Annotated in this window: 229 protein-coding genes, 1 tRNA gene, 2 pseudogenes, 1 CRISPR repeat array and 1 riboswitch (1 of these 234 only partly in view); of the genes and pseudogenes, 70 read left to right on the forward strand and 162 right to left on the reverse strand. The window is 43.4% G+C overall.

What is annotated here, in order from left to right:
- From fliN to bioB, 22 genes are all read right to left on the reverse strand, one after another.
- On the reverse strand, nt 1-317 hold the 5' portion of the coding sequence (fliN, locus tag M3I01_RS12640) for a flagellar motor switch protein FliN (protein ID WP_255896239.1). It extends 145 nt beyond the left edge of the window; only the first 317 of its 462 coding nucleotides appear in the window; the start codon lies at nt 315-317; its stop codon lies beyond the left edge, outside the window.
- Nucleotide 318: 1 nt separating this feature from the next.
- Nucleotides 319-1,293, reverse strand: a complete 975-nt coding sequence (fliM, locus tag M3I01_RS12645; RefSeq protein WP_255896240.1) for a flagellar motor switch protein FliM — start codon at nt 1,291-1,293, stop codon at nt 319-321.
- A gap of 4 nt (nt 1,294-1,297) precedes the next feature.
- Entirely contained in the window at nt 1,298-1,807 is a 510-nt protein-coding gene (locus tag M3I01_RS12650; protein WP_255896241.1) for a flagellar basal body-associated FliL family protein, read from the reverse strand.
- Nucleotides 1,808-1,924: 117 nt separating this feature from the next.
- Nucleotides 1,925-3,664, reverse strand: coding sequence for a flagellar hook-length control protein FliK (locus M3I01_RS12655; protein WP_255896242.1), 1,740 nt, complete (start codon nt 3,662-3,664; stop codon nt 1,925-1,927).
- Between the two features lie 45 nt (nt 3,665-3,709).
- Nucleotides 3,710-5,419 carry a SpoIIE family protein phosphatase gene (locus tag M3I01_RS12660; RefSeq protein ID WP_255896243.1) on the reverse strand — a complete coding sequence of 570 codons (1,710 nt, stop codon included), beginning with the start codon at nt 5,417-5,419 and terminating at the stop codon, nt 3,710-3,712.
- A 6-nt stretch (nt 5,420-5,425) separates the two neighbouring features.
- Complete coding sequence (locus M3I01_RS12665) at nt 5,426-5,728, reverse strand: STAS domain-containing protein (RefSeq protein WP_255896244.1); 303 nt, start codon at nt 5,726-5,728, stop codon at nt 5,426-5,428.
- A gap of 30 nt (nt 5,729-5,758) precedes the next feature.
- Nucleotides 5,759-7,651, reverse strand: a complete 1,893-nt coding sequence (locus tag M3I01_RS12670) for a hypothetical protein (protein WP_255896245.1) — start codon at nt 7,649-7,651, stop codon at nt 5,759-5,761.
- A gap of 15 nt (nt 7,652-7,666) precedes the next feature.
- Nucleotides 7,667-9,553: a hypothetical protein gene (locus M3I01_RS12675; protein ID WP_275565107.1), complete on the reverse strand. Its 1,887-nt coding sequence runs from the start codon at nt 9,551-9,553 to the stop codon at nt 7,667-7,669.
- Nucleotides 9,554-9,603: 50 nt separating this feature from the next.
- On the reverse strand, nt 9,604-10,038 hold the full coding sequence (gene fliJ, locus M3I01_RS12680; RefSeq protein WP_255896248.1) for a flagellar export protein FliJ: 435 nt from the start codon (nt 10,036-10,038) through the stop codon (nt 9,604-9,606).
- Between the two features lie 56 nt (nt 10,039-10,094).
- Entirely contained in the window at nt 10,095-11,423 is a 1,329-nt protein-coding gene (fliI, locus tag M3I01_RS12685; RefSeq protein ID WP_255896249.1) for a flagellar protein export ATPase FliI, read from the reverse strand.
- A gap of 5 nt (nt 11,424-11,428) precedes the next feature.
- Complete coding sequence (locus M3I01_RS12690) at nt 11,429-12,238, reverse strand: FliH/SctL family protein (protein ID WP_255896250.1); 810 nt, start codon at nt 12,236-12,238, stop codon at nt 11,429-11,431.
- Nucleotides 12,239-12,245: 7 nt separating this feature from the next.
- Entirely contained in the window at nt 12,246-13,259 is a 1,014-nt protein-coding gene (gene fliG / locus M3I01_RS12695) for a flagellar motor switch protein FliG (protein WP_255896251.1), read from the reverse strand.
- The gene (fliF, locus tag M3I01_RS12700) at nt 13,260-14,933 is read right to left on the reverse strand and encodes a flagellar basal-body MS-ring/collar protein FliF (protein WP_255896252.1); all 1,674 of its coding nucleotides are present in this window, start codon (nt 14,931-14,933) and stop codon (nt 13,260-13,262) included.
- Between the two features lie 27 nt (nt 14,934-14,960).
- The gene (gene fliE / locus M3I01_RS12705; protein WP_255896253.1) at nt 14,961-15,323 is read right to left on the reverse strand and encodes a flagellar hook-basal body complex protein FliE; all 363 of its coding nucleotides are present in this window, start codon (nt 15,321-15,323) and stop codon (nt 14,961-14,963) included.
- A gap of 66 nt (nt 15,324-15,389) precedes the next feature.
- Complete coding sequence (locus M3I01_RS12710; protein WP_176334594.1) at nt 15,390-16,736, reverse strand: sigma-54-dependent transcriptional regulator; 1,347 nt, start codon at nt 16,734-16,736, stop codon at nt 15,390-15,392.
- Between the two features lies 1 nt (nt 16,737).
- Complete coding sequence (locus M3I01_RS12715) at nt 16,738-17,892, reverse strand: sensor histidine kinase (protein WP_255896254.1); 1,155 nt, start codon at nt 17,890-17,892, stop codon at nt 16,738-16,740.
- A complete protein-coding gene (locus tag M3I01_RS12720) occupies nt 17,892-18,362 on the reverse strand; it encodes a helix-turn-helix domain-containing protein (protein ID WP_255896255.1) in 471 nt (156 codons plus the stop codon). Before M3I01_RS12720 ends, M3I01_RS12715 begins: the two co-directional genes overlap by 1 nt.
- Before the next feature lie 91 nt (nt 18,363-18,453).
- Nucleotides 18,454-19,149 carry a dethiobiotin synthase gene (gene bioD, locus M3I01_RS12725; RefSeq protein WP_255896256.1) on the reverse strand — a complete coding sequence of 232 codons (696 nt, stop codon included), beginning with the start codon at nt 19,147-19,149 and terminating at the stop codon, nt 18,454-18,456.
- A 3-nt stretch (nt 19,150-19,152) separates the two neighbouring features.
- Nucleotides 19,153-19,977 carry a malonyl-ACP O-methyltransferase BioC gene (bioC, locus tag M3I01_RS12730; protein WP_255896257.1) on the reverse strand — a complete coding sequence of 275 codons (825 nt, stop codon included), beginning with the start codon at nt 19,975-19,977 and terminating at the stop codon, nt 19,153-19,155.
- Entirely contained in the window at nt 19,961-20,764 is an 804-nt protein-coding gene (locus M3I01_RS12735) for an alpha/beta fold hydrolase (RefSeq protein ID WP_255896258.1), read from the reverse strand. The genes bioC and M3I01_RS12735 overlap by 17 nt, the downstream gene beginning before the upstream one ends.
- 12 nt (nt 20,765-20,776) lie before the next feature.
- Entirely contained in the window at nt 20,777-21,958 is a 1,182-nt protein-coding gene (bioF, locus tag M3I01_RS12740) for an 8-amino-7-oxononanoate synthase (RefSeq protein ID WP_255896259.1), read from the reverse strand.
- Nucleotides 21,942-23,009: a biotin synthase BioB gene (gene bioB, locus M3I01_RS12745; RefSeq protein ID WP_275565108.1), complete on the reverse strand. Its 1,068-nt coding sequence runs from the start codon at nt 23,007-23,009 to the stop codon at nt 21,942-21,944. The genes bioF and bioB overlap by 17 nt, the downstream gene beginning before the upstream one ends.
- A gap of 38 nt (nt 23,010-23,047) precedes the next feature.
- On the opposite strand from bioB, the gene M3I01_RS12750 reads away from it, so the two are divergent.
- Both M3I01_RS12750 and bioA read left to right on the forward strand, forming a co-directional pair.
- Nucleotides 23,048-23,794: a ComF family protein gene (locus M3I01_RS12750; RefSeq protein ID WP_255896261.1), complete on the forward strand. Its 747-nt coding sequence runs from the start codon at nt 23,048-23,050 to the stop codon at nt 23,792-23,794.
- Between the two features lie 77 nt (nt 23,795-23,871).
- Nucleotides 23,872-25,158 carry an adenosylmethionine--8-amino-7-oxononanoate transaminase gene (gene bioA / locus M3I01_RS12755; protein ID WP_255896262.1) on the forward strand — a complete coding sequence of 429 codons (1,287 nt, stop codon included), beginning with the start codon at nt 23,872-23,874 and terminating at the stop codon, nt 25,156-25,158.
- Between the two features lie 80 nt (nt 25,159-25,238).
- Here bioA and M3I01_RS12760 read toward each other — a convergent pair whose 3' ends face one another.
- From M3I01_RS12760 to rpsF, 6 genes are all read right to left on the reverse strand, one after another.
- The gene (locus M3I01_RS12760; protein ID WP_255896263.1) at nt 25,239-26,801 is read right to left on the reverse strand and encodes a methyl-accepting chemotaxis protein; all 1,563 of its coding nucleotides are present in this window, start codon (nt 26,799-26,801) and stop codon (nt 25,239-25,241) included.
- Nucleotides 26,802-26,892: 91 nt separating this feature from the next.
- Nucleotides 26,893-28,269, reverse strand: a complete 1,377-nt coding sequence (gene dnaB, locus M3I01_RS12765) for a replicative DNA helicase (protein ID WP_112140602.1) — start codon at nt 28,267-28,269, stop codon at nt 26,893-26,895.
- A 120-nt stretch (nt 28,270-28,389) separates the two neighbouring features.
- The gene (gene rplI / locus M3I01_RS12770) at nt 28,390-28,833 is read right to left on the reverse strand and encodes a 50S ribosomal protein L9 (protein WP_255896264.1); all 444 of its coding nucleotides are present in this window, start codon (nt 28,831-28,833) and stop codon (nt 28,390-28,392) included.
- 22 nt (nt 28,834-28,855) lie between these two features.
- Entirely contained in the window at nt 28,856-29,716 is an 861-nt protein-coding gene (locus M3I01_RS12775; RefSeq protein ID WP_255896265.1) for a hypothetical protein, read from the reverse strand.
- Between the two features lie 21 nt (nt 29,717-29,737).
- Nucleotides 29,738-29,968, reverse strand: coding sequence for a 30S ribosomal protein S18 (gene rpsR / locus M3I01_RS12780; protein WP_036161308.1), 231 nt, complete (start codon nt 29,966-29,968; stop codon nt 29,738-29,740).
- Between the two features lie 25 nt (nt 29,969-29,993).
- On the reverse strand, nt 29,994-30,398 hold the full coding sequence (gene rpsF / locus M3I01_RS12785; protein ID WP_112140606.1) for a 30S ribosomal protein S6: 405 nt from the start codon (nt 30,396-30,398) through the stop codon (nt 29,994-29,996).
- Nucleotides 30,399-30,683: 285 nt separating this feature from the next.
- Between rpsF and M3I01_RS12790 the strand changes: the two genes are divergently transcribed.
- The 3 genes from M3I01_RS12790 (at nt 30,684) to M3I01_RS12800 (ending at nt 33,290) form a co-directional block, all read left to right on the forward strand.
- On the forward strand, nt 30,684-31,412 hold the full coding sequence (locus M3I01_RS12790; protein WP_255896266.1) for a MipA/OmpV family protein: 729 nt from the start codon (nt 30,684-30,686) through the stop codon (nt 31,410-31,412).
- A gap of 67 nt (nt 31,413-31,479) precedes the next feature.
- On the forward strand, nt 31,480-32,385 hold the full coding sequence (locus tag M3I01_RS12795) for a DMT family transporter (protein WP_255896267.1): 906 nt from the start codon (nt 31,480-31,482) through the stop codon (nt 32,383-32,385).
- Nucleotides 32,386-32,396: 11 nt separating this feature from the next.
- Nucleotides 32,397-33,290: a DMT family transporter gene (locus M3I01_RS12800; protein WP_255896268.1), complete on the forward strand. Its 894-nt coding sequence runs from the start codon at nt 32,397-32,399 to the stop codon at nt 33,288-33,290.
- Here M3I01_RS12800 and M3I01_RS12805 read toward each other — a convergent pair.
- The 8 genes from M3I01_RS12805 to hldE form a co-directional block, all read right to left on the reverse strand.
- Nucleotides 33,287-34,153, reverse strand: coding sequence for a DMT family transporter (locus M3I01_RS12805; protein ID WP_255896270.1), 867 nt, complete (start codon nt 34,151-34,153; stop codon nt 33,287-33,289). The genes M3I01_RS12800 and M3I01_RS12805 overlap by 4 nt on opposite strands.
- A gap of 301 nt (nt 34,154-34,454) precedes the next feature.
- On the reverse strand, nt 34,455-35,348 hold the full coding sequence (locus tag M3I01_RS12810; protein ID WP_255896271.1) for a hypothetical protein: 894 nt from the start codon (nt 35,346-35,348) through the stop codon (nt 34,455-34,457).
- 506 nt (nt 35,349-35,854) lie between these two features.
- Complete coding sequence (locus M3I01_RS12815; RefSeq protein ID WP_255896272.1) at nt 35,855-36,586, reverse strand: thiamine ABC transporter ATP-binding protein; 732 nt, start codon at nt 36,584-36,586, stop codon at nt 35,855-35,857.
- Entirely contained in the window at nt 36,546-38,168 is a 1,623-nt protein-coding gene (gene thiP, locus M3I01_RS12820) for a thiamine/thiamine pyrophosphate ABC transporter permease (protein ID WP_275565109.1), read from the reverse strand. Before thiP ends, M3I01_RS12815 begins: the two co-directional genes overlap by 41 nt.
- An 11-nt stretch (nt 38,169-38,179) precedes the next feature.
- A complete protein-coding gene (gene thiB / locus M3I01_RS12825; protein ID WP_255896275.1) occupies nt 38,180-39,205 on the reverse strand; it encodes a thiamine ABC transporter substrate binding subunit in 1,026 nt (341 codons plus the stop codon).
- Nucleotides 39,206-39,298: 93 nt separating this feature from the next.
- A riboswitch (TPP riboswitch) is annotated at nt 39,299-39,420 on the reverse strand.
- A gap of 22 nt (nt 39,421-39,442) precedes the next feature.
- Nucleotides 39,443-40,669 (reverse strand): 3-deoxy-D-manno-octulosonic acid transferase, encoded by a 1,227-nt coding sequence (locus tag M3I01_RS12830; RefSeq protein WP_275565110.1) that lies wholly within the window; start codon nt 40,667-40,669, stop codon nt 39,443-39,445.
- 2 nt (nt 40,670-40,671) lie between these two features.
- The gene (msbA, locus tag M3I01_RS12835) at nt 40,672-42,462 is read right to left on the reverse strand and encodes a lipid A export permease/ATP-binding protein MsbA (protein ID WP_255896278.1); all 1,791 of its coding nucleotides are present in this window, start codon (nt 42,460-42,462) and stop codon (nt 40,672-40,674) included.
- Nucleotides 42,463-43,890 (reverse strand): bifunctional D-glycero-beta-D-manno-heptose-7-phosphate kinase/D-glycero-beta-D-manno-heptose 1-phosphate adenylyltransferase HldE, encoded by a 1,428-nt coding sequence (gene hldE / locus M3I01_RS12840; RefSeq protein ID WP_255896279.1) that lies wholly within the window; start codon nt 43,888-43,890, stop codon nt 42,463-42,465.
- Nucleotides 43,891-43,986: 96 nt separating this feature from the next.
- Between hldE and M3I01_RS12845 the strand changes: the two genes are divergently transcribed.
- From M3I01_RS12845 to M3I01_RS12870, 6 genes are all read left to right on the forward strand, one after another.
- Nucleotides 43,987-45,135: an AGE family epimerase/isomerase gene (locus M3I01_RS12845; protein ID WP_255896280.1), complete on the forward strand. Its 1,149-nt coding sequence runs from the start codon at nt 43,987-43,989 to the stop codon at nt 45,133-45,135.
- A gap of 69 nt (nt 45,136-45,204) precedes the next feature.
- The gene (gene rfaD, locus M3I01_RS12850; RefSeq protein WP_255896281.1) at nt 45,205-46,152 is read left to right on the forward strand and encodes an ADP-glyceromanno-heptose 6-epimerase; all 948 of its coding nucleotides are present in this window, start codon (nt 45,205-45,207) and stop codon (nt 46,150-46,152) included.
- Nucleotides 46,145-47,143, forward strand: coding sequence for a lipopolysaccharide heptosyltransferase II (waaF, locus tag M3I01_RS12855; protein WP_255896282.1), 999 nt, complete (start codon nt 46,145-46,147; stop codon nt 47,141-47,143). The genes rfaD and waaF overlap by 8 nt, the downstream gene beginning before the upstream one ends.
- Nucleotides 47,143-48,084 (forward strand): glycosyltransferase family 9 protein, encoded by a 942-nt coding sequence (locus tag M3I01_RS12860; protein ID WP_255896283.1) that lies wholly within the window; start codon nt 47,143-47,145, stop codon nt 48,082-48,084. Before waaF ends, M3I01_RS12860 begins: the two co-directional genes overlap by 1 nt.
- On the forward strand, nt 48,081-48,866 hold the full coding sequence (locus M3I01_RS12865; protein WP_255896284.1) for a glycosyltransferase family 2 protein: 786 nt from the start codon (nt 48,081-48,083) through the stop codon (nt 48,864-48,866). Before M3I01_RS12860 ends, M3I01_RS12865 begins: the two co-directional genes overlap by 4 nt.
- A gap of 18 nt (nt 48,867-48,884) precedes the next feature.
- Complete coding sequence (locus M3I01_RS12870; RefSeq protein ID WP_255896285.1) at nt 48,885-49,934, forward strand: glycosyltransferase family 4 protein; 1,050 nt, start codon at nt 48,885-48,887, stop codon at nt 49,932-49,934.
- 48 nt (nt 49,935-49,982) lie between these two features.
- Here the strand turns inward: M3I01_RS12870 and M3I01_RS12875 are convergent, their stop codons facing one another.
- Entirely contained in the window at nt 49,983-51,812 is a 1,830-nt protein-coding gene (locus M3I01_RS12875) for a DUF3413 domain-containing protein (protein ID WP_255896286.1), read from the reverse strand.
- Nucleotides 51,813-51,859: 47 nt separating this feature from the next.
- A complete protein-coding gene (locus M3I01_RS12880; protein WP_255896287.1) occupies nt 51,860-53,029 on the reverse strand; it encodes a nucleotide sugar dehydrogenase in 1,170 nt (389 codons plus the stop codon).
- A gap of 168 nt (nt 53,030-53,197) precedes the next feature.
- Between M3I01_RS12880 and M3I01_RS12885 the strand changes: the two genes are divergently transcribed.
- Nucleotides 53,198-53,515: a hypothetical protein gene (locus tag M3I01_RS12885; RefSeq protein WP_255896288.1), complete on the forward strand. Its 318-nt coding sequence runs from the start codon at nt 53,198-53,200 to the stop codon at nt 53,513-53,515.
- A 39-nt stretch (nt 53,516-53,554) separates the two neighbouring features.
- Here the strand turns inward: M3I01_RS12885 and M3I01_RS12890 are convergent, their stop codons facing one another.
- Entirely contained in the window at nt 53,555-54,391 is an 837-nt protein-coding gene (locus M3I01_RS12890) for a sulfurtransferase (protein WP_255896289.1), read from the reverse strand.
- Nucleotides 54,392-54,512: 121 nt separating this feature from the next.
- Between M3I01_RS12890 and M3I01_RS12895 the strand changes: the two genes are divergently transcribed.
- Nucleotides 54,513-55,277: a TlyA family RNA methyltransferase gene (locus M3I01_RS12895; protein ID WP_255896290.1), complete on the forward strand. Its 765-nt coding sequence runs from the start codon at nt 54,513-54,515 to the stop codon at nt 55,275-55,277.
- A 12-nt stretch (nt 55,278-55,289) separates the two neighbouring features.
- Here the strand turns inward: M3I01_RS12895 and M3I01_RS12900 are convergent, their stop codons facing one another.
- Nucleotides 55,290-56,672, reverse strand: coding sequence for an MATE family efflux transporter (locus tag M3I01_RS12900; protein ID WP_255896291.1), 1,383 nt, complete (start codon nt 56,670-56,672; stop codon nt 55,290-55,292).
- Between the two features lie 126 nt (nt 56,673-56,798).
- On the reverse strand, nt 56,799-59,237 hold the full coding sequence (gene lon / locus M3I01_RS12905; protein WP_275565111.1) for an endopeptidase La: 2,439 nt from the start codon (nt 59,235-59,237) through the stop codon (nt 56,799-56,801).
- 281 nt (nt 59,238-59,518) lie between these two features.
- On the opposite strand from lon, the gene upp reads away from it, so the two are divergent.
- Nucleotides 59,519-60,175: a uracil phosphoribosyltransferase gene (gene upp / locus M3I01_RS12910; protein ID WP_275565112.1), complete on the forward strand. Its 657-nt coding sequence runs from the start codon at nt 59,519-59,521 to the stop codon at nt 60,173-60,175.
- Nucleotides 60,176-60,287: 112 nt separating this feature from the next.
- Here upp and M3I01_RS12915 read toward each other — a convergent pair whose 3' ends face one another.
- The 3 genes from M3I01_RS12915 to M3I01_RS12925 all read right to left on the reverse strand — a co-directional run bounded on the left by M3I01_RS12915 (nt 60,288) and on the right by M3I01_RS12925 (nt 63,156).
- The gene (locus M3I01_RS12915) at nt 60,288-60,908 is read right to left on the reverse strand and encodes a LysE family translocator (protein ID WP_255896292.1); all 621 of its coding nucleotides are present in this window, start codon (nt 60,906-60,908) and stop codon (nt 60,288-60,290) included.
- Nucleotides 60,905-61,555, reverse strand: a complete 651-nt coding sequence (locus M3I01_RS12920; protein WP_255896293.1) for a TetR/AcrR family transcriptional regulator — start codon at nt 61,553-61,555, stop codon at nt 60,905-60,907. The genes M3I01_RS12915 and M3I01_RS12920 overlap by 4 nt, the downstream gene beginning before the upstream one ends.
- Nucleotides 61,556-62,001: 446 nt before the next feature.
- On the reverse strand, nt 62,002-63,156 hold the full coding sequence (locus tag M3I01_RS12925) for a GGDEF domain-containing protein (RefSeq protein ID WP_255896294.1): 1,155 nt from the start codon (nt 63,154-63,156) through the stop codon (nt 62,002-62,004).
- Between the two features lie 110 nt (nt 63,157-63,266).
- On the opposite strand from M3I01_RS12925, the gene M3I01_RS12930 reads away from it, so the two are divergent.
- The 3 genes from M3I01_RS12930 to M3I01_RS12940 all read left to right on the forward strand — a co-directional run bounded on the left by M3I01_RS12930 (nt 63,267) and on the right by M3I01_RS12940 (nt 67,343).
- Nucleotides 63,267-64,238, forward strand: a complete 972-nt coding sequence (locus M3I01_RS12930; protein WP_255896295.1) for a glutathione S-transferase family protein — start codon at nt 63,267-63,269, stop codon at nt 64,236-64,238.
- 179 nt (nt 64,239-64,417) lie between these two features.
- Nucleotides 64,418-65,287, forward strand: a complete 870-nt coding sequence (locus M3I01_RS12935) for a glucosaminidase domain-containing protein (protein WP_255896296.1) — start codon at nt 64,418-64,420, stop codon at nt 65,285-65,287.
- A gap of 139 nt (nt 65,288-65,426) precedes the next feature.
- Nucleotides 65,427-67,343, forward strand: a complete 1,917-nt coding sequence (locus M3I01_RS12940; RefSeq protein ID WP_275565113.1) for a beta-ketoacyl synthase — start codon at nt 65,427-65,429, stop codon at nt 67,341-67,343.
- Between the two features lie 33 nt (nt 67,344-67,376).
- Here M3I01_RS12940 and M3I01_RS12945 read toward each other — a convergent pair whose 3' ends face one another.
- A complete protein-coding gene (locus M3I01_RS12945) occupies nt 67,377-68,276 on the reverse strand; it encodes a LysR family transcriptional regulator (RefSeq protein WP_255896297.1) in 900 nt (299 codons plus the stop codon).
- A 138-nt stretch (nt 68,277-68,414) separates the two neighbouring features.
- On the opposite strand from M3I01_RS12945, the gene M3I01_RS12950 reads away from it, so the two are divergent.
- Nucleotides 68,415-68,954, forward strand: a complete 540-nt coding sequence (locus M3I01_RS12950) for a YceI family protein (protein WP_255896298.1) — start codon at nt 68,415-68,417, stop codon at nt 68,952-68,954.
- Between the two features lie 20 nt (nt 68,955-68,974).
- The gene (locus M3I01_RS12955; RefSeq protein ID WP_255896299.1) at nt 68,975-69,850 is read left to right on the forward strand and encodes a hypothetical protein; all 876 of its coding nucleotides are present in this window, start codon (nt 68,975-68,977) and stop codon (nt 69,848-69,850) included.
- Here the strand turns inward: M3I01_RS12955 and M3I01_RS12960 are convergent.
- The 4 genes from M3I01_RS12960 to M3I01_RS12975 all read right to left on the reverse strand — a co-directional run bounded on the left by M3I01_RS12960 (nt 69,847) and on the right by M3I01_RS12975 (nt 73,626).
- Nucleotides 69,847-70,263, reverse strand: a complete 417-nt coding sequence (locus M3I01_RS12960) for a hypothetical protein (RefSeq protein WP_255896300.1) — start codon at nt 70,261-70,263, stop codon at nt 69,847-69,849. The two genes, M3I01_RS12955 and M3I01_RS12960, sit on opposite strands and share 4 nt — an antisense overlap.
- Nucleotides 70,264-70,308: 45 nt before the next feature.
- Nucleotides 70,309-71,187, reverse strand: coding sequence for an SDR family oxidoreductase (locus M3I01_RS12965; RefSeq protein ID WP_255896301.1), 879 nt, complete (start codon nt 71,185-71,187; stop codon nt 70,309-70,311).
- On the reverse strand, nt 71,184-71,963 hold the full coding sequence (locus tag M3I01_RS12970) for a TatD family hydrolase (protein ID WP_255896302.1): 780 nt from the start codon (nt 71,961-71,963) through the stop codon (nt 71,184-71,186). Before M3I01_RS12970 ends, M3I01_RS12965 begins: the two co-directional genes overlap by 4 nt.
- Before the next feature lie 106 nt (nt 71,964-72,069).
- Nucleotides 72,070-73,626, reverse strand: a complete 1,557-nt coding sequence (locus M3I01_RS12975; protein ID WP_255896303.1) for a phosphoenolpyruvate carboxykinase — start codon at nt 73,624-73,626, stop codon at nt 72,070-72,072.
- 520 nt (nt 73,627-74,146) lie between these two features.
- Here M3I01_RS12975 and gndA point away from each other — a divergent pair.
- The gene (gndA, locus tag M3I01_RS12980; RefSeq protein WP_275565114.1) at nt 74,147-75,670 is read left to right on the forward strand and encodes an NADP-dependent phosphogluconate dehydrogenase; all 1,524 of its coding nucleotides are present in this window, start codon (nt 74,147-74,149) and stop codon (nt 75,668-75,670) included.
- A gap of 89 nt (nt 75,671-75,759) precedes the next feature.
- On the opposite strand, the gene trmJ is transcribed toward gndA, so the two are convergent.
- Nucleotides 75,760-76,482 carry a tRNA (cytosine(32)/uridine(32)-2'-O)-methyltransferase TrmJ gene (gene trmJ / locus M3I01_RS12985; protein ID WP_255896305.1) on the reverse strand — a complete coding sequence of 241 codons (723 nt, stop codon included), beginning with the start codon at nt 76,480-76,482 and terminating at the stop codon, nt 75,760-75,762.
- A gap of 294 nt (nt 76,483-76,776) precedes the next feature.
- Between trmJ and M3I01_RS12990 the strand changes: the two genes are divergently transcribed.
- Nucleotides 76,777-77,565, forward strand: coding sequence for an inositol monophosphatase family protein (locus M3I01_RS12990; RefSeq protein ID WP_255896306.1), 789 nt, complete (start codon nt 76,777-76,779; stop codon nt 77,563-77,565).
- Between the two features lie 97 nt (nt 77,566-77,662).
- Here M3I01_RS12990 and M3I01_RS12995 read toward each other — a convergent pair whose 3' ends face one another.
- From M3I01_RS12995 to M3I01_RS13015, 5 genes are all read right to left on the reverse strand, one after another.
- Nucleotides 77,663-78,706: a Gfo/Idh/MocA family protein gene (locus M3I01_RS12995; RefSeq protein WP_255896307.1), complete on the reverse strand. Its 1,044-nt coding sequence runs from the start codon at nt 78,704-78,706 to the stop codon at nt 77,663-77,665.
- Between the two features lie 105 nt (nt 78,707-78,811).
- Nucleotides 78,812-79,483, reverse strand: coding sequence for a YceH family protein (locus M3I01_RS13000; protein WP_255896308.1), 672 nt, complete (start codon nt 79,481-79,483; stop codon nt 78,812-78,814).
- Nucleotides 79,484-79,516: 33 nt separating this feature from the next.
- Nucleotides 79,517-80,305 carry a sterol desaturase family protein gene (locus M3I01_RS13005; protein ID WP_255896309.1) on the reverse strand — a complete coding sequence of 263 codons (789 nt, stop codon included), beginning with the start codon at nt 80,303-80,305 and terminating at the stop codon, nt 79,517-79,519.
- Between the two features lie 99 nt (nt 80,306-80,404).
- Entirely contained in the window at nt 80,405-80,812 is a 408-nt protein-coding gene (locus tag M3I01_RS13010; protein ID WP_255896310.1) for a DUF1801 domain-containing protein, read from the reverse strand.
- A gap of 73 nt (nt 80,813-80,885) precedes the next feature.
- On the reverse strand, nt 80,886-82,040 hold the full coding sequence (locus tag M3I01_RS13015) for a MalY/PatB family protein (RefSeq protein ID WP_255896311.1): 1,155 nt from the start codon (nt 82,038-82,040) through the stop codon (nt 80,886-80,888).
- Nucleotides 82,041-82,388: 348 nt separating this feature from the next.
- Here M3I01_RS13015 and betI point away from each other — a divergent pair, with 348 nt between their 5' ends.
- From betI to M3I01_RS13040, 5 genes are all read left to right on the forward strand, one after another.
- Nucleotides 82,389-82,976 carry a transcriptional regulator BetI gene (betI, locus tag M3I01_RS13020; RefSeq protein WP_255896312.1) on the forward strand — a complete coding sequence of 196 codons (588 nt, stop codon included), beginning with the start codon at nt 82,389-82,391 and terminating at the stop codon, nt 82,974-82,976.
- A gap of 144 nt (nt 82,977-83,120) precedes the next feature.
- On the forward strand, nt 83,121-84,056 hold the full coding sequence (locus tag M3I01_RS13025; RefSeq protein WP_255896313.1) for a choline ABC transporter substrate-binding protein: 936 nt from the start codon (nt 83,121-83,123) through the stop codon (nt 84,054-84,056).
- Between the two features lie 81 nt (nt 84,057-84,137).
- Nucleotides 84,138-84,983: a choline ABC transporter permease subunit gene (gene choW, locus M3I01_RS13030; protein ID WP_112137063.1), complete on the forward strand. Its 846-nt coding sequence runs from the start codon at nt 84,138-84,140 to the stop codon at nt 84,981-84,983.
- 3 nt (nt 84,984-84,986) lie between these two features.
- Entirely contained in the window at nt 84,987-86,177 is a 1,191-nt protein-coding gene (choV, locus tag M3I01_RS13035) for a choline ABC transporter ATP-binding protein (protein WP_255896314.1), read from the forward strand.
- Nucleotides 86,178-86,729: 552 nt separating this feature from the next.
- Nucleotides 86,730-88,013, forward strand: coding sequence for an MFS transporter (locus tag M3I01_RS13040; RefSeq protein ID WP_255896315.1), 1,284 nt, complete (start codon nt 86,730-86,732; stop codon nt 88,011-88,013).
- 50 nt (nt 88,014-88,063) lie between these two features.
- On the opposite strand, the gene M3I01_RS13045 is transcribed toward M3I01_RS13040, so the two are convergent.
- Nucleotides 88,064-88,672 carry a LysE/ArgO family amino acid transporter gene (locus M3I01_RS13045; protein ID WP_255896316.1) on the reverse strand — a complete coding sequence of 203 codons (609 nt, stop codon included), beginning with the start codon at nt 88,670-88,672 and terminating at the stop codon, nt 88,064-88,066.
- Nucleotides 88,673-88,785: 113 nt separating this feature from the next.
- On the opposite strand from M3I01_RS13045, the gene M3I01_RS13050 reads away from it, so the two are divergent.
- Nucleotides 88,786-89,664, forward strand: coding sequence for an ArgP/LysG family DNA-binding transcriptional regulator (locus M3I01_RS13050; RefSeq protein WP_255896317.1), 879 nt, complete (start codon nt 88,786-88,788; stop codon nt 89,662-89,664).
- Between the two features lie 81 nt (nt 89,665-89,745).
- The gene (gene galU, locus M3I01_RS13055; RefSeq protein WP_255896318.1) at nt 89,746-90,582 is read left to right on the forward strand and encodes a UTP--glucose-1-phosphate uridylyltransferase GalU; all 837 of its coding nucleotides are present in this window, start codon (nt 89,746-89,748) and stop codon (nt 90,580-90,582) included.
- Between the two features lie 59 nt (nt 90,583-90,641).
- On the opposite strand, the gene M3I01_RS13060 is transcribed toward galU, so the two are convergent.
- Together M3I01_RS13060 and M3I01_RS13065 are read right to left on the reverse strand one after the other, a co-directional pair.
- A complete protein-coding gene (locus M3I01_RS13060) occupies nt 90,642-91,589 on the reverse strand; it encodes an AEC family transporter (protein WP_255896319.1) in 948 nt (315 codons plus the stop codon).
- Nucleotides 91,590-91,638: 49 nt separating this feature from the next.
- On the reverse strand, nt 91,639-92,547 hold the full coding sequence (locus M3I01_RS13065) for a LysR substrate-binding domain-containing protein (RefSeq protein WP_255896320.1): 909 nt from the start codon (nt 92,545-92,547) through the stop codon (nt 91,639-91,641).
- Nucleotides 92,548-92,679: 132 nt separating this feature from the next.
- On the opposite strand from M3I01_RS13065, the gene M3I01_RS13070 reads away from it, so the two are divergent.
- On the forward strand, nt 92,680-93,378 hold the full coding sequence (locus M3I01_RS13070) for a pirin family protein (RefSeq protein ID WP_255896322.1): 699 nt from the start codon (nt 92,680-92,682) through the stop codon (nt 93,376-93,378).
- 652 nt (nt 93,379-94,030) lie between these two features.
- On the opposite strand, the gene M3I01_RS13075 is transcribed toward M3I01_RS13070, so the two are convergent.
- The 12 genes from M3I01_RS13075 to M3I01_RS13130 form a co-directional block, all read right to left on the reverse strand.
- Nucleotides 94,031-94,312, reverse strand: a complete 282-nt coding sequence (locus tag M3I01_RS13075) for a hypothetical protein (RefSeq protein ID WP_255896323.1) — start codon at nt 94,310-94,312, stop codon at nt 94,031-94,033.
- 95 nt (nt 94,313-94,407) lie between these two features.
- Nucleotides 94,408-94,773 (reverse strand): DUF2778 domain-containing protein, encoded by a 366-nt coding sequence (locus M3I01_RS13080; RefSeq protein ID WP_255896324.1) that lies wholly within the window; start codon nt 94,771-94,773, stop codon nt 94,408-94,410.
- 130 nt (nt 94,774-94,903) lie between these two features.
- A complete protein-coding gene (locus M3I01_RS13085) occupies nt 94,904-95,152 on the reverse strand; it encodes a hypothetical protein (RefSeq protein WP_255896325.1) in 249 nt (82 codons plus the stop codon).
- Nucleotides 95,153-95,278: 126 nt separating this feature from the next.
- The gene (locus tag M3I01_RS13090) at nt 95,279-95,521 is read right to left on the reverse strand and encodes a hypothetical protein (protein ID WP_275565115.1); all 243 of its coding nucleotides are present in this window, start codon (nt 95,519-95,521) and stop codon (nt 95,279-95,281) included.
- Nucleotides 95,518-95,739, reverse strand: coding sequence for a hypothetical protein (locus M3I01_RS13095; RefSeq protein WP_275565116.1), 222 nt, complete (start codon nt 95,737-95,739; stop codon nt 95,518-95,520). Before M3I01_RS13095 ends, M3I01_RS13090 begins: the two co-directional genes overlap by 4 nt.
- A 283-nt stretch (nt 95,740-96,022) precedes the next feature.
- Nucleotides 96,023-104,215: a CRISPR direct-repeat array (repeat unit 28 nt; unit sequence TTTCTAAGCCGCCTGTTCGGCGGTGAAG).
- Nucleotides 104,216-104,344: 129 nt separating this feature from the next.
- Nucleotides 104,345-104,905, reverse strand: a complete 561-nt coding sequence (gene cas6f, locus M3I01_RS13100; RefSeq protein WP_255896327.1) for a type I-F CRISPR-associated endoribonuclease Cas6/Csy4 — start codon at nt 104,903-104,905, stop codon at nt 104,345-104,347.
- A gap of 10 nt (nt 104,906-104,915) precedes the next feature.
- Nucleotides 104,916-105,920, reverse strand: a complete 1,005-nt coding sequence (csy3, locus tag M3I01_RS13105; protein ID WP_255896328.1) for a type I-F CRISPR-associated protein Csy3 — start codon at nt 105,918-105,920, stop codon at nt 104,916-104,918.
- A 1-nt stretch (nt 105,921) separates the two neighbouring features.
- Nucleotides 105,922-106,875 (reverse strand): type I-F CRISPR-associated protein Csy2, encoded by a 954-nt coding sequence (gene csy2, locus M3I01_RS13110; RefSeq protein ID WP_255896329.1) that lies wholly within the window; start codon nt 106,873-106,875, stop codon nt 105,922-105,924.
- Nucleotides 106,875-108,212: a type I-F CRISPR-associated protein Csy1 gene (csy1, locus tag M3I01_RS13115; RefSeq protein WP_275565117.1), complete on the reverse strand. Its 1,338-nt coding sequence runs from the start codon at nt 108,210-108,212 to the stop codon at nt 106,875-106,877. Before csy1 ends, csy2 begins: the two co-directional genes overlap by 1 nt.
- 34 nt (nt 108,213-108,246) lie before the next feature.
- Nucleotides 108,247-111,627 (reverse strand): type I-F CRISPR-associated helicase Cas3f, encoded by a 3,381-nt coding sequence (gene cas3f, locus M3I01_RS13120; RefSeq protein WP_255896332.1) that lies wholly within the window; start codon nt 111,625-111,627, stop codon nt 108,247-108,249.
- Nucleotides 111,624-112,598 (reverse strand): type I-F CRISPR-associated endonuclease Cas1f, encoded by a 975-nt coding sequence (gene cas1f / locus M3I01_RS13125; protein WP_255896333.1) that lies wholly within the window; start codon nt 112,596-112,598, stop codon nt 111,624-111,626. The genes cas3f and cas1f overlap by 4 nt, the downstream gene beginning before the upstream one ends.
- Before the next feature lie 152 nt (nt 112,599-112,750).
- The gene (locus M3I01_RS13130; RefSeq protein ID WP_255896334.1) at nt 112,751-113,578 is read right to left on the reverse strand and encodes a WYL domain-containing protein; all 828 of its coding nucleotides are present in this window, start codon (nt 113,576-113,578) and stop codon (nt 112,751-112,753) included.
- A 400-nt stretch (nt 113,579-113,978) separates the two neighbouring features.
- Between M3I01_RS13130 and M3I01_RS13135 the strand changes: the two genes are divergently transcribed.
- Nucleotides 113,979-115,175 (forward strand): amino acid aminotransferase, encoded by a 1,197-nt coding sequence (locus tag M3I01_RS13135; protein WP_255896335.1) that lies wholly within the window; start codon nt 113,979-113,981, stop codon nt 115,173-115,175.
- A 131-nt stretch (nt 115,176-115,306) separates the two neighbouring features.
- On the opposite strand, the gene M3I01_RS13140 is transcribed toward M3I01_RS13135, so the two are convergent.
- The 5 genes from M3I01_RS13140 to M3I01_RS13160 all read right to left on the reverse strand — a co-directional run bounded on the left by M3I01_RS13140 (nt 115,307) and on the right by M3I01_RS13160 (nt 119,911).
- Nucleotides 115,307-115,921 carry a UPF0149 family protein gene (locus M3I01_RS13140; RefSeq protein WP_255896336.1) on the reverse strand — a complete coding sequence of 205 codons (615 nt, stop codon included), beginning with the start codon at nt 115,919-115,921 and terminating at the stop codon, nt 115,307-115,309.
- Between the two features lie 67 nt (nt 115,922-115,988).
- Entirely contained in the window at nt 115,989-117,887 is a 1,899-nt protein-coding gene (gene parE, locus M3I01_RS13145) for a DNA topoisomerase IV subunit B (RefSeq protein WP_255896337.1), read from the reverse strand.
- A gap of 132 nt (nt 117,888-118,019) precedes the next feature.
- Complete coding sequence (locus M3I01_RS13150) at nt 118,020-118,601, reverse strand: YqiA/YcfP family alpha/beta fold hydrolase (RefSeq protein WP_255896338.1); 582 nt, start codon at nt 118,599-118,601, stop codon at nt 118,020-118,022.
- 62 nt (nt 118,602-118,663) lie between these two features.
- On the reverse strand, nt 118,664-119,128 hold the full coding sequence (locus M3I01_RS13155) for a DUF1249 domain-containing protein (RefSeq protein WP_275565118.1): 465 nt from the start codon (nt 119,126-119,128) through the stop codon (nt 118,664-118,666).
- A 162-nt stretch (nt 119,129-119,290) separates the two neighbouring features.
- Nucleotides 119,291-119,911 carry an NUDIX domain-containing protein gene (locus M3I01_RS13160; RefSeq protein WP_255896341.1) on the reverse strand — a complete coding sequence of 207 codons (621 nt, stop codon included), beginning with the start codon at nt 119,909-119,911 and terminating at the stop codon, nt 119,291-119,293.
- A 111-nt stretch (nt 119,912-120,022) separates the two neighbouring features.
- Between M3I01_RS13160 and M3I01_RS13165 the strand changes: the two genes are divergently transcribed.
- The 4 genes from M3I01_RS13165 to pseF all read left to right on the forward strand — a co-directional run bounded on the left by M3I01_RS13165 (nt 120,023) and on the right by pseF (nt 123,603).
- Nucleotides 120,023-120,586 carry a DNA-3-methyladenine glycosylase I gene (locus tag M3I01_RS13165; protein WP_255896342.1) on the forward strand — a complete coding sequence of 188 codons (564 nt, stop codon included), beginning with the start codon at nt 120,023-120,025 and terminating at the stop codon, nt 120,584-120,586.
- Between the two features lie 137 nt (nt 120,587-120,723).
- Nucleotides 120,724-121,719: a UDP-N-acetylglucosamine 4,6-dehydratase (inverting) gene (gene pseB, locus M3I01_RS13170; protein WP_255896343.1), complete on the forward strand. Its 996-nt coding sequence runs from the start codon at nt 120,724-120,726 to the stop codon at nt 121,717-121,719.
- Nucleotides 121,706-122,890, forward strand: coding sequence for a UDP-4-amino-4,6-dideoxy-N-acetyl-beta-L-altrosamine transaminase (gene pseC, locus M3I01_RS13175; RefSeq protein WP_275565119.1), 1,185 nt, complete (start codon nt 121,706-121,708; stop codon nt 122,888-122,890). Before pseB ends, pseC begins: the two co-directional genes overlap by 14 nt.
- Complete coding sequence (pseF, locus tag M3I01_RS13180; RefSeq protein ID WP_255896345.1) at nt 122,887-123,603, forward strand: pseudaminic acid cytidylyltransferase; 717 nt, start codon at nt 122,887-122,889, stop codon at nt 123,601-123,603. Before pseC ends, pseF begins: the two co-directional genes overlap by 4 nt.
- 4 nt (nt 123,604-123,607) lie before the next feature.
- Here pseF and M3I01_RS13185 read toward each other — a convergent pair whose 3' ends face one another.
- The 24 genes and pseudogenes from M3I01_RS13185 to M3I01_RS13300 form a co-directional block, all read right to left on the reverse strand.
- Entirely contained in the window at nt 123,608-124,600 is a 993-nt protein-coding gene (locus tag M3I01_RS13185; RefSeq protein ID WP_255896346.1) for a PseG/SpsG family protein, read from the reverse strand.
- Nucleotides 124,582-125,601 carry a pseudaminic acid synthase gene (gene pseI, locus M3I01_RS13190; protein ID WP_255896347.1) on the reverse strand — a complete coding sequence of 340 codons (1,020 nt, stop codon included), beginning with the start codon at nt 125,599-125,601 and terminating at the stop codon, nt 124,582-124,584. Before pseI ends, M3I01_RS13185 begins: the two co-directional genes overlap by 19 nt.
- A 2-nt stretch (nt 125,602-125,603) precedes the next feature.
- On the reverse strand, nt 125,604-127,712 hold the full coding sequence (locus tag M3I01_RS13195) for a motility associated factor glycosyltransferase family protein (protein ID WP_275565120.1): 2,109 nt from the start codon (nt 127,710-127,712) through the stop codon (nt 125,604-125,606).
- Nucleotides 127,702-127,998: a hypothetical protein gene (locus M3I01_RS13200; protein WP_275565121.1), complete on the reverse strand. Its 297-nt coding sequence runs from the start codon at nt 127,996-127,998 to the stop codon at nt 127,702-127,704. The genes M3I01_RS13195 and M3I01_RS13200 overlap by 11 nt, the downstream gene beginning before the upstream one ends.
- On the reverse strand, nt 127,991-128,431 hold the full coding sequence (fliS, locus tag M3I01_RS13205) for a flagellar export chaperone FliS (protein ID WP_255896350.1): 441 nt from the start codon (nt 128,429-128,431) through the stop codon (nt 127,991-127,993). Before fliS ends, M3I01_RS13200 begins: the two co-directional genes overlap by 8 nt.
- A 42-nt stretch (nt 128,432-128,473) precedes the next feature.
- A complete protein-coding gene (gene fliD, locus M3I01_RS13210) occupies nt 128,474-129,829 on the reverse strand; it encodes a flagellar filament capping protein FliD (RefSeq protein ID WP_255896351.1) in 1,356 nt (451 codons plus the stop codon).
- Nucleotides 129,830-129,869: 40 nt separating this feature from the next.
- Nucleotides 129,870-130,292, reverse strand: a complete 423-nt coding sequence (locus M3I01_RS13215; protein WP_255896352.1) for a flagellar protein FlaG — start codon at nt 130,290-130,292, stop codon at nt 129,870-129,872.
- 64 nt (nt 130,293-130,356) lie between these two features.
- On the reverse strand, nt 130,357-131,424 hold the full coding sequence (locus tag M3I01_RS13220; protein ID WP_255896353.1) for a flagellin N-terminal helical domain-containing protein: 1,068 nt from the start codon (nt 131,422-131,424) through the stop codon (nt 130,357-130,359).
- A 1,919-nt stretch (nt 131,425-133,343) separates the two neighbouring features.
- A pseudogene (locus tag M3I01_RS18610) lies at nt 133,344-133,619 on the reverse strand (flagellin); the annotation flags it as partial.
- Between the two features lie 572 nt (nt 133,620-134,191).
- Nucleotides 134,192-134,672: pseudogene (locus tag M3I01_RS13230) on the reverse strand (flagellin N-terminal helical domain-containing protein); the annotation flags it as partial.
- A gap of 586 nt (nt 134,673-135,258) precedes the next feature.
- Nucleotides 135,259-136,809, reverse strand: a complete 1,551-nt coding sequence (locus M3I01_RS13235; RefSeq protein WP_255896354.1) for an HD-GYP domain-containing protein — start codon at nt 136,807-136,809, stop codon at nt 135,259-135,261.
- Between the two features lie 23 nt (nt 136,810-136,832).
- Entirely contained in the window at nt 136,833-138,128 is a 1,296-nt protein-coding gene (gene flgL, locus M3I01_RS13240) for a flagellar hook-associated protein FlgL (RefSeq protein WP_255896355.1), read from the reverse strand.
- 4 nt (nt 138,129-138,132) lie between these two features.
- Nucleotides 138,133-140,109 carry a flagellar hook-associated protein FlgK gene (gene flgK / locus M3I01_RS13245; RefSeq protein ID WP_275565122.1) on the reverse strand — a complete coding sequence of 659 codons (1,977 nt, stop codon included), beginning with the start codon at nt 140,107-140,109 and terminating at the stop codon, nt 138,133-138,135.
- Nucleotides 140,110-140,219: 110 nt separating this feature from the next.
- Nucleotides 140,220-141,191, reverse strand: a complete 972-nt coding sequence (gene flgJ, locus M3I01_RS13250) for a flagellar assembly peptidoglycan hydrolase FlgJ (RefSeq protein ID WP_255896358.1) — start codon at nt 141,189-141,191, stop codon at nt 140,220-140,222.
- Between the two features lie 8 nt (nt 141,192-141,199).
- Nucleotides 141,200-142,288: a flagellar basal body P-ring protein FlgI gene (locus M3I01_RS13255; protein ID WP_255896360.1), complete on the reverse strand. Its 1,089-nt coding sequence runs from the start codon at nt 142,286-142,288 to the stop codon at nt 141,200-141,202.
- A 49-nt stretch (nt 142,289-142,337) separates the two neighbouring features.
- On the reverse strand, nt 142,338-143,180 hold the full coding sequence (locus tag M3I01_RS13260; protein WP_255896361.1) for a flagellar basal body L-ring protein FlgH: 843 nt from the start codon (nt 143,178-143,180) through the stop codon (nt 142,338-142,340).
- 22 nt (nt 143,181-143,202) lie between these two features.
- Nucleotides 143,203-143,988 carry a flagellar basal-body rod protein FlgG gene (gene flgG, locus M3I01_RS13265; protein ID WP_255896362.1) on the reverse strand — a complete coding sequence of 262 codons (786 nt, stop codon included), beginning with the start codon at nt 143,986-143,988 and terminating at the stop codon, nt 143,203-143,205.
- A 44-nt stretch (nt 143,989-144,032) separates the two neighbouring features.
- A complete protein-coding gene (flgF, locus tag M3I01_RS13270) occupies nt 144,033-144,776 on the reverse strand; it encodes a flagellar basal-body rod protein FlgF (RefSeq protein WP_112136952.1) in 744 nt (247 codons plus the stop codon).
- A 139-nt stretch (nt 144,777-144,915) separates the two neighbouring features.
- Nucleotides 144,916-146,613: a flagellar hook protein FlgE gene (locus M3I01_RS13275; RefSeq protein WP_275565123.1), complete on the reverse strand. Its 1,698-nt coding sequence runs from the start codon at nt 146,611-146,613 to the stop codon at nt 144,916-144,918.
- A gap of 12 nt (nt 146,614-146,625) precedes the next feature.
- Nucleotides 146,626-147,330 carry a flagellar hook assembly protein FlgD gene (locus M3I01_RS13280; protein ID WP_255896365.1) on the reverse strand — a complete coding sequence of 235 codons (705 nt, stop codon included), beginning with the start codon at nt 147,328-147,330 and terminating at the stop codon, nt 146,626-146,628.
- Between the two features lie 11 nt (nt 147,331-147,341).
- Nucleotides 147,342-147,791 (reverse strand): flagellar basal body rod protein FlgC, encoded by a 450-nt coding sequence (gene flgC / locus M3I01_RS13285; RefSeq protein WP_255896366.1) that lies wholly within the window; start codon nt 147,789-147,791, stop codon nt 147,342-147,344.
- 5 nt (nt 147,792-147,796) lie between these two features.
- Nucleotides 147,797-148,351: a flagellar basal body rod protein FlgB gene (gene flgB, locus M3I01_RS13290; protein WP_255896367.1), complete on the reverse strand. Its 555-nt coding sequence runs from the start codon at nt 148,349-148,351 to the stop codon at nt 147,797-147,799.
- Nucleotides 148,352-148,401: 50 nt separating this feature from the next.
- Entirely contained in the window at nt 148,402-149,238 is an 837-nt protein-coding gene (locus M3I01_RS13295) for a CheR family methyltransferase (protein ID WP_275565124.1), read from the reverse strand.
- Between the two features lie 55 nt (nt 149,239-149,293).
- Complete coding sequence (locus M3I01_RS13300) at nt 149,294-150,223, reverse strand: chemotaxis protein CheV (RefSeq protein WP_255896368.1); 930 nt, start codon at nt 150,221-150,223, stop codon at nt 149,294-149,296.
- Nucleotides 150,224-150,363: 140 nt separating this feature from the next.
- On the opposite strand from M3I01_RS13300, the gene flgA reads away from it, so the two are divergent.
- The 4 genes from flgA to M3I01_RS13320 all read left to right on the forward strand — a co-directional run bounded on the left by flgA (nt 150,364) and on the right by M3I01_RS13320 (nt 152,161).
- Nucleotides 150,364-151,056 carry a flagellar basal body P-ring formation chaperone FlgA gene (gene flgA / locus M3I01_RS13305; RefSeq protein ID WP_255896369.1) on the forward strand — a complete coding sequence of 231 codons (693 nt, stop codon included), beginning with the start codon at nt 150,364-150,366 and terminating at the stop codon, nt 151,054-151,056.
- 113 nt (nt 151,057-151,169) lie between these two features.
- The gene (gene flgM / locus M3I01_RS13310) at nt 151,170-151,484 is read left to right on the forward strand and encodes a flagellar biosynthesis anti-sigma factor FlgM (protein ID WP_112136936.1); all 315 of its coding nucleotides are present in this window, start codon (nt 151,170-151,172) and stop codon (nt 151,482-151,484) included.
- Nucleotides 151,485-151,521: 37 nt separating this feature from the next.
- Nucleotides 151,522-152,001, forward strand: coding sequence for a flagella synthesis protein FlgN (locus tag M3I01_RS13315; RefSeq protein ID WP_255896371.1), 480 nt, complete (start codon nt 151,522-151,524; stop codon nt 151,999-152,001).
- Nucleotides 152,002-152,085: 84 nt separating this feature from the next.
- Nucleotides 152,086-152,161 (forward strand) — tRNA-Arg (locus M3I01_RS13320).
- Between the two features lie 62 nt (nt 152,162-152,223).
- Here the strand turns inward: M3I01_RS13320 and M3I01_RS13325 are convergent.
- From M3I01_RS13325 to M3I01_RS13455, 27 genes are all read right to left on the reverse strand, one after another.
- On the reverse strand, nt 152,224-152,631 hold the full coding sequence (locus M3I01_RS13325) for an OsmC family protein (RefSeq protein ID WP_112136932.1): 408 nt from the start codon (nt 152,629-152,631) through the stop codon (nt 152,224-152,226).
- Between the two features lie 12 nt (nt 152,632-152,643).
- Complete coding sequence (gene trpC / locus M3I01_RS13330; protein WP_255896373.1) at nt 152,644-153,459, reverse strand: indole-3-glycerol phosphate synthase TrpC; 816 nt, start codon at nt 153,457-153,459, stop codon at nt 152,644-152,646.
- Between the two features lie 20 nt (nt 153,460-153,479).
- Complete coding sequence (gene trpD, locus M3I01_RS13335) at nt 153,480-154,520, reverse strand: anthranilate phosphoribosyltransferase (RefSeq protein ID WP_255896374.1); 1,041 nt, start codon at nt 154,518-154,520, stop codon at nt 153,480-153,482.
- A gap of 23 nt (nt 154,521-154,543) precedes the next feature.
- On the reverse strand, nt 154,544-155,122 hold the full coding sequence (locus M3I01_RS13340) for an anthranilate synthase component II (RefSeq protein WP_255896375.1): 579 nt from the start codon (nt 155,120-155,122) through the stop codon (nt 154,544-154,546).
- Between the two features lie 493 nt (nt 155,123-155,615).
- Nucleotides 155,616-156,449, reverse strand: coding sequence for a hypothetical protein (locus M3I01_RS13345; protein WP_255896376.1), 834 nt, complete (start codon nt 156,447-156,449; stop codon nt 155,616-155,618).
- Nucleotides 156,434-157,123: a hypothetical protein gene (locus M3I01_RS13350; protein WP_255896377.1), complete on the reverse strand. Its 690-nt coding sequence runs from the start codon at nt 157,121-157,123 to the stop codon at nt 156,434-156,436. The genes M3I01_RS13345 and M3I01_RS13350 overlap by 16 nt, the downstream gene beginning before the upstream one ends.
- Nucleotides 157,113-157,673: a baseplate complex protein gene (locus tag M3I01_RS13355; protein WP_255896378.1), complete on the reverse strand. Its 561-nt coding sequence runs from the start codon at nt 157,671-157,673 to the stop codon at nt 157,113-157,115. Before M3I01_RS13355 ends, M3I01_RS13350 begins: the two co-directional genes overlap by 11 nt.
- On the reverse strand, nt 157,670-158,065 hold the full coding sequence (locus M3I01_RS13360; RefSeq protein WP_255896379.1) for a hypothetical protein: 396 nt from the start codon (nt 158,063-158,065) through the stop codon (nt 157,670-157,672). Before M3I01_RS13360 ends, M3I01_RS13355 begins: the two co-directional genes overlap by 4 nt.
- Nucleotides 158,062-158,715 carry a DUF4376 domain-containing protein gene (locus tag M3I01_RS13365; protein ID WP_255896380.1) on the reverse strand — a complete coding sequence of 218 codons (654 nt, stop codon included), beginning with the start codon at nt 158,713-158,715 and terminating at the stop codon, nt 158,062-158,064. Before M3I01_RS13365 ends, M3I01_RS13360 begins: the two co-directional genes overlap by 4 nt.
- A 9-nt stretch (nt 158,716-158,724) precedes the next feature.
- Nucleotides 158,725-160,248, reverse strand: coding sequence for a phage tail-collar fiber domain-containing protein (locus M3I01_RS13370; RefSeq protein ID WP_255896381.1), 1,524 nt, complete (start codon nt 160,246-160,248; stop codon nt 158,725-158,727).
- Nucleotides 160,239-160,877: a hypothetical protein gene (locus M3I01_RS13375; RefSeq protein WP_255896382.1), complete on the reverse strand. Its 639-nt coding sequence runs from the start codon at nt 160,875-160,877 to the stop codon at nt 160,239-160,241. Before M3I01_RS13375 ends, M3I01_RS13370 begins: the two co-directional genes overlap by 10 nt.
- Nucleotides 160,878-162,035: a baseplate J/gp47 family protein gene (locus M3I01_RS13380; protein ID WP_275565125.1), complete on the reverse strand. Its 1,158-nt coding sequence runs from the start codon at nt 162,033-162,035 to the stop codon at nt 160,878-160,880.
- Nucleotides 162,028-162,351: a DUF2590 family protein gene (locus M3I01_RS13385; RefSeq protein ID WP_255896384.1), complete on the reverse strand. Its 324-nt coding sequence runs from the start codon at nt 162,349-162,351 to the stop codon at nt 162,028-162,030. The genes M3I01_RS13380 and M3I01_RS13385 overlap by 8 nt, the downstream gene beginning before the upstream one ends.
- Nucleotides 162,352-162,353: 2 nt before the next feature.
- Nucleotides 162,354-164,468 (reverse strand): phage tail tape measure protein, encoded by a 2,115-nt coding sequence (locus tag M3I01_RS13390; RefSeq protein ID WP_275565126.1) that lies wholly within the window; start codon nt 164,466-164,468, stop codon nt 162,354-162,356.
- Nucleotides 164,469-164,486: 18 nt separating this feature from the next.
- Nucleotides 164,487-164,615: a DUF6890 family protein gene (locus tag M3I01_RS13395; protein ID WP_255896386.1), complete on the reverse strand. Its 129-nt coding sequence runs from the start codon at nt 164,613-164,615 to the stop codon at nt 164,487-164,489.
- 8 nt (nt 164,616-164,623) lie between these two features.
- Entirely contained in the window at nt 164,624-164,950 is a 327-nt protein-coding gene (locus M3I01_RS13400) for a putative phage tail assembly chaperone (RefSeq protein WP_275565127.1), read from the reverse strand.
- Nucleotides 164,951-164,960: 10 nt separating this feature from the next.
- Complete coding sequence (locus M3I01_RS13405) at nt 164,961-165,203, reverse strand: hypothetical protein (protein ID WP_255896388.1); 243 nt, start codon at nt 165,201-165,203, stop codon at nt 164,961-164,963.
- A 9-nt stretch (nt 165,204-165,212) separates the two neighbouring features.
- Entirely contained in the window at nt 165,213-165,428 is a 216-nt protein-coding gene (locus tag M3I01_RS13410; RefSeq protein ID WP_255896389.1) for a hypothetical protein, read from the reverse strand.
- Complete coding sequence (locus M3I01_RS13415; protein WP_255896390.1) at nt 165,425-165,958, reverse strand: glycoside hydrolase family 108 protein; 534 nt, start codon at nt 165,956-165,958, stop codon at nt 165,425-165,427. The genes M3I01_RS13410 and M3I01_RS13415 overlap by 4 nt, the downstream gene beginning before the upstream one ends.
- Nucleotides 165,958-166,410: a phage protein gene (locus tag M3I01_RS13420; RefSeq protein ID WP_255896391.1), complete on the reverse strand. Its 453-nt coding sequence runs from the start codon at nt 166,408-166,410 to the stop codon at nt 165,958-165,960. The genes M3I01_RS13415 and M3I01_RS13420 overlap by 1 nt, the downstream gene beginning before the upstream one ends.
- A gap of 1 nt (nt 166,411) precedes the next feature.
- A complete protein-coding gene (locus tag M3I01_RS13425; RefSeq protein ID WP_255896392.1) occupies nt 166,412-167,524 on the reverse strand; it encodes a DUF2586 domain-containing protein in 1,113 nt (370 codons plus the stop codon).
- 1 nt (nt 167,525) lies between these two features.
- Nucleotides 167,526-168,230, reverse strand: coding sequence for a phage virion morphogenesis protein (locus tag M3I01_RS13430; protein WP_255896393.1), 705 nt, complete (start codon nt 168,228-168,230; stop codon nt 167,526-167,528).
- On the reverse strand, nt 168,223-168,681 hold the full coding sequence (locus M3I01_RS13435; RefSeq protein WP_255896394.1) for a phage tail protein: 459 nt from the start codon (nt 168,679-168,681) through the stop codon (nt 168,223-168,225). The genes M3I01_RS13430 and M3I01_RS13435 overlap by 8 nt, the downstream gene beginning before the upstream one ends.
- A complete protein-coding gene (locus M3I01_RS13440) occupies nt 168,678-169,187 on the reverse strand; it encodes a head completion/stabilization protein (RefSeq protein ID WP_255896395.1) in 510 nt (169 codons plus the stop codon). The genes M3I01_RS13435 and M3I01_RS13440 overlap by 4 nt, the downstream gene beginning before the upstream one ends.
- A gap of 107 nt (nt 169,188-169,294) precedes the next feature.
- Nucleotides 169,295-170,344 (reverse strand): phage terminase small subunit, encoded by a 1,050-nt coding sequence (gene gpM, locus M3I01_RS13445; RefSeq protein WP_255896396.1) that lies wholly within the window; start codon nt 170,342-170,344, stop codon nt 169,295-169,297.
- A gap of 80 nt (nt 170,345-170,424) precedes the next feature.
- Nucleotides 170,425-171,450, reverse strand: a complete 1,026-nt coding sequence (locus M3I01_RS13450; RefSeq protein ID WP_255896397.1) for a phage major capsid protein, P2 family — start codon at nt 171,448-171,450, stop codon at nt 170,425-170,427.
- A gap of 64 nt (nt 171,451-171,514) precedes the next feature.
- The gene (locus M3I01_RS13455) at nt 171,515-172,351 is read right to left on the reverse strand and encodes a GPO family capsid scaffolding protein (RefSeq protein ID WP_255896398.1); all 837 of its coding nucleotides are present in this window, start codon (nt 172,349-172,351) and stop codon (nt 171,515-171,517) included.
- A gap of 177 nt (nt 172,352-172,528) precedes the next feature.
- Here M3I01_RS13455 and M3I01_RS13460 point away from each other — a divergent pair, with 177 nt between their 5' ends.
- From M3I01_RS13460 to M3I01_RS13470, 3 genes are read left to right on the forward strand one after another with little or no spacing between them, the layout of a single operon-like run.
- On the forward strand, nt 172,529-174,355 hold the full coding sequence (locus M3I01_RS13460; RefSeq protein WP_275565128.1) for a terminase large subunit domain-containing protein: 1,827 nt from the start codon (nt 172,529-172,531) through the stop codon (nt 174,353-174,355).
- A gap of 15 nt (nt 174,356-174,370) precedes the next feature.
- On the forward strand, nt 174,371-175,459 hold the full coding sequence (locus tag M3I01_RS13465; protein ID WP_255896400.1) for a phage portal protein: 1,089 nt from the start codon (nt 174,371-174,373) through the stop codon (nt 175,457-175,459).
- Nucleotides 175,459-176,184 carry a DUF7217 family protein gene (locus M3I01_RS13470; RefSeq protein ID WP_275565129.1) on the forward strand — a complete coding sequence of 242 codons (726 nt, stop codon included), beginning with the start codon at nt 175,459-175,461 and terminating at the stop codon, nt 176,182-176,184. Before M3I01_RS13465 ends, M3I01_RS13470 begins: the two co-directional genes overlap by 1 nt.
- Nucleotides 176,185-176,208: 24 nt before the next feature.
- On the opposite strand, the gene M3I01_RS13475 is transcribed toward M3I01_RS13470, so the two are convergent.
- Both M3I01_RS13475 and M3I01_RS13480 read right to left on the reverse strand, forming a co-directional pair.
- Nucleotides 176,209-176,370, reverse strand: a complete 162-nt coding sequence (locus M3I01_RS13475; RefSeq protein ID WP_255896402.1) for a helix-turn-helix domain-containing protein — start codon at nt 176,368-176,370, stop codon at nt 176,209-176,211.
- Entirely contained in the window at nt 176,370-176,801 is a 432-nt protein-coding gene (locus M3I01_RS13480; RefSeq protein ID WP_255896403.1) for an AcrIF11 family anti-CRISPR ADP-ribosyltransferase, read from the reverse strand. The genes M3I01_RS13475 and M3I01_RS13480 overlap by 1 nt, the downstream gene beginning before the upstream one ends.
- Before the next feature lie 236 nt (nt 176,802-177,037).
- On the opposite strand from M3I01_RS13480, the gene M3I01_RS13485 reads away from it, so the two are divergent.
- The 3 genes from M3I01_RS13485 to M3I01_RS13495 all read left to right on the forward strand — a co-directional run bounded on the left by M3I01_RS13485 (nt 177,038) and on the right by M3I01_RS13495 (nt 178,369).
- A complete protein-coding gene (locus M3I01_RS13485; RefSeq protein ID WP_255896404.1) occupies nt 177,038-177,217 on the forward strand; it encodes a type II toxin-antitoxin system HicA family toxin in 180 nt (59 codons plus the stop codon).
- Nucleotides 177,218-177,260: 43 nt separating this feature from the next.
- On the forward strand, nt 177,261-177,659 hold the full coding sequence (locus M3I01_RS13490; protein ID WP_255896405.1) for a type II toxin-antitoxin system HicB family antitoxin: 399 nt from the start codon (nt 177,261-177,263) through the stop codon (nt 177,657-177,659).
- A 170-nt stretch (nt 177,660-177,829) separates the two neighbouring features.
- A complete protein-coding gene (locus tag M3I01_RS13495; RefSeq protein WP_255896406.1) occupies nt 177,830-178,369 on the forward strand; it encodes a hypothetical protein in 540 nt (179 codons plus the stop codon).
- A 23-nt stretch (nt 178,370-178,392) separates the two neighbouring features.
- Here M3I01_RS13495 and M3I01_RS13500 read toward each other — a convergent pair whose 3' ends face one another.
- The 12 genes from M3I01_RS13500 to M3I01_RS13555 all read right to left on the reverse strand — a co-directional run bounded on the left by M3I01_RS13500 (nt 178,393) and on the right by M3I01_RS13555 (nt 185,421).
- Nucleotides 178,393-178,737, reverse strand: a complete 345-nt coding sequence (locus M3I01_RS13500; protein ID WP_255896407.1) for a hypothetical protein — start codon at nt 178,735-178,737, stop codon at nt 178,393-178,395.
- Nucleotides 178,738-178,750: 13 nt separating this feature from the next.
- Nucleotides 178,751-179,197 carry a hypothetical protein gene (locus M3I01_RS13505; RefSeq protein ID WP_255896408.1) on the reverse strand — a complete coding sequence of 149 codons (447 nt, stop codon included), beginning with the start codon at nt 179,195-179,197 and terminating at the stop codon, nt 178,751-178,753.
- Nucleotides 179,198-179,240: 43 nt separating this feature from the next.
- Entirely contained in the window at nt 179,241-179,804 is a 564-nt protein-coding gene (locus M3I01_RS13510) for a hypothetical protein (protein ID WP_255896410.1), read from the reverse strand.
- Between the two features lie 55 nt (nt 179,805-179,859).
- Nucleotides 179,860-180,246: a hypothetical protein gene (locus M3I01_RS13515; RefSeq protein ID WP_255896412.1), complete on the reverse strand. Its 387-nt coding sequence runs from the start codon at nt 180,244-180,246 to the stop codon at nt 179,860-179,862.
- Between the two features lie 7 nt (nt 180,247-180,253).
- Entirely contained in the window at nt 180,254-181,636 is a 1,383-nt protein-coding gene (locus tag M3I01_RS13520; protein ID WP_255896413.1) for a DNA cytosine methyltransferase, read from the reverse strand.
- A 2-nt stretch (nt 181,637-181,638) separates the two neighbouring features.
- Nucleotides 181,639-181,893 carry an ogr/Delta-like zinc finger family protein gene (locus M3I01_RS13525; RefSeq protein ID WP_255896414.1) on the reverse strand — a complete coding sequence of 85 codons (255 nt, stop codon included), beginning with the start codon at nt 181,891-181,893 and terminating at the stop codon, nt 181,639-181,641.
- Nucleotides 181,877-183,682 carry a replication endonuclease gene (locus M3I01_RS13530; protein ID WP_275565130.1) on the reverse strand — a complete coding sequence of 602 codons (1,806 nt, stop codon included), beginning with the start codon at nt 183,680-183,682 and terminating at the stop codon, nt 181,877-181,879. Before M3I01_RS13530 ends, M3I01_RS13525 begins: the two co-directional genes overlap by 17 nt.
- Nucleotides 183,675-184,226 carry a hypothetical protein gene (locus tag M3I01_RS13535; protein WP_255896416.1) on the reverse strand — a complete coding sequence of 184 codons (552 nt, stop codon included), beginning with the start codon at nt 184,224-184,226 and terminating at the stop codon, nt 183,675-183,677. The genes M3I01_RS13530 and M3I01_RS13535 overlap by 8 nt, the downstream gene beginning before the upstream one ends.
- Before the next feature lie 93 nt (nt 184,227-184,319).
- Nucleotides 184,320-184,601 carry a hypothetical protein gene (locus M3I01_RS13540; RefSeq protein WP_255896417.1) on the reverse strand — a complete coding sequence of 94 codons (282 nt, stop codon included), beginning with the start codon at nt 184,599-184,601 and terminating at the stop codon, nt 184,320-184,322.
- A complete protein-coding gene (locus M3I01_RS13545) occupies nt 184,598-184,735 on the reverse strand; it encodes a hypothetical protein (protein ID WP_255896418.1) in 138 nt (45 codons plus the stop codon). Before M3I01_RS13545 ends, M3I01_RS13540 begins: the two co-directional genes overlap by 4 nt.
- Nucleotides 184,736-184,748: 13 nt before the next feature.
- Nucleotides 184,749-185,174, reverse strand: a complete 426-nt coding sequence (locus tag M3I01_RS13550) for a phage regulatory CII family protein (RefSeq protein WP_255896419.1) — start codon at nt 185,172-185,174, stop codon at nt 184,749-184,751.
- Between the two features lie 37 nt (nt 185,175-185,211).
- Complete coding sequence (locus tag M3I01_RS13555; protein WP_255896420.1) at nt 185,212-185,421, reverse strand: Cro/CI family transcriptional regulator; 210 nt, start codon at nt 185,419-185,421, stop codon at nt 185,212-185,214.
- A gap of 103 nt (nt 185,422-185,524) precedes the next feature.
- Here M3I01_RS13555 and M3I01_RS13560 point away from each other — a divergent pair, with 103 nt between their 5' ends.
- The 8 genes from M3I01_RS13560 to M3I01_RS13595 all read left to right on the forward strand — a co-directional run bounded on the left by M3I01_RS13560 (nt 185,525) and on the right by M3I01_RS13595 (nt 188,861).
- Entirely contained in the window at nt 185,525-186,178 is a 654-nt protein-coding gene (locus M3I01_RS13560) for a LexA family protein (RefSeq protein ID WP_255896421.1), read from the forward strand.
- 100 nt (nt 186,179-186,278) lie between these two features.
- Complete coding sequence (locus M3I01_RS13565; RefSeq protein ID WP_255896422.1) at nt 186,279-186,614, forward strand: hypothetical protein; 336 nt, start codon at nt 186,279-186,281, stop codon at nt 186,612-186,614.
- A gap of 10 nt (nt 186,615-186,624) precedes the next feature.
- Nucleotides 186,625-186,876, forward strand: coding sequence for a helix-turn-helix transcriptional regulator (locus M3I01_RS13570; RefSeq protein WP_255896423.1), 252 nt, complete (start codon nt 186,625-186,627; stop codon nt 186,874-186,876).
- A 71-nt stretch (nt 186,877-186,947) separates the two neighbouring features.
- A complete protein-coding gene (locus tag M3I01_RS13575; protein ID WP_255896424.1) occupies nt 186,948-187,088 on the forward strand; it encodes a hypothetical protein in 141 nt (46 codons plus the stop codon).
- Between the two features lie 9 nt (nt 187,089-187,097).
- The gene (locus tag M3I01_RS13580; RefSeq protein ID WP_255896425.1) at nt 187,098-187,508 is read left to right on the forward strand and encodes a hypothetical protein; all 411 of its coding nucleotides are present in this window, start codon (nt 187,098-187,100) and stop codon (nt 187,506-187,508) included.
- Between the two features lie 24 nt (nt 187,509-187,532).
- Nucleotides 187,533-187,889: a hypothetical protein gene (locus M3I01_RS13585; protein ID WP_255896426.1), complete on the forward strand. Its 357-nt coding sequence runs from the start codon at nt 187,533-187,535 to the stop codon at nt 187,887-187,889.
- Nucleotides 187,890-187,958: 69 nt separating this feature from the next.
- The gene (locus M3I01_RS13590) at nt 187,959-188,345 is read left to right on the forward strand and encodes a DUF7673 family protein (RefSeq protein WP_255896427.1); all 387 of its coding nucleotides are present in this window, start codon (nt 187,959-187,961) and stop codon (nt 188,343-188,345) included.
- Nucleotides 188,346-188,378: 33 nt separating this feature from the next.
- Nucleotides 188,379-188,861 carry a hypothetical protein gene (locus M3I01_RS13595; RefSeq protein ID WP_275565131.1) on the forward strand — a complete coding sequence of 161 codons (483 nt, stop codon included), beginning with the start codon at nt 188,379-188,381 and terminating at the stop codon, nt 188,859-188,861.
- Between the two features lie 54 nt (nt 188,862-188,915).
- On the opposite strand, the gene M3I01_RS13600 is transcribed toward M3I01_RS13595, so the two are convergent.
- From M3I01_RS13600 to M3I01_RS13615, 4 genes are all read right to left on the reverse strand, one after another.
- Nucleotides 188,916-189,209, reverse strand: a complete 294-nt coding sequence (locus M3I01_RS13600) for a hypothetical protein (RefSeq protein WP_255896429.1) — start codon at nt 189,207-189,209, stop codon at nt 188,916-188,918.
- 104 nt (nt 189,210-189,313) lie between these two features.
- The gene (locus M3I01_RS13605; RefSeq protein WP_255896430.1) at nt 189,314-190,396 is read right to left on the reverse strand and encodes a HigA family addiction module antitoxin; all 1,083 of its coding nucleotides are present in this window, start codon (nt 190,394-190,396) and stop codon (nt 189,314-189,316) included.
- Nucleotides 190,386-190,688 carry a type II toxin-antitoxin system RelE/ParE family toxin gene (locus tag M3I01_RS13610; RefSeq protein ID WP_255896431.1) on the reverse strand — a complete coding sequence of 101 codons (303 nt, stop codon included), beginning with the start codon at nt 190,686-190,688 and terminating at the stop codon, nt 190,386-190,388. The genes M3I01_RS13605 and M3I01_RS13610 overlap by 11 nt, the downstream gene beginning before the upstream one ends.
- Before the next feature lie 138 nt (nt 190,689-190,826).
- The gene (locus M3I01_RS13615) at nt 190,827-191,999 is read right to left on the reverse strand and encodes a tyrosine-type recombinase/integrase (RefSeq protein ID WP_275565132.1); all 1,173 of its coding nucleotides are present in this window, start codon (nt 191,997-191,999) and stop codon (nt 190,827-190,829) included.
- 562 nt (nt 192,000-192,561) lie between these two features.
- Here M3I01_RS13615 and M3I01_RS13620 point away from each other — a divergent pair.
- Together M3I01_RS13620 and M3I01_RS13625 are read left to right on the forward strand one after the other, a co-directional pair.
- Nucleotides 192,562-193,893, forward strand: a complete 1,332-nt coding sequence (locus M3I01_RS13620; RefSeq protein ID WP_112136924.1) for a magnesium transporter — start codon at nt 192,562-192,564, stop codon at nt 193,891-193,893.
- A gap of 56 nt (nt 193,894-193,949) precedes the next feature.
- On the forward strand, nt 193,950-195,092 hold the full coding sequence (locus M3I01_RS13625; protein WP_255896434.1) for a mechanosensitive ion channel family protein: 1,143 nt from the start codon (nt 193,950-193,952) through the stop codon (nt 195,090-195,092).
- A 65-nt stretch (nt 195,093-195,157) separates the two neighbouring features.
- On the opposite strand, the gene M3I01_RS13630 is transcribed toward M3I01_RS13625, so the two are convergent.
- Both M3I01_RS13630 and rpe read right to left on the reverse strand, forming a co-directional pair.
- Nucleotides 195,158-195,838, reverse strand: coding sequence for a phosphoglycolate phosphatase (locus tag M3I01_RS13630; RefSeq protein WP_275565133.1), 681 nt, complete (start codon nt 195,836-195,838; stop codon nt 195,158-195,160).
- Nucleotides 195,838-196,509, reverse strand: a complete 672-nt coding sequence (gene rpe, locus M3I01_RS13635) for a ribulose-phosphate 3-epimerase (RefSeq protein ID WP_255896436.1) — start codon at nt 196,507-196,509, stop codon at nt 195,838-195,840. Before rpe ends, M3I01_RS13630 begins: the two co-directional genes overlap by 1 nt.
- 86 nt (nt 196,510-196,595) lie before the next feature.
- Here rpe and M3I01_RS13640 point away from each other — a divergent pair, with 86 nt between their 5' ends.
- Nucleotides 196,596-197,588: a DUF3530 family protein gene (locus tag M3I01_RS13640; protein WP_255896437.1), complete on the forward strand. Its 993-nt coding sequence runs from the start codon at nt 196,596-196,598 to the stop codon at nt 197,586-197,588.
- A 19-nt stretch (nt 197,589-197,607) separates the two neighbouring features.
- On the opposite strand, the gene djlA is transcribed toward M3I01_RS13640, so the two are convergent.
- Nucleotides 197,608-198,396 (reverse strand): co-chaperone DjlA, encoded by a 789-nt coding sequence (djlA, locus tag M3I01_RS13645; RefSeq protein ID WP_255896438.1) that lies wholly within the window; start codon nt 198,394-198,396, stop codon nt 197,608-197,610.
- Nucleotides 198,397-198,524: 128 nt separating this feature from the next.
- Between djlA and M3I01_RS13650 the strand changes: the two genes are divergently transcribed.
- From M3I01_RS13650 to M3I01_RS13685, 8 genes are read left to right on the forward strand one after another with little or no spacing between them, the layout of a single operon-like run.
- Nucleotides 198,525-200,777, forward strand: coding sequence for an LPS-assembly protein LptD (locus M3I01_RS13650; RefSeq protein ID WP_275565134.1), 2,253 nt, complete (start codon nt 198,525-198,527; stop codon nt 200,775-200,777).
- 2 nt (nt 200,778-200,779) lie between these two features.
- On the forward strand, nt 200,780-202,030 hold the full coding sequence (locus M3I01_RS13655; protein WP_255896440.1) for a peptidylprolyl isomerase: 1,251 nt from the start codon (nt 200,780-200,782) through the stop codon (nt 202,028-202,030).
- Nucleotides 202,031-202,041: 11 nt separating this feature from the next.
- Nucleotides 202,042-203,061 carry a 4-hydroxythreonine-4-phosphate dehydrogenase PdxA gene (gene pdxA / locus M3I01_RS13660; protein ID WP_255896441.1) on the forward strand — a complete coding sequence of 340 codons (1,020 nt, stop codon included), beginning with the start codon at nt 202,042-202,044 and terminating at the stop codon, nt 203,059-203,061.
- Nucleotides 203,058-203,858 (forward strand): 16S rRNA (adenine(1518)-N(6)/adenine(1519)-N(6))-dimethyltransferase RsmA, encoded by an 801-nt coding sequence (gene rsmA, locus M3I01_RS13665; RefSeq protein ID WP_255896442.1) that lies wholly within the window; start codon nt 203,058-203,060, stop codon nt 203,856-203,858. Before pdxA ends, rsmA begins: the two co-directional genes overlap by 4 nt.
- Nucleotides 203,859-204,233, forward strand: coding sequence for a Co2+/Mg2+ efflux protein ApaG (apaG, locus tag M3I01_RS13670; RefSeq protein ID WP_112136906.1), 375 nt, complete (start codon nt 203,859-203,861; stop codon nt 204,231-204,233).
- 7 nt (nt 204,234-204,240) lie between these two features.
- Nucleotides 204,241-205,068 (forward strand): symmetrical bis(5'-nucleosyl)-tetraphosphatase, encoded by an 828-nt coding sequence (locus M3I01_RS13675; RefSeq protein ID WP_255896443.1) that lies wholly within the window; start codon nt 204,241-204,243, stop codon nt 205,066-205,068.
- On the forward strand, nt 205,065-205,385 hold the full coding sequence (gene glpE / locus M3I01_RS13680) for a thiosulfate sulfurtransferase GlpE (protein ID WP_255896445.1): 321 nt from the start codon (nt 205,065-205,067) through the stop codon (nt 205,383-205,385). The genes M3I01_RS13675 and glpE overlap by 4 nt, the downstream gene beginning before the upstream one ends.
- A 6-nt stretch (nt 205,386-205,391) precedes the next feature.
- Nucleotides 205,392-206,489, forward strand: a complete 1,098-nt coding sequence (locus M3I01_RS13685; RefSeq protein WP_255896446.1) for a tRNA nucleotidyltransferase — start codon at nt 205,392-205,394, stop codon at nt 206,487-206,489.
- A gap of 10 nt (nt 206,490-206,499) precedes the next feature.
- On the opposite strand, the gene folB is transcribed toward M3I01_RS13685, so the two are convergent.
- Together folB and tsaD are read right to left on the reverse strand one after the other, a co-directional pair.
- Complete coding sequence (gene folB, locus M3I01_RS13690; RefSeq protein WP_275565135.1) at nt 206,500-206,865, reverse strand: dihydroneopterin aldolase; 366 nt, start codon at nt 206,863-206,865, stop codon at nt 206,500-206,502.
- Nucleotide 206,866: 1 nt separating this feature from the next.
- Nucleotides 206,867-207,904: a tRNA (adenosine(37)-N6)-threonylcarbamoyltransferase complex transferase subunit TsaD gene (gene tsaD, locus M3I01_RS13695; protein ID WP_275565136.1), complete on the reverse strand. Its 1,038-nt coding sequence runs from the start codon at nt 207,902-207,904 to the stop codon at nt 206,867-206,869.
- A 405-nt stretch (nt 207,905-208,309) separates the two neighbouring features.
- On the opposite strand from tsaD, the gene rpsU reads away from it, so the two are divergent.
- From rpsU to M3I01_RS13720, 5 genes are all read left to right on the forward strand, one after another.
- A complete protein-coding gene (rpsU, locus tag M3I01_RS13700) occupies nt 208,310-208,525 on the forward strand; it encodes a 30S ribosomal protein S21 (protein ID WP_009835737.1) in 216 nt (71 codons plus the stop codon).
- 139 nt (nt 208,526-208,664) lie between these two features.
- Nucleotides 208,665-209,111, forward strand: a complete 447-nt coding sequence (locus M3I01_RS13705; RefSeq protein ID WP_255896448.1) for a GatB/YqeY domain-containing protein — start codon at nt 208,665-208,667, stop codon at nt 209,109-209,111.
- Between the two features lie 4 nt (nt 209,112-209,115).
- A complete protein-coding gene (dnaG, locus tag M3I01_RS13710; RefSeq protein ID WP_255896449.1) occupies nt 209,116-211,089 on the forward strand; it encodes a DNA primase in 1,974 nt (657 codons plus the stop codon).
- Between the two features lie 114 nt (nt 211,090-211,203).
- On the forward strand, nt 211,204-213,042 hold the full coding sequence (gene rpoD / locus M3I01_RS13715; protein ID WP_255896450.1) for an RNA polymerase sigma factor RpoD: 1,839 nt from the start codon (nt 211,204-211,206) through the stop codon (nt 213,040-213,042).
- Between the two features lie 334 nt (nt 213,043-213,376).
- Nucleotides 213,377-214,783 (forward strand): PhoH family protein, encoded by a 1,407-nt coding sequence (locus M3I01_RS13720; RefSeq protein WP_275565137.1) that lies wholly within the window; start codon nt 213,377-213,379, stop codon nt 214,781-214,783.
- Nucleotides 214,784-214,872: 89 nt separating this feature from the next.
- Here the strand turns inward: M3I01_RS13720 and M3I01_RS13725 are convergent, their stop codons facing one another.
- The 4 genes from M3I01_RS13725 to M3I01_RS13740 form a co-directional block, all read right to left on the reverse strand.
- Nucleotides 214,873-215,499: a bifunctional 4-hydroxy-2-oxoglutarate aldolase/2-dehydro-3-deoxy-phosphogluconate aldolase gene (locus tag M3I01_RS13725; protein WP_275565138.1), complete on the reverse strand. Its 627-nt coding sequence runs from the start codon at nt 215,497-215,499 to the stop codon at nt 214,873-214,875.
- A 22-nt stretch (nt 215,500-215,521) separates the two neighbouring features.
- Entirely contained in the window at nt 215,522-216,997 is a 1,476-nt protein-coding gene (gene zwf, locus M3I01_RS13730) for a glucose-6-phosphate dehydrogenase (protein ID WP_255896452.1), read from the reverse strand.
- Nucleotides 216,998-217,016: 19 nt separating this feature from the next.
- The gene (glk, locus tag M3I01_RS13735; RefSeq protein WP_255896453.1) at nt 217,017-217,991 is read right to left on the reverse strand and encodes a glucokinase; all 975 of its coding nucleotides are present in this window, start codon (nt 217,989-217,991) and stop codon (nt 217,017-217,019) included.
- A gap of 101 nt (nt 217,992-218,092) precedes the next feature.
- Nucleotides 218,093-219,157, reverse strand: coding sequence for a GGDEF domain-containing protein (locus M3I01_RS13740; RefSeq protein ID WP_112136881.1), 1,065 nt, complete (start codon nt 219,155-219,157; stop codon nt 218,093-218,095).
- A 320-nt stretch (nt 219,158-219,477) separates the two neighbouring features.
- Between M3I01_RS13740 and M3I01_RS13745 the strand changes: the two genes are divergently transcribed.
- On the forward strand, nt 219,478-219,801 hold the full coding sequence (locus tag M3I01_RS13745) for a hypothetical protein (RefSeq protein WP_255896454.1): 324 nt from the start codon (nt 219,478-219,480) through the stop codon (nt 219,799-219,801).
- Nucleotides 219,802-219,803: 2 nt separating this feature from the next.
- Here M3I01_RS13745 and M3I01_RS13750 read toward each other — a convergent pair whose 3' ends face one another.
- Nucleotides 219,804-220,829, reverse strand: coding sequence for a DUF3080 family protein (locus M3I01_RS13750; RefSeq protein ID WP_255896455.1), 1,026 nt, complete (start codon nt 220,827-220,829; stop codon nt 219,804-219,806).
- On the opposite strand from M3I01_RS13750, the gene M3I01_RS13755 reads away from it, so the two are divergent.
- Nucleotides 220,828-221,235, forward strand: a complete 408-nt coding sequence (locus M3I01_RS13755) for an acyl-CoA thioesterase (protein WP_255896456.1) — start codon at nt 220,828-220,830, stop codon at nt 221,233-221,235. The two genes, M3I01_RS13750 and M3I01_RS13755, sit on opposite strands and share 2 nt — an antisense overlap.
- Nucleotides 221,236-221,300: 65 nt before the next feature.
- Here M3I01_RS13755 and M3I01_RS13760 read toward each other — a convergent pair whose 3' ends face one another.
- The 8 genes from M3I01_RS13760 to rimP all read right to left on the reverse strand — a co-directional run bounded on the left by M3I01_RS13760 (nt 221,301) and on the right by rimP (nt 230,609).
- Nucleotides 221,301-221,891, reverse strand: a complete 591-nt coding sequence (locus M3I01_RS13760) for an LPP20 family lipoprotein (protein ID WP_176334484.1) — start codon at nt 221,889-221,891, stop codon at nt 221,301-221,303.
- Nucleotides 221,892-222,053: 162 nt separating this feature from the next.
- Complete coding sequence (gene pnp, locus M3I01_RS13765) at nt 222,054-224,162, reverse strand: polyribonucleotide nucleotidyltransferase (protein ID WP_255896457.1); 2,109 nt, start codon at nt 224,160-224,162, stop codon at nt 222,054-222,056.
- 179 nt (nt 224,163-224,341) lie between these two features.
- Nucleotides 224,342-224,611, reverse strand: coding sequence for a 30S ribosomal protein S15 (gene rpsO, locus M3I01_RS13770; RefSeq protein WP_009835750.1), 270 nt, complete (start codon nt 224,609-224,611; stop codon nt 224,342-224,344).
- A gap of 86 nt (nt 224,612-224,697) precedes the next feature.
- On the reverse strand, nt 224,698-225,627 hold the full coding sequence (gene truB / locus M3I01_RS13775) for a tRNA pseudouridine(55) synthase TruB (protein WP_255896458.1): 930 nt from the start codon (nt 225,625-225,627) through the stop codon (nt 224,698-224,700).
- 9 nt (nt 225,628-225,636) lie between these two features.
- Nucleotides 225,637-226,026 carry a 30S ribosome-binding factor RbfA gene (rbfA, locus tag M3I01_RS13780; RefSeq protein WP_112136868.1) on the reverse strand — a complete coding sequence of 130 codons (390 nt, stop codon included), beginning with the start codon at nt 226,024-226,026 and terminating at the stop codon, nt 225,637-225,639.
- Nucleotides 226,027-226,037: 11 nt separating this feature from the next.
- Complete coding sequence (gene infB, locus M3I01_RS13785) at nt 226,038-228,602, reverse strand: translation initiation factor IF-2 (RefSeq protein WP_255896459.1); 2,565 nt, start codon at nt 228,600-228,602, stop codon at nt 226,038-226,040.
- A 26-nt stretch (nt 228,603-228,628) separates the two neighbouring features.
- Entirely contained in the window at nt 228,629-230,119 is a 1,491-nt protein-coding gene (gene nusA / locus M3I01_RS13790; protein WP_255896460.1) for a transcription termination factor NusA, read from the reverse strand.
- A 28-nt stretch (nt 230,120-230,147) separates the two neighbouring features.
- Nucleotides 230,148-230,609, reverse strand: a complete 462-nt coding sequence (gene rimP, locus M3I01_RS13795) for a ribosome maturation factor RimP (protein ID WP_255896461.1) — start codon at nt 230,607-230,609, stop codon at nt 230,148-230,150.
- Between the last annotated feature and the right edge of the window lie 77 nt (nt 230,610-230,686).

The following is a 230,686-nucleotide window of genomic DNA, read 5'->3' on the forward strand; positions in this document are numbered from 1 at the left end:
AGCTCAACAACAGACCCCTGCGTCAGCTGCATTAAGTTTCGAATTGCTATTTCCGTGTTGCCTAATTCCATAGAAAGAACAACCGGAATATCCATAATCAAATCAAGATCTGAACCAACGCCGCCAGCAGGTACGGAAGGATTCGTAAGCGTCTCAAGTTTCACGGGCTCGACTTCTTGCTCCGTCATTGCTGCCGCCCATTCGTCTTCAAGTCCTTCGCCCTCTTCGGTTTCGCCAGCTTCAGTCATTGCTGCCGCCCACTCATCCGCTAAATCGTCGTCCATTCCTTCTGCATCGGGATTTTGCTCTTCTGCCATGTTATTTCGTCACCTTCGTCTTAAAACTTTCTTCCATCTGCACAGAGTAGTGCTCATTAGTCATGCCCAGTTTACCTTTAAAGGTCGGAACATTATTCGCTCTAACGGTAACGAACTCTGGCATTTCAATTGGGATAACATCACCCACTTTAAACTTTAACACTTCGCCCAAAGAAATCTTTCGATTCGCTACATTCACCGTTAAATTTACAGCAATATCTTTTACATCTTGCTCAAGAGATTTACCCCAGCGATCATCTTTTTCATCAACATCACTCTGCACACCAGCGTCGAGCAATTCACGTACAGGCTCAATCATAGAGTAAGGTAGAGTAATATGAAGCTCCCCGCCACCACCATCCAATTCAATATGAAAAGTAGACACGACGACAACCTCACTCGGACTAACGATATTTGCCATAGCAGGGTTAACTTCTGAGCTGATGTATTCTAATTCTAATTTTAATACTGGCGCCCAAGCCTCAGTCAAATCAACAAAGACTTGCTCCAGCATTAACTGAACAATCCGAATTTCAGTCGGTGTGAATTCTCGACCTTCAATTTTAGCATGACGACCGTCACCACCAAAAAAATTATCAACCAGTTTAAAAACTAACTTTGCGTCCAGAATAAAGAGAGCGGTACTTCTTAACGGTCTGAATTTGACTAAATTCAAACTGGTTGGAACATAAAGAGTATGAACATACTCACCAAACTTCATCACCTGAAGACCACCAGAAGAAACATCTGCCGTCCGGCGAAGCATGTTAAATAAACTAATTCGCGTATAACGAGCGAATCGTTCGTTTATCATCTCCAAGGTGGGCATTCGCCCACGCACAATACGTTCTTGACTAGTGATGTCATAAGATGCCACACCATTAGCATCTCGGTTATCTACTTCAGCAGGTTTTTCATCGGCACCATGCAGGAGCGCATCGATCTCGTCCTGCGATAACAGATCTTGAGCTGACATAAAATTACTGCATCACAAAGTTAGTAAATAGCACACCATCAATACCACCTTGACCAGTTTCCTGTTCAAGAATGCCATTGATTGCACCTAAAGCGGCTTTTTTAAGAGCCACCTTCCCTTCAGCTGTCTGCAACTCATCAAATGACTGACTTGAAAAAAGCAATACAAGACTATTTCGAATTAAAGGCATATGAAGTGTTACTGCATTAATTTGATCCATATTTTTAGATTTAATCGACATATTAAGCTGCACATAACGCTGCTTACCACCAACCATCAAATCAATCGTAAACGCAGGATCTAACGCCAAATAAACGGATGGCTCTTTAGCCAATGCGGCTTCTGCAGATTCCGAAGAATCACTGTCACTTCCGCCACTAAACAAGAAGAAATAAGCCGCTGCACCACCGCCACCTAACAACACTAAAAGAAGAGCTCCAATAATAATAAGCTTTTTCTTACTACCGGATTTTCCGTCTTCTGTACCGATATCCAAACCATCTTCTTCAGCCATACCATCAAACCTTTAGATACACAAAAACTTTCTACAGAGCGTTTATAACACGCTTACACGCTATCGGCCTTCTATTCTACAAATATTCAAACAGAGCACCATCAGTTTTTCGTAAGTTTAAGCGTAGTAATCGACACCAGACGCAGAAACATACGATACGTTATTCGCAATTAACTCATCATCACTGTCTACAATGTTGTTCTGATTCGCCGTATTGTTTTGATTATTGTCTCGATCTTGTGCATTAGAAGTATCTTGCTGTGAAACGTCAACATCTGCTCGACTTAGATCCATTCCTTGCTGAGCCAACATTTCTCTCAGCCGCCCCATTTGCCCTTCCAATAAATCTCGAGCCTGTGGTGTAGCGGCAACAAAGCTTACCTGAGTATTTGAGTCACTATCTACTGACACCTTAACCGTTAAACTGCCTAATTCTGGCGGGTCCAAGCGGATGTGCGCAGTATGACCACCATCGCGCGCAACCCAAGCTACCTTTTGACTCATTTCGCTCGCCCATCCAGGATGACTAGGCGGCAAGTTCATTGTCAGGTTAGTTTGAGCATTAGGAACAGGGTTATTGGAAATAACAGCCGCCATGCCAGCAGAGCGATTAACATTATTATGGAGAGAGCTGTTTAAGCCACCACCAACATCACCCGCAGCACCATCAATTTGAGCTGACATCCGACCAAGCATCACTTCTTGTTCTTTTTTACGTAATTCAATGGGCTCATTAATCAAAACGCCATCCTCTCCCAGCAGAGAGTCCGCAGCATCCATCTTCATTTCGCTCGAGCCTGAGGCCGCAAGAGCGCTCTCCGACAAAATTAAAGGCGGCACATCAGAACGACCATTTTTATTAATAACCCCCGCAACTCCAGCAGCAACCGTTGTCACTTTGGCAGCATCAAGAACAACACCATCACCCGCAATTGCAGATATAGGTGTAGCTTTAGTACCTGATGATGCCATTTGAGACATAACCCAAGATAATTCCCCTTCACCATTAGCGTCTAGCAACTCAACAGACCCCGAATCCGACTCAGGAAGCATTTCAGGCTTAGGTAATAAATCAACCTTACTTACATTATTAGATACATTGCGCTTTATCGCATCAAGCCCTACCGCACCAGTACTGACAACAGGAGCCATTGCGCCTAATTCCGTCTCTGGCACCATAACACTATCAATAGAGCCGCGCTGAAGCTCAGAAGAGGTAACGCCGTCTGGCATAAACTTCCTCTGAGGTGTAGCGGTCACGCCACCTGAAACAAGCTCCTCCTGAGAAGAAGTAACGCCGTCTGACATAAACTTCCTTTGAGGTGTAGCGGCCACGCCACTCAAGATTTGATTAGCATCACCATCAGGGCTAGTAGGTGTCGAAGGCTGATTTTCTGTGTTTTTAAAATCAGGAGAAGCGGTAACAGATAAAAGGTCAGAGTTTTCTTCAGCAGGCACAGCCGCCAAACTGTTAGAGGGTTTTATTTCGCCATCATCCTGCAAAATATTGCCGCTACCTTCAATCGAATTTGTCACCGTAGCAACAACATTAGAGGCAGAACCAGAAAGCTCTGATGGAAGCACATCACCTTTAGTCTTACTATTAATTGACACGTCACTACTATCAGATACTTTTATAGTAGAAGTTGAACTGGTAGGTAAAGAGGCTGATGACGAAACAGTAGGAGTGGATGATTCACCAGCAGTCGATGTTTTACTAGGATCGAGAGCTTCTTTAGCCTTATTGAAATCATTTGCGAAAGCCTCCCCATTTGTGGAAGGAGCTTTCACTAAAGATGATTTAGTGGGCGATACACCTGAAGATAAAGGCAATACTGTATTTGAATCTGTGCGCATAATTTCCTCCAACGATAGAGAAGACTATGCAATAGCAAGGCCAATTTAACTATGATGACCAACGTGCCAGTGATAATGCGCCTTCACCGTGCTACCGCCTTTGGAAAACTCCAACTTATCACAAAGTTGATTCAGCAAAGCGAAACCTCGATTATAAAGCAATTCCGTATTGGATATATCATAGTTGATGCTCTTATAATCAAACCCCGAGCCGCTGTCCTCCACACATAACACAAGCATCCTGTCGTTATTGTCTGACGTTACTTTAACAGAAATTTTGACATAGCCACTTTTTAGACTTAACAGACGACGCTCACGCTCTTCATAGTAATGCGAGAAGCCTTCATTGGATTTTTTCTTATCCGAGCTCAACTTCAAAACGCCATGCTCGAGTGCATTCGAATACAGCTCCGACAGAATCATAAAAATCTGACTGGAAAAACTGCTTAACCCCGGCACGGTTGTAAGTATTTGCAAGACATAAGGAAGAGGATCTGTATTACGAAGTGAATCTGCATTCAGAATATACTCAAACGAAAAATCAGCAGGCGCTTCGTCATGTCCTTTCGAAATATCATGCCCAGACGAATCTATACCTATATTGGTATCCAAGCGAATACTAAGACATGAGATGTCATCATGGGGGTTGTCCAAAACGCCCTCTTGTTTTAAGCGTTCAGTTAACCAATCTAATGATTGACCAGGCTCAATTTCACCCCGATAAAGCGGGGCAAGAACAGAATGGCAAAACATTTCTCCGGATAAATCTGAAGCCTCATAAATACCATCAGAAAATGCCATTAACCTATCCCCAGGAACAAAAGACATAGGGTCAATCTGACACTCGAAAACATCTGGCGGAAGCACGCCTAAAGGCAGGTTTTTAGAAATTAATCTGATCGGCTTATCGGCGACTTGTGAAAAAAACAATAAATCAGGCAGCCCACCATTCCAAACCTCAATGCTTTTATTATTCACTTTGACATCAATAAAGGCAGCACTACAAAACATATTTGCTGGTAGAACACCTTTCAGACGAGCGTTTATCTCTGGGATAATTTGGCGCATCAAAAAGCCTTTTTTCGTCCAATCAAAAAAGATATCCGCAAGTGGTAACGCCCCAATGGCGGCCGAAAGACCATGTCCAGTAAAGTCCCCTAATAATATATGCATTCCACCATTTGGCTTATAAGCAGCTAAAATGACATCACCATTAAACGTATGAGTACCATAGTGAATGGTCGAAAGTGCAGGATCCTCCAAACAATTTGAGTGCGTTATATTCTCATAAACAACTTTGGCAACATCCTGCTCATGAAGCAATTTTTCATTATATAAAGCCATTGCATCACGCTGATCTTCAAGTGTTTTTTGCATCACCAACAATTTAACAATGGCATTTAATTTTGAAGTAATAAGCGCAGGACTATAGGGTTTAGATATAAAATCCGTGCCACCAATTCGTAGGCAGTTAGATAAAGCAATGGGGTCAACAACACCAGAAAGGAAAATAATGGGAACAAATAAATCACCAGCAAGACGCTGAATTTCTAGCGCCGCTTCCCAACCATCTTTGCGCGGCATTTTTATATCTAAACAAACCAATTGGATAAGTTGAGGATCAAATTTATCAATGGCATCTTGCCCATCAACAGCCGATATAACTTTATGTCCAAATTGACTCAAAATCGTTTTAAGTAAAATACGGTCAGAAGGGTTATCATCTGCAATTAATATAGTTAAAACTTGCTCCATTATTAACTACTCAGTGATGTCGAAAAGCCGATGGAAATTCGCAATTTTAAGAGTATCAATAACCACGCCATTCACATGGACCAAACGGATCACAGCCTTCTCTCCACCAGCATGATCTCTCAGTAACAGCAGCATGCCAAGAGCCGAACTATCTAAGTATGTCACTTCAGCTAAGTTAACTTCATAATACTTTACCGCATTAAACGCAGTAAAAGCCTCTTTAAATGTTTTGTGGCAGCTGTAATCAAAACGACCTTTTATTTTGATTGTCAGGCACTCTGTTTTTTTATCAAAAAAACTTTCAACCACAGCTTGCTCCTCGAATCTGAATGGCAAGCCTTAAAGCTCATCCGACTCATCATTAGATTCCTCTATAGACACGTCATAAATCGTATCTTCTGAAATATTTGATGCCGTTTTCGTCATCAACCCATGAATTCGTTCAATCATTTCGTTAACTGACTCTCTAGCTCTATCCAAACGAGCCACACCAACACTACGATCCGACTCAAGTAGTGACAGAGTTGAAGCCGCCACAGACTTCATACCTTCTATTTGATCTTGTACCTTACTAATATCATGCTCCACATCGATAGCGAAACGGTGACGAATTTTTTCACTTTCACCCTCTGTCGCGGCAAGACTAGACAACACTCCAGCCCTGACCTCGTTAAGACAACGATCAACATCACTCAACAAAAACACATCAGAGGATAAGTCTTTCTCAACCAACGCTAAACGCTGCAAAACAAGTTCATACCCTAGTATTAATGAGTCTCGGACTTGTTCAGACAGCCAAGCCACATCATTTAGCTCAACTTGAAACCCTTCAAAAGGCGCTTCACTAACGACAATATCTTTTTCTGATTGCTCATTGTGGTCTGTTTTTTCGTCAATTAGGGATGCTATTTGTTGTAGTTTCGTAATTTTTTCAACGTTATTTGTTCGTTCACAGACAAGGTTCAGAGAATCAAAAAGCATCACTACCTTGCGACGCACCATTTCTAATGATTTAGCAAAACCTATATAAGGAGAGTCTTTCCTTAATATTCTAATCGATGAATTCCAAACATCTTTTTCCATCAGCTTCAGACTGTGATGTAAAACATCAAACTCTGCCATTTCGGATTTTGATTGAATGTAAATAATACTCTGGAAGCTATCAGGCTCCACGTCCGAATCAGAAACAAAACGATCAACACTCAGCCAGAAAACACCATCTGATAAGTCTAATTTCAGCTCCTGATCTAACAATAAAATAGAATCAGCAACACGCTCACCAATTGGATCATCTAAACCAGAATCGATACCAAACAGAGACTCAAATAAAGGCGTATTTCTAAACCAAAGCCTTTCAGCACCCGCACTTAACCACACAACATCCCCTTCATGATTCGTTACAAAGAAAGGATCATTCACTTTAGACAAAGCCTTCTCAATCAGGCTAAGGCTCTTACCCTGTTGATCAAGATCGAAATTTCTTGATGCCAATTCACTATCAATCAAATGATTCAGATCAGTAAATTCATCTACTACATTACGTGGCGTTAGTATCGAGACATGACCATGTTTATGACGATCTATAATATAATGAAGACTAGAAAAACCAGACCGTAATTGGCGCCCAAAACGCACGGTCAGCATCATGACAATAACAACAATCAGTAAAAATATAACAACAGGTACCCAAATCAATCTTTCAACAAAAAACTGACGCTCATAATCCAAATCAACGCTAATTTGCAAAAGCGCGTCATCAAGCGTCTCTAGAATCTTAAAAGATGAATACACTGCGCCTCGCTCTCTTTCCGTCAAAGGCACAGAATCTAACTCTTTTTGAGAAAGACCACTTAACAAAATAAGTGAGCCCGATAAATCCACATCAGGCGTCATTCCATAACTATCAAGATGAGTTTTTATTAAGCGATATTCGCCCGCTAGCATTTGATGTAGATAACTTGGAGAAGGAGCCAATACACTATTTTGGCTATAAATTTTCTTATCACCAACTAATAACCACTCCAACCAATGCTCTTCAGCACTATGAACCAACTCCAAAAGCTCGCTTAGCTTTTCTTGCTGCGCATGTTGTCGCTCCAAGTTAATAGTCATCAACATGTACATGCTTGAAAAGGCTAATAACAGTATAAACAACAAGGCAAAAACGCCTTTTTGCAGACCATTAATCAGCTCTTTTCTTGGAGCACCAAAAGGTGAATGCTGTGTATTCATAGTCAATAATCACTTTCAAGCTAATGATGAAGATGGCCAAACGCCAGCAACGAAGGATAAATAATTTTTTTTATCAATAACAATAATGTCATCTTGCATAGAAGAGTAAAGACTCACTTCATCGCCCCCCCCTATTAGTTTAGGAGGCAAACTAAACTCCCTAACGCATTCTCCGCTTGGTAGTGAAGCACGCCAATCGCAAGTGGTAAAAGGCAGTACAACTGATTCTCCCATACATTCAAGAATGACTGAAAAAACAGGCACTTCATGTGACATTATCAACAACCCATCCAAAAATATTTTTGAAACAACCTTATCAAAACAATACCCATCATGAATAATAAATGACGCTAATTTCTGTTCGCCCCCATCAAAAAAAGTAAGCGAAAAAGGCGATTGATAAGGTAATAGCGCCGACACTAATTCCGCTTTTATACAAAACATCCTGCCACAGACCCTCCCAAAATAATAACCATTCTTGGAAGGATGTGTTGGTTTATTTTCTTCTCGCCAGCCATACTCCAGAGAGGATCCATCTACACTTACCAGACATGGCTCTAACAAAGGTATATTGTGCGGATTAAGCCAAATATTTTTTACCCAAGAATGAGGTGCTTGCATTTGGGAACAAATACCTTCTATTTCATCAAGAGTGAAATAAGGTACCGCAAAATACAATCCACCCTGCTTGACCACCAGCACTTGCTCAATGTATCTAGGAAAAATGCAGTAAGCCGTATCGTTTGACGATAAAAAAGGCATATCCAAAACAACTTGAGCTTTAACTGCTCCTTCAACACCAAGCCATATGTCATCACCAAGAACAAATAGGTCTTTTTCAGAAACAACATAAAACCCAAGACACTCAGCTTGATCAAAAACAAACCGCCCAAAACTGGTATCAATTTCATACAAGAAATAAGATAAAAAATCATGCCCTAAACACGCCTGATACGATAGCTTTTGACCACCCCCCCTGATTGATTCACTACCAACATAAACCAGTCCACCATGACGCACCGGAAAATAAGCAACATCTGCATCACGCTCAAATGATATAACATTCTGCGACTCTGGAACAAAACGATCTCGCTGCTCCACGTTGGATAAATCCGCTGAAAAAAGCGAGCCAAACATTTGATAAAGTAGTGTTTTAAGACGACCTTCGAACAAACCTAAAAGACGATAGCGATAATCTCTTTTTAAAGACATATTCTGAAAGAGGGGTAGAAAATTTAGTTTACACAGCTCTTTTAAAGATTCTTTCTCATTATTGTCAGAGACCTGCTGCCATTGGAGCAAAGGAAATCTAGCTTGTAACCATGAAAGAGACTGCACACTAGTAAGCAAAAAACGCCCTTCTAAATAAGCCCCCTTTATTGCATCAAGTTGAAACGACACACGTCCAGATGAAGAAAGCGCTTCCAAATACACATCTACGCTAATTGGGTCTGTCGAGGCAGATATCTCCACCAATCGAGCTTCATAATCCACATACATTGGCGAGTGCGCTTTCTCATCAGGCAAAGATAAAATAGCAACCCAACAGGAACGCTCAAGAGACAAAAGGTGATCTAATTGTAACGTGCGATCTGAGCCAAACTGACTTCCAATCGCAACTTGAAAAAGCGCGTCAGCAGCGGAAAAAAACGCGGTATGATAGCACTCAGAATAAGGAGAGCCTGACGCCAAAAGTTCATCTACAGCATCAAGAAAAGAAGAAAACCTATCATGATAAGCGTTATTAGAAGTATTTAAATCCATGTTTTTTGGCATGGAAAGCAGGGCGAGACGAAGTTTTTCTAAACCAAACTGAGGGGAATAAGCATAATCACGCAGTGCTATTTCTACCTGAGAAACAGACAAAGATAAATCGATCAGTCCATTATCCAGTCGCACCATATTTCATCCTAACAATAAGCTAAGTTGCTGTATTAAATAGCCTCTAAACGCTATCGTATATTGTCCAAAAAACGGCGCATCGCAAATTCATCACTTTGACGTTGCTCTTGCTTTTCTTCAACAACCAACTCTGCTTTGTGATTTTTTTCTTTCAACCAATCCATACTTTTGGTTTTCGACCGGGCTTGCAACCAGCGACGCATACTCATGTCTGCTTGCTGCTCAGATCGCCCAACAGCCGATTCTTGCTGGACAATCGCCTGCCGAACTCGATCAACAAAGTGCTGATAATTCGTTGTCAGGTATGCACTCAAACCGAGAAGATTACGTTCTGATTCATACTGCCCAGCGTACTCTCGCAATTCACTCAATTTTTGCAGGTCGTGCTGCACTTTGGCTTTATCACGAGCCAACTGCTGAGCAGCCGAGTCCTCTTTACCTTTAGCAAGATCGACCAATATCTGCATTCGTCGTGATTTTTTCATGCCTGACCCATTTGAAAATTAGCTAAATAATAGGCTTTTTTACAAGCTATCGTCTACTACCCTTTTGTCATTGCCGTAACCAAAGCTTCTAAGCTCTGATCAATAGTAAAACTCTCAGTAAGAGACTGCTGGAGAAATTTTCGGATCTCAGGCATCTGAATAATAGCCTGATCTAGGTCTGGATCGCTGCCTCTTGCATATGCACCAACCGAAATAAGATCTTGATTCTGCTGAAATTTAGAATAAAGCTGCTTCACTCTCATTGCACCATACAAATGATCTTCACTTACTATGTGTGGCATAGCTCGAGAGATTGAGGCTTCAATATCGATGGCTGGATAATGCCCTTCTTCTGCTAGACGCCGAGACAAAACAATGTGACCATCAAGAATCGCCCTAGAGGCATCCGCGATCGGGTCTTGCTGATCATCGCCTTCGGTTAATACCGTGTAAAACGCCGTTACCGAACCACTACCTTCACAGCCGTTACCGGCACGCTCCACCAGCTGAGGAAGTTTTGAAAATACAGAAGGTGGATAACCTTTTGTTGCTGGAGGCTCACCTACCGACAACGCTATTTCACGTTGTGCTTGAGCATAGCGAGTAAGAGAGTCCATCAACAACAACACATTCTTGCCTTGATCACGATAATACTCTGCAATACGTGTTGCCAGCATAGCGGCTCGTAAACGCATCAACGCAGAATCATCAGCAGGGGAAGCAACGACAACGGAACGGGCAAGGCCTTCTTCACCCAATATTTGATCAATAAACTCCTTTACTTCTCGACCACGCTCACCAATTAAACCAACGACGGTAATATCCGCTTCGGTAAATTTGGTCATCATGCCAAGCAACATACTTTTACCCACGCCACTGCCGGCGAAAAGGCCTAATCGCTGGCCCTTTCCGACTGTTAGTAGACTATTGATGGCTTTGATGCCAACATCCAACGGCTCACTAATTGGCTTACGCTGTAATGGGTTAATGACATCGCCATGTAGCGTCACTGAGTCCTTAGTTTTAATAGGCCCCTTACCATCAAGAGGCTTACCCAACCCATTTACCACTCGACCAAGCAACTCATCGCCAACAGGCATTTTACTGTCACCCAGTAATGGACGAACTCTCGCCCCAGGAGAAATACCTTCAATTGCTTCGGTTGGCATGAGATAGGTTAAATCGCCAGTAAAACCAACCACTTCAGACTCAACCCAGCGATTTTTTCGGACTTGAACAGAACAACGGTCACCTAATGCAACAACGCACCCTACCGCTTCCATGGTCAAACCAACCATCCGAGTTACCTTCCCCTCAAGTTGAGGAGGAAATGGGGCGACAGAGACACTACTAAGTTTACTTAATCGCTCTTCAATCGTTGACACGGCGACTAGTCCTGATCTGATAGAGAAAGATGTCTAAGTTCGCTGCAAACCGCTTCTAGCCGCTGCTCAACTCGCCCATCTATGTGAAAGGATTTAGAGTCAATGACAAAACCACCGCTAATCAGCGTATCATCGTTTTCAAGCTGTAAGGTTAATCGCTCTTTAACGCCAAGTTCATCTAAAATAGCAACATCATCAGGATGAAGACGCAGCTTAATACGGCCTTCATACTCACCTATTTCATCAAACACCCTAGAAAGCTGCTCTTTTAATACCTGATGCCCATCTTGAGCCATTTTTGAAAGACATATATTTTCGATAATTCTCGTCATCGATTGATACAAAATATTTTCAGCGGCGGTCCGACTTTCTTCCAAAGGTAACGTTATTTCTTTGACTACATTCGCCAGCAAAGCTTCAAGCGTTGCTAGCTGAATTTTAGCCTCGGCTCGAGCCTGCGCCTTTCCTTCTTCAACGCCCAACAGATGACCTTCTTCGTGACCTTTCTCGAAGCCATCCACTTCGCCTTTCGCGAAGCCATCAGAATGCCCTTTTTTATGCCCATCTTCATCACCCTGAATGAACCCTTCATCATAGGCAGCAGAGCGAATTTCTTCTAACTGGGAAGCGGTTAGAGGTTCATAGACTAACGTATCTTGATCCACTTCTTCCGTAGTAACAACAGCCTCTTTCTGTACAAGAATAGCAGGGCCAGAGTGCTCCTTCTGTGGCTTATTATCTTCTAGATGTGGAAGCTCCCAGCGCTCATAAGCCGTTAACTTACGCTCGTCTTTATCTTTTTTCTGATCAGACATACTCTAACTAGACCATCTGCTCGCCGCCGCCGCCGAGAACAATTTCCCCATTGTCAGCAAGGCGTCTGGCAACAGCCAGTATTTCTTTTTGCGCAACTTCTACTTCGCTTACACGAACAGGCCCTTTTGCCTCTAAGTCATCTTTGAGCATATCAGCGGCGCGAGACGACATATTCTTAAAGATTTTTTCCTGCATGTCCGGATCAGCGCCTTTTAACGCAAGAATTAAGGTCTCAGATTCTACTTCACGAAGAATAACCTGAATACCACGATCATCAACCTCTAATAAGTTATCAAAGACAAACATCAAATCTTGAATCGTATTTGCTAAGTCTTCATCAACATCACGAATCGACTCCATCAACTCAGATTCCACTGAGCTGTCAATAAAGTTCATTATGTTCGCAGCAGTACGAATGCCGCCGATGGTCGTTGACTGCGTTGAGTTATTACCCGAGAACTGACGCTCTAATATATTATTCAACTCGAGTAATGCCGCGGGCTGAACTGTTTCAAGCGCCGCAACACGCAATACAATATCCAAGCGGACTCGCTCGTCGAAGTTGGCTAGAATATCAGCAGCCTGATCTGGATCAAGGTAGGAAATAACGATGGCTTGAATTTGAGGGTGTTCATAACGAATAACGTCGGCAACCGCTCGTGATTCCATCCACTTAAGGGTATCCAAACCAGTGGTATTTCCCCCAAGTAAAATTCGGTCAATCAAACTTCCAGCTTTCTCTTCGCCCAACGCTTCCCTTAACATATTACGAATATAGCCATCAGCACCTAAGCCTAAACCCGTCTGATCTCCAACCAATACCAAAAAGTCATCAAGCACTTTTTCAACTTGATGACGCTGGACATTGGCTAACTGTGCCATTGTAGAACCAATCCGCTGAACCTCTTTCGGCCCCATATGTTTAAGAATTTGGGCTGCATCTGATTCACCTAACGACATAAGAAGCACTGCCGCCTTCTCAACCGAACTCAATTCTGAACCTTGGCCTGGATCACTCATTTATTTTTCCATCACCCATTGTTTAACCACTTGAGCAACACGCTCTGGCTCTTCTGCAATTAGACCGCGAATCGCATTTAATTGACGATCAATCTTCTCAGGAGAACCTGGCACTAATATATCTTCAGCACTAACAAGTGACACCTGATCGTCTGAAATCTCATCCGTTTCATCCGAGAATATAGCGGCCTCAGTATCATCAGCAACCGCAATTTTATTCTGATCACTAAGTGCTTTCAAAATTGGACGAACAACAACTAATAGCAATATTAGTACAAATATCCCCACTAACGTTGGTTGTAACAAACTCAGGAACCACGCCTGCTTATAAAGCGGAATTTCAGCAACAGCGTCGACTGGATCTGGTATGGCAAAAGGTGAATTAATAACACTGACACTGTCACCACGTGATGGATCATAACCAACAGCATCACGGACCAATAACGTTAAACGCCCCAGCTCATCATCATTCCAGGGCGTACGTATAATCGCAGAAGTATCAGGATTAAGACTGACCAAATCATCAACCACAACCGCCACAGATAAGCGTCTTACCATCCCCTGCTGTCGTTTGGTATAACTAATACTTCGATCTAGCTCAAAGTTACGCGTTGTCTCTTCACGAGACTGGCCATTTTTCGAGCCTGAACCACCACCTATCGGAGCGCCATTCTCATCCACTGCTTCAGGTATAGTAATCGCGCCTGGAGGCTGATTTGTAAGTGCTCCTGGAATACCACTAGCGTTGGCTCCAGATCCTCTATTTTCTTTTAATGTTTGTTCGCTGCGTAACGCCAATAAATCTGGGTTAAACTGCTCGGCGGTTTTTTCGATTGCAGTAAAATCAACATCAGCTGATACCTCTGCTTTAAAACGCCCTTGCCCTACAACTGGGCCAAGAATGCTATTCACTCTCTGCAACAGAACTTCTTCTACTTTACGAGCATAATCAAATTGTTTCCCTGCCACAGACAACTCAGAATCTGAGTCTTTTTCTGTCAATAAAGTACCTCGTTGATCAACAACAGTGACGTCTTTATCACTTAACTGAGAAATACTAGAAGCAACTAAATTAACAATGGCCTCAACTTGACTCTTGTCCAAACGCCGCCCAGGATAAAGTTCTAAAAATACAGATGCAGAAGGCTTTCGAGTATCTCGAACAAAAACAGATTCTTTTGGTATTGCTAAGTGAATTCGAGCACTTTTAATACTTTGTAAACTGGAAATAGTTCGACTTAACTCACCCTCAAGACCTCGTCGATAACGTGTTGTTTCAACAAATTGAGAGGTGCCAAGACCTTGCTCCTGGTCCATTATTTCCATGCCAACAATATTGTCGGAAACAATGCCTGAACCCGCCAATTTAAGACGAGCTTGATGATAAAAATCAGACTCAACAAGCAAGGCGCCTGTATTTTGATCTAATTTAAAGGGAATATTGTTAACGCTAAGAATTTCTACTATTTGATCGGCATTGTAGTCCGTAATACTACTTAATACAGGTTTGTAATCAGGGCCATTACTCCATAACACAGCCGCCAACCCTATTGCGATGGACGCAGCTAAACCAACCATTAACGCAAGCTGACGGATAACCGTCAGCCTATTAAAGCCGGTAACTAACTCTAGATAGAGCTTTTGCTCCGATTGTTCTGCAGGGACATTATCCATTAAAAAGCGCCAAGCGGTTTATTATGCCTAAATCGGCATATTCATGATTTTTTCATACGCGTCTACAAGTTTATTACGCACCTGAGTCATTGCTTCGAATGACACACTCGATTTTTGTAAACCAATCATAACTTGAGGTAAATCAACCCCTTCGTCACCGCGTTCGTAAGATTGGGCTAACTGTGATGCGTCTTTCTGTAAGGTGTTTACATTATTGACCGCATTTTTCAACATTTCTGCAAAATCTGCACGTTCAACACCTTGAACCCCGCCACCTTCGCCGCCTATTTTTTCGACACTAGGTACAGGTGAACTAGGCGCTCTAACCTGCGACTGCATATCCCTCATCTGGGACAACACTTGATTAATGTCTGGTCGACCAGAAATCATCTTACTCACCTAAAAAAACACATACACACAGCTTAGCATAAAGCCAATTAAAACAAGATACAAAAATCAATCGACATCTATACCACTTTCTCGCATTTTGGCGATTTTATAGCGTAAAGTTCTAGGGCTTATCCCCAATTTATCGGCAACAGCTTTACGCTTACCATTTGCATCGACTAATGCTTGAGCAATAATGCGAAACTCATGCTGCTGAACCCCTTTACCAAGAATGGAAGCGGCACTGTCTTCCTCTTCTGTCATATCACTCACAGTAGGCGCCAAACTCATCATATCGAACGCTATATGATCTTCGTTGATTTGTGCATTAGGACTTAAAATCAACGCGCGCTGAATAACGTTATCAAGCTCACGAACATTACCAGGCCAAGGATGAGACTCTAATTTACTTTGAGCAGATGGTTTTAAGAGAGCACCAGAAATACGCATTTTTCCAGCATGCTTTGCAAGTAAATGATGGGCAATGGGGAGAATATCTCCTTTACGCTCGCGAATCGGCACCCAGCGCAATGGAAAAACATTCAAGCGATAGTATAAATCTTCTCTAAATCCACCTTCACGAACATAATCCGCAAGATCGCGGTTCGTGGTTGCAATAACACGAACATCTAACGGAATAGATTTTTTACCACCAAGACGTTCAACCTCTTGCTCTTGTAAAACACGTAGTAATTTCGCCTGTAAACTAACATCCATTTCAGTTATTTCATCAAGTAGTAACGTGCCGCCATTCGCCTGTTCGAACTTACCTGCCTGCGAAGAGACCGCCCCCGTATACGCCCCTTTTTCATAACCAAAAAGTATCGCTTCTAGCATGTTTTCAGGAATCGCAGCACAGTTGATTGCCACAAAAGGTGCATTAGGGCGGCTTGAGTGCTGATGAATATAGTGAGCAAGTACTTCTTTACCCGTTCCACTCTCACCGCAAATCAAGACAGTTGAATCTGTTACAGCAACACGCTTTGCCAATTCCAATAACGCGATACTCGAAGGGTCTTTCGCAATCGGTTGAGGGTTTGATGAAGGCGCTGCCTTAACGGTATATTTTGCAATGGCATTCAATAGCTCTTCTTCTTGAAAAGGCTTAAGTAAATAGTCAACCGCACCATCACGCATGGCCTCTACCGCGTGGGCAATATCACCATAAGCCGTCATTAACATAATAGGCAGCTCAGGGTAAGTATCGATAACATGGTGCAATAACCCATAACCATCCATTCCTGGTAAATTTACATCTGACACCACCATATCAAACTGGCCATGCTTCAAGGCAATTACCGCCTCTTCTGCACTATAAACTATTTTACACTGGTAACTTGCTAACATTAGAGTGTCTTCTAACGCTTCCGCAAGCCCCTTGTCATCCTCTACTATCAATAACTTAACATCGGACATTTCATACCCTTACAAGAGGAAGTGTCATACTGGCAGTTGTACCAACACCCTCTATACTGTCTATTTCAAATTTTCCATGATGAGCCCTTGCAATAGCCTTAACAACCATCAAGCCCAACCCAGTTCCATGTTGTTTCGTTGTTACAAAACCTTCTTGAACATGTTCTAAATGTTCTTTCGACATTCCCAAACCATGATCTTTAAACATCAGTGTCACATAGCCGTCACTATTGCGCCAATCAAGTCGAACCACTTCCCCTTCCGACTGCGCATCCACGGCATTATTCAACAGATTTAACAATGCTCCCATTAACGTTTCTTTATTACACTGAATACAATCTGTGGCTAAAAAATCCGCTCCCGCCACCTCGAACTGCATGTTTTTTTGCTCACAAATTTCTTCACAGTGATTGGTTAATTCCTTAATAAAAACACTGACACTTACCATTCCATCCAGCTTTATCTCACTACGAGAAAAAATCAGCATATCACGGATTTGTTTTTCAATATTCGCCAAGCGATCTACTAGCTTATTAGCAAAAGTTTGGCCCATAACAGGTGCCAAATCTGGCTTTTGTAAATGTCCTGCATACAGCATTGCAGAAGAAAGTGGTGTTCTAATTTGATGAGCCAATGCCGCCACCATTTTGCCCATATTTGATAAGCGCTCATGATGAGTCAGTTTTGTCTGTAACAAATACGCTTCAGTTTGATCAACCAATATAACCAATTGGCCCGGCACATTTCCTAGTGAGGCGGTCTCTACTCGAACTCTACGCCCCGTCACCATACTTACATCGTGACCATCATTTTTTTGCGGCCGAAAGCTTAGCGGTACAATTTCTCCCCATGACTGACCAACCAATGGCAAATTAAATAAACGGTCGGCAACAGGATTGGCCATCACCACTAAACCTTCTTCATTTAACAGCAACACACCAACAGGCATAGACTCAAACAACTGCTGAAACTGCAGCACTAAGACACGATTTTTATCCTGCTCTTGACGCTTGGCCTGCTCTGATTTTTCCAGTTGATCGTATAATCGAACGACTTCCTGCTGAAGGTCTAAGTAAGACTTTGCCAACACATCAGACGACTCAGAGAAAGCCTTAAAAGCGGTTTTCAACTCCGCTATTTCTTCATCTTTTGTCACTAAAACTCCGATTTATCAATATTATAGCGACGCATTTTTTCAATAAGCGTTGTGCGTTGTATTTGTAGATTTTGCGCAGCTTTAGACACTACACCTTGAGTAGATACTAACGCCTGACGAATAAGAAGCGCTTCGAGATGGCGGATATGTAAATTTAAATTCACACCCGATATCTGAGGAAAGGTATGTAGACGCTTAATGTCTTTCAAAACAGAAGACAGTGTTTGTGAGCGCCAAGGCAAAGGGCAAAGCCAAACGCTATAATCCCCCATAACGTCCATAGTATGACTAAGTGAGATAATAGGAATCATTTCATCCAACTCAAAAGACTGAACCGCCTTTCCCAGCACGACAAAATCGGGTAAATGAAACGCGGTCAATGACGTACTGTGCTCTATTCCTATAAAGGTCAAGATGCTGGAAACACTCGAAACCTCTTCGCCATCTAAACCGCACAACCAAGCTTTCACAACACCACCCCAACCTAAAAGGTAAGCAACTCTTACCACACCCTATTATAATGCGTAGTTACCGCTTACTTTCAAGCATTAACGTAGAATTTTATAATGTAGAACTTACTAGTGCAGACAATATTGCATCAAAGTCTTGTTGTGATTCACTCTCTTCCTGACACCATGACAAAGTACCCAACAAAGGTGCCGGTAACATGGAAGCAAGACTTGCAAGGTTCTCTTCATAACACGGCATTCTTTCTGACGTACTATTGTTCGCAACCCACCCCGCCAATGTTAAGCCGTCTCGCGCAATCGCTTCAGCAGTCAAAATGGCGTGATTCAAACAACCCAGTTTCATATTGACGACGAGAATAACGGGGAAACCTAACGACTTCGCCACGTCGGACAACAGCTCTCTATCATTTAACGGCACTCGCCATCCACCTGCTCCTTCCACAAGAGCGAGCTCATGGGGCGTTAATAACGCGCCTTTTATAAACCCTTCCAAGCGAGAGACGGTGATAAAGCGGCCCTCTTTCATTGCTGCAATATGAGGTGCAATAGCGTCTTCCAATACAACGGGATTCACTTGTTCATAAGGCAAACTAACACTACTCGCCTTTTGGATACGCAACGCATCATCATTACGTAAGCTTCCTTCTATTCGATCAGCACCCGCCGCAATCGGCTTAAGACCAAGCGATTTTAAGCCTACTCGCCTTGCAGCTTCAAGCAAACCTACCGTGACGTAAGTTTTACCTGCATCGGTATCGATACCGGTTACAAAAAAACGTTTTCTCACACCTTACTCCTGAATGAAAATGGGCTTTTGAGCCACAACAAAAGCCACTTGATAGCTCAATGGAATCCCTAAATCACCGCGTTGTTTTTCATACTCGTTCAAAAAATGTTTCCATTTACTCGGCGGTAAAGCATTACTCACGTCAGAAGAAATTAAACTTGCGCCTACTTTTTTCAATGAATAAATAGCACCCTCTGGTGAATCAAACCACATAGATACATCAGAGCAATCGGAAGATAAAACATTAAAACGCCCCGCCTTAACACAATCAAACAACGACTCAGCGGCCATATACTGATGCACATGCTTTTTATCATCCAACCCTAACCAAGCTTGGCTAATTTCTGGCATAGACCCCTCTAGTAACGTTGAAAAAACCACGTACCCGCCAGGCTTAGTGACACGATACAGCTCGTTAAATAGATCTTTCGGCGTTAAACACCACTGCATAGCAAGACTCGAAAAAACCAGATCAAAAGACGCCTGTTGAAAAGGCAACTGCTCAGCATCAGCACAAACATAATGGGCGTTTTGCAAAGAAGAGTATTGTGCGCTGGCCACGGCCAACATCTGTTGAGACAAATCCAGTGCAACACAACACGTTGGGGTTAATTTTTCAGACAAGACTCCCAGCGCTTGACCGGTTCCCGTACCAAGATCAAGAACCGCATCCGCCATGCTTAACGGCAGCATAGTCAAAAGTCGCTCTAATACAATTTTCTGAAATTCAGCATAAGAATCATAGGAAAGAGAAGCTCGATCAAAACGTTTCGCTAGCTGCCGCTTGTAGTCAAGCGCAGGGAGAGGGATATCACGTGTTATTAGCATCGATAAAGTTTTCTATGTGACGCACACAAGCCTCTTCCTCTTCAAGAAAAGGCTGGTGTGCACAATTTGACAACACAACACATTGCTGCAAAGGATTTACATCAGTTTGTTGTTCCAAGGTTTTACTAGAAACCAACGCATCCTTACCACCTAAAAGGTGTAAATTAGGCACATCCAAAAGGGACCACTCACGACGAACATCAAGAGATTTCAACAACCTAAGCCCGCCAATCAGAGCCACACGATTTAATGTTTTCATCGGTAAAAAGGATTGTAACTGCTTGACCAAGGCTCGTTCATTCTTCGCCCCTTTTGCCTGCAACATAACAAATCTCTGAAGCCCTTGTTCTGGCGATTGATCAACGAATTCAGCAAACGCATCAAAATCTTCAATCGCCATACCATGCGACCATTCTTCTCTTTTGATAAAGCTAGGAGAGGCAGCTAACGTGATCAAACCAAGAACCTGACTAGAGCGACGCGCCGCCACATAAGTAGACACCATGCCGCCAAGCGACCAGCCAATCCACCAAGCCTCTTTAGGTGCAACTTCGATCAGTTGTTCTGATAAAGCATCGATATCGTAATTAGGCCCAATGCGAGAACGAGAAATCCATTGCTCATCAAGAGAAATACCGGGTAAATTCGCCAGCACAACATAAAAGCGCTGACTCAGACGCGAAGCAAAAGCATGCATAACGTCTTTTGGCATTGCCCAACCAGATACCATAAAAATGGCTTGATTAGACGAGTCTCCAAAAGCTTCTGTTTCAATACGTGCTCGCATGCTGTCCCTCTATTATTTGGCGATTAAAACGTGTTCGAGTGAGTCGCATAATAACACTAAATCCGAGTCAGAGTGGGCCGCACTTAAGGTAATTCTTAAACGGGCGCTGCCTACTGGAACAGTTGGAGGTCGAATCGCTGTACACCAGATACCTAGTGACTTTAGCTGCTCACTAATTTGAAGCGAGGTCTTGCTGTCACCAATAAGAATCGGCTGAATCGCGGTCTCTGACGCCATTAAGGCAACCGGTAACGACTGCATTCGTTGACGAAAATACGCAACATGCCGAGCCAATTTTTCGCGTCTTTCTTGACCTTCTGATGATTGAATGATGCGCAAAGACGCTAACGTTGCTCCCGCTATAGCGGGCGACATCGCCGTTGTATAAATATAAGGACGCGCAAATTGCGTTAAATAATCCGCATACTCATGTGACGTCGCCACAAAAGCCCCTGCCGTTCCGAAAGCTTTGCCAAACGTTCCAACCAATAGAGGCAGCTGCTCAGCATCCAAACCCGCCAACGACAAACACCCCCGCCCATCTTCACCAAGACACCCTAAGCCATGAGCATCATCGACCATAAACATCCAATCATGCTTGATAGCCAAGTTAGATAACTCCGACAAAGGCGCTATATCACCATCCATGCTGAATACACCATCCGTAATGAGTAATCCGGTGTCAGTCGATCTAGATAATAACTTTTCAGCACTCGCCACATCTTTATGCAAATAACGACGCAGTGGCGCTTGCGCCAATAACGCACCATCGATTAACGAAGCATGATTGAGTTTATCTTGAATAACAGGCCGACCTTTACCAGCTAGCGCCGATATCACCCCGAGGTTCGCCATATAACCCGTACTAAACAGCATCACTCGCTCGTAACCAAGCCAGTCTGCGAGGGCATCTTCAAGTTGCTGGTGAGGCGCTAGATGGCCACACACCAAATGCGACGAGCCACCACCGACACCATACTTCTGAGCGGTATCGTGCAACGCTTTAATCAACGCAGGATGATTTGCCAAACCAAGGTAATCATTAGAACAAAAAGCGGCGTAATCTTGAGTATTGATTTTAGCATGAGGAATTTGAGGACCGTCCAGCGTCACCGTTCGACGCATCAAATTCTGTTGTCGGCGCTCTTCAAGCGCAGACAACATCCAATCCGGCGACTTAGGCACTGGCTTCATAAAACAATTTGGATTCTTCCTGCTTCACTGCTTGAGCCACAATAGCATCAGCAACCGCCTCATCTGAATGCTCTTCGCGTTTTTCAGGATTAATACCCAAATTTGCGAACAAGGCCATGTCTTTATCGGCCTCAGGGTTGCCTGTCGTTAATAATTTTTCACCGTAGAAAATTGAGTTCGCACCCGCTATAAAACACAAGGCCTGAGTCTGTTCATTCATTCCATGGCGACCCGCCGATAAGCGAACATGGGATTTTGGCATAATAATTCGCGCTACAGCGATTGTCCGAATAAATTCGAAGGTATCAAGATCATCAACACTTTCCATCGGTGTTCCTTCTACTTTCACCAACATATTGATAGGAACACTCTCAGGATGAGGAGACATAAGAGAAAGTTGACGCAAAAGACCCACTCGGTCTTTTTGCTCTTCGCCCATCCCCATAATGCCACCACAGCAAAGCTTAATGCCTGACGTTCGCACTCTCGATAACGTATCCAAACGATCTTGGTAAGTTCTTGTCGTAATAATACTGTCGTAAAACTCTGCAGATGTGTCTAGGTTGTGATTGTAATAATCCAAACCCACTTCCGATAAGCGCTTCGCCTGATCATCATTTAACGAGCCCAATGTAACGCAAGACTCCAACCCTAAAGATTTCACTCCCTTGATCATTTCAAGTACATAAGGAAAATCTTTTTCGGAAGGGTGCTTCCACGCCGCCCCCATACAAAAGCGGCTTGCGCCCTTTTCTTTCGCCAAAGCAGCCTCTTCCAGTACCTTTTGCACTTCCATTAATTTTTCTTTCTTAAGCTCAGTATTATAATGACCACTTTGCGGACAATATTTACAATCTTCAGGACAAGCCCCGGTTTTGATCGACAAAAGAGTACTGACTTGCACTTCGTTTGGTGCGAAGTTTTCCCTATGAACGGTCTGAGCGCGAAATATCAAATCCATAAATGGCAGATCAAAAAGCGCCTTTACTTCGGCGTGAGTCCAGTCAAAACGCGGCTTACTGGTAGTTGCTACAGATGTACTTAAAGACATAGTATCCTCGGTCAAAGAAATTCAATGGAGCAATACTAATGGACTGGAAAAAACTGTCAACTACAAAAATATACGAAGTTTACAGAAGGTTATTTTTAACTCGATGCTACCTCTGCAACGGCAAATGCGAGAATACACTTTGCCTTCCCTGCCAAGAAGGGCTTTCACTCAACACAAACAGCTGCCATCACTGCAAACGCCCTACACACACAATCAGTAACCTATGTGGACAATGCCAAACACTGCCGCCACCTTATCATTTTTGTATCGCCCCCTATCGATTTGAAGGCATCGTAAAAACGCTCATCCATAACATCAAGTTCAACCAAGGAAACCATTACATTCGGCCACTAACCTACCTATTGAGCAACCATTTAATCAGAACATACTCATCCGGCAACTGGCCAGAACAACTACTTTATGTGCCCAGCCACCCAAACCGAATCAAAGAACGCGGATTTTGCCAAACAAGAGCGATGTCCAACCACTTAATTAAAAGCCTACAGCAGCACATCGGAAAAGAATGCCCAGCTTTACCCAAATACAACCCGATACAGAAAACTAAACACACTAAAGCTCAGCATTCTTTAAGTCGAAAAGAGCGCCTAAAAAGCCCTCAAAACAGCTATAAAGTGGACACTCCAATTGCAAAGCATGTTGCTCTATTTGATGATGTCATGACAACGGGAAGCACAGTAGAAAATTGCGCAAAACTACTGTTAAAAGCGGGAGCTGAGCGCGTCGACGTATGGGTTATTGCCAGAACGCCCGACAAAGAACACTAGTCGCCAACCACAACAACGACCTAGCCATTACCCATATCATTGTTTAGTATGCACGCAACAAAGTAATGGCCAACATCATGAAAACACAACAAGAATACCTAGATTTAGACAAGCAGCTTCTGTGGCATCCGTACACCTCAATGAGCAAACCCAGTCCGCATTTTCTTGTCGAAAGTGCTTCAGGCTGTGAGATAACACTCAACGACGGACGCATTCTCATCGACGGAATGTCTTCTTGGTGGAGCGTGATTCACGGCTACAACCATCCGGCAATAAATAGCGCCATCCAGCATCAACTCGCCCAATTTTCTCATGTCATGTTTGGTGGGCTCACACACAAACCCGCCATAGAACTTGCCGAAAAGCTCATTGCCATTACGCCAGATAATCTGCAACGCGTCTTTCTCTCGGATTCAGGCTCCGTTTCCGTTGAAGTCGCGCTTAAAATGGCCATCCAATACTGGAATACTCAAGGCAAACCAGATAAGCAGTTCTTCGTTTCCCCAAAAAGTGGCTATCACGGCGATACCTTTGCCGCTATGTCTGTATGCGATCCAGACAATGGCATGCATAACCTATTCAGTGCCGCACTCACTCAACAGCTTTTTGTCTCACCACCGCCAACGGGTTTTCATGAACCAATAAAGACAGAATATCTAGACGAGATTCGAAAAGTATTACAAAAAAATCACCAACGCCTTGCAGGCTTTATCATTGAACCTGTTGTACAAAACGCAGGAGGAATGCGTTTCTATAACCCAGAATACCTTAACCAAATAAGAGTACTTTGCGACGAATTCGACATTCTTTTAATTTTTGATGAAATCGCTACAGGTTTTGGCCGCACTGGAAAGCTCTTTGCCACAGATCACACCAACATCTGCCCAGACATCATGTGTGTCGGTAAAGCACTCACTGGCGGCTACATGACACTAGCGGCTACATTGACCAATAATAAGGTTGCTCTTGGAATAAGCGCTAATGACGGCGTATTTATGCACGGCCCTACGTTCATGGGAAACCCTCTCGCTTGCGCAGCCGCAAACGCCAGTTTATTGTTATTAAGTGAGTACAATATCCCTGAAAAAATCACTCAATTAGAAACGTGGATGAGAGAAGCACTAGCGCCTTGCACACACCTTAAACAAGTGAAAGGGGTACGATGCCTTGGCGGAATAGGCGTTGTAGAGTTAAATAATGCCGTCAATTTACATGAAATACAGCCTAAATTCGTTGAACTTGGCGTATGGGTTCGCCCCTTTGGTAAGCTAATTTACCTAATGCCACCTTACGTTATCAGCAAGGAGCAAATCCAAACACTTGGTAGCGCTATTTATCACGTCATAAGTGAAAACCCTTGTTAACCTTACGCTCAAAACACAAAAAGGCCCTTTGAAAAATCACTCTCAAAGGGCCTTAATAATCTATTACAGAAACATAAAAACTACTGCTTCATACGCTCAGCAAGATTGCCTTGCTCGTAGGCTTCTTCTTCAATATGGCTGATATTTATCACAATGTTTTCTGCTCGCTCGATACTATTAATACTAAGAGCATCTACTTCTCGCATTTTTTCATTAAGGTCACGAGCTACGCTGGCCTGTTCTTCTGAAGACACATTAATCTGAGCCGTCATTTTGACAATTTGTTTAATAGCAGACTCAATATCACCCATTTTTTGAGCGACTTTATTAACGCTATCCACACCTTCTTGCGCAACCATCGTGCCTTTATCGATGGTATTCGTCACATCTGCCGTATTTTTCTTTAATTCTTCCGTCATGCTGTGAATACTTTGCGTCGCATTTTGCGTTCGGATTGCCAGCGCTCGAACTTCATCGGCGACCACCGCAAAGCCTCGTCCAGCTTCACCTGCACGGGCAGACTCAATCGCTGCATTTAAAGCAAGCAAGTTTGTCTGCTCTGCAATACCACTGATGGAATTAACCACTTCGTTGATGCTATCACTGCGCTCTGCCAGTATGGCTACCACTTTTTTCGCATCAGAAATATCTTGATAAACCTGACGCATCGTTTCGCCAGTTTGCTGAGCCAATAAACGACTTTCTCTAGAAACCACACCTACAGACTCCGTCGCCTCAACGGCTACATGAACATTTTCCGCCACCAGCGTGACACTAGAAAGCAATTGAGAGCTGGCAGCGACCACTTCCTGAAACGTATTACGTTGCTTATTAAAGTTAGCAAGATTCGTCGACACACTCGCTTTCGCTTCGGACGCTCTGTGTTGAAGCTGCTGCGCCCCTTCTTTTAAGCGATAGCGAAACGTGTTGCCTGCGGCTTCTTGATGAATCTTCGCAAATTTAATTGCAGCTTTAGTACCGACGGTTTTACAGTACAAATACTGCCCTATTGTATTGTGTGCTTCAGGTGACAAGCCAGATACAACAGCATTCAATGACTTACTCTGCTGATACGCTAAACAACACCCAAATAACGCCAAAATAGGACCAGCCACCTGTAACATCAATGTATTAGATAGCAATCCGATCAAAGCCAATAACATGAAGCAAGACATCAAAGGCCAAGCAGCATTGTCTAAATAGGCAATCGCTTTAGTAGACGCAGGCACCAAATTCTTACCAGAGTTAATCCGACCGTAGACAGACTGAGCATGCGAAATTTCATCTCGGGTCGCTTTACGGCGAACAGACTCATAACCAATTACCTTACGACCATCTAATAACGGACTGACATGAGCACTCACCCAATAGTGATCACCATTTTCACAACGGTTCTTCACTAACCCCATCCAACTCTTGCCCTGTTTGAGATCAGCCCACATGTTAGCAAAGACAGCAGAAGGCACATCAGGGTGACGAATAATGTTATGTGGCGCCCCAATCAACGCTTCACGCTCGTAACCCGCTACATCGCAAAAAGCATCATTAACAAATGTAATGCGTCCTTTCACATCTGTACTAGACACCAAAGAAGAACCTTCTGGGAAATCAATCTCTTTATTTGTTACTGGCATTTTGCGCATAGAAAACTCTCAATTCCATATTAGTTATTTTTATAACGCTTTTCGCTGTTTGTTATCATTTGTAAATACTACAAAATACACCATACAGGCCCTATTCGTCATCAAAATCTCGATAAGCATCGGGTGCCAAATCTTCAAAGCGGGTATATTTACCAACAAACGCTAAGCGACAAGTACCTATTGGGCCATTACGCTGCTTACCAATAATAATTTCTGCGATACCTTTATGTGGTGTGTCCTCGTGATACACCTCATCTCGATAAACAAACGATATTACATCAGCATCCTGCTCGATCGCTCCTGATTCACGCAAATCCGAGTTTACGGGGCGTTTATTAGGACGATTCTCCAGACTACGGTTTAGCTGAGAAAGCGCCACTACAGGACACTCCATTTCTTTGGCTAACGCCTTGAGCGAGCGAGAAATTTCAGAAATTTCATTAGTCCGACCTTCCGTAAAGCCTGGAATTTGCATCAACTGAAGATAATCGACCATGATCATAGCAACACCACCATGTTCACGCGCAATTCGACGCACCCGAGAACGCATCTCGGTCGGGCTAATACCACCAGTATCATCAATAAATAGCTTACGATCTTTAAGCATCTTCACAGCAGACATTAACTTATCCCAGTCCTCTTGAACCAATTGACCAGATCGCATACGCGTCTGATCAATTCGACCAAGTGAGGACAACATACGCATCATCAACTGCTCTGAAGGCATCTCCAAACTAAATACAATGACCGGCTTATCACTGATCATGGTGGCATTTTCCACCAAATTCATCGCAAAGGTCGTTTTACCCATGGAAGGACGACCCGCTACGATAATCAAATCCGATTTTTGCATGCCCGCCGTCATGGCGTCTAAATCAGTAAAACCGGTACTCAAACCAGTAATCGCACCTTCTTGATGGTAAAGCTCATCTATCTTATCAACCGTTGCACTAAGAATATCAGAAACAATTCTAGGGCCGCCTTTCTTTTCTCCGCCTTCTGCAATTTGAAAAATTTTCCTTTCCGCTTCATCCAATACTTCAGCCGCCGTCATACCTTCTGGATGAAACGCTCGGGCAGAAATATCGTTAGTCGTTGAAATAAGGCGACGCAAAATCGAGCGTTCGCGAACTATGTCCGCATAAGAACCAATATTAGAGGAGCTCGGAGTGGCTTCAGCGACTTCAATCAAATACGCCATGCCACCAATGGATTCTAAGTCACCACGCTTATCGAGACGTTCACCAATGGTTACAACATCAATAGGCTCAGATTCATCCGCTAGGCGAGCAATGACAGTGAAAATGAGCTTATGCTCCGGCCGATAAAAATCATCCGCTATTACCAGCTCAGATACTTTCTCCCAAGCTTCTGGGTCAAGCATCAAGCCGCCAACAACAGAACGCTCAGCCTCAATAGAATACGGTGGTAATTTTATAGAAGCGACTTCAGAATCATTTAGTTGCACGCAAAACACCCATACAAAAACGGTAAAAACACAGAAATATTAGCTTATCACGCCCATAAAAAAAGGGCATCTTGCAATAAACAAGATGCCCTTTTTTAAACAAGTAATTTGCAAAACAAATTACTCTGCGATTACCGCCAAAGTAACAGTAACAATAACTTCAGAATGAAGCTGAATGTCTACTTCGAAAGAACCAGTGTGACGAATCGCGCCTTCAGGAAGACGGATTTCAGCTTTTTCTACTGCTACTTGCGTAGAGATAGCGTCAGCGATATCACGAGTACCGATTGAACCGAAAAGCTTACCTTCATCACCAGCATTTGCAGCGATAGTGAAAGTTTTGCCTTCTAGTGTTTGAGCACGAGCTTCTGCTTCTGCTTTACGCTCAGCAGCTTTCGCTTCAAGTTCAACACGACGCTCTTCAAAGCTAGCCAAGTTAGCTTTAGTCGCCATTACAGCTTTTTTGTTCGGAATCAAAAAGTTACGAGCATAGCCTGGTTTAACGACGGCAACGTCACCAATTCCACCTAGCTTGTTTACTTTGTCGAGTAGAATAACTTCCATCTCGATCACCTCTAATTAATCATTAGTCATCACTTGAGTTGGACGCTTTACCTTGGATTCTAGAACGAATATTCACAAAACTATCAATCACACAAAGTGCGACTAGAACGTTTGCAAAATAGACATTCAGAACAAAAAATCCCACAAGATAAAATGCAATCAGTCCAACAATCCCAATTTCTTTTTTTGCTAAAACACCATGCACTAAAGCAAGCCCCGGCAACACTAAAGCAGGAATAGCCGCTTGAGATAGAACAATAAAGGATCCGCCTAAGCTCTCACCTATTAAAATCATCCCACCCAACACTAAACTAAACGCTACCGGCAATCTTAACTGATGAAACTCAGTACGCAATCCGCCTGGGTTGTAGAGTCCTGACTGCCATTTTCTTGCCAAAAACAAAGAAATAACAGCGATCACCACTTGGAAGATGGACACTGCCATCACCGCCTGGCTAAAAATTAAATTTCTATCAGGGGCTTCAACACCTTCAGAGACCAAAACTTTCTGAACCAAGGCCACAGCCAAATTCAAAATATCAGTCATCAAAAGAGGCTGAAGCTGCGTACTAATAACGGCTAAAATACTACCCGCTAATAACACCCAACTCCATGACATTGTCGACCTAAGTAAATAGCTCAACAGCACCACATCAACTAACACCATAAGTGCCGTTGCATCACCTTGAATCATCCACAACACAAGTGCTGGAAGACAACCCCAAACTAATACAGGTATTCCTTCTTTTACACCTTTGCGAAGCACCACCAATCCTAAGATTGCGGCGGCCAGCCAAAACATCATAGGTATAAGACCAAACACCATCACACCTATTATGGCATTCAGACGTTTTTTCATTACCCATTTAGCTAAACCGCTCATAAAAGCACTTCTTCCAACCTATTAATTAAAATGGCTATCAGTGTAAGGAAGTAAAGCAATATAGCGAGCGCGTTTAATCGCAGTCGCTAGCTGACGCTGGTAACGAGCCTTAGTGCCAGTAATACGGCTAGGTACGATTTTGCCAGTTTCAGTAACATAACCTTTTAGTGTTTCTAGATCTTTATAATCGATCTGTTTAACGCCTTCTGCTGTAAAACGGCAGAATTTACGACGACGAAAAAAACGAGCCATGAGTGTCTCCTAATAAAAATATTGATTAATCTTCAGATTCTTCAGCTACTTCGTCAGTGTTTTCGTGGCTGCGCTCTTCACGTTGAGGAGCTGGGCGACGATCTTCACGACCTTCAGAAGCTTTAATAGGAGATACGTCAGTAACCGCATCTTTACAACGAATCACCAAGTTACGGATGATTGCATCGTTGTAGCGGAAAGTGTCGTTTAGTTCAGACAAAACACTATCAGAACACTCAACGTTCATAAGAACATAGTGTGCTTTGTGAATTTTGTTTATTGGGTAAGCCAATTGACGACGGCCCCAATCTTCTAGACGGTGAACTTGACCACCATCTTCTGTGATTAGGTTCGTGTAACGCTCAACCATTGCTGGTACTTGTTCACTTTGATCTGGGTGAACCAGAAAGACGATTTCATAATGACGCATTTAAGCTCTCCTTATGGGTTCTAGTCTCCACGCTTCCCCTGTTATGAAGCCTTGAGACAAGGAGTATAGATTTACAGGGACGCGCATTATATAGCACTAGTGCGCAATAAGTAAACGTTAATCACCCCCCCATAGGAAAAGCATTGTTTGTAGTCTCTTTCGTACACTATACCGATACGAATGAAGCCTTTTATTGGAAAAAACATTGATATTTAATAGATTGTTTTACAGTTGAGATTGAAGACCATAGAATCATGGTGATTTTCCTAAAACATGGTTATTGGTATGATAAAGAAAGCGTCACTAGCATTACTGTTACTTGCCCCTTTCTCGGCTCAGGCTGACAACAGCTTAGGCATTATAGGGACGCAATCAGAATCCCTTTATAAAGACACAGCCTCTAAATCAAGAGCCTTACCAAACCTCTCCTACACTGGCGAACGCTTCTATTTTCGTCTACCGGAAATAGGCTATTATTTATTACCTAAAACCCCCGCACAAAGCCTTGCCGTTGGATTATCTTACGAAAGGACGGGGTTTGACCCAGGCGATTCTGACGACGCTAATATAAGATTACTCGATGATAGAGACGACAGCATCATGGCCTTTGCCTCTTATCAAATAGGCCCCATTACCACAAAATTAGCACAGGACGTCAGTGGTAAACACGATGGCTTTTACGCACAAATTTCGGTCGGTTACCCACTTATTGTTGCTGCCTGGAAAATCATTCCGTCCATCACTTATCGCTATATGGACAGTAAAATGAGCAACCATCTGTTTGGCGTTTCACAAAGTGAATCAGTAAAAACGGGCGGCGCGATTGCAGCCTATGATTCACCCTCAGTTTCTCGTATTACCTATGGGGTGAGAGGCATCTACCCATTAACTCAAAGCGTCAATCTCATGCTAGGCGTCAACCAAACCCAATACCACAATGCTATTTTAAAAAGCCCTATTATCGAAGACAATACCGTCACTTCTGTATTAGCAGGCATTGTGCTTTCTTTTTAACACTTACCAGTTAAAGACTTCGAATAATCAGCAGGCATGCCTCTTTAAAACCATGGAGCGGGATCTCATGAATAAATTTTCAAAAAATACTCAGGCAATGATATTCGGTTTAGGTGCGGTATTACTTTGGTCCACCGTTGCGACGGCATTTTCAATATCACTAAAGCATTTATCTCCGACGCAGCTTTTGCTTATCGCAAACCTAGTTTCTCTGGTTTTTCTGGTTTCTCTACTCACCCTTAAAGGAGAGTTAACACAGTTACTTTCTTACGCTAGACAGTCCTGGAAATCCTCTCTTTTTTTTGGCGCCATTAACCCTTTTCTCTATTACTTAATATTGCTTCAAGCCTATAACACGCTACCAGCTCAGGAAGCTCAAGCCATTAACTATACCTGGGCCATTATGTTGAGCTTTATGGCCGTTCCTATTCTTAAACAACGTTTGAAAATGGCAGACTACATTGCAGCAGGTGCTTGTTACTTTGGAGTACTCTACATTTCCACTCGTGGTCAAATTGGCTCCCTGGAATTTTCTAATGTGACAGGCGTTGCTTTTGCACTATTGAGTACCGTTATCTGGGCGTTTTATTGGCTGCTAAATACAAAAGATAAACGCCCAAGTTTAATCGGATTAACATTGAATTTCACCTTCGCTTTACCGCTTATCATTGTATTTTCAGCGGTAACAGGTGAATTAAGCCATTGGGATACAGGCGGATTATGGGGCGCTGTTTACATAGGACTATTTGAAATGGGGCTTAGCTTTGTCTTATGGAATAAGGCGTTAAAGCTGACATCGAACGCGAGTCAAGTCGCCAACTTAATTTTCCTTGCACCGTTATTATCCATTGTTTGGCTATCTCAGTTTGCAGGTGAACCTATTTTAAACTCAACACTAGTTGGGTTAGCCTGCATTCTAGTTGGCCTGTTTATACAAAACTGGGCCAAAAGAACAAAACAACAAAAAATATAAAGGGACAGACAATGCCAGCGTTTATCTATTTATTACTCCCTATTTTTTTCTGGTCAGGCAACTACACTTTAGGTCGTCTAACCGTTTCAGATGGTATTGATCCTTTTTCGATTTCTTTCTTACGCTGGAGCCTAGCTTGCCTAATAATCCTACCTTTTGCTTATAAAAAACTGTGGCGAGAACGACAAATTATTGTAAGAAATTGGCCCTTACTCGTTCTTTTTGGCTGGCTTGGCATCTGTAATTACAATTTATTTTTGTATATTGGTCTGACGTCGACCACCGTCACAAACGCCGTACTGTTAAATTCAATCATGCCCGTTATGATTCTCATTACCGCTCGTTTACTGCTTGGGAACAAAACGTCTTGGCTACAGAATACTGGCATAATAATTTCTACTGTAGGCGCTGTCGCCATCGTGAGTCGAGGCAACCTAGATACTTTTTTACACCTCAGCATTTCACATGGGGATTTATGGATCATTGCCGCCGCTATCAGCTGGGCCATTTATTCAGTGATGATTGTCAGACGACCACAAGAAATGTCATTGATCGGTTTTTTTGCCTGTACCGCATTGATCGGCACCCTCTGTCAGGCACCGCTATTCTTTCTTTTTGGTGACAGTCAGCTCAGCAGCTTCACCACAGAAAATTGGCTAAGCATTCTTTACATGAGTGTATTCGCTTCAATTGGCGCTTTCTTATGCTGGAACACAGGAATACAAAAGCTCGGTGCCGCAACAGCAGGACATTTCATCCACCTTCTCCCCGTATTCAGCATAGGGTTGTCCGTACTATTTTTAGGAGAAAGTTTGTTCCGCTTTCACTATGTTGGTATCGCGCTTATTTTCTCAGGTATCTTTGTTGCAACAGTATTAAATAAAAGACTAAAGCCTGTGACCTAACCCAGCTTTTTCGCCATTCGAGTACTGATCAAGATGCTTGAAAAGATAAACAACATTCCTAGAATGGCAAATATATCCGGTACATGCCCCCAAACCACCAACCCCCAGAAACCACTAAACACAACACCAATATAGCTCACTGGAGACACAATACTCGCTGGCGCATAAGTGTAAGCCTTGTTGTAAAGGTACATACCAACGTAAAGCGTAATCGACACAACAGCAACGAGAGGCAAAACCTCAATCGGCAGGAACAAAGAATCCCCTTGGATAAACACCAACGGAAGTGACAGCAGGGTCGACACTAGGAAATACACAAATAAGGTTTCCTGACCTGACACATGATGAGACAGCATTCGCGTTGTCACCATGGACAGTGCTAAGCCAATAGCCGATAAAAAACCGATTAAGTGCCAAGGATTCAAGTGACTGGGCGTAGGCTGAATGACAAAAGCGACACCAATAAAGCCAATAACGAGAGGCAACCATCTAGCCCTAGGAATCTTAGTACGATGCAACATAAGAACAACAAATGGCACACACAATGGCGCACAAGTGCGTAACAAAGAAGCCTCAATTAAGGGGATATGATTCAGCGCCCAGTAATAAAAGAGAAAACCAACAAAACCACCGAAACTGCGTAAAAAATGAATTTTCCAGACAGACAAAGACCGTTTCTGCCAACGCCCACGCATTTGTGGTAACAGAATCAAGACACAAAATAAGCTTTGCCAAAAAACCAAAGTAGACACAGCAATCATCGTCTGAGCCTGCTTCGCGGCCAATGCGGTAACTGACATAACGAATGCATAAGCAATCGTCATAATAATACCTTTCTTTAATAGCTCATTTTCATCTAACACTAGAGGCTCGTTCTATATAAGCGAAGCAGAGAGGAAATTTAACTCAATCATTCATGTTACACCAATATTGCCAGTAACAAGCTCGAAACATAATTGAGGGGAAGGGTAAAACCCGTATCATTTACAATTTCAGGAAAGAAAAAATTAAAAATAATTTAAAGTTAATATCAAAAAAAGGTTTTATAAATACGCTGTGATTTTTTTGTAATTTCCACGGCATTAATGATTAAAACTCAGAAGAAATATTTATTACACATAATCAAGTCTCAAGAGAGCCTTTAAAAAAACTAAAATTAATTATTTAATCAAACTTAATTTTATAATATTCTATCAATTTTTTTAATTGCTGATCATTCCCTCCATTTTTCACATTTATTTGTGCCAACCCTATATTTCTGTAACTCTTTAATGCATGACCACCATCTGAATGCTCTGTTTTCTTACATCGAGTATCGCTTTTAATTGCCATTACTTTAAGCCATAAATCATCAGCATTTGGACTTAATTTTTGAAATATATCAATTTTTGTAGCGTCGAGATGCAAAGATTTCGGTGGGTATATTATACCTCCACACCCTGTCAACATTATATTATGGGAACTTGTATCATCATCAACATCATAATCCCACTGTCTGTATGGTTTCGGTAAATTAGCTCCATAAAAAGTCATTCTATGACCTCTATGGCCAATTATCATTTTTGGGAAGCGTTTCTGTTCTTTCACTAAGATATCTATCATATTGTTAGCATATAGAACATCATCATCTATAGTTATAATATAAGAATCAGGAAAAAATATTAATGTTGGAACTATTTTTTTATAAGATTTTATATTAGCAAAAAACCTAACTTCGAGGCCTCTATTGATTTGCCTTTTTAATATACTTGGAATAGTTTCAATTGAAAACTCATCTTCATCTAGCCAAAGTATTATTTTATCAGGCCTAATCGACTGCTGGGCAATGGACTCTATAGCTAAATGTACTTCATGAATTTTTTTTGAAAAAGTTGTTAAGCTTACAATTACAGGGCTACCAAGTTGACATTCGTCTGTGGTTAAAGGCCTATCTGAGTTTAACGCCATATATTGCAGCTGCTCTATTTTTACCTCTGTTCTTATAAGTGAATTAATGTCTCTCATATTACGTATAATCAACTTTCTTTGTTTTATTTTTTTGACTATTTTAGATATCATTTCAAACCTATTCTTCATAAACCTTATAGTATAAATAACTTAATAAATATCATGAGAAAATTCGTCAATAGAAAAAATCACTCATTTATAAAATCAAGAGACATCAGAGTAATTATTAATCCAGTCAAGCTCATTTTATTACTAAAAAACCAACCAATGATGCAGTAAGTTTTAATTTTTTGGCAATAAAAAATACCTGGTAGATCATTAACGAAAATCATTATCACTCTAACCCTAAAATTTCGATAAGTAGCAAGTAGGTATTTCAGTTCTCTCACTTATCGTATTTTTTTACAGAACTGAGCACACATCAGCTAATTAAATATTATATACCTTCCCTATCATTATAGGATTTTGTTCTTTCTCACTTTTTCACACCAGAGTCTATTCTTGAATTAAGCCCCTTAGCTAAAGCACCTCATCCACAGATTGATTAAAAATTTCTACAACTTTCTAATCATATCAAAGTCGATAATTTAGTCCACTAAAGCCTAGGGAACATGCGATCAAGTCGAACGGTGAGAAGCACCAAGATAAGCGGAAAAAAGCGGGGGGGCATTATCTTGATCCAATACAGAGACCGGCTCATGAGCCACAACTCGCCCCCCGTCAATTAAAATAACACGCCCACCAACAAGGCTCGCTTCACGAGGTAAATGAGACACCAGCAACGTGGTTAAACCAAGCTCTTGAGTGACATCGTTGACTAAATAAAGCATTTCTTCACGCAACGCAGGATCCAAGGCACTAAAAGGTTCATCTAATAACAAAATGGGCTTTTTGCGCACTAGCGCCCGAGCAATTGCAACTCGCTGAGCTTGACCTCCAGATAAAGCCTGTGGAAAACGCCCTTTTTTATCAACAAGCTGTGTTTTTCCTAATGCCCAATCCACTTTTTCTTGCTGTTCAATATTTAAAAATAAGGAAGGCGATAAGCCAATCGCGACGTTTTGCCAAACCGTCAATTGTGGAAACAGGTTATCGCTCTGAAATAATGTAGAAATAGGCCTTTCATAGACAGGTAAGGCCAGTAGTGAATCACCTTTAAAGCTCAGCTCTCCACTCCCTTCTAGAAAGCCGCCCAATAAATGTAAAAGCGTACTTTTCCCTTCGCCGCTGCCTCCTAACAAAGTCGTCATACCAGGCGCGATATCAACCTGATAATCCGCATGAAATGCCTCCCAGTTGTATTGAAGATTAATGGTTAACAAGCGACCTACCTCCAGCCATTTTTCCACTGTCTGCCTTTCCACCAATGAAGCGAGATGAGCAATAAAATAAAATCAAACAAAGGGAAATCAACACCACAGCAACACAAGCACCTTCTTCTAGACGATAAGAACCAATTAATTGAAAAAGATACAAAGGCAATGACACCAGTCCCTGACTGCCAAATAATGCGATCACGCCCATATCACCAAGAGATAGCAAAAGAGCGTAACCAAATGCTTGCGCCATACTAGCGCGAATCAAAGACCATTCTAGACACCACCGTGACCAAGACCGAATCCCCAAACTCAAATACAAATTACGAAAACGCCGTTCCTGTTGATACAACACAGGCATTAGCGCGCGCAATACAAAAGGCAGCGCCATCACAGCGTTCACCCAAACTACGATCCAATAACTAGATTGAAAACCCCAATCTAAATCACGTAACCACAAAAACAATCCTGTCGCGATAACCAACCCAGGCACCATTAAAATCATATTACCAAGGTGTTCAAGTTTACTCGGTAACACTCTTAAATAGTGTCGCGCCATGCAAAAACGCGCCAGCACAACGAAGCACACACCTAATAACAAGCTTATTATCGCGGCAGGCAAGGCTATCTTCAAAGAAACCAACACCGCCTGCCACAAACCAGATGACAACAAAGTCGTTAAAAATAAAGGAGAAAAAATCGGATCGAAGATGGCTAAAAAAGGCGGAATAACCAGGACCAACACACACAATAATGCTATGCAGTCTGCACCTTTCGCCAAAAAAGTATCTTTCACCGGATAACTTTTTACCGCTAACACACTGGCATCTTGTTGATTAATAGGTGCAATACGGTAAACAACCACCGCAAACAAAGTACAAATACTTACCTGTAACAAGGATAGAAAACTCGCTTTATTCAAATCAAAATCAAATCTTAACGCCTGATAAATAGCCACTTCTAAGGTACTAGACTTAGGACCACCGCCCAAACTTAACACCACGGCAAAGCTGGAAAAGCACAGCATAAAGATCAGTACAAACGCACCCGGCAGTACTTTTTTCATATAATGCCATTCGATCAAACGAAATGCCGACCAGCGAGAAAAACCTAACTGAGAAGCTTGGCGCCACTGACCGGAGGGAATCAAACCATAGCCTTGTAGCAGCAAACGCACCGCCAAAGGCATATTAAAAAACACATGGGCCAATAAAATACCCACCAACCCATACAAAGGAATTTGCACGCCAAACAATTGGCTCAACCATCCGGTACGACCGTAAACCACCACCAAACCTAAAATAGCCACAATGGTCGGTACCACCATAGACACAGCAAAAAGCTGCAACAAAATGGCTCGACCACGAAACTGGCGATGAATAAGACAAGAAGCAACAGGAATAGCAATCAACAGACTAATACCACTGCTCAGCAAGGCCTGCCACAAAGAAAAACGTACCACACGCCACAAGTAGGGGTCATATAAATACTCAGACCAACTACTGATGTCACTATAACGTAAAAGAGCCGCCAAACTGGCCGCTCCCATGAATAAGAAAAAACCCACTCCCAGTAACGCCGGTAGTAGGCCTTTAACAGCGCTAAAAAAAAGCAATCGAACCTAACTTATCGTGTTGTGGCATTCAGCCACTCATTCACCCAAGCCTTGCGATTGGTAGCCACATCGCCAGCTGGTAAAGTAAGCACCTTAGTAGGTTGTAATGCGCTATCAAACGCCGCTGGCAACGCCTCATTTAACTTAACAACAGGCAACATCCAGTTACCAGTCGCCACCGTTGATTGAAATCCAGGCTCCAGAATAAACTGCATGAAACGTTTCGCCAATTCAGGATTAGGCGCACTTTTCATCATGGCTGCCACTTCAATCTGTGGATAAAGCCCTTCACTGGCCTGCGCCGCTTTATACTTCGTGACGCCTTCCGCGACGATATGATAAGCCGGAGATGTGGTGTAACTCAGCACGACATCAGCCTCCCCTTTTAAGAACAAACCATACGCATCTGACCAGCTCTTCGTCACAGTAACGGTATGACTTGCTAACCGACCCCACGCCGCTGCGGCGTCATCGCCGTAGACCGATTTCATCCATAACAACAAACCTAAACCCGGCGTGCTGGTTCTAGGGTCTTGATAAATCACTCGTAGGTTTTGATTATCAACAATGTCTTTAAGGCTTGTAGGGGGATTTTTTAATATTTCAGAGTTATAAACAAAGGCAAAGTTGCCCTGATCAAATGGTACGAACACGTTATCCTTCCAACCACCAGCAATGGTCACAGCAGACGTGTTAACATCATGTTCAGCAAGCAAACCACTCTTTTTCGCCGCTTCCATTAAGTTCAGATCTAGACCTAACAACACATCAGCCTGAGAAGACTTCCCTTCAAATTGAGCTCGAGACAAAATACCAACAGACGAATCCAGTGCCACGAAATTCAGCTCACAACCGCATTCTTTCTCAAAGTTGGCTTTTATTTTTGGGCCTGGACCCCAGTCAGAGGCAAAAGCGTCATACGTATAAACATTAAGCGTTTCTGCCGCCAACGTAGCAGAAGAAAATGCCACGCCTAAGGTTGCACTTAACGTCATTAAGGAAGTGGTGAGAAGGGTACTAAAGGAAAGTTTTTTCAAGGTGTCGCTCCTAACAATAAGTGAGCGGCGTACAGGGAAATGGCAAGGTACGCTTATCAAGAGTACTGCTTTCAATCTACGATATTACTGTAGCGAAACTTGCTATCTCGATTCCTACGCCAGCATAATCTGGATCAGGTTCGGTGGGTTAGCGATTAATTCGCTTCTCAGCTTCTGTCTTCTTAATATAAGACAAAGCACCCCATGAGATAATGTACCTTCATTGTAAAGAGTCCCTCAGCGGAAGTCTATTTCCGCAAGAACCCGAGTCACTGCACCTTGATTCTTCTCAGCAAAACGCAACGCTATTTGCCCTAGCCGATATCGCTGAGAAGATTGACCAGCAAGAGTAACAATAGCACGTTGTAATTGCGCTTCATCCTGACATTGCACGGCGCCATTTACTTGCAACAATTGATTCGTGATATCTAAGAAATTAAAGGTATGAGGCCCAACAAGAATCGCTTTACCCAGTAATGCAGGCTCGATGGGATTATGCCCACCGCGCTTAATCAAACTCCCACCAACAAAAGCGACATCACAAGCTTGATAATAATTCATCATTTCGCCCATAGAATCCCCAATCACCACATCAAAATCACACCATTGATCTGGTGGCGTTTGACTGCGTAGCGCAACTCGCTCAAAAGACTGCTTCGCCGAAGCATAAACCGCACCAAAGCGTTCAGGGTGACGAGGAACCAATATTAATAAAGCGTCTGGATACTTTGGTAAAAGCGCCTTATGTATACGCAATAACATGTCGTCTTCGCCATGATGAGTACTTCCCCCCACCCAGACAAAACGCGAACCAAGCTGTCGACGCCAATTAGCCTGTAAAACCTCAGGAGCAACCGCGAGGTCAAATTTAATACTTCCGGTAACCAATACTTTTTTCGCACCAAGCGCCTCAAAACGAGCGGCATCCGCTTGCGCATGGGCTAAAAAACTATCAGGGAATTTAAATAAAGGGCGAGAAACAAGAGAGAGTTTTTTATAGCGCTGAAAGGAACGATCGCTCAAACGGGCATTCACGACATCGATACGTAAACCACACCGCTTAGCGTGTTTTAATAGATTGGGCCAAAGCTCTGTTTCAATAATCAATAGATGTTTGCAGTCCAGTTTCTTCAGCGCCCTGCTAACACTGCTGCTCCAGTCCATCGGCAAATATCTATGCTCAGCAAAAGGAAACTCTTTGCCTACTTGCTCTGCGCCTGTTGGCGTCATGGTGGTAATTAAAAGACGGCTCGCAGGGAATTTTTCTCGCCATTGGAGTACCAGTGGTCGAGCCGCAAGAACTTCTCCGACCGAGGCACAGTGAATCCAAAGGTCAGCCTCAACCGCAGGCCAAAAGCCCAAAGCCTCTTGCGCTCGATAATGTGAGTACGTTTTTTTAAATCGTCGAATTTTTAATAAAATTAACGGCGTAAATAAAACCAATAACGCTTGATACAGCCACATAATTAAGCCGGCGTTTCGCTAAATTGTTGATTATGAAGTTGCGCATAAGCCCCGTTCATCGCCAGCAACTCGCTGTGTGAGCCTTGCTCAATAATCTCACCATGATCAACCACGGCAATGATGTCGGCATTTTCTATGGTCGATAAGCGGTGGGCAATAGCAATGGTTGTTCGATTCGCCATTAAACCATCCAATGCAACCTGAATAGCTCGCTCTGATTCGGTATCCAACGCAGACGTTGCTTCGTCCAGAATTAAAATAGGCGCGTTTTTTAAAATGGCTCTCGCAATAGCTATACGCTGACGCTGACCACCCGATAAAAGCACACCATTTTCACCAACCATGGTGTCTAGTCCATGGTCAAGCTCTTGAATAAAGTCCCAAGCATTCGCTGCTTTAGCCGCTTCAATAACCTCTTTATCACTGGTGTCACGCAAAAAACCGTATGCGATATTGTCCCGAATTGTACCATTAAAGAGCACAACCTGTTGATTTACCAAGGCTATATTAGAGCGCAGCTCTGTCAGTTTATAATCATTGAGGAAAACACCATCAATGTTTAATTGACCATCATCAAAGTCGTAAAAACGAGGAATCAAATTTGCCATAGTGGATTTACCACTACCAGAACGTCCAACCAGTGCTAAGGTTTTCCCAGCAGGTAAGGACAAAGTGATATTTTTCAGCGCCAATTTATCCGCACCGGGATATTTAAATGACATAGAACGCCACTCAATATTTCCTTTCAAACGTGCCGCTGGTGTTTGCCCCTTATCCACTTCTTCCGGTAAATCTAAGAAGTCAAAAATGCTGTAAGACGCGGCAATGCCTTTTTGCAAAATACTGTTCACATCGGTTAACTGGCGAATAGGCTTACCTAACATCCCTGCCGCAGTAAGAAAGGCAATAAAGTCGCCAGGAGACATATGAGAACTAATCGTTGGGCTCAAAGCAAACCATACTAAAATGGCCATCATTATTGCTAAGATAAACTGAACAATAGGAATATTTAGCGACTTAGTCATTTCCATTTTCAGCTGGGAACGGCGATTTTCATTTGCCGCGCCACGAAATCGCTCGATTTCATATTCACTGCCACCAAATATTTTAACAACTTCGTGCCCTTTAATGGCTTCAGAAGCGACATCTGTAACGCCACCCATCGCATTTTGAATGCGAGTGCTCAATTTACGAAAACGCTTAGAAGCATAAGAAACAACCAAGCCAATGAGAGGAACAACCAACAGAAACAACAAAGACAAACGCCAGTTCATGTAAATCATGTAACTCAATAAACCAACGACCGTTAAACCTTCTCGTAGCAGCACTCGTATTGCCTGAGTAATAGAACCAATTACTTGCTCCGTGTCATACGTCAGTTTGGCCAATAAGCGACCAGTAGGAATAGAGTGGTAATAATTAGAAGGAAGAAGCACCAATTTATTAAACATACTGGTGCGTAAATCGAATACGACATTATTCGCTACTTTCGCCATAAAGTAGTTACCCAAGAATGTCCCTACACCTCGAGCAATAAAAACCCCTAAAATTGCCAAAGGAATCATTAATCGGCTATCAGAAATATTCCCTGCGGAGACAACATCCACAATATGCTTTAACAAAGCCGCTAGAGCAGGCTCCATCGCGGCATAAATAACGTAACCCAAAATACTTAGCAGCAAATACACCCAAGAAGAACGAACATAGCTGAGTAAGCGCAGGTAAACCTTCATGCCGGAAACGGGTATTATTGGTGTTTCAGTTTCAGCCTCAATATTTTCTTTATCTTGCATTTACAGATTCGCTTTTTCGATAATAGCTGTGGTTGAATAACCATCTACAAAAGTCAGAACTTTCACTTCGCCGCCATGAGCCAATACATGATCAGCGCCAACAATTGTCTCTATGGTATAGTCTCCGCCTTTAACCAGTACATCTGGCGTTAGGAATTCAATTATTTCTTTTGGTGTGTCTTCATCAAACCAAGTAACCCAATCAATCGCTCCCACCCCTTCAAGTACAGACATGCGGTGAACCAAATGATTTATCGGGCGTTTTTCCCCTTTGAGGCGCTTCACTGATGCATCGGTATTGACCGCAACAATCAATCTATCTCCAAGCGCTTTAGCCTGTTTCATGTAAGCGATGTGTCCAGGGTGAAGAATATCGAAACAACCGTTTGTAAAAACAATTTTTTCACCGTTCATTTGCGCCAACTTAATTTGTGCGAGCAAGTCATCAGGTGAAAGCACGCCAAAATTCGATGTGTGCGAACGCTGAAACATGATGGCCTCTAATCGCTCAGCACTGATAGATGCCGTGCCTAATTTCCCAACCACATAACCCGCTGCCTGATTAGCGTATTCGACTGCATCTATAAAGCGTTTACTGGTAACATAAACAGCCGTTAAAACCGCCACAACGGTGTCGCCAGCGCCAGTAACATCAAAGACTTCTTTTGCAGCCGTCGCCAATGAAAAAGGCGGTTTGTCATCACTCAGTAAAATCAAGCCATCTTCACCACGAGTCACGAGCAAGGCCTTCCAGCCAAACTGCTTACGAAGCGCTGTCGCTTTCTCTTCTAACTCTTTCGTTGAGCTGCATTTACCCACAATCGTTTCGAACTCAAGTAGGTTTGGTTTAACCAACGTAGCTCCTCGATAAATCGAAAAATCATTGCCTTTTGGGTCAACAAAACTAGGGACATTCGCTGTATTTGATAAGGCAATAAGAGTCTGAACATCGGCAAGACACCCTTTTGCATAATCTGAAAAAATAACCGCATCCGATTCAGGCAGGCACTCTTCTACAACACTTGCTAGCGCCTCATTCTGAGAAAGACTGTCTTCGCGCTCTTCAAAATCCAAACGGATAAGTTGTTGATGGCGGCTCATCACTCGCAACTTTGTAATCGTTGGCAGATTTTCAGAACGAACAAATCGGCACGTAACGCCCACTTCTTCCAAGCAACGCGCTAAAATATCCGCATTTTCATCATTACCGACCACACCAACCAGTGTCACCGACACGCCTAACTTGGCTAAACCAAGTGCAACGTTCGCAGCCCCACCAGGGCGATCTTCAATATTGGACACTTTCACCACTTGAACGGGTGCTTCAGGAGAAATACGAGAGGTGCCACCATGCCAGTAGCGATCTAACATTACGTCCCCAACGACGAGGATGTGTTTGTCTTTAAAATTCAGATACGAAGAGTTCATAGGCACATAATAATCGATTTTTAGAGTCGCTCATCTTATCATACTCCCTCACCAAGTTGGACATACCTAAAACATACGAAATAAGGCTTTTATACTATGCTGAATTCCGCTCTATTATCTAGCCAATCATTCTTATTTGATGAGCTACTAAGCAACTGGTCGCTTTATGGCATCAATCAAGAACAAGGCTTTAGCTATGAAAGTATGACTCACGACTGGACAAAAAACTCAGTGGGACGAATTCGCCTACTTACTCAATGCCGACAACTCTATACCTTTAGCCATGCATGCCAGATAAAAAACACACCCAAATGGCAAACAACATTAACACCACTTTTCGACTTCATCACCTCGCATTACTTCCTTGATGAACGCTGGATTTTTTCGTTAAACGACGACCTTTCTGTAAAAGACAAACAGTCTGATGCGTATGCTCTCGCCTTTGTTTTATTAGCGTTTAGTCACTACTATCAAGTAACAAAAGATGATCGCGCTCTTCAATATATGAAAAAAACACACCTTTTTTTGCTAGAAAACATGCAAGCAGAGTCTGGTGGTTTTTATGAGGCGCACCCTGTCGACACCAACCAAATTCGCCGACAGAACCCACACATGCACTTGCTAGAAGGCTATATTGCAGCCTTTAACACTACGCAAGATAGCGATTATAAAGACACGATTAAATCGCTTCTCTCGTTGTCTATTCAACACTTCTATCACAAAGACACAAAAACACTGCGTGAATTTTTTAGCTCAGATTGGCATCTTCATCCTGACACGGGTAATCAAGTAGAACCAGGCCATCACTTCGAGTGGGTATGGTTACTTTATCAGGCTAATAAAATACTACCCAACTCCGACTATACCGAGTTAGCTCAGCAATTATGGTTAACGGCCACTCGTCACGGATTCGCAAACAATGGGGGTATTTATAACCAAATAGACGGCAACAACTACCAACCCATTGATAGAGAAAAACGCGTCTGGCCGATCACAGAATACCTTAAAGCAATAACCGTCATCCCTATTGGCAAAGAAGAAAAAATAGACCACTTAGAGAAGGCTCTCGACTTTACTCAGCAACACTATTTTTTAAAAAATGGTCGATGGAATGAGTATCTCAACGAAGACAATACACCAAAAGACTTTCCGCTCCCCGGAACCAGCAGCTATCATATTTTTCTCGGCCTAACAGAAGTGGTAGCATGGGCAAAAGCGAACAATGGTTTTCAGGATTATGCTTAAGTTTGGCTTACTGATCATCTTAGGCAAAACCTCAAAAGACAACGCCTCCCACATTAGGATAAATGTATTATGTATATAGTTACTGGCGGTGCCGGATTTATTGGCAGCAACATCATCAAAGCGTTAAATAAAAAAGGCATCAAAGATATCCTTTTAGTTGACGATTTAACGGATGGAAAAAAGTGCCTTAATCTCTCTGATCTGGATATTGCAGACTACATGGATATGTATGATTTTCTAGATGCGATTAAGAACGATACGCTAGGCATTAAACCCATTGCCATTTTCCATGAAGGAGCCTGCTCCGCCACCACCGAGTGGAATGGTAAATTTGTGATGGATGTCAATTACCAATACTCAAAAGCCGTATTGGACTTTTGCCTAAAACATGAAGCGCCCTTTTCCTATGCGTCTTCAGCTTCTGTTTATGGTTCAGGCCCTGTTTTCCAAGAGTCTCGTGAAAACGAAAAACCTCTTAATATGTACGCATATTCCAAATTTCAATTTGATCAATATATTCGCGCCGTTCTGCCTAAGGCAAAAAGTCAGATTGTTGGCTTTCGTTACTTCAATGTCTACGGGCCTCGAGAGCAACATAAAGGCAGCATGGCTAGTGTTGCCTTTCACCTTCGAAACCAAGTACTCGCTGATGAAAATCCAAAATTATTTGGGGCTTATGACGGCTATGAAGCAGGTGGCCAAAGCCGTGATTTTATTTATGTTGAAGATCTGGTTAATACCAAACTTTGGTTCCTAGAGAATTCAGACAAGTCTGGTATATTTAACCTAGGTACCGGCAAAGCAGAACCATTTAGAACCATTGCTGAAACCGTTATCGGACATTATGGGAAAGGCGAAATCGAATACATCCCTTTTCCAGAACATTTAAAAGGTGCCTATCAAAGCTTTACCGAAGCCGATATAACCAAATTACGGGGTATTGGTTACACAGGGGATTTCCGCGGATTAGCGCAAGGCGTTCAAGATTATCTAGGTTGGCTCGACTCGAATGGCTAAATATTTAATTGTTGGCCCATCTTGGGTTGGCGACATGGTGATGGCGCAAAGCCTTTTTATTACGCTAAAGCAGCGTGATGAAGAAGCAATCATCGATGTCATCGGTCCAAATTGGTCATCGCCTATTTTGGCCAGAATGCCAGAAATAAGAAATGCAATTACCCTACCCACAGGCCACGGTGAATGGGGAATCGGCACGCGCCGTAAACTAGGTCATTCGCTACGTTCGGAGCATTATGATCAAGCAATCATAATGCCTCGTTCATGGAAGTCTGCACTGGTGCCTTTTTTTGCCAATGTTCCACATCGTGTGGGCTTTACAGGCGAACAACGCTATATTTTGCTGAACGAACATCGTAAGCTGGATAAAAGTGTTTTAAATCAAACGGTAAAACGCTTTACATCCTTAGGCGTTCCCAAGGAACTGGCTTACCCGCCCACAGACATACCATCACCCTCTTTGCGTGTTGACCCAGAAAACCAAAAAAGCCTTTATCAACAACACAACCTATCGAACAGACCAGCTATCGCCCTTATGGCCGGCGCAGAATTTGGCCCTTCTAAACAATGGCCTATCGCCTATTTTTACGAATTAGCCAAAAGCGCCATTGAAGCGGGTTACCAAATTTGGGTATTAGGCGGGCCAAAAGACCAAAGCGACGGAGACAACATTGTTGAGCATCTTGGTGAATTTGCCGTCAACTTATGCGGAAAAACACAACTGGTGGACGCTATCGACCTACTAGCGGCCGCTAAAAAAGCCGTCAGCAATGATTCAGGTTTAATGCACATTGCCGCCGCGGTCGGCACAGAGGTCCATGGTATTTATGGCTCCACCAGCGAACTATTTACACCACCACTCACTGATAACAAGACCATTCATAATCTCCACCTTGAGTGCTCTCCATGCTTTAAACGAATTTGCCCATTAGAGCATACAAACTGTCAGAACCAACTTACTCCTGACATGGTGATAAAGGCTGTCGTCTGATGATGAATCTTGTATTACTTAGAAATAGGCCCCATCTTGGCGCTCAAATAACAACGATTCCGGTATTGGCTCACTTCAGCCAGAATTACTGTCATCAAGAACCTCTCATTCTTTCATCAAAAAGCAATGTAGCTTGGATTTATAACCAACTACCTTGGGTAAAAGAGTGTATTGATTCAAATAGTAAGATTGAAGAGCTGAAAGCACTAAAAAGCACTCATCGTTTACTTAACTTAAGACCAAGCAACCGTCTGTCAGTTGTGTTATACGCGCTGTTTAAAAAAGGGCGCTGTTTTGACTTCGTTAAAACCGCCTTCTTAGCCAACCTAACATCGGAGAAACATAACGTTTTATGTGAAGCGGAGTATCGGGCATTAGGGTACCTAAAGGTTTTCATCAAAGATGAGCAGGCTTTGTTACCAGCCCTTGCCGCGCCTTTCTTCACACTAATGCAAGCATCAACACTTAATCTAAAAAAAGCAGAATTGAATATACTAATGATGCCCGGTGGCGGTGCTGGAGAGATTAAAAAATGGGGCATTGATCATTTTATTGCGGCTGGTGAAGCCATTGCGAATACACTAAAAAGAACATGCCATATCCATATTTTATTAGGTCCTGATGAAAAAGAAGAAATTCATTACGTAAAAAAACTGGGTGACTCTAACCATTTGTCTCTGCATGTAAACCTTCCTCTAAAAGATATCGCAAAACTAGTGGACAACTGTGACTTAACCATAGCAAATGATTGTGGCCCATCTCATATAGCTCAATGCATGCAGAAACCCTACATAGGCCTTTTTAGAGAGCCAAATACGGAATGGTTCCTCACTCATCCAAAGTCGGTTAAAGTGCTCCCACAAAAAGGGCATGACATAAAAACAATTACCACCAAAAGCGTGACGGAATGCGCTGTTAACTTATTAAAGAGCCAAGCATGAAAATTTCAGGCAACATCATTACTCTCAATGAAGAAAAAAACATCGCGGCTTGTATAGAATCAATGCAAACTGTTTGCGATGAAATTATCGTGGTTGACTCAGGAAGTACTGATAATACCATTGAGATCGCAAGGCGTTTAGGTGCAACCATCATCAATCAACCTTACTTAGGCGATGGTATCCAAAAAAATGTCGCACTGAACCATACTCAAAACGCTTGGGTATTAAGCCTAGATGCGGATGAACGCTTAACACCAGAAATGACACTCGCTATTCAGCAACTAAGCTTAGAATCCACCAGTCTTGAAGGCTATTCATTTCGTAGACAAAACATGATTGGTAATCGATGGATTAAACATTGCGGTTGGTATCCTGATCGTTGCATTCGATTATACAATACAGAAAAAACACGTTTTGCCGATGTAAAACAGCACGCCAGTGTACAGACTAAAAAAATCAAACACATCGATGCTGACATTATTCACTTTTCATTTAAAAATATTGGTGAATTATTTGCCAAGCCCGGTCGTAACTTCAGCGGAAGAGCCGCTAAAATTATGTATGCAAAAGGAAAACGAGCCAACTCTTTCTCTCCTTTTACCCATGGCCTAAATGCTTTTATCCGTAAGTATATTTTTCAGCGAGGATTCATGGGCGGCGTAGATGGAATGACGGTAGCGTTAAGTGCAGCCGTCAATAGCTACCTAAAATACGCAAAACTGCTCGAATACCAGCGAGATCCTAGCGTCACAAAACAAGATGACTTCAAAAATATTTGGTAATAAAACAGGCGACACACTTTGAGCAAAACGTTAACCGTACTTCATGTAAATCTGGCCAAAGGCTTCCGCGGTGGAGAAAGGCAAACTGAGCTTCTCATTAGGGCTCTGTCCAAGCACTTTAAAACCAAACAACTACTTGCTTGCCGCGATAACTCACCTCTTCGCTCAAGGCTTGAAGACGTTGAAGGCCTGACATTCGTTACAGCAAACCATCAGTTATCTGGTCACTATTCAACACCTTATGTTGATATCGTTCATGCACATGAAGCCAAAGCCGTTCATTGGGCTTATCTACACAAAGTACTAAAAAATACGCCCTACATTATTACTCGGCGAGTCGACACACCCATCAAAGAAAAATGGTTCAACCAAAAAACGTATCGTAATGCATCAGCATTGGTGGGCATATCCACTATTATTGCAAACCAAATTCGCGATAAGCAATGGGGAGAGGTCGATCAAATACCCAGCACATTGGCCCACTTAAATACCGACAAAAAACAAGGTGAAGCCTTCCGAAGTGCTTTTCTGGGCAAAATCATCGTTGGTCATGTAGGTGCGCTCGTTGATAAGCATAAGGGCCAAAAGGTTCTTATTGAAGCTGCCAGCCTATTGGAAGAAAGTCATCCGAATTTACATATTGTCTTTTTCGGAGACGGTGCAGACAAAGATGAGCTTGAGTCTTTATCCAAAGGAAATAAAAATATTACATGGATGGGGTTTAAACCAAAGATTGGGGACTATTTACCATTCTTTGATCTCTTTGCCTTCCCCTCTCGGAATGAAGGTTTGGGCTCGACTCTATTAGATGTAATGGACGCTGGTGTACCTATCATTGCCTCTAATGTCGGCGGCATTCCAGACATTGTTATTGACAACGAAACAGGGATACTTGTCGCACCAAACGATAGCTTAGCGCTGAAAGAGGCCATAATAAGACTCTCTGAAGACAAAGAGCTTCAAGCAACCCTGATTGAAGGCGCAAAAAAACAACTCGAAAACTACACTCCACAAAGAATGGCAGAAAGTTACTTGTCACTCTATGAAAAAATAATAGCCCGAGACTAAAAGTCTCAAGCTATTATTCTAAAGAGAAAATGAATTTTATTAGCCTATCTATTTTCTAAAACGACTCACACTTTCTAGTGCTTCTTTTAAATAGACATAGTTAGGCTCTGCCTCCTTTTTTATTCGGTTGGTTAGGTCATATATTGTATATTGACCACCAGCACCCACTTCCAAAATAGTGTCATGAGTAATCATCGCATAGCCAGCATAACTTGAAGACAACACCCAGTCTCGATTCTCAGCTTTATCCAAAAGATCAATGCCTCCTGAATAAGCTTCCAAAGGGCTTGTGACGCCAAGATAATGTTTCATTAATGTTGGTATAACGTCTTCATGGCTCGTTATAGATGGCCTCTCTTTCCCCTGTAATTTCATTTTGATATCAGGTCCAACCATCACAAAAGGTACATGAGTTTGTGCTGCCGTAAAGTTACTATTATGCCCCCAGTAGTTTAATTTGTTGTCATTCAATTCTTGAGCATGGTCGCCAGTAATAATCACCACCGTATTATCAGCATCGCCCGTTGCTCTCAATTCATCAAATACCTTCTTAGCCAAATCATCCACATAGCGAACACTCGTTTTATAGCGATTCATAAATCGAGTTGGGTCCGTATCCTTATTGAGAGCTAAGTAATTAACTGCATCCAACATAGGTTCATATTTTTTATCATAATCTTGTGGGAAATCGTAGCCGTGTGGGGCATCGTAAAAAAGAAACGAAAAAGCGGGCTTAGATTTATCTCTATGTTGATACCACTGCAACCAATCCTCTGTTAGGTTTTTATCTCTTTCAGAAGGAGAGCGCCCTTCAGACCTTAGACGTAGGTTGCTCACTTTAGTAAAAACAGTTTGATTAAACTCAGGGTCAGTTAAAGAAGCAGAAGTGAAAATACCTAATTGATAATCCAATGCTTGAAGACGGTCCATAAAAACAGGCGATTTCTGATTAGATAACATATTTTGCCAATACGTTCCTGGCAAGCCATAAAAAAGACCAAAGATCCCTGTTCGAGTCGCATTTCCTGTGGATATATGATTTGTAAAGGAAACACCACGTTGAGCATAAGCCAATATATTGGGTGAATTTTCGGCATTAAAAGTATCAAAGCGCCAAGAATCTACCACTAAAAACATGAGATTAACGGGCTTATTAACCGCGACCGTGCTCAATTTTTCAGTAGGGTAATTAAGATTACTACTTATTTTTAAGGACAGTGCTTTTTTCTGTTCTAAGGATTTCTCATCAATCCAGCCATATTTCCGCATTAACCCATTTGCCGTAGCGGGCTGAAAAAGGGGTAAATAACTTTTACTTATAGTAACGGGCTGATAAGCGTTTGCTGATGCCCATATATGAATAAAATTGCTTATAAAAAAACACAAGACAAACAAGAATACAAAATACCTTTTTTTACCCCACAGCCCTGAGCGGGCACTCAAAAAATGAAGTAAAAAATATTCGATTGCAAATATAAAAAGAAAACTAAAAATTGCAACAAGCCAAGTAACGATGGAAAAATCAACTACATCGCCGGATAACACCAACTTAAGAACGACCTCATTGATATGAAAACGATATTGAGCAAAAACAAATGTATCGATTAAAAGAACAAACAGAAACGCCGACGATAGAAAACTAACGATCAAATAAAATAGTCGTCTTGATAAAAAGGTAAAAAAGAACGTAAAAAGGCCAAGAATCCCACCTAGCAATGCCATTTGCCCTATTAAGCTTGTGACAATAAAAGATGCGCCTAATATGTCAGTAGGAAACTCTGGTAAGAATGAGAAATACCTAATAGCTAAAAGAGCAGAAAAACCTATATTTATTATTAAAAAACAACTAAAAACAGAACGTCTATTTCCAAAAGTCATAATGCAAACCTAGAACATCATTTTAAATATTAAAACCAGAGATCAAATCAAGAATCTACACCAAATAAATCACGTGTATACACTTTGTCTTTTACATCTAACATATCATCCGTCATTCGATTCGCGACGATCACATCTGACATATTTTTAAACTCTTCTAGGCTTTTAATCACTTTAGAGTTAAAAAAATTATCTTCCAGAAGAGCGGGCTCATATACAACGACTTCCACGCCTTTGGCTTTAATTCGCTTCATGACACCTTGAATGGCAGAAGCCCTGAAATTATCTGAACCCACCTTCATCACCAATCGGTAGATTCCTACTATCTTAGGGTTATCTTTAAGAATAGATTTCGCCACGAAGTCTTTTCTTGTTACGTTAGCATCAACAATCGCTCGAACGAGGTTGTTAGGAACCTTGTCATAATTAGCAAGCAGCTGCTTCGTGTCTTTTGGTAAACAATAACCGCCATAACCAAAGGAAGGGTTGTTGTAATGGCTTCCTATACGAGGATCAAGCCCCACTCCTTCAATAATCTGACGGCTATCTAACTGATGGGATTCTGCGTAGCTATCCAACTCATTAAAAAAAGCAACTCGCATCGCCAAATAGGTATTAGCAAACAACTTAATAGCCTCAGCTTCTGTGGAACCAGTTAGCAGTATGTCTATGTTCTCTTTTTCTGCCCCTTGAGCAAGGAGGTTAGCAAAGACTTTTGCACGATCAGACTCTTCACCGACCACAATACGAGAAGGGTATAAATTGTCATACAGCGCTTTACCTTCGCGTAAAAACTCAGGAGAGAACAAGAGGTTGCTCGTTAAAAAACGCTGACTGGCTGATTTTGTAAAACCGACAGGAACCGTCGATTTTACGATCATAATAGCATTAGGGTTGATGCGTATAACGTCCTGAATTACGGACTCAACATGGCTGGTGTTAAAATAATTAGTCTCTGGATCATAATCTGTCGGCGTCGCAATGATCACGTAATCTGCACCTAGATAAGCCTCTTCCTTGTCTAGCGTGGCGATAAAATTAAGATTTTCTTCAAGGAGATAGCGTTCTATGTCTCGATCTTCAATAGGTGACAGCTTCTTATTAAGCATGTCCACCTTAGCGGCAACAATGTCCAATGCAACCACTTGATTATGCTTTGCTAATAACAGGGCATTAGAAATCCCCACGTACCCTGTGCCTGCCACTGCTATTTTCATTAAGTTATACCTTATATTTAAAGATAGAAATCGTGTTCAAAAGACGCTATTTTACAGCTTGAATCGTATTAAAAAATGCTAAATTATACTTTTTTTCTTAATTACATAAAGAAAGACAGCAAATAAAGAACACCTCAGCTAATCTTAATAAAAAACAAGGAGTTCCATATGAAGTTTGAACTGGTAGATCGTCAAGGTTACATCCCTGATCTTAACTATGGCACCTCAGGACAAGAACTTTCCTGCTTTATTCCTAGCGATTATCCCTTCCAGCAAGTCAGCTACAATAACGGTGAAGGCGAGGTCATCATTGATAAACACACATGGCATTTTTTCTTTACTCAAGAGGGGATCGGCATTCAATTAGTAGATGGGGTTGTCTCCTTAAAAGAAGCGGAACATTTTTTACTTTCCATTAAGTCGCACATTTGGGGTGAAACACACCAAGAAGTACAAATCTTCATGGCAGGGGTCACTCAAAAATAAACGGCTGTCGCCCTTCTCGTACGAGAAGGGCTATTCTCCCTACTGAGCAACAGCGCGCAACATTCTCTTCGACCACTGACTCCAAGACCCTACGTACACTTGATTAGCCTCTATTCCGGCATAATTCAACGCTAAAACATTATGACACGCCGTAACACCGGAACCGCAATAGTACACATACGCATCACTACTACTCGATAGCCAGTCTTTCCATTCTACGTGCAACTGTTCAGCTGGTTTAAAGTAACCGTCTGCGTCTAGGTTATCCGTAAAAGGACGGTTAATCGCTCCTGGAATGTGCCCCGCGACAGGATCCAGCGTTTCATTTTCGCCATTAAAGCGATCCGATGCTCTAGCGTCCACCAACTGAAATTGATTTGTTTCGAAGTTTTCAACAATAGACTGCTCAGCAACACTCCAAGGAAAAGAAACGTTAATCGGGTGCAACGTAACCTTTGCTGTTTCAGATAGTAATGAAACGTCTCTCCCCTCTTTCAACCATGCTGGAAAGCCACCATTTAAAACCTGTACATCAATATTTTGTTGGCTAAGCATCCACCAAGCTCGAGCCGCAATGGCTCCGCCCATATCATCATATACAATCACTTGACTGGCAGAATCAATCCCCCAAACTTGCAGTTGTTTAGAAAAATCGGTTTCGTCAGGCAAGGGATGCCTACCCGTCAATTCATTTTCTGGGCCGGCAAGCTCGTGATGAACGTCGACAAAAATAGCGCTAGGAATATGCCCTTTATCATATTCTGATTGACCTTTACTGTGATCGGTTAGATAAAATCGGCAGTCTAATACAACCACATTAGACTGACCAAGCAACATGGCCAGCTCATTTGTATTTATTAGCGTTTTTAATATCACAGGCATTCCTTAGACAATCGTTGGCGATCATAAAATAGACTTTTTCTTCTTTCTTTAAATCTACTTTGATTATTCATTTTTTGCTAATATTCGCGAATATTATCTTCTTACAGAGTTTTTTATGTTGCGTATTGATCTGATCCTCACCGAGCAAGGCCTTGCAAAATCTCGCTCTCAGGCACAAACTTTTATCAGTGAAGGGCGAGTATCATACAAACAAAACGAGCAATGGATAAAAGTCACCAAACCCAGCTTAAAACTGGCCTTCGACGTTGAAGTCAACATTACCTCGAACCACGCAGATCGATATGTTTCGCGTGGCGCCCTAAAGCTCGAAGGCGCTTTACGACACACCCAACTAAACATCAAAGGTTTTCATGTATTAGATATCGGCCAATCTACGGGCGGCTTTAGCGATTGTTCTATACAACATGGCGCCGCTTGTGTCGTAGGCGTAGAAGTGGGACACGGCCAGTTAGACCCGCGCCTACGTAACAATCAAAACATCGTCTGTTTAGAAGGCGTTAATGCACGCAATTTATCGATTAAAGACCTAGGTAATCATTTTCCTGAAAACGGCTTTAATCTGGCGGTTATGGATGTATCCTTCATCTCGCAGACCAAAATTTTGCCACAATTACCTAATCTACTTAGCAAAACAGGGCATTTGATCACGCTTGTAAAGCCTCAATTTGAGGTAGGAAAGGAATTTATTGGAAAAGGCGGGATAGTGAAAGACAAGCAACGAGTAAACCAACTCGCCAAAGACATGCAAGCTTTCGTGAAAACGTTAGGGTTCGAAGTGAAATGTTATATCGACAGCCCTATAAAAGGGGGCGATGGCAATCAAGAATTTTTGCTGTGGGCAACACGAACACAAACATAACAAAAAATCGGTTCAAAGAATGTCATCGTAACCATGGAGATTATTACTGAGTACAATCTCACTCGCCTCTTTAGCCTCAAGCTCAGTAATGTAGTTTCTTGCCATGTAAAAACCCAAACACCCAAATATGACCGATCCAACCGCCTGTCCAAAGAGTATTCCTTCAGCGCCCATAAAAAGAGAAAATACAGTAATCAACGGCCATGTACCTAAGGTGGCACGACCAAAATTCAACAAGGTACTGCTAAACGGTTTGCCTAAATTATTAAAGACAGCAATCGCAATAAACAGCAAACTCTGAAAGAAAAAACTAAAGGACACAAAGGTGGCAAAAAATCGGATTAAGTCCGCACTCTCTTGTGTTGCATGGAACACAGAAACAAGCCAATCCTGCATCTGATAAAGACAAAAACACAACACTAAGCAGTAAGCAAAAGCATATATCACCGCACTGCTAATGGCACTGTGCATACGGTCAAAACGGCCTGCCCCATAGTTTTGACCCAATATAGGCCCAACCGCACCAGACAACGCAAATATCCCCCCAAAAACCACCGGAATAATACGACCTATCACCGCCACAGCGGCCACGGCATCATCACCAAACAATGAGGTATGTTCCATGACAATAGCGTTTGCCAACGGCGAAGACATATTGGTTAACATGGCAGGAATGGCAATCAGGGAAATAGGCTTAACGTCTTTAAAAAAGTCCATTAGGTCAAATTCACCTAGCATTTTATGAATGTGTACCACACCATAATAAGAGACCGCAACCATAGAGAAACGAGCAATCAAAGAGGCAATAGCAGCGCCCTGCACACCCAGTCCGAAGGCAAAAATAAAAATAGGGTCTAACAACGCATTCACTAAACCACCCACCAACGTGGCGTACATAGCACGACGAGCATCGCCTAATGCACGCATAATCCCAGAACCAATCATGCCTATCATCACGGCAGGCATACCGATCACTAGAATTTGCAAATACCCTGTCGCTAAGTCGAGAGTTCGACCTGTCGCGCCAATAGACAATAAAATATGGGGGATTTTAGGCCATAACAGCCAGACAACGGCAGAAGAAAATAAAATGCCAAACGCCAACACATTCACCGCGCGACGCTTCGCAAGCTCAATGTTGCCCTCACCGACGGCTTTTGATACTAAAGCGGTAGCAGAAATAGACACCGCAATACTCAACGAAATAGTAAAAAACATAATGGTACTGGCGAAACCTACCGCCGCCACGGCTTCTTTCTCGCCCAGCATAGAAAGAAAAAGCATGTCGACAAGGTCTACCAAAAACATGCACATCAAACCAAACGCACCAGTGGCAGACATATAAACAACATGTTTAAACGTTGAGCCTTGCGTAAGTTTTGCCGGACCAGGCATTCGTTTCCCCTAAAAATGACACATCAACTGCACGACAAACAATAAAAAACCGGACAAGCAATGCTTATCCGGTTGCGTATTTTCTCATGTATGACCTGTTGAGAAAATGCTTACTTTGAGGATAACTTAATGAAGATGGCCATTTGCTCGGTTAAACACGATTTTTTCAACATCTGTAAAGCGCTCAGCAAAATGCACTGTCATGCCTTCTTTTACCGACTCAGGTAATTCTTCAAAGTCGCGACGATTTGGTTCTGGCAAAATTATTTCGGTGATTTTACTGCGCTTTGCAGCAATAAGTTTTTCCCTAATACCACCAACCGCTAACACTTGACCGGTTAACGTCAATTCTCCGGTCATCGCCAGCCCTCTGCGTACAGGTTCATTTCTTGCTAAAGACAATAAAGCCGTTGCCATAGTGATACCAGCACTTGGCCCATCTTTTGGCGTTGCCCCTTCAGGCACATGCAAATGAACCAAACTCTTATCAAAAAACTCAGGCGCTTTTTGATAACTCTTAGCGTGAGAAAAAACATAGGAGTACGCAATCTCGGCCGATTCTTTCATGACATCCCCTAGCTTGCCGGTCAACTTCAAGCCCCGCGTTAGCTCATGGACTTTATTCGCTTCAATTGGCAAGGTTGCTCCACCCATAGACGTCCACGCCAAGCCTGTTACCACACCAACACCTTGCAGTGTTTTTTCTGGTCGGAAGTAAGGCATACCCAATAACGCTTCAACGTCTTTGACACCAACATTAATATGGTCTTTTTCGCCCGTCATTAGCTCAACAACACATTTGCGTAAAACTTTTTGCAACAACTTGTCCAGACCACGAACGCCCGCTTCACGAGCATAATGCTCAATAATATGTCGAAGCGCTGCATCGGTAATATTCAATTGTTTCTTCAGAAGCTTATTTTTCTTCAGAAGCTTAGGCCATAGATGCTGCTTAGCAATGGCTAGTTTTTCATCGCCTATGTAGCCAGAAAGTCGAATAACGTCCATTCGATCTAATAACGGCGAAGGAATGGTATCCAACTGATTTGCCGTGCAAATGAACAAGGCTTTTGATAAATCGATACGCATGTCTAAATAATGATCTAAAAACTCGCTATTCTGCTCAGGATCCAAGGCTTCAAGCAAAGAAGAGGCAGGATCACCTTGAAAAGACGAGCCCACTTTATCGATTTCATCCAACATAATAACGGGATTTTCTACCTCAACGTCTTTCAAGGCTTGTACAAATTTACCCGGTAAAGCGCCAATATAAGTCCGTCGGTGACCTTTAATCTCCGCTTCGTCACGCATTCCACCAAGGCTGAAACGATAAAACTTACGATTCAACGATTCCGCAATAGACTTACCGATGGACGTTTTACCAACGCCAGGCGGGCCGACTAGCAATAAAATACTGCCTCCCATCTCCCCTCGATGAGCCCCCAAAGCCAAGAACTCAACAATACGGTCTTTAATGTCTCCTAGACCTGCGTGATGAGATTCAAGAACATCTCGAGCCAATGCAATGTCTAAGTTGTCCTTAGAATGAACACCCCAAGGCAAAGACGTCGACCAGTCCAAATAGTTACGCGTAACGCCATACTCTGGCGACCCTGCTTCGAGAATACTCAGCTTATGCAGTTCATCTTGAATCTTGTCATTGACTGATTTGGGTAGCGTTTTACCTTCCAGTCTTGCTTTAAATGTCTCTACGTCAGACGTACGATCATCTTTTGATATGCCTAATTCTTTCTGAATAATTTTCAGTTGCTCCTTCAGAAAGAAATCTCTCTGGTGCTTACTGATTTTATCATTTACTTCTGCGCTGATTTCATTTTGTAACCGTGCAATTTCGAGTTCTTTTCTCAATAAAGTAAGCGCCAGATGCATACGAGCATGAACCGGTATCGTTGCTAGCACATCGTATAATTCTTCTGCATCCGCCGATGTAATAGAAGCGGCAAAGTCGGCCAATAAACCTGACTCATTAAATGAGAATCGACCGAGATATTGTCTTAGATCTTCACTGAATAAAGGATTCAAACGAATCAACTGTTTAATTGCATCAAGGATCGCGATGGAATACGCCTTCGATTCGTCATCATTGGATTTCACGTCATTAATATAGCGAACCCTTGCTAAATAAGGCGCTGTCTCACTAAGCCATTCAATCACTTCAAAGCGCTTCACCCCTTGAGCCAAAAATGTCAACTTATCGTTCTGTTTCTCGGCTTTGTGTACTCTTGCCACACAGCCTATCGAACGAAACTCATCCACTGAAGGCGATTTTTTCCCTTCTTTGTCGGCATAAACTAGACCAACAACTGCCTGAGGATGCTCCGCAATACGCTCTAAGGTATCCTCCCATTGCTCCGCATCCACCATCACTGGCTGAACTTGGGCAGGAAAAAAAGGGCGGCTTGAAATGGGTAAAATAAATAATGTTTCAGGTAAAACATCATCAGGTAAAGCAAGCCCTTTAGGGTCACTAATTACCACACTCTCTTCTTCGGCCATTACACTGTCTTCTTCCTGTAAATCTGAATATTGCTCGTCATCACTCATAATTAAATTCTCGATAAATCTGTGTTTGCACTTCAAAAAAACAGGATCTAAGAAAACTTATCGCTATTTTTTTATGGATTACACTCTATGTAATGACAATATTCTCGAAAACAACGGCACCTATCGTTTTTCAAAATGCTTACTCACTTCAATAAACCGACCTTAAAGACAGGATTAGTTATTTGGTCAGTACCCACTTAGTGCTATTATAGAAATCACGATTAAGATACAACTCGCTCATTTATACACCCCCCTATACACAGTAAAAAAAGGAAAGGCCAATGATCCGCGATGAACTCCTTAAGGCTTACAACGACATTTTTGTGATTAAACACCCTTTTGTTAAGCACAAGCTCACCAGCCTTCGTGATAAAAACACCAGTACACGTGAATTTCGTATGTTAGTTGAAGAACTAGGAACACTCATTGGCTATGAAGCAACACGAGATTTAGAAACCGTCGATGTTGAAATTGAAACACCATTAGAAAAAGCCATGTGTCCGGTTCTAAAAGGTAAAAAACTTTGTATCGTTACCATCATGAGAGCCGGCAATGGACTTGCTGAGGGTGTGCTCAAACTATCGCCTTCTGCACGAGTTGGACACGTCGGCCTATATCGCGATCCTGAAACAAAACAGCCTGTAGAGTACTACCTAAAAATGCCTCATTCCGTTAATGAGCGCACAATTATTGTTGTCGATCCCATGCTGGCAACAGGTAACTCGGCCATTATGGCAATCGACAAAATGAAAGAAATGGGGGCTTCAGACATCCGCTTTATCTGTCTTTTTGCTGCACCAGAAGGCATAAAAGCGTTTAAAGAAGCGCACCCAGATGTTGCTATGTATATCGGATCAATAGACCGTGGCCTGGACGAAAATGCCTATATTCGACCCGGCGTGGGTGATGCAGGCGACCGTATTTACGGCACTCGCTAAACATCATTAATCACTATTCATTAAACAAAAAGCCTCTCTTTCCATTAGAAAAGAGAGGCTTTTTTATGTAAAAGGAACCATCATGTGTGTAAAGCCCGCACCAGCTTAGCAATCAGCTTTTCAATGCCAAGAACGCACCAGCACTTACCATGATACCGCCCGACGTACGGTTTAATGTTCTCATAGAGCGTTCAGATTTCATCAAACGTCTCGCTTGTGAAGCACACACAGAAATAAGATTAATACCTAACATGAGTGCCGTAAAAGCAAGAACAGACGCAATCACGATATCAAAACCACTCAAGATCGTTAAATCCATAAAGGTCGGCAGAAAAGCGACATAGAAAAGAATGACCTTAGGATTCGATGCTGAAATCATAAAACCTTGCATAAAACTCGCCATTTCACTTTTAGATTCAAGCTGTGCAAAATCTGTAGAGGATGTTGATACTGGCGACACCCACATTTTCCAGCCCAAATAGATAAGATACGCCGCGCCAATATAACGAATGACTAAGAAAACGCCTTCCCAAGTAGACGCAATCGCAGCCAACCCAAAACACGCCATAACTAAATAAACAATGTCACTCATCACCATACCAACACAAAGAGAAACACTGGCGCGAGCGCCCTTCGTCATGCTTTTCGCAATAACAGCAAAGACACCAGGACCTGGCGTCACAGCAAAAATTAAAATGGCGAAGAAAAAAGTAATACCGCTTTCTAATGTCATACCTCAACCTCCATTACTTGACAGCCAGCCAAGACCATACGTGTAATAAATTGCTTAGCTTCTTCGTAGTCATCTTCTACTAATTGATCTTTTTGTAGCATAATTTTCACTTGCGCATCAAAGTCCGCATAGGTTTGGGTCATCGCCCAAATACTAATAAAAAGGTGCTCCGTTGGAACAGAAGCCATTAGGCCTTTATCAACCCAAACCTGAATCGTCGCTTTTTCTCGACTCAATTCAGTAACAAATAAGTTTTTCAAATAGTCTAAAACAAAAGTCTCTTCACCAATTAAGGCCATAGCAAAAATTTTAGAGGCATTCTTGTTAGTCCGCGACTGATCAATTTTTTCACTAATATAACGTGTCAGATTGTGCTTTGGCCCCTCCTCAACTCTGAATTCACTCACAGAGTCCAACCAAAGTCGCAGAATGCGCTCTAATACCGCTTCTAGTAAATCTTTTTTGGAGCGATAGTAATAATGAATATTGGCTTTAGGCAACCCAGCTTCATCGGCAATCATTTGAGTTGTCGTTTTAGCGAGTCCTTGACGCGCAAAAACACGCTCAGACGTTTCTAAAATAAGCGTTTGATTTTGAGCTCTAATATGCGCTTTCAACTGATCTTTTGGTCGTTTTATTTCGGTCAACGGTTGGCCTCACAGGTCATTTTCTTACAAAGGAGGATATTTGGGTACCGACTGATCATCCTGAGCGATACAGGCGAAGAATAACATTCTTTAGAATAGGCACGAAGCGATAAGAAAAAATCCCATAAAAAAAGGGAGCCGAAGCTCCCCATTTCCCCTCGTAGCAGAGACGTTAATGACTATAGGCATTCGTCATTAGGCTAACTGCTACACCACGTTGGCTCTGTTATTAATAAGCATAATACTATTCATTACACTTACCAATGTTCTTGATCGATGGATATCACCATCGTCGGTTATTGCAACCGGAGTCACTGTGATGAAAGCACTATAAAAGCGTCAAACACAATCACTTATACAATTTAAGAGTTAATTATAAACAGCTAGATTTACAGTGCAATAGATCAGAGAGAAAAAGTTGACCGATTGATCAATTTTTTTTGAAGTTAGCTATTTTTAGGGGACAAAGACTTAGATACACGGTTCCTTCCCTTCTTTTTAGATTGATACAGAGCGTCGTCTGCGCGCTTTAAAACCGCATCCGGGGACTCACCAAGCGTTGCAAAAGCGACACCTAGGCTGACCGTTACATTCACGTCTATGTCTTGCTTCTTTTTAGGATCAAACACTTCAACCAAGGCATCTTCAATACCTTCACGAACCCGCTCAAGAGTCTCTTCAACTTCTGCAAGCTGCTTACCTCGAAATACAATCGTGAACTCTTCACCACCATAACGAAAAGCGCGCCCTGGATTGGCAAAATATTTCAATTGAGTGGCAACACTCTTCAGGACTTTATCTCCCATATCGTGCCCATACGTATCATTAAATTTTTTGAAATGATCCACATCGACCATCGCAATAGCATACCGTTTAGACAAACCGACTAATTGCTCATTCAAAGCCCGCCTTCCTGGCAGTTTGGTCATATCATCTAAATACGCCATTCGATGACTTTCCATCAGCAAAAACCAAATCCATAATAAAAATTGCGCCGATAACAGAGCATCGAACTGAGTATCTGAAGAAGCAAAATGACCTATGATCAACAAGCTAACAATACTAATCAATCCACTTGCTCGAAAAGTATCACCACTTAACCACCAAGCAAAACCTATCGTGGACGTACTAATAAGCAAGACACACCAAAGTAAAACGGTAGACCAACTTACGGTTGTGTTTAAAAAAGCGTGATCTAAAAAAGCAAAAGATACCCAACTACGCTCAATCGCGTAACACCAACTCACCAACATCACGACAAAGAGAATACGATTTACGGCAAATCGATTAAAGAAGCCTCTCTCCGGTACAAACGCCAATAAGGCAATACAAAAACAGGAAACCACTAAGTACGCCGTTAATGACGCTTCTTCATTGGAATCGCCATACAGCTTTGGTATCAAAAGTAACAGAACAAGAATTAACACTCGGCCTTTGTTAAAATGCCAAGCCAGTAGAATCGCGACGCTTGCTAAGATGATTGGCAATAAGGGCAATATACCAAACCATAAGGGTGGCAACTGACCAACATACAAACTAGCATAAACACTGACTAGTAAAATAAAGCATGGAACTAACAATGAACCTAAACGTTCAGACATAGAAAAATCAAACCCATCGAATCATTCGATTAAATACGACCAATATCTTGCCCCTAAAACGATTAATTTTCATTAATAATAATGTGAATTATAAATTAAAGGAAAAAACGATGGGATTACTTGTAGACGGTAAATGGGTTGACCAGTGGTACGACACTAAAGCAAGTCAAGGAAAGTTCATTCGAAGTGAGTCTGAGTTTAGAAACTGGATCTATGCAGACAGTGAGTACGATCCAAGCAACTCAAACCATTTTCCGGCTCAAACAGGACGCTATCACTTATACGTCTCTCTCGCTTGCCCTTGGGCTCACCGTACTTTGATTTTTATCAAACTAAAGCAGTTAGAAGGCATTATTAGTATTAGTTGCGTTCACCCTGACATGCTAGACAACGGTTGGGAATTTAAAAAAGACAGCAACTTCACAGACACTAACATCGCCACTGGCGACCCATTACACCACTTTGACTTTGCTCATCAACTTTATACAAAAGCCAAACCAGATTACAGCGGACGAGTGACCGTCCCCATTTTATGGGATAAAAAACGCAACACGATAGTATCAAACGAGTCATCGGAAATAATTCGTATTTTAAACCATGCTTTTAATGACCTCACAGGAAACTTCCTTAACTTCTATCCTACTGACAAGAGCAAAGACATAAATACGCTAAACGAACGCATTTACCACACGGTCAATAATGGCGTCTACAAATGCGGCTTTGCTACGACTCAAAAGGCTTATGAAGAAGCATTAACCCCTTTATTTGAAACTCTCGATTTTTTAGAGCAACAACTGTCAAGCAGCATGTTTTTACTTGGAGACGAGCAAACAGAAGCAGATTGGCGCCTTTTTACCACTCTAATTCGCTTCGACTCCGTCTACTTTGGCCATTTTAAATGCAATATAAAGCGTATTTTGGACTACCCTAAACTCAACGCTTATATGAAACGGCTGTACGATACTCCTAACATCGCGAGCACCGTTAACCTGCAGCATATTAAACGCCATTATTATTACAGCCACAAAACAATCAATCCCACTCAAGTGGTTCCAGTAGGACCTGCTAAACTGTTCACTTAAGGATAAAATAACCAAAAAGGAATTAAGGCAAATTCAAGAAGCCTAAGTGAAAGTCTGTTAAAGTGGACCTGTTTTGAGGATAATAGGTCTACTTTTGAAGTTGCTCTTTATCTAGCAGGCGATTAACTATCAAGTAACGCCTTTTAAGAAATATAAATATTTGAGACTCGTGGTTCTTTATGGAAAAGAAAATACTTTGGACTATCTCTTTTGCACTCATATTTATTTTGTGGATAAAAGCTGGGCCATTTAAAAGCGATGATCTAGATATAGAACGTGATGACACTTCAGATTTAAGCGCTTTGGAACAAGACGCTGATGGTGCGACGTCAGATGAAAAAAACTATTTTAAGTCTCACCCTATTAAAGACAAGAACCCTGATTTTTCCGCGATTACCGATGTTAAAGAACGTAAAAAAGCGTTCTTCCATTATCTAACACCCTTTGTAAATGAAAAAAACAATCTCATATTAAGAGATCGTGAACGCCTAAACACGATACTTAGTAGTAACAAAAAGTTATCAACTAAAAACAAGCAATGGATATCTACACTTCGAAAAGACCATAAACTTAAAAAACTTGATAACTATACAAAAGACGATATAAAAGCATTACTCAATCGATTAGACATTATTCCTGTTTCCCTTGTCTTGGCTCAAGCGGCAAATGAATCAGCATGGGGGACGTCTCGCTTTGCGACGAAAGGAAACAACTATTTTGGGCAATGGTGTTTTAGAAAGGGTTGTGGCCTAGTACCAGAATCAAGAGACAGCGACGCGGACCATGAAGTGAGAAAATTCAATGACGCACGTGAATCTGTTTTTGCTTACATCGATAATCTGAATTCAAATGCCGCCTACAAAAAGCTCAGAGCCGCTCGGCTAAAATTACGACAAGAAAAAGAAGACATTACAGGGCTATACCTTGTTCACGGTTTAGAACACTATTCTGAGCGAGGTCAAGCTTACATTGAAGAAATCGAAGGTTTGATTAATTATAACAAGCTTTGGCGTTTCAACCGTTATCAACCAAAGCCAGAGATTCAGTAATTCTCAGCAATAGTTCAAGCTTAAATGTAATAAACTCAATTTATTGTTACGAAATTACTTTATGTAGGGTGGCTAAGAGTCACCCCCTTCATTACAATACCGTAATATTTTACCCACTCTTCAAAACGAGGAAATTCAATTGGCCCGTTTACCTGTTATTGTTGGCTTTGGCGGAATCAATTCGGCTGGTCGTACCTCTTCACATCAAGCATATCGCCGAATTGTCTTCGATCTTCTTCCAAGCCCAATCCAGCAGGATGTTTTACTCGATCTTGCCACTATTACCAACATGGCTGAACACAAAAATGGTCTTTGGTATACCAACAGTGGGGAGGCCTTAGATGCCACCGCACTGATAGATAGTATTGGTGAATCATTACTCGCCCGCACCTTAATTCGTCGTATTCACCCTAGTTTATTTGATGTTGATAATGTGCTTTTACACAAGTCAATGACTCTACATTCGAATCACGCCGAAGAAAAACTTAGCTTTACTATAAAAACACGCTCACTACCAAATGACCGCCCTACCAATTGGCAAATAACAGAGCTTTCGAACAGCTTAAGTGAAGTTGTCGTTGATGGCACTTTAGAAGCCTTTATTAAAGACACAAAGCCACTTTCAGTAAAAGCGGCCGGACAACTGCCAACAGGATTCGACCCATCAAAACTATACCAAAGTCGAAATCACCCTCGCGGCTTACAAATGACGGTGTATGGCGCCTCAGACGCGATTAAAAGCAGCGGTATTGACTGGGAGACCATTCGTAGTAAAGTCGCGCCAGACCAAATGGCGGTCTATGCTGCTAACTCAATTGGCCAGATGGATGACCTTGGTTTTGGTGGCATGCTTAAATCCGCTTTAATGGGAAAACGCACTACCTCAAAACACCTTCCTCTTGGTTACGCTCAAATGCCCGCCGACTTTGTTAATGCCTACATTTTAGGCAGTGTTGGCAACGTAGGCACTTCTATTGGCGCGTGTGCTACCTATTTTTTCAATTTAGAGAAAGCGATCGACGGTATTAAATCTGGAAAGTTTCGTGTTGCTATGGTTGGTGGCAGCGATGCGCCTATCACGCCGGAAATCATTGAAGGTTTTAGAACCATGGGTGCCTTAGCAGAAGATACCGCACTGCTAGCCCTTGACCAAATCAGCAATCAAAAAGAACCAGATCATACTCGCAGCTGCCGTCCTTTTGCTCAAAACTGTGGCTTTACGATAGGTGAATCCAGTCAGTGGACACTTTTAATGGATGATGAGCTTGCGATTGAATTAGGTGCAGAAATATTTGGTGCTATTCCAGCGGTATACTCATACGCAGACGGACATAAAAAATCCATTTCAGCACCCGGTATTGGTAATTATTTGACGATGAGCAAAGCCATGGCTTATCTACAAAACATCATAGGCAATGACGGCCTAACGAAACGAACCTTTATCCAAGCACACGGCACTAGCACACCACAAAACCGTATTACCGAATCTCATGTCCTAAGTAAAGCCGCCACCAGCTTTGGCGCCACTGCCATTCCAGTTGTGGCAATGAAAGCTTTCCTTGGTCATTCTCAAGGTACGGCTGGCGGAGATCAACTTCATTTGTCTTTGGGGGTATGGAAAGATGGTATCTTACCTGGCATTACGACGTCACACGCCATCGCCGATGATGTCTATCAAGACGGTCTAAAATTTCAGCTTAAACATGAAGCCTATGGGAAAGACTACTTTGATGGGGCTCTATTAAATTCAAAAGGTTTTGGGGGAAACAATGCCACGGCTATTTTATTGTCCCCCAACCAAGTCATGAAGATGCTAAAAAAACGCTATAGTGAAGCACAAATCAGTACTTACCTCGCAAAAAACGCTGACGTTATAGCGAACGCAGAAGAGTATAATCAAGCCATGATTCGTGGTGAAAGTCTGCCTATTTACAAATTCGGTTTTAATGTTTTAGGCGGTGAAGAGCTAACGGTAACGGACAAAGAAATTCGCCTTCCAGGCTATGACATACCGGTATCTCTCAATGTAGAAAATGAGTTCAGCGATTTAAAATGACCCATTATCAAACCAGATAAACCAGTCAACACATCAATAAAATGTTGTGTTGGCTAGTCTCTCCTGCAAGAAATCTAATAATAAACGCGTTTTTCTTGGCATCAGCTTTCTTTGTGGATAAATAGCATAAAAGCACAATTCATAACCTTTGTAGTTTGGCAACATATTCACCAGCTCCCCAGACTCAATGTATTTAGCCACTAAAAAATCCGGCTGATAGATGATGCCTAAACCTGCCAAAGCAAACCGAGTTAATGCACTCCCATTATTCGCACTAATAGAACCAGAAATAGAAACGACACGAGATACGCCCTCTCCGTCTGTCAATGACCAGCGATTTGGCACCAAAGAATTACCATACGAAAGACAAGTATGATTATCCAAATCCTCTAAGCACTCAAGTTCACCATGCTCCAAGATATAATCTGGTGATGCACAAACAAATCCTTTGAAATCGCACAATGGACGCGCGACAAACTGATCCCCTCCAAGATCTCCTCCCCGAATCGCTAAATCAATGCCCGATTCTGTCATATCTACGCGCTTGTCACTAAAATCTATATCTAATTCAATATTGGGATAAAGGCGACTAAAGTGGCCTAACAAAGGAACAAGGTGTGATAAGCCAAAATCCATTGGGACACTCACTCTTAGCAGTCCTTTTGGCTTTTGCGTCAATTCTCCAATGTCACTTTCCGCTTCTTCAATTGCATCCAATATTGCAACACAATGCTGGTAGTATTTTCGTCCAGCATAAGTGATGCTGATATTACGAGTATTTCGCTGCAAGAGCTTTGTACCTAATTCCTCCTCAATAAAATTAACATAGCGCGTCACCATAGGACGAGAGATGCCTAGGGAGTCACTAGCGAGTTTGAAACTCTCTGCTTCATGAACACGGCAAAATACCCTCATTGCTTGAAGTTTATCCATTCTATTTCCCAAAATATCAAAAGTTCCCTTATTATCGTTTCTTTTTAGATAATAATGAATTGCTTTTGTGGCAGTTTATTTATCAAACCAAAACAAATTAGACTGTACCCATCTTGAATTCAATAGAGGAATATCAGAATGAAAATAATCACTATCAGTGCATTAGCGCTTGTATCAAGCATCACAATGGCAGCCGATTATAAAATTGACCCAGCCCATTCAAGTGTTGTGTTTAAAATTGGCCATTTGGGTGTCAGCACTACTGTAGGTCGCTTCAACGAGTTCGAAGGTCAATTTTCGTACGCTGAAAGCGGCAAATCAGGAAGCGCGTCTCTCAACATAAAAGCAGACAGTGTCGACACCAATCATGAAGCGCGCGATAAGCACCTTCGCAGCCCTGACTTCTTAGATGTAAAGCAATTCCCTTCTTTAACATTCAAAAGTACAACATTTGATGGAAAGACGTTAACAGGTGATTTGACTCTACATGGCGTCACCAAAGCCGTCAGCCTTGATGTTAATAAAATAGGTGAGAGTAAAGATCCGTGGGGCGGCTACCGTTCAGGTTTCGAAGCAAAAACGGTAATCCAGCGTAGCGACTTCGGTGTCACCTACTTTATTCCTGGTGTAACCGATAAAACAGAAATTGAAATTTATGTAGAAGGCATTCGCCAGTAATTCATTTAAGGAAAGCAACCATGTACGAAAACGTCAGCAACGCGACTATTTTAATGCTATTACACACAGCAGCTTACCCTTTTATTGCCGCTCTAATAGTCAGTATTGTTGCTGGCCGATGGTTACATGCCTCGCCTTATCTTGGTTATCTCGGTGGTTTTATAGTTGGACTCAGCCTGATTCATTCAGGCTTGAGTTTTCCACCGAGTCAAGCAATAGACTATTACAACATAACTGCTTTGGTCGGTATCGCTTCGGCACTATGCTTAACCATGATGAAACAATCCACACTGCGCAATATAATAAACAGCGTGTTGTTTGCATTATCCTTCTATCTATTATTAAACCCTGTACTACAACACTCAGGACTCATTGCGAGCCTTAGCTGGGCTGTCAGCAGTGCGATTGTCGTACTACTTTACCAAGTCCTATCTGAAAAAGTACAAGACACTATACAGCAACAAGTAAGAAGCAAGCACAGCCTGTCTCCACTACTTTTATTGATTGGACTGATGATCGTCGCAGGCAGCGCAGCACCTGTGATATCGATTGGCGGAAGCCTTTTAATAGGACAATTACTAGGGGCCTTTAGCGTCGCTGTATTTGGCTATGTCATTATTAGTTATTTAACAAAAACGTTGCAAAACCACACCAGTATTCCAGCGCTGTTAATTCTTGGTGGACTGATAACACAAAGTCATGTGCTAGCAGATATTCCTTTGGGTGTCATGCTACTGTTGGCAACGAGTAGTTTTGTAACGCCTATCTCTCTTTTGTTAAGTCCCAAAATGAACAGCAAACAAAGCATCGTTATTATTGCCATTCAGATCAGCAGCAGCAGCTTGATAAGTGGATTAAGCTTATGGATAGTATGGCCAGCAAGTAGCTTATATTAATTATTAAATATAGATCGAGAAGATCGCCATAGCGGTAATATAATTGCAGCTATGGCGCAGTTTATCGCACCATAAGAAAGTAAATAGAACGTATCAAATCCACTAAAATTCAGGTGCAAACTAACAAAAGCATAATTAGGCAAGACGATAAATAGCCATATTGCTATCACCAATAAAAACCGTCCAAATCCAGACATTCCCTTGATCCTAACCAATAACCAAGCCGTAAAAAACAAATACACAAACGTCGAAAGTACAAACAACACCATCATGCCAATGGAAAGCTGTTTTGAAAGGTCCTCTAATGTAAAACGCCCTAAAAATGACGAAGGTGTCGAAGCGTACCACATTGTCCCCACTGCAAGTTGGAAGACAAAAACCAACATTACTGCCTTATGATTTATCTTGTACACATCAACCTCTACTATTCTTGTTTATCTCCAACCAATGACTGGTCACTAACTTGCTTGATACAACGCTTTAACAAGGTTTCGTAATTTTGATCGCCACGGACGCTGCTTTATACCAAAGTGATTAAATATCTTTCGGCAAGAAAGTGACTGACGTTGCATCGCGGTGACTTCCTGAGCATCAGGAAACGAATCACCAATCGCCTCTACTTCTACTTGCGCTTTTGGATCGAATTGACCAGAAGTTGCGACAATCGCCTCTACTAGACGAATCCAACTGATCTCTTCAGCGCAGCAATAATGATAAACACCTTTATTTTTCGCACCGTAGTGCCCTTGATTTACCATGGATAAAATCACCCGAACCAAATCTGAAACAGGTGTTGGGCTACCAATTAAATCGTCTTTATACGCAAGGTTAACGCCATCCTGAATAAGGCCAAGTGTTCTACAGACAAAGTCATCTCCTTGCCCACTAAATAACCAACCCGTTCGCAACACAATATTCTCAGGATTATTCAGTACAATCGACTCAGCCTCAATCAAAGCTTGTGCGTAAGGGTCAGTACTGTCTGGTACATCTATTTCGGCATAAGGCACGTTCTTGTTGCCTGAAAATACTCTAGCGCTGCTGATCATAATCAATGGGGCATCATTTTTTTCGCTCAAATGACGTAAAGTCGATTGAAATTTCCCATAATCACTCTGCAATGCATAACGTAGACTTAACGCATCAATAATGACATCAAACTGCATTGCATCAAGTTCCGCTCTATTATCGGCATCGAGCAACAGCGACTCTTCTGGACACAACCACTCAAATTCTTTTTTCTCTGTAGAAAGCTGTAAAAGTGATGAACCTACTTCAGTACCACTTCCTAAAAGAAGAATACGAATAGGAGCATTAATATCTTGTGTATTATTCAAAGCAAGTCCTCGTTCCACTTAGGAAAAACCCTAAGTAGGTTAGCATATGTCTGCATTCTAATCTGCTCGACACTTTCTTCTCGTATCCTTGCAACACATTGCGCGATAAGGGGTATAGAAAGTGGAGTATTATTTTGGCCTTGAAAGCCATTTAATGGCATATCGGGCGAATCGGTTTCAAGCACAAACGCACCACTCTCCAGCGCAGATAATACTCGCCGCGCCTTATTAGCTCTTGGATAAGTAACGGTTCCACCAACCCCAAGCACGAACCCTAAATCCAGGAGTCGTTTAGCCTGTTCAAAACTACCATTAAAAGCATGAACAACTCCGCCTTCCTTAAAATGGACTTCGCGTAAACATTTAAACACCAAGTCATAACTTTTTCTGGCGTGTACGATAACAGGCAGCCTCAACGATTTAGCCACACTCAACTGACGTTTAAAGAAGTTTATTTGAACGTTTATATCAACAGCACTAGGCCAGCAATCCAAGCCAATTTCACCGACAGCAACCACACGCTGCGCTTCACATTGCTCACCCAGAAAATCAATCTGCTCAAGAGAAGCCTCTTTCAAAAAATATGGGTGCAGCCCATAAGCGGTACGCCACTGTGGATAACGCTCAGTGAGCATTTCCAATTTTTTCCAGCTAATAAAAGTAGTTGCTGGCACTAAAAAACCCAAGATACCGTGGTCAAGACAACACGCCATTAATTCATCGCGTTGGCCGTTGAACACATCAAAATCAAAATGGCAGTGGCTATCAATAAACATATACAAAAGATTACATTATTTAAGGTGTGAAGTACTAGCGCATAAAACGATCATCAACAAAAAAAGCCGTGCAAAATGCACGGCTTTTCAATCACTATAAAAATACTTAAAGAGAAGGGCCAGCCTTAACAATAGCATCAGATACCGTGTCAAATTTCTTAAAGTTCACAACAAATTGAGAAATAAGATTTTTGGCTTGTGCTTCGTAAGACGCTTGATCAGACCATGTCTTGCGAGGATTCAACAAAATGCTGTCGACACCTGGAACGTGTGTCGGTACATCAAGATTCACATCAGCCAAATGCTCAGTTTCTACATCCGCTAACGCGCCGGATTGAATCGCTGAAATAACCGCACGAGTCACTGGAATACTAAAGCGTTTACCGCCTTGTCCATGTGCGCCGCCCGTCCAACCAGTATTAACCAAGTAAACCTCGCTACCAAACTCTTCAATACGCTTGATCAAAAGATCCGCATACACATCTGCAGAACGCGGGAAGAAAGGCGCGCCAAAACAAGTAGAGAAAGTCGACTTAATGCCTGTGCCCGCACCCATTTCTGTTGAACCCACCAACGCCGTATAACCACTCAAAAAGTGATACGCCGCCGCTTCTTTCGTCAAGATAGAAACAGGAGGAAGAACGCCGGTCAAATCACATGTTAAGAAGATAATGGCATTTGGCTCACCGGCACGATTACCCGCAGCACGTTTTTCAATATGTTCACGAGGGTAGCCAGCACGACCATTTTGGGTCAACGACGTATCCGCGTAATCAGCAACACGTGTTTCGGGATCCAACACGACATTTTCAACGATAGTACCAAACTTAATCGCATCCCAAATGATCGGCTCATTCTTCTGGGAAAGATCAATGGTTTTTGCGTAACACCCGCCCTCAATATTGAAAACAGTGTCCTTACCCCAACCATGCTCATCATCACCAATTAAAAAGCGTTCAGGATCAGCAGACAAGGTTGTTTTGCCAGTACCTGACAAACCAAAAAATAAGGTTACATCTTCTTCTGTTCCGACGTTCGCCGCACAATGCATTGGTAATACATCATGCGCTGGTAACAAGTAGTTTTGCACAGAGAACATCGCTTTTTTCATTTCACCAGCATAACGCATACCAGCAATAAGCACTTTGCGCTCAGCAAAATTTAAAATGACACAACCGTCAGAATTGGTGCCATCACGCTCAGGTTCACATACAAAGTTAGGAGCATTTAGAATCTGCCACTCACCTTTGCCTGATGGATTATACGTTTCTGGACGAATAAATAAATTACGTCCAAACAGCTGATGCCACGCTGTTTCAGTATGCATAATGACGGGTAAATAATATTCATCACCTGCACCAACATGAATATTGGACAAATAAGACTCTTGACCATCTAGATAAGTGGCAACTCGATTCCACAGTGGTGCAAATTTTTCTTCAGGAAACGGACGATTAACAGGTCCCCAGTGAATGCTGTCTTTACTGGATGCTTCTTCCACAATGAAGCGATCCATAGGAGAGCGACCTGTACGAGCGCCTGTTTCAACGACGAGTGCGCCATTATCAGCAAGAACCCCTTCGCCATTATGCAAGGCTTTTTCAACCAACTGCGGCGTCGTTAAATTTTTATGAGTAGTTGTTACTTCTGATGCGAAGTTCATGTTGCTAAGTCCTCTGAACTATAAAGGTTATCTGGTCATTTTTATTATTATGCGAAAGTTTTTTCTGTAAAAAGGATAGTAACAAAACAATCTAAAAAAAAATATTGTTATAACAATATGTTATTTTATTACCATTCTGTTACTTTACAAAAAACTCTAAACCATTGAAATATAATGATTTTAATCTAATATAATACTAAAACTTCTCTTCATATATCGCAGAGATCAATAACCAATAGCATTTTTTGTAGTTTTCTTTCTTTTCTGTTGTCTTTCTACTAGATAGAAATTTATTACCGACACACAAAACAGCAAAAAACCATAGGCACAATATTGCCTTTTTCTAAAGGAAAGCCATCTAAAACGTAGGGGTTCTATTAGAAAGCATCAAAAAAACATTAAAAACACACAATTAATTGAATTTTTCTTCTCTCTAGTATGTCCTGAATCACCTTGCTTCATGGTAAGATTCTTACCTCAATCCCCCCCTAAAATTGTTCAAAAAGGTTGATCGATATTTATGTTAAAAACAAATCAGAATTGCAATATTGGATTTGTCGGCCTGGGTGTCATGGGTAAAAACTTGGCCTTGAATTTAGCTGACCACGGCTACCGAGTTGCAGGTTTTGATCTTGACACACATAAAATACAAGACGTTCTTAATACAGAAGCAGCAGAACGCCCTGACTCATCCAAACAAGCACGAATCGTCGGCTGTGCAAGCATGAAAGAAATGCTTTCAAACCTAATCAAGCCTCGCGTCATTGTTGTTTTGGTTCCTGCTGGTCACCCTGTAGACGCGGTTTGCAATAGCTTAATAAAGGCAGGCTTAGAAGCAGATGATATCGTTGTCGACTGCGGAAACAGTCAGTGGACAGATACAATTCGTCGAGAAGCAGAATACAAAGAAAAATTCAAATTCTTTGGTACGGCCGTTTCTGGTGGTGAAGTGGGTGCTCGTTTTGGACCATCCCTTATGCCTGGTGGTGATGCCGACTCTTGGAAATATCTACAACCAATGTGGGAAGCCGTCGCAGCAAAAGTAGACAAAGACGGCAAACCTATTATTAGCAATACCCCTGGAAAACCGGTTACTGAAGGTGAGCCCTGTACTGCTTACTTAGGGCCAAATGGCGCAGGCCACTATGTCAAGATGGTTCATAACGGTATTGAATACGCTGACATGCAGCTTATTTGTGAAGCCTATCATCTATTGCGCTCTTTGCTTGGCTACGAGCCAGAAGAAATCGGTAAATTGTTTGAAAAGTGGAACCAAGGCGTTCTAAACAGTTACCTTGTTGAAATTTCCGCAGACATTCTGCAGCAATACGACCATAAAACGGGCGCACCTCTCGTCGACATGATCCTAGACAGCGCGGGGCAAAAAGGCACAGGTCGTTGGACTTCTATTAGCGCGACTCAAATGGGTGTTCCTGCTGGAATTATCAGCGAATCGGTTTACGCCCGTGCACTCAGTACCCTTACGGGTGAAAGAGAGCTTGCCGCAAGCAAGTTAACAGCGGAAGTAGAAAGTGGCGAAATTGAAGCTGAGGCAGTAGAGAAAGCCATCGAAGAAGCACTTTACTGTGCAAAAATATGTGCTTACGCTCAAGGTTTCCAATTACTTCGTGCAGCACAAAAAGAATACAGCTGGGCATTTAATTTCAGCGACATTGCGAAAATCTGGCGTGGTGGCTGCATCATTCGAGCGTCTTTTTTACAAAAAATTGCAGACGCTTTTGATGAAAACCACGAACTTGAGAACTTATTACTAAGCGATTACTTCGCTGACGCTATGGCAAACAAGCAAGCTGGTTTACGTAAAGCCGTTGTGCTGGCTGCACAATCTGGTATTCCAACGCCATCATTCTTCTCTGCATTGGCTTATTTTGATGGCTATCGTTCAGAAGTACTTCCTGCTAACTTGCTACAAGCGCAACGCGATTATTTCGGCGCGCACACTTACGAGCGAGTGGACGCTGAAGTAGGTCAAAAATTTCATACTTTCTGGCAAGAGGAAGGTCGTCCAGAGCGTAAAGCTTAAACCACACTTCTAGCCAAAAAAAGCCACTGACTTCATTGTTATCAAGTCAGTGGCTTTTTTATTTCAAACCAGTTTGACGCGGCTTTAAGCTAGTCGTTCATCTGTTTTTCCATCGAAGTCAACATACCCCGAAGCATGCCTAACTCTTGCTGATCTAATCGTGAACGCTGAAACAACCGGCGAAAGCGCGTCATCACTTGCATCGGCATATTTGGGTCAAGAAACTCAGTCTGCACCAACACTTTTTCAAGATGCTCAAGCAAGTAATCAATTTGCTCTACATTTGCCGCAGGCACATCCCATTTACTAGCAACCACAGGCGCATCTTTCATTAGTAACGACTTCATACGCAACTCATAAGCAATAACCTGCACCGCTGCGCCTAGGTTCAATGAACTAAACGTCTCAACGGAAGGAATATGGACATGATAGTTGCAACGCTGAAGTTCTTCATTGGTCAAACCACGGTCTTCACGACCAAATACAAACGCGGTAACTAAACCTTCATCAAACACCAAGTCCGCTGCTTGTCTTGGGTCAACCAAAGGCCAAGGAATATTGCGCTCACGAGCGCTCGTGCCAATGACAAGCTGACAATCTGCAAGCGCCTCTTCTAGTGTATCGACTACCACGGCATTTTCTAAAATATCCGACGCACCGGCAGCACGGCTTACCGCATCATCACTGGGATAATGCTTAGGGCCTACGAGATAAAGATCGGCCAATCCCATATTTTTCATTGCTCGAGCCGCTCCTCCGATGTTGCCTGGATGAGAGGTATTAACAAGGACAATTCTTACTTTATTTTGCATTTTAAGCGGTACCAATTATAACGGTCAGACAATCGTTGTATCTTAACAGATATTTATGGCAAAGCCTTAATTGATCAGTTTTCCACCAACAATTCACTGGTAAAACAAGCGTCATTACGCTAGAATCCGCGCTCATATTTAGGCGCTCTGTCAATTTACGCCTTGCTTAGAGCATTTTTCTGGGCAAAGCGCGCAGGAATCAACAGACCGCCCGCTCTTTAACACTTTATTTGGCAACTTACCGTCTTCTCGACGGTGTGTGCATTTTAATGACGAATTAATTGACGGTAAATTATGCAACCTAGAATCAATATCGCACTCAAAGCAGCTCGTGCCGCTGCGGAATACATTGTTCACTCACAAGAAAAACTGCTTTTTGACAAAGAACAAGGTCAGTCCGCTGAGCAAGTTTATGAAACAGTTTGTTCTGGTGCAGAGCGCAGCATTGTTTATCATCTAGAAAAAGCCTACCCAGGTGACACAATCACTACTCGCCTTCAGGGTTCAGTGCAAAAAGGTGAAGAAGGCGAATGGATCATTGATGCGATCCAAGGACAGCATTTATTTTCGCGCGGCCTAACAGGCAACGTCATTACAATGAGCTACCTAGTTGCTGGTAAAGTGGAGCACGCTCTTGTGCTAAACCCTCACACCAAAGACGAGTTTTACGCAAGTAAAGGTCGTGGTGCTTATCTGAACAACTCAAGAATTCGCAGCAGTTCCGTACGTGCATTAGAAAACACAACGATTGCCGCACAGTTTCCTGCGACTGACCGCCTTATGCCTTCTCTTTCTGGTCAATTTGCTGTACTCACTGAAGTCGCAGAGCAAGGCGCTCGTGTTGTTATGCAAGACTCTCCTGCTTTGATGCTTGCTAACGTAGCGGCAGGACGCCTTGATGCAGCGTGGGGCATTAAACTTCAAGAATGGGAAATGCAAGCACCACTGTTTATTGCAAAAGAATCTGGCTGTTTATTTGCAGGCTTTGATGGCTCACCAAGCCTAGAAAAAGGCAACGTATTATGTGCTGCGCCGCGTTTGTTTAAAGTGTTACTTCCAATCCTAAACAAAAACCTTAACTAACATTCTAGTAAATCGGTAAACACAAAAAAGGGCTTCTTTTATCATGAAAAGAAGCCCTTTTTATTTGTCGGATTATTTGCCTTTCTAATCGTTACGGCTAATGTTTGTGGTGATGGTTGTGCTCATGGTGGTGATCATGCACTTCTTCGTCATTGTGCTGATGCTCACCAGGATAAGACAAACCAATGTCCTGGCGAATTTCATCCAACGTAGCAATCAATTCCAGACTGTTCTGCCAACTGTGGTTAGGGCTTTGTATCAAACCCTCTTCAAGGCATCGGTTTACTTCATCCACTTCAAACTGATAACCATTGCCTGGAAAATCAAACTCTACCGCTCGTACTTTATTGTCCGCGCTAACGACTCGACACGATTTTGCTTTAAACCACTCAGAGTCAATTTCGATATAGCCCTTAGAGCCGGATAAAATCGCTCGGTTAGGGTTACACGAGATCAAAGAAGCATCCAACGAGGCAAGCTGCCCGCTTTCCCAACCTAATAAAATTTGTTCAAAAAGATCCACGTCGGTGTCACCAATAACGGCTTGGTTTTGCACAAAATCGGGCTTCCCAAAGAACAACTGCGCTAAGAAAACAGGATAAATACCAATATCCAGTAGAGCACCGCCGCCCAGTTCAATCTTCATCAAACGATGACTAGGATCAGTAGGCGCAAGAAAGTTGAAGCTTGCTTGAATACTATTCAAATCACCGATTTCGCCTTCTTCAACCCACTCAATAACTTGTTCAATAACCGGATTAAAACGTGTCCACATCGCTTCCATGACAAACACATCGTGTTTTAAAGCGAGATCATAAAGCTCTTTTGACTGAATTTCATTGATAGTGAAGGGCTTTTCACACAAAACAGCCTTACCCGCTAAAATACACGCTTTTACCAAATCATAATGATAAACATGGGGCGTGGCGATATAGATAACATCCACTTCATGACTATTAATAAGTGAAAAATAATCAACAAACGCCAACTCAATATCAAATTCAGCAGAAAACTCATCCGCCGACGCTTTATTACGAGAAGCAACCGCACGAAGTTCGCCCGCTTTGACATGACAAAAATCACTGGCAAATAAATGCGCGATTTGACCTGTACCAATAATACCCCAGCGTACCTTCTTCATAGGATCCTCCCCATAGACACAATCAAAAACATTAACGCCCAAAAAATCTTTTAGTATTTCGTACACTGACGCTAAAAAACGCACTAAGTTTGACGTCAAAAAAGACTATAGTCCACTGGCATTTTCAAGCATTTGGTTTCGCTCACTTAATTCTCTCACTCGCTCTTCTAACTCAAGCACTCGTGCTTCAAGTTGCTGCGTATATTCATCGCCATTACTAGACGAAGATAGCGGTTCAGACCACGTTGTCGGCGCTCGTTCAGACTCAGAGCAAAAGCATTCCTGATAACGCTGCTCTCGTTTACCAGGTTCTCTTGGTAACTGGCAAACATAGGGGCCACCTGTTTTGCTGTGCAACGATTGCAATGCGGCTTCAACTTCATTTCGCGATTGGAAACCATGTAAACGACCGCTGCGTGAGCGTAATTCTCCTGGTGTTTGAGCGCCTCGTACAAACAGTAAGCAAACTATAGCCGTTTCGGCCGATGATAATTGCAAATCAGAAAACTCCGTATTACAAAATCTGTGCTGATATTTACTAACACGACTATGAGATCCCGAAATTTCCGTCACTAAGCCACGAGCCTGTAACGCATCTATACCATCTTGAACCTCTAACGGAGACAGCTGGGTAACGGGGTCTCGATTGGACTTTTGATTACACGCATTAACAAGGGCATTTAAGCTTAGAGGGTATTGATCTGGTGTCGTAATCTCTTTTTCCATGAGACAACCAATGATACGCATTTCGATAAAATTCACTTCATAATAACTCATAACTTCCCCTAACGGCCGTTAGTCTATTTGTCTTTAACGAGATTTTTTAAAGGTCTTAAAAGGCATCACCAATACTTCTTTTAACGATGCGGGCTGATACGTTTTGGTTTCTGGCAGCCCTATTTTCAGGTTCTCATCGCCTTCTAACGCATGGTTTCTTTTGCTCATGAAAAGCGCATCCCATATGCTCAAAAAGAACCCATAATTACTGTTTGCTTCAAGACTCACCCTTGAATGGTGTATTCGATGCATATCTGGCGTCACCAATATTGTCTTAACCCAAGCTTCAATGTTAACAGGCAACCTAGCATTGGTGTGATTAAACATGGCAGATGCATTTAATAAAATATCGAACACTAAAACCGCTTCAAAAGGAATTCCAAACAGGCAAACAGCCAAGGCTTTAATACAAAGCGACAATAAAATTTCAATGGGATGAAAACGTACAGCAGAACTGACATCTAATTCTGGGTCCGAATGATGCACACGATGAAGACGCCACAAAAAAGGCACACGATGGAATAATCGATGTTGCCAATAAATAAGGCAGTCCAGTAATAAAATACTTAGCAAGAAAACCGCCCAAAAAGGCAAATCTAGCACACTGAACAGGCCAAAATTTTGACTGAAAAGAGCAACCATGGATAGGAGTAAGGGCTGAATAATTCGAACACACAACGCCCCTACCATTAACAAGGAGATGTTGTGGCGCCAGCGCTGTTTCCATTGCAAAAGACTCGCTCTTGGGCAATACCATTGCCAGAAAATCAGCGAGCTAAAAATTAGAACAAAAACACCTATACGAACAGTGAAATCTATCATTTAGCACACAGCCTAGATTGAAAAAACGTTAAATCAGACAGTGAAAACAATCTTTTTCAACGATACCTTTTAACCAAATAACGACCTTGAAAAGAGACCTTACGCAAGTATGTTTTTCTGGATTAGCTCCGACGATTTTCGGTTATTCAATAAAAAATGAACTTTTATTTGTCCAAAAAGTTCCACAAGCACATTAAGGTTGATGTCCTCTAATTGATAAATAATAAGGCAATCATCCCCAAATTGAACGTGAGGCAAGCGGTCTGCGAATGAATAAATTACGCTCAAATCCGAAAAATACACGCACAAATGGTCTGATCGCGCTGCCACACCATACAACCAACGCCCATTCAGCTGAAAACAGGGAATGCCTACATTACTAACCAACTCAGCCTCAGGCGCAATCAACGCCATCATATCAATCACTTCCAACAAATCTGCCCGCATACCCGGATCAGATTCTTGGACATAACGCTTCATGAAATCATTCGATGCTAACGTCAACATAAGAACCTCTCCTGTTGGCAAACGTTCGGTAGAGCCCGAGCATGCTGGCTTGAATGATTAAAAGCATAATAAATCACATTAATTTATGTGTTTTTAAGGCTTCTTCAATACGAGTCATTGCTTGGTCGAGAATGGATTTTGGACACCCAAAGTTTAGGCGAATATAGCTAGAATTGCCAAAATCTTTACCATCTGAAACACCGACGCCAGCATCTAAAAAAAATTGATATGGATTTTCTAACTGCAAATCAGAGGCATCAATCCAAGCCAAATACGTGGACTCTAAATGCACCATTTTAAGTGGCGTCGCGGCGATTCTTTGGACTAAGAAATCTCGGTTACTTTTTAAATACACCAGTAGTGCTTGATGCCATGCCTGTCCTTCTTCGTAAGCGGCAATAGCCGCCGTCAAACCAAGCATATTGGGTGACGGTATTAGCCCTGCTTTTTCTTGATTAAAAGCTTGGCGCAATTCGGTATTTTCAATGACGGCAAATGCATAACCTAAACCAGCAATATTAAAGGTTTTACTCGGCGCCATTAAGGTAATCGTACGGCTCGCCGCGTCTTGATTCAAACTAGCAAACGGAACATGAGGCAAATCATCCAAAATTAGATCGCAGTGAATTTCATCACTCACGACAACAAGGTCATATTTCTTAGCCAGTGCGTGAATACCTAATAATTCCGTTTTGGTATAAACCGTTCCGCCAGGATTATGTGGATTACATAAGAGAATCATTTTACTGTTGGATTTAGCACAAGCGGCTTCAAACTGAGCCATATCTGGCAACCATCGGCCATTCTGAATAACCATATCCACACTGAGTAATTCACGACCAGAAACTAACGGAGCCTTTGTTAAATGGTAATAAACAGGCCCAGGGACAACAATACCATCACCTTCATTAGAGAAAACTCTAACGCTTAAATGCAAAGCGCACACAAGGCCGGGTAAATGCACTAAATGCGCCGCGGAGACATCCCAGTCATAGCGACTTGAAAGGTGGGATTTAATCACTTTTACTAGCGCTTTTGGTGTATGAGTATAACCGTAAACACCTTCTTCAACTCGTTGATTTAACGACTTTTTAATGCAATCCGGCGAATCAAAATCCATGTCTGCAACCCACATTGGAATCACGTTTTCAGGGTATTTAGACCACTTATCGCTGCTTAGATTCGATCTGTCTATTAGGGTGCCAAACACAGAAAAAGGGGTATCCATTACTTAACTCTCCAGTCATTTATTTGTCTTTATGTTTAACACAATGTTAGACACAAACTCCAGCCATAACACGATCAAAGCAGGCTAAAAAGAAATGCCTAACTGGGATAACTAAAATTCACCTTAAATAGAAAAATTGGTTAAAAAAACCTCATTTCTTATCTTAAACCGACACAATCGCTTCAAAAAAAAACCAAAATAAATACAAAACAACAAAAAAACCTTTATATTCAAACAGTTAAATTACTTAGAGAACTAAGTTTTCGAATTGTCAAGGGTTGACCTAAATTGCACAATCAGCCTAGTATAGTTTTCATTAAACGGTTGTTTAATAAAAAAGGATCCGTAATGCCAAAAGTTGGAATGCCTGAGATACGAAAACCTCAGCTCATCGAGGCCGCAATAAAAGCCATAGACAAATACGGCTTTGCGGGGGCAACAGTCAGTGTTATAGGAAAAAAAGCCGGTGTTTCTCCCGCCATCATAAACCACTACTTCGGTGGCAAAGATGGATTATACGAAGCGACCATGAAAAGCCTTATTCGTGAATTTTTTGAAATTTTATCCAAAGAAGTCATAAAAACGAAAAACAAATCAGCTAAACATAGAGTGATGGCTATTGTAAAAGCCAGCTTTAGTCAGTCCCAGACACACCCTCAAGTCGTTAAGGCTTGGATGGGGTTTTGGGCATCAGCCATGCACAAACCATCTTTGTATCGGTTGCAAAATGTGTACTCTAAGCGATTAAACACATCGCTAGTGTGTGTGTTGAAAGAAGAATTTGAGATCGAAAAAGCTCGTAACATCGCATTCACAGTGGCAGCGCTGATTGATGGCATGTGGTTACGAGGCTCGTTAGCGGGTGGTATCGATAAAATAGAATCGGCCGAGCTAATACAAAATTATTTAGATTTGGTGTTTCAGGATCACACCTAAACACCGCTGCATCCAGAATTAATACCGTACACATTATAGATCAGCCGACAAAAGCGCACTGCTCTATGCTTTAGAAGTTCACGCTCAGTACTAGGTACTGTATTCACTCATTGATTTTTAGTTCAATAGAAAGAGGGTAAGGGTATGTTAAATAAGACCAAAAAGACCGCATTAGCGGTCGGTATAGCAAGCATTTCAGGTTTAACCATGGCAGCGGAATGTTCGATGGTACGTTTTTCAGACGTCGGTTGGACTGACATTACCGCTACTACGGCTGTCGTCAGCGAAATCAGCGAAGGCCTAGGTTATAAAACGAAAACACAATTGCTATCGGTTCCTGTTACTTATACTTCGCTTGCGAATGGCGACATAGATGTCTTTTTAGGCAACTGGATGCCAACGATGCAAGCCGATATCGAACCTTACCTAAAAGCAGGTACTGTTGAAGATCTTGGTCCAAATCTAATTGGTGCAAAATACACACTAGCCGTTAGCCAAGCCGCTTACGACGCAGGGGTGACAGATTTTTCTGACATTGCAAAACACCGTAAAGAGTTTTCTGGCCGTATTTATGGCATCGAACCTGGCAATGACGGCAACCGTATTATTCAAGATATGATTGATTCAAACGCTTTCGAGCTAGGTAACTTCCAGTTGGTTGAATCAAGCGAAGCGGGCATGTTGTCACAGGTGAGCCGAAACGCTCGTCGCGATAAGTGGATCGCCTTCCTTGGTTGGGCTCCACATCCAATGAACGCTAACTTCAAAATGGACTACCTTTCTGGTGGCGATGATTACTTCGGCCCAGACTTCGGCGGCGCTAACGTTCATACCAACATCCGTAAAGGCTACATTCAAGAATGCCCTAATGTTGGCAAGCTGTTAACCAACTTAACATTCACTTTGCCTATGGAAAACGAAATCATGGGCGCGATCCTAGACGAAGGCAAAAAACCTAACCTTGCTGCCAAAGCTTGGTTAAAAGCCAACCCTGCTGTTCTTGATGCGTGGCTAGATGGCGTTACCACTCAATCCGGTGGAAATGGCCTTAGCGCAGTAAAATCACACCTAGGTCTGTAATCAGCTATTTACTACAACACCACAACCTAAGCGGTTAACGCCGCTTAGGTTGTATCATCGAACTATCGGGAGAACACACATATGAATTGGCTGACGGATAATAAAATTCCTCTTGGCGCTTGGATGGAAAGCTTTGTCGACTGGCTGGTTACTGCGGCTTCCGGATTTTTCGATCTAGTCTCCATTACCTTAGAGACCATGATTATCACTATGGTCGACGGGATTGAATGGCTCCACCCCTTTGCTGTTATCGGCATTATTTTGGTCGGTGTTTGGTTTCTACACCGCAGCATTGGTTTGCTCGCTTTTATAACCGCGGCGCTATTACTGATTATCAATATGGGTTATTGGGTAGAAACGATTCAAACCCTAGTATTAGTTGTCTCAGCAACCACCATTAGTGTATTGATTGGCGTGCCCATTGGTATTGCGGCGGCTCACCGACCTTGGTTATACACTATATTACGTCCCATTTTGGATTTGATGCAGACCATCCCCACCTTTGTGTATCTCATCCCGACTCTTATTCTATTCGGCTTAGGCTACGTGCCTGGTTTGATTTCCACTATTATCTTTGCCATTGCAGCGCCGATACGGTTGACCTATTTGGGGGTCAGCAAAGTACCAAGTGAATTAATTGAAGCCGGCCTAGCCTTTGGTTGCACTAAATCAAAATTGTTGTACAAAGTTGAACTACCAGCCGCGATGCCCAACATCATGGCAGGTGTGACGCAATGTATCATGCTGTCATTATCCATGGTGGTTATCGCCGCGTTGGTTGGTGCCGATGGTCTAGGGAAGCCGGTTGTCAGAGCATTGAACACGGTAAATATTTCTCAAGGTTTTGAAGCGGGTATCGCCATTGTCTTAGTTGCGATCATGCTAGACCGTATTTGTAAATCACCATCAGCGAAGAAAGAGGGGTAATTTATGGCTGTTGTAACAATTGAAAACGTCGACATTGTCTTTGGTGACAATCTGGCGCAAACGCTCCCTCTTATGGACAAAGGTCATAGTCGTGACGAAATCATTGGCATGACAGGCGATGTGGTTGGCGTACAAAACGCCAACATTGAAGTCAACGAAGGTGAAATCTGTGTTCTGATGGGTTTATCAGGATCAGGCAAGTCCACCCTACTGCGCGCAATCAATGGTTTGAATAAAATTGCCCGTGGACGCTGTCTTGTAAGAGACGGTGACGCCATGGTTGATATCGCCGAGTGTGACAACGCCAAATTACGTCATATGCGAACCCACCGTGTTTCTATGGTATTTCAAAGCTTTGCCTTGATGCCTTGGCTAACTGTGCTAGAAAATGTGGCTTTCGGTCTAGAAATGCAAGGCATGCCAAAAACAGAACGCCTTATTAAAGCGCGTGAACAACTAAAAATGGTAAGTCTTGATAAATGGGCAGACAAAAAACCAGATGAACTGTCCGGCGGCATGCGCCAACGTGTTGGCTTAGCCCGCGCTTTTGCAATGGACACCGATGTGTTGCTAATGGACGAGCCTTTCTCTGCGCTTGACCCTCTTATTCGATCTCAATTGCAAGACGAACTCATTGAACTGCAAAAGCGTCTTAACAAAACCATTATCTTCGTTAGTCACGACCTGGATGAGGCACTCAAGATCGGTACCAAGATCGCCATCATGGAATCGGCTAGAATCATTCAAGAAGATGCTCCTGAGCAGATTGTTCTAAACCCTGCAACGGAATACGTTGAAAAGTTTGTCGCGCACACCAACCCTCTAAACGTCCTACGTGGCAATTCCTTGATGACGCCTATCAAAGAATTAGCTTGTACAGACGACAAAATCATAATAGATGACACAATTTGGCTTAACATAAAAGAAGGTAAATTGATCTCAGTTCAGGGACCACAGGGCGAAATGCCTATCGTGCGATGGACGCCAGGCATGATCATTGAAAATGTGCCAGACAACACGGTCTTTATCACACCTTCCTCAATCGCCATGCGAGATGCGGTAGAAATTCGTTACCACTCAAACCATGTCATTGTGCTTGAGAAAAACGAGCAGTGTGTTGGAATTTTAAACGACCATAACTTCTACCATGCACTTTTAGGCAAAAATTTTGGTCGAGATACCGAAACGACTTAATCGAAACAGATAGAACAAATCCGTTCGTATCATAAAAGACAAAAAGGCGAATCTGCAAAGGTTTGCCTTTTTTATTATTACCATACTCTATGCAATCATTGAGCGAGATAAACATAGGTGAATCAAAAAATTCACCTTCTCAAAAAAACCACTACCCATTTCATCAGGGGGTAGATTAAATATCGCTTTGTTCTAGCGCCTCTCGAGCAGTAAAAGCCTGCTCTTGAGTAAATTACTGACTATAATTAAAACAACAACCTTGACATTCATCACCATAAGGAAAGAATTCCTTATTACAGTGCCTCGGTTAAAAGCGCTAAACTAGGTCATAATTTAACACTTTTTAACCGCCGATATAGAGACTCCATTGCACCCTAAAAATGGTGTTTTTATTTGCTCTTTTTTAAGTCTCGATTAGTGATTGCATTCAAAAATTCAATCGGTATAGTCTGCCGAAATAATGATCAACCAAACCCATTAGATAATTTATCTTTTACCACATAACCTTATTTAAAATACATAACCAGCTCACTCGCGTAAAAAGGACAATGAATGTTAAAGCAAACCCTGTTTCCCATCTGGAGTCTGCTCTTTGGTATTGCCATCTTAACCATGGCCAGTGCCTTACAAAGCTCGTTAATAGGTATTCGTGCGTCAATCGAATCCTTTAATACGACGGCGACAGGTTTAATCATGTCCGCCTACTATCTTGGTTTTATTATCGGCTCCCTTTTGGTGCCGAATTGGGTCAAGAATGTGGGTCATATTCGGGTGTTTGCCGCCGTTGCGTCCTTGGCTTCTATCACCATTCTTATGCAGTCTGTTGTGGTCAATCCATGGTTCTGGATGTTAATGCGAATGGGCACAGGTTTGTGTTATGCCGGTTTGTTTATTGTCACCGAAAGCTGGCTAAACGACATTGCCACCAATAAAACCCGTGGTCGTTTATTTTCTATTTATATTATCGAGATTTGGGCCAGTCAAACGTTAGGCCAATTCTTACTAAACCTCTCTCCGCCTAGTGGTTATGGTCTGTTTATCTTGACGTCTGTACTTATCTCGTTGGCGCTGGTGCCATTATTGCTGGTGCGTACACCATCGCCGACGATTAATGTCCCTGAAAAACTCAATATCCTTGGATTAATGAAAACCGCGCCGCTCGGTGTTACGGGCGTGACCATAGCGGGTGTGACCTCGGGGGCCTTGCTGGGCCTAGGCGCTCTCTATGCCAAGAGCATCGGCATGAACATCGCCGAAATCTCACTTTTTATCGGTGCCAGTTACGTCGGTGGTATGATGTTGCAATGGCCGATAGGCAAACTTTCGGACCGCCAAGATCGTCGAGTAACCATTCTTTGGGTGAGTATTGTTGGCGCCATATCGGCATTTATCGTTCCGCTTGGCGGCAGTCTTAATAGTCAAGTATTAATGATGATAGGCATGTTTGCTGTGGGGGCATTTACTTTCCCTATGTATTCTTTGGCGTCTTCTCACATGAACGACCAATTGCGTCCTGAGCAAATTCTTTCTGCCAGTAGCGGTATGATCCTACTGAATGGTGTCGGCGGCATGATTGGCCCGCTTGCCGCCGCGGCACTCATGGATACGATTCGCTTCGATGCTTTATTTTGGTTTGTTGCGGCGCTCAATGCATCCGTAGCGATGGTGGCGTTGTATCGAATCAACTACCAGCCTGCCATGGTGATCGAAGACCAAGGGGATCAAATACCAGTGGCGCTCACCGTGTCTTCCGTGGCGACCGCAGAGATGCTTACCGAGGCAGATTCGTCAACGCCACACGACGAAAAAAGCCACGAGGTGGAAATCAAACTATAATGACGTTCTGCTGAAAGGCATTCAATCTAATCAGCCAACACAACCCTTATTCATGACAAGGGTTGTGTTGCAATTTTAAGCGCAATACTCAACACCAAAATCGCATTAATACGGTTAAACCAACGCCAAAATGCCGCTTTTTCTAACCATTTAGCACAGAGCTTTCCAACCAACGCCAACGTTAAGAACCACACCATAGAAGCAAACACACCACCAAACACGAACTCCCATTTAGCGCCTTGCCATTGATTCGCCAAGCTGCCCATTAAGATCATAGTATCTAAGTAAAAATGCGGATTGAGCCAAGTCACAGCGAAACCCATTAAAAAAAGTGGCCACAACGCAAGACGTTTACTGAACTGTTCTAAAATCAAATGCTCTTCTTGAAAAGACGCTCGTAATTTTCCATAAGCAAACCAAACCAAAAAAGCCACGCCAGCCCAGCGAGAAAACGATAATAGCCAGTCGTGACTCTGTAAAATTAACCCTAATCCAAACGCACCAAGCGCAATGGATAAGGCATCACTCACAATAAACAGTAAGGCAATGGGAAACGCATAATGCCGCTTCAACGCTTGCTCTAATAAAAAGCTGTTCTGTGCGCCCACCGCCACAATCAAACCACCGCCCGTAATCGCACCACTTAGAAATGCCAACATGCCTTGTCTCAACTCTGTCTTTTAAATAGAACTTGATCTTACGGCAGGCAAACATTAAATTAAAATTAATTAAACTAAAACTACATTAGATTTTCTTATGAAAAAAAGACGTAATGCTAGATTATAAAGCACTGACCAGTTTGCATGCGGTTTTGAAGTTTCAAAGTTTCGACAAAGCAGCTCAATTTTTAAACCTCACGCAATCTGCGGTATCGCAGAACATCAAACGTCTCGAACAAGAATGCGGCCGTCCTTTGCTTATTCGTGCAAGACCTGTCGTTGCCACACCGCTTGGCGAACAACTGCTAGCACATTTCAACAAGGTCACTATGCTCGAAGAAGGCTTAAAAGAGGCCATTCAAGGTAATCAGGCAACTCAACCCATCAGCATTGCGGTCAACAACGACGCGCTAGCCACTTGGTTTACCGAAGTAGTCAGTCAGTTTTCTGCAACAGATTCTACCAAGCTGCATATCAAAGCCGCCGATCAAAACCAAACTCGTGCCTTATTGCAAACAGGGCAAGTGGTTGCGTGTTTGAGTCAAATAGGCACACCTGTTGCTGGAGGCGGCTCCGTGTTCCTCGGCTATATGAATTATGAGTTGGTGGCGACGCCAGGGTTTATTGAAGAGTATTTAAAAGGAGATTTGAGTGCGGAATCCATCTTACAATCACCCGCTCTAATTTATGACGAACACGACGAACTCTGGACCCGCTATCAGGACGAATGCCTAAAAACCAAAGCGGATTTGAGAAACAGCCACTGGTATCCCTCCTCACATGGCTTTGTTGAGTTGGTAATGGGTGGCACAGTCTGTGCTTTAATTCCTAGTGTTCAGATTAAAGAGAAAATAAAAAGCAAGAAACTGGTATCCTTGCTTCCAAACAAGCGCCTAGCCTTGCCACTTTATTGGCATTGGTACAAACTTAACTCTCCTGTATTGGATCGGTTAACAAAGGTGGTAATCACTGTCACACGAGATGTTTTATAATGAAACCCTCTACCTAAACAGGCTGGCTACGTCGTACTTTTTTGGACCGCCATTTAACAAAGCCATTTTTAAGGAAAAATTATGATTCGCAAATGTCTATTCCCCGTTGCTGGTTATGGCACACGTTTTTTGCCCGCCACAAAATCCATGCCCAAAGAAATGCTTCCTATCGTGAACAAACCTTTGGTTCAATACGGGGTAGAAGAAGCGGTCAAAGCCGGTTTGGACAACGTTACTTTTGTTACCGGTCGTGGTAAACGTGCCATTGCTGACCATTTCGATATCAGCTACGAGCTTGAGCATCAAATCGCTGGCACCAATAAAGAAAAATACCTAGATGAAATTCGTTACCTAATCGATAACGTTAACTTTTCTTTTACTCGTCAAAACAACATGTTAGGCCTTGGTCATGCAATTCTGACAGGCGAGCCACTTATTGGTGATGAAGCCTTTGGTGTTGTACTGGCAGACGACCTATGCTTCGGTGAAGACGACGGCGTAATGGCGCAAATGGTTAAACTTTATAACCAATTCCGTTGCACCATTGTGGCAATTGAAGAAGTACCTGAAGACGAAGTTCACAAATACGGCGTCATAAAAGGCGAATCCATGGTGGACGGCCTTTACCGTGTAACGGACATGGTAGAAAAACCATCGAAAGAAGAAGCACCATCGAATCTTGCCATTATCGGGCGATACATATTAACCCCTGATATCTTTGACAAAATCCGTAATACGCCAGCAGGCCGTAACGGTGAAGTTCAAATCACCGACGCCATTTTGCAACAAGCAAAAGAAGGTTGTGTGTTGGCGTACAAATTCAAAGGTAAACGCTTTGACTGTGGCAGCGTAGACGGCTTTGTTGAAGCCACCAACTACTGCTACCAGAATATCTACAAAGACCCAACAGAAGCGTAAAAAACGCACAAAAATAGAGCATAAAAACACCAGTGCACAATCACTGGTGTTTTTTATCTTCAATTCAAATACATCAGACTTAACCAAATACTGATCGGTAGCGTCAAAATTGACAACAAGGTTTGCATCGTAATATATGCCGCCATTCGGTCTGCATCACCGCCCAATTGACGGGCCAGCGCGTACGCCGACGTCGCCGTTGGCACCACCCCAAATAACACCGCCACCAACGCTGGCAAGCCTCGAACATCCAACCACCAGCACATCACGCCAATCACCAAAGGAAAAACGATAAAACGAGCCACAGAAGACATCACAAACGTCATGCCAACAGAACGAATCGCCTCTAAACGTACACTCGCCCCCACCGCCAACAAAACCAAAGGCAACGCAGCCTGAGACAACATCCCCACCACATCCGACACCAAAATAATCGGTGTTAAACCAAGCAAATTCAAACCACTACCAAGAAGAATCGACACAATCAAAGGGTTACGAATCAAAGCGCCGCTGACCAAACGCGGTAACGAAACTGAAGACGTACCATCCGCAGAGGACGGTCCATGCATCAGCACCATAGACACCACCAAAAACACATTAATAGAAGGGATCAATACAGACGCCCCCAACGCCGCCAATACCAAGCCATCATCACCGTACACACTGCCCGCCAATGCCAACACAATAAAAGTATTAAAGCGCACTCCGGCTTGCAACATAGACGACGCCGTTGGCGCAACCACCTTCATTAGCCAAGTGGTAATGAACACAAACAAAGCCGTCACCATCAACGCAAACAAAAGAATAAACGCATACTTAGGCAACATCGGATTCGTAAAATCAATCTGTGACGTTTTATTAAACAACAAAGCGGGAAACAACACCCAATACGACAGCTTATCGACACCAGACCAAAAACCTTCCATCGGAAAACGCCAACGCTGGCAGACAGCACCCGCCACCAAAAGCAAAAAAACAGGTAATACAGAAAGTGAGAGAGAAAACACACATACTCCTTAAAATACAATGACAGGGATTACCGAAAAGAATAAAGCATCACACTGAAACGGGAATCAACTGCCAATCTTGCTTAATCAGCTGTTCCACAAACCACGATAACCCACGACCAGGGCTGTCCTTACGCCACGCTAAATACGCCATCTGATTTGGCCTTGGCAACGCACACTGGCGCAACACCAAGCGACCAGAATTTAGCTCATCCACAATACGATGTTTAGGCAAATAACCAACCCCAAAGCCCAAACATTGAGCCTCAATTTTACTGCGCATCGTGTCCACCCTGAGCACCTGACGACTCTCAAAAATACCACTATTACGAGCCGGCAAAATTTTTGAACTATCTGCGACCACAATCGCCGGATATTGACGCAACTGCGGCGCTGTAATCGTCCCCTCGGTCAACGCCAGAGGGTGCGTCGGTGACACAGCAAAGACAAACTCCAACTCGCCAATCGCACGAATATGCACATTGCCTTTGGGTAACTCGCCTGTCACACCAATCACTAAATCGGCTCTATCGTCTTGTAATGCGTCCCAACCACCGCCAACCGCTTCTTCTGACAAACTCAACTCAACCGGTCTATTCTGCAATAAAAAATCACCAACGACCGACATCAAAGGCGACTCTAATAACACTGTATCGCGCGCGATTCTTAGCTTAGGTTCCCAGCCTGACTCAAATTGCTTGATTGAATCCTCTAACCGCATCGCCGCTTCTAAGATCGCTCTGCCTTGCTCCAATACCAAATGACCCGCTGGCGTTAATACCGATTTTTGGCGCGATCGATCAAATAGAGCAACGCCTAAATCTTCTTCCAGCTTCTTCACCGTATAAGTCAATGCAGACGGCACTTTAAACAGAGCGTCGGCGGCAGCGGCAAAACTGCCTAATTGATGGATTGCTTCCAACACTCGTAATGCTTCTAATGTCACCGCGTACGCCATACACCAACCTTTGTTCAATTTTTTTGAAATACTAACTCAAAAGCTTCCGATTTTCTTTCTTTTTATTGCCATCTACACTTGCCTTATTCACCGTAAGCCACCGTCGCTTGCGGCCAATTTAGGAGAAGCATTATGATCACTATTCGCAACGCTCAAGACCGTGGACAAGCAAACTTTGGCTGGTTAAACAGCCACCATACCTTTTCCTTTGGCAGCTACTACGACTCTCAACACATGGGCTTCTCACACCTACGCGTCATCAACGACGATACCGTCACACCCGGCGCAGGTTTTGAAACTCACGGTCACAAAGACATGGAAATTCTTAGCCTAGTGTTAGAAGGTAACATCGCCCATAAAGACAGCACAGGAAACATAAAAGAACTGCCCGCTGGCGAATACCAACTCATGTCGGCTGGCAAAGGCGTTTACCACAGCGAATTTAATGCCTCTAAAAAAGACATGCTTAAATTTTTGCAAATTTGGATACAGCCAAATCAACTTGGTGGGCAACCAAGCTACCAACAACAAGCGTTTAGCCAAGAACAAGGCTTCACCATCATCATCACACCAGATGGCAAAAATGGCACACTGCACATTAAACAAGACATGCAGCTAATCCAACTCATCCTAGAGGATGAACAACAAGCAACATGGCAAGCAGACAACAACCGCCATTACTATGTACATGTCATTGAAGGAGAGCTATCGCTAAGTAACGGCATCACCATAGGTCAAGGCGACGGGGCGAAAATAGAAAACGTATCAGAAATTAACTTCGAAAGACTAAGCGAGCAACGCGTCAAAGCCCTACTGTTTGACTTGGTGTAAACACCAAGCTCAACCCATTGGATGGTAAAAAAACGTAGGGCAGCATGAGGGAGGCACGACCGTAACCTGCCACAGCGGCCTTTACGCCAAACACTAACCCATCGAATTCGATGGGTTTAAAAATCTCTAAGCCTATACGGCGGTGAACCATCCCATTCACCGCTCTCGCGTCCCTTACCGTCATCCCCGCGAAGGAGAGTGTCGCTAAACGAATTTCGTCGATTTTGTAGGTCAGATGAACCGAGGTACGAAGGTGTGATCTGACGGTTAACGGTATACATAACGGTTGAAAACGTACGTGTTGTTGGCTTCTTTGCTAAGCCGCGTGCCCGGCGGCGAACGACTTCCGTCGATTTTGTAGGTCAGATGAACCGAGGAACGAAGATGTGATCTGACGGTTAACGGTATATATAACGGTTGAAACGTACGTGTTGTTGGCTTCTTTCTAAGCCGCCTATTCGGCGGTTAATCCCCACGTGTGTGGGGAACGGTCTTAGTGTAGACGATTGTTTTATAAAAAAAACTTCCTTGCAGAAAAATTCACCAAGATTTTTGCTGTTTTTTAGTTTTTGAAAGAAAACTAACTCATTGATTTATAAAGTTGATTCAACTTCCAACAAAAGGGAAATACCCTACTAACTTTTTAAGGCAGTTAGTTATTCTTCGATGATTTCTTCATGCTGGAATTCGATTTCACCAGTTTAAACCACGCCACAACTAATAAAGAAACCACCGACACGATAAGAAAAGACAGGATCAGCAGATAATAAACTGTTATGTCTTCAACCGCCGTATCGGCAGGTAGCATCTCTCTGACCAATCTCCCTACCCATTCGGGGAATTCTGGGAAGTAGTCGAGGTTTCTCGACCAAAAGAACGCGTATAGCAACGTTGCGCAGACAATCCAAACCAAAAATAAGCTGACTTTTTTCATGAAACAATCACTTTGCCGTAGGTTTTCATATCTGTTTCAGGAATTTGTTCTAAGGTTGTATCCAAAAGCATGGAGCGAATAAGGTTAAAATCACTCTATTTATCAATGGTGATACACCCCTTACTAATCCCCCTCCCTACTTTGGGATGTAAACGAAACTGCCCACGCTTAACCGCTTCACAAAAGGTCTCGTCATCAATGTTGTCATCCTCTGCATAAAGAGCAAACCAATCATCCTTTTGAGCAATCAAGTCATAAAGCCACCCGAGGCTGCCTCCTGATTCTCGATCTACTATGTAATACGTTCCCGGTGAAATTGGGCCTAAATCGGGCACGCACGCCGCGATAAGCTTATTAACATTTGTTTCTAAACCAGAAAAGGCAGGGAAGGCTTTTCGAGACTCTGTTACAACAAGATAACTCATTGGCTCATTATTGAGTTTAAAAGAGAAATTTAGCATCTTTAGTCTCAAGTCCGTTTAATTGTGGTCATTCAGTATACACAGTGAGACAAATTTGCATTAATAAAGTATCGTAAATAATAAGCAAGAAAGTGTAGATCAAGCACACTGAACCTAACATGCACCACCCTTACTCAGCGCCTGACGCTTGTTTTAGTTGCTCTAGTTTGGCCTCGCAAGATTGTTTGGTGAGGGCTTGGAGTTTTTCCACTTCGGAGCTCAGCCAGTCCAATTCTTCTTCGGTGATTTCGTAGTGCATGGAGTAGCCGGCTTCGACGTAGGCACGTTTAAGGCGCTGAGTCGCACGACGTGGGCGTTTGCAATTTTTCGGGAAGATGGTGGCAAAGGCAGGATCAATCTGCACACAGAGAGAACGCAATTACAGAATATTATGAGTTCGGGGTAACTAATTGGTATGCACCAGCAACACAGGAAAAGAAATGTTCCGTGGCTTGATGCAGTTCGAATGCCACATGACGTAGCATTTTGTCATTCATGGCATATTTCATTGGTCTAAAAATCCAAATGCATTTTCAAATCCACGCAAAAAGTAATCACTTGCTACTTTTAGCTGCTCTTCAGCTGATAATCGCCCCGGCGCGGGTAATTCCCTTAGATCATAGGAGTACAGCTCGATGCCTTGCTCGCGAAGGTCTTTAAAGAAATACGCACTCTGACTCAAAGAGCCGCACACTTCATCCCATGCATGCAAGATCAAGCCTAACGGAGAGGCTACCTTGCGCATCACTCGATCATCCACCGCATTCCATACTGCGTTTTTTCTAAGCCGCGTATTCGGCGGTGAAGCATCCCATTCACCGCTCTCGCGTCCCTTACCGTCATTCCCGCGAAGGAGAGTGTCGCTAAACGACTTCCGTCGATTTTGTAGGTCAGATGAACCGAGGAACGAAGGTGTGATCTGACGGTTAACGGTATACATAACGGTTGAAAACGTACGTGATGCATACCAATACCCTCACGGCATTACCTTTAAAAAAAGAGCCGATTAGCTAATAATTCCATACAAAAAACCATATAAATCAACCAATTTAAGGTGGAATTAATTGAGGGCGAAGAAGCAATCTGTCACACGCCTGATCACGGTCGTACCTCCCTCATCAGGCCTACAAAACTTATCCAACCTTCGCCGACTACCTTTAGCGACAACCTCGAAGGCGGGAATCTATTGAAACTAAGCCGCGTGCTCGGTGGCGAACTCGATAATCGAATCAGCAGCCGTTTTTCTTGTTTTCTAAGCCGCGTGCTCGGCGGCGAACTAATTCGTTGACCAATATAGGCGTAACCCGTCTTTCTAAGCCGCGTATTCGGCGGTGAAGCATATTACGCAGCAATTTTTGCTTTGTACTCATTTCTAAGCCGCCTATTCGGCGGTGAACTCCCCCGCATTTGTCGCATGGGCAGCGCCGTGTTTCTAAGCCGCGTATTCGGCGGTGAAGATTTCTTTGGAAAGTCGTGACCAAGTTTTTCTTTTCTAAGCCGCCTGTTCGGCGGTGAAAATCTAGTGCCGTTGCAATTGTTAAAGCTACTATTTCTAAGCCGCCTGTTCGGCGGTGAAGAGACGTGCGGATAAAATCGAGAAAGCGGATAATTTCTAAGCCGCCTGTTCGGCGGTGGAGATATAAATCGGTCTTTGATAGAAAAGGTGGTTTTTCTAAGCCGCCTGTTCGGCGGTGGAGACGCCACTTATTTAAACCGGACGGCCTTACTTTTTCTAAGCCGCCTGTTCGGCGGTGGAGAGCCAGAAGAAAAACGCATTAAAAAAAAGGCCTTTCTAAGCCGCCTGTTCGGCGGTGGAGGCGTGACCAATAACCATATTTGAAATGTAGACTTTCTAAGCCGCCTGTTCGGCGGTGGAGGTCTGGGACAGTCAATCAATCAAAGCGTGGTTTTTCTAAGCCGCCTGTTCGGCGGTGGAGGTATTTACCTATAACAAACCATCCTTTCCATATTTCTAAGCCGCCTGTTCGGCGGTGGAGGAACCACTACCTGCTTCCCGTTTCGGTTTTTTTTTCTAAGCCGCCTGTTCGGCGGTGGAGGCTTGACCTAATTGCTCTATGTTGGTGTTACTTTTCTAAGCCGCCTGTTCGGCGGTGGAGGATATGCCGACGGGTGTTGATTCACCTGTTGTTTTCTAAGCCGCCTGTTCGGCGGTGGAGATTGCTTTTTCGCCTGTCGAGTCCACCATTCTTTTCTAAGCCGCCTGTTCGGCGGTGGAGATAACGAGGCTTTTGTAAATGGCGTACCCTCTTTTCTAAGCCGCCTGTTCGGCGGTGGAGAGACGAGCGGATAAGATCGCAAAACTTGATAATTTCTAAGCCGCCTGTTCGGCGGTGGAGTCTGAGTGGGTTTTTCTTGTTGTGCGGGAGCTTTTCTAAGCCGCCTGTTCGGCGGTGGAGTATTTTTGACGTTCCGCGCCGTTCGCTTGGTTTTTCTAAGCCGCCTGTTCGGCGGTGGAGAAGGTAATAGAGGGAACGGGGTTCCTGTTGTTTTTCTAAGCCGCCTGTTCGGCGGTGGAGCTTAATAGCGTCACGTTCTGCGGTTGTTAGTGTTTCTAAGCCGCCTGTTCGGCGGTGGAGTACCATGTGAGCCGTTTGACGTCGCGGCGCATTTTCTAAGCCGCCTGTTCGGCGGTGGAGAAGGTGAAGGCGGCAGCGGAGCTGGTGCGGAATTTCTAAGCCGCCTGTTCGGCGGTGGAGTGACTGGAAAACAGTGGTGTCTGTTGGCGTTGTTTCTAAGCCGCCTGTTCGGCGGTGGAGTAGCGGCTAAAATCGGATGAAACATTTTTTCGTTTCTAAGCCGCCTGTTCGGCGGTGGAGCTCTAAGGTGCTTAATTTTGTTTCGTGCCGAATTTCTAAGCCGCCTGTTCGGCGGTGGAGTTAATGGAAGGGCGAGCATAGACGAGCGCCTATTTCTAAGCCGCCTGTTCGGCGGTGGAGTAAATTATTTTTACTATCGAGCGAGAAAGAGTTTTCTAAGCCGCCTGTTCGGCGGTGGAGTATTCAGATTATGAAACCTTGTGTAGCCGTGATTTCTAAGCCGCCTGTTCGGCGGTGGAGGCCAAGCAAAACAAATGACGCGCTCTATCATGTTTCTAAGCCGCCTGTTCGGCGGTGGAGAAAACCTACACGCTAATTACTCACAACACATTTTTCTAAGCCGCCTGTTCGGCGGTGGAGGTCATTGTTTAGATCCAAATTGCCAGCTTGACTTTCTAAGCCGCCTGTTCGGCGGTGGAGACGCTGAGGTTATGGCGTGGCGCTCTAATACTTTTCTAAGCCGCCTGTTCGGCGGTGGAGGACAAGCTATAAAGATCGTCTGCCTGCTCTTTTTTCTAAGCCGCCTGTTCGGCGATGGAGCATCTGGACTCACTCTAATACAAAATGCTGTTTTTCTAAGCCGCCTGTTCGGCGGTGGAGATAACATGGCGCAAGGCGTTTTGAATCAAAGCTTTCTAAGCCGCCTGTTCGGCGGTGGAGATGAATGGTCATCAGGTGATAGTTATGCTGTTTTTCTAAGCCGCCTGTTCGGCGGTGGAGCGCATGGTTTCATCAGAACGTAATAAACCCACTTTCTAAGCCGCCTGTTCGGCGGTGGAGAGTTAATGGCATTATACCCATGGCGCCGTGTTTTTCTAAGCCGCCTGTTCGGCGGTGGAGCCGAAGCTGGCGGCAATGACGTTGTTGGGGGTTTTCTAAGCCGCCTGTTCGGCGGTGGAGTGTGTCTTAATACATGCGTTTTCTGTCCTTTGTTTCTAAGCCGCCTGTTCGGCGGTGGAGGAGTACGACAGCTACATATAATACTGATGAATTTTCTAAGCCGCCTGTTCGGCGGTGGAGTTGCTGCGATTGGCGGGTTCGCTATCAGTTTGTTTCTAAGCCGCCTGTTCGGCGGTGGAGGAATCGTGGGTTGTCTGTGTAGTTTATTTTGCTTTCTAAGCCGCCTGTTCGGCGGTGGAGATTTAGGGCTGCCATGGCAACTTGCAGCTTCGCTTTCTAAGCCGCCTGTTCGGCGGTGGAGTTTACAGGCGATGTTAGCGTAATGCTGATTAATTTCTAAGCCGCCTGTTCGGCGGTGGAGAAGCCGTCAGTGCGGTACTGAATCAAGCTCAGTTTCTAAGCCGCCTGTTCGGCGGTGGAGTCCGAAGGCCGTATACGGATCGCCGCCGGACTTTTCTAAGCCGCCTGTTCGGCGGTGGAGTCTGCAAGCGATGATAATTGCATACGCGAGCTTTTCTAAGCCGCCTGTTCGGCGGTGGAGGTAGAGCGCGCAAAGCTGTTCAGGAGTGGCAATTTCTAAGCCGCCTGTTCGGCGGTGGAGATAGAAGCTGGCGCGGCGGCGCTGATTCCTCTTTTCTAAGCCGCCTGTTCGGCGGTGGAGAAGAAGACCCAGTTTATTACGAGTATGTGGACTTTCTAAGCCGCCTGTTCGGCGGTGGAGATGTGGAAACCAGAATTGGCGAGATTTTAGGATTTCTAAGCCGCCTGTTCGGCGGTGGAGGCGCTCTTTGCGAAATCAATAACTGACATTCATTTCTAAGCCGCCTGTTCGGCGGTGGAGAATTGAGCGGGTCAAGCGCGCCCATTTTCGCATTTCTAAGCCGCCTGTTCGGCGGTGGAGAAATATTGCACGGTGTAAATGATGAATGGTCTGTTTCTAAGCCGCCTGTTCGGCGGTGGAGTCTTCGAGGCTTCATGTGACAAACACGACGAATTTCTAAGCCGCCTGTTCGGCGGTGGAGCAAAAGACCGCTTTGGTCTTGTTACGATTCGCTTTCTAAGCCGCCTGTTCGGCGGTGGAGTACAAGGGGCTGCATTAGCCCCTTAGTTTCTATTTCTAAGCCGCCTGTTCGGCGGTGGAGCAGGATCAAGAGTCAGTAAGTTTTTTGATTTTGTTTCTAAGCCGCCTGTTCGGCGGTGGAGTATCAATTTGATCTGAATCGGTTGTGACGGCTTTTCTAAGCCGCCTGTTCGGCGGTGGAGCAAGATGTAGCAACGAAAGCCGCATTCTCAGGTTTCTAAGCCGCCTGTTCGGCGGTGGAGGTGTTTTAGTGTCTTTTGATGTTCTAGCCATTTTTCTAAGCCGCCTGTTCGGCGGTGGAGATGCTGGCTCCTTATGCGACTTTCGCGCGTTTTTTCTAAGCCGCCTGTTCGGCGGTGGAGGATATGCGCCCAAGTAAAAGGCGGTCATTTTGTTTCTAAGCCGCCTGTTCGGCGGTGGAGAAAGGAACCACTATGGCGTGGTTGCGTCATGTTTTCTAAGCCGCCTGTTCGGCGGTGAAGGACACTAGAAAGCGCATTAACCGTATATCCGATTTCTAAGCCGCCTGTTCGGCGGTGAAGAAGCCATTGTAAAGCTAGAAGCGTTTGTAAATTTTCTAAGCCGCCTGTTCGGCGGTGAAGGTGAAGAGTGTGAGTTCGACTGCACCGCGATATTTCTAAGCCGCCTGTTCGGCGGTGAAGCGGACGCAGGAACAAAAGCTCTTGTGCTGGCGTTTCTAAGCCGCCTGTTCGGCGGTGAAGCTGTCAGTGTTACTAAAGAAGTAGCTCAAACATTTCTAAGCCGCCTGTTCGGCGGTGAAGCATCTGGACTCACTCTAATGCAATATGCTGTTTTTCTAAGCCGCCTGTTCGGCGGTGAAGACTCATGAACGGGTTTTAGCGTGTCTATTGTATTTTCTAAGCCGCCTGTTCGGCGGTGAAGTAAATTGGTAATACATTAGCGTTACTTTGTTTTTTCTAAGCCGCCTGTTCGGCGGTGAAGTGATTTAAGCTGACTTTTGATTCAATTGTGTTTTTCTAAGCCGCCTGTTCGGCGGTGAAGTCTCCATTACATGACGCTGACATTCTATGAGTTTTCTAAGCCGCCTGTTCGGCGGTGAAGACGGAATTCGGCGCGTTGAGTGAAGCGATGGATTTCTAAGCCGCCTGTTCGGCGGTGAAGACAGAACTTTCAAAAGCATTACGAGCGTTGTGTTTCTAAGCCGCCTGTTCGGCGGTGAAGAGGCGCTAAAAGACGCAACGGAGGGCGCTACTTTTCTAAGCCGCCTGTTCGGCGGTGAAGCGAAAGAATGCGACAGCCTTCGAGGCATGTATTTTCTAAGCCGCCTGTTCGGCGGTGAAGGTTGGGCAATGCGGACAAAAAGGCGTCGTTCGTTTCTAAGCCGCCTGTTCGGCGGTGAAGCTGAATGTAGTAGCCATACGAGCCAATGGCGCGTTTCTAAGCCGCCTGTTCGGCGGTGAAGCAACCCTTGTTGATAGTTGGGTTATCCCAAAATTTCTAAGCCGCCTGTTCGGCGGTGAAGCTACTAGAGCTCTAAATCCTGCCTCGGTCATTTTTCTAAGCCGCCTGTTCGGCGGTGAAGATATCTGGTTGCCATATATACAAATCTGATCATTTCTAAGCCGCCTGTTCGGCGGTGAAGTAAACAGGTACTCCCACAAATTCACGCCCGATTTTCTAAGCCGCCTGTTCGGCGGTGAAGTGTACTAAAAACGCTTTCCGATAAATACCCACTTTCTAAGCCGCCTGTTCGGCGGTGAAGATTGGTGTTGATGAAGCAAGCCAAGAGCTATTTTTCTAAGCCGCCTGTTCGGCGGTGAAGGGATCGATGTGTCAAAGGGTAACAAAGGCTACTTTCTAAGCCGCCTGTTCGGCGGTGAAGTTTCTTTCCCGTTCGCTCTCCTGCCATCACTTTTTCTAAGCCGCCTGTTCGGCGGTGAAGTAAGAGAATCGAAATTAATCGACTCATGAACGTTTCTAAGCCGCCTGTTCGGCGGTGAAGTTATAATGTTCGCCCTTCTTAAAAGGGTTTGTTTTCTAAGCCGCCTGTTCGGCGGTGAAGAATCACTTAAACCACTTTACGAAGAAAAAGACTTTCTAAGCCGCCTGTTCGGCGGTGAAGACCCCTCATCAATGTAGAACCCGCCAGCGTCATTTCTAAGCCGCCTGTTCGGCGGTGAAGATTACGACGGTGTTGAATTTAACATTCCTCTTTTTCTAAGCCGCCTGTTCGGCGGTGAAGAACACGCTGACGCCCAACCATTTTGCGCTGATTTTCTAAGCCGCCTGTTCGGCGGTGAAGAAGAAATAATGGCAATAAATGCGGTTTACAATTTTCTAAGCCGCCTGTTCGGCGGTGAAGATTATTTGTTCGCGGCTAAGATAAGTTTTCTCTTTCTAAGCCGCCTGTTCGGCGGTGAAGCTCTGACGATAGCGACGGCATTAGATAGCAAATTTCTAAGCCGCCTGTTCGGCGGTGAAGATATTAGCCCCTATCCTAAAATCAATCCAATTTTTCTAAGCCGCCTGTTCGGCGGTGAAGCTACTAGAGCTCTAAATCCTGCCTCGGTCATTTTTCTAAGCCGCCTGTTCGGCGGTGAAGGCGGCTACTAGCGTAACCGACGCGGCCGATCATTTCTAAGCCGCCTGTTCGGCGGTGAAGTCCAAACGCTGTATACGGATCGCCGCCAGATTTTTCTAAGCCGCCTGTTCGGCGGTGAAGAAGAGATCCTCGGAAACGACCGAGCTAGGTGATTTCTAAGCCGCCTGTTCGGCGGTGAAGGGATCGGCAATGCCAGACACCGCAACGGGATCTTTCTAAGCCGCCTGTTCGGCGGTGAAGTCTATTCTCGACAGCAATACAGTAATAGCAGCTTTCTAAGCCGCCTGTTCGGCGGTGAAGATGACAACGTCAGACCAAGGAAACCAGCCGCTTTTCTAAGCCGCCTGTTCGGCGGTGAAGTTGGTGGTTTTGCTATAAGTTTGGGCAGTCTTTTTCTAAGCCGCCTGTTCGGCGGTGAAGACGGGGCAACTCCCAGACGCTCAATTAATAGATTTCTAAGCCGCCTGTTCGGCGGTGAAGTAAACAGGTACTCCCACAAATTCACGCCCGATTTTCTAAGCCGCCTGTTCGGCGGTGAAGTTTTTGATTCGGATGTTGGCGGCTTAATAGAGTTTCTAAGCCGCCTGTTCGGCGGTGAAGAATAGTCCACTTCAAGAAGCAATAAGTTTTGCTTTCTAAGCCGCCTGTTCGGCGGTGAAGTAATGAACGTATTTACAGCAACAGGTAATTTATTTCTAAGCCGCCTGTTCGGCGGTGAAGAGTGATAGCAGCGGCCGTTCAAAGTGCCGCTGTTTCTAAGCCGCCTGTTCGGCGGTGAAGATGCTTGAGATCTCATCAAAGTGCGCGTAGGTTTTCTAAGCCGCCTGTTCGGCGGTGAAGATGCCCGTCATCACATGGCGCAAATTGCCCACTTTCTAAGCCGCCTGTTCGGCGGTGAAGATTCTCTCCCAGAAAAATTCTACATCGATTGCTTTCTAAGCCGCCTGTTCGGCGGTGAAGTGACCATCGATGAATACATCGCCTGACATCTTTTTCTAAGCCGCCTGTTCGGCGGTGAAGGTTGCGTCATCATCTGTATACATTTCCAACATTTTCTAAGCCGCCTGTTCGGCGGTGAAGCAATCAATATGCCGTACTGGAACGACCTTACATTTCTAAGCCGCCTGTTCGGCGGTGAAGCTGATGCGGGTTGGACGGGTATTAGCAATACTTTTCTAAGCCGCCTGTTCGGCGGTGAAGGATGCAGCAGAGAAAACTAGGGCACTAACTCATTTCTAAGCCGCCTGTTCGGCGGTGAAGTTGGACACACACTTTTCAGACAATTCAGCCAATTTCTAAGCCGCCTGTTCGGCGGTGAAGTGTCATCAAAAGACAAAGACGGAAACCCAACGTTTCTAAGCCGCCTGTTCGGCGGTGAAGATGGAAGGGTGCTGTAGTCCCCGAAACACTATTTTCTAAGCCGCCTGTTCGGCGGTGAAGCAAAGCGGCAATTTTGGGCGCTGACTATGAATTTTCTAAGCCGCCTGTTCGGCGGTGAAGTGTGTCTTAATACATGCGTTTTCTGTCCTTTGTTTCTAAGCCGCCTGTTCGGCGGTGAAGACCGTACAGTCGAGCCATGTTTGTATCATGTTTTTCTAAGCCGCCTGTTCGGCGGTGAAGAAGACGAAATTACAAGAGCGTTTGACATTTCTTTTCTAAGCCGCCTGTTCGGCGGTGAAGTTCCTATCAATGAGCAAACTGTATTTATTGTTTTTCTAAGCCGCCTGTTCGGCGGTGAAGGCCTTTACGAGTTGAGCAGGTGTATTCACGTATTTCTAAGCCGCCTGTTCGGCGGTGAAGCTGCTGCGTCAGTGCCAGTTGTTCCCGCAGCTTTTCTAAGCCGCCTGTTCGGCGGTGAAGGCGCTGGCAGAGACGGGCGTAAGTACAAAGTATTTCTAAGCCGCCTGTTCGGCGGTGAAGGATGGTAGAATTATTTGCGCCCTCATCTTATTTTTCTAAGCCGCCTGTTCGGCGGTGAAGAGGAATGTCTAAATAGTCATTTGCTGGAATCGTTTCTAAGCCGCCTGTTCGGCGGTGAAGTAGAGAAAATTAGCATTAAGTATCTGATTGTTAAAGAACTTTGTATCTTTTGGGGAAAAATACCCTTTTTCAAACAAGAAATGCCAAGCCCCTATTTATAAGGGCTTGGCATTAGGTCGAAAAAAAGGGTTAAAACCAAGGCAAGGTACTGATGGCGCTTAATCCGTATTTGGAGAAGTTCGCCGCCTCGTCTTTTGATGCGGTTATGGTTTGCTTAATAAACAATGGAAACTGTTGATCCCCTGTTGATTTGCTTTTGATTCTGACAAAAGGCAGTTCCGATTGCTTTTCAGCTTCTTTGGGAATACGTTTCACCGCTTCTTCGTAAGTGAGGTCATGGCGTTTCATTGCTCGGCGACGCAGCTGGTCAGCGTTGCTTTTCACGTGAACTCGCTTAACAAGGCAAAACTCATTGGTACTTGGAATTTGAGTTACCTTGGTGACTGAGGTGAAGTCCCCTAAACCACGCCGCCATGGTAAGGCTTCAAGTTCTTCTAAACGACCTTGTAAGCCATGTAAACGGAGTTTGTCTCCCAAGCTTTTTTTGGTGGCGTTTGGAAAGCTCACGCCAATGTCATTTTGAGAGACTTCCACCAGGGCTCGATGCAGTTTGCTGAACAGCGCATTCATCAAGATAGGCTTAGTAAACTCTGGGTCTTCCAAAATGGTAATGTCCAGATAGTAGTCCATAACCTCTCCTTTACGCGTCCGATTTTCCGCCAAACACGCCACCACGAATCAAGTTCGCAATAACGTAATGTTGTTGCTCTGTTTCTGGCGCTTGACCTTTTTCCATCCATTTATCAAACAAAGTATAAAAGTCATCTTTGTTGCTACGGTAGGCTTTACCACGACTAGTAACAGAGCCAAACGGTTCGGCAGAAATAGGACCAATCTCTTCGGAGCCTTGATACCAAGTGTCGACTGTGCGAATGGCATTGCCGATTTTTTGCGAATGTAAAGCGGCGGTGCCGTCTACGTGATACAACACCTTGCTCTTGCGCGAATTACCATCCAAAACAAGCTCTTGAGACGGAAAGACTTCTTGCCCTTCACCCAGTTTTACAAAGGCTTCAACTTGGAAGTAGGTAAACGTATCGCTGGTCAGACCTTTTTGAATTTGGTCAGCAAAGGCTTTTAAATCATCACTTTGGTAATCAAAATCCCGAAGCGCTAGGTCGTACCCGTTGAAAACCCACGTCGAGTTACCTTCTTTATTTTTTTGCGTCACACGAATAGAGATGTCTTCCGCACCAACACGGTTACGCCATAGAAAGCGGCCATTAGCAATGTTAGAAGCATAACGATGCGCCAATACGGCAAAAGACTGCTCTTCAATATAAGACTGAATCGTGCTACTCAATACGGCTTGATAGTCTGGGCTGTTACACGCAGAAGGCGTTGCTAGGTCGCCCAATACTCGTAAACTAAACACGACTTTTAATGTGTCGCTGTCAAATGGCAAAGCGGCGTTATCGACTTTTTGTAGGTTCGCCTTGTTCACTTCTTGGTCTAGCTTAGCCGGATCATTTAGAATGACGTTTTTTTGGCGATTGGAAATAGTACCTCGTACTGATTTTTCTTGTAACGCTATCGGTTTCCATTCACCGTCTGGCTTAGCCCAATTCCCTGCGAACAACAAACCATCTGAATTTGCCAGTTTACGTTCGAATGCCAATACGGATGCGGTTTTTACTGCTGCCATGCTATTTCTCCTCAATGGTTTGGTTTGTTTCGTTGTTTAACAAAATGGGGGTTTCTGGTTGATAATCGTTTTTACAAAGGTAAAGCGCGTTGTCTGCTTGGTATTCTTGATGCCAAAAAAGGTGCTTCAAATCGTCTATTCGATGTGGGCTGATCCATTGGCCCAGAGAGTAAATCGATTCAACAAATTGCACAGGACAAGAACGATCTCGCACGTTCCCCACTTGGCCCGCTTCGTACAAATCGGATATTCCCTGATAGCCAACCACGATAGGCTTGAGCCAACCGGTGTAATCCAATCTATCCACGGTCCATTCAGCCTTGTCGCCCTTTGGCTTAGAGGACATTTTTCGAGTACTAAAATCTAAAAATGCATCTAACGGTGCTTTTTGTGTTTTTTCTATATGGTCTTTAAGCACATCATCACGACTGACTAAAGCAAACCCAGGAAGCAATTTTCGTAAGAAAGATTTTCGTGTGGCTGGCTCCCGATTTATTGAGCTAATATCCTTGATAAGTTCAACACTGCCGATACTCTGCACTGTGCCACCAGCAACTCTTGATGCCGCCAAAGCGTCTTCGATACATTCAGCAAGTTCGTCCTCAACCGATGGTGGCGTCGGGCCAGATAGTGCAATCAGAAGCGTCACATCCATGCGCATTTTGCCTTCTTCATTAAAAGGCGCGGTACTTCCATCTTTCGTAAGAGGATTACGAGTCAGTGCAAAATAGTTTTCTCGACTCATGTTGTTGCTATGAGACTGCACTTGGCTGGCGTGGCAAATCACCGCACAACCTGTCAGTGTTAATCTATCAGAAACACGGGCTTGGACTTTTCTTTGCAAGGCGTGAGTTAACCCCAAAAAGCTGGTCATGGCAGGAAAACCCCACGTTAAACCGGCAATGGCATTGGCCCCTTCGACATTGAGGTGTCTAATTACAAGTAATTTATCCATTAGAAGGCTCCCTTTACGTCGTCTTGCACTAGCCTAAGCTCTTGAGCGGTGAGCACTTTCCATTGCACAAATTCAACATCGCCCGTGGCAATATCGGCGTTTTTCTCTAGTTCGGCATTTAAAAAGCGAGAGAAGTCGGCGGCAACTAAACCTTGCCACTCTTTTTTATCAAACTCGTCTTCAAACACTTTATCAAATGCTCGTCGATTTGGGTCTAACCAAAGCTTTTGATGCAGTGGCAAATGACAATCTAGATGAGAAGACCAACCCGCAGGAAAAGTGCGAACGCCAGCACCATAAGCGACTAGCTGATCGACAATGCCATCAATACGACGCGCTCTTTCCGCTCGTATTTCCCAAACACTGCGCTTATTCAAATTGGCAACTAAGAATTTTTTCAAACCAATAAGGTGCCCATACACCTTGCGAGAGAACGGCCCACGGAAAATAGATTTTACTTTTAACGGGGGGTTTTCTTGGCTTTGCCACGTTGGTGGTGCGCTGCTTAATAAGAAAGAGCGGCCACCACGGCCAGAGTTAAGTTGGCTGATGTTCTGTGGTTTCGTCCCGCCAAAAGCTTGCACGGCGATATTTTGAAATTCGATCGTGGCAAATTCTGACTCTTTCTCACCTCGACGTGCTGCCCGCGCTTCTTTTTGCTCTTCTGAGAAGCGCGCATGCTGTACGCGCTCAAAGAGTTCTTGGGAAAGCGAGGTAGCATAAAGCGGCAAAAGCAGGTGATAATCGCCGTCAATCGGCCAATACAGCTGTTTACCCAATTTATGAGAGCTTGGATCTTTAGCCGTCACGGCTAACTTAAAGCCCGCTAGCCAGTCCACTAATTGCTCTTTGGATTGTGCGAACGATTCAAAAGGCGACATATCGTCCTGCTGGATAAAGTTAACCAGCAATTTGCCATCGTTCTGCTCAAGCAAGAGTAACTTGCCCACGTCCAACGCGGCCGCATTGCCTACCACATCAATTCTTGGACTTTCTAAAGCTGATGTGGAAATAAATGGCAACTCTGGTGAGGGCTTTCTCTGAGCAAACAGACTTGTCCCTTTGGCATCGGAATGCGTGAACTTAAGCGCATGGGTAACTAACTGTAATTGCTTCGCTCGATTGGCGGCATCGCTGAGCCAATTTACTGGCTTAAAGCGATCCTCTTCACTCACTCTCAAGGCCGCACGTTCCATTTCGTAAGCGGCGACGTTTTCTGCCGATGCCGCTTGCACGCCTTTTTGTGTGTCTTTATCGAACTTGTCTAACCGATCCTGTTTGCGACTATCGATGTAATCGCGGATCTTTTCGGATAGCGTTTTTTCTTCTTGTTCCATCTCTCCCCCCTTCTCCATGTTGTATTCCTTTTTGCTAAATAGATTTGTAAAAACCTAACACCTGACTCTGTTGCCACACATCATTCTCACCACTCTTCCGCAGCCGAATTGCGCCAAATTGTATCGCCGCTTCACCAAGCTCCATATTGAGTTCCTCCGCTAATGCGATTAATGCACTTTGATAATCAAACTGTTTCGCCCAGTTATGCACGCCTGTGGCGAAAGTAGGCACTTGGTCACGCTGAAAGCTTTGTTTGTCGTCGGCTTTTAATTCGCCGTTGTCGTGCCAGCGGTGCATGCTTGGCTCGTCGTATTCTTCTTCCAAATAAAAACAATAGGATTCATCTGGCGTATGGCGACGAAATGGTAGTTTGCGCTGTAGATGGTTCGTCCAATGACAAGGCTTATTCCACCATAAGCTGGCAAAGGCTTCACCGTTTTCTTTATCCTTTCCCCACAGCTGAGAATGCAGCGCCGCATGTTCTAAATCCACAAAACGCTTGGTTGGTGCTAACGAATCTCGCTTTTGAATGCGTGGTAAAGCATTGATGGTTTGGTATTCACTTGGTTCTAACAAATCGTTTAGCTTATGGCTGTCTAGCAATAACGCACGGCTTTCAAAACCCGGCTTTGTATAGGCCGCCTTTTCGTTTTTCATGGCTCGAACATTTTGATTGAGCAAATGAATATTCGCGGTATCTACAGTAGCATCTGAATGTCGTAACACTCGCCCTGCCAGCTGGATCAAGGATCGAATCGACGATGGCTCTACGACTGCCCAATCGTACGAATGATCTCGACCCACTTCGGTTACTGGACTGCCAAGCACAACGAAAATATGCTGATCCTTAGGGTGTGCGTTCAGCGCGGCACTTACGCTAGGCTGTGCCCATATGGCGTTTGGGTCTTTTCTATTTAATATCGTATCCAGCATGTTTTCGATGGCGGAACGCTGCAATAATAGAAATTGACTGTGGTAAACACAATAATGAACCTGAATTCCATCTGGGCTTGGTGTATTCATCAAGGCTTTAGCAACCGCTACCAAGGGATTGATGTTGGCCATTCGCACGAGGCCAAAACTGGCTTTCGCGGGCAAACTGGGATGCGTATGATAATGAGCATAGTGAAGCGCTAAGATGCTTTGGTGCATGCGATTCGACACGGCTCTAATCACTGTTGAATCGTCGGTTTTGCCACCCACTTCATCGCCACAATCAATCTGATCGTCACAATCCACTAACAGCGCACGCCGCTTAATAGATTGCCCTAGAAGCTTTTCAGCACGCGTTGCCATGAGTTTTTGATGTTGCTCGGAAAACACAGCCTGCTCACTGGCTTGAATGGAATCGCTGCGAAATTCATCAAACCAAGCACAGACAATATTCGGCGTTTGACTGGGGTTCACATTTACAGCCGCTTCGTAGTGTTTGCGACCAGCAAGGTAAGCATCAAACAAGGCGTTGATCAAATCGGGTGGTAGGGTGGCAGAAGAAAGCAGTACATTCGAACCCAACATGCCTGCCCAATTCACCAATCGACACAAGGCGGGCAAATCTTCCAAACCAAAGTCATCCGGTTCGTCCAATACCAAATCGGAGGTTAGCAAGCGCAGCATGGGGGCTATTTGCTTACCGCCTCTGCTGCCTTCGGTCGATGGCATCAGGTGATCGATGGTGCTCACCAATACTGGCGCATTCACCAATTTGTTATTTTTGGGGGAGTTTTCTAACCAACGCGATAACGGCCCATCGCCTAGCATGCCTTCGTAACTGACGTAGCTGTCTTGGTCGCTGAAATCATTGGCGGATTCTGAACCCAACAAGGCTTCTTGCTGGCTTTCATCTTCTAAAACTTGCTTAGTTTTCGCTTGTTCATGCAAATCTTTCACCGCTTTAGAGCCAATGAGAACCGCTAAATCTTCATCGTCGAGTCGCAATAACTCTTTAAAGGCATCACCGGTTTGTAGGGTTAGCGTACGAAGCCCCAGCGCCACACTGAATCGGCACCCTTTTCTGTCATCGGCAAGGCCATACATAATACGCGCATTGGCAAAGGTTTTGCCTTTACCAGTGGAAGCGACATTAACGCCAAAAAAACCATGCTGTCTTGCTTTATCTCGAACGCTGACGGCTAATTCGTAGGCTTTATTTTGCCAAGCGAAACGGCTGTCTAACGTACGTTTTTTCAATTCGGGATGTCGAGTGATAACGGGCAGCGATTCTTTTAACGAGGACAAAGAGCGCACTATTTGATGGCTATGGCGGTACACCCCAATCAAATGTTCATCTAAGGTTTGATTGTACTTTCCATTGTCTCGGCTACCACGTTCGCGCCATGTATTGGCGTAGACATTTTTATAGCCCTTGTTGTCATGCCATGGATTCTTAGGGCCAATGGACTTTTGTGAGGAATAATAGTGATCGCCCAACATTAAACTTAGCCGAGCAAGATGCAAGGAAAAGGGCTGATTCAGCCAATCTTGCGTGAGCAGCTGTGTACGTTTAGAACCTTGCGATGCGATACGACTCATCCGCTCACGCCAGACTTTGCTGCAAAATGGCGAGCCCTTTTCAAAAAACCAAACCGCCTCGATTTCAGATGAATTCCACTCTTTATTATCGCATTGCGGAGAGTTCCAACCAGCTTCGACATAACCATTATCAATGATAGTCTCTGGAGAATTCACATAATCGGTGTTGCTATCTAAAGGCTCTGGCAATTTATGATGAGAGAGGATTAACCATGCGACAGCTTTGGCGACAGGCGGCAAATGTTTAAAAGGAGAAGAAACTTTATCTATACCATCTCTTTTAAGAGACGGCATGACCTTGCTTTCAATATCGTCGGGCAAGTCACTCAATAACTGTAACCATGTGGCATCCTGTTTGCTTTTATCCACACCTTCAATCGCATATATCACAAAGGCTTCAAACAATCGCACCGACACCCATTCATGACGATAAGGTTCGTAGGTTTTTTTCTTTATACCTGAAGAAGCAGCTTTTAACTTGTCTTGAAAAGCTTTATTGGCTTTGCCAAAGTCATGAAACAGCGCCGCAATACCCGCAAGAACTCGAATGTCTTCTGCTGTTTGCCATGTGTTTTCATCGCCAGAACGCAATATATCTCGTCCTGTTACGTTCGTCGGCACACTTCCCCATTCATTGAAACGACGCGGATTACCCACTAACCATTTCAACTCCGTTCGGTTACGCCCTCGAATCCAATGACAGGCCACAGACGTATTTCGACGCGCCGTTTTTTTGAGTAATTTACGTAACGTTACTAGGCCTTGTTCCGTTATGGCGGTTTGCCATGTTCGATCACCTGTTCGTTCAGCAAACTGATCAATGACTCGGCGGGTTTCTTTTAAGGCTTTTTTAGAGCATTGGGAGACGAGAAGGATGTTCATTTCTTTACCCCAAGCGTTTCACTGATTTGCTTGAGACTGTCGATCATATAATCGAGGGATTCACACCGACGAATGTTAGTGATACAAGCTTGGCGAAATTCTTGTTCGCTGTCGCCATTCATGGCGCTAATAAACGCTTGTGGGAGAATGATGCCATCTTTTATCAAATCCGCTGCATCAAACACTAAGCCACCACGACGGGTTTTGCCATGGAGCACAGACAACCCATGAGGCAAACCTAACACCCAAGTGGCCGTAGCGCCTAAGCCATAGGCGAGATAGTTACCATGGTCTAAAAAGCGATTGGCAAGATCCACACCCGCACCCTGCTTCACACGCTTGAAGTCGTTATAGCCTGTGACAGCACAAATAATTTTATAGAGGGTTTTGGTTAGCCTTGCTTCGGCTAGCATGAGCTCTTGAGTATGGGATACTTTCGCAACCGCTTGTTCGAAGCTATCTAAGGCTTTATTTAGATCTGCCACGCTAATGACAATGCCAGCATCTTTTAGTGCTGAATTATTAATCCATTGCTGTCTTGTGTATTCAATCCGTAGGGTTTGAATTTGCTTGGCAGCTTCTAAGCGTTTGCCTTCATCAAACCAAAACGATACCCAAGATTGCAGATATTCAACGGGGCGATATTCACTTTGTGGACTGAAAAAAGACACATCAAAATCAACTTCATTGGTCGAAAATAATGGCGCACCACCTCCGCCACAAAAGCCGATTAATACACCGGATTTTGCTAACTCTCGAACAGCGGCTTGAGTTATGGATGTACCATTTCCTAGCAATAGACACGTTGTGTTGGCAATTGGAATATTCCAATAAAGAGATTGCTTCCCTTCATCTGTGACATATTCCACTCGGCCATCCTTTACCAAAATACGACAATATTCGAGGTAATACATATTGGCGCGCTTGGAGTGCAATATGGTTTTCATATCCGACGGTGAGAACTGTTCCATTGTCTGTCCCTTCTCGCTTTTATCTATTTTGCTCTGATTTATTCGGCTTGCTTCCACTGTGCCTTGCTTTTTCTTACCTCACAATGCTGTTGTTTTACACAGGTAAAGTCATTTGACAGGTCTTGAGTGAAATCATGTTTTTCACGATTCAATCAGTCATAAAGCCATTGTTTTATGTCGGCATAGTTAACACACACCAGTTGCTGGGCCTGTGGGTTGGCTTCAAGCATTTTGGTTTTTATCTGTAGATCATCAAGCGTGTACTTAACAAGAGCGGCTCTGATGATAATGTGAAGTTGACCGTTTTCCATGCCGTAGTCGTTTTCAAGTACGCTTTTTTGCTTGTCGGTCAGGCGGGTGTCTGGCGCGAGGATTAAGGTGATTTGAGTATTCCAAAGCTCGTCCTGATCCACCGTGTTTTTCGTAACGTCGCCGTCGTATTCCACATGATGAAAACGGCTTAATACAAAGTCGAGGTATTCATCTCGCAAAGCGCAGTAAGCACGAACATGCCAACGATTAGCGGCTTTGACGAAAGAGTGTGGATAAAGTAGTCGCCCTTGCGGGTTGCTGCTAGCGACCGATAAATACTCACAATCGACGGCAGTTTTTGATTTGATTGCTTTGAGCAAGGGACGCATCACTTGCGGTGAAACGTATCTGGGTAATGGGTCGATACGATACTGTGTACGTTGAGCGGGCTCTTCAGGGAAAGTCGGGATATTGCCGAAATGCAGCCAAGAAAAATATTCATCGACGGTTTGATCAATATAATGAGGTTTGAAATGATCTGTTATTTGGTAGGCTTTTCGTGTTGCGTCATAATCTAATGAGTTTGGGAAATCGGCCTGATATTGTTTTAATAGATGACTCACACTCTGACGCGTCAAACCCAAGGCATTCATTAAGGGTTTGGTATTAATCTGTCCCTCCCAAAAGGCAATGAGTTCGAGCATCCAATAACGTTGAATAATTTCCATACTGTCTACTCCTTGACGTTTCACACAAATCTAGCTTAATAATTTACGACAACTAAGCTACCACATGTCAATTTTTTGTATCCAGCTATTCTTTACTTCAGCACCCCAATGGTTGTTGGCGTTATATTCGACAGCGGTTCACTATCAGACGTTTAAATGAACTGATATTGGCTTATTTAGCCAAGCATCCAACGCTGAATATGAATAAAAATTACTATTCTTTACCTACTCTTCGTCAAAAAAAGCCAAGGTGTCTTTTTTTCTTTACAGCATAAAGAGATTTTCACTCACGCTTGCATTGTATTTCGCTATAAAAAAGGCAAAATAAAGACGCTATTCAAGCGCCGACTCTTTTCACAGTGATGTCACTGTGATGCACAACAAGGACCCTGTATTTATCATGTTTAAGCATCTTAAAGCCGTTTCTGGCGACCCTCTTTTAGCCCTTATTATGGCCCATAAACAAGATTCAAACCCAAAGAAGATTGATTTGGGTGTGGGCGTCTATAAAGACGATAATGGTCACACGCCTATTTTAAACAGTGTGAAAAAAGCGGAAGCTATTTTGCTTGAACAAGAAGACTCCAAAAGCTATTTGGGAATTTATGGTGCGACAGAGTTCGAAGGTATTATCAAAGATTTGATCCTCGGTGAAGGCAACCCGCTTATTAATTCTGGGCGTATTCGTTCTACTCAAACACCAGGTGGTACTGGCGCATTAAAAGTTGCGGCAGATTTTATCAGTGCAAACTTGAAAGATGCTCGCCTTTGGGTAAGTGATCCAACATGGGGCAATCATCAGTCTATTTTTAACTCTGCCGGTGTAGAGGTAAAAGCTTACCCTTATTACGATCCAGCGACCAATGGCCTGCGTTTTGATGACATGATGGCGACCCTTGAAGCTGAAGCACAAGCAGGTGATGTATTACTGTTACACGCTTGTTGCCACAACCCAACAGGCATTGATTTACAATTTAACCATTGGGAAATCATTACCGATTTCGTAAATAAGCGTGGTCTTTTACCTTTAGTTGACGCGGCCTACCAAGGTTTTGGTGATGGTTTGGACGAAGATCTTGCTGGTTTGCGCCACATGGCGGCTAACGTTCAAGATATGTTAATCGCGAATTCCTTCTCGAAGAACTTTGGTATTTACCGTGAGCGTTGTGGTGGCTTAAGCGTGATCGCCGCTTCAGCGCCTGAAGCAAACGCTGCGTTTTCTATTATCGGTCAAGCCATTCGTGCTAACTACTCTATGCCACCCGCGCACGGTGCCGCGGTGGTTTACACCATCATGAGTGACCCAGCGTTAAAAGCCGAATGGGAATTAGAAGTAACGGCAATGCGAGATCGTATCAATGACTTACGCGCTAAGTTAGTGGCAAAATTAGCGGCTAGTGGTGTTAGTAAAGACTTCAGTTTCATCCAAGATCAACGAGGCATGTTCTCTTATTCTGGATTAACACTGGAGCAAGTTCGTAAGCTACGCAGTGAATACGCCATTTACATTGCCGATACTGGCCGCATGAGCATTGCTGGCGTCAGTGATAACAATATTGACTACCTTTGTGAAAGTATCAAAAAAGTCGTTGGTTAATAGAGTTTAAAAGGCTGTTAGCATTAAAAAACCGTGACCTGATATCAGGTCACGGTTTTTTTTCGTCTATGCTTTGTATTAAAAATTCACGAAAAAGTATTATTCTTTAAAAAAACAATAAGTTAGCTTTATTAATGAAGCACTCGCGTTTCTGAGCCTTTGATACCAGTTTGCATTTCAGGGTGATAATGCTGAACCAATCGCAACACAGAGGGCTCCAGCGTTTCTCGCCAAAATGTGACTTCCGCCTCAACCATACCTTCAATTTTGCTCCACCCGGCCTCCGTACCAAATAGACGTACAGGAGCAAGCACTTCATCAAAAAACTCTCTGTCGCCGTCCAACCCCATACCGATTAATTTTGCACCACGGACAAAACCAACACACCATTCTTCAACCAATATGGTGTATTCACCATCGACTTCCTGCTCTAAGTAAACAGGGTAAAAGTCACCGAACAACAAACTGTTCATGGTTTCCATGTACATGATCAAAACAAGGCTTAAAAACTCGTCTTCTTGTTCTGTGTTTTCCCACACAGGCTGATCTTCATCTGCGCCCCATATCGCATTTAACCAAAGATCAGGCTCTAATTCTTTAATAGAGCATCCAAGCGCGGTTAAAAAACCATCTAATTCGGACACACAAAGCAACGATCGGTCGGTTCCGAACGTGAGCAAATAGTGATCAATCTTTTCGTAAAGAACTTCTTCACTGATGATATCGTCGTCTTTTTCTTCAGACATTCATTCATTTCCATTTTATTGAGCTATACAGATATTTTAGCTTGCCTTGATAAAAGTTGATTCGTTTTTAATCTACTATCGCCAAGTTACCATAGGTTTCTAGCCAACTTTTACGATCTCCTGCACGCTTTTTCGACAACAGTTTGTCTAGAAGCTCGTCAGTATCCGGCTTGTCTTCCATTGTTAATTGGATCAATCGACGCGTATCTGGCGCCATCGTCGTTTCACGCAGCTGAGAGGGGTTCATTTCACCCAAGCCTTTGAAACGCTGTACATTCGGTGTACCACGTTTATTCTCGGCGGCGATCTTATGCAGAGTGATGTCTTTTTCTTCGTCGTCTAGGGCATAATACACTTCTTTGCCAATGTCGATTCGATACAAAGGTGGCATGGCAACAAAGACATGTCCATTGTTAACCAAGGCGGGGAAGTGCTTAACAAATAAGGCGCAAATCAACGTGGCAATGTGTAAGCCATCCGAGTCAGCATCGGCCAGAATGCAAATTTTCCCGTAACGAAGACCACTTAAATCGTCTTCGCCGGGATCGACACCAATCGCAACGGACATGTCGTGAATTTCTTGGGAGCCAAGAACTTGGTTGGAATCCACTTCCCATGTGTTTAATATTTTGCCTCGTAGCGGCAAAATGGCTTGAAAATCTTTTTCACGAGCTTGTTTTGCAGAACCACCAGCAGAATCCCCCTCCACGAGAAACAGTTCGCTTCGGGAAGTGTCTTGCCCAGAACAATCGGCTAATTTACCCGGTAATGCTGGGCCTTGAGTGATTCTTTTACGCACGACTTTTTTGCTGTCTTTCAGACGTTTTTGCGCACTGTTAATCACAATGTCGGCAATTTTTTTACCGTCTTCGACGTGCTTATTTAGCCAAAGGCTAAAGGCATCTTTTACTGTAGCGGAAATAAACGCCACAATTTGGCGAGACGATAAACGCTCTTTAGTTTGCCCTGAAAATTGAGGTTCTTGGATTTTAGCGGACAATACATAACTACAACGATCCCACACATCTTCTGCCGTGAGTTTAACACCACGGGGCAACAAACTGTGGAAATCACAAAATTCTCGAATGGCTTCTAGCAAGCCCGTTCGTAGCCCATTTACATGTGTGCCACCTTGTGCCGTTGGGATCAAGTTGACATAACTTTCTGTCACCAACTCACCGCCTTCTGGCAACCACTGTACAGCCCAATCAACACCTTGTGTTTTTTCGGTCGAACCACCAATAAACGGTGCTTCGGGAAGTAAAACAAAGCCTTCATTAGCCAGCGCCAGATAATCTTTTAGACCGTCCTGATAGAACCATTCGTCACGAACCTCTTCACTGCCACTTTGGTCAATAAAGACAACATGAAGGCCAGAACACAACACGGCTTTGGCTTTTAATAAATGCTTAAGACGAGAAGTGGATATTTTAGGGGTATCAAAATATTTGGTATCCGCGGTAAATTTCACCTTAGTACCGGTGTTTTTCTTACCAACGGTGCCAATTTCTTTTAGCTCTGATGTTTTAAAGCCGTTTTCAAATCCGATGTGATATTGAATGCCATTACGTCTTACCCACACTTCCAACGACGTCGACAAGGCGTTCACAACAGAGACCCCCACTCCATGCAGTCCACCAGAGAACTGGTAGTTGTCACCAGAAAATTTACCACCAGCATGCAGCTTAGTCAAAATCAATTCAACGCCTGATATTCCCTCTTCTGGATGAATATCGACGGGCATGCCTCGACCATTATCTTCCACGCTCAATGAACCATCTTTGTATAAGATAACTTCTATACGATCCGCATGGCCAGCCAACGCCTCATCGACCGAGTTATCAACTACTTCTTGCCCCAGGTGGTTAGGTCGTGACGTATCTGTGTACATTCCTGGGCGTTTTTGAACGGGTTCTAAGCCACTAAGAACTTCTATCGATCCGGCGTTATATTCTTTTGCAGACATGCGTGTTTTTACTTCCAAATTGATCGTGCATCATAGTGTCAAAGCACTACAGTGCGTGCGAGTGTAAATTAGATTGGCTAGAGTCTATCACTGGTTTTGCATCGTGTGAAATAGTCCAACAAAAGCAGGAGGTTACTCGGTTAATATTTTAGCAAAATGAAGGATTTCTTTAGAAAATCGGTCAAACTCTATAAAGCTGTGATCGCCATTTTTTTCATGCGTCAGTCGTGCGGTTTTAGGAAACGCCTTAAGCGCTTCTTGGTAGTCTAGAACCTCATCGCCTTCTTGCAGCATCAACCAATACAAATCAGCGGTAGGCTCAGTGACCACCAATTGCTCTAATTCCAACATATGCACTTGAGTTAATTCATACACTTCATTGGTGTAAGGGTTGGTTTGGGAGCCTAGATAGTCCTTTAGGAGTGTGGGTGCTTGTACTGCTGGGTTTACCAAGATGGCTTTTAGGCGGTATTTTTCAGCAAGATAGGCGGCATAAAAACCACCCAGCGAACTGCCTATTAAGGTCAGCCCTTGTTGCTGATTTGCTTCAATGATTGTTTCTAGCTGTTTAATGGCGTGCGCTGGCTGCCAAGACAAGCGTGGCGAAAGTATCGCACCAGGCACTCCAAATCGTTTTGCGGCATCACACAACAACGTTGCTTTGTGGGAGAGCTCAGAGCTATTAAAACCGTGAATGTACAATAAAGCCGCCATGGACGTTCTCGCTTATCTATCTATTTATTTTTCTAAAAAACAAACGCCACACACATCACACGTTAAGCAAACTGAAAAGACACGGTGTTATCGAGTCGGTGTCCATGTTTAAGACAAAGCTCTAACAGATCTGCCAATTGCTGATTTAAGCGGAACTTTTCATCCCGGTGCAACATGGCGTCATTGGGATAAGGATAAGTCCCTTGGTATTGGCGATGGCCGTCCGTGATTTCAGCAATACTGACGTCATGGTACAAACGCACTGTCATCGATAAAGTCGTTTTGAATAATAATTTTTTTTGAATTTCAGGACCGAATTCTAAAGCGATCTCGGATGTAAAACGACTTTCTTTGCCCAAGGTTAATCTTAAACGGCTTTCTTGATCTCCCATGCTATGAACGGAAAAGTGCCAAGACTCCATCTCTTCTTGGCCACGCATCAGTTTTCCAAGTCGTCGATAATTCAACTCACCGAGCATCTGTAAACTCACCAAATCTGGCACATATTCTCTGGGATTTTTTTTCATAACGTTCGTCATTCTTGTCAGGTGTTTCCTTCTGAAATTCTTACTTTAAAACAACAACGAGAGCGCACTTCACGCGCCTCTTATTGATAGCTCATATTGCGCCAGTATAGATTAAACCAAACGAAAAAGTGTTCATGATCTTAGTCAGTGAGATTGATGCGTTTAAGCACACCAGCGCGCGACAAGATTATTTTTATTTAAAGCAAACCACTGCAACCCCATTATAGTACTGGCGTTTTCTACGTCATGCTTTAGCAAGCCGATGGCCTCATCAGACGTTATCAAATGCAATTTAATGTCTTCATTTTCGTCGTCTAAGCCATGTATTTTATCAATATCTACCAGACTTGAATCAAACTCGCCAGCGTACATCCGTAAATATTCCACCAACCCACCCGGTGAAGGTACGAACTTAAACATGTATTCAAGACGTTTGACCGTGACTCCGGCTTCTTCGAAGGATTCTCGGCGGGCGACCTCTTCATCACTTTCACCTTCTTCCACCATTCCAGCAACCAGTTCAAGCAGCCATGGCGAGTCACTTCTCATGACCGTAGGACGAAACTGTTCAATCAGCAAAACCTTGTCAGCAACAGGATCAAACAACAACACGCACACCGCATCATTGCGCACCATCATTTCGCGGGTCATTGGGTGGCTCCATTCCCCGTTAAATTTTTTATGCCGTAAGGTCAGTTTACGCATTTCAAAAAAACCTTTGTAAAGGCATTCGTCTTCTAACACTTCAACATCTTTTTGACTGTACGTTGGTTTAAACTTCATACTAACTCATCCTAAGCAGACCATTATGTTGGCCTATGTCTGATATGATAGGTTTATAAAAGCCAAACAAGAAATATATTGGCAAGCATCACAGTCCTCGGAGTGTTATTAATGGAAAATATACGTTGTGCTTGGTGTTTAGGATCTCCCGAATACATTCATTATCATGATACTGAATGGGGAATCCCGATTTATGACGATCAAAAGCTCTTTGAGTGTATTGTACTCGAAAGCGCTCAGGCGGGTCTAAGCTGGATTACCATTTTACGTAAACGAGAAGGTTATCGAACACTTTTTTACGATTTTGACCCGATCAAAGTCGCCAATATGACGGAATCGGATGTGGAACGATTACTTCTAGACACACGCATTGTTCGGCACCGAGCAAAAATAGAAGCAACTATTAACAATGCCAATACCTTTCTAAAAATCGTCGACGAATTCGGTTCTTTCAGTGATTACTTCTGGGCATTCAGTGACCATAAAGTCATTGATAACCAGGTCAATAATCTGACCGAAGTACCCGCTGCGACGGAGCTGTCTACACGTTTTGCAAAAGATTTAAAGAAACGAGGGTTTAAGTTCCTTGGGGCCACGACGTGTTATGCGTTTATGCAGGCAACGGGAATGGTTAACGATCACATCGACGAGTGCGTTGCTCGAACGACAACATAAATCAAATCCTGTAGGAAGAGATCCTTGATTTCATTAATGTTTCACCTAAAGTTGTCGATATAATAAGAAGACTGTTTATACAACAACGATGCTCACAGGGCTTACTCTACTTTTATTATTTGGTTTGGTATTAATACATGTTTAACAACAAAAGCATTCTTATTACTGGCGGTACAGGTTCTTTTGGACGTCAGTATGTAAAAACTCTATTAGCCAATTACCAACCTAAACGACTCATAATTTACTCTCGTGATGAGCTCAAACAGTATGAAATGCAACAAGACTTTGATGCTCAATGCATGCGCTACTTCATTGGCGATGTACGTGATAAAGATCGCCTGACACAAGCCATGCGCGATGTAGATTTTGTGATCCATGCCGCCGCACTAAAACAAGTGCCTGCGGCAGAATACAATCCGATGGAATGCATTAAAACCAACATCCATGGGGCTGAAAATGTGATTGCGGCCGCAATAGCCAATAATGTAGAAAAAGTCATCGCATTATCAACAGACAAAGCGGCGGCTCCAATTAACTTATACGGAGCAACAAAACTCGCTTCCGATAAACTCTTTGTTGCTGCCAACAATATGGTTGGCCAAGGCCGTACACGATTCTCCGTGGTGCGCTATGGCAATGTGGTGGGCTCTCGTGGCTCTGTTGTACCATTTTTTCAAAAATTGGTCGCTGATGGTGCCGAGTCTATTCCAATTACCCATCCAGACATGACACGCTTTTGGATCACTTTACCAATGGGCGTTAATTTCGTTCTCAAGAACTTCCAACGCATGCACGGCGGTGAAATCTTTATTCCAAAAATCCCTTCGGTACGAATTATGGATTTGGCCGCTGCTTACGCGCCACACCTTCCAACCAAAGACGTTGGCATTCGTCCGGGTGAAAAGCTTCACGAAGTAATGTGCCCTTCTGATGATTCTTTCCATACTTATGAATTTGAAAATCACTATGTTATCTCACCAAGCATCAAATTTTATCAAGACGATATGGATTTTGGTCACAGCCGTTTAGGTGAAATAGGCGAATTGGTTAAAGCAGGTTATGAGTATCAATCTGGCAGCAACCCTCACTTTTTAAGTACTGAAGAGATTTTAACCTTCGATGAAACATACTGATTTTATCCCCTACGGCCGCCAATCCATTAGCGAAGACGACATCGCCGCGGTCACTAAATCGCTTCGTTCTGACTTTCTAACCCAAGGCCCTTGTGTCAGCGAATTCGAACAAGCCATTGCTGATAAAGTAGGAGCAAATTATGGCGTGGCTGCCAACAGCGCGACCTCTGCGTTACATCTTGCATGTTTGACTTTGGGTGTTAAAGAAAGCGACAGAGTTTGGACGTCGCCCAATACTTTTATAGCTTCCGCCAACTGCGCACGTTATTGCGGCGCCAGCGTAGATTTTGTCGATATAGATCTACGAACCTACAATATGTGCCCAGAAAAACTAGCCGAACGACTTTATAAAGCAAAGCAAAATAACACACTGCCGAACGTGGTTATTCCGGTGCATTTCGCGGGGCAGTCCTGCGACATGGAAGCTATTCATACGTTATCCAAAGAATATGGCTTTCGCATCATCGAAGACGCTTCCCACGCAATCGGCGCGAAATACCAAGGCGCTTACGTTGGTAACGGAAAATTCAGTGACATTTGTATTTTTAGTTTTCATCCAGTGAAAATTATCACCTCTGCCGAAGGTGGCATGGCGATCACCAACGATGAACAACTGGCTAAACACATGAAAACACACTCTCAGCAAGGCATAACAAAATCACCTGATGAGTTAACCCAAATGCCAGGCGATTGGTATTACGAACAGCATACACTGGGCTTCAACTATCGCATGACAGAATTACAGGCTGCATTGGGTTTATCGCAGCTATCGCGATTAGACGATTTCATAACTGAGCGCCATCAGCAATTCGCACGATACCAGGATCTTCTAAAAGACCTTCCTATTACCTTGCCGTTTCAGAAGGATGGGAGGAATTCCTCTCTGCATCTTTTCCCGATACTACTGCCAAAACATCATAAGGCATCACGAAAAGCCATTTTTGATGCATTACGTGAAGCTAATATCGGCACACAAATTCACTATATTCCGGTGCATACTCAGCCTTATTATCAAGCGTTAGGATTTAAAGATGGCGATTTCCCGATTGCTGAAGACTATTACCAACGCACCCTAAGCTTGCCGTTATTTGTGGGGTTGACGAAAGAGCAGCAAAATCGAGTCGCTGACGTTCTCCGTCAAGCACTTAAAGATAACGGCATTGAGGCATGACACAACACATGACATCAGACAAACCTTATCGTGTTGCCGTCATTCCTGCTCGTGGCGGTTCTCAACGTATTCCAAGAAAGAATATTCGCTTATTAAACGGCAAACCTTTGATTGCGTATTCCATTGAAACTGCGCTTTCTTCGGGGTTATTCGATGAGGTGATTGTATCGACGGATGATGCTGAGATTGCTCAAATTGCTCGGGATTGTGGGGCTACAACGCCTTTTTTACGTCCGGCTAATCTAGCCGACCACATGACAGGAACAACACCGGTGATGCAGCACGCATTGCAGTTTTTAATCGATGAAGGTAACGCACCGGACGAAGCCTGTTTGATATACGCCACTTGCCCTTTGCTCACTCAAGAAGACCTTCATCATGGTCTGGAGCAATTATCTAATGCGACGTTCTGTTTTTCCGCCACCACATTTGATTTCCCCATACAACGCGCTTTGCACATCACAGAAAACGGTGAACTTGCACCAATGTTTCCTGAACACATTAGCAAACGCTCTCAGGATTTGGTCGAGACGATTCATGACGCAGGACAATTTTATTGGGCGAGTGCTAGAAATTGGTTTGCTGAGGAAATTTTTGGCCCCAAATCCAAGCCTTTGTTGTTACCAAGGCATCGCATTCAAGATGTAGACACCGAAGAAGATTGGCTGCGTTTAACGCAAATTATGACACTAACGTCTGGCCAAACACTCTAACATTTCAAGAAAAGTACGCACTGACGGTTTTAGCCACGCGCTCTGCGCCTGCACCATCCACCAAATTTCGAGCCGTTTTACGAGCATTTTCTTGCCATTCAAGATCCAACCAACGACTATTTAACGCTTCGACCAGTTCCTCAATGCGTTGGTGACGAACCTCTTCTGACACATTATCAAAACGTATTGAACGACACCAACCAAGTGGAACATGTTGCTCTAAAGAACGAGTTTGATTGTCAGCAGTTTGCGCAAACACCGTCGGAACGCCAAGACAAGCAAGTTCAAACAAGGTGCCGCCCGCCGCAGAAATGGCCATTTTGGCTTGTTTCATAAGCGGCGTTACATCCAATAACCCCTGCTCAACATCAATATTATTTTCCTTACAAAAAGACAACACCCTGTCTGCCTTTTTGGCGCTGGCACCCAGTAATACTTGAATGTATTTAGCCGGAAAGCCGGACATTAATAATGTTTTTAAAATCGGTAACGTCAGTGCGAGAGGATCGGTTCCGCCTAAGGTGATCAATAGCTTTTCAGGTGGTGTGGTAGGTATACTGTTTTGCAGCAAAAAAGCGGGTCTTAACAAGGCGTATTGACTGCCCGTAAGCGGGAACTTAACGTTCTTAGAGTAAGTTTGATGCAAAGGGTTTAGCAACCACTTAGCGGGAAAGTCTCCTCTGTCGTTCATATCATCCAAAACGAGAAGATTTGCCTGATGCTCATAAAGCGTAGCTATGTCATCGGCGCTATAGCCATAATGATCGAGTATGACTAGATCCACTTGCTCAGCCAACTGCCAAAACTCGGGCTCTGTCTCAACAATCGTATCTTCTGGGGAGGAAAATGCATCATAACGGCGCTGGACAACAAACTGACACTGCCAGCCTAACGCCTGAAAAGCATGAATCAAGGCTTGGCAACGAATTCGGTGCCCCATGCCAATGTCGACAGACGCATCCGCTCGCGCCAGCGCTTTCAAGTCATCATATCCCAAGCAAGAGGCTGACCTTTTTGCACATCTACTAGGAGTGTTTTTCCAAGTACATCTGGCCAATGCTTTGGCGCCAGACCAAGTGATGGACGAATAATTTTAAGGTGCGTTTCGGACAAAACAGTGCCCGCTGGTAAATCTGTCGCCACGTAAATAGAGCGACGGTATTTTTTCGCCGCTTGCTCTGCATCCGAACCACCGTAAGTGACGGTTCCAAGTGCTGCTTTAGCAGCACGACAAGCTGCTACCAGCACTTTCATTTCCTCAGGTTCCATAGAAAATGCCGCATCCACGCCACCTGCACGGCGGTCCAAAACAAAATGTTTTTCAATCACCGTTGCGCCCAATGCCGTTGCGGCAACCGCAGCCCCCAGACCTTGAGTGTGATCAGACAAACCTACTTGGCAACCTGTGTGTTTGGCTAAATCTGCCATCGTAACTAGGTTTGTATCTTCTATTTTTGCAGGATACGTACTGGTACATTTGAGCAGGGTTAAAGGATTATCACCAATGGCTCGAATGGTTGCCACTGCGTCATCTATTTCATCCTTTGTCGCCATCCCAGTCGACATAATGATTGGTTTACCTGTTCGCGCAACCGCTTGAATTAACGGAATATCCGTCATCTCGAACGAGGCAATTTTGTATAAAGGCACATTAAGCGTCTCTAAGAATGCCACGGCACTAAGGTCAAAAGGCGAACTAAACGCCACCAGTCCTAAAGACTCAGCCAGCTCAAATAGCGGCTTATGCCATTCCCATGGTGTGGAAGCCTTCGCGTACAAATCATAAAGATTTGAACCGCACCATAAGCTGTCACTTTCAGACACCATAAATTCACCATGACGAATATCCAACGTCATGGTGTCTGGTGTGTAAGTTTGTAGCTTTATCGCATCAACACCGGCGTCAGCGGCCGCATGAACCATTGCTTTCGCGAGTTCAAAATCTTGATCATGGTTGCCCGATAATTCAGCAATAATAAAAGGCGTTTGTTCGAACATAATTAACCATTATAAAAAGTAATTAAGTGGTCATTACCTTGGTCTACATACTCCGACGCTTGCTGGAGCATGCTCGGCATTTCCTCAAGAAATTCGCACCAAGGCGTAAATAAATGATAAGAACGAGACACGGTTTCCGCTTCGTCTTTATGGTTAAATAAAAACTGTACAATTAAAAAGGCAGAATACGTAAAAGAACCTATAAGTAGATCATGGATATGACGATAGACACTCCCTCTCAAGAAATAAATTTCTCGATGGTAGGTCCAAAGCAAATTACACACATCTTCTCGTGTTTTTATACTCTCGTCCCAACCTTCTTGTAGTGCTTTACTGATCTTACGAAAGTCATCAACAGAAATAAGGGTATCAGGCGTTTGGTCTAATACCGCCGCTGGCGGGTCAGTAAAAAAGGCACCTTCCAATAAATCGATCGCCCTTTGATGGTCTATTTTTGGGTCTGTGATCAATACATCATCCATTAAAAGCGGTGTGACGCCTTCTATTTTTGCGCCATCAGACAAGTTGAAGCTATCAAAATTACGACGTTTATTGAGTGAACGTGTTAGTGACTCAAGCTGTACTCTAGACGTGTCCATAATGCCAGTAGCATAAATAGTACCGCCAAAATTGCCTTCTCTCTCGACTAATTTAGCGTCTTGGAACGATTGAAAACCCGACTCTTTACCATCTTTATAATAGCCACTATGGACAGAATGATGGCTATTTTTGTCTTTAAAGCCATTGTCCACCCCAAGGTAATACACGCTATTAAAACCAAATAGATGCACATAGGATAAGGCTAAATTGGCGACAATGGGATTACAGTAATTTAGTTGTACATAATTTTTCTCATCACCTTTTGCACGTGCATGGGAAAGAATGAGTGAAGTAATCGCTTCCCCCGGCTTCATTCCCATTCCTGAGCGTCCAAAATAATCAAAAAAATCCGGATGCATAACGTTAACCGTTAGCCCCCAAATTCCATTTAAGTACGCTTTATCTAAAAACGAAAATTTATCTACCGTTTGCTTCATCCTTTCGATATCCACATGAATATCTGGAGTCACGCCTAACTTACTTAACGTGTTGATAGTGGACCCACAAGAAATCAATAGAACTTGATCTCGAACCTCTTTAATCAATTCAATTCCTTGATCAAGAGAAGGGCCATTACCCAAAATAAAAACGGGAATATCTGTGACCCATTTCGGCAGTACATCCCTCCCTTGAAAGTGTGCCACTTTTGTTGTTGGAAGCGACCTGAGCCCCTGAGCAATGCCTATTAGAGCATCATCAAAAAAGCCCCATCCCATTACTTGACGCACATAATGCTTTTTAAAATAATCAAACGCCTTATCATTTTCAGGACTGTTATAGCCCATGAAAAGATAGGTTTCTGGGGCTAAAAAGTAACCGTTTTCTTGCAACTGTAAAAGATAAGTGTCGGTAAACTCTTCAGGCTGAACGCCTAGAAAAAAATGGATCGTACGGCCATCTCTGTTGCAGGTTTCTAAAATATTTTGCCAATCTATTGAATACAAAGAGTAATGAAAAAGATCTAAGTCACTTTCGTATAAATAAAGGTGTTTTATGTCTCTTTTGCTTAAGAGCAACTCAAGTTGATACCCAAGCTCAATACCAAATACAATGGCTGCCCCGACAAATTGAGGCCACTCGACTTGTTTTTCAAGGCCTTCAGACTGTACCTCAATTTCATCTAATATTTTATTACTGTAAAAGACATGACGACTTTCGTTGTTAAGAGAGCGCTCTAAATTGAGAAAAGTTTTTGTAGGGTGAGAAAGCACATACTCTATTTTATCTTGCGCCTGAGACTTAGGATTTTCTGAAAACAGAGGATAACCAATATCCTCTCTAAAAAGATTCAATTCCCCCGACTCTTCCATGTAAATAAAGCGTTTTTTGGGTCGGTAGTCTTTTAGCTCTTCATAGATATGAGGCATGAACTGAGAAAAAACAGTCATGTTTTTTATATATCGATCAGTAAGATCTTGATCGTTATCTTTTAACCTTTCAGCACCTTTTTTAAAAGAAGCAAGAAAGGCTTCCGCATGCTCAAGATTGGGGCCACTGGCTTTATTTTGCATGCTTCACGCCTTTATACTTACTGACGCTCTTTCGAGCTTTTATAGATTGAAATAACTGACTTTGCATGATTCGATGAGTGTCTTGAACTAGCTGAATAGCCGAATGATGAATTTCAATAAAAGTTTTTAATTTCTGATTATTTACGGAATTTTTTTTTTCAGGTTTAAGCGAAAAAATAAAGTCATTATGCTCTAAACATAACCGCTGTATTTCATCAAAATCTTTAACTAATACAGCCTTCTCTAATTCTTCAGTTAACTTAGCCAACTGGGACAGATCAAGCATTAATGGCCCCAGCTCGCGCTTGACTTTCACTATTGTATGCTTCTTGCTTAGATGCTTCGGATATTTGATCCCAGGCGCCTTTGATTTGCAAAAGTAAACCGATTACTTGATCAATAACAGCACAGTCTTTAGACACACTCGCTTCATTAATACGAACGATCATGTAATCGTATAACCCATCTAAATTATCCACTAACTCAGGATTGACATCACGATCTAATGCATCTCTTAATGCATTTATAATCTCTATTGCTCGAGTGAAGGCTTCGCCTTTCCCGCCCCAATCCCCTCGTTCAATACAGCCTTTGCCTAGCGCTAACCGTTCTATGGCTCCATGCATCAGAAGCTGGATAACACGATGAGGATCGGCCGAGGCTAAATCGGATTTTATAGAGTCCTTTTTATAAGCCTGAATCCCTTTTTTCGCGTACATAAAACAACCTCACTAAATTTTCGAATACAATACAACATGACACTATAATTGATTTAGCATTGAATTCAGATAACTACCTTGAGCATTCATATTTGCAAGCTGAGTATCTAAATTCGTAAACTTACTGCGTAAAGAGGCCTCATATTTTTCCATACGCGCCTCATAATCTGAAAGTGACTCCTCTGTGCTACCGATAGATTTGGTAACCGAGTCTTTAAGTGTACTGTTCATTCCTCTAGGGCCGGCATAAGTGTCGAGCAGTCCATCAAGCGATGTTGCCAGACCATTTTTACCTATAAATAAAGAGGCTACACCATCGAAGTCTTCCTCAACAGCGCTATTAAATTTTTCACTATCATAGCTTAGTGTCCCATCCTCTAAAAACTCTACGCCAACATCAAAAATAGAGGTGAATGGGCTACCTTCGCTCGAGTGATTAGACATTAAGTCGCTGGCTAACGATGAACTTAGGTTACGAATCATACTATTGCCATTTAGGACGGAACCTTTCGCAGTATTCTGCTTAAAGACTGAGATGAGTTCATTATAGGAGCCGACAAAGCCTTGAATCGTATTTTCAACGGTTTCTTTATTATAACTAATGTCTACTTTAATGGGCTCTTTAGACACATTTAGCGCATTGACTGTTAGCCCTTCAACTGCTTTATCAAACTCATTACTATCATTTCGTACTCGAATCCCATCAACAGTAATAATGGCATCTTGAGCCTCACCGCCCAAAGGAACACTTAGACCTGGGAAGAAACCACCAAGAGCAGCACTGTCTAATGTAAGATTACTGCTGTCTATACTTAAGGTATTACCTACGCCCGTTTTCGTTGATGTGATGGTAAAGAACATATGACCATCACCATCATCAACTAAATTGGCTGATACTCCAAAATCTTTACCTGCTGAATTTATCTGCTCACGAAGCTTAGACAATGTAGTGTCTGGCTTTACATCAAGTACAAGCTCATCATCACCAGCCGTTAACGTTAATTCTCCACCAGAGGAAGTGACAATTTCATCTCTAGAAGAAAATAACGTGATATCAGAAACTAAGCGGCTGCCTTTTGCTAACTGGTTTACTTGAATTGAATAGGCATCGGTGGAAGCGGTTTTATCAGGGGTAATAGAAAGAGACTCTTCACCTTCTTTTTGTTGTATTACGGCATTACGCCCAGAAAAAAGATTATCATCATTGAGAGTGGTAACAAATGTTTTAAAATTGTCTATGGCTAAGCCTACCGAACCGAGAGCAGAGAGCTCTGCTTCGTATCCAGCCAGTTTATTTTCATATAACTTAACTTTTGTGTCCCTTCTGGCACTGACCATGTCACTTACTAGAGACTCAAGATCTAAGCCAGATCCAGCACCTAATGAGCCAATTGCCATAACAACTCCCTAAAACTAACGCATCAATATTGACGATAAATTAAACTTCACTATTTACTAGTGTCCCCTTAATATCGCTAAGTTGGCTCATAATAGCATCGATTCTTTCAGACATTTTAAGAAATTCTTCTGTCGGCATTTGACGTACGACATCACCTGTTGTCTGATCCATAACTTTTACAATATTTTTACTTCTATCCTCAGTCATTTCAAATCTCAAATGAACATTTAATTGAGACATTTTCTTATTAGCAATGTCAATATCTTGAGGTTCGACATTAGGAGAACGTGAAAAACCTTGGTTATTACTATTACTGCCTGTTTTATTACTATCGGCTGAGTTTTGTATAGCTTTAACACTTGCTTGACGCAATGTTTTAAAATGTTCATCCGCACGTTGATCTTGTCTGACTGTAATACCCCCAAGAGACTGTTTCGTATAATCACTTGAATTAATTGACATATCATTAGTCCTCTAAGTGAGACAAAAGCTGGAACACTGCTCCAGCTTTTCGCTACCACTAATTTTAGCCCAAAAGAGACAACGCTGTTTGTGGACGTTGATTTGCTTGAGCCAAGATTGATGAGCTTGCCTGTTGAAGAATTTGAGAGCTTGTTAGCTTCGCAGTTTCTTCCGCAAAATCTGCATCACGTACACGAGAACGTGCAGCCGATACGTTTTCAGAAATATTACTCAAGTTACTGATACTTGAACCCAAACGGTTTTGGACCGCACCCAACTCTGCACGCTTTGAGCCAACCGCTTCGATCATACTATCTACGATATTGATCATGCTCTGTGCATTCGCCATTGTCGTAACCGATGGTGTACCAAAACCTTGAGATGTATCACCAAAGCTTTTACTACGGTCTGGTTGCTTAGGAGCATTTGGGTCAACATAAACTTCGCCACGCTCTTCCGCATCCGCTTTAGCTTGAATTTCTGGGTCTACATAAGTATCGCCATTCGCTTCAACTCGTGCTTTTTCTTGAGCTTTGCTATCCGCTTTCTGTGCTTCATAAGCTTCTAGTTCTTTTTGATATGACGCATCAGAAGACAGACCTGCCATAGTGAAACCACCATTACCAGCGTAATCCTGTTTCTCACCTTTACTCAAGTCAAAGCTGATGGTCTGGTTTGCATCAGCACCAACCTGATAAACACCACTATATGTTCCATCAAGTAGAGCACGACCACCAAAAGTAGTATCCGAAGCTATACGATCAATCTCTGTGGATAAAGCACCTATTTCTTGCTGAAGTGCTTTACGATCAGAATCAGAGTTCGATCCGTTTGCTGATTGAATAGACAACGTACGCATACGTTGAAGCATGTTTGTCGTTTCATCCAATGCGCCTTCTGCAGTTTGAGCCACAGAGATACCATCATTGGCGTTACGAACCGCCTGATTCAAACCATTAACCTGAGATGTTAATCGGTTAGAAACCTGCAAGCCAGCCGCATCATCCGCCGCACTGTTAATACGCAAACCAGAAGATAGACGCTGATAAGACGTATCCAAGGTTTTACTTGAATTCATCAGCTGACGCTGGGCATTGATAGATGAAGTATTTGTATTTACGTATAAAGCCATTATAGCCTCCTGGATTTCATAAAATCCTGCAAAAAAGCAGATCGTATAAGGTTTTCGACAAGATTTTGAAAACCTTTAGTTAATTCCGGAAAGTTTTTTCCGCAATAAGGAAAAAAACTTCCCATCTAACGGCAAATTACTGCCTAAATAATTGTTTTAAAAGAACTTTAAAATAATTATCTTCTGAAAATATTGTGTGATTTTTTTTCTAAAAATAAAAAAACACGCAATTATGCTCAAACCCTTATCCAATACGTCAAATTGATACGAGCCATAGCCCAAACAACCAACGAAAGCACTATGCATAAAACCAAGCGGCAAAAAACCGCCTTTAAAAAAGCGAAAAACGATCACTTAATGCCTTTAGATGCCGCTACAAAGCAGCATTTAAAAAAGAACGTAAAAGCCAATATATTTTTCGCCATTAAGTGCTGGCACAAACAATTCGCGCTAATACACACCACTCAAAAAAGGCCAGTGAACACCATGCGACACGACACTTAACCGGGGCGAGTGGTCGCAATAACCCTAAAAATATTTTCTCGTGACTATTCAATCACCGCCCTCCGTTGTCGAGTGCTAACGTAAAAAATGCGCGTCGACATACACTACTCAAAAAAGACCAGTGAACATCATGCGACACGACACTTAACCGAGGCGAGTGGTCGCAATAACCCTAAGAATATTTTCTCGTGACTATTCAATCACCGCCCTCCGTCATCATGCATTGACCCAAAAAATGCGCGTCGACATACACCACTCAAAAAAGACCAGTGAACACCATGCGACACGACACTTAACCGAGGCGAGTGGTCGCAATAACCCTAAGAATATTTTCTCGTGACTATTCAATCACCGCCCTCCGTTATCCTGCGCCGAGCCAAAAAAATGCGCGTCGACATACACCGCTTAAAAAAGACCAGTGAACACCATGCGACACGGCGCTTAACCGAGAAGAACGGCCGCAATAACCCTAAGAATATTTTCATATTGCTATTCAATCACCACCCTCCGTCGTCGAGTACTAACGTAAAAAATGCGCGTCGACATACACCACCCAAAAAAGACCAGTGAACACCATGCGACACGACACTTAACCGAGGCGAGCGGCCGCAATAACCCTAAGAATATTTTCTCGTGACTATTCAATCACCGCCCTCCACCATCATGCGTTGACCCAAAAAATGCGCGTCGACATACACCGCTCAAAAAAGACCAGTGAACGCCATGCGACACGGTGCCTAACCGAGGCGAACGGCCGCAATAACCCTAAGAATATTTTCTCGTGACTATTCAATCACCGCCCTCCGTCGTCGAGTACTAACGTAAAAAATGCGCGTCGACATACACCACTTAAAAAAGACCAGTGAACGCCATGCGACACAGCACTTAACCGAGGCGAACGACCGCAATAACCCTAAGAATATTCTCTCGTGACTATTCAATCACCGCCCTCCGTCATCATGCGTTGCCCCAAAATTTGCGCTTCTATATGCACCAATCGAAAATAGGCTTTCGGAGATTCACACTGAACTCCCATGCTTAAAAGACATACTCGATCCCAAAATATAAAATCAGGTTCATTAAAAAAATCGCCTTAAATAAAGTCACCTATCACCGGAAAACACGCTACTTAAAGCAATATCAATTGTGAAAAGCTGATCTCAAAGTAGGTCTGAAAAACAATTTTTTCATTTACAACCACCCATGACATAAGCCTTAAAACATTTCCTACACACTAAAAAACAATCAATAACGGACTAAAACCCCATCATTCAGGCAAAAAAAAGCCGGGTGATAAATCACCCGGCTGAAAAGGCACCTCTAGGAGAGAGAAGTTGCCTATATTCCGAGAATTACTCGAATTTTTTGATTGAAGGCGCTATTTTTCGAGTTCAAGTAACGATCAATTAACTAGATTAAGCCCCTAATAACTTTAAAGCAGCCTGTGGTCGTTGGTTCGCTTGAGCAAGTATGGTTGAACTGGCTTGTTGAATAATTTGTGAACTCGTTAGTGATGCTGTTTCAGCAGCATAATCTGCGTCTCTAACACGAGACCGAGCAGCCGAAACGTTTTCAGAAATACTAGACAAGTTATTCACAGTGGAACTAAAACGGTTCTGCACCGCACCAAGCTCAGCACGTTTTGAGTCAACCGCTTGAATCATAGTGTCCAACATGGCAATCATACTTTGCGAGTTCTTAATATCTGTTATCGATACCGTGTCCGCAGTCACTAATGGCTGGCCATATCTTTTCTCGGGCTCAACCACTGTGCCGTCAGGTTGAGTAATTGAGCCATTAGGATGAGCAATGGTTCCATCAGGATGCATTACAGATCCATCCAGTTGTACTACTCTGCCATCGGGGTGAGAAACCGTCCCGTCAACATTTTTCGTTGTGCCATCAGCATTCGAAATAGTGCCGTCTTCATTTACAATATCTTGCCTAACGGTGCCATCTTCATTTATCGGTACACCGGCAGCATCAATAAGCACCCCATTTTCATTAATTGGGCGGTTTTGCTCGTCGATCAGAACATCTTCTTCATTGACTCGCTGACCCTCTTTATTAATCAACTCGCCATTTTCGTCAATCAAATGACCCTTTTCATTAATAGCGTCGCCATGCTGATTAACAAAACCACCTTCTTGAGTAGCTATAATCTGTGTTTCTTCTTCTACATAAGGAACACCAGAGGACAAACCAGACATGGTAAAACCACCATTTCCAGCAAGATTAACAGAATTATTTTGCCCACTAAATTGCATTGAAAAACTGATCGTTTGATTGGCGTCGGCACCTACCTGAAAAATACCTTGGTAACTACCATCAAGTAGGTTTCGTCCACCGAATGTTGTGATATCCGCAATTCTGTTTATCTCGTCCGCTAATTGCCCCATTTCTTGCTGAAGGGCAACACGGTCTTCATCAGCATTTGAACCATTTGCCGATTGAATAGACAAGGTACGCATACGCTGAAGCATGTTTGTCGTTTCTTCTAAAGCACCTTCAGCGGTTTGAGCTAACGAGATACCATCGTTTGCATTTCGTACCGATTGATTCAAACCATTAATCTGAGACGTTAAACGGTTCGATATTTGAAGACCCGCCGCATCATCACCCGCACTGTTAATTCGAAGACCAGATGACAATCGTTGATAGGCGGTATCAAGTACCTTACCACTACTTGTAAGCTGACGCTGTGCGTTCAGCGATGACACATTTGTATTTACATATAAAGCCATTTTCTTCTCTCCTAAGAATTTTTAACAGTAAGACAACCCTCTGATTTAATTGATTTTTTGGGGTTTTTGTCTCTTACTAAAGTTATCGACAACAATGCGACGATCTTTAATATTTTTTGTATTTTTTAAAAAAATTTCTTTCTTATTTTTTACCAAAAATTTTGTGCCAAAGGTTATCGAACCGAGCCCAAGGAACTTTAGAATAAAAGGTAAAAATTAAAGAAAAGAACACAAAATACAGCACAAAAAGAAAGAATAGAGAAAGCTTTCCTTTAAATAGATCTAGCAAGTAATTATCAAAAATAAATGGAAGGGCGCTTATTGCGAACGTTTTATTAGATTTTCGTAAACACCTGACAAGCTCAACCCTTTTTTAATCAAATTAAGCAGTTGCTCAATAATTATGTGTTTTTTGAAAAGAAAACATGGCTCATCAAAAGACTTAATGCATTATTGATTGAGGGTAGGTTTAGAATAAATAGAGGGGGAAATTTTTAAGGCAACCTTGGATCCAAAAAAGAGTAATTAATCTGCTCATGATTATGAAGAAAATAATGTAATAGGCTCGACGAAATCGAAAATGAGTTCAGGAGATATGGTTGATAAACTGCAGGTCCAAAGACTGAGGATCAACCTCTCCCTCAATGACAACGTCCGTTCTAAGGTTAGCCGATTTGTTTAACTCGATGTCCGACGACTCTATAAATGCTTTATTTGTCATACTGTAAACTTGGCGAACCAAAGAAGGCTGAAAAGACTTATTGAGCGTCAACACAAACCCTACCCGACCATTTGATAAAGACACACAAGAACCGACAGGAGTACTACCAATACTTTTCAAGAAAACGTCTAACAATTGCTTATCAAACGCCAAACCAGACTCTTTTTGCATTTGCTGATACGCTTTGATCGGTCCCATTGAAGGCTTATGAGGCTGCTCCGATGTCATTGCATCATACGCATCAATAATAGCTGCGATTTTCCCATAAACAGAGATTTCTTGATCTTGCTTGCCTACTGGGTATCCTGAACCATCAATCTTTTCATGGTGGTCGGATAACATTTGATAAACCGCTTTTGGAACACCCTCACATTTATGCAAGATCTGCCCTCCAAACTGTATATGCTTACGAAACAAGTCAAACTCACCAGATGTCATTTTGGTTGTTTTCGTTACCATTGCCATCGGTAAGCGAAAGCGCCCTAAATCAAACAATAGAGCACCAAGGGAAATCGTTTCGACATAGGCTCCGGACAATTTCATTGCTTTGGCAAAATGAATCCCAAGCACTGCCATCCCCATGGCATGCTGTTCTAAATAAGTAGATGAATCTTTTATATGGCGTATCGCCATTAGTGAAAAGTTATTCCGTGTATGAGACTCAATCAGTCGACGACAAAACTTCACCAACTCTAGCATCTCAAGCTGCTCACCGCGCTTAAAGCGCTCTACTTGAGTAGATATCAACGAATGTCCATCTTGAAACAACTTAAGTGCAGTGGCCGTTTCCACATCAAATGAAGTCGGAATACATCTACTTGCATTAGGCGCTTTCTTAACGTCTGCTAATTTTGGAGTATGTTGTTCAACCTCTATAGCAGAGCTAGAGTTGCTTGTCTCAGCCCCATTACTACCTTCACCATTTTTTTCCATTCGAGCTTTATAACTCAGGATATACTCCCTTGTTTGCTCATTTAGTTCCTGCCTAAAATAACGAAAAAGACTTTGACCGCGCCCATGTTTACTGCGTAATTCTTTAGTATTTAAGTCAGGGTTTAACTTTTTAAGACTTCGTACAGATCTACCGCTCGCAATAGATATACATAAAGTGAGGAATCGCTCTTGTGCGTCATACAACCTTTCTCGTCGGCTGTTCAACAACTTATCGTCAGAAAAATAGGGATCATAAGGGAGAAATTCAGAATCTAAGGTTAAGCGCAGCTCATCAAATGCAACTTGTCGCATAGCAACACCAACAATACGGTCTTTTCGACCATGTGTTTTTATCAGGCTTTGAACACGCTTACTGCCAAGAACTTTTTCTTTGATTTCCAAGGTACCGAGTATTTCTTCTATATCAAAATACCCGACATTGATATCAACCCCAAAACAGGACTCCATTTTAAATGCTGACATCTTCTTACCTTATACCTTAAAAATTACATTTGATTAAATAGGGATAAATTACTCATGCGCGAAAATACTTTTTGCGAAGCGTTCAATGCCGACTCTTTCATAGATAACTCTGTTGCCGCTGCCCCCATATCCAATTCACCTTCTCGACTTTGAGCAATCGTATTAGACAACTGATTTGCAGAACTAAAACTTTCTCTGCCTTCAATCATGTTAAGCCTTGCACCAATATTAGATCGACCTTCGCCAATCCGTTGCTGAGCATTATTAATGCTGTATATAGCACTAAAAAAGGCAGACTCTCGATCTTCATGTGTGGCATTTTTATTTGTTAAAGTAGCCAACGAGTCTTTTATTTCATTCAGCACATTGTCTTTATGAGGCTTCATAAGAGTAATATCAACCGATGCTCCAGGCTCACCTTCTAGAATAAAGGACATTCCAGAGAATGTAATTGGCTTACCTACTTTATAATTACCAGAATCAATCTCTTCACCCAAATGATTTGTAATAACATAGTCAGCCAGCGTTCCGTCAAACAAATTATAGCCGTCAACATCCGCTCCAGGCTGCTCTTTAACACGATCTAAAGGTGAGCGACCTCCGTCAGCGTATGACGTAACAAGGCTGTATTTATTAGATTTAGCATCCTCAGGGTCGTAATGCTTCGCCATAAACAAATCAAAATCAGCCTGATTTTGTACTTTATCTGTTAGCAATACATCGCCATCGACGACTTTTGATACAAACGTTCGATTTGTCCAAATATCCTGAAAAAGCGTTTTACCTGAATTGGTAACCGGGATCTTCAAATCTTCTGATATTTGAGCGTATTTTTGCCCTTCATTGCCAGCCCATTGGTAACGGCCATCGCTTCCTATAATGAAAGCCGGGCTTTGTGAATCTGTACCTGCAAAAATATAGTTACCATCAGCACTTTTAGAGTTCATCAAGTCTGCCATGGATTCTGTTATCAAAGAAACCTCATGAGCAATGGCCTCGATGTCGACTTGAGTGTTGATATCATTTTGAGCCTGAATAAACAGCGTTCTGGCAGAATCTAAAAAATCATTCAAACTGTCTAAAGCAACCTCTTGATATTCTAAGTTACCCGTTGCCATTTTCATGGCTTCATCGTATTGCTTTAATGTTTGATTCTTACTGCCATACATCAAAATTTGGCTAGCACCGACAGGGTCATCGCTCGGTTTTATAATATTTGTTTGAGATGAAATTTTTTCTTGAATATTAAGAATTTTTTCATTTGCTTGGGTCATAGACTTATTTGCCTGACCATAGATTAAGTTATTAGTTACTCGCATAAACTTACCTCATAATCCCAAGTAAAGTCTCGAACGTTGTGCGAGCTGCCGTTACCACTTGAGCAGAAGCAGAATAGGACTGCTGGTACTTCAAAAGATTCACAGCCTCCTCATCAAGGCTTACCGCTGATAATCTATCCCGACGAGCAATACTTTCGTTCATTACAATTTCACTTGAGTCTGCATGACCTTCTATCTCTGCGGTTTTACTACCTACATAGGATATGAAGCCAGAAAAAGACTTCACCAGAGTTGCTTTACCATCAATAAGAGATTGGTTTTGTAAATCCGCTAACGCCAGACCATTAAAGTTGTCAGATTGACCTATATTGTCCGTGCCAACTGAAAATTCATCACCTCGCTTTGGCATAGAGGAAACTGACACATCAAAACCTGCCTCGTTTGATAATCCTGCTTTTTCAAGCAAATTACTAAATTCTATGACATTTTCGACTTTTGCTAATTCAACACCAGACGAATTCTGAACAACATAGGAACTTGGAGAGGTAAAATAGATTTTATGTGGCGCACTAGGATATAAAGAGCCATCCGATGAAAAAGCAGATGTTTCAGGGTCTGTATTTGTCACAGAAGTAAGAGAAATTCTTGCATCCGATAAATTATCTGAACCTGTACTTACACCAATTGGCGCGCTCAGAGCTATCGCCTCGCCATTTCTTGAGGCCAAACCTAATGCTGCAGCGGCTCCCTCGGTAGGCGTAAATTGAAAAATATCATCTTTATCTATTTTATCTATACCATCGAGGCGAATATCAAGACCAAGCTCATCAATTTTGAAATAGCCATTGTTATCTTTTTGCAAAAGACTTGGGTCAAAGGTAATCGCTTTGTCTGTTGATTTGCCTTCTGCATTAACTTTCTTTATCGAGAATAAATTGTCATCCGTTCTATTAAGCTCATAGGTATCTTTTGTAATTTTGGCGGATTGACCCGCTGATACCCTTACTGATATATCTTTCGCTTTATTAAGGTTATCCGCTGTGGAGTAAACATTTATATCCCCCAAAGAAAACAAGTCTTTTCCGAATTGACCATCAGCATCAAGCCCCTTCCTGTTCTGAGTGTTCATCGCGTCTGCCAGCGCAATAGCATGCTGACCTAATGTCCTATCGGCATAAACGCTAAATTCAGATCGGTAATCAATCAATCCCCCAACACTTCCACCAAGCCCTTGCGTCTTCAAACCCACTTCGTAATCGCCAAAGCTAACAACCAAATCAATTTTTTTAGGGTGTAGTGGGTTTGAACTCACTTTTAACTCTGTAGGAAATTGATCCATTACCAAAGGCTGACCATTCGCTAGTTGAATAGTCATCAATCCTTTGTCATTAAATTGGGCTTTGATATCCAGATATTTAGACAAATCTTTGGCTAATAATTCTTGCTGATCACGAAGTTCATTGGCAGGAGAAATCGAGATACCTTCTTGCCTCAAAATCTGTTCATTCAGATTTGAAATCTTCGCTGTGATGGTATTCAAATCACCTAAAGAAGACGCAAGCTGAGCATCCACTAACCCTTCTTGATCGCTTACAACGCCTGAAAGCGTATGATACTGCTGAACAAGATTATTTAGACTGGAGTGAGCCAACTGCCTTAATGAAGAAGAAGTAGGGTCATTATTAACGGTCTGCAAGGCATCAAACGAGTTATTGATATAAGTATTAAGAGAAATACTGTCTTCAGCCAATAAACTGTCCGATGTCGATATCATAGAATGATAAGTGTCGTAATATGAAAAGGTTGATGTATCAGAGCGAACCTGAGAGCTAACAAAATTATCGACTAGGCGTGAGGTATCACGAAGGACAACACCACCAACAGGCGAACTTGTGGTGTCGGTTCTTTGACGGCTATAGCCTTCAGTATCCACATTGGATGTGTTTTGCCCTGTCGTGTTAATACGAGCATTACTAGACTGAAGCCCAGACAAACCAATTGAATATAAATTTGAGCTCATAGCTCACACCCCTAGTACGTTTTTTTAAAAATAACCTTTGAACTTACTTAATCATATCGGCTATTCATGCAAAAACTTTACCAACGCTGAGAATTGAGCCATTTTTATTATTAAAGGTGTTGAAACCACTTACTGGAAAGGATGTTGTCAATTTTCTCTGAATACTTAGGATCCGTCGCATAACCACCTTTTAGCAAAGAAGCGGCAAACATTGATGCGTCATCTCCGGCCTGAAGGGCATCTTTGTACCGCTCGCTAGAAGACAGAAAATCGGCATAGTCATCAAAGCTTTGTGAAAAAGAATCATAAGCACGAAACGCGGCTTTCTCCCGTTTCGCAACACCATCGCGAAACTCTAATGTATTCACAACCGCTCTATCGCCTTGCCAGCGACTATCGGCTTTTATTCCAAATAAATTAAAACTTGCAGCACCATCTTCTTTGGCAATCGGGTATTTACCCCAACCTGTTTCTAATGCAGCTTGGGCCAATATTGCCTTAGGGTTCACACCCAACTTATCTGCGGCTTGTTGAGCATGAGGCCAAAGATTATCAACAAAATCATCTGGCGACTCAAACACAACAGAAAGTGCGGAAGGTAAAGAAGCGACACCATTAGCAGAACTATTTTGAGTTTCTTGTTGAACCGATTGAATAAACTCAGTTGAAGCACGATGAGCCAATGCTTGAACTCTGACCAAGTCTTGTTTCGCTACCTGATTCAAAAAATCCGTATCTCCACGCTCTTTCGCTTCTGGTGTGCTGAAACCTTGCTGCTTTGTTTGATATTGGCGAATAAGCGCTTCAGACAACCCAAGCCCACCCGACTTTGCCAAGCCTTGAGACATTTGGGAGTCCATCATTTCTTGATATTGCTTAGTTTGAGCACTGGAGAATAAACCACTACCAATCGCTTCATTTGTACTGCGCATGTTCTTCAAAAGCATATTCATAAAGATTGACTCAAACTGTTGAGCAACGTCTTTTAATGCGGCTTCCGGATCTTTTTGTGCTTTCGTTTTTAACGCGGTTAATGCAGAAAAATCTGCAAAAAAATCGTCCTTTGGTGGAACTGAGTTCATAGTAAAGCCTATATCACTACTAAGTCGGCATTAATGGCACCAGCTTGTTTTAAGCCTTCTAAGATCGCCATGACATCTCCAGGCGCAGCCCCCACTTGATTAACGGCTCGAACAATATCATTCAATGACGCACCCGGATTAAAAACAAACATATGGCCACTGTCAGGGCTAATAGCAATACCTTCACGAGGGGATACTATGGTCTCCCCTCCGGTTACTGTTCCATCTTGTCCAATCACCGGCGGAACCTCTTTTATTGTCACGGTCAAACTACCATGCGTAATTGCAGCGGGAGAAACTTTGACATGCTGACCGATAATAATGGTTCCCGTACGAGAATTAACAACAATACGCGCACGCTCTTCAGCAACTTTCACTTCAAGATTTTCAAGAATGGATAAAAAAGTCACTCGCTGACTTGGATCTCTCGGTGCAGAAACCCGTATTGACGTCGCATCAAGAGTTGTCGCCACACCAGGCCCTAGAAGATTATTAATTTTATCTGAAACATGCTTTGCCGTTGTAAAATCAGGACGATTCAGATTGAAGGTTAGCGTATCACCGGTATTAAAACTGCTCGCCACAATACGCTCTACACTTGCGCCATTTGGGATACGTCCAACTGTTGGTACATTAACCGACGTCCGTGAACCATCAGCCCCATTCGCCCCTAAACCGCCAACAATTAAATTTCCTTGAGCGATGGCATAAACTGCCCCATCCGCCCCTTTCAAAGTAGACAGTAGCAAGGTTCCGCCACGCAACGCGCTCGCATTACCAATAGAGGATGCGGTGACATCAATTTTTTGACCTGGCTTAGAAAACGCAGGCAATGTAGCGGTTAGAGACACTGCTGCGACGTTTTTGGAGGTCGCATTCACGCCTTCCGGCAATGTCACACCAAAACGTGACAACATACTAGAAAAGCTCTGGCTCGTAAAAGCAGTACTATCACCCGTCCCGTTAAGGCCAATCACCAAGCCATAACCAAACAGTTGGTTTTCTCGAACACCTTGAACACTAGCAATGTCCTTCAGACGTTCAGCCTGAACAGAAAAAGATAATAAATATAAGACAATTAGCGCTACGTGCTTCATTACATCACCTATTGAGAGAATCGATCCCCTCAGCTGTTAAATCATCAAATTAATAAGGCATATCACTAGAGTTAAGCAAACGACTCACCCAGCCTTGTTCACTTCCTGCAGCCACATCACCGGTACCAGAATAGGTAATTCTCGCATCCGCAACACGCTCAGATTCAACGGTATTATCTGGAGAAATATCCTGTTTTCGTACGACACCTGAAAAGCGAATGTATTCATCACCTTGGTTCAAGCGCAACCATTTTTCACCACGTACGGCCAAAAGACCATTCGGGTATGCCTTGAATACAGTAACAGAAATTGTACCGTTCAAACTGTTATTCTGATTCGCCGATGCATTACCTGAGAAATCCGTACCTTGCTGCGGAAGCGTTGTGTCTACTCTCATTTCCTGACCCAGTACCGTTGGATTCTCGATCGTCGCAGAAGAAGACTTTGATACAGTGGCTGCATTGGCTTTTGTTGATGTCGTCGTTTCATTCAAATTAATGGTTAGTATATCGCCGACTTTACTGGCTTTTTGATCGCCAAAAAACACATCCCCCATACTTGTCTGGTAAATTCCTCCTGTTGGTGCCTGAGAAGGATTCATTCCATTAGGGTAAACAGGCGTATAGTAAGGGTCATCAGACTGTATAGATTGACCGATTTTCGGTCCATTTAATGGATCATTAGGATCAGGAACATAACCTTTACGCGGCTCTTCTGGTATAGGTTCCTCTGGCGTTTCCTCATTATTGTCTACCACAGCATCGATAACGGCATCCGTTACTGCTGCCGCTGCGCCTGCGGCGGCGGCGTTAGCAACCGCTTGTTGGTTGACATCCCAAGAAAGACAACCAGACAAACAAGCACTCAAAAAAATCAAAAACGCGTATTTCATCTTCATCATATTCCATATTTTACTATAGCTGCTGTATTGCAAAACTCATCATACCATCTGCAGAAGCGATCACTTTAGAGTTCATTTCATACGCTCTTTGAGTCGTAATCATATTAACAAGCTCTTCAATCGAATTCACATTAGAAGCTTCCAACATACCTTGGGAAATAGTCCCAAGTGAATCCGTTCCTGGAACACCAACCAATGGCGGTCCACTAGCGTTGGTTTCAGTGAAAATATTTTGTCCTGCTGAACTCAACCCCGTTGGATTAATAAAGCCTGCGATATTAATAGCGCCAACTTGCTGAGCATCTGCATCGCCTGTTTTACGGACCGACACTACGCCATCATCTGCAATCATGATTTCAATGGCATCAGGATCAATCTGAATACCGGGCTCAACCACTAAGCCACCTGACGTGGAAAGTTGCCCCTGACTATTAAGCTGTAGACTGCCATCTCTTGTATAAGCAATAGTACCATCAGGCTGTAATACCTGTAAGAAGCCTTTACCTTGAATAGCAACATCAAGCTGCCTATCCGTCATATTGTAATCACCATTGGAAAAGTCTTTTTGTGTTGCCCCAACTTTTACACCAGTACCTAACTGCAAGCCGGATGGCAACTCCGCATTTTGCGCACTTAAACCACCTGGCGCACGGACTGTTTTGTACATTAGATCTTCAAATACTGCTCTATCTTTCTTAAAAGCGGTCGTTGAAACGTTCGCCAAGTTATTGGCAACCACGTTTAATTGCTTATCCATTGCGCTTAAACCGGTTTTACTTACCCATAATGCTGAATTCATAAGTGCCTCTTTTAATGTCGTTATTCTTTACTTATCAATTGTATTTATGACGAACGCTGTAATATTCGAGCAGAAGAGTCTGCGTTATTTCGAATTGAATCCATCATTTTTACATTCATCTCAAAACGTCGAGCTAGGTTCATGATATGCGTCATTTCTTCGACGGCATTAACATTGCTCCCCTCTATAAATCCGCTAACCAAACGTACGTTAGGGTCTGGATCAAACGCTTGCCCGTCCCGTGAATGAATTAAACCATCGCCTTCTTTGCGTAAGTTCTGAGCATCCGGATTGACCAATTTTATTTGGTTTAACACAGCGACTTCATTACCTGCACCACCTTGTGGAATAATAGAAATAGAGCCGTCTTCGGTGATATTGATACTTTCAAGCGGAGGCAAAAAAATAGGCCCTCCAACACCCGCAACAGGCAAACCTCGTCCAGTCACCAATTGTCCAGCAGCGTTAATTTGCAAGTCTCCAGCACGAGAGTAAGCTTCTTGCCCCTTCTCATCATAAACAGCAATGAAGCCATCTCCGGAAACAGCAATATCTAAATTTCGGCCAGTTTGAATCATGTCACCTTGGGTGTATCGAGTGGCTGGATTTTCGGTCATCGCATATACACGACTAGGGTAATAGTCACCATTCACTTGCATTGAACGAGCCTGCTCAAAGTCAGAACGAAAGCCTGTTGTACTGACATTTGCCAGATTGTTAGCGTGTATTGTTTGAGCATTCATGGTTTGCACACCACCACTCATTGCCAGATATAAAGCCTTATCCACTGCGACACCCCTAGAAGAATTCACGTTATTAGAAAGTAACCTTCAAGAATCATACCAACTCAGAAAACTCTAAAAAAAAGACAAAAAAAAGCCGAAACAGCAAAACTGTTTCGACCTTGAATCTTCTCTCTCCAGAAAATTAGCGCAAATTTATAATAGTTTGAGTGACCGTATTTTCGGTTTCTAGCGTCTTACTGTTTGCCTGATAATTACGCTGAGCCTCAATAAGAGCAACCAACTCAGCGGTTAAATCAACATTCGACTCTTCTAATGCGCCGCCTTGAATTCGCCCTAACGTACCACTATTTGGGCGACCAACATCGGCTGGTCCAGAACCCTTACTTGCAAGCCAAGCTGTATGGCCACTAGGAACAAGACCGTCAGTACTATCAAATGTTGCCAAGCCAATCTGGCCAAGTGTTGCCGTTTGTTGGTTTGTATACGTTGCCGTCAAGAAACCATCATCATCAAATGATACTCCCTGCAATTCACCAGCGGAGAAACCATCTTGCTCAAAGTTGTCTGTATTATCTATCGCGAATTGCGTTGATCCAAATAAATCTATTGGCGTAACTCGACCTCGATTTGATGGATCCAGTCCTGCAATTTCTAATGTAACCGGTTCGGCAACATCAAAAGGAGGGAGACCACGATTAGTACCCATTAGATTACCAGCCGCATCAAACGTTACATTCGTGTTTGCTTTCAAAAAACGCGTATCATTACCTGTCAAAGGATCGGTATAACTTTCTTCCCCATCCATAGTCACACGCATTTCGTAAGTATTATTCTCTCCCTGTTTAATAAAATAATACCCTACCGTATGAGCCCCACCCAGAGAGTCATAAACAGAACGGGTATTACCATATGTATAAGAGTCGGGATTTAGTGGGTCAAACACTTCGCGAGCAACCGAACTATCATCTCGAACATCCGCAGCAACAAGTGTCGATGTAATCGCCGTTCCAGCCAACGTACCAGACACAGTGAGAGGCGCTTGCGTTAAAGCGGCAATATCTGCTGGACCGGGCTCCCTAGACCCCATATAAAGAAGCTGGTTTGGCTGCTCAAGAACACCATCACCATTATAATCAATACCACCTTCCGTTGAGTTAAATGTTGCGTAGGTTTCTCCTAAAAATGGCGCACCTGTATCGTCCGTCATATTGCCGTCGACAGTTGCATGAACCTGATAAGTATTAGGCAACTCACTCTTAGCATAGTAATACGTTACCACACGAGTTTCACCATCAGCCCCAACCACACCTTGCGTCTGAGTATAATTGTAGGAATCAGGGTTAGTAGGATCAAAATCCGCCTTAATAAAGGGAGGCACATCTTTACTTTCGGAGTTCAAATTCAACTTCAATTCCATAGAGGTTGTCGCCTCAGGAGCGATACGGTCAGTAGGGATTCTTAAATTTTCTAAATTCCCCCCAACAACCCCCTCTGCAGCATTAAATCCCTGAACATTACTACCAGTATTGGTCACCAAAAAGCCATTTTCATCTAACTTAAAATTACCTGCTCGGGTATAACTTTGAGCGACACCTGCATCTAGAATAAAGAACCCTGTTCCGTCAATAGATAAGTCAAGATTGTTATCCGTGTATGAAAGGTTACCCGGCGCAAATTCCTGGGACACCTTACTAACGCTCACACCAGAGCCAATGCTGTTGCCGCTCCCAGCGCCAAGAACGCTCGTGTTATAAAGGTCATCAAACTCAATACGCGACTTTTTAAAGCCCGTAGTATCGGCGTTGGCAATATTATTACCGGTAACACTTAAATAATCGGCAGATGCTTTGATGCCAGATAGTGCAGTATTAAATCCCATAATATTCTCCAATCACCCTAATATTTCTAATTCATTCGTAAGTTTGATTTTACCGTGGTTTTCCACGTTTAAAACCGTGCCGTTTTCACCATTAATGGTGACACCTTGAATCCGCGTTGGAAGGCGAGTACTCAAGGCCGAAATTTCGCCCTTGTCATTCGTCGAAGACGCGGCAAAACGATATTCGCCAGGCGGCAAAACATTTCCGTCATCGTCCAGTTTGTCCCACTTATACTCACCAGAATTAAGCGTCGCCGTGCGAACAAGGCGGTTATCTGCGTCGTATATTTTCAATGTCGCTGTCTGAGAGTTTTCAGGCATCACAGTCCTTAACTGAACCGCTTCCAAACCTTCTGTCACTTTAGTCTTATTTCCTTCCATCAAGATCGACTTACCGACCAAGGTTGAGGCACTAAGAGCCTGATTAGAAGTAAGTGAGGTTGCCATATTTTCTAGCTGGTCAGAGATACTGGTTAGCCTTTCTAACGAGCTAAACTGTGACATTTGCGCCACCATGTCATTCGTATCCTGAGGCGCCGTCGGGTCCTGCCCTTTTAACTGTTCGATATACAGCTTTAAAAAGACATTTTGATCAGCCAACGCCCCTTCATCTTTAGGCACTTCCGGCTTTTCAATACCGGCTTTGGACTTGGCCGCTTCTGTGCCATATTGGGATATCAGCCCACCAAGACCTTTCGTATCAGATATATCTGCCATCTAATCTGCTCCTATGACTGCCCAAGCGTGAGCATTTTCTGCATCATACTTTTTGCCGAGTTCATAATTTCCACATTCGTCTGAAAAGATCGAGAAGCCGACATCATATCGGCCATTTCTTCCATCGGGTTCACATTCGGGTAAAAGACATAACCCTCTTCATTCGCCATTGGGTGGCCTGGCTCGTACCTAGGTTGTAAAGGTGCATCCGATTCAACAATGCCATCAATCTTCACCCCAACCCCAGCGCCGCTATCATCACCACTGGCATTACCCCAACCATAGTCACGCATACTGTCATTCATCATCTGTGAGAACACTGGCTTACGGGCACGATACGTCTGATCCGCAGAACTTGCCGCGCTATCTACGTTTGCCATATTGCTCGCAATCGTATTCAAACGCACTGTTTGGGCACTCATTGCAGACCCAGAAATAGTAAAAATATTACTTAAAGACATCGTTATTAATTCCCAGTAAGCGCCTTTCTCATGCCGCTAATTTTTCTATCTAAGAACATAAAACTCGTATCAAATTGTAATGAGTTTTGTGCGTACTCAGCCTGCTCTCTTTGCATATCCACCGTATTACCATCTAACGATGGTTGATTGGCATTTCGGTACAACAAGCCATCAGACTCACCCGAAAAAGCTCCCTCTGAGATATGCCTAGCATTTGTTCCAGCAAGTCTAAGCTTGCTACTTTCATTACTTAAAACCGAATCGAACGAAATATCTCTTGCCTTAAAATTTGGCGTGTCAGCGTTAGCAATATTATTTGCAAGGACGGCCGCTCTTGCACTTCTAAACTCCAGTGTCTTGTCGTGTCCTGCAAATGCACTCGCAAAAGATATAGCCATTCGATCCTCAAGAAAAATAGTATTTATCAATATATATAAAATAAAGCAATTATGATGCCAAAAATAAAAATTCTTTATTTTCAACAGGTTAAGGATAAAGACTCTCTTAACGGCAAAAAGCGGCAACAATAAAGATAGAATCAAAAAGACAAAAAAGCCCATCTAAAAACATTAGACAGGCTCTTTAAAAGGAAATGTAAGGACTATCTAAACTAAACAGCTTTAGATTTATAGACAATACCAGGATGGCATTGAACAATTTCAAAGTGATCAGATAAACCACTCAATGCCTCTGATCCACCAAGAAACAAATATCCACCAGGCTTTAGAGACGCATGCATTCTCTTCAAAATATCTAATTTTAAATCAACGGTAAAATATATTAGTACATTTCGACAAAAGATTACGTCGAACTTTCCTAACATGGCAAATGAATCGATAAGGTTCAAATATCTAAAATCTACACGCGAACTCAAATGCGGTTTTATTTTCCAAGTTAAGTCGTTGACCTTATCAAAATATCGTTTCTGTAAATCTGCACCAAGACCACGAGCAATAGCCAAGCTGTCGTATTCACCTTGCTTGGCATGCTGGAGTATGTTCGTACAGATATCCGTCGCAACAATTTTTTCACCGGCCTTCAAAACACCCGGTCGGGTGGATTTAAACTCTTCAATTACCATACTAATAGAGTAAGGTTCTTGACCTGTAGATGAGGCGGCCGACCAAATTTTTAGAGGAGCAGCGGTCATTTCAGGCAGTATATTGTTTTTCAAAATGGTAAATGGATGCGTATCCCTAAACCAAAGCGTTTCATTTGTTGTCATTGCATTAATGACTTCTTCCTTGAGTTTAGAACTCCCAAGCCGTTCCAAAGCGTCAACCAGTTGCTCAATCTTAGAAAAATTTTCTCTTTCCAATACTTTGCCTAGACGACTGGCGACCAAATATTGTTTATTATCACTCAGTGAGATTCCGCACGCTTTCTGCAAGTAATCTCTGAACCTAATATAGCCATTAGGTGTAATTGCATTTGTACTACTGAGCATTAAAACTCCATAAGTAACAGGGATAAAGAAAGTACTTCAAAGATTAGCCTAACCATCATTCAGATTGTACCTGAACAGTTTCTATTGCCAATCGAGCCAATTCATCTGGTTGGAATTTCGCCAAGAAACCATCCGCCCCGACTTTTTTCACCATCGCTTCGTTGAAAACACCACTTAAAGAAGTATGAAGAAGAATAAATAAATCTTGTAGCCGACTATCATTACGAATAGCTGTCGTCAGCGTATACCCATCCATCTCTGGCATTTCAATATCAGAAATAACCATAGAAAACTCCTGCGTGACGTCTTTCCCTTCAGCAACCATGTTTTGTAGGAAAGTAAGCGCTTCGCGACCATCACATAAAACAGTGGTGGAAAAACCAACCTGCTCCATACAACGCTTAATTTGTTTACGCGCGACCGAAGAGTCATCAACAATAAGTATATGATGTTTTTTAGCATTTTCTGTTACATCAGCATTGACGATGCCTTCCGAAATATCCTGTCGTGTAGGAGCAACCTCAGATAGGATCTGCTCAACATCGATAATCTCAACCATTTCTTTGTCGACCTGACAAACAGCAGTCAAATAGTTATCGTTCGACAACCCTTTTGGTGGCGGCTGAATATCACTCCAGTTCATGTTTACGATACGTTCGACGCCACGAACCAAAAAGCCCTGAATTCGACGATTATACTCCGTAATAATGACAAAACATTGACTGATATTCTCCATCGGGCTCGCGCCTGTTGCCAACCCCAAGTCTAAAATTGGAATAGTTCCACCACGAATATGAGCAACCCCCCTGACCACAGGAGAACTGTGCGGCATAGTCGTTAGCTTCGGACACTGAAGAACTTCTTTCACTTTAAAGACGTTGATGCCGTAAATTTGCTTACCATTCAGGCGAAACAACAGCAGTTCAAGTCGATTTTCCCCTACAAGCTGCGTACGTTGGTTAACAGTATCCAAAACTCCAGCCATAAACGCCTCCAAAATGTGTAAACATTATACTGAGGTATAACCTCAAAATTGTTAAAATGCATCATCCAATGATAAAGTGCTTTCTAATATTTTACTAACTATCTTATTTATAACATCATAATAAACAAAGTGAGCGAATCATGCGAATCATAAGGCTAAGCTTAGCCTTCATTTGTTTTCAAGCCAGTTTAACATTTGCCCTATCTACTGAAGACCAAATTAATCACTACATAAACCAAGTAGAGATCCCTAGACTGGCAGAAATATATCCAGATGCGGTTATTAACATTACATTAAACAATGTAGCCGCACTCAATTATTTACCTGCTTGCGATAGTGAGTCGATTCAAATCCGCAATCAGAGACCAGACGCGACCAAACGCACAAATTATGAAATCAGTTGCAACAACCCTACGTGGAAATCTTATGCTCCCGTCACCCAATCCATCATGATTCCGGCTATAAAAACCATCACCCCAATTAATCGCGGCCAAGTCATCAGTAAGTCAAATACGGATGTGGGTGAAGTCGACTTATCTAGTTTAAGAGGACATGTTTTTACAAAGAAAAATCCTCCTTACGGGCAAGTCGCATCACGAAACTTGCGCATTAACACCTTTATTACTGTTAATCTAACGACCCCCCCAATGCTTGTAAAAAAAGGTAATGTCGTATTAATAACAGCAAAAAGTGGCAGCATTACCGTCAAAATGAATGGTGTTGCTTTAGAGAATGGTGTAGAAGGACAACAAATACGTGTCCAAAACACAAGTTCTGAAAGAATTATATACGCCAAAGTTGTAACTGACAGTGAGGTTCTTGTAAACTATTGAGTACAGACTGACCGGCAGTTTATATATTCTTTTTTTCTGAAGCTTTTCATTAAAGTTTTTGTGGATCTTGCCGACAACATAGACAGGCAAATCATTAAAGGGCGGAAAACCCAATGGCAATACACCTTACAGGTCTATCAAACCAGAGCACGATCAATAAAAGTGAACGCTCGCAAAAAGACGATGCAACTGTTAGTACGACAGAGAAACAAAGCAGTGTAAAAAATGGCGGCACTTTAGCTGAGGATACCGTTAAATTAAGCGGTACAGCACAAACCCTACAAAATCAGCATTCTAAAATTGGCAACTTGCCAGATGTTGACATGGAAAAAGTAGAACAAATCAAAAGCGCTATCGCTGCAGGCGAATATAAAATAGATACGCAGAAGCTTGCGAATAATATGGCTTCTATGGATTCTCTATTCTAGACTGTACACTCTATACAGTCTGTGAACGGTTTGCCCTATGATCCCTATTGCCCCTATATTCATAAGAAGCAAAGAGATATTAGAAAAACTCTCTTCGCTCCTTGATGAAGAACGACTAGCTTATGGGCAATTGGACAGCGAAACTATTATTACCCTATCCGAACAAAAACAAGCCCTCCTTGATGAAATGAATAAGCTCAATGAAAAAAGAGTGAATATTCTTATTAAATTTGACATTGTCGATCGGAAAAAACCCTCTGAAGAAGAATTTAAAAGCTGGCTTACCCTACAAGACAGTTCTATGGATAATGTTCGTCTATTAATGCAAGATTGTGAAACGCTACTGAAAAAATGCAAAACACAAAACAATACAAACGCTCGAGTTTTAAACACCTTACAAAAACGCAACAAACACCTCTTCGAGCTACTTCAAGGTCATAGCAGCAAAAATAAAGTTTATACAGCGAGGGGCTCAACACGTCCAATTAGTAGTAAGCACACTTTAGGACGGGCTTAAAAACCATAAGAATCAACACCATACAAGCTCGACTCACATTTGTAATCTAAACATAATTGATGTATAAATCACGCCTCAATATAAGTCCTCATAGGTAAACAGGATATACCGGCCGCCTCCTAAGCAGCTATTCCAGGTTCGAGTCCTGGTGGGGACACCAAATTACTTATAAAATAAAAAAAGAGCCTCAAGGCTCTTTTTAAAAATTCTTTTAAAAGCAGATTATTCTATATCAATTATTGCAAAGCTATGGACAATTTTCACACCACCTCTTTCCAACATTAATGACGCAGAGCAATATTCTTCCGCTGATAACTTAACCGCACGAGCAACAACGCTTTCTTTCAGTTTGCGCCCCGTCACCACAAAGTGAACTCGAATTTCAGTAAAAACAGCAGGTACGGAATCTGCTCTATCAGCCTCTATTTGGGCAACACAAGACACAACATCTTGACGAGACTTCTTTAAAATCCCAACCACATCATAAGATGTACAACCACCCAAGCCCGCAAGCAACAACTCCATCGGCCTTGCGCCAGCAATCTGATTACCGTCAATCTCTATCTTAAAACCAGACCCCGTCTCTGCGGTAAAATGAACATCTTCTTGCCAACTAACATTCGTTTTCATAATTCAACCTTACTAGAACTGAAAAAGTTCAGCCAATTTATCACCAGGATCATCCGCACGCATAAACGCCTCACCCACTAAAAATGCGTGAATCCCTTTTTGACGCATCAACGCCACATCATCACGAGTATGAATACCACTTTCAGTCACAATAAGACGATCAGCAGGCACACTCCCCATCAACTCAAACGTATGATCTAAACTTAATTCAAACGTATGAAGGTCGCGGTTATTGATCCCGAGCAGCTCAGTGTCTGTGTACTCTAATGCTAACTCAAGTTCCGGACGATTGTGCACTTCAACCAAAACATCCATACCAAGATCACGAGCCATCATATCGAGCTGACGTAATTTTTCGCCACTCAAACAAGCAGCGATCAGCAAAATACAATCAGCACCAATCGCTCTGGCTTCTAATACCTGATACTCGTCGACAATAAAGTCCTTGCGAATAACGGGTAATTTACAAGCGGAACGAGCTTCCACCAAAAAATCTTCATGACCTTGAAAGAAGTCTTTGTCGGTCAAAACAGACAAACAAGCCGCACCACCTATTTCATAAGATCTTGCAATATTTGCTGGAATGAATGGGTTGCGCAATACCCCCTTGCTCGGAGAAGCTTGCTTCACCTCTGCAATCACACCCGCTTTACCTATCGCAATCTGATGCCTCAACGCCTGAACAAAGCCACGCGGTGCATTGTGTACATTCGCCACGGACGCCGCGACGTCTAAGTTGCCATAAGGTGTATGAGCTTTACGCTCGCTAATTTCTTCGTACTTACGAGCCACAATTTTCTTTAAAATAGTCGGTGTTTCTATTTGCATTACACTACCGCTCCTATTAATTACAGTGAGTCAGGACTCATAAAACAACGCGTGAAACTGGCCAATTCAGACATTTTGACTTTGGCGGTACCACCACCAATCACATCTTCTGCGATATTTATCCCTTCCGCTAAAGTATCGGCAATACCAGACACATAGATTGCCGCACCCGCATTCAAAGCCACAATATCTCTCGCTGGATTCACTTTGCCTTTGCCTTCAAGCGCGGCTTTAATTAACGCCAAACTTTCGGCCGCATCAAAAGCTTGTATCGTGTCCGTAGACTGCAACGGAATACCAAAGTCTTCCGGCGAGATTTTATATTCTAAGATTTTGCCATTTTTCAATTCAGCCACATAGGTTGATGCCGCAATACTAATTTCATCTAACCCATCTTCTGAGTGAACAACCATGACGTGTTCACTGCCAAGCGCTTTCAGCACCTCCGCGATAGGACGTACCCACTTCTGATGAAAAACCCCCATCACCTGACGCTTTGCATTCGCAGGATTGGTTAATGGACCAAGTAAGTTAAAAATAGTACGCGTCGCCATTTCTTTACGAGGGCCAACGGCATACTTCATCGCCGAATGATGATTAGGCGCATACATAAAGCCTAAACCAATTTCTTCAATACACCGGCAAACTTGTACTGCATCAAGACCAAGATAAATGCCCGCTTGCTCCAATACATCGGCACTACCAGACTTTGAGGAAACAGAGCGACCACCGTGCTTTGCTACCTTACCGCCAGCAGACGCCACAACAAACGCAGACGCTGTCGACACATTAAACAAATTGCTACCGTCTCCGCCTGTTCCACAAGTATCCACCACATGCTCGAGATCCAATGCTACTTTACTAGACAACTCTCGCATCACTTGTGCCGCTGCAGTAATTTCCTCGACCGTCTCGCCTTTCATTCTTAGGCCAATTAAGAAGCCGCCTATTTGTGCCGGAGTGGTTTTTCCAGTCATGATGTCATTCATCACTATTCGCATTTCGTCGCTGTTCAAGTTTTGACGCTCAACAACGGCAGCAATCGCCTTTTGAATATCCACCAGCCTCTCCTATTATGTTAAAACTATCGTGTTAAGAAATTGGCCAATAAAGCATGGCCCGCCTCGGTAAGAATCGACTCAGGATGAAACTGCACCCCTTCAACCGCAAGGGTTTTATGCCGAACCCCCATAATTTCCTCGTTTTCACCCACTGAATTTTTACTCCAAGCGGTCACTTCAAGACAGTCAGGCAAAGAGTCCGCTGATATCACTAAAGAATGATAACGAGTCGCCGTTTGTGGGTTTGGCAACCCTAAAAATACCGAGGTATTTTCGTGATAAATTAACGAGGTTTTACCGTGCATGACATTTTTAGCACGAATCACCTCGCCACCAAAGACTTGACCAATACTTTGATGACCTAAGCAAATACCCAGTATGGGGATTTTTCCTGCAAACGCGGCAATCGCCGCCATAGAAACACCCGCTTCATTCGGTGTACATGGCCCTGGTGAAATAACCAAATGGGACGGCGCAAGACGCTCAATCTCTTCCACACTAATTTCGTCGTTACGAAAGACTCGGACATCTGCGCCTAATTCACGAAAATACTGCACAAGGTTATACGTAAAAGAGTCGTAATTATCGATCATTAACAGCATATCGAATCTAACTATATGATTTTATTAGGTTTGTTGTTAAACCTTTGTTTAAATTACCCCTATTATTACCCCTTTCTATAAATACTTTGAAAGAAACAACAGGAAAACCCAAAAAATTAAGTTTTGGCATTCTATCAAATCACTCTCTATTTCGCTCTTTTAAATACCCCTAGTTTTTTGCAGTGTTTTTAACAGCAAAAAACGTGCAGTTCGGAAAGTACGTGGCTTTCAGCGTTTTTAATGTCAATTCTAAGCCCTTTTAAGCTGCAATTTCTATCATGTGCTTGCAATTCCATTTTTTATATAAACGCTTTATATACGGGCTGTGGCGGCTTTTAATTGCGCGTTTAGAATTGCAGAAAGAAAAAAAAGCGTAAAGCGTGCGGGCGTGGGGAGGAGTGCTTTTTGGAGGTCGGGGAAGCGGCGCGCGGGCTGGCTGTGGGCATGAAAAAGGGCGCTGTATACGCCCTTTGGTTGTTGGTTGGTGTGTTAGTTATTTAAGCAATGGTTGCAGTGAACCCGCTAGTTCCGTGGCTTCCGTGTCTTTTGTGTTGTAGCTAGATATCTGCAATGGTGGCGATGTTGTCGCCGCGCCACCTGGATCACTCCATGTGTACGAATGGTTGTGCGCTCCTGCAATTTTTGCGAGGCTTGAAACGGTCATCATCAGGTCATGTAGTAGCTGATAAATGTTTGTACCTTCACTTCCCACCCAATGTTTGTTCGCTATGATTTCTCTTATCTGTCCGATGCGTTGCGTTAAGTCTTCTTCTATTTCTGTTGTGCTGTTCTTTGCTTTTACTGTTTCGGTTTCTTCTATTTCTGTTGTGCTGTTCTTCGCTTTTACTATTTCGGTTTCTTCTAGCTCTATCGTGCTATTACTGCCTTTTTGTGTCCAATCGTCTTGATCTGTGATCTCGATGTATGATTTCTCTGATTGCTGCCATCGCTGGTCTTTTTCGCCCATCGATGGCAATACTAAACCATAGGGCAATATGGAACGAATGAACGGGTGTGCCGGTGATCCGTATGCAAATGCCAATTCAACGACGGTATCAACCAACGGTTTAGACCACTGGCCGCGCTGATTAGCGGCACCCGCTGGCACTGGCACCAATACATCTTTGATCACTGGCACATCTTTATCTATCACACCGTATCTATCCAACAGCCGAACCGATACCGCATACACGGGGCTTTGCTCTGTTGCTGTTTGCTGTGCCAATTCCTCGCCATTGTCCACGACTTTAGCCCAAAGCGGTAAATGCCACCCCATGCCCAATTCGGGGTATTTGCGCTGCATTATCCGTTCTATCGTTTTTTCCATGATATCCCCATACTCACGCCCTTAATTGACACTTCATAGATACGCCGACCATTCAAAACATAATTTGGTCTTAGACCTGGCACCAACACCGTTGTCATTGATTCGCTTGATAACACACCGTCGAACAGGTTTTCGGGCATCGTGATTGGCTTATCGGGCCAGATCCCATCTTTCCAGCTACCCACGTAGATATTCCCGTCGCGGCGCTGCTGGCACACAAAATCAGGGATATTAAACACCCCCGCCGTTGCCCTGACAGCTTGTATTGCTGTCCCCATGTGCACAAAGTGCGGCACTGGCTTATCTGCATAACCGCCACTTTTTGGCAATGCAAACGATATGCTTGTTTTACTTGATATCTCGGCCAATACCTCGCGTAATGTGACGTTACGTTTCGATATTGGTAAACGACGATCTAGCGCCGCTATTTTTTCACGACAAAACAATGTCCATGTATCGGCCGTTGCTTTTGTCGCTCGTTCAACAAAACCAAAAAATAACTGCTGACGCTCGCCACCGTTCACCGCAACAGATACAAAAACGGAACCTTTAGGCTCCGTTTTTGATACTACTTTTAGCGATGCGGTGCCGGGCGCGTTAGCAAATAGCCGCATATCATGATCGACTAATTCGACGTCATCACCCAAAATACGGCAAAAAAATCTAAACAACATCGACGTCACCCTCCCCACTGCCCAGAAAACTATCAATCGGACTTAATACATTCTCTTCAAACCAACTTGCATTGTCTGCCTCTGCTGCCACTTGCTTATCAACACTTGCTGTATTTGTACTTGTGCCCGTTGCGGCTTTTTCTTCTGCCGCGAGGGTTTTCGATTCGCGCTTTTCGGGTATGGATTTATGCTCCAACAACACGAAACTAATCGCCCAGGCTTGCACCTCGCCCATTTCTTTTACACTAACACTTTCACTAAAACGGACTTGTCGAATACCCATCGCCGTTGCGGTTTGGTTATTTATTGTGTAAATCTGACGCCGCCCCTGCTCGTCTACGCCCTGCACTATGCTCATTAGGCTTTTAAGATAGCCAACGTCTGTAAATTTAATATTAAAATTCACGCGCAAACGCTTACTTTTAAAACCTTTTTCGGCCGTCAATGTTGACGACGTTTGCGCGGACAAATCCTCGTCCGGCAAAGGTTGCTCACCCGTTACTAAGAAATTGTACCCCTGAATTTCTTTACCATTTAGCGATAAAATCATGCGTGCCAATCCTGCGGGCCAAACCACCGCACCATGTTGATATACAGCTTACGCAACGGCCACCCCGACTTTTTCAGCGAATCATTAAATATGATAACGCTGTCGTCTTTTGACAATTTCAAATCATCACGAAACTGACACAGCACGTCATGGACCAAACTGTCGTAATACGTCCACGACTTGCCATGTCGTAAACAACCATTTGGCGTACCGACAACAAACAACCCAAAAACATGAATTTTTGGTGAACAACCATCCCATGCGTATCCAGATTTAATGGTCATCTTTGAATTGGCAATTTTCACCCATTCGCTTTGAAATTCGATGCCATTTAGCCGCTCATGCGAAAATTCAAACGATTGATCTAAGCAGTAAAGCCACGCTTTTTTCATTCCGCTGCTAGCTCCTGATATTTCGCACTAAACAGATCGTTAATGTCTAATTCGAGCATTTCGTCTGCGGTTTTTGTGTCGATCAACTCGGAAACGCCACGCTCAGCACCAAAGCAATACACACTGACATGGCGAAATACCGCGCGCGCGATAGGCTCTAGCTCGGCCAACGTCATAACAGACCAACCCTGATAACCTTTAAAATCCACTGACTCGCTAAATTCCGCGACCAGCCCCGCATGCGCATTGGCGATACGGTTTTGGTCTGCCAATTCGGTGCGAACATGCGTACCGTCTGGCAAATCAAACCCCGCCACCTCGGCGTTATAGCGTATTTCAGCCAATTTGTTTTTTGCTGACGCTCGCGCTTGATCATCATCCAGCAGACGATAAACACGATCACGCACGACAAAATTACTTTCGACACGCCACGCCGTAAAATCTAAAAAATACAACCATGGTTTAATCGGCGGCGCGTCTATTTCTTTGGCTTGCATAATCGCTAACGGGCCACAATCGGTAACACCGTCGCTAAACGCATCCGTTGGCAAACCACCATATCGCGTCACCACATCATTCATTTTTTCTAACGATGTAGCAGCAGGGCCGTAGATTATTTTATCTGTTGATTTTTCAATTATTGCTTTCATTTCTGCCCCTTAAACTGGAATGCGGCGCATCGGTATAATCCGACTACGACCATCCTTAACACCATGACTTAACGTGTCACTATCCGCGCTATAAAACCAAGATTCTGATCCCGAATATTCGGTCGAAGTACCCAAACGCCAGCTTCCATTTTTAATTGCAGCAATGGAAAGTTCGTTTAGCTCATCTTCTCCCAATTCATCAATATTCTGGAATAAAAGCTGAACCTCTACCCTGTTCGGCAAAAAATAACCATTTTCCCAGCAATATAAATATGATGAATCAACAGCTCCACTCGCTGGATACGGATATTCGTTTACATAGGCCTCCGTTCTCTCAAATCCATTGTAACTATCAGAAAATGCATTATCTGACCGACGCCCTAAACTGATCTCTTGATTTATGGGCACTGCATAAAACCTCACCAACACACGCATATCCAAAGGCGCAGCCAAATACCAATAGCTGTCATGTTGAAATACGACAACATCACCACCAATCAACACACCTGGCTTTATAAACTGACTAGCCGTCGTAAACGTAAAAAACCCCGTCCATTCGCTGTCACCTAGCACCACACCTTTTTTACGGCCTCGCCATTTGTAGCCGTAGCCGCCTTCGGTCAAGATACCTTCTGGTATTTTTAGAGCTACCAAATTTTCTGTATCGTCATAACGGCTGTAAACTAAATTATCATTTGCGTCGTACAGTTCCCAATCCGCTGATAATTGCGTGTCTACGTTTGCTGGGAATGTTTTAAATGGCGACATGGTCAGCGTGGGTTGCTCTACAATGTCGATTGCATTGTTAATGGGTGAGATCAGCGTGGGCGGTGCAACGATAGGATCACCAATGCGAATGGGTATAACGCGCGTTGATCCGTTGCGAATAATCGTCAGCAAGCATTCGCCCTCGGGCGTGCCTTCCGGTATTTCCAAAGTTAATTCTGCATTACTCAGTGTTGCCGTACCGACGCTAGATGACACGGAATAATTCGAGAAATCGTCCCAATCAGTAAACGTGTACGTGTAGGTATCACCGGCATATAGGAACGTCGGCCCCAATATTGACACTGTCACCTCTGCGATGGTCTCGGTAAAATCAAACTGCCAGCTTTCCGCTGGAATGTCCGCGCCTGTTAAGGCTTTCGCCGCAGTGAATGGGACAATGAAATTACGGTTTATCACTTGCCCCACGTTCGCGCGCTTTGCAACCATGGGAATGTGGGCAAACGCCAACTTCACACCTGTTTCTGTCACCAGCCCATACCAATTAAAATTATAATCACCGGCGGTTCCATCCAACACCATGGAATACACCACGGAATTTTCCCCATTGTGACTGAGTCGATATACTGGCGCGGTGGCAACGATGTATTCCTCTGGCAATACATAATCTTGATCCGCTGGCGTGCTTTCGTCGATATCTGGCACGTTAGCCAATACAAAGTGGTCGATATTTACCGCCGCCATTTGCGAAATACGCAAAGACAAATAAGCCGCGCCTTCCGTTGTGATTGTGCCGTTTACAGCCATGAAAAACCTCTGATATGGTCGCGGCTTATGTCCGCGCTGTTAAATGATATATGCACCGGCACCGACACCGACTCTTCAAATTTTGGAACAAATAAAGGCGCTTCGCTGGTCACTGTGTCTATTCCGCCCTCGGCGCCGCCGACCAACACACTGTCTATCATGTCGAGTAGTAAAAACTCATAGCGGCGGCATGTTCGGCCATACTGGCGAATGATAAACCGCCCCAATTCCCAGTCTTTTGTGAGCACGCCGTTTTCTAGTATTAGCGTGATCACGTCCCAATCTTTGTCCGGATCTCGCTCTATCGTTCCGCCGATCACCTCGCCAAATCTTTTGACAATTTGTTCCATTCCGACCAACTCGCCCGCGTCGCGAGTATTTGACACAGCGGTGGCAACACGCAATCGATACAAAGAATCTGGCTCGGTCACGAATCGGTCTACGTCTCGTTCATACGCATAAAGCCGTAATACAACGGGGTGACAGTTGATTGGATCTAGCTGTTCAAGCGGCAACCTCATCCAACTAGAAACGGATTGCCAATATTTACCCGCCGCGTCTTTTAGCTTGGTAATTTCGGCATCTTTCAGCCAGCTTGGTAAATCGCCCGTTTTGATGTTGTCGGCCATTTATACCCCCACGGTCACAGTGACGGTATTGAGCGATGGCACCCAACGTTGCGTGTAAATGTCGGCATTGTCGAATTCGATCAAATCCAAATCTGGGAAAATGCGGATCAGCTCGCCAGCTAACCGGGTAAACGAAAATCGGCTGTTCGGGTGCGTGAGCGTTAGCCCCGAATACGCCGCATTTTCTCGGAATGCCGCCCGTATTGCTTGGGTAATTTCCGCCTTCATGCGCTCGCGCTCTAGCTCTATCACTTCATTAGCGATAAATGCGGTGGCGGTGATATTCACGGATTGACGCGGCATTTCAAACACCATGACGTCATCGCCGTGGCCGTGGTGTCCATCTTCTCGAATGTGTTTGTTTACGCGAGTTAGTACGCTGGCTTGCGGTGACGCGAGCGGGAACAAAATATAGGCATTTGCTGTGCCTGGGCCCCGCGGCGCGTCATGCTGAAAATACACATTTTCGGGTGGCACGCCCGTTGCCTCACTGATTATTGAGCGATAAACGCCATCAGTGTGGTAATGAGACAAACGATTAAAACGTAAGCGCACACGCTCGCGTAATTCGTCGTCTGTTTCGTCGCTGACGCCAATTTGCGTGATCCAGTTTTCACCGTGATCAACCGCCATGCCCGCTTCATCAATTTGGCTAAAATAACCGGCGGCGAGATTGGTGTCTGAGCTGTTCACAACGGACGACACCTGCGCGGCTTTGTACGCTGTGCCTGCTTCAAACACCAAATCTTCCACAAGAAAAACGCTGTAAACAATATTATTTATGGGCAATGTTGTGATTGCTGTCCCTGCCACAATAGTTCGCGTTTGCGTGGTGTCGTAGCGGTGAAACTCCAACATACCAAGCGTTGGCTGGCCTATTTTTCTTTCCACGTCGTAATTTGCTGACCAATCATCTAAATACGCGTCTTTTGCCGTTTTTAAATAAAACTGTGGCGCTATGTTGCTAATGAGTGTTTTTAATAACCACATCGCCGGGGTGACGACGATAGCCGATACAACCCGCCAAAATGGCGAGTATCGGGAATCGTTAGAAACGGTCGAACCTTCATCGATCACGATTTGCTTAAACCGCTCTTTCATCCCGTCTTCTGTTGTCGGAATGCCTTGATCTGTAAAAAACCGCTCAAAATCAGCCATTTAACACAGCCTCTAAATACACCATTTCGTCATCGATTGTTTTGGCAGTACACATCACAACACCGTTTCTAAACACGACGCTGGCAGACCCTGCCAAAATACGCTCGTCATCTTCGACCGCGTTTTCTATGTTGGTTTCTGTCATTGAAATTTTTGCTTTGTCGCGCTCTGCGATCAGCGATGTTAAAAAACCACGTTCGATCAGCATGTGTTTAATGTCCTGTGCAACACATTCAGTACCAACGACATAATGCGGTTCACCGCGATCATTCAGCGATAAATCTTCTTCAAATATTAATAAATCAATACTGTTCATATTTAGCCCGCCGCCATTTCTAATTCGTGCATAAGTTGTTCACCGCTCACACCTGTGCCATGGTTGTGAACCTCTATTTTCTCGACGCTCGCGCTACGACTATTACCGCCAAACATGTTGCTGATGGTCTGGAATAATCCGCCCGATTCGCCACTTTTTTGCGACGATTCCGCACCGGGCAACACCACGGATTTATTAACCGTTTCGGCTTGGCTTTCGACTTTGCTGATCACTTCTTGCGTGCTGCTCGCGTCGATACCCGGCAACCAAGACATCTTGTTTTTCAGCCAATCGACCTTCTCACCCAAGAAGGCAAACGGATCTAATGCAGATAACCAGCCTTTAAAATCCGTCCACCATTTTTTGATAGATTCGAATGCTTCAATACCCAAATTCCATGCTGGCATTAGCGTTACACCCGCCAGCCATACATTAAAATCACCCCACCACTGGGGGATTTTTTCGAATGATTTGATTGCCACATCGATAGCTTTAATACCTAAATACAGCGGTAAAAAAGCCAGTTGCAAAAACTTGTTGTTTTCGAATAGGCTTTTTAGCCAATTCCAACCCTTGCTTAATGCTTCTGTTACTTCGTCCCAGTAGTAAATTAAGCCAACGATGGCCGCACCAATGGCGACGATCCCTACCACAATCCACGTTAATGGATTAGCAAGCAACGCGGCGGTAAATGCCCAAATTGCGGGCAAGCTGGTTAAAATACTGGCTTTCATGGCAGTAAAGAATGCAGTAACGGCAGGGCCATATAATACGAAGGCAAGTAATGCTGTTTTTAATAACCAAATCACGGCTGTGTAAGCCATTACAGCCAATCGAGCCGCCCAAATAATGGGGCGCACGACGACAAAACGCATGGTAAAACCGACCATTGCGAACCGCGCCATGCCGATGGCTATATTCATCGCGCCCGCTATGGCAACAAAAGCGATAAAGGCCGTGATTGCCAAACCCACCATTTTCGTTAGATGCGGGTATTTATCCGCCCAATCGACAATGATCGATGCGGCATTTGTCATCATGTTTATGTAAGGCTCAATGGCGGGTAGGGCTTTTTGCCAAATAGCAACAGATATGGCCGTTACCGCTTTAGACAAACGAGCAAAATTGTTTTGCATTTGCTTTGCCATCCACGTGGCTTTGTCCATGCCTGTTACGTCGCCCAGCTTTTTTATACTTTCTCCCAACCCATCAATATCAGTAGACATAGCCCTATAAAAATCCGCCGCCAAGTCGGAACCAAAAGCATCAGTAATAAATTTACCTGTTGCCAAACCACCCATGCCGTCCGTTTGTGCTTTTAACTTTTTCAATATTTCAACTGTTGGCAAAAGCTTCCCTGACTGATCCTCAAAACTCACACCCAACTTTTCCTGAGCGTTCGCAAGACCACTAATAAAAGCCCCATATGCAGTACCGGCCTCCGATCCACTCAAAGAAGATTGCAGTTTACCCAGCACCGCCATCTGCTCATTCATCCCCACGCCCAATTTGACATCCATTTGCCCTAAACCTGCGAAAGCTTCCGCCATTTTTGGCCCCGTGGTTTTGAACATTTGCACAGCTGTGGCCGTTTGACCCGCGAGCATCCTTACCCAATCCCCTTTTCCCATGTCGGTAGCTTCCTTTCTAAAAAAGCCAAACATAGTTCCAAAATAGGACGTGATATCAGTCACATTAGCCTTTGTCGCTTTCGCTAACGTACCCGCCGCGGTGGTAAATTCCGGCAAATCATTACCAGATAAACCATTAATAGCCGATTGAATATCGTAAGCCGAACGCACGTAATTGCTGGCAGATTCACCAAATTCTATGGAATATTTAAGACCGGCTTGATTAAGCCGTTTTAGCGTGTCGTCGGCCACTTCGAGTGACCGCACCTCGCCTAGTGCCATGTTCATGTCGTTGGCAGGGTTGATGGTCGCGGCAAACGTGGATGACGCAGCGATAAGCGCGGTCACGCCCGCCGCCGTGTTCATAAAGGCTTTTCTGGAATTATTCGTGACCTGTTGAATGGTGCGCTGAATACCGCGCATCGGGCCTGTTATTTTGTCCAACAGGCCGACGGTAAGCATTAATTTATCTAATGATGCAGACATTTATCCTTACCCTCTTTTTTATCCAGAAAAGGCCTTACTGATGCCGTTTGCAATAGCGCCGGTTTGTCTTTCTGACTCTCGCCACTCTAACCACAATGCACGCCCTAAACTTTCAGACGAGTTGTCTTCTTGCGGTAAGTAATGCATGCGCAATGTTACGAGTTGCTCGTAGCCGTTTCTTTCGATGAACTCACGGAACTCGTTGGCGTCTTTACCAGTTTTGGTAAATCACTGGTAAATTCCTCTGTGATCATCCCTACCGCTTCCAATACCAACGTTGCACGAGGGTTGTTTTGCCCGTCTGAAAATGTTTCTACAAACTTCGCGTGCTGCTCGTTATCTACCGCGTTTGATAGCATGTTATAAGCGGGCAATACGGCACCACCTTTGGTCATACCATCCACAAATTTGTTGTACATTTTGTCATCAACAGTGAAGCTAAATGCTACCGCGCCCGCTGTAATACAAACCACCTGTGCCATGTTCATTCCCCTATTTTCTTGATTCGTAAATTTGCTTAAACAGGTCTTCTATTTTTCTTTCTAGCCGACCCGCTAAATCATTGATTTCATTTTTATGAGCGTACTTTTCTGCCGCATCTAGTTTGTGCTGCATTAAGTCACGCTCGTTGCTCGCCGTGCGCTGAAACAGAAATATAAGAAAAGCCACAAGCCCACTCGTAATCGCTGACAACACAAACATTGCAACAGTCAAAGCCGCTTGTGACAGTTCCATAAGTCGCCCCTAAGCTTTCTTAGAAAACTCTTTCAAAATGGCTTTTGCAGCCGTTTCAATTTGTGCCGGATTGTTATTTAAACCACCCTCCAACAGCAATATAGCGTTGTCATCAACCATGGTTTTTGTAGACTTGGCCGCGAGTTTTGCTAACCAAACCCCAAAGGTTTTGGTTAGCAATGCGGTTCCTAAATTTCGCAACAAAGGTAATAAAAATGCACTCATGCAAACGCCCTCTTTTGCCAGCCGTTAATAAAAACCGCTTGGCTTGGTGTGTTTTCAACAATGGCTTTATAAACAGCCCATGCCTGATATTTAATGCAGACCAGAACCTGTTCCGCTTCTAGTCTGTTTAAAACAGCGATGCTTTTTGATCCTAAAATGCCGTCTTCAACCAATCCCGCGCCTAAATCATTCGCTGCACGCTGGGCAATTAAAGCCGCTGTTTTTCCGCGCATATTGACGAATAGATTCATCAATTTAACGGCGACGCTTTCGGCTTCCACTTCATTCAAACGGTAATGCAACCAAAAAAACTTTTCGTAAAACTTGGCCGCGTCTTCTTTTGAAAGCGCCTTTACATCGCCTTTATTCACATGACCGTCTCCATTAACATCACCGGCCAACGCTGGCAATGTAGATAAAAAACGCAACGAAATACCAAACGCCGTGGCGCCGCCGTTGTCGTTCTTATGGTCTACATAGCCACCCTCGTGTTTCAGGACATCGGCCAATGCTGTTTTAAAGTGATCCATTAATCACCCAATTCGCCTACGCGGTCTTGACCCAGATACGGCGTGCCGTCGATCTCTACGAAGCGTTTATCTGTCACAACAAATGGCAATGTATGTTCCAACTTGTTGCCAGACGCTTTGCCCGCTTCCAACACTTTAGACATAGTGATTTTGCAACCATAGGCCGCTATTTTTAGCGATTGATCTACCGTTTTGGCCGAACAAATAACATCGACTAGCGGCATGGACTGAAACGATCCCGCCGTTTTTGCAACGTCGATCATTAGCTTTAAGTTTTCCGTATCCACAGTGATTTCACCGCTTGCCGACGTTTCACCATTGACCCAGCCATGACTTATTCCACGGGTTTTAACGGCCGTTGAACCGTCTTCAATGTTGAGCGTGAACGTCTCTAAATTGACGAGCGTTGTGCCCATCATGACGTTTACATCTGATGCTGAAATATGATGCATGTTATGCCTCGTTCGCTAAATTTAAGCCCACATACGCCGCGATAGATTTTGGCGAGTTGTGCGGCGTGACCGTAAGTGCTATCTGCACATTTGTTTTCGATAGCCATTCGATACCAATGTCGCCGTCTTTTGGCGGCTTGCAATCACCTGGTATATAGATACCGTTCACCCGCATTGACCGACTCATTGTTGTCAACGGCGCAGCAAAATAGGCAACGTGTGAATCCATTGATGCAGCGGTGTTGTTTAGTTCGCGGTTGGCGATTTTTTTGATTGCTAAGATTCGCACTTGCCGCTTGGCTTTGTTCACCACGCGCACGTTTTCCAACACACCAAAATCACTGGCCTCTGGTGCGAGCGTCATGCAATCACTGCAATAGATACCGGCATAATCCACATACGTTTGTGGCACGGTGCCGCGCGCATCGTTCAATGCTTTGGCGTGTGAGTTGTTAAACTGAACACTGCCCATATCACTGGGTAATGTCGTGATACCGACAATGCCACCCGTCGCAACGCGCATTGGACTGTCTGCAATAGACACTAACTCATTGCACAAGCGCCCCATTAAACAACCTAACCAACCGCTGGTTATTTCCGGCACCAACACCACACCTGTTGCGTAAACAGTGTCTTGCAGCGTTTCAAATTCGGCAATAAAGTCCGACCATGTTTGTGTTGTGGCGTCCATTTTTTCGGTAGCACCCGCAAAAAAAATCATGCGGCCGTGTTCGTTTTCGGCATTCACGACGTTTGTATTCATGTCGTTTATGTCGTCTTTGGTTTTGATTGGGTCTGTTACTACCACCCCTTCACACACGACGTTTGCAGACATAGCCATATCGTATGCGTCTTGCCATTCGCCGATTGCTTGGCGTGGTACCGCAATACATGTCCAGTTTGCCGCCGCGTTCAAACGGGCATAATAAATGGCGGTTTTCATGCGGCTTGCGTTGTCGCCCAGTACTTCGTCCAAATCCGTACTTTGATCGATATAAAGGATTTTGCCCCAACCCTTGCCCGCTGCACCGACGTACAAAAGCTGACGTTCTGGTGTTTTAAACGATCCCGCCCCGCTGTCTTTTGTGCCAACGCTTACGTTTCCTAATGCCATGTTATTTACCTGCCTTTCTAAATTCTTTTGTTACCATTTGCGTGGCTAATTCTGTTAACCAAGCCCGTTCATTAGGGAAGAAGTGCCGCGCTGGAATCTTTGTTTCAATGTCCTTGCCGCCGCTTTCGCCTCTTTCCTCGCGTAACTTGGCGATAATAATCATGGCTTGAAACGCGGTTATGTATTGCATGATCCAAGCTTGAGATACTCGCCGTTTTTTCACCCCTGCTTTCCCTCGCTTGCCGCCGCCATCTTTGTTAGCAACCTTAAAACCCATGCTATTCATTAATCTTGCTTGCCAGCGTTGGGCCATCATGCCTTTCATTTCTTCTAGTTTTTGCCGAGATATTTTTCGAGGCTTAGACTTAAATTGCGCCCCTTCTTGGTGTATTTTTGCCAGCCCTGCCATTTCGCCTTTCCATGACACTTGCGCGCTTTCTGCCGACGTTTTTACAAAGAAGTTTTTGTCTCTACCAAAGCCGCTTAACATCTTGCCTTTTAACGTTCTTTTTCTTTTCCTGTCCTTAAACCTTTTACCCGTTACCGAGCTTTGGTTTTTAATGTTTTTTCGCGTTTGGGTTTTAATGCTTCTGGCAATATTCCCTGTAATACGCCGCTTCTTTTTGTCGCTTAACTGCAGCAACATGAGCGAGTACTCTATGTCTTTAACGCCGCTCCAATTCGCACTTACACCGCTGCTACTCATTACTACTCAATAGATCAAATGATTCGGCTATATCGTGTTCAGGATCTGCTAATTCCCATGTTCTGCCCGCGTATTCAATTTGACCCGCTTCGTTTTCTACTATGTAAACGTCTTCTTCAAACATGATTGTTATTTCAATGTTTGCCGTGTGTTTATCTAAAACTTCAGGACTGATGTTTAACTCTGCATCTTCCATGTCGCTGCGCTTGTCGTTATCCGCTAGCCAAGTAATCAGCCGCGTATGCAACAGTTCAATTGGGTCTTTGCTGTATACAAAACCCTCTACTGAGAACACCGCGCGGTATTTCATGGTGTAAAGCAATACGCTGTTACCGTCGTATTTGCCGCTTGTTGTTTGCTCTAAGTCTTCCGCCCATACATCCAGCTTTTCGATGCGATGGCAAAAGCTCAAACTTTCCAAATACGAGCGCAACGCGATCATTTTTTTCATATGATCGACGCCCTAAAACCATCAGCATATTCACGACGTCCGATACCTAGCGCGCCGCTATCCGCTGCCACCTTTAAGATGCGTTTGCTTAGCATGTCGATGCAGCTTTGCGCCTCGACTTTCCATTCCGTGACAATTATTTCGTTACGTTCGCCCTGTATTTCGGCCGCTGCTTTGCGGTTGATGGTTTCGAAATACTTGATCAATCCAGACCGCGCCCAGTGCATGACAGCGGCTTTGTAAACGTCCACCAATTCCGCTTCGAACGCCTCTAGTGTTTCCGCGACGATCACGCTTTGCAGGATTAACACGAAGTCAGTTAATTCTTCGTTTACATGGCGTATTGCACCCGTTAATTCGTAAACCAATGGCGCTTCGTTGTATTCACCTGGCAAGCGGTAATTATCGATAAACGCTTGTAGTTCAATATCAGGGAAGAACGGGCGCGGGTTGGTAATCACCGTGGCCGTTGTCGTGCTGGCGGTTGTTTTACCGTTTAAACTCACGTTTCTTACTCCTGATATTTGTTATGGAACACATCACAAGCGGCTTATGGTCATCGCCATAAAATGACTACGCCAAAGCCGTTGTGTGTGCCACCTGGGGGAGCCCGTTAAGATTCTTTTACTTTTTTAGCCAAACTTGCCTGTAACTTTTCCATTTTCTTTTTTACGCCTGCCGCGCTATTCAATGACATGGCTTTTTCAAAGGCACTTAATGCCGCCTCCTCTTCGCCTAGCACTTCCAAATGCTTGCCGTGCATGGCGTACATTTTCCCGTGCACAATATCGGGCAATTGCCATTTGTCTGATTCAATCGTTTGAATTAAGTTGTCCAAATACGGCCCCGCGCTTTTGTTCGCGTCTAACTTAGCGTTTGCCCAGTCGTACATTTGGTCACAGATAAACACTTCAATTTTCGATTTAAAACGCGTCGGCATGTTGTGAATTTTCTGTTTAGCAAGGTGCAATGCTAATGGCAACGCGCGGGCAATATCGCCCAAGTCAAACAACCAAATCATGACCCACACGGCCACGATGTTTGGGTATTTCGCGGCACTACTCACATACCCATTAACAAAGTCGATTAGTTTTACAATGGCTTCGGCTTTGTAGGCTTTGCGGTCTTCGATGTCTTCCACGTTTAGCATTTCGTCAATGCTGGCCGCTAAAATCGCTTTGTGCGTTTCAAGCTCTGGATTGCCGATAAATTCGGAATCGTCTTGCAGCTTTTCTTTAATTTTTTCAATGTCGTTTTCGACCCAATCAACACGGCTATCTAGTTCGCTAACTTCGTCTTTTACGCTGTCTAGGTCGTTGCTTAATTCGTCAACCGTTCCGGCCAACGCGTCGGTTTTTTCACCTTGGCTTTCTACATCGTTTTTTAGGTCATCAACCGAGCCTTCCACGCCGTCGACTTGGTTTTCCAAGCCGTCTAGCTTTTCGGACTGCTCGTCTTTTTTATCTTCCGGCGCATCCGTTTTTAGTGGTTCTTTTTGATCGACTACAGGTACAGCATCAGCTTTGGCTTTTTGCATGTTTTGACGCAATTTAGAGACAACCGGCTTATTGCCTTTGCTGTCTTTATTGGCTGGTTTCGTCGCTTCTTTTTTCGCATTTTGCTTCGCTAATCTGGCAAGGCGGCGCTGCTGTATTAGGTTCATGTTTGCTTTCCATTTGTATGGGTTTAATCAATGGCACTCGCGCTCGAGCGAATACCATTTGTTAAACCATTTGGTTTAATTTATGGCGTTGGTACGTATTTCGTAATGCCTTTGATAATGCCGATTGCGTCGGTTTCTTCGACGATGTAATCCACGTTTTCAGAGTTGTAATCTTCCACGCGTGAACGTTTCGGCTCGTCTTTAATATGACGACGTAATGACCCTTCTTGCAGATAGATCGACAAGTTTTCTGGATAGGTCACAATCACAGTGCCAGACGGGAAAAACGGTGGCGTGATCGCTTTTAAGCCAGCAAAAATGCCAGTTACACGGTTATCGTTTACCTGTGTTTTTTCCGTTGCTTTGTCGCCATTCGCGGCCAAACTTTCAAGACGATAATCGCTCATCAAATCAGACGAAATGAACGCGACCAATTCGGAATCGTCGCGCAAATGTTCAGGAATCATTTGCTTGGCGCTTTCAACCACCACGTCTAAGTTACGCATATCCGCATCAACATGGCCGAAGGTCAAACCGTCTTCGTCAATTTGTGCTGGCGCTTCTTCACGTACTTTCTGAATCCAGCCTTTGTTGACGTCTTCACCGTTCGGGTATGTCGCTTTGTTTGTTGTGGTCGCAATAGACACACCATGCCAACCAATGCGCACACGGTCATCGACCATCGCCTTACGATATAAAGCTGAATACAAATCCCCGTATTGCTGTGGTGTACGGTTGCGCCACTGATCCAATTTTGCATAGTTGATATGCACATCGGTTTCGGTGAATTGGCATTCGTAACCTTTTGAATCTTCACTAACGACACTAGATGTTTGACGATCTGTGGTATTGGTGTTGGTACGCTTTGTGATTAAGCCCGCCACCATCAGGCCGACTTTCTCGCCTTTGATTTCGGTAACCACTGCAACATTGATCATGCCGAGGAACCACGCGCCATGCTCAACCGCTTTTTCATACAAGCGTTGTTGCACAGACGGCGTGACGTCGAATTGTTCGCCAAGCGCAGCACCCACCGACGCGTAAACATTATTTAAATACGCTTTTAGCTGTGTTCTGCCCTGTACTGATAACGATTTTGTAGCCATCTTCTTTTCCTATCTAAGATTCTTTTTTAAGCGGCTCCCCAGACGCTTTTCGTGTGACCTGGACCTAAACGATTTCGAAACTGGTTTCCGACTCGCCTTTGCTCTTTGGCGGCATTTCCGTTTTTTCTTTCATCGCTTTTGTAAAACTGCCTTCCAGCGTTGCGAAGTTTTCCACTAGCGCCTTGAGCGTTTCCGCTTGTGTTGCGAACGCTTTCTTTTCGTTTTCAAGTGCGGTGATTTTTTCTTTTAACTCGGTGATTTGTGCCGCGAACTCGCTAGGTGCTTCGTCGCCTTTTGGCTCGTCTTCTGCCGTTAGTGCTTCAAGCTTTGTTTTAAAGTCGGCTAATTCGTCTTGCAGCTTTTTAAACTCTGCTTTTTCTGCGTCTGTCATTGGGTCGTCTTCCTGTGTTGGGGAGTTTTTCTTGATAAATATTTTTTGAAATAAGCTTTCTTCAAACTCCAGCTTTTCGCTGTCTTTGCTTATAAAAATTTCTGAGTGTTCGCCGTTCTGGCTAAAGGAAAGTTGTTCGGTGCCAAGGCTGGCAGGCTCGTCTGTAATGGCTAGGTGCATTAAGTAGGCTTTACCCGACTTAGCAGCATCCACCACGACACGAATACTGGTAAAAAGCTTTTGGCCTTCTGCATTAAGCTTCAATAGATATTTATTCGGCTCTAGTATTGCGAATAAACACAAACGCCCTTTGGCGTCTTTCTCTGCCTTTACTTTCAGCACTCGCCCATAGTTACCACTCCAAGAAGAATGGTCTTTAAAAATACTGGCGGTGTATTCGTCCGTACTGTAGGTTTCAACTATGTCTTCAATCCACTGCTCTTCGATCTCTCGACCGTCAATAGTTGGACCCGCTGTTGCCACTTTGAACCACTTAGATTTACCCGCCATTTCGCGCCCTTTTCCTGTCTCGCTTAATTCGTTTTAAACACTCGATAGAGCAAAGATAAGCGCCAAAACCCGACGATTCCAGCGGGTAAAATCCACGGAATTGCGATAAAGGCATTATCACAAGTCATTGTATTTACTGACGTTATTAAGTGGTTAATGGGCGGCTAATATGGCGCCATGGCATATTCTCAAGACACGATTGATCACGCACGACTGCTTTATATCCGCGCCCACAAACCAGCGGAAATAGCCGCACGCCTAAACGTTAACGAAAGGACGGTTTACGGCTGGATTGATAAATTCAACTGGAAAGAGCTGCTTGCATTCGACACAGCGGAAATAGAAGTCAGCCGCCGCATCAGCACGCTAACGAACCGCGAGAATAAGACGAAAGAGGAAGTACAAGAGCTTACTGCGTTATGCCGTATTTTTGGCAGCATGAGACAAGACCTAGCAAAAGCGGAAAAGATCACGGCGGAAGCCAAAGCCATTGCCGATGGAAAGCCGGAAGCGGTAGAAGGCGCCATAAACCGTGGCAATCGTCGCGGCAACAGTAAAAGAAAAGCCAAGGTCAAAAATGACATTAGTGATATTGATGTCTCTAAGTTTGATACTTGGGCAAATAAAAACCTATTCGAATACCAATTACTGTGGCGTAAAGTTGCCCACGATCCCGACCTTTGCGATGTCCGATTTATATTAAAAAGCCGCCAAATCGGTGCGACGTATTATTTCGCGTGGGAAGCGTTTGAAGACGCCGTGAAGAATGGCGACAACCAAGTTTTCTTGTCTGCATCGAAAGACCAAGCGCGCGTATTCAAAGCGTACATTCAATCTTTCGCACGAGATATGTTCGACCTTGAATTAAAAGGCGCAGACAGCATAGAACTGTATAAAGACGGTAAATCATGGGCAACCCTGTATTTTCTCTCGACCAATTCAAGCACCGCACAAAGTTATCATGGCCACCTTTATATTGATGAAGTTTTTTGGATATACGGCTACGCCAAATTACAAAAAGTAGCGTCTGGCATGGCCTCTCATGCAAAGTGGCGCGAAACCTATTTTTCTACACCGTCCAGTTTGCAGCACCCTGCTTACGAACATTGGAGTGGTTCGGCATTTAACAAAGATCGTAAGAAAAAAGTTGATATTGATCTATCAGACAAAACCCTCAAAAAAGGCTCTTTAGGTGGGGATTCTGTTTGGCGGCACCTCGTCACAGTGGAAGATGCCGAGCGCATGGGCTGTAAACTGTTCAACATCAAAAAACTAAAAGACAAATACAGCAAAGCGGATTTTGACAATTTATTTCGCTGTAAGTTTGTTGATGATAATGAAAGTGTATTCCCCTTCTCCACTCTATCAAAATGCATGATAAATCCATTAGAAAAATGGAAAGACGTAGATTTTGGCAGCGACAACCCAACACGCAATAGGCCTGTGGCGATTGGTTACGACCCCTCACGAATTAGAGATAACGCTGGATTAGTCGTGGTTGAAATTCCACGAACCTTGGCGCAAAAATGGCGCGTGATTGAAACCCATCAATTCAAGGGCATTACGTCGGAATACCAAGCCGCGCGTATTGCCGAGATTTACCAACGATTCAATGTTAAATGGTGCGGCATTGATACCACGGGCATTGGTCACGATACCTTCCAATGTTGTTTGGATCTGAACCTAGATTTTGTGGTGCCTATTTATTATTCCGTGGCCGAAAAAACGGATTTAGTAACACGCGCCAAACGATTAATAGACGGTGGACGCCTTGAATACGACGCAGAAAACAAAGAACTGTCTTTATCTCTCATGATGATTCACCAAATCACCACCCCAAACGGCTCTATTACTTACGGCGCACCGCGTAACGGCAACACAGGCCACGCGGATTTGGCGTGGGCAGCTTTTCACGCTCTGCAAGCAGAGAAACAATTCTTCGAATCGAAAAAAACCGACGACACAACAAACAACAACGAAACACACATGGCAATGAGTCAATAAACAGGACAACGAATCATGACAACACAGAAACCACGCGAACGAATCGACAGCAGCTACACTACGTCAACCGGTGGCGTGTTGATGCCAAAGCAAGAAGAAGTGCAACCGACTGCGTTTAGTTTTGGCGATCCAGAACCGGTACTCGGCAGTCAGATAAGTGATTATCTAGGCGTGTTTGCGGATTCAAACGGCTATTGGTATGTCCCGCCCGTTAGTTTGGCTGGGCTAGCAAAAACCATGTACGCCAACGGCACCCATGCCAGCGTGCTGGAATTCAAACATAATCAGCTTTTGGCAAGCTGGCAAGATAACCCAATGATAGCCCGCCGCGAAGCACGCGCCGCGTTTAAAGATTTCGAGGTATTTGATAACGCCTATTTTTTAGCGATTCGGAACTGGCTAGGCGGCATTAATCGTTATGTTCGTTTGCCAGCTGTTAATATGCGCGTGGGTACGGAAGACAATTACTATTTATTGAACAGCAACGGCAGTTGGACGGAATACGACGCGGCCGACATTATTCATCTAAACGGCGGCGATATTCGTCAAGGGCTGTACGGTGTACCCACGTATTTTTCGGGCATTCACAGTATTTTATTAGGCGAAGCGGCCACGCTGTTTCGTCGTAAGTATTATCAGAATGGCGCCCATACTGGCTATATCTTGGTGACGTTTGATCTAGACAAAAACAAAGCTTCCGAATTGCAAAGCGCTATTTCTCAATCAAAAGGCCCTGGCAACCATCGATCCATGTATTTAAACATGGCGTCAACGCTACAGGGCAAACCGGGCTACACCAAAGACCGTGTGCAAGTTATCCCCGTCGGGGATTTTGGCAACCGCGACGAATACGACAAGATCAAAGAAATCACTCAGCAAGACATCCTTAATATGCACCGAGTACCCGCAGGACTCGCCAGCATCATGGCAAACAATGCTGCAGGGCATGGCGATTTAACAAACGTCCGTGAGGTGTATTACGACTGTGAAACCATCCCAAAACAGGCCATTTGGCAGGAACTAAACGACCAATTACTAACGCGGGCAAAAATTGGCTTTAACGAGCCGCGATGGTTGGTTGCTGCAAAATCGGGCGGTGCGTAATGGCATTTACATTCAATAAACGACTGTTCAATTTGTTTGGCAATGGCAACGGCTTTCAATCATCCATGCACACCAAAGCGAGTGATACAGGCGTTCGCGCCTTGGAATTAAGCCGCGATTTAACTAAATACCTACCCGCTGACGACACACCCCCCGGTGCGATACTGCCGACCGAATTTAAAGTGGTGGATTGCCAAGCGGCGTTGGTTAGCTTTGCGGCGGGTGCAAATCAAATGGCCGCGCACATCAATGGGCGTTTAGATACGTTGTTGGATGATATGCAAGTGTCTGTCACGATCAAAGAAATCGACTCGTATATTAATAACGTGCCATCAAGCTGTGCGACGATTGATAGCGTAATGGGATCATTAGGTAATGTAGGAGACATGTATTTAGATGCGGTCACGTCAGAACTAGACGACCTAGAACAAGCTATGGCGGATTTTGACCTCAAGATTATCACCGTAATCGAATTTGATGACATTCTTGTGCGTGTCACGGAAGAACTAAAAAGCGCCACTAGTGGAATACTGGGCATGATAGCCGGCGAGCTTTCAACGATTAGCGGCATGTATCAAAAAATGCATCAATTAGCGAACTCGTTTGCCATTGAATCACTAATCAATGACCCATGTGTTAGACCCCTGCTCAAAAAACTGGCAGACCCTGAACTGACGAACGTGTTAACTGAAGACTTTGGACTGGATGATTTACCGGGTATGTAAAAAAGCCCTCGCCACACAATCAAATTATATTTTTAACTCTCTTCTATGACTGTAAAGAGCACCATCCACTACGATGAAACCATTTTTTATCCACTGGGTAACTTGCTGTGGCTTGACGCCTTGCGCTTCCGCAAACCTTGTTCTATTTCCGTCGTAATGGCTTTTTATATAATCAATCAATGGCATTAGTTTGTTTCCTCTAGTGTTAGTTCGCTTTCACGGCCAAGCATTGGAATGATATAAACTGTTCCTTGCTCATCAAAAGCTTTGCACGCTTTGTATCCCATTTTCTTTGCGCACTCGCCTTGGATGCGTTGAATCCACCAATCGTCTTCACCATCTTTTCCATGATCAAATGCAGTGTCACGACCATCTAGCATGCGTTCAGCATCGTCTTCTTCAACCTCCAATGTCTCGCAAATGTCTTTTATTACTTCTTCGTCGTAAAGCTCGCTAACATCAATAAAGTCTTCATCCTCTATTTCCATAGAGTAAGTGTAAACAGTTGATGATGCGGTCATGGTGTAAACATCATTCGAAAAGAACAGGCAATCACCAAACAGGCCTAGTGTATTGATTGCTTTTATTTCTACAGGGCTTGTGTGGAAGATTTTCATTGTTATGTCCTTTTCGTTAGTTGATGTAGATATTATATAAAGTAAAACGCTTTATGTAAAGCGTTTTACTTTATATTTTTTAAATTATTTTCCCGCGCTTACTTGTCATTTTTAAAAAACGTGACGTATCACTCTTTTATCTTTCTTTAAAATAAAGTGTGTTTGTGTGTATGTTTTTGTTGTAAAAGGTGTGTTCTGGTGTATAATTAAATCATCAAAGCAAACAAGGCGGCGATATGAACAGCAAAGACGTTGTGAAACTTCTTAAAAATGATGGCTGGTATCTGGATAGGGTGAACGGCAGTCATAATATTTTTAAGCATAAAACTAAGAAAGGGCGTGTTGTAGTACCCCACCCGAAATCGGATCTCCCGATTGGTACTTACAAAAGCATTCTTAAGCAAGCAGGGTTATAGCCCTGCTTGCACTTCATATCTCGACCTAAGGAGGTTGAAAAATATGTTATATCCTGTGGTAATTCACAAAGACGAAGGCAGCGCCTACGGTGTGACCATTCCAGATTTAGCCGGTTGCTTTAGTGCTGGCGAAACGTTTGAAGAAGCGTTAGCAAACACACACGAAGCGATTGATTTGTTTTTGTCTGACGTCATTCAAGATGGTGAAGCACTGCCTTTGGCATCAAGTGCATCAAAATATTTAGATAATCCTGATTATGCTGGCGGTGTATGGGCTGTGGTTGATATTGATATGTCTATGTACAGTGGAAAAACTGAACGCATTAATGTGACCTTACCTAAATATTTGATCCAGCAAATAGACCAGCGGGTTAGCAAAATGAACTTAAAAAGCCGCTCAAGCTATTTAGCCGAAGCGGCTATGCAGTCATTAAAAAGCTAGAATTTACTTGTTAGACAATCAGTAAATGAAAGCCATTTCAAATACAAAAGCCCATCACTTGATGGGCTTTTTCATTTCTATGGTTTGCTGATTTTTAAAAACGTGACGTGTCACGCTTTTGTAAATGTTTTATAGTGCGCCTTTCATCAAACCAAATTTAGGAAGGAACCATGGCGCTAAAACCGTGTAAGGAATGTAAACAAGAGGTATCGACCAAGGCGAAGTCTTGCCCGCACTGTGGTGCAAAAAATCCGACGGTATCAGGAAAAGAAACCGCTCAAGGTTGCTTGGGGATAATTGTGTTATCCATCATTATCGCTGTTGTTGTTAACTCATGCGGTGACGATGACGCCACCACAAAACCAAAAGAGCCCGCAAAAACACCAAAAGAAATAGCCGCCGAAAATGCCGCATGCAGACAAGACCTTCAATGCTGGGCTACAAAACACATTATAACCGCTCAAGTTTATTGCCCTGATCTAATTGAAAATTTAGCCAAATATCAATTTGAATGGACAGACGGTTGGGTCGATTCCAAATTTACCCATTTTTTATGGAAAAATAAAACCGCTGGAACAATCACTTATTTCGGAGACAAACTAAAACTTCAAAATGGTTTTGGCGCCTTCCAGAATTACACCTATTCTTGCTTAGTTGATACAAACACAGACTCTATTTTGGATATTGGCGCCCAACCTGGCAAGCTGTAACCACCCCACAATAAAACGCCCCATCATTGGGGCGTTTTATTTTTCCAATCCACGCATTCTTCCGCTTCTTCTTTTGTGATAAACCACGCAATAACACCCTTACACTTTTCAGAATACTTTTTTATTACGGGATAACCTGGCGCCTTACCTTCTAATCTAGAACCATTCACCCAATCCCCATAAACTCCAACTGAAAACTTTAAATCATCCATAACCCAATGTCGATTCGAAAGTATCGGCTTTCGCTCGCCGCAGCTGGGGCAGTCTTTTAATATCGCAGTATGCGAGCCTTGGTCTTTTCGCTTATAACCATTCTTTACCATGCACTGATGGCACAACTCTAAAGCACTCTCTTTTTCTTGTTTCATGAATCACCCCGCTTTAATTTTTGTACCCTAACGCACCCATAATGAATTCGTCCATTTCCTCTTTTATCGGTATCCCGTTTTCATCACAGCGTTTATTTTCGCCTTGGTTACTCACCAACACGCGGAAGCCATAGCCGAAAAATAGAAAATATTCTGGTCTATACCGTCCTACATTTTTATCGTGTGCTGAATACCGTAAAACTGGCGCACTATTCCAAGGCTCCAATACAAATTCTTTTCTTTCTAACATCACGCTTTTATGGGAATCATGAACTTCAAATAAATCAAACTCGCTTTCATCTTCCCCGTGAAATTCACCATCAAACAATTTAGGCAAAGATATGAAATCTTCTTTTTTAATTTCACCCTTTTCAAACTGGCAATGCATACACTTTTCAATCTCACGAATGCCGCCAAGCCCTTTTTTAAAGCCATGCTCTCTGCATACCATCTTATTCATAAATCACCCCGTTTTTCGCTTTATCCATCATAAACTTTTTTCGTTACACGTCTACATTACGCCCTGTCATGGTTTTAATAACCACAGGCTGTTTACTCATAATCATCGGCTGTGTAAGCCAATAACGATCAAATAGGCAATGGCTTGCGAGTCGCTGGCAATTTGGATCTAAGCAATGACGGCAATTTGCATTAGCTATTGGCCCCGCATTGGTGCCTGCCATTGCTCGCTCTTTCGCGCTCACAGGAGGACACTTAAAAACATCTTCTAGCCTTATTTTTTCAGCGGCTCTTCCTATTTCCTCAGAAGCCTTCTTGATTGCTTCCGTATCAAACCTAAAATCATGAAAGTAACGGTTTGTTGGTAATCCGATTGATTCCGCGACGCGTTCGCCTAGCAAGCGTTTGTTGTCGCATTCTATAACGGCCATTTTCAAAAGTAGGTCATCAATCAGGTGTTTTGGTATCACGTAGCTCTCCACGATGCCGTGTCTAACGATTTGCAGCGTATCGGCACAATTTACCGCCGTGGCTAGCGTTCCGTTGTCTACCTGCCCGAGGGTGATTTTTTGGGCATTTTCTATGGTGGTTTCTAGGTCTTGTTTCATTTCTGCTCGCTCCCCTATGTTAATTTTTAAAAACGTGACGTGTCACGCTGTGGTTTTACAATCTCAGTTTCTTTTCTTCCCGCGTGTACCAGCATTCAGCCACGCCTTTTAATTTCGGTATGCCTAGGCCGTTTTTGCAGCCCATTGGTAATGGCTCGCCGCAAAAGTCGCATTGTCCTAAGTGCTTTTTCTCTTCATCCACCCGCTTCTTTTCACGGCGTATCAGTGTGGCGATAAATTCCGCCGCCGCGTATGGCTCAGCCCCGCCGCGATAGGCGCACAGCTCGGCCAGTGTTTCGGACTCGGTTTGTGATAATGGAACTCGGTATTCATGAATACCGAGTTCCGAATTTTTTTCGGCGTCCCGTTGGCGTTTGGCACGCTGACGCTCTTTGTCTTGCTGGCGCTTCTTATCGGCTTTGGCTTGATCGTTGTTTTTCATGCTTCACCTATGCCGCTATTTCTATGCTTAGTGGCTTATAGTTGGACGCTGCCAACGCTTGCGCCAATGGCGGACAAACGGCATTACCACAGCGCGCCACTTGGTTGGCTTTTGTTAATTTTTTGCCTTGGCTGTCATGGCTTATTTTGTAATCTGCAGGAAATCCCATGCCTTTAAAAAGCTCGTATGGTTCCAACATGCGCAAGCCAATATCAATAATTTGGTAAGCCGTCCCCTTTACCATGACCAGCCCGAAACGATCCCGCGTGGTAATAGTGTGCAAAGGCTTATCAATTTTTTGGGCGCTTCCTGTTCCGTAATATTCGATAAGAAAGGCGCGCACTTCGCCAAGATGAAAACCGCCGGCGGAAATAGTGTGCAAAGGCTCGTTGGTACCATGGCCGATGTTGTCACCGCGAAACTTCACAATGTGGCTAGTGACTAAAGCAAAATGACCACCTTTGACTTGCGCGCAAATCGTGCGCAATGGCTCGTCTATCGCCATGTTTCTTTGATGGCTGGCATTGGCATATTCAGTAATAAAGCTAATTTTGGTCGGATCAGGCGCAAGAAATGGTGCTTCAGTGAATGCGAATTTTTCCAAGCCTTTGGCGATCCGTTTCATTGAGTTTTCAGCCAATGGCTTTTTTCTTCCAAATATCGATTTCACAGGCAAATTCCAATCGATAATGTCCGCCGCTGTTTTATAGGGCTGCAGTCCTTCGCCGTGCGTTGGTTCCGGCCATACAATTGGTTCGCCATCTTTACGAGCAATCAAAAACAAACGGCTTCGCGTTGTTGGCACGCCATAATCACACGCCTTTATCACTCGCCATTCCACCTGGTAACCCAAGCCTTTTTCGATTATGGATAAGTCGAATTCTTCACCTAATGCGTGTTTTACGTCTTCAATGCTTGGATGATCCAAATCAAGCCCCGTTGTTAGTGCGGATATGAACGCGTTGAATGTTTCGCCTTTTCGCTTTTTGCATGGTTTGCCATCTTCCACAGGACCCCACGTTAAAAACTCTTCAACGTTTTCAAGCATGAACATACGAACAGGCACCGACGCCGCCCAACGAACGGCCACCCAAGCCAAACCACGAATATTTTTGTTTACTGGTGTGGCGCCTTTTGCTTTTGAAAAGTGTTTGCAATCGGGTGAAAACCACGCCAAACCAACGGGGTGACCATTACACGCCTCTACCGGATCAACATCCCACACAGATTCGCAGTAGTGGCGCGTTTCTGGATGATTCATTTTGTGCATATCAATGGCCGCTTGGTCGTGATTGATAGCAATATCCACATAGCGATTTAAACCAAGCTCTATGCCCGTACTCGCCCCACCACCGCCCGCGAAATTGTCGACTATGATTTCCCTTTTCACACTCACACCCCTTTGATGTTCAGTTGCTCTTGCTGTTCAATGATCTTGCGCGCCATGCTGACCACGTCGGTTTGCGGCGGGTTGATGTAGTGCTTAAATTCCATACCAAAAACAGCACGCGCGCCGCACCCGTCCTTCTCTACGCACTGCACGTAAAGTTCTTTGTAAAACACGTCTTTTATGTCTTTTGCTAGATCATTGCTGTTTGTGATAATCGCTTTGCCTTTACATCGTGGACATTTAACCCGTACTGACATTTGCGCCACCTCCACCACTTCCGGTTGGCTGATTTCTAAGGCCGAAACTCGGCCCCGTACACTTATTGACACGAGTCCAAGGAACGGCTCCGCCGTTCTTCAAAGAAGAAGACTCAGAGCCAGACCCAACGCGTTGGATCGTCCAGTCATAAAAACGCGTCACATACACATCAACACCACGGGCCACACCTTTAATGGACGAAACCAATTCTCCGTATTGGTTTTCTTCTTCTTCGCTGTAATGAAGTTTCAATGTCTGATTACGTCCCGCGAACACGCCACCCATCAATTTGGTAAAATCCTTCCAACGACCTTTGTCCGCCGCTTCGTGAATTGGCTTAATGACCGCACCCACGTCCTTTTTGATTTTTCGCAGTTCACGCCATACGCTCACAGAAACCCCGCCAAAAAATTGAAACTGTCGAATACCAAAACGACGCGCCCAACCCGTGATACTTTCGGACATGGCCGACGCATTGCGCCCTGTCTCAATGTCTTTTTCAATGTGTTCACCATCCACGCTTTTACAAACGTACTTCGCCATATAACCAGCCGCCGTCCCTTGCGCTGGATCCATGTATTTAATGTCGTAGCGTTTTTCTTCCGCGCCTTTTTCGTGACCGTCTTCTTGTAAAGCGTAATGTTTGAAAATAGCTAAAAACGTCTTTAGTTGTGCCGCTTCACCAAACACCATCATGTGCCAATGTGGCGTCGCGTCGTGGTGTGGCTCGACCACACGAACACCATAAAAATGCACACCATCACGTTTGCACTTTGAACGAATGCGCTTAAACACATTGCATAGGTAGGTTTGCCCACGTCTTGGATCAGGGCATTTGGCTTTATAGAACTTGCCAACACGGCGCCCGTTTTTACGCACCGCGTGATATTTAGATGGACAGGTCAACGTTAGGAAATACCCGACGTGCTCCATTTCAACGGCTAACTCTTCCGTACCACGAACCCGTGCCATTAGTTCACCACGACGAATAAACGGATTAGAAACACCACGGCTTGATAAATCTTCGAGGGTAAAGGCTTCATCATTCTGGTTGACAGCTTCCCAACCCTTTAAAAATTCGGCATTGGCTTTCTGCTGTTTGCGGAATTTGTTTAAACCCCATTTCGAAAGATAAGGGGATGCGCCGTTATGGACTTCGCCACATTCGCGCAAGATACTTTCAACCACTCGCCATTGTTTCTTCGCTTGGCGCGCCCACCATTCTGGTGTGATCATGCGGGCAATCATGGCAACCACTTTGTCTTCATCGTCCCAATCACGAAACGACACGCCCACTTCTTTTAAATGAACTTCCACCCATTTAAGAACCGCCGCGCGCCCTTCGTTTACCAGCAATCCATACATGCCTGATTCGAACTCATAGCGTTTTGTTTCCGCCCATTTGCTCAGCTCGGCACCATCTAACTCGCTGATCATCTTGTCGCAAAAACGCAACCGGGCCACAACACCGCGCAACCATTCAATGGAATCTTGACGGCTTCGCTTGGCTAATCGCTCCGCTTCTTTTTGCACGTAGGGACGCATAACCGAAATCTTGTTTAATAGTTGGTAACGCTCAACCACTTCAACCAACCAAGCATTGGCCACAATATGGCCTTTTTCTTGGTCTAACTCGTCAAGACGCGCACGTAATTCGAAAACGTCCTCATGACTTAAACCTTTTAATTGCTCCTTACGCCATTGCTCACATTCATATGGCCACATAAAACCCGCTGGCGCGGGCGGTATATCAACAACTTCTTGCGGCTTACTCCAATAACTAAGCATGCTTAACAACCGCTCCCGTATTAAATTCAATGAACTTTCTTTCTTCTTCTTGTGCTATTTCCCACGCCGCCAAATCCAATTTTTCCGCCAGCTTTAACGCCACAGAATCCTTACACCAAAAAATAGAACTTCTTCCCGCAATCTCAGACATAGACGCGGCACCATTCATTAAAAAGCGCTTTAGTCCACCCGTAACAGCGGCGACCATCATGTCCCTCAACAAAACCAATTCCTGTTTACTCATTGGGTCATCGCCCATTTCTCGCGGATCGAACTCTTCAGCAATGCGCAACGGCATTACCGACCAACCACCAAAACCGGTTTTTCCTTTTCTAGCGCCCTGCTTCTCTATTTTCAAAATACTGAAACGCGGATTCCACGTTCCCAAAAAGAACCATCCCATTTGCAAATCTTGATCTACTTCATGACACACGCGCATCTTCATCCAATGTCTTGCCACTTCTAGCAATACTTCAATTTCCACATTGGCGAATGTCATCAATGAACTGGGTGTTTCTCGGTTCAACTCGTGTACGTTTGACATAATTTTTTCCCTCTAATGCTTTCTTTTCTTCTTTCCACGAACGCCATATTTTCTGACGTACTTCTTGCGGCGGCATGATCCGCAACATGGCTTTTAGCTGTTCGTATGACAGCTCAAGGGGTGTGATAATTTGCATGTGTCGTCCTCGCGGTTCATGGCGTCTAGTTCCTCACCACTTACTAAGAATTCGGAATGGCCGCACTCAGGGCAGAACTTGGCACCACCCAATAAACCAAACCATCCACCTAAGTGGCTTTTGGTTCCTTTCCAACCGCAATCGATGCAGTCGTAAGGCATGGCCCCGTCTTTTTTGATGGCTTCGAATTGCTGTATTTGCGCTTCACGCGCTTGGTGATTTACCTTTGCTGACATCATAAAAAACCCACTTTGATAAACATCGAAAATTCCACTACGCTGCCAACGATGACAAACACAATGGACGCCGCGGCCAAGGCCATGCGGCGGTTATGTCTTTTTCTGGCTGTTTTTTCCGTGAAATCGAAATGCATACATCACCCCCAACTATCGCCCGTGAGCAATCACGGCCAGACGCGTTCTTTCTAATGAGCCAATGGCTTCATCCACTTCTTTCAATACTTTGGAGCGTTCACGCTCGGTCAATCGATTGTCGGCCAAGGCTTCTTGCACCACGGCGAATACGTCGCCGCACTCTTTGCCTTGGTTGATCATGGCGTCAAGGATAGAAACGGGCGCGTCTTTCAATGTGCTTAAAACAAGCTCGGCTTGCATGGCACGCAACACGACGCCGTTACCGGTTAGGATCGTGATGGCGAATAGCTCATGAACGGTTAATTTATTGAAGGCGTTTTCAGGGTTGACCTTGTTGGTCAATATTTTGCGGCTTATACCGAGCGTGTCGGCTATTTGCCCAGCGTCCATTTCAGACGTATGGACAAGGTCGTGCAGTGCTTTTTGAAAGTGATCCATCTTCATTCTCTCCCCAGACAATGGCATGTTTTTAAAACTAAGCGGTTTGTTTATGCTGACAGCTATACAAAGAAGCATCGTATTTAAGAGCGCCTTCTGTAATTCGCTCTAGCTTCATAGCCTGTTTTTCTGGGATCACATCGCCCCAGCAAGAAACAGTTTGTCTTGCAACACCAAGCTTTCGGGCGATGTCACTCTGGTTTTGTTTTTTTGCTTGAAAAAACGCAATTACATTCTCTTTAAGCATTTTTACTTACCTCGTCTGTATGTATTTACAGACAATAATTGTAAAAAAATACATTGTCAATTTAATTTACCATATTGTTTTGTTTTACAGACGAGCTTCTAAAATGGATATAGGCGAAAGAATCCTAAGAAAACGCACTGAGATGAAGCTAACAGTCAGAGGGTTAGCTAAATTAGTAGAGGCATCGCCTGCTACAGTTTCCCAATGGGAGAACAACAGAACCCTTCCGAACGGGAAAAACCTAAATAATCTCGCCAAGATTTTCAAAACCACACCGACATGGATACTTAACGGCAAGGACTACACCGCTAACATTCCATTATCAAGTAACGTTGCCGAGGCTCCTGCTCAGTACAACACAAAGTCACTTCCAGTACTAAGCCAAGTCCAAGCGGGTGGATGGATGGAAGCCCTCGATTATAGGTCGCTTGGCAACGACATTGAATGGGAAGACGCACCATCCAGAGCAAGCGACAACTCGTTTTGGCTTCGTGTTGTTGGCGACAGCATGACGTCACCCGTTGGAATAAGTATTCCGGAAGGCATGCTTATATTGGTTGATCCAGACATAGCGCCCGAAAATGGAAAGCTAGTCGTCGTCAAACTAGACGGCACAGATGAAGCCACCTTCAAAAAACTCGCTATTGACGCCGGTATGAAATTTCTAAAACCGCTAAACCCCACTTACCCAACTATTCCCATCAATGGAAACTGCCAAATCCTTGGCGTAGTAATAGAAGCCAAATTTAAACTTTAGAATAAAATATTAGAAACTCTTGTCTGCTTATATTGACAAGAGTTTCTAATACCTCTATTGTCCGTTTATACAGACAAGCAAAGACAACAGGGGACACACAATGACAAACCAAGCCACCATCATCAAAGCAATGGGCAATACCAACTTTCTAGACTTCGTTGAATCTCACGATAAAAGCGGCCGTTTAGAAAAAACGTGCGCTGAATTCTTCACGGATTACCACGGCAACGACGCCGCCGCTCAATTAACCACTCTTAATGATCTTCACCTTTTTTCGTTATGGCGCTTCTTTGTTGCCTACATGTTGGGCTTTGCACCATACGGCTTTCAAATGGATATGGCATTCAACTCTGACTGCAAAACACCATGGGAAACAGAAGGCCTGAAAAAGCTAATCACCGAACAACACGAAATCGCCATCAGCCAATTTGCATAAGGAGAACACCATGACACAGCAAGTAAAAAGCGAACTCATCAAAATCAAAGACGTTATGAACATGACGACATTTAGCCGCAACACGGTTTACAAACTGATTGGTAGTGGTGAGTTCCCACGCCAATTGAAAGTAGGTGCGGGCTCTTATTGGAGACGCAAAGAAGTGGAGCAATGGCTAGACGATTTAATGCCAGCAACCGATGAGCAAGTTCAAGTTGCCTCAGAACAAGCAGCGAAAGCCGCTCGAAAGAAAGTTCATTAAAAAAAAGGCCGGTAGGAAATGCAACTTCCCAACCGGCCGAGACAAAACCAACCATTACAAAGGAATCAATTATGTCTAACGCAGATTATAACGTCATCCAACGCACCACGTTAAGCGGTTTCGCTCAATTACCTAGCGACCTCCAAAACCGTTACCTGGCAACCTGCCCTCGCTCGGTTCAAGTTGCTCTTCTTAAACTGGCTAATCAATAAGGAATCATCATGGCAACGAAATCACGTTTTTTATCTGCTGAAATTAACTTGGCCGATACATTCAAAACCACAGCAAACGAGACAATCACCATTCCAGCCATCAACACCGACATTAAAACGGGCGCAAAAACGGCGGGCACGATGGAAATAACTGGCACCGTCTTTTACGGCATGGTGGGCAGTTTACCCCGCAAATTCATCACCCACAAAGACGCCTACAGCCACCCCAAAAAGTACGTTTTAACCGATGCAAAAAACGGTTACCGCGTAGGTTATTTAGAAGCCACCACAAAAAAAACCGCCACACCAGAAGCCGCTCGCGACTTACTTCATGCACTGTTTGAAAAATACGGTAAAGAGCGATTGGAACATGTCTTTCAAAATGCCGATTTACAAGCTGGCCTTGATCCTCAAATTTAAAACAACCCAAAAAAGGAAACCATTATGTCTCAGCATCAAACCAACCAACCGTTAGCAAAAGGCCGCGTATGTTATGCAGCGGAATATTACCCAACAGGCCAAGTTGACCAAAGAAACAAACCCATCATGAAAGCGCGCTTTGCCAACTTGGGCAAAGCCACGCTTTGGCCGAGTGAGCAACCGCATTTGCCACCACAAGTAAGCATCGACCTTGATTCAATGCCGATTGGCTCAAATGGCTCAATCAAATTAATGGTGTTTTGGGATGACCCAACACAAAACCAACAACCCGCACCGCAACATCAACAAGCGCCCCAACATCAACAGCCACCACAACCGCAAAGCTACGGAAGCTGGGGCAACTCACCACCACAACGTTAAACCTAAATTTCAGACACAAAAAAAGCCGCCAATCACGGCGGCTTTCTTTTATCAACGGGAGTACAGATCATGAAACAACAATTCACAACGATGGACCCTGAATTTCGCGCGGCGATTGAAGAGCAACAACAGGCCTACAACAAGGCGGCAATTAAAAGCCAAACCGGTGAAGCTGAATACAAAGAGGCTATCTTGCGCTTATTGAAACTGTCGCAAAGTGACAGCAGCGCGGGCGAAGTCGCCGCGCAAATTTTGCTTTCTACTTACAACAGTTACAACTGGCACGCGCCGCTGGCGTGGTTTTGTCACCTCGACGCGCTTAACTTTGATGCCGCCATAACAGTCATCAAAGGCCGCTGGTCATTGCACGCCGAACCGCACAACGTCATCCAAAACGGCCACGCGATTTTTGAAGACTTGAAAAAACGCTGGCCTAACTTACCAACGCAAGGCTAATGACATTTTTTATCAATCAGGGGAGCAAACACCATGAACATACAACAGGCTGAAATTCTAATTAACCGCGTACAAGCAATGCAATCTGCACCAGAAAACACAAACAATGAATGGCTTTTTTCTTGGTTTACACCAAAAAAAGATTTCCATTTATCAAAAGACAATGCCGCCGAAGAAATGAACAAAATATGGTGCAAATTCCGCGCATACTGCAAGAAAAATGACATACATTACCAAGGCTTTCGCTATATTACATTTGGTAGGACTGGAAGCTATCCAGTTCTTGTAACCGCCTTTTTCTCACAAAAAAAATCAATAGAGGCAATAAGCAAAGCGCTACCTCTAAAACTTAAAAACAATGGCTTCCAGCTAATCACCCAGACCCCGTCAACCAACACAGGCGCACTGCAATACATCGAAAAGTATCTTTCTAAATCACACCCGCAAACAGCATTAAAGTTTTTTGATAAAAACTCAAACGACAGAATAGCCAACTCCCTCAACCCGCTTCAATGACCTTCTCTAACCACAAAAAAGCCGCCAATCACGGCGGCTTTTTTGTGTCTGAAATTAACTTTTACATGTAAGCTTTTTATTAATATTTCTAGCAACAAAATTCATACTCATTCCCTTAAAGAAAGGATGCCATAGATTTGGCGCTATAAAGTAAAATCGATTACCTGTTTCCCATACGAGACAAACTTCTCCCGCCAATCCAGCATCTCTTGCATACAATTGAAGCGAATCTCTCAGTTCGTTTTGTTTTGTATTAGACATATTACTCAGAGAACTCGACACTGGGATTATAATCATATCCTGCCCCTGCTCTCTAATATGTGCAACCTCATATGTAGTACTTGGCATAACTTAACTCCCTATAAATTATTTTTTATTAAAAAATCGCCCGACTCTCTTTTCACCATAACATGCACTTGAGCACTATTCTGTCACTAATAAGTAGTTCCGATTCACTTCTCCCACTTATAACGAACTCTACAATGATGTTCTTGATATGTTAAATAACCCTTACGCTGGAGCCTTCCAGTTACTATTCCTGGATGAACCCCCTGCTTTTCAGCAAACTCTACAATATCATCTATACAAATAAGCCCTTTGGCTAAGAAAGAATCAAAAGCCACACTCGGCATTAATGTTTCTTGAGAAAATTCATCTGCTTCATCCTCTTGTTTTCTATATTCTTCGCTAACTCCACCTTCTAAAAAGGTAAGCCTTTTATCATGCAAAAGAATATGGGCGATTTCATGAAACAAGCTAAACCAAAAAATATCAGCCCATCCGCCCCTCATTGACATCATTACCACTGGAGTCCTTTTGTCATGCCAAAAAGTTGCCCCCGTTATATATGTCTTTGGATAGTGAGGAATAGCTACAAATAACACTCCACACGAATTCAGATATTCTCTAATCTTTCTTAGTATTTCATTCGGATCACTCAAAAGGCTCAGGGCGCGAACATCTGGTATAACACCGAGCAATTCTGCTTTATTAAATCCCCCAACCTTTTGCTTTAATGCGATATCCGTTCCTGTTTTCAGCCATGCAGCTATCGCTTCTTGGCTAGCTGACTCCTTTTCTAATGCTCGAAAAGCTGGCTCATATTCCTTTACAGACTTTATACTTAACAAAGAAGCAACACCGAAGAATTTTCTAAGGTTCTGAACTTTTTGTATAGCGCTTCTTGTTTTTTCAACTACTCCACGCTTACTCATCTCTAAGTACGGATAGCGTTCTAACAAACTAACTTCTTGCTCTATTTCCTTCTTTTCTTTTTGTTTTGCTAACGCGAGTCTATAAATCGACTCCATATTAGTCCAAAACTGGGCTGACACACCGAGCACTTTCTCAAGTTGAAGCGCGGTTTCCGGTGTAATAGCTTTATCACCTTTGATTATTTCGTTAATTGCCTGATATGGACGCCCCATTCTATTAGCTAAATCAACCTGACTTATTTCCATATCTTCCAGCACTTCGCCCAGATAACTACCTGGTGGAACAGCCAAATCTGAATTGATTTTTTGTTCAGCCATCATAATGCTTACTCACTTCCTCAATATTAGCAATTTGCAATTCATCCCCATCAAGAGTAAATATAAGCCTCATATACCCTGTGAGATTAATAGCGTATTGCCCTTCTCTATTTCCACTTAGTTCATGACACCTGATCACTGGCAGACGTTTCAATTCATCAATGCTACTTGTAGATTTGATAATATTGATTCTACTAATGTACTTCTCAGCTACAATGTCACCGAACTCTCTAACTCCCTTTGAGTGCGTTTCATAACACTTTTGAAGTTTATTTTTTTTAAATGTTACTTCCACACCGTTTCCTTAACGAATGGTGGCCTATTCACCTTATGGGTGAATACTAGTCACTTTGAATAAATTTGTCGATCACTATTTTGTGTATTTTTCCAGCATATAACAGCCAAAGCACCGAAAAAAATCAAACACTTTAGACTAGCAAATAACTCCCACCCCAACCAAAAAATCAGACCAATCTTGCATCATTTTCCTACGCTCTGGCATGTATTCGGCGTGGTTATAGGCGCGGCGCTGACCTTTTCTTTCCATGTGCGAAAGCTGCCTTTCGATTATGTCTTCTCGATAGCCCATTTCATTCAACATAGTGGATGCGGTACTTCTGAAACCGTGACCACTAAAGTCACCCTGATAACCTAGCCTTTCAATGACTCTGTTTATCGTAGTGTTACTCATTGGCCGTGATGAATCCCGTGCATTTGGAAACATGAGTTCATGACCACCGTTGTATTTTCTCAGTTCGTTTATTAACTCTATAACTGCAGGCGATAGAGGCACAACATGCTTAGTAGACATTTTCATAATATCGGCAGGTAAGATAATCGCATCGCCTTCGATATAAGACCACTTTAAAAACCTTAGCTCTTTCGTTCGGATGAACGTGTGCGCCATTATTTTGATTGCAATTAATGTGGTTGGAAAACCTTTGTACAGAGACAGCTTTTCAAAAAACTCTACGAGCTGTGGCTTTTCAAGCGGTGGATTATGTCGAACTTTAGGACGTTTGATCACACCCGCTAAAAATATGGTTGGGTCGGCTTCAACCATTAGCCTAGCCCCTGCATACCTAAACACCTGGCTAATAAAAAGCCGCGCCAGTATGGCTATAGTTGGAGCACCTCTGCTTTCTATGGATTCTAGTATTTTTAAAAGATAAGGTGCGGTTATTCGAGATATCGGCATATCACCAATGGCTGGGTAAACATCCTTCTCCATAATCACTTCAAACTGTTTGGCATAGTTGTCGCTGAGGTCGTCTTTTTTCTTCAAAAAAAACTGCTCACTAACTGCATAAAATGTACTTGAGTCTTCACGCTTTTGTCGCATTTCATCGGCTTTTTTTTCTATGTTCGGATCAAGTCCAATCGCTATTTGTGCGGCAGCTTTATCTCGTTCGCGGCGAGCATGGTAAAGGCTCACCATTGGATATTCACCGATAGTAAAAAAGCTGTCCTTACCTTTTAACTTATACCGCATCCGCCAGAATTTTTTACCCGTCGCCATAATTTGTAGATACAAGCGGTCACCATCTAAGACCTTATAAGGCTTTTCCTTTGGTTTAAGCGACTTTATTTTTAAATCAGTGAGCATAAAGGGGTAACGCCTTTTTATATTTCGTTACCCCTGATATTACCCCTACCCCCTCACGCTTTCCACAAACAAAAGAAAACAGGAAAAAACAACAAAAGGCTTATATATCAAAGAGTGACAAACAGAAAAGAACAGACGAGAACTAGAAAATATGGGGATGGTTATTATCGATCATCAGAAGCATAAAAAAAGGCGCGCCTATAAAGTAATATCAACCTACATAAAGGAGCTATTATCCGCAAAAAATCAACACAAAAAACAGATATACTTACATTAAATAAGAGCCAAATGTTTAAAATGCGCCAAATTCTACACTGTCATGAACACCCTGTCTTGCTTAGATCTAAAGATCAAAACGTGTCATACCATACTCATTATCCAGCATGACCAATTACCAATATCCAAAATCGATACAATTTTTTATCAAAATCACTCAATTATTAGCAAGCGTATAAATAATACCTTATAAAAACAAAGCCTTGTTTGATAAACAAGCTGTTGTACCGCACACTAGATAGCATGCTATCTTTACCCTCAACTTTCAGTGTTTTAAGGATTCTCTGTGCATAGTCAAGTTGCCGACCTCATCGAAACCCTCATTCATGACGAACATTCACCAGAGTCCGTCAACAAGGCCATTTCAGAGCTCACGCCAGACGATGTGGCCTTAGCACTTGAATCCATTCCGCTTGCTCAGCGTAAACAAGCATGGGCAAATATCAAGCAAGCCAATCGCCTTGATATCTTAGTTGAGATGCGTGGAGAGTCTCGCCAGCTGCTTTTAAAAGGGCTGGACGACGCAGAGATTGAAGCCCTATTCACCGATGTGGACGCCGAAGATCTACTCGAAATAACAGACTCGTTACCGGATCGTCTCGTCGACATTGCCCTAAAACAAATGGACAACAAACAACGTGAATATTACCAACAAGGTATTGTTTACGACGACGATGTTGTTGGCCGCTGGATCGACCATGAACTTTTAATAGCGTCTCAATCTATTCGCGTATCTGAGGCCTTAAGATTGCTGAAAAAAAGCACTCCAAGCTACACCGACATGGTGTATTTAGTAAATAGAACCGGCCGCTGGGTTGGCTGCGTAAAGTTCGACCTACTGTTTAAAGCGCAAGGGCACGAACCTATTTCCAGCTTAATTGATGAAGAGTGCTCTTTCATTCATGCAAATACAGAACTAACCAAAGCAGCAGAACAACTAGAGCGATCCAATTTATCCGCTCTTCCTATTGTAGACGACAACCATATTTTATTAGGCCGATTCCATGCCGGACTCGCGATGGAAACATGGCGTCTAGAGCATGAAGCTCAACAAATGGCAACGGCAGGTCTAAACGAAGAATCTGACTTGTTCGCGCCAGTGAAACGCAGTGCCGCGACGCGTGGCATTTGGCTCGGCATTAATCTGCTGACAGCATTTCTAGCGTCCGCTTTTATTGGATTATTTGAAGCCACTCTGCAACAAGTCGTTGCTTTGGCCGTGCTTATGCCCGTTGTTGCCTCCATGGGCGGCATTGCCGGTAGTCAAACACTGACCTTAATTGTTCGAGGATTGGCATTGGGGCAGATCACTCGCAGCAACTTAAAGTCTCTTTTGTCCAAAGAGTTAAAAGTAGGCGGCTTGAACGGTATTTTGTGGTCTATTGTGATAGGCGTTGTCACGCTTTGGTGGTTCGAAAGCCCAATGCTTGGCCTAGTCATCGGTCTGGCTATTATTGTTAATATAGTAATGGCCGCTCTTTCTGGTGTGCTAATCCCAGTTCTCTTGGATAAATTACGCATTGATCCCGCGCTGTCTGGTTCTGTTATTTTAACAACCGTAACGGACATCGCTGGTTTCGTGGCCTTCTTAGGGCTTGGTACTTTATTGCTGATTTAAAAAGTTCCTCTTGTATAAAACGACATTCATCAACAAAACGAAGAGATAAAAGCACAATGAATTGGGAAACGATGCAGGTATATTTAGGCCTTGGTGATACAAAAATGCACTGGGTAGTCCGAGTTTTTTTGGTTGTACTCAGCACACTTATAGCCAATTTCATTGCTACTCGCATTTTAACTCGTATAGACAAGCAACTCGAGAAAACCAAAACACCTTGGGATAACGTCCTGATTCACGCAGCCCAAAAGCCCATCGGTGTTTTTATATGGCTAGCGGGGGTAACGATTGCCGCTGAAATATCTGGCACTGAAATCGATTCTAAATTCTCTTCACTTATCCACTCTATTCGTGAAGTAGGTGTCATCATTATCCTAACCTGGTTTGTTTTGCGCTGCATATCAGAAAGCGAAAAAACCCTAACCAACTCCAGCAAAATCACCACCAATGTGGATTACACAACGGCCAGCGCAATCAGTAAACTATTACGAGCATCCGTTGTCATCACTTCCGCTCTTGTTGTACTTCAAACGCTTGGCTTTAGCATTTCTGGGGTATTAGCTTTCGGTGGCATTGGTGGGATCGCGGTAGGTTTTGCCGCCAAAGACTTACTCGCTAATTTTTTTGGTGGATTAATGGTGTATTTAGATAGACCTTTTGCCATTGGGGATTGGATCCGTTCTCCAGACCAAAATATAGAAGGCACCGTCGAACACATCGGCTGGAGACAAACACGTATCCGCACTTTCGAAAAGCGCCCTTTGTATGTGCCAAATTCAACGTTTTCATTAATCTCTGTCGAAAACCCATCGCGTATGACACATCGTCGTCTCAATGAAGCCATCGGTGTACGCTATACAGATTTTAATGTGTTACCAACCATTTTGGCCGACATCAAAGACATGATCTCGAAACATGAAGACATTGATTCCGATCAAACCTATATGGTGAATTTTAATCAGTTTGGCCCTTCTTCTTTGGACTTCTTTATTTACGCCTATACTAAAACCGTAGATTGGCGAACGTTTCACAACGTAAAGGAAGATGTATTATTTAAGGCAATGAAAATCATTGAATCTCATAATGCTGAAGTCGCCTTCCCAACCCACACGGTGCATATGGCAAATAACAGCAAAATAGCATCAATATCGGAGCAAGAAGGTTCCTTTGAACAGGCCTCGACGACCTCATCAAATTAAGTTTTACACAAAAAAAAGCCAAGCGATTTTTCGCTTGGCTTTTTGACTTTATTACAATAAAAAAATCAAACGAGCAGCTCGGCTAAATCATCGATAATGGCATCAGCGCCTAACGCAGCAAGATCAATACCTTGATGATAACCGTATGTCACCAAAGCACATTTAAACCCGGCATTATTTGCCGCTTTAAAATCGGTAATAGAATCACCAATCATCAAACATTTTTCAGGCAAGGCTTCGATCGACTCACTGCAATGCAATAAAGGCATAGCCGATGGTTTTTTCTCTTCCAAGGTGTCACCACCTAATAACCAGCCAAACTGCTCCGTTAATTCAAAATAATCCATCATTGGCTTAACGAAAACACTTGGCTTATTGGTAATTAAAGCAATCGGAACACCGTGATGTTTAAACGCCTTCAATAGCGCCTTCACATTAGGATAAAGCGTTGTTTTATCGGTTAAGTGAGCACGATAGTGCATCAGGAAAATACGATACGCCTCTTCATGTTTGCTCGAATCAATACTCGCCCACTCTAGTGCTTGATCAATCAACTTAGCAGAACCAAAACCAACCCAAGCCCGTACTTGCTCTTCACCGGCCAAAGCCGCGCCAAACTCAGCCAAAAAAGCATCAACGGCATTGGCGATATCAGGGACGCTGTCCACCAAGGTGCCATCAAGATCAAGGCAAACTAATTCAGGCCAACCGTCAAACCACGCTGAAAAATATTTAGGTGTTTTCATTAACGAACACTCGCCAATTCTTTACGCATAGCGTCAATCACCATTTTATAATCCGTTTTTCCAAAAATAGCCGATCCAGCCACAAAGGTATCCGCACCAGCACGTGCTATTTCTGCAATATTCTTTTCACTCACGCCACCATCCACTTCAAGACGAATGTCGTAGCCGCTTGCGTCAATCAAAGCACGAGCTTCACGCAGTTTATCCAAGGTACTAGGAATAAAAGATTGGCCACCAAACCCTGGGTTAACGGACATCAACAGAACCATGTCAACTTTATCCATTACATGTTTTAAATAATGCAAAGGTGTCGCAGGATTAAATACCAACCCTGCTTTACAACCACCTTCTCGAATCATCTGCAAAGATCGATCGATGTGTTCGCTTGCCTCTGGATGAAAGGTAATAATAGACGCACCCGCTTCAATAAAGTCACCAATCATACGGTCCACTGGTTTCACCATCAGATGCACGTCAATGTCAGCGGTGACGCCATGTTTACGTAGTGCTTTACACACCATAGGACCAATCGTTAAATTGGGAACATAATGATTATCCATCACATCAAAGTGTATGATATCGGCTCCAGCTTCCAGTACATTGTCTACCTCTTCGCCTAATCGAGCGAAATCGGCGGAAAGGATCGAAGGGGCAATGATAAAATCATTCATATCTGACTCCAGCAGTGACACAATAAAAAAATAGTTAAAACTTAAATCGCATTTTAACAAGACACCCAAAAGAAGTATTGAAAACAATGAAGAAAAATAATGCCCTGCTCAATATTATCATCGTACTTCTTTCCTTAAATACAAGCGCCACCCTTTGGGCGGAAGAACCAAAAGCTACACCGGATAACAATACCGCGACCACGCCAACACCGGAAACTAACTCAGCGGACAAGAAAGATTACATCACTCCCGCACCGCAAACATCTCGCATTGAGGCCTTAAAAGCCTCGCTGAGCATAAGGCGCCTCGGCCACCAAATTCAGCCATTGGAGGCCAATGGCGAGCCTTTTCTTACTCTATATAGGCCATCCATTACCAGTTCAACGCAAGGCTGTATCATCATGCTACATTCAGACAATGAACACCCTGACTGGCCAGACGCTATCGCGCCATTGCGTAACGCCTTGCCAGCACACAGCTGGTGTACCTTGTCTATCGAAGTACCAGACATTATCAAACGCGCTGCGCCTGTTAAAACAGAAGCGCCAACTACAGAGAATAATCAACAACCAATCGAACCACCAAATCAAACCGAGGTGTTCGCTCGAATCCAAGCAACCATTAACAAAGCGAAAACAGAAAATATCGAAAGGTTTGTCTTTCTTGGCTATAAAACAGGTGCAAGCTACGCTCTTAGCTTTCTAGCCAATAACCAAGCATCTGGCGAAGCCTTAGTTCTTATCGACATAGATGCACCACCAAACCTATCAAACTATGAAATGGCACAACAAATACGTCGAGTCTCACAACCTATTTTAGATTATTATGTCAACAACAATGCGGGAAGCGACCAGTTTGCCACTTGGCGAAAACAAGCGGCAAACCAAAGAACAGCGAACAGAAGCGGTTACATACAATTAGACGCATTGCCCGACAGAGCCACAGGAAAAGACAGCAAACAACTGCTAATCCAACGCGTTCGTGGTTTTTTAAAACAAAACACCCGCCAAATACTTCAGAAAAAACCGTTACCCAGGGTAAAAAAAGGGCTCTTCTATGAAAGCCCCATCAACACATAAAAACGCTATTAGGATCTATTTACTTACGAGCATTCTTAATCAGCTCATAAGCAGACTGAATTTCCTGAGTTCGCTCTTTCGCTAACTCTATCATTTCTTTTGGTAGCCCTTGCGCACTCAATTTGTCCGGATGATTCTTACTCATCAAACGACGATATGCCTTTTTAATATCCGCATCATTCATATCGGACGTCACCCCCAACGCTTCGTAAGCCGCCTTAAGTAAATCTTTAGATCCCATATTGCCAGAAGAAGAATAACCCTGTCTAAAGTGCGCTTGTTGCTTAACTTGAATATGCAGTGCTTCAAACTCAGCCACCGAAATACCAAGATGCGCGCAAACTTGAGAAACAAACGATTTTTCTTCTACGCTAAAATGACCGTCGGCGTAAGCAGATACAAGCAAAACTTCTAACAACGTCCTCGTCAGATCCCCAGGACCAACAATTTGTTTAAAATTTTCTAAAACCGAAACAAGGTCAAAATTTGCCGACTTTCCCTCATTAAATAACTGTCTAGCTTGATCCTGAGCCTCTGGCGACAGTCGCAGGCGCTGCATAACCGATTGGGCCAATTGAATTTCAGCTTCAGATACTTGCCCATCAGATTTAGCCAAACGCCCCATTAAAAGAAATAATGTGCGAAAAAAAGTCTCTTGCTGTAGACGCACATCCGCACGACTTCGAATACGGCTAAAAGCACCGCCTGTCTGCGCTCTATCGACCACACCACCTACGATAAAGCCTAGTAAGCCGCCTAAAAAACCAGCCAATATATAACCCAAAATTGCGCAAACAATTTTCCACATAAAGATATTTCTCCAGAATCGGTAGCCCCTATGGGCCTGCTTAGATTATCATTTGTCTCATAACGTGGAACCGCCTATGGGCAGCATCCGATTTCGGACAATAAACTTTGATGGCAAGTATACCCTGCATGGTTAAGCATTTACGCACCTACGCCTTATTTTTTCAAAGTCTTTTCATATTGCCACTTGCACAAGCTCAAGTGGACCAATGGGATTGGGCTCCAAAAGAATCCTTGACGGCCGAGCAACAAAAACAGCTCGGTCGCTATTGTCAGGGATCCTATATTAATAGCTGGCAAGCAACAGACATTACAGGCACCAATCTATCGGCTGATCTTATTGTCCGTGACAAGAACGGTGTTATTCATCTTGAAGGTGCCGCTGAAATAAAGCAGCCCCAAACCTCTTTATCAGCCGATAAGATAGAAGGTGTCCCCGATGAATACTACCACGCCAGTGGAAACGTCATTTTACGTAGTGATAGTCAGCTAATTCGTAGCTCAAGTGGCTATATTGACAATAGTGGTAAATCACCGACAGCGTTTAACGACGCTAAATTTCTTAATCACAAATCTGGCGCTCGTGGAGAAGCAAAATTACTCTCTCGATCACAAGATGGCGTAGTATTCATAGAAGAAGGCTTTTTTACAACATGTGAACCAAATAATGAAAGCTGGAAATTATACGGTAGCTCGATTGAACTGAACCCTAACAGCGGCTTCGGTACTGCAAAACATGTACAAATACGTATTGCAGATCTGCCTATTTTCTACTTCCCTTGGTTACGCTTTCCCTTAGATGAGCGTCGTCAAACTGGCTTCTTGTTCCCTAGCTTTGGTTTTTCTGGATCGGACGGTCTAAACATTTCAGCACCGTTTTATTGGAATATCGCCCAGAACTACGACGCGACGATCACGCCGCAATACATCCAAGAAAAAGGCGCAGGGATCGACTTAGAGCTTCGACATTTAAGCCCTTACGGACAAACGACATACGAGCAATCTTCTTTTTCAGACAACGATGAAGGCGAACAAACGTTAATAAAACTAACGTCTACTCAAAAGTTTAATCAACACTTCAGCGCAGGGCTAACCGCCGAAGGTAATCCGACAGAGGACAAATACCCAGAGGCAAACAGCACGTCAATTGGTGAAAAAGACAACTATGAACGCAGCGCTTACTTTGGCTTCAATAATGGCAACTTTCTCAATAAAATTACGTATTTAACCTACCAAACTCCAGACACTGCAAATGATAAACCGTTCGAATGGCTGCCACGTCTAAGCAGCTCCTATCGTATCGCAAGCTCTTATTTAGATTACAAAATTAACGCTCAATACACAGATTTTTACGATCCTGCTGAAGATAATTTTGATGGCCAACGAACGGCTATCAATCAAGACGCAGAACTTAGTTTCAGTAATGCGTGGGGAAGCTTAAGCCCTGGCGTTTTAGTTCAGTATCGTGACTATAGCCTTCACAACTATACGACAGATTCAGAAAGTGATACTTCTATTACCCATCTCACCAGTTATATTGATTCATCGATACAGCTAGAACGTCGCTTAATCCTCAATGGTGACTCATGGCGTCAAACATTAGAGCCTCGTTTAAGTTACTTACATTCGCCGTTTAAAGACCAAGATATTATTCCAAATTTTGATGCCAGTAACACGACAACGACCTATTCACAGGCATTTAGTCACACTCGCTTCGGTGGAAATGATCGAATTGGCGACACAGAACAAATTACCCTTGGTGTAGAAAGTCGTCTGTATGATGCAAGCAATAGTGAAAGATGGGCATTTAAGGCAGGACAGATCTTCTATTTAGAAGACCGCTATGTTGGGATTAATAATGACACAGATAAAAATACGGCTGTTGACGACTCAAAACGAAGTGATCTGCTAACATCCGCAAGCTACAATGGTAATCGTTACAGCCTAACAGGTAATTTGAATTACAACCTAGACGATAGCGAAGTAAACTTAGTCCAACTGGTCGCAACATTAGAACCTGTTGATGATATAAAAATTAACCTAAGTTATTTGTACACGATCAACAATTCAGATTCAGATGACGATGCAAAACAAGCCAGTATTGGAAGTATTTTTCCACTCAACCAAAACTGGTCCATGTTTACTCAATATACCTATGATTTCTTGAAACAAGATTCCATCAAAGAAATCGCTGGTTTAGGCTATGAAAACTGCTGTATCAAGGTCTCATTAAGCTATCAAGATTGGCTCAATGATGACGAAAAATTTGATAGAGGCGTCTTTTTACAATTCACGTTACGTGGTTTAAGTACTGCTGGCAGCGCTAACAGCGAATCCAGTGTTGCTGACACCTACTGGAACCAAGGACAAGTTGGATATTAACCATGAAGTTGTTTTCTTTTTTCTCTCTTATACTATTTGCATTCACACCGCTGCAAACCCTGCACGCTGAACCAACTAAAATTGATGGTATTTCGGCAATTGTTGACTCCAAACCTATTCTAGAAAGCGACATTCAAAACCGTTTTCAGATTGTTAAAGAACGCGTTCCTGGTGGCGTCATGACGGACAACATCCATCGTCAGATTCAAAATCAAATGATCGATGAAGTATTGCAGGTAAATCATGCTCGTAAAGTCGGCATGCGAGCACCGAGCTCAGACGTAGACAATGCCATTCTTGGCGTTGCCAAAAATATGAATTTAGATTTGCAAGGTCTAAAAAACGTTCTTGAGAGTAAAGGCATTAATTATGCGCGCTACCGTGAGCAAATTGAGCAAGAAATTCTAATCAATAACATCAAGCGAGAAATTGTTAAAAAACGCATCGTTATTTCAGCACAAGAAATTGACGACTACCTCAGTTCCGATACGAGCATCACCAAAGAAAAAGATCAGGTGCATCTTCGCCATTTACTGATTCGAGCCAGCAATTTAGAACAAGCTGAAGCTAAAATGAAAAACATTGCTCAGAATATCAACTCAGAGAATGACTTTATTCAGCAAGCGATTGAGAATTCAGACGGTCAGTTTGCCATCGAAGGTGGAGACTTGGGCTGGCGCCCATTGAATCAGTTACCACCCTTGTTTGTTCGAGCCATGGAAGCGGAAAAAGGCCCTCTCATTGGCCCACTACAAAGTAATGCAGGCTTCCATTTACTCTGGCTTATCGAGAAACGTTCGCCTGATATCACGTTGCAACAGCAAACGAAGACACGCCATATATTAGTCCGCTCTAACGAAATCCGAGATATGGCACAAACCGAGCTACTGGCTAACGAAGTGTATACAAAATTAACCAATGGCGCAGATTTTGCTCAAGTTGCCAAAGAGCAAAGTGAAGATCAAGGTTCAACACTGCAAGGCGGAGATTTAGGTTGGGTTACGCCTGGCACTATGGTGCCTGAGTTTGAAGATGTCATGAAAAAAACCAACATCGGAGACATCAGCAAACCTTTCCGTACACAGTTTGGCTGGCATATTTTGCAAGTTGAAGGCCGTCGAGAAGCGGATATCAGTGATAAAGTAAAACGCAGCAACGCTGAACGCGCCTTAACTGCACAAAAACAAGACATCATCCTAGGTAACTGGCTTGATGAATTGCGTGCTGACGCTTTTATTGATATCAAAAAATAAGAGACAAACTAATGGCAAATGATACGACAGAATCGCTTCCCATTATTGCGATTACCTCTGGAGAACCCGCAGGTATCGGCCCGGATATTATTTTAAGTGCCCTAAACGAGCAGACCTTTCTTGCTCGTTTAGTTGTGCTCGCAGATCCCGAGCTGCTCAAAGACAGAGCGAACACGTTAGGTATCACTGTAAACATCCAGACACTGAGACACTCAGAAGACGTGGCAGCGCACAAACAAGGTGTTATCAGTGTTTTACCGGTGACGCTGGCTAAAAAAACCAACGCAGGTATTCTTGATGTTGCCAATTCACCTTATGTACTAGAAACACTCAAACAAGCAGGTGAAGGCTGCCTTCAGCAAAGATTTGACGCCATCGTGACCCCCCCCGTGCACAAGGGTATTTTGTGTGAAACGGGTGTCCATTTTTCAGGCCATACCGAATTTTTTCAAGCGCAATGTCGCTCTCCTCACGTTGTTATGATGTTAGCAACAGAGGCCATGAAAGTGGCGTTAGTGACAACTCATCTCCCATTAAAAGAAGTGTCAGCCGCCATTACAGAACAAAGCATCAGTCTTGTTGTGAAAGCGCTCAACAAAGATCTACAAGAAAAATTTGGCATAGCTCGCCCTAAAATTTTAGTCTGTGGATTAAATCCGCACGCAGGGGAAGATGGTCATCTGGGCAGAGAGGAAATTGACACAATTATTCCAACGCTCAACAAACTCCGCCAAACAGGCTTAAACTTAATAGGCCCGCTGCCTGCTGATACCTTGTTTACGCCAAAATATCTCGATGAGGCGGATTGCGTCTTAGCCATGTATCACGATCAAGGTTTACCTGTGTTAAAATACTCAGGCTTTGGTAACGCCGTAAATATTACCTTAGGCTTACCCATTATTCGAACATCCGTCGACCACGGCACAGCAATTGATTTAGCTGGCACAGGCAAGGCAAGCAACGGCAGCCTTAAAGTGGCCATTCAACATGCTATTAACATGGCAAATAACGCGAAAAAGTTTTCTAAATGAGCAAACAACAACCCCATAAAGCCAGAAAAAGATTTGGCCAAAATTTCCTTCATGATCACGGTGTCATCCGTCACATTGTGGCTTGTATCGGCCCAAAAAAAGGACAACGCCTGGTTGAAATTGGTCCTGGAAAAGGCGCATTAACAGAAGGCATTATCAGCGTCACTGAGCGCATGGATGTGGTTGAGCTTGACCGTGATCTCATTCCCATTCTAAAAGTGAATTTATTCCGCTTTCCAGAACTTACTGTTCATGAAGCGGATGCAATGAAGTTTGACTTCACATCACTTCGAACAGAAGAACAAGCTATTCGTGTCGTTGGCAATTTGCCATACAACATTTCGACGCCGCTTATTTTTCATCTACTAAGCCAAGTAAGTGCCATCGAAGACATGCACTTCATGCTTCAAAAAGAAGTCGTCGATCGTTTAGCCGCTCGTCCAGGCGACAGCCTTTATGGTCGCTTGAGTGTCATGGCTCAATATTATTGCAGCGTCGAATCTCTCTTTATTGTTGGGCCTGAATCATTCGACCCAGCACCTAAGGTAGACTCAGCGATTGTAAGAATGACACCCCACAAGATCCTTCCTCATCCTGTTAATGACATCAAAAAGCTGGAAGACACGGTCAGAATAGGCTTTCAGCAACGTCGAAAAACCCTACGTAATAACTATAAGGGTGTACTGGACAATGACGATTTCGCTGCATTAAATATTGACCCAACGCTTCGCCCAGAACGATTGGATGTAGAAGACTTTGTACGCATCACCAACTACATACTAAAAAAGGAAGGGTAAATGCAAAAGTATGACGTCGTCGTTTCTGTTCGGACCGAATACTTAGCAAGCCAATCTACACCGGCTGAGTCACGCTATGTATTTGCTTACCATATTTCTATCACTAACTGCGGAACAGAGTCAGCCAAATTGCAGACACGGCATTGGATAATCACCGATGGCAACGAACAAGTGCAAGAAGTAAAAGGCAGCGGTGTCATTGGCGAATATCCACACTTAGAACCTGGTGAATCCTTTCACTACACCAGCGGTACCGTAATGGAAACCGTGGTTGGCAGCATGCAAGGCAGCTACCAGTTTTTAGCCGATGACGGCACCGGTTTTGAAGCACCCGTTCGTCCGTTCACTCTATTCGTTCCAAATAAGGTGCACTGAAAAAATTATGGCAACCTATGTGATTGGTGATTTGCAGGGCTGCTTAACACCTTTAATGCAGCTTTTAGAACATATCCAATATCGTGCAGAACAAGACCAACTTTGGTTTGCTGGTGATCTTATTAACCGAGGACCGGAGTCTCTTGAAACGCTACGCTTTATCAAGTCGCTAGGCCACAATACGAAAGTGGTGTTGGGCAACCATGACCTGCATTTATTGGCGGTTTCATATGGTCATGGCAAACTAAAACGAGGCGACACACTTGCAGAAATCCTAACAGCGGGAGATCGTGACGACTTAATGGATTGGCTTCGCCAACAACCTTTGTGCCATTACGACGAGCAACTCAACACCGTCATGACACATGCTGGCATTCCACCTTGTTGGGATTTAAAAAAAACACAAACACTCGCCAAAGAGGTCGAGGACAAACTTCGATCCGACACGGTTGATGATTTTTTTGCCACCATGTACGGTAATAAGCCGAATCAATGGGATGACAAACTCACTGGCACAGATCGCCTTCGAACGATTACAAATTATCTAACTCGCATGCGGTTTTGTGATGAAAACAGCAAACTTGACTTAGAATCTAAAGAAGGCATAAGTACCGCATCAAAAGGCTATGCCGCTTGGTTTAATTACCCCACTAAAGTTCCTAGTGATTGCCATATCGTTTTTGGACATTGGGCCGCCCTAGAAGGAAAGACCCAGCAGGAACATGTTCATGCACTAGACACTGGCTGTGTTTGGGGAGGAAGCTTAACCGCTTTACGCCTAGAAGACAGACAACGCTTTAGTACACCTTGCACAATAAACCGGAAAAATTCATGACTTACACTTGTATCGACATCTCAGACGCCCTACCGATCATTGAAAATAATGGCGCTATTGTAGACATTCGTGATTTGGTTAGCTTTGAAACGAGCCATATGACCAACGCTATCAGCTTAACCAACGACAACGTACAAAGCTTTATTGATAGTGCCGAAAAAAGCCAGCCCATTATTGTTTGTTGCTATCACGGTAACAGCAGTAAGGGAGCAGCAGAATACCTTGCATCGCAAGGTTTCAAAGAAGTCTATTCCTTAAACGGAGGCTTCAGTCAGTGGAGCGCTATGTTCCCAGAGCAGTGCGAAACAGGCAACTAGAACACCATGACAACCCCCTACCAAGTCTACCTCGTTGGTGGCGCCGTTAGAGACGCCCTACTTGGACTGCCTGTTGTCGACCACGACTGGGTCGTCACAGGCGCCACACCAGAACACCTTGAGCAGGAAGGTTATCAGCAGGTTGGCAAGCAGTTCCCCGTCTTCCTACACCCTAGAAGCAAAGAAGAATACGCCCTTGCTCGCAAAGAAAAAAAGCAAGGCGAAGGCTATACTGGTTTTATCTGTGACTTTGCTCCCGATATTCGCTTAGAAGAAGATCTAGAACGTCGAGATCTGACCATCAATGCAATAGCGCAGGACCAAGATGGTAACCTAATAGACCCATTCAATGGGCAGCAGGACTTACATGACCGAGTATTTCGTCATGTCTCGGATGCCTTTGTAGAAGACCCGCTGCGCGTATTAAGGGTCGCTCGTTTCGCCGCTCGCTTTCACCATTTTGGCTTTAAAATCGCGCCTGAAACCCTATCCTTGATGAAAACCATCAGTGCATCTGGAGAACTTTCCGCATTAAGCGCGGAACGTATTTGGAAGGAACTTGAAAAAGCGTTAAACACTCAGCATGCCGATGTGTTTTTTAGCGTTCTAAAAGAAGCGAACGCGCTCGACAGACTTTTTCCAGGGTTTATTTGGAAGGACAATCAGGCCATCGTTGATAGCCTGAATTACGCAGAGTTCACGCCCGCTCAACGCTGGGCCATTCTTGGAAAGCACACCCCACTCACGGAACTAAGTCAATTACACCAACGCATCCGCTGCCCGAATCAGTTCAAAATTCTTGCCGAGCAAGTACGTGCTTTTATTGAAAATCAGCGCATCCCGATGAACGCGGAGCATTGGGAAAGCTGGCTCATGTCAGTGAATGCCATCAAAAAACCTCAACCATTCTTATTATTAACTGACGTTTTAAGTGAACTAACCAATAGTAAACCAGAAGACTGGCAAGCTCTTCGCGAAACGATTGCGATCATCAATGCAGCCAGCTTGATGAAACAAGGCTTTGATGGGGCTGAGCTTGGTCTAGCCCTAAAAAGAGCCAGAATCGACGCGCTGGATAAAAAACTCTCACCCTTTATCAATTAAAAGTCCGTTACTAATAAGTAACGGCGGATTTTCTGTGTATTTTCACACCAACAGATTGAGCGGCAGTAACAGCACCCGGCTTGCGCAGAGTCAAGGTAACCGCATTCAGCTTAAACTGCCCTATCAAGTCGCCGACTAAATGCTCAGCCAAGGTTTCAATGAGCTCGAACTGGCGCTCAGCACAAAACGCTAAAATGAAATTCGAAATAGCTTCATAATCCAACGTTTTAGCAAGGTCATCGGTCTCTGCAGGTACTCGATTGTCGTGCTCCATCTCCAGATCAAACAACAAATCCTGTTGAATCTTTTTTTCCCAATCGTAAACACCAATAACAGCTTGAGCTTTCAGCCCCTCAATAAACACCAAGTCTTTCATATTAAGATTCCTTCAAGGGGGGTAATTCAGATAAAGGCCAGCGAGCACGAATAGACAAACTAAGCTCGGACGATTGTCCATTTGCCAAACGCTGAGCACCCGCATAAGCAATCATAGCGCCATTATCGGTGCAGAACTCTGGTCGAGCATAAAACACACTCGCTTTGATTTTTCTCAGCTGACTTTCTAGCTGCTCACGCAAACGCTGATTCGCACTCACGCCACCGGCGATAATTAACCGTTTCAACCCTTCTGCCTCTAGTGCGCGACGACACTTAATCACTAAGGTATCGACCACAGCGGTTTCAAACGCTAACGCAGCGTCCGCTTTAAATTGCTCATCACAGCGATCATCATCTAATGCAGCGTGCACTGCCGTTAAAAAAGCGGTTTTCAAACCACTAAAACTAAAGTCTAAACCAGGGCGATCTGTCATTGGACGCGGGAATTTAAGACCTGATTTAGGATTACCCTGTTTTGCTAATGCAGCAATTTGCGGCCCACCTGGATACGGCAAGCCAATCATTTTGGCGGCCTTATCAAACGCTTCGCCGGCGGCATCATCTAATGACTGACCCAAAAGACGATACTCACCAATACCATCCACTCGGACTAACTGGGTATGACCGCCAGAAACCAACAATGCAATAAAAGGCATCTCAGGTTGTGACTCTTCAAGCATAGGCGCTAAAAGATGTCCTTCCATATGATGCACGCCCAACGCAGGAATCCCCAACGCATAAGCTAATGAATGACCAATGGTCGCGCCCGCCATTAATGCTCCGACCAAACCAGGGCCACTGGTATAAGCGATTGCATCGAGCTCCGCTTTTTTCATACCGGCTTCTTGTAGCACCTCATCGATCAGTGGCAATGTTTTACGCACATGGTCACGAGATGCCAATTCTGGCACCACACCACCGTATTCTGCATGCTGAGCAATTTGAGAATAAATTTTGTGGGCTAATAGACCCTTTTTGGTATCGTAAATAGCGATCCCCGTCTCATCACAAGAGGTTTCTAATCCCAATACTTTCATTAGAGCAATCTCATCAATAATTTGAACGCATTGTACATTATCTCCCTCCCGTTGCAGAGCGAAGACGAGTCTTCTTAAGCCAACAAGCGCAAATGATATTAGACAAAGCCTAGTGGAAGCATTATAATGCGCGCGTTTTCAATGTTTAAATTAAAAGGCAGGTGATTTTTCTCGTTTGGCACATAGCTTCCCAAGTAAGCAGATATGGCGACTCAAACACAACTCTTGAAAAAATATATACAGTTACAGACGCGACCACAGTCTGTCCAGAGTAAGAAAAATCGATCTATTTTAGATCACACTCTGTTCAACAAAAGCGCGCTTTGAAAGCCCATTAAATACGGGTATGATTCACGCCGTTTTTGTGAATACTTAAACTTTAAAAAAATTATTAAAGGTAATAACATGCCAGCAGTAAAAGTAAAAGATAACGAACCATTTGACATCGCTCTTCGTCGCTTCAAACGCTCTTGCGAAAAAGCAGGTGTTTTGGCAGAAGTTCGTCGTCGCGAATGTTACGAAAAACCAACAACGCTTCGCAAACGTGCTGCAGCAGCAGCGGTAAAACGTCACGCTAAGAAAGTTTCTCGTGAACAGAAGAAATTCCAACGTTTGTACTAGGCCAATCTGCCGTTTGGCAATTTGCTAAAAACAAATGTTTTGCCTAGACGCTTCTTGCATTTAGGCTTATAAAAAACGGCTAGTTAACAAACTAGCCGTTTTTTTGTTTATTTGCCTACCAGAAAGTAAAGAGGATCCTATGTCAGATTTAAAAAAACACATCTCAGATACATTAAAAACCGCCATGCGCGCCAAAGAGAAGCAACGCGTAACCGTTATTCGAACCATCTTATCTGAATGCAAAAAAATCGAAATCGACGAGCGCATTGAATTGGATGACGCACGTGTATTGGCCGTCCTAGATAAAATGAACAAACAACGCAAAGACTCAAATCAGCAGTTTCTTGATGGCGATCGTGAAGACCTAGCTAAAATTGAACAAGAAGAAATGCTGATCATCAGCGAGTTTTTGCCAACACCATTGACTGATAATGAAGTTGGTGAGATTGTCAAAGCGGCAATCAAAGAAACTGGCGCCAGCTCAATGCAGCAAATGGGCGCGGTAATGGCCATTGTTAAACCACAAGTGCAAGGTCGTGCCGATATGGCGCAAATCAGCAAACAAGTAAAAGCACAATTAGGCTAATAGTATGGCGGGGCGCATTCCTGATCAGTTTATTGACGAGCTTCTCGCTCGGACCGACCTAACCGATGTGGTTGCGTCTCGCATCAGTCTAAAAAAAACAGGTCAAAACTATAGCGCCCTATGCCCTTTTCACAATGAAAAAAGCCCTTCATTCAGCCTAAATCCGAACAAGCAGTTTTACTATTGCTTTGGCTGCGGTGCTGGCGGCAACGCCATTTCATTTGTGATGGAACATGATCATCTGGATTTTGTTGATGCCATTGAAGCACTTGCCAAAGATGCTGGTATGGAAGTTCCCAGAGAGCAAGGCGCACCGGATCGGTACGAGCAAAACGCCGAACTCCTAAAGCGCTTATCAGAAAGTGCTCAATTTTATCAACAGCAACTTACCCAACACCCCGATAAGAAAAGAGCCACTGATTATTTATCGAAAGATCGCGGATTATCCGGTCAGATAGCCAAAGTTTTTGGTCTAGGCTTTGCTCCACCCGGCTGGGACAATCTCCTCAAAAAAATAGGTACTCGCGCCGAAAGCCAAGAACAGCTTTTATTAGGTGGGATGCTCGTGGAGAAGAAAGAGCAACCCGGCCACTATTACGACCGCTTTCGTGATCGCATCATCTTTCCTATACGAGACTCCCGCGGGCGAGTGATTGCTTTTGGTGGACGCGCTTTTGGCGATGAAAAACCCAAGTATTTGAACTCACCTGAAACCCCTGTTTTTCAGAAAAGCCAAGAGCTCTATGGCTTATTTGAAGCAAAACAAAACACCCAAATACTCGATCAGATACTCGTGGTTGAAGGCTATATGGATGTCATCGTGCTAGCTCAACACGGCATTACTAACGCCGTCGCCACACTAGGCACCTCGGTCAATAGCCAACACATACGTAAGCTATTTAAGCTGGTCAGCAAAGTTGTACTTTGCTTTGATGGCGATAAAGCTGGGCGCTCAGCCGCCATTCGCGGGCTGGAAGCCTCCCTTTCCGTTATGCAAGACGAAAAACAAATCCGTTTTTTGTTTTTACCCGAAGGCGAAGATCCTGACTCATTAGTAAGGCAAGAAGGTAAGGACGCCTTTAACAAAAGATTGGAAGACGCCTCTTCACTTTCTCACGTTCTCTTTGAGCACGCTAGAAACCAAGTCACCCTTGGCGACGAAGAAGGTGAAGCTCAATTCACTCGTAACGCCATGAGTATGATTCAGCAGATACCCAAAGAGCTTACATTTCGCTCTGTGCTTATTCGACAGTTAAGTGAGCAATCCGGGATTGATAGCGACACGCTAGGCAACACATCAATTCCCAAGCAAAGGCCATCAACCAATAACCAAAGCGACACTCAGAACAACACGACAAACGAACACATTCCACATATTGGTAACGATGAAGAGCATTACGCGCCAGCCTATGATGAATACGACAGTTATTCGAATCATGAATACAGTAGCGCGCCAAGCCATTATGAGAGCAATAAAAAATCGACTTTTAAAAAAGGCGGTAAATTTAATAAATTTAAAGAAAAGGAAGCGTTTTTTCCTCCCGCCCCCTCTAGCCTTAGTCGCATAAAGCAAGCCTCACTTTGTTTACTCCTTCACCCACACATAGCGCAGCACATTGACCTACCTGACCCATTGGTCAACCAAACAAATGAAGAACTACAAATCTTCTGCAAAATATGGAGATATTTCACAAAACACCCCACAAAAAACACAGGACACCTACTTGGTGAAATGGTAGATCAATCCACCATTACGAATATTTACGCACTTTTAAACCATCAAGATGCCACAACCAAGCAAAAAATTACTAATGCACAACAAGAAGTGCTAGATATGGTCTCAGCCATGGAAAAAAATCTTGGCTTAAATAGTTCCATCGCACGGTTGAAAAGCAAAGGGAATGAATCCATAAAGGATAGCAGTAGCAAGCAAGAACTACGAAATTTGATGGATTTAATCAGACAAAAAAAACATTAAAAATCGCTTATTTTTTATTCGAAAAGATAGGATTAAGTGGATGAGAGTGATAATTTTTGTTATAATCCGCGGCTTGCTAAACTCCCAAATGAATTTCTAACGATAGGTTGTCGAATGCCAGACACTCAACAGTCACGTCTCAAAGAGCTGATCTCCAAGGGTAGAGAACAAGGTTACCTAACTTTTGCTGAAGTTAATGACCACCTCCCTGATGACCTTTCAGACCCGGAGCAAGTAGAAGAAATCATTGCCATGATCAAAGACATGGGCATTACGGTTTCTGAAGTTGCACCAGATAAAGATAGCCTTCTTATGGAAGAAGGTGACTCTACCGATGAAGCCGCTGCAGAAGAAGCAGCCGCGGCCTTAGCTGCCGTAGAAGGCGACATAACCAGAACAACCGATCCTGTCCGCATGTACATGCGTGAAATGGGCACCGTTGAGCTATTGACTCGTGCAGGCGAAATTGCCATTGCAAAACGAATCGAAGAAGGTACGCGTGAAGTCATGTCTGCCATTTCCTACTTCCCTGGCGCCGTTGACGTATTGCTTAACGCATACGCAAAAGTACAGGAAGAAGAAGGCCGATTAAGTGATATTTTTAGCGGTTTCATTGATGGCGATGGTGAAGAACCTATTTTTGAAGAGTTGACTTCTGAAGAGCCACCAGTCGAAGAAGACACCACAGACAATTCTGACGATGACGACAATACTGACGACGAGGAAGAAGAAACAGATAACGGTCCTGATCCAGAAGAAACCGCTCTACGTTTCAACGACATCGCACGCATATACAACGAACTTAAAGTCTTGCTAGAAAATAGCGATAGACAAGACCCTGCCGTTCGTAACAAACAAGAAGAATTAAGCATCAGTTTTGCTCCGATCAAATTGGTTCCTAAGATTTTTGATGATTTAGTTTACCGTGTACGCTCTCGCATGGAAAAAGTTCGCGATCAAGAACGTCTTATCATGCAAGTTTGTGTTCGCAAGTCAGGCATGCCAAGAACGGAATTTTTGAAGCGTTTCCCAAGCAATGAGACCAATCCTGATTGGCTAAAAGAACAAATTGCTTCTGGTGCGGATTACGCGGCAGCGCTTGAAGAAAACTCACCTGAGTTTATGCGCAGTCAGCGTAAACTTCGTGCAGTTTCAAAAGACACTGGCTTAACAATTGCCGAATTAAAAGAAATCAACCGCCGCATTTCTATTGGGGAAACTCGATCACGTCGTGCGAAGAAAGAAATGGTTGAAGCCAACTTGCGTTTGGTAATTTCGATTGCGAAGAAATACACCAATCGTGGTCTACAATTCTTGGACCTCATACAAGAAGGCAACATCGGATTAATGAAGGCCGTCGATAAATTCGAATATCGTCGCGGTTATAAGTTCTCAACGTATGCCACTTGGTGGATTCGCCAAGCAATAACACGCTCAATCGCTGACCAAGCTCGCACTATTCGTATACCAGTGCATATGATTGAAACGATCAACAAACTAAACCGCATCTCTCGTCAGATGCTTCAGGAAATGGGTCGTGAAGCGACACCTGAAGAATTGGCTGCCCGAATGGACATGCCTGAAGACAAGATCCGCAAAGTATTGAAGATTGCGAAAGAACCTATCTCGATGGAAACGCCTATCGGTGACGATGAAGATTCACATCTAGGTGACTTTATCGAAGACGATGGTGCTGAATCACCTATCGATATAGCAACCATTGAAGGGTTGCGTGAATCTACGACAACAGTACTTGCAGGTCTAACCGCTCGCGAAGCAAAAGTACTGCGCATGCGCTTTGGTATTGACATGAACACCGACCACACTCTTGAAGAGGTTGGTAAGCAATTTGACGTTACTCGTGAACGTATTCGTCAAATAGAAGCCAAAGCATTGCGTAAGCTACGCCACCCTAGTCGCTCAGAACATCTACGAAGCTTCCTAGACGAATAAATAAAATTTTATTCAAAAAAACCGCTGCCAAAACAGCGGTTTTTTTATACCCGCTCCTTTGAAAAAATCATTTAAAACCAGCAGTAGCAACAAAACTGTCATACACTGTAATTAGAGTATGGATAAAGACAGTGAGGCTTAGCTTGCTAAAAAACCATAATCATCACCAAAACATATCTATTCCACACCCATCTCAAGCGGGAATAATTTCCAGCTGGGTCACCTATTACTGCATTAGACACTCAATCCTCACAAACAAAAAACTCTCCTTTTGTTTCGTTCGTTTATTCGCTCTTCAAAAGAAAACTTCATGTTCACTACAGGAGTAACATCTATGGAAAAAATCTACGTTCTGGACACCAATGTACTACTGCACGATCCTTTGGCTATCTACGCGTTTGCCGAGCATAAAGTCGTTATACCAATGACCGTTCTTGAAGAGCTCGATGTCATTAAGGATAGACGAGACAAGGATGTTAGCCGTGAAGCACGTGTCGCCATTAACACCATTGATAAAATCGTCGGTGATGCGTCTCCCCGCGAACTACAAGCCGGAGTCCCCATCCGTATCGTCAGCAATGATGTAGACAAAAATCAGCACCAACGTAGCGAAGGCTCTTTGGCCATTTTTCCAGATCAACAAATCGTCCTCACTGATAACATCCCATTTTTAAATGGCAACCACGATCACGCCAATGATAACCGCATCATCAATGTCGGCCTAAGCTTACAAGCCACTCATCCACGATCTTCTGTCTGCCTTGTGACAAAAGACATTAATATGCGAATTAAAGCAAAGGGGTCAGGGCTTGAACGCGTAGAAGACTACCGAAAAGACAGAGTACTTGATGATCTAGATTTGATGAGTAAAGGCTATATTCAGTTTACGGGCAGTTTTTGGTCGACCATAGACAGCGTAAAAACGGAAGCCCATGGTCGACATACCGTTCATGTGATTAACAAAAGCCATTTATCAAAAATCCATCTCAACATGTTTGTCATTGATGATGAGGATTTTATTGGTTTTGTGGTCAATATCGATCAAGAGTTTATTTATTTACTCGACGTTAACAAACAACATCTGATGAATCAAAATTTCTGGGGCATCCTTCCTCGCAATTTAGAACAAGCTATGGCGTTTTACCTATTACGCCATGAAAACTCAGACCTTATGGTCATGACAGGGCCAGCAGGCTCAGGTAAAACCCTACTCGCTCTAGCGTATGGCCTTCAAGTAACAATGGAAGAGAAGCGCTTCAATAAGATCATTGTGGCTCGTTCAACACCTCCAATGGCAGAAGACATTGGCTTCTTACCCGGAACCGAGGAAGAAAAAATGGCGCCTTGGCTGGCCGCCTTTGACGACAATTTAGAGATTCTACATGGCGCGGATGAGCACTCGTTCAGTAGTATCGATTATGTAAAACAAAAAGCGAATATACAGTTTAAATCGTTAAATTTTATGCGCGGACGCTCCTTTAACAACGCTCTAATAATCATAGATGAAGCTCAAGGATTAACACAGTTTCAGCTAAAATCAATCGTAACTCGGGTTGGTAGCAACTCAAAAATTATAGTACTGGGAAATTTGGCTCAAATTGACAACAAATACATCACCCCACTCACCTCAGGCCTCACTTATTTGGTCGAGAAATCCAAATCCTTTAAATACGCCAGCATCATGCATGTGAATGGCATAGAACGCAGCAGACTCGCCGAGTTTGCCGAAGAAAATCTATAAGCAGGAACTAAGGCAAACAAAGAAACAAAAAAAGGGAAAGGCTGGCGCCTTTCCCTTTTAAATAATACTACATCAACCCAATATAGGTATTACTGAGCGACAGATTTTGCCAATTCAGTAATTTCGTCCCACTTACCCGCTTGAACAAGGTCTGTCGGAACGATCCAAGAACCTCCCACACAAAGCACATTTGGAAGCGCCAAGTATTCGCGGAAGTTGTTCGCGCCAATACCACCCGTTGGGCAAAATTTAATCTGAGGTAATGGTCCACCAAACGCTTTTAACGCTTTAACACCACCATTCACCTCTGCTGGGAAAAATTTGAACCGATCGTAACCGTATTCCATCCCTAATAATATATCTGAAATAGTCGCGACCGCTGGCAAATAAGGCACATCGTATTCTTTACCGACAGCCAATAAATCGGCGGTCATTCCCGGACTAATAATAAACTGTGAACCTGCCTCAATGGCTTGAATATATTGTGCACGAGAGCAAACTGTACCGGCACCCACAATAGCATCAGGCACCTCTTTACGAAGCGCTGTAATGGCCTCTAGAGCAGCCGGCGTACGTAATGTCACCTCTAATACAGGTACACCACCCGCAACAAGCGCTTTACCTAATGCCACAGCCTGCTCTACATTATCTACAACAATCACAGGAACAACAGGTGTTGCTGTCATTACCTGTTCTGCAGTATAAGAAGTTGTCATCGTATTTTCCTTATTTTAAGACCTAATAATCATGCCAATTACGGCCGTCTTTAATCGGCAACGCCATCGATGCAGCAGGGCCCCAAGAACCAGAAGCGTATTCTTTAGGTCGCTCACTGGTTTGACTCCAAGCAGACATAATACCGTCTACCCACTTCCAAGCGGCTTCCACCTCATCATAACGCATAAACAAAGTGGCATCGTTACGCATCACATCCAACAGTAAGCGCTCATAAGCTTCTGGACTACGCTTATCCATAAACGCTTCCGTCAAACTTAAGTTCAAATCAACAGGCTGAAGATTCATCCCTTCGCTCACACCAGGCACTTTATTCATGACCGTTAAAGAAATTTTTTCTTCCGGCTGAAGACGAATAATGAGCTGATTTCGTTGTAACTGACGATTACTTTCATCATTAAAAATACTGTGTGGCACAGCCTTATATTGAATAACAATCTCAGAATAACGCTGACCTAAGCGCTTACCTGTTCTTAAGTAAAACGGCACGCCAGCCCAACGCCAGTTATCAATATCAGCACGCAATGCAACAAACGTTTCGGTTCTTGAGTTTGGGTTGCTGCCCTCTTCATCGAAATAACCTTTTACGTCTTTGCCTTTAATCATGCCTTTCGCATATTGACCACGCACGGTCTTATTATAAGCATTAGCCCCTGTAATAGGGCGCAAGGCTTTTAGCACTTTAATTTTTTCATCACGAACTGAATCAGCATCCATTCGACCCGGCGGCTCCATTGCCACCAAACATAAAAGCTGAATCAAATGGTTTTGCACCATATCCCGCATCGCACCAGCATTGTCGTAATAGCCCCAACGACCTTCAACTCCAACCGTTTCAGACACGGTAATTTGCACGTTATCAATGTGCGCGCTGTCCCACAAAGGCTCAAAAAGCGTATTACCAAAACGGATCGCCAGCAAATTTTGTACAGTTTCTTTACCTAAATAATGATCTATACGGAACGCTTGTTGCTCATTAAAGTTTTTCATTACCTCATCATTAATCGCGCGAGAGGAAATTAGATCTCGACCAAGTGGTTTCTCAAGAACCACTCGCATGCGACCCGCATTCAAACCATGAGCCGCTAATGACGTGCAAATAGAACCGAATAAATCAGGTGATGTTGCAAGATAAAAAACAACATCTCGATTTTCACTACCAACACTGTGATCATTCAATCGAGAGAAATCAGACTCTTGTTGAGCATCTACTGAAATATAACTTAAACGTTCTTTAAAACGCGGCCATGTTTTTTCATCACCGATACTAGAAGGTACAAACTCATCAAGCGCAGCTCGAATCTTTGACTGATACTCTTCAGTGCTCACTTCCCGTCTTGAAGCACCGATGATACGGGTCGTTGGAGCAAGCAAACCATCCATATCTAAATGGAATAAAGCAGGGAGCAACTTACGCATAGCAAGATCGCCACCACCACCAAAAATTACAACATCACAGGCTTTTAAACTGGCCTTCATTCTTTATTCTCCAACTAATCTAGGCTTTCGACACAAGATAGGACGCATAACAGGCACAACCCATCAGACCTGGGTATTCAGATATCACAACAAAAGTCGGAATAGGTGAAACTAACGCTCTCATACGACCTTTATCCTGCATCGCATCACGAAAACCACTTTTAAGTATTTCATTCAAATAACGAGGGACAATACCACCCGCAATATAAACACCACCACGAGACTCAATCGACAAAACAAGATCACCAATAACTCGACCTAAAAACACAAAAAACTGCTCTAAAGCGGCTTCAGCAATAGGGTCTTTGCCGGATTTTAATGCTTCACCGATTTCAGGTGCGGTTAATCGCCTCTTAATTCCTTCACGCAAAGCCAAAGCTTCGTATATATTTTCCAGCCCCATTCCAGATAAAACACGCTCCGCAGATACGCGCTTATGACGAGTACGTAGAAATTTCAAAATATCATCTTCGACTTCGTTACAAGCCGACAAATCGACATGACCACCCTCTCCAGGCAAAACCATATTAGGGCCGTTATCTTGGGGAACCACACAAGAAATACCCAACCCAGTTCCGGCACCAACCACCCAGCAAGCGCCTTTAGGATCAATGACCGAGCTTTCGCCAATAACAACCATATCTTGCGGGGTAAGAATTTCCAAACAATGCCCAACGGCATCAAAATCATTCAATAACGCAACGGCTTTATCAACGCCAAAATAGGATTGCACTTCTGCACGAGTAAAGTGCCATGGGTTATTTGAAAAGCGGATTATTGGTTGATTTACAGGGCCCGCAATCGCCAACACAATCGCTTCGATTTTACCCATATCAACACTACAGTGCTCAATATAATCTGCGGCGGCATCAAAAAAGCTCTCGTAATTATCACAAGGAAACACTCTGACTTCTTGAGGCTCATATTGACCAATAGGAACTAAAGCAAAACGCGCATTGGTTCCACCAAGATCAGCGATTAAAGCATGGGACATAAACGAACCCTATTTGATTTTTTTGAAATTTTACAACAAAAATGAGGTGAAAAATACCGAAAAATTGATAAAGAAGCGCGATAATGTAATAAAATTACAAACTATCTTAGCCTATTTAAAAATTTAAAGACTTTCGTCGGCACCAATCTTTTACGGTTGTTTTTATAATCATAGAGACGCTCATCTGCCACTTTCAGCAGATGCTTGTAGTTAACAGGCGCATCAGACATAACACTTGCACCACCATAACTAATAGTAATAGGTACAAGATTAGATTTATACCTTAAAGGATTAGATTGTAGATATTCTTGAATTGATTCTGCCACTAACAAAGCTTGTTCATAAGTCTTACCAGGCATCACAAAGACAAACTCATCACCTGCAAAACGAAACGCCAACCCTTGTTTGTGAACGTACTTTAACAACCGCTTAGCAATATATTCTAAAACCTCATCACCACAATTATGACCCAATGTATCATTAATGGATTTAAAGGCATCGCAATCAATAAACACTACTGTTAAGTCACGCTCTTTCATCTTTGATCTTGCAAATTCACGATCCAACATGAGCTCTAACTGTCGACGATTTAACAAGCCAGTCAAGGGGTCACGCGTTGCTAAGTATTCAAGTTTTTCTCTGGCCGTCACATTACTCAGACAGATCGAAATTTTAATCGCTAACTGATCAAGTAGAAAAGTATCTTTTGTCGTGGCGTCGTAGCGAGTACTGTCCGAATCTGCCTGACAAAATAATCCGACCAACTCACCATCAATAGTCAACGGTGAAATGGCGACAGAAGAAATAATATCGCGATATGCAGCAGGAATAATCTCCCAACAACGGCTTAAGTTTGTATTAACCAAGATCGTTTTATTACTGGATTTGATGATATCAATCATGGAGCGCCGCCTTGTAAACAAGACTCGATCACGTAGGTCTGGCATTTTTTCCAAGCTCTCTATCAGATGAGACAAAGGCGCTTCATTAATCAGGTTCACCCAAACATAGGGCACTCTAAATTGTTTTTGCACTTCCTTGGTTAACGTGGAAACAAACTGATCACAACGACCAATCGAAAGAATACAACGCTCTATTTCAAAAAACTTACGCGCGATCTCTTCATTGCGTCTAACATTGTCGATCAGTTCATTGATATCATGCATTCGCTATGCCTCACCGCACTGATATAAAACGGCTCACTTGTCTTAATAAAAACAACAGTTCCTAAAATACAGTTGATCTATAATGCTTTATAGTACGATGCTTATACAGTTTGAGCCACACATTGAACAAATTTTGATGAACCTACGTACAAAAAATAACATTTAACAACCGCAATAAAATTCTATTTCCCCAATATTGAGCAAATGCCAATAACACCCGTGCGCCCCCTGTGCAGTTGTTCTAATTAATTCACTGTTTTCTTTAAGAAAAATCACTCTGTGCCGATAGCGTTATCGTAGATAATTTAATAGGCATCTAGATGAATATCAGAGAAATTGTTGAAACACAGGTAACCCAAAATAGTAAAGCGGGCAAACCGGTTTCTGGCAATGCTCAATTCGCCTTATTAATGAGTTTGTTTAGTCAGCCAGGTCCACCATTAATAAATACATCTGACGCATTGAGTTTTCATCAACCACATGCCATTACTCGTCCAATGCATTTTTCCCACAGTATTGAAGAAAACCCCATTGCGAATATCGCCTTATTAAAGGCACTGAGCTTCGAGCCATTAGCAGAAGGTCCCGCTTACCAATACGATGCGGTTGAAAGTTTAGAGCAACAAATCAATATACGAATCTAAATTTATCCTTTAAGTGAAATAGCACACAAATCAAACAAACGACTCCAGTTTTTAGCATGTGATTGAGAAGATTGCTGATAGCGTAGCCATTCAGTGCCTGACTTAGTCAATGAAAATTGATTTAAAAAGACCGACATTTCAGCACTCAGCGGAACACTCAACTCGGCCAATTGATTAAGAAGAGGCAAAACTTGATACGCACTGTGATTTATTCTGCCCATGTAAGGCTGAATGATATTGACGTAATGCACTTCAAATTGCTGCTTAATATATGCCATAGAAGGTCCGCATGTAGCACTATCCAATCCACCCACTTCATTCGATACTGACGTTAAATAACGTGTTATTTGGGCTAATGTGTACAACAATCTCCCAGCATATTCACTGTCCATTAATGTTTTCAAATCGCCTTCGAAAACATCTGCATCAACCTTCGGTAAATCACTAAGACCTTTTCCTATATCAACCAAACGGTGCAACGCGCCCAATAATGCCTGCTGGTCGGCAGAGGAATAACCCAGAGGGATAAAACCATTAGACAAACTAAAAAACGCTTTCCCCTCCGCGCCATTAAAAAGTGCATTACCAAAAGCCACCGGCAGCTCAAGACGCTTTTGTTGGGCCATTCGACCCAACTCTTTCGCCAAGTCCACATCCGTAATATCACATGACTCAATAGCTCGGATAATATCCAGTTCGTACAAGAACCGCTGACTATCAGGCATAACCTTACCAAGAATACTGTTTTTTTTACCCGCTACCATGCCAACATCACAATACTGCAGAGATAAAAAATCTAACAACCCAATATCAAATGTGGATAACACTTTCTGACGATCTCGTAATGCAGGCAAGCTCATTGGCATTACAATTGCTGGTGAAGGAATAGAGAGGGACTGAGAACGATTTAAATCTGTTAAATACCCCGATAAAACAGTCTCCGGTTTAAAACGGGCATCACAACCACTAAAAGCAACGAGTATAATGCTGCTCAACAGAATCATCGCAAGAAAGGGTTTTACTAACATGAACAAGCTACTCATTCAAAAACGTGAAGAAATATCAGAAACACGTGTCGCTAAAATGGTGTTTCCAGCCACAACAAATCACTATGACACATTATTTGGAGGCATCGCCCTGCAATGGATGGACGAAGTGGCTTATATTGCAGCAACGCGTTTTTCTAGAAAAACGATGGTGACTATTTCGACAGAACAGATCGATTTCAAACAACCTATCCCTTCTGGTATATTGGTAGAATTAATTGCCCGTGTTGTTCACGTTGGGCGAACCTCACTAAAGGTAGAAGTGTCCATTTTTCTCGAACAGCTTGATAGCGATAAACGCACAAAAGCCGTAACAGGACATTTTAACTTCGTCGCCGTCGATGAAAATAAGAAGCCAACCCCCATCTTTGATGACAAAAACACCTAGTAAATAACCTTATGAAAAATAGTAAGTGATGAGCAACTATATTACTGTTACTCATCACTTATAGGTTAGTTAGCGTGGCGTTTCGCAATTTCTGATGCTAGCTCATCGAAGCTCTTTTCAGATTCAAGCTTTTGAAACAGAGCCGCTTCATTTCTCATAGAAGTACGCAAAATGCTTTCTGCGATACCTTCTGCTTGCGCGGGGTCTAGACCCACTAATACCACCAGACCACCAGACGGTGTTGGCATTTGACGAACCACCTGAGAACCAATCAATTTTTGCTCAGTCACTTGTTTGGTTACAACGCTGTTCACACGGTCGACTGTTTCTGCATCGCCAGCGCCTGTGGTCTCAACGTACTGCTTTACCATATTTTGCAAGTCAACACTCAGCACTTGGGCCAACTCTACTCGAGCGGCTGTCGCGGCCATTTGTTTCATATAATTTGGCCCTGCCGCTGATTTTTCACTGTAACCAACAGCGGACAAAGCCACACCTTCTAGTGGTGCACCACAAACCCAATCAGGAGCCGCTTGATTTGAACCATCTGCGAACACACAGTCTGGAACGGCGACTGCTGGGGTGTTTACAACATCTTTACTACACGCGACTAAAGCAACACTGGCAACCAAGACAACTGCAAGTTTCAATTTCATCGTACTTCCCTTCATTAATAAGTAAGTCCGCCATTAAGGCCGATCGATTCATTGGGGTTAATTAATATTAGACCATTCTATCTTAATTGATTTATTCCATTAAACACAAAAAAAGGGTGCTACAAATAGCACCCTTTTTAAACCTATCGTTCAACTAAGTCATTACTCAGTGTAAGCGGCTTTTTCTTCTTCTGTTACGTCTTTCATAGACAATTTAATACGTCCACGCGCATCAACATCTAGAACTTTAACGATAACGTCTTGGCCTTCTGAAAGGAAATCTGTCACCGCACGGATACGCTCTTCAGCGATCTGAGAGATATGAACCAAACCATCTTTACCTGGTAAGATATTTACGAAAGCACCGAATTCAGCAAGACGAACTACTTTACCTTTGTAAAGTTTGTCCACTTCAGCTTCCGCTGTGATTTCATGAATTTTCAATAAAGCGGCATCAGAAGACGATTTATCAGCCGCATAAATGCGTACTGTACCATCATCATCAAGATCGATAGACGCACCCGTTTGTTCGGTAATAGAACGAATCATCGCACCACCTTTACCGATAACATCACGAATTTTCTCAGGATCAATTTTGATCGTCGCCATAGATGGCGCATTTGGAGAAACTTCTGGACGAGCATAACCAATGACAACAGCCATTTCACGTAGGATATGCTTACGCGCTTCCATTGCTTGGGTTAAAGCGATATCCATGATTTCTTCATTGATGCCTTCGATTTTAATGTCCATTTGAAGTGCTGTAATACCTTCTTCTGTACCAGCAACTTTAAAGTCCATATCACCTAGGTGATCTTCGTCACCCAAGATGTCAGTCAATACAGCAAAACCATCGTCTTCTTTAATAAGACCCATTGCGATACCAGCAACTGGGGCTTTAAGAGGAACACCTGCATCCATCATCGCCAACGACGCACCACAAACAGACGCCATAGAGCTTGAACCGTTTGATTCAGTGATCTCAGAAACGATACGAATTGTGTATGGGAATTCGTCTTCACTTGGCAATACAGCTTGAACACCACGACGAGCTAAACGACCGTGACCAATCTCACGACGACCAACACCGCCCATACGACCACATTCACCAACAGAGTATGGAGGGAAGTTGTAATGAAGCATGAAGCTGTCTTTACTTTCGCCCGTCAAACCATCACTCATTTGCGCATCACGGCTTGTACCTAGAGTACAAGTCGCAATTGCTTGTGTTTCACCGCGAGTAAACAAAGCAGAACCGTGAGTTTTGCTAAGCATGCCCACTTCGACGCTGATTGGACGAACTGTTTTATTATCACGACCATCAATACGTGATTGACCATCGATAACACGACGACGAACCGTACGTTTCTCAAGTTTAGAGAAAGCGCCCGTAACGTCGGCTTCAGTAAACTCACCACCTTCAGTAACCAAAGCGGCGATAGCAGCATTACGTACTTCGCCTAATTTAGCGTAGCGCGCCATTTTCTCACTGATACCGTAGGCTTCTTCAATTTGCGCTGCATAACCTGTTGCTAAAGCGTCAGTCAAAGAAACGTTAACCGTTTCCGGCTCCCACTCCCAACGAGGTTTAGCCGATTCAGCCGCAAATTCAGTGATCGCAGTAATCGCAACTTGCATTTCTTTGTGTGCGTAAAGAACAGCACCTAACATTTCGTCTTCAGTAAGCTCTTGTGCTTCAGACTCAACCATTAGGACCGCGTCTTTCGTACCCGCTACAACCATGTCCAACAAAGAACCGTCTAGATCAGAGTAGCTAGGATTAAGAATGTAGCCTGACTCATCATTGAAACCAACACGTGCCGCACCGATTGGGCCGTTAAATGGAATACCAGAAATAGTCAATGCAGCAGACGTTGCCAACATAGCCGCGATGTCAGCGTCTAGGTTAGTGTTAGTCGACATAACCATACAAACAACCTGAACTTCGTTCATGTAACCTTTTGGAAACAATGGACGAATTGGACGGTCGATTAAACGAGATGTCAGTGTTTCTTTTTCTGAAGGACGACCTTCACGCTTTAAGAAACCACCTGGGATTTTACCGACAGCGTAAGCACGCTCTTGGTAATGAACAGACAATGGGAAGAAGTCTTGGCCAGGTTTTGCTGTTTTAGCGCCAACAACAGTAGCAAGTACTTGTGCATCGCCAATAGTACATAGAACGGCGCCTGTTGCTTGACGAGCAATGCGGCCTGTTTCTAGCGTTACGGTATCGTTACCGAACTGGAAAGTTTTTGTCGTAATACTCACACGTATTCCTTTTTGTTAAAAAAATTGCTTTCTCCCAAAGACCATCTTTTTAAGCCAGTACTCATATGCACTCTTTTATCTCGTTCATATCATTCGAGAAAAACACATATGAAGTACAGGCTGTCCCTTGGGAGACCAATTAAAAAAGGGCCATAATAATTTATGGCCCTTTCTCAGTCTTAGCGACGCAGACCTAGTTTTTTGATCAAACCAGTGTAACGCGCTGCATCTTTACGCTTAAGGTAATCCAACAATTTACGACGTTGGTTTACCATGCGGATTAGACCGCGGCGAGAATGGTGGTCATGGATATGAGCTTTAAAGTGACCTTGTAGACCTTCGATGTTCTTAGTCAACAATGCTACTTGAACTTCAGGAGAACCAGTGTCGCCTTCCGCTACTTGAAACTCTTTAACCAATGCTGCTTTTGATTCTGCAGTTAATGCCATAATCTTTATCTCCAAATTAATATGCTATTTAAAAGTAAAGGATAGCCGAGCATATTTTCAGTTATCCTAGGCGAGCAAGTCTAACATTAATTATTAGCTAACTCACTGGTATTTACGAGTCTATGCGGCCTAATAATAGTATCTTTTAATACTCCTAAGCCTAAAAAACGCTGCGTATTATGATCGTAGAGTCTAACCAAGCTTCCGTCGTCAAATGACGTAAGATTAGAGACACTTCGACCAAACAACATTTCTCTTGTGTCTTCAGCAAGCAGTTCTACTCTATTCAAATGTTCAACAGCAGTATCCATTGTCATTAAATAGGTGTCTAGCTCCGTCTCGCCTTGTTCAGCAATGCGTTCAAACTCTTCCAGTGACAACATACCATCTGGAGAATAACCCGCCGTTGAAACACGATGCAAAGAATGCAAATGAGCCCCACAACCAAGCGCTTCACCAATGTCTTCACCAATGGTTCGAATATAAGTGCCCTTGGTACATTGAATATCCAACGTGAGCGTGTCTTCCGTTCTAGACAAGAGAGTCAGATTAGCAATAGTAACACGGCGGCGCTTTCTCTCTATAACAATGCCTTGGCGAGCATATTCATACAGAGGCTTACCTTCATGCTTTAAAGCAGAATACATAGGAGGAATTTGCTCTATCTCACCTCGAAAACAATCCAATACTAGCTCAAGCTGTGCATCAGTTAGCGTTGGAATCGCCTCGTCACTCAGTATCTCACCCTCACGGTCTCCCGTAGTGGTTCTTTTCCCTAACTGAATACAAGTGATATAACGCTTATCTGCATCCAATAGGAATTGCGAAAACTTGGTCGCTTCACCCAAACACAATGGCAACATACCGGTTGCTAAAGGGTCAAGCGCTCCGGTGTGTCCCGCCTTTTCTGCACGATAAAGGCGGCGCACACGCTGTAACGCTTGGTTCGAGCTCAAACCGATGGGCTTATTCAGTAGAACAATACCGTCTACTGAACGCCATTTTGTCTTAGACATACGAACTCATTACTCGTCTTCGTTACCGGTTTTTGTCTCATCATCACGAATTGCTTCGTCGATAAGAGCAGACATTCGCGAACCATTGACCACACTCTGGTCATAATGAAAACGTAAATGTGGCATAACACGAAGCTTTACTTCTTTAGCCAAACGACGACGCAAAAAGCCTTTTGCACTGTCTAGTGCAGCCTGATTTTCCGCCAAAACTTCTGGCTGATCATCTTTACCGAGCACGGTGTAATAAATGTCCGCATAACCTAAATCTTTTGCAACACGCACTTCGTTGACAGTAACCAACCCCAATCGGGGATCCTTTACTTCAAACTGGATCAAGGACGCCAGCTCCTTTTGGAGCTGGTCACCAATCCGACTAGTACGACTAAATTCGCCTGCCATGATTTTTCCTATTAAAGCGTACGCGCAACTTCGACGGTTTCAAAAACCTCGATCTTATCGCCTACTTTGACATCGTTGTAGTTTTTCACACCGATACCACATTCCATACCGCGGCTAACTTCATTCACGACGTCTTTAAAGCGACGAAGAGACTCAAGTTCACCTTCATAAATAACCACATCGTCACGTAGAACACGAATCTGCTTATTACGGAATACCGTACCTTCGACAACCATACAGCCGGCAATCAAACCAAACTTAGGCGAACGGAATACATCACGAACTTCGGCAGTACCTTTAATATCTTCACGTAGGTCTGGAGACAACATGCCTGACAACGCAGACTTAACATCATCAATGATGTTATAGATAATGCTGTAGTAACGAAGATCAATGCTCTCACGTTCGATAAACTGCTTAGCAGAGTTATCAGCACGAACATTAAAACCAAAGATAACGGCATCAGAAGCAAGTGCTAATGTTGCGTCGGTTTCAGTGATACCACCTACGCCGCTAGACACAACATTCACTTTCACTTCGTCTGTATTCATGTCAGTCAATGACTTAATCAAAGCCTCAAGAGAACCACGAACATCCGCTTTTAAAACTACGTTCAAAGTACGAACTTCGTCTTTGCCCATTTCAGAGAACAAATTCTCTAATTTAGCAGAATGCTGACGAGCAAAACGCACTTCGCGATATTTTCCTTGGCGGAAATTAGCAACTTCGCGTGCTTTACGCTCATCTGAAACAACGATGAATTCTTCACCCGCTTCAGGCGTGCCATCAAGACCTAAGATTTCAACAGGAATAGATGGTCCGGCCTCGTCAATTGATTTGCCATTTTCATCTAACAAGGCACGAACACGGCCCATTTGTAGACCAGCAAGAACAATATCGCCTTTACGTAAAGTACCATTCTGAACCAACACAGTAGCAACGGAACCACGTCCACGGTCAAGGCGAGATTCAACAACCACACCTTTGCCTGGAGAGCTAGGAACAGCGGTTAACTCAAGCACTTCAGACTGTAGTAGAACCGCTTCTAAAAGCGCTTCAATACCTTCACCAGACTTCGCAGAAACGCCAACAAACTGAACATCACCGCCCCATTCTTCCGGAACAACTTCTTGTGCGACTAATTCGTTTTTAACACGATCAAGGTCAGCACCTTCTTTGTCTATCTTAGTGATAGCGACAACCATTGGTACGCCAGCAGCACGTGAATGCTGAATAGCTTCAATCGTTTGTGGCATTACACCATCGTCGGCAGCACAAACAAGGATAACAATATCCGTTGCTTTAGCACCACGAGCACGCATAGAAGTAAATGCAGCGTGTCCAGGTGTGTCTAAAAAGCTCACCATGCCATGTGGAGTTTCAACATGGTACGCACCGATATGCTGTGTAATACCACCTGATTCACCCGCCGCAACTCGTGTTGTACGGATATAATCAAGCAACGATGTTTTACCATGGTCTACATGACCCATAACCGTTACAACAGGGGCACGTTTAATCGCTTCACCCTCGTAATCAATCGCGCCAATCATATCGTTTTCGACCGCATTTTCGTCGATGAGTCTAACGGTATGACCCATTTCCTCGACAACTAGAGTTGCTGTTTCACGATCAATTGTTTGGTTAATAGTCGCCATTGCGCCCATTTTAAACATGATTTTAATAACTTCTGCGCCTTTCACTGCCATTTTTTCAGCAAGATCAGCAACAGTGATACTTTCTGGCAATGCCACTTCGTGAATCATTTTAGCAGTAGGCTTTTGGAAACCATGTTCTTGTTTAGACGGTTTTTTACCTTTACGACCCAACTTACCACGACGAGAAAACTCATCATCGCCATTTACATTAACGCGAGAGGTGCGTTTGTTTTCTGGGTTATTACGACCACGAGGCTTTTCTTTATCTTTATCGTTGTCATGTCTAACTGGCCCTTTTTTACCTTTAGGCGCCGCCGCTGGTTTCTTATTTTCCATCGCTGGCTGAGACACTTTTTTGGCTGCTTTTGGCTGCTTAGGTGATTCCACGGGTTCTGCCGCTCCTGTACCGGAGACATTCTGCTCCGTATCATTTACCGCGCCAGCTTTTGCTGCGACTGTACTTGCAACTGCTTCTTGACGCGCTTTTTCTTCAGCCTCAGCCTGAGCCTTGACTGCCTTCTCTTTTTCTAGCTTACGCTCTTCTTCTAAACGCGCTTCTTCTGCAGCCTGCTCTTCTACAAGACGTTTGGCAAGCAGCTCTTCCTGCTTTTGAGCCTCTTCATCAACGTCATCGCGTTTTACATAAGTACGCTTTTTTTTCACAGCAACATTTACTGCTTTCCCGCCGTCACGAGACAACGTACTTGTTGTTTTACGTTGTAGAGTAATACGCTGGCTGCTATCACTTTCTTCACCATGTTGACGTTTCAAAAAATTCAACAAGGTTTGCTTTTCAACTTCAGAGACTTCTTGGCTTGCACTCGTTTGAGGAAGCCCAGCGTCTTTCATCTGAGTTAGTAGCTTATCGACTGGCGTATTTACCAACTCGGATAGTATCTTTACGGTTTGAACTGTCATTAAGTTCCCCCTTATGTACTCAGATTTTATTCAGATTCAGCAAACCAAGGTGCACGAGCCGTCAAAATAAGACTGGCCGCACGCGCTTCTGTCATGCCTTCAACATCAAGCAACTCATCAACTGATTGTTCAGCCAAATCTTCCATAGTAACCACCCCTATAGAAGCAAGCACCAAAGCAAGATGATTATCCATTCCTTCCATTGCTAATAAATCAGCAGCAGGCTTGGCACCGTCTAATTGCTCTTCCGCTTGAAGCGCTTGATTTAACAAGGCCTCTTTTGCTCGTGAACGCAGCTCGTTTACTAAATCCTCATCAAATCCGTCAATGTCTAACATCTCTTCCATTGGGATATAAGCGACTTCTTCGAGAGAGGAAAACCCCTCATCAACCATTTGAATGGCTAAATCATCGTCAATGTCTAACCCAGTAACAAAGATATCAATCAGTTTTTGTGATTCTTCTTGTTGCTTAGCTTCAGCGTCTTCGCTAGTCATTACATTTAAAGACCAACCGGTAAGCGTAGAAGCCAAACGAACGTTCTGGCCGTTACGGCCAATTGCTTGAGCTAGATTATCGCTCTTAACTGCAACATCCATAGAATGCGCATCTTCGTCTATGACGATAGAATCCACTTCCGCAGGCGACATGGCATTAATAACCAATTGAGCTGGATTATCATCCCAAAGCACGATATCTACGCGTTCGCCATTCATCTCATTAGAAACCGCCTGAACTCGGGCGCCGCGCATACCAACACACGCACCAATCGGGTCAATACGACGGTCATTTGTCTTGACTGCAATTTTTGCACGAAGACCTGGATCTCGTGATGCGCTTCGAATTTCAATTATTTCTTCAGCGATTTCCGGCACTTCAAGGCGGAATAACTCAATCATGAACGTAGGTGAGTTACGAGAAAGAATCAATTGCGCACCGCGGCTGTCTTCACGAATTTCAAGTAACAAAGCACGAATTCGATCATTCATTCGGAAGCTTTCACGCCCAATTAACTGATCTTTAGGTAATGACGCTTCTGCATTTTCACCAAGATCTACAATCAAGCTATCACGGGTCACTTTCTTCACTTGACCGTGAACAAGTTTGCCCACCTTCTCAGTATACAAAGCCACCATTTTAGCGCGCTCAGCTTCACGTACTTTTTGCACGATAACTTGTTTTGCTGTTTGCGCAGCAATGCGGCCAAATATTTCAGACTCCACTTCTTCTTCGTAAATCCCGCCAATATCAATGCCGAGATTTTGTTCTTCAGAATCGTCTATCGTTAATTCTGAAGCTGGAGTGGAGTAATCTTCGTCTGCGACAATATTCCACTGACGGTAGGTTTTATAGTCGCCTGTACGCTGATCAATAGAGACGCGAATTAATGCATCTTCTTCAAAACGGCGTTTGGCAGCACTAGCTAAAGCAATTTCAACGGCTTCGAAAATAACTTGTTTCGGAACATCTTTCTCGTTGGAAACGGCTTCGACTACCAAAAGAATTTCTTTGCTCATCCTTTTAGCCTCTCTTCAAGGTTAATATTTAAAATTGTGGAACAACATTTGCCTTATCGATTAAATCAATCGGCAACAAGTATTCTTCTTGATCTACACGAATAACAATATCTTCGCTTTCGATCCCCATTAGTTGCCCTTTAAATTTACGGCGGCCATCAAAAGGCACACGTAAACGTAAAGCGACAATAGAACCGATATACGCTTGATACTGAGCCAAACTAAATAAAGGCCGATCTAAACCTGGTGATGACACTTCTAGGTTGTATTCCCCTGTAATTGGGTCCTCAACATCTAGAATAGAACTAACTTGACGACTGACTCGGGCGCAATCTTCTACATCAATTCCTTTTTCAGCATCTGTTTCAATAAAAATACGAAGCACAGAATCTTTACCTAAAGACAAGTATTCCATACCCCAAAACTCAAACCCTAAACCTTCAACGACCGGTCGAATTAGTTCTTCTAAAATCGTATATTTTGCTGACAATCGTTTTCTCCGAAAACCAATTTTGTAGAACCCAGAAATAAAAAACGGGCTCAAGGCCCATTTCCGTTTATAAACAG

The sequence above is a fragment of the Marinomonas maritima genome, from assembly GCF_024435075.2.
Classification (GTDB): Bacteria; Pseudomonadota; Gammaproteobacteria; order Pseudomonadales; family Marinomonadaceae; genus Marinomonas; species Marinomonas maritima.

Excerpts from the sequence above, each read along its gene's own strand:
- fliM (WP_255896240.1), bottom strand. The coding sequence starts at position 1,293 with ATGTCAGCTCAAGATCTGTTATCGCAGGACGAGATCGATGCGCTCCTG.
- M3I01_RS12650 (WP_255896241.1), bottom strand. The coding sequence starts at position 1,807 with ATGGCTGAAGAAGATGGTTTGGATATCGGTACAGAAGACGGAAAATCC.
- M3I01_RS12655 (WP_255896242.1), bottom strand. The coding sequence starts at position 3,664 with ATGCGCACAGATTCAAATACAGTATTGCCTTTATCTTCAGGTGTATCG.
- M3I01_RS12660 (WP_255896243.1), bottom strand. The coding sequence starts at position 5,419 with ATGGAGCAAGTTTTAACTATATTAATTGCAGATGATAACCCTTCTGAC.
- M3I01_RS12670 (WP_255896245.1), bottom strand. The coding sequence starts at position 7,651 with ATGAATACACAGCATTCACCTTTTGGTGCTCCAAGAAAAGAGCTGATT.
- M3I01_RS12675 (WP_275565107.1), bottom strand. The coding sequence starts at position 9,553 with ATGGTGCGACTGGATAATGGACTGATCGATTTATCTTTGTCTGTTTCT.
- fliJ (WP_255896248.1), bottom strand. The coding sequence starts at position 10,038 with ATGAAAAAATCACGACGAATGCAGATATTGGTCGATCTTGCTAAAGGT.
- M3I01_RS12690 (WP_255896250.1), bottom strand. The coding sequence starts at position 12,238 with ATGTCTGATCAGAAAAAAGATAAAGACGAGCGTAAGTTAACGGCTTAT.
- fliG (WP_255896251.1), bottom strand. The coding sequence starts at position 13,259 with ATGAGTGATCCAGGCCAAGGTTCAGAATTGAGTTCGGTTGAGAAGGCG.
- fliF (WP_255896252.1), bottom strand. The coding sequence starts at position 14,933 with ATGGATAATGTCCCTGCAGAACAATCGGAGCAAAAGCTCTATCTAGAG.
- fliE (WP_255896253.1), bottom strand. The coding sequence starts at position 15,323 with ATGATTTCTGGTCGACCAGACATTAATCAAGTGTTGTCCCAGATGAGG.
- M3I01_RS12710 (WP_176334594.1), bottom strand. The coding sequence starts at position 16,736 with ATGTCCGATGTTAAGTTATTGATAGTAGAGGATGACAAGGGGCTTGCG.
- bioC (WP_255896257.1), bottom strand. The coding sequence starts at position 19,977 with ATGCTAATAACACGTGATATCCCTCTCCCTGCGCTTGACTACAAGCGG.
- M3I01_RS12735 (WP_255896258.1), bottom strand. The coding sequence starts at position 20,764 with ATGCGAGCACGTATTGAAACAGAAGCTTTTGGAGACTCGTCTAATCAA.
- bioF (WP_255896259.1), bottom strand. The coding sequence starts at position 21,958 with ATGAAGCCAGTGCCTAAGTCGCCGGATTGGATGTTGTCTGCGCTTGAA.
- bioB (WP_275565108.1), bottom strand. The coding sequence starts at position 23,009 with ATGTCTTTAAGTACATCTGTAGCAACTACCAGTAAGCCGCGTTTTGAC.
- M3I01_RS12750 (WP_255896261.1), top strand. The coding sequence starts at position 23,048 with ATGGACTGGAAAAAACTGTCAACTACAAAAATATACGAAGTTTACAGA.
- bioA (WP_255896262.1), top strand. The coding sequence starts at position 23,872 with ATGAAAACACAACAAGAATACCTAGATTTAGACAAGCAGCTTCTGTGG.
- M3I01_RS12760 (WP_255896263.1), bottom strand. The coding sequence starts at position 26,801 with ATGCGCAAAATGCCAGTAACAAATAAAGAGATTGATTTCCCAGAAGGT.
- rplI (WP_255896264.1), bottom strand. The coding sequence starts at position 28,833 with ATGGAAGTTATTCTACTCGACAAAGTAAACAAGCTAGGTGGAATTGGT.
- M3I01_RS12775 (WP_255896265.1), bottom strand. The coding sequence starts at position 29,716 with ATGAGCGGTTTAGCTAAATGGGTAATGAAAAAACGTCTGAATGCCATA.
- rpsR (WP_036161308.1), bottom strand. The coding sequence starts at position 29,968 with ATGGCTCGTTTTTTTCGTCGTCGTAAATTCTGCCGTTTTACAGCAGAA.
- rpsF (WP_112140606.1), bottom strand. The coding sequence starts at position 30,398 with ATGCGTCATTATGAAATCGTCTTTCTGGTTCACCCAGATCAAAGTGAA.
- M3I01_RS12790 (WP_255896266.1), top strand. The coding sequence starts at position 30,684 with ATGATAAAGAAAGCGTCACTAGCATTACTGTTACTTGCCCCTTTCTCG.
- M3I01_RS12795 (WP_255896267.1), top strand. The coding sequence starts at position 31,480 with ATGAATAAATTTTCAAAAAATACTCAGGCAATGATATTCGGTTTAGGT.
- M3I01_RS12800 (WP_255896268.1), top strand. The coding sequence starts at position 32,397 with ATGCCAGCGTTTATCTATTTATTACTCCCTATTTTTTTCTGGTCAGGC.
- M3I01_RS12810 (WP_255896271.1), bottom strand. The coding sequence starts at position 35,348 with ATGATATCTAAAATAGTCAAAAAAATAAAACAAAGAAAGTTGATTATA.
- M3I01_RS12830 (WP_275565110.1), bottom strand. The coding sequence starts at position 40,669 with ATGTGGCTGTATCAAGCGTTATTGGTTTTATTTACGCCGTTAATTTTA.
- msbA (WP_255896278.1), bottom strand. The coding sequence starts at position 42,462 with ATGCAAGATAAAGAAAATATTGAGGCTGAAACTGAAACACCAATAATA.
- hldE (WP_255896279.1), bottom strand. The coding sequence starts at position 43,890 with ATGAACTCTTCGTATCTGAATTTTAAAGACAAACACATCCTCGTCGTT.
- M3I01_RS12845 (WP_255896280.1), top strand. The coding sequence starts at position 43,987 with ATGCTGAATTCCGCTCTATTATCTAGCCAATCATTCTTATTTGATGAG.
- rfaD (WP_255896281.1), top strand. The coding sequence starts at position 45,205 with ATGTATATAGTTACTGGCGGTGCCGGATTTATTGGCAGCAACATCATC.
- waaF (WP_255896282.1), top strand. The coding sequence starts at position 46,145 with ATGGCTAAATATTTAATTGTTGGCCCATCTTGGGTTGGCGACATGGTG.
- M3I01_RS12860 (WP_255896283.1), top strand. The coding sequence starts at position 47,143 with ATGATGAATCTTGTATTACTTAGAAATAGGCCCCATCTTGGCGCTCAA.
- M3I01_RS12865 (WP_255896284.1), top strand. The coding sequence starts at position 48,081 with ATGAAAATTTCAGGCAACATCATTACTCTCAATGAAGAAAAAAACATC.
- M3I01_RS12875 (WP_255896286.1), bottom strand. The coding sequence starts at position 51,812 with ATGACTTTTGGAAATAGACGTTCTGTTTTTAGTTGTTTTTTAATAATA.
- M3I01_RS12880 (WP_255896287.1), bottom strand. The coding sequence starts at position 53,029 with ATGAAAATAGCAGTGGCAGGCACAGGGTACGTGGGGATTTCTAATGCC.
- M3I01_RS12885 (WP_255896288.1), top strand. The coding sequence starts at position 53,198 with ATGAAGTTTGAACTGGTAGATCGTCAAGGTTACATCCCTGATCTTAAC.
- M3I01_RS12895 (WP_255896290.1), top strand. The coding sequence starts at position 54,513 with ATGTTGCGTATTGATCTGATCCTCACCGAGCAAGGCCTTGCAAAATCT.
- M3I01_RS12900 (WP_255896291.1), bottom strand. The coding sequence starts at position 56,672 with ATGCCTGGTCCGGCAAAACTTACGCAAGGCTCAACGTTTAAACATGTT.
- lon (WP_275565111.1), bottom strand. The coding sequence starts at position 59,237 with ATGAGTGATGACGAGCAATATTCAGATTTACAGGAAGAAGACAGTGTA.
- upp (WP_275565112.1), top strand. The coding sequence starts at position 59,519 with ATGATCCGCGATGAACTCCTTAAGGCTTACAACGACATTTTTGTGATT.
- M3I01_RS12915 (WP_255896292.1), bottom strand. The coding sequence starts at position 60,908 with ATGACATTAGAAAGCGGTATTACTTTTTTCTTCGCCATTTTAATTTTT.
- M3I01_RS12925 (WP_255896294.1), bottom strand. The coding sequence starts at position 63,156 with ATGTCTGAACGTTTAGGTTCATTGTTAGTTCCATGCTTTATTTTACTA.
- M3I01_RS12930 (WP_255896295.1), top strand. The coding sequence starts at position 63,267 with ATGGGATTACTTGTAGACGGTAAATGGGTTGACCAGTGGTACGACACT.
- M3I01_RS12935 (WP_255896296.1), top strand. The coding sequence starts at position 64,418 with ATGGAAAAGAAAATACTTTGGACTATCTCTTTTGCACTCATATTTATT.
- M3I01_RS12945 (WP_255896297.1), bottom strand. The coding sequence starts at position 68,276 with ATGGATAAACTTCAAGCAATGAGGGTATTTTGCCGTGTTCATGAAGCA.
- M3I01_RS12950 (WP_255896298.1), top strand. The coding sequence starts at position 68,415 with ATGAAAATAATCACTATCAGTGCATTAGCGCTTGTATCAAGCATCACA.
- M3I01_RS12955 (WP_255896299.1), top strand. The coding sequence starts at position 68,975 with ATGTACGAAAACGTCAGCAACGCGACTATTTTAATGCTATTACACACA.
- M3I01_RS12970 (WP_255896302.1), bottom strand. The coding sequence starts at position 71,963 with ATGTTTATTGATAGCCACTGCCATTTTGATTTTGATGTGTTCAACGGC.
- M3I01_RS12975 (WP_255896303.1), bottom strand. The coding sequence starts at position 73,626 with ATGAACTTCGCATCAGAAGTAACAACTACTCATAAAAATTTAACGACG.
- gndA (WP_275565114.1), top strand. The coding sequence starts at position 74,147 with ATGTTAAAAACAAATCAGAATTGCAATATTGGATTTGTCGGCCTGGGT.
- trmJ (WP_255896305.1), bottom strand. The coding sequence starts at position 76,482 with ATGCAAAATAAAGTAAGAATTGTCCTTGTTAATACCTCTCATCCAGGC.
- M3I01_RS12990 (WP_255896306.1), top strand. The coding sequence starts at position 76,777 with ATGCAACCTAGAATCAATATCGCACTCAAAGCAGCTCGTGCCGCTGCG.
- M3I01_RS12995 (WP_255896307.1), bottom strand. The coding sequence starts at position 78,706 with ATGAAGAAGGTACGCTGGGGTATTATTGGTACAGGTCAAATCGCGCAT.
- M3I01_RS13000 (WP_255896308.1), bottom strand. The coding sequence starts at position 79,483 with ATGAGTTATTATGAAGTGAATTTTATCGAAATGCGTATCATTGGTTGT.
- M3I01_RS13005 (WP_255896309.1), bottom strand. The coding sequence starts at position 80,305 with ATGATAGATTTCACTGTTCGTATAGGTGTTTTTGTTCTAATTTTTAGC.
- M3I01_RS13010 (WP_255896310.1), bottom strand. The coding sequence starts at position 80,812 with ATGTTGACGTTAGCATCGAATGATTTCATGAAGCGTTATGTCCAAGAA.
- M3I01_RS13015 (WP_255896311.1), bottom strand. The coding sequence starts at position 82,040 with ATGGATACCCCTTTTTCTGTGTTTGGCACCCTAATAGACAGATCGAAT.
- betI (WP_255896312.1), top strand. The coding sequence starts at position 82,389 with ATGCCAAAAGTTGGAATGCCTGAGATACGAAAACCTCAGCTCATCGAG.
- M3I01_RS13025 (WP_255896313.1), top strand. The coding sequence starts at position 83,121 with ATGTTAAATAAGACCAAAAAGACCGCATTAGCGGTCGGTATAGCAAGC.
- choW (WP_112137063.1), top strand. The coding sequence starts at position 84,138 with ATGAATTGGCTGACGGATAATAAAATTCCTCTTGGCGCTTGGATGGAA.
- choV (WP_255896314.1), top strand. The coding sequence starts at position 84,987 with ATGGCTGTTGTAACAATTGAAAACGTCGACATTGTCTTTGGTGACAAT.
- M3I01_RS13040 (WP_255896315.1), top strand. The coding sequence starts at position 86,730 with ATGTTAAAGCAAACCCTGTTTCCCATCTGGAGTCTGCTCTTTGGTATT.
- M3I01_RS13045 (WP_255896316.1), bottom strand. The coding sequence starts at position 88,672 with ATGTTGGCATTTCTAAGTGGTGCGATTACGGGCGGTGGTTTGATTGTG.
- M3I01_RS13050 (WP_255896317.1), top strand. The coding sequence starts at position 88,786 with ATGCTAGATTATAAAGCACTGACCAGTTTGCATGCGGTTTTGAAGTTT.
- galU (WP_255896318.1), top strand. The coding sequence starts at position 89,746 with ATGATTCGCAAATGTCTATTCCCCGTTGCTGGTTATGGCACACGTTTT.
- M3I01_RS13065 (WP_255896320.1), bottom strand. The coding sequence starts at position 92,547 with ATGGCGTACGCGGTGACATTAGAAGCATTACGAGTGTTGGAAGCAATC.
- M3I01_RS13070 (WP_255896322.1), top strand. The coding sequence starts at position 92,680 with ATGATCACTATTCGCAACGCTCAAGACCGTGGACAAGCAAACTTTGGC.
- M3I01_RS13075 (WP_255896323.1), bottom strand. The coding sequence starts at position 94,312 with ATGAAAAAAGTCAGCTTATTTTTGGTTTGGATTGTCTGCGCAACGTTG.
- M3I01_RS13080 (WP_255896324.1), bottom strand. The coding sequence starts at position 94,773 with ATGCTAAATTTCTCTTTTAAACTCAATAATGAGCCAATGAGTTATCTT.
- M3I01_RS13095 (WP_275565116.1), bottom strand. The coding sequence starts at position 95,739 with ATGCATCACGTACGTTTTCAACCGTTATGTATACCGTTAACCGTCAGA.
- cas6f (WP_255896327.1), bottom strand. The coding sequence starts at position 104,905 with ATGGACTACTATCTGGACATTACCATTTTGGAAGACCCAGAGTTTACT.
- csy3 (WP_255896328.1), bottom strand. The coding sequence starts at position 105,920 with ATGGCAGCAGTAAAAACCGCATCCGTATTGGCATTCGAACGTAAACTG.
- csy2 (WP_255896329.1), bottom strand. The coding sequence starts at position 106,875 with ATGGATAAATTACTTGTAATTAGACACCTCAATGTCGAAGGGGCCAAT.
- csy1 (WP_275565117.1), bottom strand. The coding sequence starts at position 108,212 with ATGGAACAAGAAGAAAAAACGCTATCCGAAAAGATCCGCGATTACATC.
- cas3f (WP_255896332.1), bottom strand. The coding sequence starts at position 111,627 with ATGAACATCCTTCTCGTCTCCCAATGCTCTAAAAAAGCCTTAAAAGAA.
- cas1f (WP_255896333.1), bottom strand. The coding sequence starts at position 112,598 with ATGGAACAGTTCTCACCGTCGGATATGAAAACCATATTGCACTCCAAG.
- M3I01_RS13130 (WP_255896334.1), bottom strand. The coding sequence starts at position 113,578 with ATGGAAATTATTCAACGTTATTGGATGCTCGAACTCATTGCCTTTTGG.
- M3I01_RS13135 (WP_255896335.1), top strand. The coding sequence starts at position 113,979 with ATGTTTAAGCATCTTAAAGCCGTTTCTGGCGACCCTCTTTTAGCCCTT.
- M3I01_RS13140 (WP_255896336.1), bottom strand. The coding sequence starts at position 115,921 with ATGTCTGAAGAAAAAGACGACGATATCATCAGTGAAGAAGTTCTTTAC.
- parE (WP_255896337.1), bottom strand. The coding sequence starts at position 117,887 with ATGTCTGCAAAAGAATATAACGCCGGATCGATAGAAGTTCTTAGTGGC.
- M3I01_RS13150 (WP_255896338.1), bottom strand. The coding sequence starts at position 118,601 with ATGGCGGCTTTATTGTACATTCACGGTTTTAATAGCTCTGAGCTCTCC.
- M3I01_RS13155 (WP_275565118.1), bottom strand. The coding sequence starts at position 119,128 with ATGAAAAAAAATCCCAGAGAATATGTGCCAGATTTGGTGAGTTTACAG.
- M3I01_RS13160 (WP_255896341.1), bottom strand. The coding sequence starts at position 119,911 with ATGAAGTTTAAACCAACGTACAGTCAAAAAGATGTTGAAGTGTTAGAA.
- M3I01_RS13165 (WP_255896342.1), top strand. The coding sequence starts at position 120,023 with ATGGAAAATATACGTTGTGCTTGGTGTTTAGGATCTCCCGAATACATT.
- pseB (WP_255896343.1), top strand. The coding sequence starts at position 120,724 with ATGTTTAACAACAAAAGCATTCTTATTACTGGCGGTACAGGTTCTTTT.
- pseC (WP_275565119.1), top strand. The coding sequence starts at position 121,706 with ATGAAACATACTGATTTTATCCCCTACGGCCGCCAATCCATTAGCGAA.
- pseF (WP_255896345.1), top strand. The coding sequence starts at position 122,887 with ATGACACAACACATGACATCAGACAAACCTTATCGTGTTGCCGTCATT.
- pseI (WP_255896347.1), bottom strand. The coding sequence starts at position 125,601 with ATGTTCGAACAAACGCCTTTTATTATTGCTGAATTATCGGGCAACCAT.
- M3I01_RS13195 (WP_275565120.1), bottom strand. The coding sequence starts at position 127,712 with ATGCAAAATAAAGCCAGTGGCCCCAATCTTGAGCATGCGGAAGCCTTT.
- M3I01_RS13200 (WP_275565121.1), bottom strand. The coding sequence starts at position 127,998 with ATGCTTGATCTGTCCCAGTTGGCTAAGTTAACTGAAGAATTAGAGAAG.
- fliS (WP_255896350.1), bottom strand. The coding sequence starts at position 128,431 with ATGTACGCGAAAAAAGGGATTCAGGCTTATAAAAAGGACTCTATAAAA.
- fliD (WP_255896351.1), bottom strand. The coding sequence starts at position 129,829 with ATGGCAATTGGCTCATTAGGTGCTGGATCTGGCTTAGATCTTGAGTCT.
- M3I01_RS13215 (WP_255896352.1), bottom strand. The coding sequence starts at position 130,292 with ATGTCAATTAATTCAAGTGATTATACGAAACAGTCTCTTGGGGGTATT.
- M3I01_RS13220 (WP_255896353.1), bottom strand. The coding sequence starts at position 131,424 with ATGGCTTTATACGTAAATACAAATACTTCATCTATCAATGCCCAGCGT.
- M3I01_RS13235 (WP_255896354.1), bottom strand. The coding sequence starts at position 136,809 with ATGTCAGCATTTAAAATGGAGTCCTGTTTTGGGGTTGATATCAATGTC.
- flgL (WP_255896355.1), bottom strand. The coding sequence starts at position 138,128 with ATGCGAGTAACTAATAACTTAATCTATGGTCAGGCAAATAAGTCTATG.
- flgK (WP_275565122.1), bottom strand. The coding sequence starts at position 140,109 with ATGAGCTCAAATTTATATTCAATTGGTTTGTCTGGGCTTCAGTCTAGT.
- flgJ (WP_255896358.1), bottom strand. The coding sequence starts at position 141,191 with ATGAACTCAGTTCCACCAAAGGACGATTTTTTTGCAGATTTTTCTGCA.
- M3I01_RS13255 (WP_255896360.1), bottom strand. The coding sequence starts at position 142,288 with ATGAAGCACGTAGCGCTAATTGTCTTATATTTATTATCTTTTTCTGTT.
- M3I01_RS13260 (WP_255896361.1), bottom strand. The coding sequence starts at position 143,180 with ATGAAATACGCGTTTTTGATTTTTTTGAGTGCTTGTTTGTCTGGTTGT.
- flgG (WP_255896362.1), bottom strand. The coding sequence starts at position 143,988 with ATGAATTCAGCATTATGGGTAAGTAAAACCGGTTTAAGCGCAATGGAT.
- M3I01_RS13275 (WP_275565123.1), bottom strand. The coding sequence starts at position 146,613 with ATGGGATTTAATACTGCACTATCTGGCATCAAAGCATCTGCCGATTAT.
- M3I01_RS13280 (WP_255896365.1), bottom strand. The coding sequence starts at position 147,330 with ATGGCAGATATATCTGATACGAAAGGTCTTGGTGGGCTGATATCCCAA.
- flgC (WP_255896366.1), bottom strand. The coding sequence starts at position 147,791 with ATGTCTTTAAGTAATATTTTTACTATTTCTGGGTCTGCAATGAGTGCC.
- flgB (WP_255896367.1), bottom strand. The coding sequence starts at position 148,351 with ATGGGCTTTTTTGTCTTTTTGATTCTATCTTTATTGTTGCCGCTTTTT.
- M3I01_RS13295 (WP_275565124.1), bottom strand. The coding sequence starts at position 149,238 with ATGCTCAGTAGTACAAATGCAATTACACCTAATGGCTATATTAGGTTC.
- M3I01_RS13300 (WP_255896368.1), bottom strand. The coding sequence starts at position 150,223 with ATGGCTGGAGTTTTGGATACTGTTAACCAACGTACGCAGCTTGTAGGG.
- flgA (WP_255896369.1), top strand. The coding sequence starts at position 150,364 with ATGCGAATCATAAGGCTAAGCTTAGCCTTCATTTGTTTTCAAGCCAGT.
- flgM (WP_112136936.1), top strand. The coding sequence starts at position 151,170 with ATGGCAATACACCTTACAGGTCTATCAAACCAGAGCACGATCAATAAA.
- M3I01_RS13315 (WP_255896371.1), top strand. The coding sequence starts at position 151,522 with ATGATCCCTATTGCCCCTATATTCATAAGAAGCAAAGAGATATTAGAA.
- M3I01_RS13325 (WP_112136932.1), bottom strand. The coding sequence starts at position 152,631 with ATGAAAACGAATGTTAGTTGGCAAGAAGATGTTCATTTTACCGCAGAG.
- trpC (WP_255896373.1), bottom strand. The coding sequence starts at position 153,459 with ATGCAAATAGAAACACCGACTATTTTAAAGAAAATTGTGGCTCGTAAG.
- M3I01_RS13340 (WP_255896375.1), bottom strand. The coding sequence starts at position 155,122 with ATGCTGTTAATGATCGATAATTACGACTCTTTTACGTATAACCTTGTG.
- M3I01_RS13345 (WP_255896376.1), bottom strand. The coding sequence starts at position 156,449 with ATGGAAAAAACGATAGAACGGATAATGCAGCGCAAATACCCCGAATTG.
- M3I01_RS13350 (WP_255896377.1), bottom strand. The coding sequence starts at position 157,123 with ATGTTGTTTAGATTTTTTTGCCGTATTTTGGGTGATGACGTCGAATTA.
- M3I01_RS13355 (WP_255896378.1), bottom strand. The coding sequence starts at position 157,673 with ATGATTTTATCGCTAAATGGTAAAGAAATTCAGGGGTACAATTTCTTA.
- M3I01_RS13360 (WP_255896379.1), bottom strand. The coding sequence starts at position 158,065 with ATGAAAAAAGCGTGGCTTTACTGCTTAGATCAATCGTTTGAATTTTCG.
- M3I01_RS13365 (WP_255896380.1), bottom strand. The coding sequence starts at position 158,715 with ATGAAAGCAATAATTGAAAAATCAACAGATAAAATAATCTACGGCCCT.
- M3I01_RS13370 (WP_255896381.1), bottom strand. The coding sequence starts at position 160,248 with ATGGCTGTAAACGGCACAATCACAACGGAAGGCGCGGCTTATTTGTCT.
- M3I01_RS13375 (WP_255896382.1), bottom strand. The coding sequence starts at position 160,877 with ATGGCCGACAACATCAAAACGGGCGATTTACCAAGCTGGCTGAAAGAT.
- M3I01_RS13380 (WP_275565125.1), bottom strand. The coding sequence starts at position 162,035 with ATGGCTGATTTTGAGCGGTTTTTTACAGATCAAGGCATTCCGACAACA.
- M3I01_RS13385 (WP_255896384.1), bottom strand. The coding sequence starts at position 162,351 with ATGAACAGTATTGATTTATTAATATTTGAAGAAGATTTATCGCTGAAT.
- M3I01_RS13390 (WP_275565126.1), bottom strand. The coding sequence starts at position 164,468 with ATGTCTGCATCATTAGATAAATTAATGCTTACCGTCGGCCTGTTGGAC.
- M3I01_RS13395 (WP_255896386.1), bottom strand. The coding sequence starts at position 164,615 with ATGCATTACTTACCGCAAGAAGACAACTCGTCTGAAAGTTTAGGGCGT.
- M3I01_RS13400 (WP_275565127.1), bottom strand. The coding sequence starts at position 164,950 with ATGGCACAGGTGGTTTGTATTACAGCGGGCGCGGTAGCATTTAGCTTC.
- M3I01_RS13405 (WP_255896388.1), bottom strand. The coding sequence starts at position 165,203 with ATGGAACTGTCACAAGCGGCTTTGACTGTTGCAATGTTTGTGTTGTCA.
- M3I01_RS13410 (WP_255896389.1), bottom strand. The coding sequence starts at position 165,428 with ATGAGTGCATTTTTATTACCTTTGTTGCGAAATTTAGGAACCGCATTG.
- M3I01_RS13415 (WP_255896390.1), bottom strand. The coding sequence starts at position 165,958 with ATGGATCACTTTAAAACAGCATTGGCCGATGTCCTGAAACACGAGGGT.
- M3I01_RS13420 (WP_255896391.1), bottom strand. The coding sequence starts at position 166,410 with ATGCATCATATTTCAGCATCAGATGTAAACGTCATGATGGGCACAACG.
- M3I01_RS13425 (WP_255896392.1), bottom strand. The coding sequence starts at position 167,524 with ATGGCATTAGGAAACGTAAGCGTTGGCACAAAAGACAGCGGGGCGGGA.
- M3I01_RS13430 (WP_255896393.1), bottom strand. The coding sequence starts at position 168,230 with ATGAGTAGCAGCGGTGTAAGTGCGAATTGGAGCGGCGTTAAAGACATA.
- M3I01_RS13435 (WP_255896394.1), bottom strand. The coding sequence starts at position 168,681 with ATGAAAAAAATGATCGCGTTGCGCTCGTATTTGGAAAGTTTGAGCTTT.
- gpM (WP_255896396.1), bottom strand. The coding sequence starts at position 170,344 with ATGAACCTAATACAGCAGCGCCGCCTTGCCAGATTAGCGAAGCAAAAT.
- M3I01_RS13450 (WP_255896397.1), bottom strand. The coding sequence starts at position 171,450 with ATGGCTACAAAATCGTTATCAGTACAGGGCAGAACACAGCTAAAAGCG.
- M3I01_RS13455 (WP_255896398.1), bottom strand. The coding sequence starts at position 172,351 with ATGGCGGGTAAATCTAAGTGGTTCAAAGTGGCAACAGCGGGTCCAACT.
- M3I01_RS13460 (WP_275565128.1), top strand. The coding sequence starts at position 172,529 with ATGGCATATTCTCAAGACACGATTGATCACGCACGACTGCTTTATATC.
- M3I01_RS13465 (WP_255896400.1), top strand. The coding sequence starts at position 174,371 with ATGACAACACAGAAACCACGCGAACGAATCGACAGCAGCTACACTACG.
- M3I01_RS13470 (WP_275565129.1), top strand. The coding sequence starts at position 175,459 with ATGGCATTTACATTCAATAAACGACTGTTCAATTTGTTTGGCAATGGC.
- M3I01_RS13475 (WP_255896402.1), bottom strand. The coding sequence starts at position 176,370 with ATGCCATTGATTGATTATATAAAAAGCCATTACGACGGAAATAGAACA.
- M3I01_RS13480 (WP_255896403.1), bottom strand. The coding sequence starts at position 176,801 with ATGAAAATCTTCCACACAAGCCCTGTAGAAATAAAAGCAATCAATACA.
- M3I01_RS13485 (WP_255896404.1), top strand. The coding sequence starts at position 177,038 with ATGAACAGCAAAGACGTTGTGAAACTTCTTAAAAATGATGGCTGGTAT.
- M3I01_RS13490 (WP_255896405.1), top strand. The coding sequence starts at position 177,261 with ATGTTATATCCTGTGGTAATTCACAAAGACGAAGGCAGCGCCTACGGT.
- M3I01_RS13495 (WP_255896406.1), top strand. The coding sequence starts at position 177,830 with ATGGCGCTAAAACCGTGTAAGGAATGTAAACAAGAGGTATCGACCAAG.
- M3I01_RS13500 (WP_255896407.1), bottom strand. The coding sequence starts at position 178,737 with ATGAAACAAGAAAAAGAGAGTGCTTTAGAGTTGTGCCATCAGTGCATG.
- M3I01_RS13505 (WP_255896408.1), bottom strand. The coding sequence starts at position 179,197 with ATGAATAAGATGGTATGCAGAGAGCATGGCTTTAAAAAAGGGCTTGGC.
- M3I01_RS13510 (WP_255896410.1), bottom strand. The coding sequence starts at position 179,804 with ATGAAACAAGACCTAGAAACCACCATAGAAAATGCCCAAAAAATCACC.
- M3I01_RS13515 (WP_255896412.1), bottom strand. The coding sequence starts at position 180,246 with ATGAAAAACAACGATCAAGCCAAAGCCGATAAGAAGCGCCAGCAAGAC.
- M3I01_RS13525 (WP_255896414.1), bottom strand. The coding sequence starts at position 181,893 with ATGTCAGTACGGGTTAAATGTCCACGATGTAAAGGCAAAGCGATTATC.
- M3I01_RS13530 (WP_275565130.1), bottom strand. The coding sequence starts at position 183,682 with ATGCTTAGTTATTGGAGTAAGCCGCAAGAAGTTGTTGATATACCGCCC.
- M3I01_RS13535 (WP_255896416.1), bottom strand. The coding sequence starts at position 184,226 with ATGTCAAACGTACACGAGTTGAACCGAGAAACACCCAGTTCATTGATG.
- M3I01_RS13540 (WP_255896417.1), bottom strand. The coding sequence starts at position 184,601 with ATGATGTCAGCAAAGGTAAATCACCAAGCGCGTGAAGCGCAAATACAG.
- M3I01_RS13545 (WP_255896418.1), bottom strand. The coding sequence starts at position 184,735 with ATGCATTTCGATTTCACGGAAAAAACAGCCAGAAAAAGACATAACCGC.
- M3I01_RS13550 (WP_255896419.1), bottom strand. The coding sequence starts at position 185,174 with ATGGATCACTTTCAAAAAGCACTGCACGACCTTGTCCATACGTCTGAA.
- M3I01_RS13555 (WP_255896420.1), bottom strand. The coding sequence starts at position 185,421 with ATGCTTAAAGAGAATGTAATTGCGTTTTTTCAAGCAAAAAAACAAAAC.
- M3I01_RS13560 (WP_255896421.1), top strand. The coding sequence starts at position 185,525 with ATGGATATAGGCGAAAGAATCCTAAGAAAACGCACTGAGATGAAGCTA.
- M3I01_RS13565 (WP_255896422.1), top strand. The coding sequence starts at position 186,279 with ATGACAAACCAAGCCACCATCATCAAAGCAATGGGCAATACCAACTTT.
- M3I01_RS13570 (WP_255896423.1), top strand. The coding sequence starts at position 186,625 with ATGACACAGCAAGTAAAAAGCGAACTCATCAAAATCAAAGACGTTATG.
- M3I01_RS13575 (WP_255896424.1), top strand. The coding sequence starts at position 186,948 with ATGTCTAACGCAGATTATAACGTCATCCAACGCACCACGTTAAGCGGT.
- M3I01_RS13580 (WP_255896425.1), top strand. The coding sequence starts at position 187,098 with ATGGCAACGAAATCACGTTTTTTATCTGCTGAAATTAACTTGGCCGAT.
- M3I01_RS13585 (WP_255896426.1), top strand. The coding sequence starts at position 187,533 with ATGTCTCAGCATCAAACCAACCAACCGTTAGCAAAAGGCCGCGTATGT.
- M3I01_RS13590 (WP_255896427.1), top strand. The coding sequence starts at position 187,959 with ATGAAACAACAATTCACAACGATGGACCCTGAATTTCGCGCGGCGATT.
- M3I01_RS13595 (WP_275565131.1), top strand. The coding sequence starts at position 188,379 with ATGAACATACAACAGGCTGAAATTCTAATTAACCGCGTACAAGCAATG.
- M3I01_RS13600 (WP_255896429.1), bottom strand. The coding sequence starts at position 189,209 with ATGCCAAGTACTACATATGAGGTTGCACATATTAGAGAGCAGGGGCAG.
- M3I01_RS13605 (WP_255896430.1), bottom strand. The coding sequence starts at position 190,396 with ATGATGGCTGAACAAAAAATCAATTCAGATTTGGCTGTTCCACCAGGT.
- M3I01_RS13615 (WP_275565132.1), bottom strand. The coding sequence starts at position 191,999 with ATGCTCACTGATTTAAAAATAAAGTCGCTTAAACCAAAGGAAAAGCCT.
- M3I01_RS13625 (WP_255896434.1), top strand. The coding sequence starts at position 193,950 with ATGAATTGGGAAACGATGCAGGTATATTTAGGCCTTGGTGATACAAAA.
- M3I01_RS13630 (WP_275565133.1), bottom strand. The coding sequence starts at position 195,838 with ATGAAAACACCTAAATATTTTTCAGCGTGGTTTGACGGTTGGCCTGAA.
- rpe (WP_255896436.1), bottom strand. The coding sequence starts at position 196,509 with ATGAATGATTTTATCATTGCCCCTTCGATCCTTTCCGCCGATTTCGCT.
- M3I01_RS13640 (WP_255896437.1), top strand. The coding sequence starts at position 196,596 with ATGAAGAAAAATAATGCCCTGCTCAATATTATCATCGTACTTCTTTCC.
- djlA (WP_255896438.1), bottom strand. The coding sequence starts at position 198,396 with ATGTGGAAAATTGTTTGCGCAATTTTGGGTTATATATTGGCTGGTTTT.
- M3I01_RS13650 (WP_275565134.1), top strand. The coding sequence starts at position 198,525 with ATGGTTAAGCATTTACGCACCTACGCCTTATTTTTTCAAAGTCTTTTC.
- M3I01_RS13655 (WP_255896440.1), top strand. The coding sequence starts at position 200,780 with ATGAAGTTGTTTTCTTTTTTCTCTCTTATACTATTTGCATTCACACCG.
- pdxA (WP_255896441.1), top strand. The coding sequence starts at position 202,042 with ATGGCAAATGATACGACAGAATCGCTTCCCATTATTGCGATTACCTCT.
- rsmA (WP_255896442.1), top strand. The coding sequence starts at position 203,058 with ATGAGCAAACAACAACCCCATAAAGCCAGAAAAAGATTTGGCCAAAAT.
- apaG (WP_112136906.1), top strand. The coding sequence starts at position 203,859 with ATGCAAAAGTATGACGTCGTCGTTTCTGTTCGGACCGAATACTTAGCA.
- M3I01_RS13675 (WP_255896443.1), top strand. The coding sequence starts at position 204,241 with ATGGCAACCTATGTGATTGGTGATTTGCAGGGCTGCTTAACACCTTTA.
- glpE (WP_255896445.1), top strand. The coding sequence starts at position 205,065 with ATGACTTACACTTGTATCGACATCTCAGACGCCCTACCGATCATTGAA.
- M3I01_RS13685 (WP_255896446.1), top strand. The coding sequence starts at position 205,392 with ATGACAACCCCCTACCAAGTCTACCTCGTTGGTGGCGCCGTTAGAGAC.
- folB (WP_275565135.1), bottom strand. The coding sequence starts at position 206,865 with ATGAAAGACTTGGTGTTTATTGAGGGGCTGAAAGCTCAAGCTGTTATT.
- tsaD (WP_275565136.1), bottom strand. The coding sequence starts at position 207,904 with ATGAAAGTATTGGGATTAGAAACCTCTTGTGATGAGACGGGGATCGCT.
- rpsU (WP_009835737.1), top strand. The coding sequence starts at position 208,310 with ATGCCAGCAGTAAAAGTAAAAGATAACGAACCATTTGACATCGCTCTT.
- M3I01_RS13705 (WP_255896448.1), top strand. The coding sequence starts at position 208,665 with ATGTCAGATTTAAAAAAACACATCTCAGATACATTAAAAACCGCCATG.
- dnaG (WP_255896449.1), top strand. The coding sequence starts at position 209,116 with ATGGCGGGGCGCATTCCTGATCAGTTTATTGACGAGCTTCTCGCTCGG.
- rpoD (WP_255896450.1), top strand. The coding sequence starts at position 211,204 with ATGCCAGACACTCAACAGTCACGTCTCAAAGAGCTGATCTCCAAGGGT.
- M3I01_RS13720 (WP_275565137.1), top strand. The coding sequence starts at position 213,377 with ATGGAAAAAATCTACGTTCTGGACACCAATGTACTACTGCACGATCCT.
- M3I01_RS13725 (WP_275565138.1), bottom strand. The coding sequence starts at position 215,499 with ATGACAACTTCTTATACTGCAGAACAGGTAATGACAGCAACACCTGTT.
- zwf (WP_255896452.1), bottom strand. The coding sequence starts at position 216,997 with ATGAAGGCCAGTTTAAAAGCCTGTGATGTTGTAATTTTTGGTGGTGGT.
- glk (WP_255896453.1), bottom strand. The coding sequence starts at position 217,991 with ATGTCCCATGCTTTAATCGCTGATCTTGGTGGAACCAATGCGCGTTTT.
- M3I01_RS13740 (WP_112136881.1), bottom strand. The coding sequence starts at position 219,157 with ATGCATGATATCAATGAACTGATCGACAATGTTAGACGCAATGAAGAG.
- M3I01_RS13745 (WP_255896454.1), top strand. The coding sequence starts at position 219,478 with ATGAATATCAGAGAAATTGTTGAAACACAGGTAACCCAAAATAGTAAA.
- M3I01_RS13755 (WP_255896456.1), top strand. The coding sequence starts at position 220,828 with ATGAACAAGCTACTCATTCAAAAACGTGAAGAAATATCAGAAACACGT.
- M3I01_RS13750 (WP_255896455.1), bottom strand. The coding sequence starts at position 220,829 with ATGTTAGTAAAACCCTTTCTTGCGATGATTCTGTTGAGCAGCATTATA.
- M3I01_RS13760 (WP_176334484.1), bottom strand. The coding sequence starts at position 221,891 with ATGAAATTGAAACTTGCAGTTGTCTTGGTTGCCAGTGTTGCTTTAGTC.
- rpsO (WP_009835750.1), bottom strand. The coding sequence starts at position 224,611 with ATGGCATTAACTGCAGAATCAAAAGCAGCATTGGTTAAAGAGTTTCAA.
- truB (WP_255896458.1), bottom strand. The coding sequence starts at position 225,627 with ATGTCTAAGACAAAATGGCGTTCAGTAGACGGTATTGTTCTACTGAAT.
- rbfA (WP_112136868.1), bottom strand. The coding sequence starts at position 226,026 with ATGGCAGGCGAATTTAGTCGTACTAGTCGGATTGGTGACCAGCTCCAA.
- infB (WP_255896459.1), bottom strand. The coding sequence starts at position 228,602 with ATGACAGTTCAAACCGTAAAGATACTATCCGAGTTGGTAAATACGCCA.
- nusA (WP_255896460.1), bottom strand. The coding sequence starts at position 230,119 with ATGAGCAAAGAAATTCTTTTGGTAGTCGAAGCCGTTTCCAACGAGAAA.